Source organism: Gilliamella sp. LMG 34359 (genome assembly GCF_984569085.1).
Genome location: NZ_OZ474906.1, coordinates 807,401 through 1,038,086, shown reverse-complemented (window position 1 = coordinate 1,038,086; position 230,686 = coordinate 807,401). Strand labels below are relative to the sequence as shown.

204 protein-coding genes, 7 tRNA genes, 3 rRNA genes, 1 other RNA gene and 3 pseudogenes (2 of these 218 cut by a window edge) are annotated in these 230,686 nt (G+C 35.7%); 99 read left to right on the top strand and 119 right to left on the bottom strand.

Annotated elements, in window-relative coordinates:
• The 3 genes from AC5LXV_RS04890 to AC5LXV_RS04880 all read left to right on the top strand — a co-directional run.
• Positions 1–1,387, top strand: partial view of an MFS transporter gene (locus AC5LXV_RS04890; RefSeq protein WP_110434458.1) — the 3' portion only. The gene continues 2 nt to the left of window position 1, outside the view; only the last 1,387 of its 1,389 coding nucleotides appear in the window; its start codon straddles the left edge of the window (only 1 of its three bases is visible, at position 1); it ends in the stop codon at positions 1,385–1,387.
• 291 nt (positions 1,388–1,678) lie between these two features.
• Positions 1,679–2,043, top strand: a transfer-messenger RNA (tmRNA) gene (gene ssrA / locus AC5LXV_RS04885).
• Between the two features lie 175 nt (positions 2,044–2,218).
• The gene (locus AC5LXV_RS04880; RefSeq protein ID WP_086320808.1) at positions 2,219–3,448 is read left to right on the top strand and encodes an integrase domain-containing protein; all 1,230 of its coding nucleotides are present in this window, start codon (positions 2,219–2,221) and stop codon (positions 3,446–3,448) included.
• 145 nt (positions 3,449–3,593) lie between these two features.
• On the opposite strand, the gene AC5LXV_RS04875 is transcribed toward AC5LXV_RS04880, so the two are convergent.
• The gene (locus AC5LXV_RS04875; protein ID WP_086320809.1) at positions 3,594–4,316 is read right to left on the bottom strand and encodes an outer membrane protein; all 723 of its coding nucleotides are present in this window, start codon (positions 4,314–4,316) and stop codon (positions 3,594–3,596) included.
• A 173-nt stretch (positions 4,317–4,489) separates the two neighbouring features.
• Between AC5LXV_RS04875 and AC5LXV_RS04870 the strand changes: the two genes are divergently transcribed.
• Positions 4,490–4,873 (top strand): helix-turn-helix domain-containing protein, encoded by a 384-nt coding sequence (locus AC5LXV_RS04870; RefSeq protein WP_034915655.1) that lies wholly within the window; start codon positions 4,490–4,492, stop codon positions 4,871–4,873.
• A 14-nt stretch (positions 4,874–4,887) separates the two neighbouring features.
• Here AC5LXV_RS04870 and AC5LXV_RS04865 read toward each other — a convergent pair whose 3' ends face one another.
• Positions 4,888–5,283, bottom strand: a complete 396-nt coding sequence (locus AC5LXV_RS04865) for a hypothetical protein (protein ID WP_086320810.1) — start codon at positions 5,281–5,283, stop codon at positions 4,888–4,890.
• A gap of 250 nt (positions 5,284–5,533) precedes the next feature.
• Between AC5LXV_RS04865 and AC5LXV_RS04860 the strand changes: the two genes are divergently transcribed.
• The 9 genes from AC5LXV_RS04860 (at position 5,534) to AC5LXV_RS04820 (ending at position 12,692) form a co-directional block, all read left to right on the top strand.
• Positions 5,534–6,058, top strand: a complete 525-nt coding sequence (locus AC5LXV_RS04860) for a hypothetical protein (RefSeq protein WP_086320811.1) — start codon at positions 5,534–5,536, stop codon at positions 6,056–6,058.
• Positions 6,055–6,513, top strand: coding sequence for a JAB domain-containing protein (locus tag AC5LXV_RS04855; protein WP_493467520.1), 459 nt, complete (start codon positions 6,055–6,057; stop codon positions 6,511–6,513). Before AC5LXV_RS04860 ends, AC5LXV_RS04855 begins: the two co-directional genes overlap by 4 nt.
• Before the next feature lie 151 nt (positions 6,514–6,664).
• Complete coding sequence (locus AC5LXV_RS04850) at positions 6,665–6,985, top strand: hypothetical protein (RefSeq protein ID WP_493445899.1); 321 nt, start codon at positions 6,665–6,667, stop codon at positions 6,983–6,985.
• Complete coding sequence (locus AC5LXV_RS04845) at positions 6,978–7,193, top strand: helix-turn-helix transcriptional regulator (protein ID WP_493445898.1); 216 nt, start codon at positions 6,978–6,980, stop codon at positions 7,191–7,193. Before AC5LXV_RS04850 ends, AC5LXV_RS04845 begins: the two co-directional genes overlap by 8 nt.
• Before the next feature lie 116 nt (positions 7,194–7,309).
• Positions 7,310–8,077: a hypothetical protein gene (locus AC5LXV_RS04840; RefSeq protein WP_493467519.1), complete on the top strand. Its 768-nt coding sequence runs from the start codon at positions 7,310–7,312 to the stop codon at positions 8,075–8,077.
• 175 nt (positions 8,078–8,252) lie between these two features.
• Entirely contained in the window at positions 8,253–9,902 is a 1,650-nt protein-coding gene (locus tag AC5LXV_RS04835) for a DUF927 domain-containing protein (protein ID WP_493467518.1), read from the top strand.
• 207 nt (positions 9,903–10,109) lie between these two features.
• The gene (locus tag AC5LXV_RS04830) at positions 10,110–10,886 is read left to right on the top strand and encodes an ABC-three component system protein (protein WP_493467517.1); all 777 of its coding nucleotides are present in this window, start codon (positions 10,110–10,112) and stop codon (positions 10,884–10,886) included.
• Complete coding sequence (locus AC5LXV_RS04825; protein WP_493467516.1) at positions 10,883–11,104, top strand: ABC-three component system middle component 7; 222 nt, start codon at positions 10,883–10,885, stop codon at positions 11,102–11,104. Before AC5LXV_RS04830 ends, AC5LXV_RS04825 begins: the two co-directional genes overlap by 4 nt.
• Complete coding sequence (locus AC5LXV_RS04820) at positions 11,097–12,692, top strand: hypothetical protein (protein WP_493467515.1); 1,596 nt, start codon at positions 11,097–11,099, stop codon at positions 12,690–12,692. Before AC5LXV_RS04825 ends, AC5LXV_RS04820 begins: the two co-directional genes overlap by 8 nt.
• A gap of 1,293 nt (positions 12,693–13,985) precedes the next feature.
• Here AC5LXV_RS04820 and AC5LXV_RS04815 read toward each other — a convergent pair.
• Entirely contained in the window at positions 13,986–14,906 is a 921-nt protein-coding gene (locus tag AC5LXV_RS04815) for a hypothetical protein (protein WP_493467514.1), read from the bottom strand.
• A 697-nt stretch (positions 14,907–15,603) separates the two neighbouring features.
• Between AC5LXV_RS04815 and AC5LXV_RS04810 the strand changes: the two genes are divergently transcribed.
• Positions 15,604–15,843 (top strand): hypothetical protein, encoded by a 240-nt coding sequence (locus tag AC5LXV_RS04810; protein WP_493467513.1) that lies wholly within the window; start codon positions 15,604–15,606, stop codon positions 15,841–15,843.
• Between the two features lie 263 nt (positions 15,844–16,106).
• Here AC5LXV_RS04810 and AC5LXV_RS04805 read toward each other — a convergent pair whose 3' ends face one another.
• Positions 16,107–16,448: a DUF7079 family protein gene (locus AC5LXV_RS04805; RefSeq protein WP_493467512.1), complete on the bottom strand. Its 342-nt coding sequence runs from the start codon at positions 16,446–16,448 to the stop codon at positions 16,107–16,109.
• Between the two features lie 1,003 nt (positions 16,449–17,451).
• On the opposite strand from AC5LXV_RS04805, the gene AC5LXV_RS04800 reads away from it, so the two are divergent.
• Both AC5LXV_RS04800 and AC5LXV_RS04795 read left to right on the top strand, forming a co-directional pair.
• The gene (locus tag AC5LXV_RS04800) at positions 17,452–18,150 is read left to right on the top strand and encodes a hypothetical protein (protein WP_493467511.1); all 699 of its coding nucleotides are present in this window, start codon (positions 17,452–17,454) and stop codon (positions 18,148–18,150) included.
• Between the two features lie 226 nt (positions 18,151–18,376).
• Complete coding sequence (locus tag AC5LXV_RS04795) at positions 18,377–19,375, top strand: restriction endonuclease (protein ID WP_493467510.1); 999 nt, start codon at positions 18,377–18,379, stop codon at positions 19,373–19,375.
• A 479-nt stretch (positions 19,376–19,854) separates the two neighbouring features.
• On the opposite strand, the gene AC5LXV_RS04790 is transcribed toward AC5LXV_RS04795, so the two are convergent.
• Both AC5LXV_RS04790 and AC5LXV_RS04785 read right to left on the bottom strand, forming a co-directional pair.
• Positions 19,855–22,557, bottom strand: a complete 2,703-nt coding sequence (locus AC5LXV_RS04790; protein WP_493467509.1) for an AAA domain-containing protein — start codon at positions 22,555–22,557, stop codon at positions 19,855–19,857.
• Positions 22,558–22,613: 56 nt separating this feature from the next.
• Complete coding sequence (locus AC5LXV_RS04785) at positions 22,614–23,432, bottom strand: HAD family hydrolase (protein ID WP_493446412.1); 819 nt, start codon at positions 23,430–23,432, stop codon at positions 22,614–22,616.
• 1,038 nt (positions 23,433–24,470) lie between these two features.
• Here AC5LXV_RS04785 and AC5LXV_RS04780 point away from each other — a divergent pair.
• The gene (locus AC5LXV_RS04780; protein ID WP_493467508.1) at positions 24,471–24,941 is read left to right on the top strand and encodes a pyridoxamine 5'-phosphate oxidase family protein; all 471 of its coding nucleotides are present in this window, start codon (positions 24,471–24,473) and stop codon (positions 24,939–24,941) included.
• Positions 24,942–25,257: 316 nt separating this feature from the next.
• Here AC5LXV_RS04780 and AC5LXV_RS04775 read toward each other — a convergent pair whose 3' ends face one another.
• The 4 genes from AC5LXV_RS04775 to AC5LXV_RS04760 form a co-directional block, all read right to left on the bottom strand.
• On the bottom strand, positions 25,258–26,154 hold the full coding sequence (locus AC5LXV_RS04775; protein ID WP_493467507.1) for a hypothetical protein: 897 nt from the start codon (positions 26,152–26,154) through the stop codon (positions 25,258–25,260).
• 167 nt (positions 26,155–26,321) lie between these two features.
• Positions 26,322–27,203, bottom strand: coding sequence for a hypothetical protein (locus AC5LXV_RS04770; protein ID WP_493467506.1), 882 nt, complete (start codon positions 27,201–27,203; stop codon positions 26,322–26,324).
• A gap of 167 nt (positions 27,204–27,370) precedes the next feature.
• The gene (locus AC5LXV_RS04765; protein WP_493467505.1) at positions 27,371–28,252 is read right to left on the bottom strand and encodes a hypothetical protein; all 882 of its coding nucleotides are present in this window, start codon (positions 28,250–28,252) and stop codon (positions 27,371–27,373) included.
• 165 nt (positions 28,253–28,417) lie between these two features.
• Positions 28,418–29,374, bottom strand: a complete 957-nt coding sequence (locus AC5LXV_RS04760) for a hypothetical protein (RefSeq protein WP_493467504.1) — start codon at positions 29,372–29,374, stop codon at positions 28,418–28,420.
• 248 nt (positions 29,375–29,622) lie between these two features.
• On the opposite strand from AC5LXV_RS04760, the pseudogene AC5LXV_RS04755 reads away from it, so the two are divergent.
• Positions 29,623–30,566: pseudogene (locus tag AC5LXV_RS04755) on the top strand (COG2958 family protein).
• A 137-nt stretch (positions 30,567–30,703) separates the two neighbouring features.
• Here the strand turns inward: AC5LXV_RS04755 and AC5LXV_RS04750 are convergent.
• Both AC5LXV_RS04750 and AC5LXV_RS04745 read right to left on the bottom strand, forming a co-directional pair.
• Complete coding sequence (locus AC5LXV_RS04750) at positions 30,704–31,441, bottom strand: carbonic anhydrase (protein WP_493467503.1); 738 nt, start codon at positions 31,439–31,441, stop codon at positions 30,704–30,706.
• 209 nt (positions 31,442–31,650) lie between these two features.
• Positions 31,651–31,726 (bottom strand) — tRNA-Asn (locus tag AC5LXV_RS04745).
• Between the two features lie 148 nt (positions 31,727–31,874).
• Here AC5LXV_RS04745 and AC5LXV_RS04740 point away from each other — a divergent pair.
• The gene (locus AC5LXV_RS04740) at positions 31,875–32,447 is read left to right on the top strand and encodes an LOG family protein (protein ID WP_493467502.1); all 573 of its coding nucleotides are present in this window, start codon (positions 31,875–31,877) and stop codon (positions 32,445–32,447) included.
• Positions 32,448–32,502: 55 nt separating this feature from the next.
• Here AC5LXV_RS04740 and fruA read toward each other — a convergent pair whose 3' ends face one another.
• The 12 genes from fruA to AC5LXV_RS04680 all read right to left on the bottom strand — a co-directional run bounded on the left by fruA (position 32,503) and on the right by AC5LXV_RS04680 (position 46,341).
• On the bottom strand, positions 32,503–34,206 hold the full coding sequence (fruA, locus tag AC5LXV_RS04735) for a PTS fructose transporter subunit IIBC (RefSeq protein WP_493467501.1): 1,704 nt from the start codon (positions 34,204–34,206) through the stop codon (positions 32,503–32,505).
• Between the two features lie 8 nt (positions 34,207–34,214).
• Positions 34,215–35,150 (bottom strand): 1-phosphofructokinase, encoded by a 936-nt coding sequence (gene fruK / locus AC5LXV_RS04730; RefSeq protein WP_110434472.1) that lies wholly within the window; start codon positions 35,148–35,150, stop codon positions 34,215–34,217.
• Between the two features lie 2 nt (positions 35,151–35,152).
• Complete coding sequence (gene fruB / locus AC5LXV_RS04725; RefSeq protein ID WP_110434473.1) at positions 35,153–36,355, bottom strand: fused PTS fructose transporter subunit IIA/HPr protein; 1,203 nt, start codon at positions 36,353–36,355, stop codon at positions 35,153–35,155.
• Between the two features lie 198 nt (positions 36,356–36,553).
• A complete protein-coding gene (cra, locus tag AC5LXV_RS04720; RefSeq protein WP_493467500.1) occupies positions 36,554–37,579 on the bottom strand; it encodes a catabolite repressor/activator in 1,026 nt (341 codons plus the stop codon).
• A gap of 159 nt (positions 37,580–37,738) precedes the next feature.
• A complete protein-coding gene (locus tag AC5LXV_RS04715; RefSeq protein WP_110434475.1) occupies positions 37,739–38,494 on the bottom strand; it encodes an iron ABC transporter ATP-binding protein in 756 nt (251 codons plus the stop codon).
• Positions 38,491–39,462, bottom strand: coding sequence for an iron chelate uptake ABC transporter family permease subunit (locus tag AC5LXV_RS04710; RefSeq protein ID WP_493467499.1), 972 nt, complete (start codon positions 39,460–39,462; stop codon positions 38,491–38,493). Before AC5LXV_RS04710 ends, AC5LXV_RS04715 begins: the two co-directional genes overlap by 4 nt.
• Entirely contained in the window at positions 39,452–40,411 is a 960-nt protein-coding gene (locus AC5LXV_RS04705; RefSeq protein WP_110434477.1) for an ABC transporter permease, read from the bottom strand. Before AC5LXV_RS04705 ends, AC5LXV_RS04710 begins: the two co-directional genes overlap by 11 nt.
• A gap of 8 nt (positions 40,412–40,419) precedes the next feature.
• Positions 40,420–41,376, bottom strand: coding sequence for a siderophore ABC transporter substrate-binding protein (locus AC5LXV_RS04700; protein ID WP_493467498.1), 957 nt, complete (start codon positions 41,374–41,376; stop codon positions 40,420–40,422).
• 210 nt (positions 41,377–41,586) lie between these two features.
• Complete coding sequence (glnG, locus tag AC5LXV_RS04695) at positions 41,587–43,032, bottom strand: nitrogen regulation protein NR(I) (RefSeq protein ID WP_493467497.1); 1,446 nt, start codon at positions 43,030–43,032, stop codon at positions 41,587–41,589.
• Positions 43,033–43,043: 11 nt separating this feature from the next.
• Positions 43,044–44,093: a nitrogen regulation protein NR(II) gene (gene glnL / locus AC5LXV_RS04690; protein ID WP_110434480.1), complete on the bottom strand. Its 1,050-nt coding sequence runs from the start codon at positions 44,091–44,093 to the stop codon at positions 43,044–43,046.
• 74 nt (positions 44,094–44,167) lie between these two features.
• Complete coding sequence (gene glnA / locus AC5LXV_RS04685) at positions 44,168–45,577, bottom strand: glutamate--ammonia ligase (RefSeq protein ID WP_034883178.1); 1,410 nt, start codon at positions 45,575–45,577, stop codon at positions 44,168–44,170.
• A gap of 269 nt (positions 45,578–45,846) precedes the next feature.
• The gene (locus AC5LXV_RS04680) at positions 45,847–46,341 is read right to left on the bottom strand and encodes a DUF4952 domain-containing protein (protein WP_493467496.1); all 495 of its coding nucleotides are present in this window, start codon (positions 46,339–46,341) and stop codon (positions 45,847–45,849) included.
• 131 nt (positions 46,342–46,472) lie between these two features.
• Here AC5LXV_RS04680 and AC5LXV_RS04675 point away from each other — a divergent pair, with 131 nt between their 5' ends.
• From AC5LXV_RS04675 to gpsA, 3 genes are read left to right on the top strand one after another with little or no spacing between them, the layout of a single operon-like run.
• Complete coding sequence (locus tag AC5LXV_RS04675) at positions 46,473–46,913, top strand: rhodanese-like domain-containing protein (protein WP_110434482.1); 441 nt, start codon at positions 46,473–46,475, stop codon at positions 46,911–46,913.
• Positions 46,914–46,938: 25 nt separating this feature from the next.
• Positions 46,939–47,421, top strand: coding sequence for a protein-export chaperone SecB (gene secB / locus AC5LXV_RS04670; RefSeq protein WP_034883175.1), 483 nt, complete (start codon positions 46,939–46,941; stop codon positions 47,419–47,421).
• Positions 47,422–47,457: 36 nt separating this feature from the next.
• Positions 47,458–48,471: an NAD(P)H-dependent glycerol-3-phosphate dehydrogenase gene (gene gpsA / locus AC5LXV_RS04665; RefSeq protein ID WP_493467495.1), complete on the top strand. Its 1,014-nt coding sequence runs from the start codon at positions 47,458–47,460 to the stop codon at positions 48,469–48,471.
• Positions 48,472–49,064: 593 nt separating this feature from the next.
• Here gpsA and AC5LXV_RS04660 read toward each other — a convergent pair.
• Positions 49,065–50,663, bottom strand: coding sequence for a hypothetical protein (locus tag AC5LXV_RS04660; RefSeq protein ID WP_493467494.1), 1,599 nt, complete (start codon positions 50,661–50,663; stop codon positions 49,065–49,067).
• A gap of 315 nt (positions 50,664–50,978) precedes the next feature.
• The gene (locus tag AC5LXV_RS04655; protein WP_493467493.1) at positions 50,979–51,953 is read right to left on the bottom strand and encodes an ornithine cyclodeaminase family protein; all 975 of its coding nucleotides are present in this window, start codon (positions 51,951–51,953) and stop codon (positions 50,979–50,981) included.
• Between the two features lie 200 nt (positions 51,954–52,153).
• Between AC5LXV_RS04655 and aas the strand changes: the two genes are divergently transcribed.
• From aas to AC5LXV_RS04585, 14 genes and pseudogenes are all read left to right on the top strand, one after another.
• Positions 52,154–54,301, top strand: a complete 2,148-nt coding sequence (gene aas, locus AC5LXV_RS04650; protein ID WP_493467492.1) for a bifunctional acyl-ACP--phospholipid O-acyltransferase/long-chain-fatty-acid--ACP ligase — start codon at positions 52,154–52,156, stop codon at positions 54,299–54,301.
• Positions 54,302–54,316: 15 nt separating this feature from the next.
• On the top strand, positions 54,317–55,504 hold the full coding sequence (gene lplT, locus AC5LXV_RS04645; protein WP_493467491.1) for a lysophospholipid transporter LplT: 1,188 nt from the start codon (positions 54,317–54,319) through the stop codon (positions 55,502–55,504).
• Positions 55,491–56,396: an N-acetylmuramic acid 6-phosphate etherase gene (gene murQ, locus AC5LXV_RS04640; RefSeq protein WP_493467490.1), complete on the top strand. Its 906-nt coding sequence runs from the start codon at positions 55,491–55,493 to the stop codon at positions 56,394–56,396. Before lplT ends, murQ begins: the two co-directional genes overlap by 14 nt.
• 164 nt (positions 56,397–56,560) lie before the next feature.
• Positions 56,561–58,312, top strand: a complete 1,752-nt coding sequence (locus AC5LXV_RS04635; protein WP_493467489.1) for a carboxylesterase family protein — start codon at positions 56,561–56,563, stop codon at positions 58,310–58,312.
• Between the two features lie 180 nt (positions 58,313–58,492).
• A pseudogene (locus tag AC5LXV_RS04630) lies at positions 58,493–58,865 on the top strand (PTS sugar transporter subunit IIA); the annotation flags it as partial.
• Between the two features lie 44 nt (positions 58,866–58,909).
• A pseudogene (locus AC5LXV_RS04625) lies at positions 58,910–59,467 on the top strand (PTS sugar transporter subunit IIB); the annotation flags it as partial.
• A gap of 21 nt (positions 59,468–59,488) precedes the next feature.
• On the top strand, positions 59,489–60,289 hold the full coding sequence (locus AC5LXV_RS04620; protein ID WP_493467488.1) for a PTS mannose/fructose/sorbose transporter subunit IIC: 801 nt from the start codon (positions 59,489–59,491) through the stop codon (positions 60,287–60,289).
• Positions 60,290–60,305: 16 nt separating this feature from the next.
• Entirely contained in the window at positions 60,306–61,217 is a 912-nt protein-coding gene (locus AC5LXV_RS04615; RefSeq protein ID WP_493445865.1) for a PTS system mannose/fructose/sorbose family transporter subunit IID, read from the top strand.
• 150 nt (positions 61,218–61,367) lie between these two features.
• A complete protein-coding gene (locus tag AC5LXV_RS04610; protein WP_110424251.1) occupies positions 61,368–61,736 on the top strand; it encodes a DUF956 family protein in 369 nt (122 codons plus the stop codon).
• 259 nt (positions 61,737–61,995) lie between these two features.
• Positions 61,996–62,244: a 30S ribosomal protein S16 gene (rpsP, locus tag AC5LXV_RS04605; RefSeq protein WP_034900786.1), complete on the top strand. Its 249-nt coding sequence runs from the start codon at positions 61,996–61,998 to the stop codon at positions 62,242–62,244.
• A gap of 22 nt (positions 62,245–62,266) precedes the next feature.
• A complete protein-coding gene (rimM, locus tag AC5LXV_RS04600) occupies positions 62,267–62,794 on the top strand; it encodes a ribosome maturation factor RimM (RefSeq protein ID WP_493451883.1) in 528 nt (175 codons plus the stop codon).
• A 16-nt stretch (positions 62,795–62,810) separates the two neighbouring features.
• Positions 62,811–63,563, top strand: a complete 753-nt coding sequence (trmD, locus tag AC5LXV_RS04595; RefSeq protein ID WP_144189228.1) for a tRNA (guanosine(37)-N1)-methyltransferase TrmD — start codon at positions 62,811–62,813, stop codon at positions 63,561–63,563.
• 31 nt (positions 63,564–63,594) lie between these two features.
• Positions 63,595–63,945 carry a 50S ribosomal protein L19 gene (gene rplS, locus AC5LXV_RS04590; RefSeq protein ID WP_025314641.1) on the top strand — a complete coding sequence of 117 codons (351 nt, stop codon included), beginning with the start codon at positions 63,595–63,597 and terminating at the stop codon, positions 63,943–63,945.
• A 154-nt stretch (positions 63,946–64,099) separates the two neighbouring features.
• Positions 64,100–64,705 carry a MarC family protein gene (locus AC5LXV_RS04585; RefSeq protein WP_198192160.1) on the top strand — a complete coding sequence of 202 codons (606 nt, stop codon included), beginning with the start codon at positions 64,100–64,102 and terminating at the stop codon, positions 64,703–64,705.
• Positions 64,706–64,815: 110 nt separating this feature from the next.
• Here AC5LXV_RS04585 and AC5LXV_RS04580 read toward each other — a convergent pair whose 3' ends face one another.
• Genes AC5LXV_RS04580 through dokD form a run of 4 tightly spaced genes read right to left on the bottom strand, consistent with a single transcriptional unit; the run spans position 64,816 to position 70,258 of the window.
• Positions 64,816–66,213 (bottom strand): amino acid permease, encoded by a 1,398-nt coding sequence (locus tag AC5LXV_RS04580; RefSeq protein ID WP_493467487.1) that lies wholly within the window; start codon positions 66,211–66,213, stop codon positions 64,816–64,818.
• Positions 66,214–66,267: 54 nt separating this feature from the next.
• A complete protein-coding gene (locus tag AC5LXV_RS04575; protein ID WP_110424254.1) occupies positions 66,268–67,374 on the bottom strand; it encodes an alanine/ornithine racemase family PLP-dependent enzyme in 1,107 nt (368 codons plus the stop codon).
• An 18-nt stretch (positions 67,375–67,392) separates the two neighbouring features.
• A complete protein-coding gene (locus AC5LXV_RS04570; protein ID WP_110424255.1) occupies positions 67,393–68,805 on the bottom strand; it encodes an APC family permease in 1,413 nt (470 codons plus the stop codon).
• A gap of 55 nt (positions 68,806–68,860) precedes the next feature.
• The gene (gene dokD / locus AC5LXV_RS04565; RefSeq protein ID WP_034883145.1) at positions 68,861–70,258 is read right to left on the bottom strand and encodes an ornithine/lysine decarboxylase DokD; all 1,398 of its coding nucleotides are present in this window, start codon (positions 70,256–70,258) and stop codon (positions 68,861–68,863) included.
• 254 nt (positions 70,259–70,512) lie between these two features.
• Between dokD and AC5LXV_RS04560 the strand changes: the two genes are divergently transcribed.
• Positions 70,513–71,937, top strand: coding sequence for a sigma-54 interaction domain-containing protein (locus tag AC5LXV_RS04560; protein WP_493467971.1), 1,425 nt, complete (start codon positions 70,513–70,515; stop codon positions 71,935–71,937).
• Here AC5LXV_RS04560 and AC5LXV_RS04555 read toward each other — a convergent pair.
• Positions 71,934–73,118, bottom strand: coding sequence for a BaiN/RdsA family NAD(P)/FAD-dependent oxidoreductase (locus tag AC5LXV_RS04555; protein ID WP_493467486.1), 1,185 nt, complete (start codon positions 73,116–73,118; stop codon positions 71,934–71,936). The two genes, AC5LXV_RS04560 and AC5LXV_RS04555, sit on opposite strands and share 4 nt — an antisense overlap.
• A gap of 394 nt (positions 73,119–73,512) precedes the next feature.
• Here AC5LXV_RS04555 and gltB point away from each other — a divergent pair, with 394 nt between their 5' ends.
• Both gltB and AC5LXV_RS04545 read left to right on the top strand, forming a co-directional pair.
• Positions 73,513–77,970 carry a glutamate synthase large subunit gene (gltB, locus tag AC5LXV_RS04550; protein WP_493467485.1) on the top strand — a complete coding sequence of 1,486 codons (4,458 nt, stop codon included), beginning with the start codon at positions 73,513–73,515 and terminating at the stop codon, positions 77,968–77,970.
• 14 nt (positions 77,971–77,984) lie between these two features.
• The gene (locus AC5LXV_RS04545) at positions 77,985–79,397 is read left to right on the top strand and encodes an FAD-dependent oxidoreductase (protein WP_493467484.1); all 1,413 of its coding nucleotides are present in this window, start codon (positions 77,985–77,987) and stop codon (positions 79,395–79,397) included.
• A 129-nt stretch (positions 79,398–79,526) separates the two neighbouring features.
• On the opposite strand, the gene AC5LXV_RS04540 is transcribed toward AC5LXV_RS04545, so the two are convergent.
• From AC5LXV_RS04540 to mazG, 4 genes are all read right to left on the bottom strand, one after another.
• On the bottom strand, positions 79,527–79,820 hold the full coding sequence (locus tag AC5LXV_RS04540) for a hypothetical protein (protein ID WP_493467483.1): 294 nt from the start codon (positions 79,818–79,820) through the stop codon (positions 79,527–79,529).
• Positions 79,821–80,078: 258 nt separating this feature from the next.
• Positions 80,079–80,771 (bottom strand): glutathione S-transferase family protein, encoded by a 693-nt coding sequence (locus AC5LXV_RS04535; protein ID WP_493467482.1) that lies wholly within the window; start codon positions 80,769–80,771, stop codon positions 80,079–80,081.
• An 89-nt stretch (positions 80,772–80,860) separates the two neighbouring features.
• Complete coding sequence (locus AC5LXV_RS04530; RefSeq protein ID WP_034883136.1) at positions 80,861–81,301, bottom strand: hypothetical protein; 441 nt, start codon at positions 81,299–81,301, stop codon at positions 80,861–80,863.
• Positions 81,294–82,091, bottom strand: a complete 798-nt coding sequence (mazG, locus tag AC5LXV_RS04525) for a nucleoside triphosphate pyrophosphohydrolase (protein WP_493467970.1) — start codon at positions 82,089–82,091, stop codon at positions 81,294–81,296. Before mazG ends, AC5LXV_RS04530 begins: the two co-directional genes overlap by 8 nt.
• A gap of 228 nt (positions 82,092–82,319) precedes the next feature.
• Here mazG and AC5LXV_RS04520 point away from each other — a divergent pair, with 228 nt between their 5' ends.
• Positions 82,320–84,323: an OPT family oligopeptide transporter gene (locus tag AC5LXV_RS04520; protein WP_493467481.1), complete on the top strand. Its 2,004-nt coding sequence runs from the start codon at positions 82,320–82,322 to the stop codon at positions 84,321–84,323.
• A 45-nt stretch (positions 84,324–84,368) separates the two neighbouring features.
• Here the strand turns inward: AC5LXV_RS04520 and AC5LXV_RS04515 are convergent, their stop codons facing one another.
• The 6 genes from AC5LXV_RS04515 to AC5LXV_RS04490 all read right to left on the bottom strand — a co-directional run bounded on the left by AC5LXV_RS04515 (position 84,369) and on the right by AC5LXV_RS04490 (position 91,400).
• Positions 84,369–85,517: a glycerate kinase gene (locus tag AC5LXV_RS04515; protein WP_493467480.1), complete on the bottom strand. Its 1,149-nt coding sequence runs from the start codon at positions 85,515–85,517 to the stop codon at positions 84,369–84,371.
• A 62-nt stretch (positions 85,518–85,579) separates the two neighbouring features.
• Positions 85,580–86,482, bottom strand: a complete 903-nt coding sequence (gene garR / locus AC5LXV_RS04510) for a 2-hydroxy-3-oxopropionate reductase (RefSeq protein WP_493467969.1) — start codon at positions 86,480–86,482, stop codon at positions 85,580–85,582.
• 14 nt (positions 86,483–86,496) lie between these two features.
• Positions 86,497–87,267 carry a 2-dehydro-3-deoxyglucarate aldolase gene (gene garL, locus AC5LXV_RS04505; RefSeq protein WP_493451891.1) on the bottom strand — a complete coding sequence of 257 codons (771 nt, stop codon included), beginning with the start codon at positions 87,265–87,267 and terminating at the stop codon, positions 86,497–86,499.
• 47 nt (positions 87,268–87,314) lie between these two features.
• Positions 87,315–88,649, bottom strand: coding sequence for a glucarate dehydratase (gene gudD, locus AC5LXV_RS04500; RefSeq protein WP_493467479.1), 1,335 nt, complete (start codon positions 88,647–88,649; stop codon positions 87,315–87,317).
• A 42-nt stretch (positions 88,650–88,691) separates the two neighbouring features.
• The gene (locus AC5LXV_RS04495) at positions 88,692–90,029 is read right to left on the bottom strand and encodes an enolase C-terminal domain-like protein (RefSeq protein ID WP_493467478.1); all 1,338 of its coding nucleotides are present in this window, start codon (positions 90,027–90,029) and stop codon (positions 88,692–88,694) included.
• 39 nt (positions 90,030–90,068) lie between these two features.
• Positions 90,069–91,400, bottom strand: coding sequence for an MFS transporter (locus tag AC5LXV_RS04490; protein WP_493467477.1), 1,332 nt, complete (start codon positions 91,398–91,400; stop codon positions 90,069–90,071).
• 455 nt (positions 91,401–91,855) lie between these two features.
• On the opposite strand from AC5LXV_RS04490, the gene garD reads away from it, so the two are divergent.
• Positions 91,856–93,394 carry a galactarate dehydratase gene (gene garD, locus AC5LXV_RS04485; RefSeq protein WP_493467968.1) on the top strand — a complete coding sequence of 513 codons (1,539 nt, stop codon included), beginning with the start codon at positions 91,856–91,858 and terminating at the stop codon, positions 93,392–93,394.
• Between the two features lie 86 nt (positions 93,395–93,480).
• Here the strand turns inward: garD and AC5LXV_RS04480 are convergent, their stop codons facing one another.
• Positions 93,481–94,641: a sugar diacid recognition domain-containing protein gene (locus AC5LXV_RS04480; protein WP_493467967.1), complete on the bottom strand. Its 1,161-nt coding sequence runs from the start codon at positions 94,639–94,641 to the stop codon at positions 93,481–93,483.
• 90 nt (positions 94,642–94,731) lie between these two features.
• Between AC5LXV_RS04480 and AC5LXV_RS04475 the strand changes: the two genes are divergently transcribed.
• Positions 94,732–96,654: an ABC transporter ATP-binding protein gene (locus AC5LXV_RS04475; protein WP_493467476.1), complete on the top strand. Its 1,923-nt coding sequence runs from the start codon at positions 94,732–94,734 to the stop codon at positions 96,652–96,654.
• An 82-nt stretch (positions 96,655–96,736) separates the two neighbouring features.
• On the opposite strand, the gene nusG is transcribed toward AC5LXV_RS04475, so the two are convergent.
• The 9 genes from nusG to tcdA form a co-directional block, all read right to left on the bottom strand.
• Positions 96,737–97,282 (bottom strand): transcription termination/antitermination protein NusG, encoded by a 546-nt coding sequence (gene nusG / locus AC5LXV_RS04470; protein ID WP_065563741.1) that lies wholly within the window; start codon positions 97,280–97,282, stop codon positions 96,737–96,739.
• Between the two features lies 1 nt (position 97,283).
• Positions 97,284–97,685 (bottom strand): preprotein translocase subunit SecE, encoded by a 402-nt coding sequence (gene secE / locus AC5LXV_RS04465; protein ID WP_493451895.1) that lies wholly within the window; start codon positions 97,683–97,685, stop codon positions 97,284–97,286.
• 134 nt (positions 97,686–97,819) lie between these two features.
• Complete coding sequence (gene tuf / locus AC5LXV_RS04460; RefSeq protein WP_034882428.1) at positions 97,820–99,004, bottom strand: elongation factor Tu; 1,185 nt, start codon at positions 99,002–99,004, stop codon at positions 97,820–97,822.
• 183 nt (positions 99,005–99,187) lie between these two features.
• Positions 99,188–99,263: transfer RNA gene (locus tag AC5LXV_RS04455), tRNA-Thr, on the bottom strand.
• A 3-nt stretch (positions 99,264–99,266) separates the two neighbouring features.
• A tRNA-Gly gene (locus AC5LXV_RS04450) sits at positions 99,267–99,341 on the bottom strand.
• Between the two features lie 55 nt (positions 99,342–99,396).
• Positions 99,397–99,481, bottom strand: a tRNA-Tyr gene (locus AC5LXV_RS04445).
• Positions 99,482–99,513: 32 nt separating this feature from the next.
• Positions 99,514–99,589: transfer RNA gene (locus AC5LXV_RS04440), tRNA-Thr, on the bottom strand.
• Between the two features lie 2,323 nt (positions 99,590–101,912).
• Positions 101,913–104,609: a bifunctional acetaldehyde-CoA/alcohol dehydrogenase gene (gene adhE, locus AC5LXV_RS04435; protein WP_493467475.1), complete on the bottom strand. Its 2,697-nt coding sequence runs from the start codon at positions 104,607–104,609 to the stop codon at positions 101,913–101,915.
• A 245-nt stretch (positions 104,610–104,854) separates the two neighbouring features.
• A complete protein-coding gene (gene tcdA, locus AC5LXV_RS04430) occupies positions 104,855–105,649 on the bottom strand; it encodes a tRNA cyclic N6-threonylcarbamoyladenosine(37) synthase TcdA (protein ID WP_493467474.1) in 795 nt (264 codons plus the stop codon).
• Positions 105,650–105,933: 284 nt separating this feature from the next.
• Here tcdA and AC5LXV_RS04425 point away from each other — a divergent pair, with 284 nt between their 5' ends.
• Together AC5LXV_RS04425 and dhaL are read left to right on the top strand one after the other, a co-directional pair.
• Positions 105,934–106,938 (top strand): dihydroxyacetone kinase subunit DhaK, encoded by a 1,005-nt coding sequence (locus AC5LXV_RS04425; RefSeq protein WP_493467473.1) that lies wholly within the window; start codon positions 105,934–105,936, stop codon positions 106,936–106,938.
• A gap of 1 nt (position 106,939) precedes the next feature.
• A complete protein-coding gene (dhaL, locus tag AC5LXV_RS04420) occupies positions 106,940–107,563 on the top strand; it encodes a dihydroxyacetone kinase subunit DhaL (RefSeq protein WP_493467472.1) in 624 nt (207 codons plus the stop codon).
• A gap of 62 nt (positions 107,564–107,625) precedes the next feature.
• Here dhaL and AC5LXV_RS04415 read toward each other — a convergent pair whose 3' ends face one another.
• From AC5LXV_RS04415 to AC5LXV_RS04385, 7 genes are all read right to left on the bottom strand, one after another.
• Positions 107,626–108,288 carry a class II aldolase/adducin family protein gene (locus AC5LXV_RS04415; RefSeq protein ID WP_034884447.1) on the bottom strand — a complete coding sequence of 221 codons (663 nt, stop codon included), beginning with the start codon at positions 108,286–108,288 and terminating at the stop codon, positions 107,626–107,628.
• A gap of 28 nt (positions 108,289–108,316) precedes the next feature.
• A complete protein-coding gene (locus tag AC5LXV_RS04410) occupies positions 108,317–110,380 on the bottom strand; it encodes a BglG family transcription antiterminator (protein ID WP_493445853.1) in 2,064 nt (687 codons plus the stop codon).
• 87 nt (positions 110,381–110,467) lie between these two features.
• Complete coding sequence (locus AC5LXV_RS04405) at positions 110,468–111,844, bottom strand: PTS galactitol transporter subunit IIC (protein WP_493467471.1); 1,377 nt, start codon at positions 111,842–111,844, stop codon at positions 110,468–110,470.
• A 10-nt stretch (positions 111,845–111,854) separates the two neighbouring features.
• Positions 111,855–112,133 carry a PTS sugar transporter subunit IIB gene (locus tag AC5LXV_RS04400; RefSeq protein WP_110434710.1) on the bottom strand — a complete coding sequence of 93 codons (279 nt, stop codon included), beginning with the start codon at positions 112,131–112,133 and terminating at the stop codon, positions 111,855–111,857.
• A gap of 9 nt (positions 112,134–112,142) precedes the next feature.
• Positions 112,143–112,619: a PTS sugar transporter subunit IIA gene (locus tag AC5LXV_RS04395; protein ID WP_181415324.1), complete on the bottom strand. Its 477-nt coding sequence runs from the start codon at positions 112,617–112,619 to the stop codon at positions 112,143–112,145.
• A gap of 288 nt (positions 112,620–112,907) precedes the next feature.
• Positions 112,908–114,263, bottom strand: a complete 1,356-nt coding sequence (locus tag AC5LXV_RS04390) for a PFL family protein (RefSeq protein WP_065652062.1) — start codon at positions 114,261–114,263, stop codon at positions 112,908–112,910.
• A 35-nt stretch (positions 114,264–114,298) separates the two neighbouring features.
• Positions 114,299–114,568: an ACT domain-containing protein gene (locus AC5LXV_RS04385; RefSeq protein WP_110424462.1), complete on the bottom strand. Its 270-nt coding sequence runs from the start codon at positions 114,566–114,568 to the stop codon at positions 114,299–114,301.
• A 143-nt stretch (positions 114,569–114,711) separates the two neighbouring features.
• On the opposite strand from AC5LXV_RS04385, the gene AC5LXV_RS04380 reads away from it, so the two are divergent.
• A complete protein-coding gene (locus AC5LXV_RS04380; RefSeq protein WP_110424461.1) occupies positions 114,712–115,926 on the top strand; it encodes a pyridoxal phosphate-dependent aminotransferase in 1,215 nt (404 codons plus the stop codon).
• A 68-nt stretch (positions 115,927–115,994) separates the two neighbouring features.
• Here the strand turns inward: AC5LXV_RS04380 and loiP are convergent, their stop codons facing one another.
• On the bottom strand, positions 115,995–116,753 hold the full coding sequence (gene loiP / locus AC5LXV_RS04375) for a metalloprotease LoiP (RefSeq protein ID WP_110434707.1): 759 nt from the start codon (positions 116,751–116,753) through the stop codon (positions 115,995–115,997).
• A gap of 155 nt (positions 116,754–116,908) precedes the next feature.
• Here loiP and queA point away from each other — a divergent pair, with 155 nt between their 5' ends.
• A complete protein-coding gene (gene queA, locus AC5LXV_RS04370; RefSeq protein ID WP_493467470.1) occupies positions 116,909–117,937 on the top strand; it encodes a tRNA preQ1(34) S-adenosylmethionine ribosyltransferase-isomerase QueA in 1,029 nt (342 codons plus the stop codon).
• A gap of 53 nt (positions 117,938–117,990) precedes the next feature.
• Here queA and AC5LXV_RS04365 read toward each other — a convergent pair whose 3' ends face one another.
• Positions 117,991–118,671 (bottom strand): M48 family metalloprotease, encoded by a 681-nt coding sequence (locus AC5LXV_RS04365; RefSeq protein ID WP_493467469.1) that lies wholly within the window; start codon positions 118,669–118,671, stop codon positions 117,991–117,993.
• A gap of 140 nt (positions 118,672–118,811) precedes the next feature.
• On the opposite strand from AC5LXV_RS04365, the gene tgt reads away from it, so the two are divergent.
• Both tgt and AC5LXV_RS04355 read left to right on the top strand, forming a co-directional pair.
• The gene (gene tgt, locus AC5LXV_RS04360; RefSeq protein WP_493467468.1) at positions 118,812–119,948 is read left to right on the top strand and encodes a tRNA guanosine(34) transglycosylase Tgt; all 1,137 of its coding nucleotides are present in this window, start codon (positions 118,812–118,814) and stop codon (positions 119,946–119,948) included.
• A 71-nt stretch (positions 119,949–120,019) separates the two neighbouring features.
• Positions 120,020–120,096 (top strand) — tRNA-Pro (locus AC5LXV_RS04355).
• A gap of 132 nt (positions 120,097–120,228) precedes the next feature.
• On the opposite strand, the gene AC5LXV_RS04350 is transcribed toward AC5LXV_RS04355, so the two are convergent.
• The 7 genes from AC5LXV_RS04350 to AC5LXV_RS04320 all read right to left on the bottom strand — a co-directional run bounded on the left by AC5LXV_RS04350 (position 120,229) and on the right by AC5LXV_RS04320 (position 125,843).
• Entirely contained in the window at positions 120,229–120,816 is a 588-nt protein-coding gene (locus AC5LXV_RS04350; RefSeq protein WP_493467467.1) for a hypothetical protein, read from the bottom strand.
• A 178-nt stretch (positions 120,817–120,994) separates the two neighbouring features.
• Entirely contained in the window at positions 120,995–121,585 is a 591-nt protein-coding gene (locus AC5LXV_RS04345; RefSeq protein ID WP_493467466.1) for a hypothetical protein, read from the bottom strand.
• A gap of 189 nt (positions 121,586–121,774) precedes the next feature.
• Positions 121,775–122,365, bottom strand: a complete 591-nt coding sequence (locus tag AC5LXV_RS04340; RefSeq protein ID WP_493467465.1) for a hypothetical protein — start codon at positions 122,363–122,365, stop codon at positions 121,775–121,777.
• A gap of 181 nt (positions 122,366–122,546) precedes the next feature.
• The gene (locus AC5LXV_RS04335; RefSeq protein ID WP_493467464.1) at positions 122,547–123,134 is read right to left on the bottom strand and encodes a hypothetical protein; all 588 of its coding nucleotides are present in this window, start codon (positions 123,132–123,134) and stop codon (positions 122,547–122,549) included.
• Positions 123,135–123,314: 180 nt separating this feature from the next.
• Entirely contained in the window at positions 123,315–123,896 is a 582-nt protein-coding gene (locus AC5LXV_RS04330) for a hypothetical protein (protein WP_493467463.1), read from the bottom strand.
• Between the two features lie 145 nt (positions 123,897–124,041).
• On the bottom strand, positions 124,042–124,665 hold the full coding sequence (locus AC5LXV_RS04325) for a hypothetical protein (RefSeq protein ID WP_110434698.1): 624 nt from the start codon (positions 124,663–124,665) through the stop codon (positions 124,042–124,044).
• 146 nt (positions 124,666–124,811) lie between these two features.
• Positions 124,812–125,843, bottom strand: coding sequence for a LacI family DNA-binding transcriptional regulator (locus tag AC5LXV_RS04320; RefSeq protein ID WP_493467462.1), 1,032 nt, complete (start codon positions 125,841–125,843; stop codon positions 124,812–124,814).
• A gap of 314 nt (positions 125,844–126,157) precedes the next feature.
• On the opposite strand from AC5LXV_RS04320, the gene AC5LXV_RS04315 reads away from it, so the two are divergent.
• The 4 genes from AC5LXV_RS04315 to rimL all read left to right on the top strand — a co-directional run bounded on the left by AC5LXV_RS04315 (position 126,158) and on the right by rimL (position 128,996).
• On the top strand, positions 126,158–126,601 hold the full coding sequence (locus tag AC5LXV_RS04315) for a PTS sugar transporter subunit IIA (RefSeq protein ID WP_493467461.1): 444 nt from the start codon (positions 126,158–126,160) through the stop codon (positions 126,599–126,601).
• A gap of 31 nt (positions 126,602–126,632) precedes the next feature.
• Positions 126,633–126,905, top strand: coding sequence for a PTS sugar transporter subunit IIB (locus tag AC5LXV_RS04310; RefSeq protein WP_110434695.1), 273 nt, complete (start codon positions 126,633–126,635; stop codon positions 126,903–126,905).
• Positions 126,906–126,920: 15 nt separating this feature from the next.
• The gene (gene ulaA, locus AC5LXV_RS04305) at positions 126,921–128,279 is read left to right on the top strand and encodes a PTS ascorbate transporter subunit IIC (protein ID WP_110434694.1); all 1,359 of its coding nucleotides are present in this window, start codon (positions 126,921–126,923) and stop codon (positions 128,277–128,279) included.
• Positions 128,280–128,450: 171 nt separating this feature from the next.
• Positions 128,451–128,996, top strand: a complete 546-nt coding sequence (rimL, locus tag AC5LXV_RS04300) for a 50S ribosomal protein L7/L12-serine acetyltransferase (protein ID WP_493467460.1) — start codon at positions 128,451–128,453, stop codon at positions 128,994–128,996.
• A 92-nt stretch (positions 128,997–129,088) separates the two neighbouring features.
• Here the strand turns inward: rimL and AC5LXV_RS04295 are convergent, their stop codons facing one another.
• Entirely contained in the window at positions 129,089–130,537 is a 1,449-nt protein-coding gene (locus tag AC5LXV_RS04295; protein WP_110434692.1) for an APC family permease, read from the bottom strand.
• Positions 130,538–130,710: 173 nt separating this feature from the next.
• Positions 130,711–131,742 (bottom strand): alcohol dehydrogenase AdhP, encoded by a 1,032-nt coding sequence (gene adhP, locus AC5LXV_RS04290; protein WP_110434691.1) that lies wholly within the window; start codon positions 131,740–131,742, stop codon positions 130,711–130,713.
• A 359-nt stretch (positions 131,743–132,101) separates the two neighbouring features.
• Here adhP and AC5LXV_RS04285 point away from each other — a divergent pair, with 359 nt between their 5' ends.
• From AC5LXV_RS04285 to AC5LXV_RS04260, 6 genes are read left to right on the top strand one after another with little or no spacing between them, the layout of a single operon-like run.
• A complete protein-coding gene (locus AC5LXV_RS04285) occupies positions 132,102–133,697 on the top strand; it encodes an ABC transporter substrate-binding protein (RefSeq protein ID WP_493467459.1) in 1,596 nt (531 codons plus the stop codon).
• Positions 133,698–133,714: 17 nt separating this feature from the next.
• Positions 133,715–134,689: an ABC transporter permease gene (locus tag AC5LXV_RS04280; protein WP_493461226.1), complete on the top strand. Its 975-nt coding sequence runs from the start codon at positions 133,715–133,717 to the stop codon at positions 134,687–134,689.
• 2 nt (positions 134,690–134,691) lie between these two features.
• Positions 134,692–135,522, top strand: a complete 831-nt coding sequence (locus AC5LXV_RS04275; RefSeq protein ID WP_493467458.1) for an ABC transporter permease — start codon at positions 134,692–134,694, stop codon at positions 135,520–135,522.
• Complete coding sequence (locus tag AC5LXV_RS04270) at positions 135,519–137,159, top strand: ABC transporter ATP-binding protein (RefSeq protein ID WP_493445842.1); 1,641 nt, start codon at positions 135,519–135,521, stop codon at positions 137,157–137,159. The genes AC5LXV_RS04275 and AC5LXV_RS04270 overlap by 4 nt, the downstream gene beginning before the upstream one ends.
• Before the next feature lie 12 nt (positions 137,160–137,171).
• A complete protein-coding gene (locus AC5LXV_RS04265; protein ID WP_493467457.1) occupies positions 137,172–138,023 on the top strand; it encodes a VOC family protein in 852 nt (283 codons plus the stop codon).
• A 15-nt stretch (positions 138,024–138,038) separates the two neighbouring features.
• Complete coding sequence (locus AC5LXV_RS04260) at positions 138,039–138,833, top strand: pyrroline-5-carboxylate reductase family protein (RefSeq protein WP_110434686.1); 795 nt, start codon at positions 138,039–138,041, stop codon at positions 138,831–138,833.
• 72 nt (positions 138,834–138,905) lie between these two features.
• Here the strand turns inward: AC5LXV_RS04260 and AC5LXV_RS04255 are convergent, their stop codons facing one another.
• The gene (locus AC5LXV_RS04255; protein ID WP_493467456.1) at positions 138,906–140,225 is read right to left on the bottom strand and encodes an MFS transporter; all 1,320 of its coding nucleotides are present in this window, start codon (positions 140,223–140,225) and stop codon (positions 138,906–138,908) included.
• 182 nt (positions 140,226–140,407) lie between these two features.
• Between AC5LXV_RS04255 and AC5LXV_RS04250 the strand changes: the two genes are divergently transcribed.
• Positions 140,408–141,448 (top strand): tagatose 1,6-diphosphate aldolase, encoded by a 1,041-nt coding sequence (locus AC5LXV_RS04250; RefSeq protein ID WP_493467455.1) that lies wholly within the window; start codon positions 140,408–140,410, stop codon positions 141,446–141,448.
• Positions 141,449–141,601: 153 nt separating this feature from the next.
• Here the strand turns inward: AC5LXV_RS04250 and grxB are convergent, their stop codons facing one another.
• Together grxB and AC5LXV_RS04240 are read right to left on the bottom strand one after the other, a co-directional pair.
• Positions 141,602–142,252 carry a glutaredoxin 2 gene (gene grxB / locus AC5LXV_RS04245; RefSeq protein ID WP_493467454.1) on the bottom strand — a complete coding sequence of 217 codons (651 nt, stop codon included), beginning with the start codon at positions 142,250–142,252 and terminating at the stop codon, positions 141,602–141,604.
• Positions 142,249–142,875: a Pr6Pr family membrane protein gene (locus AC5LXV_RS04240; protein ID WP_110434682.1), complete on the bottom strand. Its 627-nt coding sequence runs from the start codon at positions 142,873–142,875 to the stop codon at positions 142,249–142,251. The genes grxB and AC5LXV_RS04240 overlap by 4 nt, the downstream gene beginning before the upstream one ends.
• A 222-nt stretch (positions 142,876–143,097) precedes the next feature.
• On the opposite strand from AC5LXV_RS04240, the gene xerD reads away from it, so the two are divergent.
• From xerD to AC5LXV_RS04215, 5 genes are all read left to right on the top strand, one after another.
• A complete protein-coding gene (xerD, locus tag AC5LXV_RS04235) occupies positions 143,098–144,012 on the top strand; it encodes a site-specific tyrosine recombinase XerD (protein ID WP_219999837.1) in 915 nt (304 codons plus the stop codon).
• Between the two features lie 26 nt (positions 144,013–144,038).
• The gene (gene dsbC, locus AC5LXV_RS04230; RefSeq protein WP_493467453.1) at positions 144,039–144,743 is read left to right on the top strand and encodes a bifunctional protein-disulfide isomerase/oxidoreductase DsbC; all 705 of its coding nucleotides are present in this window, start codon (positions 144,039–144,041) and stop codon (positions 144,741–144,743) included.
• Between the two features lie 66 nt (positions 144,744–144,809).
• Positions 144,810–146,546, top strand: coding sequence for a single-stranded-DNA-specific exonuclease RecJ (recJ, locus tag AC5LXV_RS04225; RefSeq protein WP_493467452.1), 1,737 nt, complete (start codon positions 144,810–144,812; stop codon positions 146,544–146,546).
• Between the two features lie 126 nt (positions 146,547–146,672).
• A complete protein-coding gene (gene mpl, locus AC5LXV_RS04220; protein WP_493467451.1) occupies positions 146,673–148,067 on the top strand; it encodes a UDP-N-acetylmuramate:L-alanyl-gamma-D-glutamyl-meso-diaminopimelate ligase in 1,395 nt (464 codons plus the stop codon).
• A gap of 70 nt (positions 148,068–148,137) precedes the next feature.
• Positions 148,138–149,622, top strand: a complete 1,485-nt coding sequence (locus AC5LXV_RS04215) for an NAD(P)H-hydrate dehydratase (RefSeq protein ID WP_493467450.1) — start codon at positions 148,138–148,140, stop codon at positions 149,620–149,622.
• Positions 149,623–149,742: 120 nt separating this feature from the next.
• On the opposite strand, the gene AC5LXV_RS04210 is transcribed toward AC5LXV_RS04215, so the two are convergent.
• From AC5LXV_RS04210 to AC5LXV_RS04200, 3 genes are all read right to left on the bottom strand, one after another.
• Positions 149,743–151,101, bottom strand: a complete 1,359-nt coding sequence (locus AC5LXV_RS04210; RefSeq protein ID WP_493467449.1) for an L-serine ammonia-lyase — start codon at positions 151,099–151,101, stop codon at positions 149,743–149,745.
• A 263-nt stretch (positions 151,102–151,364) separates the two neighbouring features.
• Positions 151,365–151,790, bottom strand: a complete 426-nt coding sequence (locus AC5LXV_RS04205; protein ID WP_493467448.1) for a hypothetical protein — start codon at positions 151,788–151,790, stop codon at positions 151,365–151,367.
• A gap of 91 nt (positions 151,791–151,881) precedes the next feature.
• Positions 151,882–152,280 (bottom strand): hypothetical protein, encoded by a 399-nt coding sequence (locus tag AC5LXV_RS04200; RefSeq protein ID WP_146210885.1) that lies wholly within the window; start codon positions 152,278–152,280, stop codon positions 151,882–151,884.
• A gap of 159 nt (positions 152,281–152,439) precedes the next feature.
• Here AC5LXV_RS04200 and proS point away from each other — a divergent pair, with 159 nt between their 5' ends.
• From proS to bepA, 3 genes are all read left to right on the top strand, one after another.
• Complete coding sequence (gene proS / locus AC5LXV_RS04195; protein WP_493467447.1) at positions 152,440–154,155, top strand: proline--tRNA ligase; 1,716 nt, start codon at positions 152,440–152,442, stop codon at positions 154,153–154,155.
• Positions 154,156–154,183: 28 nt separating this feature from the next.
• Complete coding sequence (locus AC5LXV_RS04190; RefSeq protein WP_493467446.1) at positions 154,184–154,762, top strand: dual specificity protein phosphatase family protein; 579 nt, start codon at positions 154,184–154,186, stop codon at positions 154,760–154,762.
• Positions 154,763–154,903: 141 nt separating this feature from the next.
• Positions 154,904–156,358 carry a beta-barrel assembly-enhancing protease gene (gene bepA / locus AC5LXV_RS04185; protein ID WP_493467445.1) on the top strand — a complete coding sequence of 485 codons (1,455 nt, stop codon included), beginning with the start codon at positions 154,904–154,906 and terminating at the stop codon, positions 156,356–156,358.
• Positions 156,359–156,425: 67 nt separating this feature from the next.
• Here bepA and AC5LXV_RS04180 read toward each other — a convergent pair whose 3' ends face one another.
• Entirely contained in the window at positions 156,426–157,085 is a 660-nt protein-coding gene (locus tag AC5LXV_RS04180) for a histidine phosphatase family protein (protein WP_493467444.1), read from the bottom strand.
• Between the two features lie 25 nt (positions 157,086–157,110).
• The gene (gene rluC / locus AC5LXV_RS04175) at positions 157,111–158,085 is read right to left on the bottom strand and encodes a 23S rRNA pseudouridine(955/2504/2580) synthase RluC (protein WP_110434671.1); all 975 of its coding nucleotides are present in this window, start codon (positions 158,083–158,085) and stop codon (positions 157,111–157,113) included.
• Between the two features lie 150 nt (positions 158,086–158,235).
• On the opposite strand from rluC, the gene dsbB reads away from it, so the two are divergent.
• From dsbB to rapZ, 4 genes are all read left to right on the top strand, one after another.
• Positions 158,236–158,769, top strand: a complete 534-nt coding sequence (gene dsbB / locus AC5LXV_RS04170) for a disulfide bond formation protein DsbB (RefSeq protein WP_493467443.1) — start codon at positions 158,236–158,238, stop codon at positions 158,767–158,769.
• 76 nt (positions 158,770–158,845) lie between these two features.
• Complete coding sequence (gene rluA, locus AC5LXV_RS04165; protein WP_493452187.1) at positions 158,846–159,502, top strand: bifunctional tRNA pseudouridine(32) synthase/23S rRNA pseudouridine(746) synthase RluA; 657 nt, start codon at positions 158,846–158,848, stop codon at positions 159,500–159,502.
• An 82-nt stretch (positions 159,503–159,584) separates the two neighbouring features.
• Positions 159,585–160,181: an XTP/dITP diphosphatase gene (locus AC5LXV_RS04160; RefSeq protein WP_493467442.1), complete on the top strand. Its 597-nt coding sequence runs from the start codon at positions 159,585–159,587 to the stop codon at positions 160,179–160,181.
• Positions 160,182–160,281: 100 nt separating this feature from the next.
• The gene (gene rapZ, locus AC5LXV_RS04155) at positions 160,282–161,130 is read left to right on the top strand and encodes an RNase adapter RapZ (RefSeq protein ID WP_493445827.1); all 849 of its coding nucleotides are present in this window, start codon (positions 160,282–160,284) and stop codon (positions 161,128–161,130) included.
• Here rapZ and AC5LXV_RS04150 read toward each other — a convergent pair whose 3' ends face one another.
• Entirely contained in the window at positions 161,131–161,940 is an 810-nt protein-coding gene (locus AC5LXV_RS04150; protein WP_110434666.1) for a divergent polysaccharide deacetylase family protein, read from the bottom strand.
• On the bottom strand, positions 161,937–163,145 hold the full coding sequence (gene envC, locus AC5LXV_RS04145) for a murein hydrolase activator EnvC (RefSeq protein WP_493467441.1): 1,209 nt from the start codon (positions 163,143–163,145) through the stop codon (positions 161,937–161,939). Before envC ends, AC5LXV_RS04150 begins: the two co-directional genes overlap by 4 nt.
• Positions 163,146–163,350: 205 nt before the next feature.
• On the opposite strand from envC, the gene glyQ reads away from it, so the two are divergent.
• The 4 genes from glyQ (at position 163,351) to ybaK (ending at position 167,839) form a co-directional block, all read left to right on the top strand.
• A complete protein-coding gene (gene glyQ / locus AC5LXV_RS04140; protein ID WP_034883827.1) occupies positions 163,351–164,283 on the top strand; it encodes a glycine--tRNA ligase subunit alpha in 933 nt (310 codons plus the stop codon).
• 10 nt (positions 164,284–164,293) lie between these two features.
• Positions 164,294–166,366 (top strand): glycine--tRNA ligase subunit beta, encoded by a 2,073-nt coding sequence (gene glyS, locus AC5LXV_RS04135; protein WP_493467966.1) that lies wholly within the window; start codon positions 164,294–164,296, stop codon positions 166,364–166,366.
• Between the two features lie 60 nt (positions 166,367–166,426).
• A complete protein-coding gene (locus AC5LXV_RS04130) occupies positions 166,427–167,251 on the top strand; it encodes a hypothetical protein (protein ID WP_493452185.1) in 825 nt (274 codons plus the stop codon).
• A 102-nt stretch (positions 167,252–167,353) separates the two neighbouring features.
• Positions 167,354–167,839, top strand: coding sequence for a Cys-tRNA(Pro) deacylase (gene ybaK / locus AC5LXV_RS04125; protein ID WP_110434662.1), 486 nt, complete (start codon positions 167,354–167,356; stop codon positions 167,837–167,839).
• A 145-nt stretch (positions 167,840–167,984) separates the two neighbouring features.
• On the opposite strand, the gene AC5LXV_RS04120 is transcribed toward ybaK, so the two are convergent.
• From AC5LXV_RS04120 to AC5LXV_RS04105, 4 genes are all read right to left on the bottom strand, one after another.
• On the bottom strand, positions 167,985–168,257 hold the full coding sequence (locus AC5LXV_RS04120; RefSeq protein ID WP_110434661.1) for an HU family DNA-binding protein: 273 nt from the start codon (positions 168,255–168,257) through the stop codon (positions 167,985–167,987).
• 165 nt (positions 168,258–168,422) lie between these two features.
• A complete protein-coding gene (locus tag AC5LXV_RS04115) occupies positions 168,423–169,025 on the bottom strand; it encodes a YjaG family protein (RefSeq protein WP_493467440.1) in 603 nt (200 codons plus the stop codon).
• On the bottom strand, positions 169,022–170,092 hold the full coding sequence (gene hemE / locus AC5LXV_RS04110) for a uroporphyrinogen decarboxylase (RefSeq protein WP_493467439.1): 1,071 nt from the start codon (positions 170,090–170,092) through the stop codon (positions 169,022–169,024). The genes AC5LXV_RS04115 and hemE overlap by 4 nt, the downstream gene beginning before the upstream one ends.
• Positions 170,093–170,173: 81 nt before the next feature.
• On the bottom strand, positions 170,174–171,079 hold the full coding sequence (locus AC5LXV_RS04105) for a LysR family transcriptional regulator ArgP (protein WP_034883838.1): 906 nt from the start codon (positions 171,077–171,079) through the stop codon (positions 170,174–170,176).
• A 209-nt stretch (positions 171,080–171,288) separates the two neighbouring features.
• On the opposite strand from AC5LXV_RS04105, the gene rpiA reads away from it, so the two are divergent.
• On the top strand, positions 171,289–171,951 hold the full coding sequence (rpiA, locus tag AC5LXV_RS04100; RefSeq protein ID WP_493445822.1) for a ribose-5-phosphate isomerase RpiA: 663 nt from the start codon (positions 171,289–171,291) through the stop codon (positions 171,949–171,951).
• A 59-nt stretch (positions 171,952–172,010) separates the two neighbouring features.
• Positions 172,011–173,252 (top strand): phosphoglycerate dehydrogenase, encoded by a 1,242-nt coding sequence (serA, locus tag AC5LXV_RS04095; protein WP_110434657.1) that lies wholly within the window; start codon positions 172,011–172,013, stop codon positions 173,250–173,252.
• A gap of 271 nt (positions 173,253–173,523) precedes the next feature.
• On the opposite strand, the gene srlR is transcribed toward serA, so the two are convergent.
• From srlR to srlA, 6 genes are all read right to left on the bottom strand, one after another.
• Entirely contained in the window at positions 173,524–174,303 is a 780-nt protein-coding gene (gene srlR / locus AC5LXV_RS04090; RefSeq protein ID WP_034883842.1) for a glucitol operon DNA-binding transcriptional repressor SrlR, read from the bottom strand.
• A gap of 100 nt (positions 174,304–174,403) precedes the next feature.
• Positions 174,404–174,763 carry a transcriptional regulator GutM gene (locus AC5LXV_RS04085; protein WP_493452181.1) on the bottom strand — a complete coding sequence of 120 codons (360 nt, stop codon included), beginning with the start codon at positions 174,761–174,763 and terminating at the stop codon, positions 174,404–174,406.
• 135 nt (positions 174,764–174,898) lie between these two features.
• Positions 174,899–175,678 carry a sorbitol-6-phosphate dehydrogenase gene (gene srlD, locus AC5LXV_RS04080; protein WP_110434656.1) on the bottom strand — a complete coding sequence of 260 codons (780 nt, stop codon included), beginning with the start codon at positions 175,676–175,678 and terminating at the stop codon, positions 174,899–174,901.
• A gap of 10 nt (positions 175,679–175,688) precedes the next feature.
• Complete coding sequence (gene srlB, locus AC5LXV_RS04075) at positions 175,689–176,057, bottom strand: PTS glucitol/sorbitol transporter subunit IIA (RefSeq protein WP_493445820.1); 369 nt, start codon at positions 176,055–176,057, stop codon at positions 175,689–175,691.
• A 96-nt stretch (positions 176,058–176,153) separates the two neighbouring features.
• Entirely contained in the window at positions 176,154–177,155 is a 1,002-nt protein-coding gene (srlE, locus tag AC5LXV_RS04070) for a PTS glucitol/sorbitol transporter subunit IIB (RefSeq protein WP_110434654.1), read from the bottom strand.
• Between the two features lie 33 nt (positions 177,156–177,188).
• Entirely contained in the window at positions 177,189–177,737 is a 549-nt protein-coding gene (gene srlA / locus AC5LXV_RS04065; protein ID WP_034883846.1) for a PTS glucitol/sorbitol transporter subunit IIC, read from the bottom strand.
• Between the two features lie 268 nt (positions 177,738–178,005).
• On the opposite strand from srlA, the gene AC5LXV_RS04060 reads away from it, so the two are divergent.
• The 11 genes from AC5LXV_RS04060 (at position 178,006) to ulaA (AC5LXV_RS04010) (ending at position 188,827) form a co-directional block, all read left to right on the top strand.
• Entirely contained in the window at positions 178,006–178,608 is a 603-nt protein-coding gene (locus AC5LXV_RS04060; RefSeq protein WP_493467438.1) for a Dps family protein, read from the top strand.
• Between the two features lie 83 nt (positions 178,609–178,691).
• Positions 178,692–179,240 carry an NADPH-dependent FMN reductase gene (locus AC5LXV_RS04055; protein WP_493452177.1) on the top strand — a complete coding sequence of 183 codons (549 nt, stop codon included), beginning with the start codon at positions 178,692–178,694 and terminating at the stop codon, positions 179,238–179,240.
• 67 nt (positions 179,241–179,307) lie between these two features.
• Complete coding sequence (gene mutH, locus AC5LXV_RS04050; protein WP_110424413.1) at positions 179,308–179,988, top strand: DNA mismatch repair endonuclease MutH; 681 nt, start codon at positions 179,308–179,310, stop codon at positions 179,986–179,988.
• 211 nt (positions 179,989–180,199) lie between these two features.
• Positions 180,200–180,619, top strand: a complete 420-nt coding sequence (locus AC5LXV_RS04045) for a PTS sugar transporter subunit IIA (RefSeq protein WP_110434651.1) — start codon at positions 180,200–180,202, stop codon at positions 180,617–180,619.
• Positions 180,620–181,111, top strand: a complete 492-nt coding sequence (locus AC5LXV_RS04040) for a mannose/fructose/sorbose PTS transporter subunit IIB (protein ID WP_034883852.1) — start codon at positions 180,620–180,622, stop codon at positions 181,109–181,111.
• Positions 181,112–181,139: 28 nt separating this feature from the next.
• Positions 181,140–181,952 (top strand): PTS mannose/fructose/sorbose transporter subunit IIC, encoded by an 813-nt coding sequence (locus AC5LXV_RS04035; RefSeq protein ID WP_493452174.1) that lies wholly within the window; start codon positions 181,140–181,142, stop codon positions 181,950–181,952.
• A gap of 17 nt (positions 181,953–181,969) precedes the next feature.
• Positions 181,970–182,800, top strand: a complete 831-nt coding sequence (locus AC5LXV_RS04030; protein ID WP_110434649.1) for a mannose/fructose/sorbose PTS transporter subunit IID — start codon at positions 181,970–181,972, stop codon at positions 182,798–182,800.
• A gap of 161 nt (positions 182,801–182,961) precedes the next feature.
• The gene (locus AC5LXV_RS04025) at positions 182,962–184,206 is read left to right on the top strand and encodes a zinc-binding dehydrogenase (RefSeq protein ID WP_493467437.1); all 1,245 of its coding nucleotides are present in this window, start codon (positions 182,962–182,964) and stop codon (positions 184,204–184,206) included.
• 107 nt (positions 184,207–184,313) lie between these two features.
• Entirely contained in the window at positions 184,314–185,285 is a 972-nt protein-coding gene (locus AC5LXV_RS04020; RefSeq protein WP_493467436.1) for a sugar-binding transcriptional regulator, read from the top strand.
• Positions 185,286–185,457: 172 nt separating this feature from the next.
• A complete protein-coding gene (locus AC5LXV_RS04015; protein ID WP_493467435.1) occupies positions 185,458–186,876 on the top strand; it encodes a glycoside hydrolase family 28 protein in 1,419 nt (472 codons plus the stop codon).
• 697 nt (positions 186,877–187,573) lie between these two features.
• Positions 187,574–188,827, top strand: coding sequence for a PTS ascorbate transporter subunit IIC (ulaA, locus tag AC5LXV_RS04010; RefSeq protein ID WP_493452172.1), 1,254 nt, complete (start codon positions 187,574–187,576; stop codon positions 188,825–188,827).
• A gap of 51 nt (positions 188,828–188,878) precedes the next feature.
• On the opposite strand, the gene argA is transcribed toward ulaA (AC5LXV_RS04010), so the two are convergent.
• The 4 genes from argA to aroE form a co-directional block, all read right to left on the bottom strand.
• Positions 188,879–190,207, bottom strand: a complete 1,329-nt coding sequence (gene argA, locus AC5LXV_RS04005) for an amino-acid N-acetyltransferase (protein ID WP_493467434.1) — start codon at positions 190,205–190,207, stop codon at positions 188,879–188,881.
• Positions 190,208–190,374: 167 nt separating this feature from the next.
• The gene (gene aroL, locus AC5LXV_RS04000; protein ID WP_034884340.1) at positions 190,375–190,890 is read right to left on the bottom strand and encodes a shikimate kinase AroL; all 516 of its coding nucleotides are present in this window, start codon (positions 190,888–190,890) and stop codon (positions 190,375–190,377) included.
• A gap of 205 nt (positions 190,891–191,095) precedes the next feature.
• A complete protein-coding gene (locus tag AC5LXV_RS03995) occupies positions 191,096–191,449 on the bottom strand; it encodes an Aca2/YdiL-like domain-containing protein (RefSeq protein WP_110434643.1) in 354 nt (117 codons plus the stop codon).
• Positions 191,450–191,602: 153 nt separating this feature from the next.
• A complete protein-coding gene (gene aroE, locus AC5LXV_RS03990; protein ID WP_493467433.1) occupies positions 191,603–192,433 on the bottom strand; it encodes a shikimate dehydrogenase in 831 nt (276 codons plus the stop codon).
• Between the two features lie 376 nt (positions 192,434–192,809).
• On the opposite strand from aroE, the gene rpmB reads away from it, so the two are divergent.
• Together rpmB and rpmG are read left to right on the top strand one after the other, a co-directional pair.
• Positions 192,810–193,046, top strand: coding sequence for a 50S ribosomal protein L28 (gene rpmB, locus AC5LXV_RS03985; protein ID WP_034884345.1), 237 nt, complete (start codon positions 192,810–192,812; stop codon positions 193,044–193,046).
• A gap of 15 nt (positions 193,047–193,061) precedes the next feature.
• Positions 193,062–193,229, top strand: a complete 168-nt coding sequence (gene rpmG, locus AC5LXV_RS03980; RefSeq protein ID WP_034884348.1) for a 50S ribosomal protein L33 — start codon at positions 193,062–193,064, stop codon at positions 193,227–193,229.
• Between the two features lie 61 nt (positions 193,230–193,290).
• Here rpmG and AC5LXV_RS03975 read toward each other — a convergent pair whose 3' ends face one another.
• The gene (locus AC5LXV_RS03975; RefSeq protein WP_493467965.1) at positions 193,291–194,235 is read right to left on the bottom strand and encodes an IS3 family transposase; all 945 of its coding nucleotides are present in this window, start codon (positions 194,233–194,235) and stop codon (positions 193,291–193,293) included.
• A complete protein-coding gene (locus tag AC5LXV_RS03970; protein WP_493467432.1) occupies positions 194,133–194,639 on the bottom strand; it encodes a helix-turn-helix domain-containing protein in 507 nt (168 codons plus the stop codon). The genes AC5LXV_RS03975 and AC5LXV_RS03970 overlap by 103 nt, the downstream gene beginning before the upstream one ends.
• Before the next feature lie 425 nt (positions 194,640–195,064).
• On the opposite strand from AC5LXV_RS03970, the gene AC5LXV_RS03965 reads away from it, so the two are divergent.
• From AC5LXV_RS03965 to AC5LXV_RS03945, 5 genes are read left to right on the top strand one after another with little or no spacing between them, the layout of a single operon-like run.
• Positions 195,065–195,853 carry a DeoR/GlpR family DNA-binding transcription regulator gene (locus AC5LXV_RS03965; RefSeq protein ID WP_493467431.1) on the top strand — a complete coding sequence of 263 codons (789 nt, stop codon included), beginning with the start codon at positions 195,065–195,067 and terminating at the stop codon, positions 195,851–195,853.
• 58 nt (positions 195,854–195,911) lie between these two features.
• Positions 195,912–196,595 (top strand): D-allulose 6-phosphate 3-epimerase, encoded by a 684-nt coding sequence (gene alsE, locus AC5LXV_RS03960; RefSeq protein WP_493467430.1) that lies wholly within the window; start codon positions 195,912–195,914, stop codon positions 196,593–196,595.
• A 15-nt stretch (positions 196,596–196,610) separates the two neighbouring features.
• Positions 196,611–197,540, top strand: coding sequence for a ribokinase (locus AC5LXV_RS03955; RefSeq protein WP_493467429.1), 930 nt, complete (start codon positions 196,611–196,613; stop codon positions 197,538–197,540).
• Positions 197,541–197,580: 40 nt separating this feature from the next.
• Positions 197,581–198,882, top strand: coding sequence for an L-fucose:H+ symporter permease (gene fucP, locus AC5LXV_RS03950; protein WP_493467428.1), 1,302 nt, complete (start codon positions 197,581–197,583; stop codon positions 198,880–198,882).
• A gap of 1 nt (position 198,883) precedes the next feature.
• Positions 198,884–199,294 carry a VOC family protein gene (locus AC5LXV_RS03945; protein ID WP_493467427.1) on the top strand — a complete coding sequence of 137 codons (411 nt, stop codon included), beginning with the start codon at positions 198,884–198,886 and terminating at the stop codon, positions 199,292–199,294.
• A gap of 105 nt (positions 199,295–199,399) precedes the next feature.
• Here the strand turns inward: AC5LXV_RS03945 and gltP are convergent, their stop codons facing one another.
• From gltP to murI, 16 genes are all read right to left on the bottom strand, one after another.
• A complete protein-coding gene (gltP, locus tag AC5LXV_RS03940; RefSeq protein WP_110434717.1) occupies positions 199,400–200,710 on the bottom strand; it encodes a glutamate/aspartate:proton symporter GltP in 1,311 nt (436 codons plus the stop codon).
• A gap of 91 nt (positions 200,711–200,801) precedes the next feature.
• Positions 200,802–203,495: a DNA topoisomerase (ATP-hydrolyzing) subunit A gene (gene gyrA, locus AC5LXV_RS03935; RefSeq protein ID WP_493467426.1), complete on the bottom strand. Its 2,694-nt coding sequence runs from the start codon at positions 203,493–203,495 to the stop codon at positions 200,802–200,804.
• Positions 203,496–203,592: 97 nt separating this feature from the next.
• Positions 203,593–204,171: an SIS domain-containing protein gene (locus tag AC5LXV_RS03930; RefSeq protein WP_493467425.1), complete on the bottom strand. Its 579-nt coding sequence runs from the start codon at positions 204,169–204,171 to the stop codon at positions 203,593–203,595.
• A gap of 16 nt (positions 204,172–204,187) precedes the next feature.
• Complete coding sequence (locus AC5LXV_RS03925) at positions 204,188–204,517, bottom strand: YraN family protein (RefSeq protein WP_375335001.1); 330 nt, start codon at positions 204,515–204,517, stop codon at positions 204,188–204,190.
• Positions 204,518–204,524: 7 nt separating this feature from the next.
• The gene (locus tag AC5LXV_RS03920; RefSeq protein WP_493467424.1) at positions 204,525–206,426 is read right to left on the bottom strand and encodes a penicillin-binding protein activator; all 1,902 of its coding nucleotides are present in this window, start codon (positions 206,424–206,426) and stop codon (positions 204,525–204,527) included.
• Between the two features lie 20 nt (positions 206,427–206,446).
• On the bottom strand, positions 206,447–207,529 hold the full coding sequence (rlmM, locus tag AC5LXV_RS03915) for a 23S rRNA (cytidine(2498)-2'-O)-methyltransferase RlmM (protein ID WP_493445808.1): 1,083 nt from the start codon (positions 207,527–207,529) through the stop codon (positions 206,447–206,449).
• Between the two features lie 44 nt (positions 207,530–207,573).
• On the bottom strand, positions 207,574–208,524 hold the full coding sequence (lpxL, locus tag AC5LXV_RS03910) for an LpxL/LpxP family Kdo(2)-lipid IV(A) lauroyl/palmitoleoyl acyltransferase (protein ID WP_110434634.1): 951 nt from the start codon (positions 208,522–208,524) through the stop codon (positions 207,574–207,576).
• 243 nt (positions 208,525–208,767) lie between these two features.
• On the bottom strand, positions 208,768–209,562 hold the full coding sequence (gene thyA / locus AC5LXV_RS03905) for a thymidylate synthase (RefSeq protein WP_110434633.1): 795 nt from the start codon (positions 209,560–209,562) through the stop codon (positions 208,768–208,770).
• Between the two features lie 2 nt (positions 209,563–209,564).
• Complete coding sequence (gene lgt / locus AC5LXV_RS03900; RefSeq protein ID WP_110434632.1) at positions 209,565–210,428, bottom strand: prolipoprotein diacylglyceryl transferase; 864 nt, start codon at positions 210,426–210,428, stop codon at positions 209,565–209,567.
• Complete coding sequence (gene rppH, locus AC5LXV_RS03895; RefSeq protein ID WP_110434631.1) at positions 210,425–210,997, bottom strand: RNA pyrophosphohydrolase; 573 nt, start codon at positions 210,995–210,997, stop codon at positions 210,425–210,427. The genes lgt and rppH overlap by 4 nt, the downstream gene beginning before the upstream one ends.
• Positions 210,998–211,094: 97 nt before the next feature.
• Positions 211,095–211,655 carry a YgjV family protein gene (locus AC5LXV_RS03890; RefSeq protein ID WP_493467423.1) on the bottom strand — a complete coding sequence of 187 codons (561 nt, stop codon included), beginning with the start codon at positions 211,653–211,655 and terminating at the stop codon, positions 211,095–211,097.
• 112 nt (positions 211,656–211,767) lie between these two features.
• A 5S ribosomal RNA gene (gene rrf / locus AC5LXV_RS03885) occupies positions 211,768–211,883 on the bottom strand.
• A 134-nt stretch (positions 211,884–212,017) separates the two neighbouring features.
• Positions 212,018–214,916: ribosomal RNA gene (locus tag AC5LXV_RS03880) — 23S ribosomal RNA — on the bottom strand.
• A gap of 211 nt (positions 214,917–215,127) precedes the next feature.
• Positions 215,128–215,203: transfer RNA gene (locus AC5LXV_RS03875), tRNA-Glu, on the bottom strand.
• A 53-nt stretch (positions 215,204–215,256) separates the two neighbouring features.
• A 16S ribosomal RNA gene (locus AC5LXV_RS03870) occupies positions 215,257–216,794 on the bottom strand.
• Together the 16S, 23S and 5S rRNA genes with 1 tRNA gene alongside form the textbook arrangement of a ribosomal RNA operon.
• A 384-nt stretch (positions 216,795–217,178) precedes the next feature.
• Positions 217,179–218,006, bottom strand: coding sequence for a glutamate racemase (murI, locus tag AC5LXV_RS03865; protein WP_493467422.1), 828 nt, complete (start codon positions 218,004–218,006; stop codon positions 217,179–217,181).
• Positions 218,007–218,215: 209 nt separating this feature from the next.
• Here murI and metK point away from each other — a divergent pair, with 209 nt between their 5' ends.
• The 4 genes from metK to AC5LXV_RS03845 all read left to right on the top strand — a co-directional run bounded on the left by metK (position 218,216) and on the right by AC5LXV_RS03845 (position 221,322).
• A complete protein-coding gene (metK, locus tag AC5LXV_RS03860; RefSeq protein ID WP_493467421.1) occupies positions 218,216–219,367 on the top strand; it encodes a methionine adenosyltransferase in 1,152 nt (383 codons plus the stop codon).
• A complete protein-coding gene (locus tag AC5LXV_RS03855; protein ID WP_110434523.1) occupies positions 219,351–219,854 on the top strand; it encodes a SprT family zinc-dependent metalloprotease in 504 nt (167 codons plus the stop codon). The genes metK and AC5LXV_RS03855 overlap by 17 nt, the downstream gene beginning before the upstream one ends.
• A gap of 257 nt (positions 219,855–220,111) precedes the next feature.
• Positions 220,112–220,486 carry a hypothetical protein gene (locus tag AC5LXV_RS03850; RefSeq protein ID WP_493467420.1) on the top strand — a complete coding sequence of 125 codons (375 nt, stop codon included), beginning with the start codon at positions 220,112–220,114 and terminating at the stop codon, positions 220,484–220,486.
• Positions 220,480–221,322: a 23S rRNA (adenine(2030)-N(6))-methyltransferase RlmJ gene (locus AC5LXV_RS03845; protein WP_493467419.1), complete on the top strand. Its 843-nt coding sequence runs from the start codon at positions 220,480–220,482 to the stop codon at positions 221,320–221,322. Before AC5LXV_RS03850 ends, AC5LXV_RS03845 begins: the two co-directional genes overlap by 7 nt.
• Before the next feature lie 80 nt (positions 221,323–221,402).
• Here AC5LXV_RS03845 and AC5LXV_RS03840 read toward each other — a convergent pair whose 3' ends face one another.
• The 8 genes from AC5LXV_RS03840 to fabD form a co-directional block, all read right to left on the bottom strand.
• Positions 221,403–221,771: a diacylglycerol kinase gene (locus AC5LXV_RS03840; RefSeq protein WP_110434526.1), complete on the bottom strand. Its 369-nt coding sequence runs from the start codon at positions 221,769–221,771 to the stop codon at positions 221,403–221,405.
• A gap of 14 nt (positions 221,772–221,785) precedes the next feature.
• Entirely contained in the window at positions 221,786–222,745 is a 960-nt protein-coding gene (accA, locus tag AC5LXV_RS03835; RefSeq protein WP_219999818.1) for an acetyl-CoA carboxylase carboxyl transferase subunit alpha, read from the bottom strand.
• A 214-nt stretch (positions 222,746–222,959) separates the two neighbouring features.
• Entirely contained in the window at positions 222,960–226,439 is a 3,480-nt protein-coding gene (gene dnaE / locus AC5LXV_RS03830; RefSeq protein ID WP_493467418.1) for a DNA polymerase III subunit alpha, read from the bottom strand.
• Positions 226,440–226,606: 167 nt separating this feature from the next.
• Entirely contained in the window at positions 226,607–227,698 is a 1,092-nt protein-coding gene (locus AC5LXV_RS03825; protein ID WP_110434529.1) for a glycerol dehydrogenase, read from the bottom strand.
• 232 nt (positions 227,699–227,930) lie between these two features.
• Positions 227,931–229,175 carry a beta-ketoacyl-ACP synthase II gene (fabF, locus tag AC5LXV_RS03820; RefSeq protein ID WP_493467417.1) on the bottom strand — a complete coding sequence of 415 codons (1,245 nt, stop codon included), beginning with the start codon at positions 229,173–229,175 and terminating at the stop codon, positions 227,931–227,933.
• Positions 229,176–229,333: 158 nt separating this feature from the next.
• Positions 229,334–229,567, bottom strand: coding sequence for an acyl carrier protein (acpP, locus tag AC5LXV_RS03815; RefSeq protein ID WP_025316503.1), 234 nt, complete (start codon positions 229,565–229,567; stop codon positions 229,334–229,336).
• Positions 229,568–229,716: 149 nt separating this feature from the next.
• Positions 229,717–230,451 (bottom strand): 3-oxoacyl-ACP reductase FabG, encoded by a 735-nt coding sequence (gene fabG / locus AC5LXV_RS03810; protein ID WP_110424287.1) that lies wholly within the window; start codon positions 230,449–230,451, stop codon positions 229,717–229,719.
• Between the two features lie 18 nt (positions 230,452–230,469).
• Positions 230,470–230,686, bottom strand: partial view of an ACP S-malonyltransferase gene (gene fabD, locus AC5LXV_RS03805; RefSeq protein ID WP_493467416.1) — the 3' end only. 719 nt of this gene lie beyond the right edge of the window; the window shows 217 of its 936 coding nt (coding positions 720–936); the start codon falls outside the window, past its right edge; it ends in the stop codon at positions 230,470–230,472.

Genomic DNA, 230,686 nt, shown 5'->3' with positions numbered 1-230,686 from the left:
GAATACAACTGTAATTGATAATAATGGTCAACAGGCTGACCAAGACATCTCATTTAAAGAAAAACTTGCCTATGGACTTGGTGACTTTGCAACGGGGTTCTCGGGGGTGACTGTGGGAACTTTTGCTCTTTACTATTATACCGATATTGTAGGCGTTTCAGCGACTTTACTTGGTGCTGTGCTACTATTTTCACGTGTTTTTGATGCTGTAATTAATGTCGTTATGGGTTTTATTGTTGATAGAACAAAAAGTAAACATGGTAAAGCTCGGGCTTGGATCTTATGGTCAACAATTCCGTTTGGTTTATCATTGATAATGGTATTTAGTGCACCAGAAAATTGGAGTGAGTTTGCATTACTAATTTTTGCCGCCATTACACTTAACATCCATTGGATTATTTATACTTCAAGCAATATTCCTTATGGTACGCTAGCTGCATTAATGACACAAAACTCTTATCAACGTAGTCGTTTAAATACTTATCGTATGCTGTGCTATTTTGCAAGTATGCTGATCATTCCCTATATCACACTGCCTATGGTCGATTTTTTTGGTGGAGGTGAACGCGGTTGGCAGTTAACCATGATAATTTATGCAGCAATTTTAATTCTTACTTTTTTCTATACTTTTTTTAATACTAAAGAACGTATTAAACCGATCAATCAATTCAAATATAATGCGCCATCACTTGGTGTGTCATTAAAAACCCTGCTAGCCAATAAGTATTGGGTAACCATGTTTTTCACCATGTTAGTGAGTTTCAGTATATTAGGACTAATCAATGGGGTGGGTGTCTATTATGCAAAATATCTTTTGGCTGACAGTCAACTTATTGGTTTAATCAATATGGCTTTTGCCTTACCGTTAGTGATGGTTTTGATGTGTTCCGCTTATATCTTAAAAATCATGAGTCGTTTAACCTTTATTATTGTCGGTATGGCAACCATTATTTTAGGTAGCGTTATTATGGCAGTTGCTCCGCATGATACTTATGTCGCTATAATTGGCACTATTTTACGCGGAGCCGGTTTCGCACCGATTATGGGAAATGCGTATTCCATGTTAGCCAACACCATTGATTACGGTGAATGGAAATTTGGCATTAGAAACGATGGTTTAGTCTACAGTGGCGGAAGTTTTAGTGCCATATTAGGCAGTGGTATTGCTTCCGGTGGCATTGGCTGGGTTTTAGGTATGGCCGGCTATATTGCCACTGATGTTGCCAATCAACCTGAAAGTGTACTAACTACTTTACAAGTTTTATTTATCTATTCCCCATTAGTATTGAGTGCTATCACCATTCTATTATTACGTTTTTATACTTTAGAAAAAATTTACCCTGACATCATCAAAGATCTCGCGCAAAGAACGCACAATGTCTATTAACTAATAAAGCTGAGGGATTGATAACTTTATTATTACTCCCTCTCTTTGATTAATCTACGGTAATAACAGCGCAAGTTCGAATAAATCTTCAATTACCACTGTTTACTGCAATATATGCGACAATATTAGCCCTTAACAATCTGCATAAAAAATAAAACATCTCATTGATACTCTTATAGTTGCGTTAAAATATGCAAAACCGACAAGAAACAAATCAAGTTGTAAAATAAGTTAACTTGTTTTACAGCTTGAATTCACCTATAATGCCTCAATATTATTTATACCACATTTGGGGCTGATTCTGGATTCGACGGGATTTGCGAAACCCAAGGTGCATGCCGAGGTGCGGTAGGCCTCGTAAATAAACCGCAAAAAAATAGTCGCAAACGACGAAAACTACGCACTAGCAGCTTAATAACCTGCATAGAGCCTTCTCTCCCTAGCCTCCGCTCGTAGGACGGGGATCAAGAGGAGTCAAACCTAAACGAGATCGTGTGGAAGCCTTGCTTGGGGCGGAAGCATTAAATTTAATCAAGCTAGTTTATCAGTGGCGTGTTTGTCCGCAGCGGGTAAGCGAAATTTAAAGACAAACTACGCATGTAGTACCAAGGATGTAGAGATTTCGGACGCGGGTTCAACTCCCGCCAGCTCCACCACCATACTGTTCATTAAAATTCACCAACCATCATTAACTCACTATAATCCAAATGTTTTATAGTGTTTTTATGTCAATAAGTATTATGTTAATTCAGTGACAATCAATAGTTTTAGTTATATAATTAGTTATACGCTAAAAACACAACATCAACGTATAACTATAAATATATAACTATGGCACGTATAACTACACCACTCACAGATACTAAAATCAGAACAGCCAAGCCGTTAGAAAAAGATTACACTTTATCTGATGGGAATGGTTTGTATTTACTCGTTAAGTCAATTGGTACAAAGATTTGGCGTTTTAATTATTACCATCCCACATCTAAAGTAAGAACTCTTGTGAGTTTTGGATCATACCCTGAGATTAGTTTAGCTGATGCTAGGCTAAAAAGAGATGAAGCAAGACAACTTCTTGCCAAAGGAATAGATCCTCAACAATATAAAAAAGATCAACTAAAACTACTTAGAGATGAACAGAACAATACTTTTGAAAAGGTTGCTACTGATTGGTTTAAATTAAAATCTTCATCTAATTTAAAAGCTGATACATTAAAAGATATTTGGCGTTCTTTAGAATTACATGTACTACCTTATATAGGTAGTATTGCTATCACTGAAATTAAAGCAAGAGACTTTATAAATGCTCTTGAACCAATTAAACAACAAGGAAAGCTAGAATCTATTCGACGAATATGCCAACGAATTAATGAGGTTATGTATTATGCGGTTAATGTTGGTTTGATAGATGCTAATCCAGCATCCAAAATCACAGCGGCATTTGCTAATCCTGTTGTAAAAAATATGCCAGCACTACGACCTGAACAATTGCCTGAATTGTTAAGTGCATTGAGTACCGCAAATATAGAAAAGCAGACTTGGTGCTTATTATTTTGGCAACTTTATACAATGACGAGACCAACAGAAGCAACAGGAACAAAATGGTGTGAAATTGATCTCAACAATAATTGTTGGATTATACCAGCTGAAAGAATGAAAATGGGACGAGAACATATAATTCCTTTATCCTCTCAAGCAATTGATATTTTGCAAATCATGAAACCCATTAGTGGGCATCGCGAATATGTTTTCCCTAGTATGAAATCACCTCATAATAAACCAATGAACAGTCAGACTGTTAATGCTGTAATTAAACGGATAGGTTTTGCTGGTCGATTAGTTGCTCATGGATTTCGTTCTATTGCATCTACAGCACTTAATGAGAATGGTTTTCCTCCTGATGTAATAGAAGCGGCCCTTGCTCATGTTGATAAAAATGAGGTTCGCCGAGCTTATAATCGAGCCGTTTACCTTGAACAAAGAATTGAAATGATGCAATGGTGGGGAAATTTTGTCGAGCAGTCAAAATCAAGTTATAAACCATTAAGTATGGTAGTTTAGCGATGTTGTTCAATTTTGTTCTATTATGATTACTAGTTTAGCTATTAGGGCTAAAAGAAAACACGGTTACTCCTACAAAATTCACTAAAAAATAAGAAATACATAATGTTTCTCTATAAAAAGGGCTATATTGCCCTTTTCTTTGCTAAAATGAATAACGAACACCAATTGTTAAATCAGTTGTGCTAAGTTTTAATGATGAATTTGAGCTATTATCATTAGTTGATACACTTACTTTTCCTCCGTAAGTATATCGAGCCTGTAAATCTGTAGACCAATTGTCCGTTATTTTATAAGAAGCCCCAATACCTGCAGAGTAGGCAAAGCGAGTTTTGCTTTTGGAATCAGTATCGGCATCCTCGTTGTCTCCGCCTTTTACCAGTCCTGTTCGTTCATATTTCAAAAATGCAGTACCAACACCTAGTGATGCATAAGGTGTGAAATCAGTTCCTGTATCAATATCATAATAGGTATTTAACATTAATGTATTCATACGTGTTTTTATGCGTAAATAGTAATTAGCAGTTTGCGCATCTCCATCGTCATCGATATATGACACATTTCGCGAATTGGTATTTTTATTTAAATTACCACGTTTAGTAAACATCAATTCAGTGCGAATAGGGATACTAAATTGAGGTTTAAAGTTATATCCAATTCCTACACCACCACTAAGGACTGTCTTATTTTGAGATCCAAATCTTAAATGACTAGGATTTATATCGTCCTCATTAAAGTGATGCTCTATGCTTTTTGCTTTTAGCCAACTTGCACCTATTTGACCATTAATATAAAGGCCTGATGTTTCTGCATAAGAAAAACTACTTATACTTGTTAAAAAAGCTATTGTAATTAACGATTTCTTCATTTTTATTCCTTATTTTGCCGAAATTGACTTTTAAAAGTATAAATTAAAAACGCAAAAGTATCAATAATTGATTCATTTATTTAATTTTACATCAATAAAGGATATTTAATAAAAAGACTAACATCTCGACAATAAATACCAATTTAAATTTTAGTTATGAGCAAAGACAATTAATGGCAAAAGTACCTGTATCTGATATAGATAAAAAAGTAGGAAAGCGCATACAACACTGTAGAAAAGAAAATAATTTAACTATAGCGGAGTTATCTGAACGAGTTGAGTTATCAACTCAACAATTATCTCGCTACGAAAGAGGGATTAATAAAATTAATCTGGATCATTTAACTAAAATTGCACATAAATTAAATACACCAATAAGTTGGTTTCTTATTGATGAAGAACAAAGTTATATCTTTAATAGTTCCAATAAAGTAAGTGAAAACAAAACGGGATATTATTCTACACAAAATGACCTAAAAGCCCGTTTATTACAACGTTGGGATATGTTATCAGTTGAACAAAAACGGGCAATTATCATTTTGATTGATACAATGTAATAAAAAATAAGTTTTTATTTTAAGATTTTAAAACCCTTTGGAGCTTTGTTAGACGTTTTTAAATGATAGGGTGATATATATAAATCAGTAATTGTTTCACCTTTATAGGTCATGATTTCATATATATCAATAACATTACTAATATTATCAGCACCTGTACTTCCTATCCTTTTCCAACTTATTTTTGCACCATTATTTAAACGTAGATGAGATAAGTAATCTTCAATTCCCTGTATGCTATTTACAGGAATAGGATTAGTAATACTTAAACCAAATTCACCAAAACCTTGTGCTATTTCATTGGTTTCACAAGCTTGTGGATTATTATTAATTAGCTTATTAAAAAGATCAGAAAGATGATTAGATAGTTTATTACAGTTAGACTTTTTATGTTTAAATTGCAATTTCATATACACTCCTTTTTGGGCTTGAATTGGTTATATCATAATTATGTAAACACAAAATATTGTTTTAGTTTTGCTAAGTTAAATTTACAAGAATATTAAATAATGGACTGGTTAAATAAATTACAACTTAAAAAAACAATCAAACAATTTAATTAAACACCTGATTTAATTAAATAAAATTTACTTTTTGTTACTTTTTTGTTATAATTAACATTATAAAAACATAACAAAATGAATAGTAAATTAACAATAGATGAAACTATCCAAACAAGGAGACTTAGATAATTTTTGTGGTATTTACAGTTTAGTGAATATGGTTTCCTACCTTTATAAAGGTAAAATAAAACGTAAATTATTGTATCTTAAGTTGGTTAATGAGTTTCATCATCAACATAATCTTATTGATTTAGTTGATACGGGAATGAGTAATGTTGAAATGGATAGTTTAATTGAGTCTGTTTTAGCAAAAGGCTATTATCGGCAACATTATCCAATACAAATAAGTATGCCTTATCGTTCTAAATTTCACATAAAAAAAACTCAATTATTTAAGGAAATAAATCAATTTCTTAACAAAAAAGATGGTCAATCAACCTCAGTTATCATCGGTACTCAATATCATTGGAGTGTTGTTAGCCATATTGATAAGCATTTCATCCATTTTCTGGATAGTTCAAGCTTTAATAAAGCACGTCTAAGTTCATTTTCAATTAATAATACACAAAATCGCTATCAGCTAGGTTTAGATGATATCTATTTTTTTGAGCGTGTAAGATGACGATAGTAACTATTAATGAACATGACCTAGATATTATTAATCAAGCTAAAGCTATTATTGCTAAATATATACACACGGGCAAAAAACTATGTTGTCCTAATGATGTAAAAGATTATTTTATTTTAAACTTTGGTTTATATGAATACGAAATGTTTGGTGTTTTATATTTAAATCAGCAAAATCAAGTTATTACATTTGAAGAACTATTTAGAGGGACAATAAATGAAACGAGTGTATATCCTAGAGAAATAGCAAAGCAAACACTTATGTATAATGCTATATCAGTTATTTTAGTTCATAACCACCCTAGTGGTGAATGCAAACCAAGCCAACAAGACATTCGACTAACAAAAAAAATAGAACAAGTTTTATCCCTAATAGATGTTACAGTTTTAGATCATTTTATTGTTGGCAAGCATGAAATCCTTTCTATAAAAGAATTAAATTTATTTTAAGGCCTTTTATATGATATTTGTTTAATGTAAATTGGCATTTATTTTATATAAATTGGCATTTAATATTGCAATTTACTTATTATTGATGTAGATTGATTTATAGATATCTAATATATCGTTATAACATTTATATTATTAGGAGATTCATATTATGAATATTAATGAGAATATTGTTGAAAGATGTTCGAAATATATTTTGGGTTCATGGAAATCTTTTAATCAGGAGAATAATAAAACTATTAGCAGATTTCGAATGTCAAAAGATACTGTGAAATTGGCAGCTGACGTAACTCGGTTCCCAAGGCATTTTATTGAAGATTTATTTATCAAAATGGCTAATCTTGGATGGTGTAGCTTTCTTGATCCTGACGATAATTTTGTATTTATTTCAACAGATTCTTTAAAAAATTTTGCCAGATTAGGGGCAGCTAGAGTGCGTAAACAAAAAGAAGAGGATGATTTAGATGATTAACGAAAAATCAAATACGTTCAGATTTATTACTATTTCTGAGTTACAGAAAATGACAAAACTTTGTCGGAATACTTTAATGCTTTTAGCAAATAAAGGGGAGTTTCATGTATACAAATTAGGAAAGAGGCGTATTGCATTTAACTTAATGGAAATCGAGAATTGGCTAGACCGTTGCAAAGTGAAGCCAATTTCGACTAAAAAAAACTAACATCAGTAGCTTTATTTATATATTTAATTGTTCCCGCAATTAAATATATAACTACTCAAATTAATACATAAATAGGAATAAAGTCTATTTATGTACCTGTGTATGGTACTAAAACTATGCAAAAAATTCAATACTCAAATTTCGAGTCTTTATTTTCGGCTGAAGAAAATAAAGCTGAAGTTATTACTTTTCTTCGCAAAGAAAACTTGCCTTGTCCAAACAAAAGATATCAATTAATGGAGATTCTAAGGTCCTGTTATCCAACAGAGCCTTGTTGTAGTCCTTCGTGTCATGTATGTAAACGTGAACTACGGTTAAAATTAATACCTTATATACAAGAATATTACAAAGGTAAAAATTCATTAATAGTTTCTATCATTGATTATAATTACTTAACTGATGATGATTTAAAATATTTTAATATTGAAAAGTATAAAAATAATTTTTACCATCGAATACGAAACATAGGTATAAATTCTCCTATTATTGGTTGTTTTGAGCTTGATTATCATCAAGATATTAATGCTTGGTTACCTCATTTTCATCTAATTACGTCTGATAACACTAAAACAATTGAATGCTTACGTTCTATTGCTCGTAATATAAACAGACATTCAATAAGAAAAAGTGTTAGAAAACGCCCTATCTTAATTCAAAGATTAAATGATCCATTTAAGCAGATTAGTTATTTGTTTAAGTTTATGCCTCAAATGGTCTGTTCTTACAGGTACCAAGGTAAAAGATACACTAGAAAAATATCATTGAAAGATAGACAAAAGGTTATTGGATTAATCAAATTTGATTATTTTGGCTTTAATAACTTGATATTTAAATATGGTATTCGTTTACCTAATTTTACTAAAAATTTAAATAGAAAAAGCTAGTTGAATCCTAGTTATTACATTATTTAGTGTAGTTATCGTATTCAAAGTACTAGTTATAGCATTATTGGCTTACAACACTACTTAATTCTGAACACTACATTATGTTATGTATTTTTTAAATTTATTTGGGTGATTGGGTGATTCAATCACCCAATCACCCCAAAAGAGGCGTCAAATGAAAAAAAACTTTATTAGATGTTTAGGACGAACAGTTATTTCTGAAATAATTAGTAAAGTATATATTTATATCGAACACTCGACAGATGATCCACAAAAACCTTGTAAACGGTTAATTGAGGCTGAAATAGTTTGTGACCCACGGAAATTGAAAAATGATTGTATTGCACATGGTTACATTTTTTATGATACTTCAGAAAATACCTCTCTTTATTGGAAAAATATAAGTTTAGAGTTAAGTTCTTTAACAAAGAATAAAATATTATTGAGCTATCGTCCCGGTTTTGTTGGTAATAATTATCTTGATATCAGTGGAAAAGTGATTGGTCAAACAGAAGGAATGTATGGTCCTTTGTTACACCCAAGTATTTCTTTCTCATCCATTAACAATGATCAAAAAGGTTCGTTGAAAGAATGGCAACAGCATGTTGCACAATATGCTCATAATAGCCCTTTACTAATGCTTTCTATATGTTTGCCATTTACTGGAATAATTTGTTCGTTAACTTCTATTGAAAATGGAGGATTCCATATTTATGGTCGTAGTTCTTTAGGTAAAAGCATTATGACATATGTTGCAGCATCTGTTATTGGTCACTATTCAAATAATGAAAAGTGGAATGTTACTGAAACTGGAATGGAGGAGTTATCCGAAAGAAATAATGATTCTTTATTGATTTTAGATGACGCTCAAACTATTGCTGATACAGCAAAACAAAGAGCAAGCCGACTCCAAAAGACTATTTATGTTTTTGCCAATGGCAAAGGAAAAGTTAAAGCAAAACGTTATCAAGAAAGAACGGCTGAATGGCGAGCGTTTATATTAAGTAATGGAGAGAAGAGTTTACATCAATACGCTGTTGAGGGTGGTTCTGAAAAACTTAATGGCGAAAAAGTTCGTGTTATTGATATACCTGCAGAAATTGATAAAAAATACGGTATTCTAGAAAGCTTACCTGATGGATTCCCATCTACATCTGAGTTTGTACAACATTTAGCATTAAATTGTAAAAGTTACTATGGTAATGCTAAATATCATTTCTTGGAGTGCTTAATAGAAGGGCTTAATAAAAATAAAACCCATGTTGTTAATTTTATTGATAAACGAATTAATTATTTCAAGAAGAATATCAAAGTTGATTTAAATAATGGTATTGAAGTGAGAATTGCCGATAAATTTGCTCTTGTATATGCAGCAGGTTGTCTTGCTGCTAAATATAAGGTATTACCATTTCAACGGAAGGATATATTGAATGGTATAACTAAATGCTATCGCTATTCACAATGTATCCCTGAACATGAACAACGTTATCTTGACGTTTTAAATAATCTTAAACAACAGGATTATGTTGATTTGCTTGATAATAGTGGCAAGTATACTGAAAAAGATATTAAATCGTTTGATATAGTTCGATGTAAAGTTAATAATCAATCTATTTTAGCTGTTACCCAGAAATACTTACAACAAATATGTGGTGAACAAGATGTTAAAGCTTTTCTGAGATATTTGGCGCACAAGGGCATGTTATTAACACAAGAAGAACCATGCGGAAAACTAAAGTATACAAGACAGATTCGCTATAAACTCAAAGGCTATAAGACTAGTAAAGCGATTGAGAGGAGATACTGCATTAAATACGATTTATAATGCTTTAATGCCTATCCTTGCTAACATTTTTGTTAGCAAGGAGTTGCTCTATCATAACTGTACAATTATGCCGATTAAATTATTAGACTTCACCATAATTATTAATTATTATAAACCGATTACTTGTGACATTTTGTGTCGTCTGATGGTTCTAATTGTAGAAAGCATTTTCATATTTTTTGTATTAATTAAATTGAGGTGAGTTCATTGACAAAAAAAACAGATAGAAAAGATGTTAATGATACTTCAAAAATGTATTTGCTTTCAGAGGTTCAAAGCCGCTGCCCTATATGTAATTGTTCATTGATGGTGAAAAAGACTAATAAGTCTAATGTTCGAGGTTTTGATGTTGCTCACATTTACCCGCTTAATCCCACTGAGAGTGAAAAACAACTGTTATTAAATGAAAAAAAAATAACACAAGAGATTGACAGTGAAGATAATCTTATCACATTGTGTAAGCCCTGCCATAAAAAATATGACACAAATAAAACAGTGGATGATTATCGTCGACTAGTCGCAATAAAAGAAGAAATTATTAAAATAAAGAAAATGGAAGATGTGTGGAATAATCAAAGTTTACATCAAGATATTTGTATTGTCGCTGAAAAAATAAGCTCATTAAATAAAGAAGATATAAAAAATACAATACTTAGTTTAGATGCTTTGTCTCTATCGAATAAAACAAACGATACATTTAGTCTACCGAATGAAATTAAAACAGCAGAATATATTAAAATGTATTACACTCCCATAAGTGAATCATTTAAAATTTTGGAACTAGAAAATAAAGCTAAGACTGATTTTATTTTTCAGCAAGTAAAAAGTTACTATCTTGCATTAAAAATGCAGAATCTAAATCAAGATCAAATTTATGTAAATATGTGTCAGTGGTTTATGGTAAAAACTAAAATAAATGAATTGGCGAAAGCTGAAATTTTGGTATCTTTTTTTATACAAAATTGTGAAGTATTTTCATCATGATATTACCAAATAAAACTATAAAAGTATCCGAAAGTAGTTTGTTTAAAGCGACAAAACTATTACCTCTCGTTGAAAACGACATACCTCCGATAGAGTTATATAATAGAACAAAGAAATATTTAATTGATCTACCTGATTTTATTCAAGCACTAGATGTTCTATTTATTTTAGGAAAAATCGAGTTAGATTTAGATAATGAGGTAATTAAAATTGCTTAAGTCGATAGAGTGCGAAAAATTAACTCAAACTTCTTTACTATTTAAAGAAGGATTAAATACACTTGTTGGTGCTGATGATGCTCATAATTCAATAGGAAAATCTTCAGTGTTAATGCTTATCGATTTTGCATTTGCTGGGGATGATTTTCCAGAAAAATGTGATGATGTTATAAAAAATATAGGTCATTTTGATATAAAAATAATATTTGAGTTCGATAAAATTTACTCCTTTTTAAGAAATACTAACAATCCTAATAATGTATTATGTTTAGATAACAATGAAATTTGGCAACTTGAACAGTATAGAAGTTTTTTACAAGTGATGTATGGGTTGGATAAACTTGAACTAAGTTTTCGTGAGTGTGTGAGTGCATTTTTCCGTATTTATCAAAGAAATAACTATAATGAGAAAGAACCATTACATATTGTTCCAAAGGAACCTTGGTTGCCAATAAAGAAAAGATTGCTCAAATTTTTTGATGAGTACAAAAAGATAGAGTTGTTAGAAAGTAATAAAAAAGCTAAAGAAAAAAATAGAATGGATATTAATGGAACATTCAATTCAGGCTCTGTTAAAAAAATAACAAAGAAACAATTCGAAAAAAATAAAATTACTATTGAAACCTTAAATTCTAAAATAAGTAATTTGAAAGAGACATTGAGCTTAAATATAACTGATATAAATAAAATTTTAAATGATGACAATTATAATTTGATGGTAGAAAAAGAAAAGCTATTAAAATTATTACAGAAAACAAAAGTAAGCTTACATAGAATAGAAAGTAATATGTTAAAAAAAGGGAAAGATACTAGCGCATTAGCTGCCATAATTGAATTAATCCCTTCAATTAATATTGATAAGTTAAATAATATTGATAAATTTCATAACGGTATAGCTACGATATTAAATGAACAATTGAAGATTGATAAAGCGAAATTGTCAGAGGATTTAGATTTTATAAATAGCCAAATAGATAGTATTGACTCTAAACTCAAAAAAAATATTGAATTAGATAATAAAAATAGTGTTTTGTTGGATATTCTTCTAGAGTCAGATCAGGAACAAAAAACTCTAAAGATTCAAAATAAATATTTTGAATTAAGTGATAATTTAAAAAAAGAAATTGATTATATTAATACAAATATTAATACAATCTTAGTAGAGTCAATTTCTAGAATTCAAATAATAATTAATAAATCATTGGCTATTTTTATAAAAAAAATATATCCAAACAACCCAATAGAACCAAAATTACTCATTAATAATAAAAAATATATATTTGATTGTGGTGATGATAGAGGAACTGGTAAAGGATTTTCTAATTTAATATCATTGGACTTAGCTTTTCTAGATAATACACTTCTACCGTGCCTTATTCATGATAGTTTATTATTTAAAAATTTAGGTATTTCTGCGGTTGAAAACTTAATAGGTACTTATTGTTCATTTGAAAAGCAGATATTTATTTCGATTGATGAAGTCAAAAAGTATAAAAAAGAAATGCAAAAAATAGTTTCCGATTCAATGTTTCTAAAATTGGATAAAGATAATACGGCATTTAAGATTAATTGGAAAACGAAGCTTTAAAAGCTTTTGTGTATGCACACCCTCTGATTGTCTAACAGAGCATTATTAGCGTTGTACTCGAAATTCTGGTGAAAGATAATAAATATAGTAATTGTACATTATCGTTTTTCACTACGATGAACTAGCTTTTTTAAATTTAAAGGCAAGCTTTATGGGAACATGGATTACAACAAATACATCTTTTAGATCATTTTTTAGTGACAAAATTGGTTACAAGCCAGGCTTAACACTTAATGCTCGTGAAATGATAGATTTTCTAGATAAACATAATCCCTGTCAAAAACTCGAAAGAAGAATGCTGTAGAATTAGAACATATGATATTGAAGTTACTTATCATAGTTATATGTTTAGTTATATTTCAATTTAATAAAATAATAATGTTATTATTAATCAAAACACTAAATATAAAATTCAACTGACGCCAGCGTAACATTCTTTTAAATCATTTAAAACACATCAAAATCAATAAACACAAGGCTTAAAGCCTATTTTGTTATTCATTAAGCATCAGTAAGATACTGGAATGTCCCACCCCATCTTTGTGCCTTTATTCTCTATCCTCTGCTGAGTACTCGAGTGATGAATATTTCATAATCCTTGCCAGTTAGATGAATCCCAGAATAGTTGCTGTGCTCTTTTAATCTTTACCGGGTCTTTAGCTATTAATGCCTGTCTAGTTTATGCGGGATTATATGATCCACTGCTGTTGCTGGCTCATATCTGCCTTGCTCTCTACACATAATACAGAATGGATTATGCTGTAGGTAGGAGAGGCTTACTTTATGCCACCTAGTTTTGTTTTATACTTTCATAACCTTATTTAGATATCTGAAAATTATTGACTCATTCTCCACATAATATATCATGACCTAAAAACTATTTATTGCGAGGTTTAAATGCTTATTGATAATAAACAAATCAACTTTAATGAATTTCACGCAAAATCTCCATTACACTTTCTAGTTTTGGAGATTTTAAAAACTAGATAACAAAAAATATGTCATTAAATTCGTTAGTTAATAATGTAGCTAAATTTATTTGATGATTTCTCTTATCGTCCTTTTTCATATTTATACCTTTAGTTTTTTTTAGATAATAAAAAAGCCACACTAAGTAGCTATATAAAGTTTATGTATAACATAAAAATTTTAGAAATTACTAGATAACATATTGAGTATAAACGTAGCAGAAAATGTTAAGCTTAAAAGCAATGTACTAAATCAGTTCAAACCCTCTAATGAGGGTTTTTTAATTTATAATTAATCAAGATAAATTAAAAGTTCTTTATCTTGCTATTCATGGCTTAATCCAAATAAATTATATATGCTGAGCACGATTTTATTTGCGTTTTCAAACATACTATAGTCAGTAAGATTTCCTTGATTGAATATATTTGTTAATTCTAAAAAGCATTTACCAAGCTCTTTTAAAAGTAATCCTAATTTTGTGTTTTCTAGTAAATCCGAAAGTGATGAAGGATATAATTCGGGGGATATTTCAAGTGTGTTAATAAAACCAAAAGCGCGACCATATGAATCAGCAATTGATTTAATTCTTAGAGCTACATTTAAATACATGTCATTTAGCGATAAACTATCATTTTTATATTCTTCTATAAAAGATTCAATTTCTTCTGGATATTCTATTAATGCTGTCTCAAGACTATATAAATCTATTTTGATAAATTCGGGAGTTGCTGTTTTAGCAGACATACAGTTTGCAAGAAAATTTTGCCAAGATCTTATTGAAGTTACAAATATAGCATCATTATGTTCATCATCTAATTTTCCAGCATCGAATTTAAATTCATTTTTTTGATGTATATCAATTAACTCATTATGCATCATATGTATAATACCACTTATATTATCAAATGATATTGAGTTGTCTTTTTCAAATAGGTTATAGAAAAAAGCTATACTTAAAACTAAAGTAAATTCAGAATATAATCCTTTGCTATCAAATTTTGGTTGCAACTGAGATATTGCTATCACATGTTCATTATTATATGACTCATCATGACCGTACTCCTTAGAAATATCTTCTAGAGCTGTTTCAAAATCATAAGCTATTAATACTTTCTTGAGTTTTGAAATATTCAAATTATATTCTTTTTCTAAGTCCTTTATGATAGTCAAGGTAAAATTACCTATCAGGTTCGCGGTATTTTCATCGTCAAAACCTTGTAAAGATATAACTAAATCGTTTTCCATAATTTCATCCATTTTATAATATAATTTATTATTGTAACTTGAATTAGATTTTCATTGCTATAGCTAAAATTTTACACAAACCGCCTAGTGAGTTTTTTTATTGCCCAAATCTCTTAAATAACATACCATTAGCCAAAAAAGGAAATGATATGAAAAAGATTTTATTATTAAGCTTGGCCTGTTTCGCATTATTTGGTTGTGGTGATAATAAGGTGACAAAAGAGTACCTTGTGGGTAAGTGAAACTGCGTCTATAAAGAATATGGAAGTAAATATGATTCTAAACTTAAAAAATATAGTGATTATTTTGAAACTGATAGCAAACAAGTAATTCAATCATATGAAATTGTTAATGGAATTTTATTATTAAAAAATGAGAATAACAAAGCTATAGAATTTGATTTGGATTTACTTTATAACAATTTAAATATGGAAACTATAACTAACATGTGTGGTAAATGGAGTTATAATCAAAATTTATCAAAAAATACAAGCAATAAGTTTACTTATGAATGGGAGGAATTTTGCGAAGCCTATATAAAGAGAGGCGATTTCCCCCCCTACCCTAAAACTAAAAGAGTAGAAGTTTGCACAAGAATAAAATAAGGTTGATATAGGAATAAAAGTAAAAGGCATTGATAGATGTATAAAGAGCTTTCATAAAACTATAAAAAGTAAAAAATAATGTAGTTAGAACAATGCACGCGTTAATAATTGTAGGAGCTACACAAGCGGCAATCTACACTCCTATAGACACATCAACATTAATTAACTCACAAAATCAAGATGTAATTATTACAGGTACTCGTATCACTGGTAGGGTTGGCTACACTGCGAATTACGCGGCTTATGTTGCAGACCCATCTATAAAAATGAAATTTAAGCGCCCTACTGCTAAAAAAGATTTTCTAATAGTTATGTTGATGCACTATAACTAAAAAATGGTATACCTTTGATGCGGTTCACACTATTAACGGATCACCTGCTGATATTTTCTGTTGCAATCAATTGAAACCAGTAATTAATAAAGAATGCCTTGTTTACTCATGCCCCAACTAAACTAATCCAAATAAATATAACGCAAACTGGTAATTTTTTAGCCGCACGATTCTATCGTTAATCTATCTCTTCTACAGAATATATTATAAATTTAAGCAGATACTATAGACGCTGTTTACATAAGATTTAAACGCAATAACAATCATAATAAGTCCTTTACTTTTTGCCATTCATGTTTAAATCTAAACTTAAGATAGAAAGCAAAAATGCGCATTTTGATTTTATGAATGGGGCGATTTTGTTTTTTTTTGATGTCATCTATTGCACTCATTAAGTCATCTTCATCAAAAAACGACCAAACTGGTGGCACTGGTCCGATCGTATTGTAATGACAAGCAGGCGCCACGTAATAAAATAACACATGTTCAACATAGGATATTGGATATAATTTTACTACTGAGGCAATATAGTTATAATCTGCTTGGTTATCAACAAATAGATCTGAAAGCGCAGCATAGAGCTCTTTTTCATTTAATAGTTCCATCTAGTAACTCCTCTATTTCATCATCAAAACTACATAAAAGGGTAGCAATCATTACTTTCGCTAAGTGTTAAAAGATCAGTCAGAACGCAAAATGAATTAGCATAGAAACTTTCTATTTAAGTTAATCGATATTTAACTCTCTGATTTAATGATTTTTTATAACAGAGTCAAAATTAACTAATAATAACCGAGATATATACCACATGTAATTGGCTCTCTCAACTTTAACTTTAAAACGATTATTAGCGCTTGAATGTTGAACTTGCTTGTTAAATGCAATGGATAAATTACGTTAATTTTCCAATGTTGGCATTGAGTGAATAGGAAATTGTTTTCTGTTTATGCTTAAGCAGGTTTGTATGGCGATAATAATTCGTAGTCAGAAAAAGTATAATCAAGTTCACCACCCACCTCCCCTATAACAGCAAAACAGTTTGCTAATTCTTTGTATTGCATGCATCTTGATGAAGATTCAGATTTCATCAACGATATAATGGACAAGTTTCCTTTGATATCTTTATTTGAGCTTGTCGATAATCCTGACAATTTTATGAAAGATTTGGGATACTTTATGGAGACAGAGTTTCACTATATCTATCTTTTCAGTTTTACTTCAGGATAAGATTGTAATTAAAGCAAAGTATGATCACAGTGACTCTTATTAAATAAAAATAACATCAATTTGCTTTGGTTTGCGTAGGTTGGAAAAAAGTGAATATTGATTAATATTGTGCTCACACTGAACAAGCTTAGCGCGACAAACCAACAGCAACGTGTTAAGCCATAAGTTTTCATCGTTACTCAAGCTTCCCTAAATCGTCAATTACTGTCACCTTACCGTTAAAGTGACAGTGACAGTGACAGCGCTAGCAATCTCACACATTATCCTATTCTTTACTCTTATTGCTAACGTGAAAAAGCGAGCATGCGAGGTAACATTTTTATTTATGGATTTTTACCAAGAAAGATATAATTGAGCTCATCGGTAAAAAATATTTTGATTATGAATCATAAATTAGATATAACTAACTATCACGAAACCATGCTTCATTTCCAAGAGCTAATTGGATTAAATGTTTTTATTCAATTCCCTGTCATTACGGAACAATTACCCTCCTCTTATGAAATCAACCTAGAAAACATTGCTGTTAATTTCTATAGTGATGAGCCAGCTTATAAAAATATTTTACTGAACAATCCAAATAACTTTATTAAAGATTATAAAGATCCCGTGATTTTATTGAAGAAATCAAAATTAGTTATTAATAACACTAAATGTGCTCAAATTCTTATGGTCAGCAAGGTAAAAAATAAAGACTATTTTCATTCTTGGGATACTCAATTTTCAAAGGGTGATTTTCAGATAGTTTGCTATGGTAAGAGTTTGGCTTATCCAGATACAATGACATTTGTTTGCGTTATTTATACAGGAAGCGTTGAGCTATTATTTGATGAGTCAGATATGCTATTACATACTATTGGAACTGGGATTCTATTTAGTCAAAAAGAGATTGAGGCTATTAATGCAAAGCAGGCTGAAAAGATTATCGCCTACCGTAATAATATTGAAGATCTAAATATTAATAATCGGTATTCTCGTTTATGGGATCCTGATTATGATCAACAATTCTTTAGCAGCACTGATGAGTACCCTTATTGTAAATTTGCCATCAAGGATTATGATGGTTCAAATAACCAATAATAGCCATATAAGCTATTTTAAATAACCCATTTCGCCAAAATTGAATTAAATATTTTAATTTTGAAGGGAGTGTTAAAGCCACAGAACATTTTGAATGAATTAATGAGGTAAGAAGATCATTTCCGTAAAAAATGGTTATACTAATTAGTTAAGAGAGTATCCAGATATCAATTAAAAGTAAATAGCAGTCATAATATAAGTCAATAATAAATAAAAGGATAAAACAATGACAAATAAGATGTGGATGATTCGTGGTGATGGTGGTCGATTATATGATGATTTTCGAGAACGCCAAGTTGTAGGAATAGGATGGGCACAGTTAGCTGAATATGCCAAGCCAAACATGACTCGAGATCAATTAACACAATACTATCTTCAAGTTGAACCACTTACCAAGCTTGGTACCGCACGATCAGGGGCTTCGCAAGTGTGGCGTTTTATTAATGAGGTTCTGCCTGAGGATTGGGTTATTACCTATTCTCCTGCCAATCGTACTTATTTGATAGGAAAAATATTATCTGACTTCCAATATCATCCAGAATGGATTGAAGAAGGTATGGCCTTAGCCAGAACGGTTAAATGGCAAAAGGAAATCGGTCGCGATACACTAACGGAAGAAAGTAAAAATACCTTAGGTTCAACTTTGACTGTCTTTCAACTGCCTGAATTTGCCATCGAAGAACTTTTACATGACAACACTATCCAAAATGTACCGATTGAGCATCCTGATGATATTGAAATTGATGTTGATGATGATCCGCTATTAGGTATGGAAGCATTAGCTATCGAAAGAATAAAAGATTTAGTCAGTGCACTGCGGTGGGATGAAATGCAACAGTTAGTTGCCGGTGTATTACGTAGTATGGGGTACAAAACCCTGATTTCACCAGCAGGTCCAGATCGAGGTAAAGATATTATCGCATCTCCAGATGGTTTTGGGTTTGAAAACCCGCGTATTATTGTTGAAGTAAAACATCGCAAAGTGCAAATGGGTAGTCCAGATATTCGTAGTTTTATCGGTGGAAGACACAAAGATGATCGCGGGCTATATGTTAGTACAGGAGGGTTTAGCAAGGAGGCTCGCTATGAGGCTGACCGCTCCACAATCCCATTAACACTTTGGACGCTTGATGATTTAGTGAGAACCTTAATCGAATATTATGACCATGTTGATATTGAAACAAAACTGCTAGTGCCATTAAAAAGGGCTTATTTACCTGTATAATCAGTTAACTATGTGGATAGCTTTTTTATCCAATGTAGTAGGCGACGATAGCATTAAGCTATAAATAGCAATTGCTTATATTGGATTATGACTCGTCATATTTAGGGTTAATATCAGCTAAAGTAGCTGAAAAAATTGCTCAATTAGGAGTTAAAAAGCTTATAAATACCCTTTATGTAAAAGATATAGAAACAGAGTAACGCGGCAATTAACCTGTTTTTACTTTATATTTTGCTGACGACGTTGCTAGATGGTTTAACGATATGAATATCAATGAGAAACTCATTGTGGATAAGTACAATGAGTTTACCGATATATGACAGTTATTTGTTTTGTCATAAATAATTTGCCTTTGCTACATTATGTAGGCTTTAGATAAAACCGAGTAAAAATAATAAATATATTGAAAATCAAAGTGTCAATAATATAAGAAAATAGTCGCCTCAAAAATTGATTTAAAATCGATTCGCTATCCAGCGCTAATACCCCGTAAATTTCTCTCTTTCAACCACCATGCTTTGACTTAGAAACTGCTTTATTTTCTCTTCTATTTGACTTTCAATTGTTTTAAGTCGTAATAATGGCACACCAGCTTTAGCAAGAATGGCATTCTTTAGTTGATCTCGTTTCTTCTGCTCTGGTTTACTGTGATCATCGCCATCCACTTCAATCACTGCTATAGGGTATTTACCGGTTTTGAAATAGAGGACAAAGTCACAACTGGCTTTATGGTGCATATATTCAAGTTCAAGCTCGGTAAAGCTGTTGTTGTTTTTTGAAACCAGCTGTTCTAAAAGAACTTGTTGATGGTATATCATGGTTTGATAAGTACTTTCTTTCAATATATCACGCAGTAATTGAGCTATAATCCGTTCAGATTTATATTTTGAGTCATGTTTTCTTAACCGTGAGTTAAGTGCCTCTAACGACTTATCATAATCTTGATAAAGCAAATCAAAAGCCGAGATAACCGGACTTTGGTAAATATGATCGTTATCCGCATAATAGTTAATATAACGAATTAAGGCGGCAATACTCTGGTTATTTTTAGTGAAGACATCATTACCGGTGACAAGCATAAACCTATTTTTAGCCCGCGAAACCGCTACGTTAATTAAATTGGGATCATCAACAAAATTGAGCTGTTGTTGGCTGCTGAGCTTTTTATCCAATACAGTAGAAAAGATAATATTATCACACTCTCTACCCTGAAATTTATGCGTTGTAGCTTTGATAATACCGGATGGCAAATGTTCTTGCGATAAATCAATTTGGTTATTGTAGGGCGCAATAAAACCGGTGTTTTCTTCTGTAAAATCTTGCCAACCTACTTTATTGAGAGAGTCAAGTTCTCGCAAATTCGTTAAATTTCTTGTGTGATTACCCGGTGCGGTAACAATTAATGTGAGCGCTTGTTCTCCATTATCTTTGGTCATTGGAATAAGCTGATCATTGTAAAATTGCTTATTACAAAACTGAATGATTTTCGGATGACAACGATAGTGCTCTTTCAGTAAAGTGATGGGGATTTTGTCTTGAAATAAGCCAATAAAAGAGTCAAGTAGACTATATTTTTCACAATCATAATATTCATGAGGTGGTTTGATATCAAGTTTGGTAGGTACATGAGGTAGCTGTTTACGATCGCCGACAATAATCACATTCTTGGCACAGCCCAAACCAAGAATACCGGGAATAATATCTTGCTGTGAAGCTTCATCAATAATTAAGTAGTCTATTAAGGCACCTTGCCCCAAAGAGTTGATAATGGAGTGAGTACTACTACCTATAATTGGAAAACGTTTAGTAAATTCACTAAAACGTTGTTGATAGTCTTTGTCGGTAAAGGTCACTTTATGGTCGATGGTTTGTGAAAGATGTGCTTTCAAATATTGCATTGAAAAACGGGTTAAATCAGCCAATAACGAGTGAAATTGATTTTGTTCAAGTCGCTCTTGATACCGTTTAAGTAGGCGTTTTTTTTCATTCAACTGCTGATTATAATAAGCCAACTGTAAAAGATTAAAAATTGTTTGGCGCTTTTGCCAATTACTAATGAATTTTGTGCGTATTATCTTAAAATTAAGCAGAAGTTGTATGCGGTCTTTAAATGTAATCCGACGTTGATCAAGGTAATGTAAATAAGCCAATAAATCGGTAATTTTCTCTTTGGAAAACTGATATTTACTTAGTTGCTGGGTATCAGACGATAAGTTTTCACTTTGGCTCTGTTGTAAATACCCTTTTTCAATAGTCAATTCGTCAATTTGCGCTTGCAAGAAAGCAACTTGGTTCTGTGCTTGGAGATGTTCGACTAATGTATTTGAAAGCTCGCTTATTTTTTGTAAAGTTATTGTTTGCTCTTGTTTTTCAAGACTCAGTTCTAGTTCACCGCCAAAAAAGTTTTTTCGTTTGTCACTACTGCCTAATTTAGCAACCAGATAATCAAGTTGATCTTTAGCTAATTTTTCATAGACATTTTCTACCGCAGAATTGTTATTGGATAAAATCGCAACCGTGCGATTATTTATCAAAATATTCGCCACAATATTTAAAATAGTTTGGGTTTTGCCGGTACCTGGCGGGCCTTCAATAATACTGATTTGTGATGCGAAAGCTTGTTTTACTGCTTTTAACTGACTTTCATTAATTCCAAAAGGATAAATAAGATGTTGAGGAGGCTGGCGTTTTTGGTTTGTTACACTGCAATAAGCATGAAGCACCGTATCAGGATGGGGAGTGATTTTATCCAGTTGTCGTAATACATTTTCAGCAATACCTTTATTGTGCTCATCGGCATGTTCAATACGAGCTTGCGCTACTTGTGTAAAGTAGTGAAAAATATCTTCATTTTTAAGATTGGTCTCAGATACGATCTGAATATTTTCACTAAGCATAACGTAGGGGCGAGAATGGTTAGGATAATAGACAACAGTATACTTTCGCCCATAACTTTCAGCTTTTTCAATCCAATCTATTTTCGCTTTATCCTTAACAATAAGAAGATTTCCCTTTATTTGCTCAAATGGATTCACTTGGCATTGTGATAGTGGCTGAGTATATTTTTTGCCAGAAGGAAAATGGCTAGTGAGTTTGAGTTCTTGATCTTTATTATCATAGTAGAGAGACCAGTCGCTGATTTGCTTGGTTTTATTTTCGCCATTCATATAGATAGAAATCATTGCTTTCAGTCCTTTTAATAGGGAATATATTCCATTAAGAAGAAAATCGTTTAACCTTATTGTTTACGTTTAAACAATTGCAGTAAACCTCTTACTGTAACTTCTAACTGACTACCTTGCTGATAATTAGCAGGAACAACATAATTAGCTCGTTCTTCAGCAATAAGTTTTTCAACTTTTTCTTGTGTACGTTGTTCCTTCCATTTTTGTTCATCAAACACCGCCAACGAAAACCCGCCTTGGTATCTAACCATTTTCATTGATGGAATATCGGTATCACCATCACCAAAATAGATCATTCGTTCAAAAGGGATATCTCGTTCTTTTAACTCAATAAATTTATTAACTTCAGTATTGTTCCAGGAATTTAAGATGCCTTTGTTAATTCGAAATAAAAATTGGGTTTTGGTTGTATAGTTTATCGCTTGCGCTGGCCAAATAACTTGTTTTCCATTCGGAGAATAATGATATTTACAGGCATAAATTTGGCTAAATTGATGACCAATTTCTGTACCACGGATCATCGCATCTAAACCACTTGAAATAATGTAATGGTGTAGTTCTATCTGATTAGCCGTTGCATATTGATTAATACGCTCGAACCAAGTATTAACACCGGGAAAAAGAGGAATTGATTTACCATGTTTTTTTAAATTATCTTCACTTAATTCATCAGAACCAAGTTGATTGGCTTTTTCTGCTAAGAGTCCAAGATAAGCAAGTATTTCATCACCATCATCTTGTTGGGCGCGTTGTTTCACTTTAACCCAAAAATTTGCTATATCAGTAATACCTAATGCCGGCATAAGACCATGCTGAGCGCAATCGCCTTCGGCTAACGTTCCATCGAAATCATAAATTAATGCACACTTAATCATTTACTAATCCCTATATAATGCTTTACATTCAATAATAAGGCTATAACTTTCCTATAATGTGACTCTGTATAATTATCATTCTTATCTGGCAAATCATTTTCTTTGATTTTAGATAAGAAAAACTGTCTCCTTTAACATCCTAGTCTAGTTTCTCCATGATCTCACTACCAATTTGCACATCAACCTCAAGCTATTTAAAGCTACTATTTAGCCTCTACACCTTTTATCACGTCCGCAATAATAAATAGCACAACGGGCTAGATCATTATGAATCACCAATGATCCACCTGATGTCTGGCACTTAACATGAGTGATTTTAAGTTTTATTGTTATGCAAAAGTGTTTAAAGTTGAAACCATCAACTACACTTTCATGCTAAACAATATAAATAATATACAGGAATTTTACGATACTGCTCACAAAAATTAAGCTACATAACAAAAATCTAGCGGTATTCAGCTGTTTCTGTGATCTAAATCACAAATTAAGATATTTCTTCAATATCATTTAATCTTAAAACAATATAGAATCTGAGGGTTTTGCCCATGCAAATAAACCACTCATTTACATTTACCACAAATAAACTATAAAACGGCATTTTGTAAATGATCTTTTATCAACCCAAAAAATCAGTTCAACAAGCCCCCCTCATTGACGCTAAAATTAGATCACAAAAAATATCATATTTTTCTTATAATTGAGCAATTACCAAATCGATAACGCTCTCCAAATCCTGTCATCCACTATCTAGTAATTTTCTTTTAATTCCTTTAAAAATATATTTAACCAAACGATAAAGACCATGGTTTATTTGAAATGGTTTATTTGAAGATGAAGTTATATATCGACTAATATAAAATAAATTAAACCATTAAAAATAATATTTACTGAATAACTTAAGTTTTAGCATGGTTTTAAATTTTGTGAAAATTTCAATTTAGATTTAATATAAGGCGTAATAATAACAAAAGTATTAATAAGTTAGCGCTTTTGTTACTTTAAACTAAATTATCTATGACATAAAAAAGGATATTTATGAGACGCAAAGATAGAGAAATAACTAATCTTGATGAAGTGATCGATATTTTAGAGCATACTGATGTTATTCGTTTAGCCATGAATAATGGTGATTATCCGTATATTGTTCCTGTCAATTTTTGTTATGAACTAACAACAGATAATCAGTTTATTTTTTATATTCATGGGGCTAAAGTGGGAACTAAAGTTGAACTACTCAGACAAAATCCTTTAGTTAGCTTTGAGCTAGATACAGGGCATCAATTAATCACTAATGAAAAAGCCTGCAAATATTCCTTCGATTATGCCAGTGTTATCGGCAATGGGCATGCAACCTTTATTGAAGAACCCACCGCAAAAATAGCGGCGTTAAAAATAATGATGAATAAATTTGCTCCAAATAAAACTTTTTCTTTTACCGAAGGCGATGTTAGACCAATTAGCGTCATAAAAATTGAAGTACAAGCTTATACAGCTAAAAAACATTGAATTATGATGACTATATTGCTTGGGTAAAAAAGGATAAAGAAAACCTAAATTAATAATACTTATATGTGAGTTTTTAACCATCTAGCTATTAATTATCAGTAATAAGAAAATAACACAAAATAGGTTAAAGGCTCGTGATTTATTTGGTGCATATGTTGAATATACAATAGTAAATAGCTAGTTATAAATACTCAATTTTATAGGTCACTTTTCATTTAAATATATAAACAATTTTAATAAAATAGAAATCCAGTATTTACAAGTTTTTTAATACTTTTGTTAAGATTTCGCTGGCTGAATACAGATTTAGCCACTTTCACGATTTAAATAATTCTCGAATAAAGCTTAACTCTGGATTTACCTCTACCACTTTATCAACCATTTTGTTATACCACATTGGTTTTTGCCATGTTGCAAAATTAGGGAAATGGTTAATTGCCATTGGTGTCTTTAACAGAGGGTGATCGATTTCTGGGGTGGAAAGACCATGACGAGCTCGGAAATTTTTGACTGCCTGATATTCAAATGGCCAAAGAAATAACATGATATCATCAATTTCATAACCAGTTGCTGGCTGCTTTTCATCATTATCAAGAAACAGTGATATCCATTCTAAATGATTATCACAAAGCTCGATTAACCAATCTGTCAACTCATTTTCATCGGTGCTGTACAGCGCTTCCTGACAAAAACGATGATAAAATGGGTCAATTGGGATATTTGCCCTATCCCAATCAATGGATTGTTTACGCTCACTTGTCATCATTTCAATCGCTAATACCCCTAAGCGCTGTGGTTTTGGTGGTACAACATTACCTCTACCATCCCCCCCCCAAGGTAAACTTCGGCTCATATTACCATTAAGAATACTTTCAACAATCTTAGGGTAGCAAGGTTCAATTAACTCAAATCGATTACAGGCAAACATCATTAGTAAGATTTGACCTTGACGTGATAGATCATTTTGAAAACAGTCTTGATGTCGATAGATATTATAATAATCAAGTAACAAATATAATGCTGATGAAGCAATATAACCACATAAATAAGGATTCCTTTGTTGTTTAGAGGTTAGATAAAGGATAGAATAAAAAAATTTCACATGAGACATAACAGTTGATGTATAACTTAGAATATATTCTTTATTTTTTTTATAATTATTCTCTAATCTCGATTCAATCCTATTAATTTCAGCTTTTTGATATTCATTCATATCTTTTTTCAAAAAAACGTATTTATTATAATACTTATTGATTTGATTAATAGATGCCATATTCGCTGTTCTCCATGATTTACTAAATGAAATCCAATTATTTTTTATTACATTTGGCATTTGATATTATGTTAGAAGTAGCAATAAAAAACGCTTTGAAGCCACTTTCACGATTTAAATAATTCTCGAATAAAACTTAACTCTGGATTTACCTCTACCACTTTATCAACCATTTTGTTATACCACATTGGTTTTTGCCATGTTGCAAAATTAGGGAAATGGTCAATTGCCATTGGTGTCTTTAACAGAGGGTGATCGATTTCTGGGGTAGAAAGGCCATGACGAGCTCGGAAATTTTTGACTGCCTGATATTCAAATGGCCAAAGAAATAACATGATATCATCAATTTCATAACCAGTTGCTGGCTGCTTTCCATCATTATCAAGAAACAGTGATATCCATTGTAAATGATTATCACAAAGCTTGATTAACCAATCAGTCAACTCATTTTCATCGGTGCTGTACAGCGCTTCCTGACAAAAACGATGATAAAATAGGTCAATTGGGATATTTGCCCCATCCCAATCAATGCTTTGTTTACGCTCACTTGCCATCATTTCAATCGCTAATACCCCTAAGCGCTGTGGTTTTGGTGGTACAACACTACCTCTACGTAAACTTCGGCACATATTACGGTTGAGAATACCTTCAATAATTTTGGGATAGCAAGGTTCAATTAACTCAAATCGATTACAGGCAAACATCATTAGTAAGACTTGACCTTGACGTGATAGATCATTTTGAAAACAGTCTTGAATCGAATAAATATTATAATAATCAAGTAACAAATATAACGCTGATGAAGCAATATAACCACATAAATAAGGATTCCTTTCTTGTTTAGAGGTTAGATAAAGGATAGAATAAAAAAATTTCACATGAGACATATCAGTTGATGTATAACTTAGAATATTTTCTTTATCTTCTTTATAAATATCCTCTAATCCAGATTCAATCATATCAATTTCAGCTTTTTGATATTCATTCATATCTTTTTTCAAAAAAACGTATTTATTATAATACTTATTGATTTGATTAATAGATGCCATATTCGCTGTTCTCCATGATTTACTAAATGAAATCCAATTATTTTTTATTACATTTGGCATTTGATATTATATTAGAAGTAGCAATAAAAAACGCTTTGAAGCCACTCTCACGATTTAAATAATTCTCGAATAAAGCTTAACTCTGGATTTACCTCTATCACTTTATCAACCATTTTGTTATACCACATTGGTTTTTTCCATGTTGCAAAATTAGGGAAATGGTTAATTGCCATTGGTGTCTCTAACAGAGGGTGATCGATTTCTGGGGTAGAAAGGCCATGACGAGCTCGGAAATTTTTGACTGCCTGATATTCAAACGGCCAAAGAAATAATATATCTTCATCAATTTCATAACCTGTTGCTGGCTGCTTTTCATCATTATCAAGAAATAGTGATACCCATTCTAAATGATTATCACAAAGCTTTGTTAACCAGTATATCAATTCATTTTCATTAGTACTGTACAGTGCTTCCTGACAAAAACGATGATAAAATGGGTCGACAGGAATATTTGCATTATCCCAATCAATGCTTTGTTTACGCTCACTTGCCATCATTTCAATCGCTAATACCCCTAAGCGCTGTGGTTTTGGTGGTACAACACTACCTCTACGTAAACTTCGGCACATATTACCGTTAAGAATACCTTCAATAATTTTGGGATAGCAAGGTTCAATTAACTCAAATCGATTACAGGCAAACATCATTAGTAAGATTTGACCTTGATGTGATAGATCATTTTGAAAACAGTCTTGAATCGAATAAATATTATAATAATCAAGTAACAATTGTAATGCTGATGAAGCAATATAACCACATAAATAAGGATTCTTTTCTTGTTTAGAGTTTAGATAAAGGGTAGAATAAAAAGATATCACATGAGTCATATCAGTTGATGTATAGCTTAGAATCTTTTCTTTATCTTCTTTATAAATATCCTCTAATCCAGATTCAATCATATCAATTTCATCTTTTTGATATTCATTCATATCTTTTTTCAAAAAAACGTATTTATTATAATACTTATTTATTTGATTAATAGATGCCATAGTTGCTGTTCTCCATGATTTACTAAATAAAATCCAATTATTTTTTATTACATTTGCATTTAATATTGTGTTAAAACTAGTAATAAAAACGCTTTGAGGCCACTCTCACGAATTAAATAATTCTCGGATAAAGCTTAACTCTGGATTTACCTCTATCGCTTTATCAACCATTTTGTTATACCATATCGGTTTTTGCCATGTTGCAAAGTTCGGCAAATGGTCTATAGCCATTGGTGTCTTTAACAGCGGGTGATCGATTTTAGGGGTAGATAAACCATGACGTGCTCGAAAATTTTTCACGGCGTGATATTCAAATGGCCATAGAAGTAACATCTCATCATGAATTTCATAACCTGTTGATGGTTGCTTTTCGTCATTATCAAAAAACAAACATACCCATTCTAAATGATTATCACAAAGCTTGGTTAACCAATCAGTCAACTCATTTTCATCGGTGCTGTACAGCGCTTCCTGACAAAAACGATGATAAAATAGGTCAATTGGGATATTTGCCCCATCCCAATCAATGCTTTGTTTACGCTCACTTGCCATCATTTCAATCGCTAATACGCCTAAGCGCTGTGGTTTCGGTGGTACAACATTACCTTCACCATCTCCTCCCCAAGGTAAACTTCGACTCATATTACCATTGAGAATACTTTCAACAATTTTTGGGTAGCAAGGTTCAATTAACTCAAATCGATTACAGGCAAACATCATTAGTAAGATTTCGCCTTGATATGAGAGATTTACTAAAAAACGGTCTTGATGTGGATAGATATTATAGTAATCAAGTAACAAACTTAATGCAGATGTCGAAACATAACCGCATAAATAGGAATTTTTTTCTTGTTTAGAGCTAAGATACATTGTGGCATAATAATCACTTGTCGTAGAAAATTCGATGGCTATACTAGCTAAAATATATTCTTTATTTTCTTGATAAATCTTCTCTAATTCAGCAGATATCTCATCTATCGTATTTTTTTCATAATTATTAATATCTTTTTTTAAAATAACGTAGCGAGCGAAATATATTCTTATTTCATTAATAGATGCCATATTAGTTGTTTCCCATTCTTTATTAAATAAAATTCAATTTTTCCATTATGTTTGGCATTTCATGTATGTAAAAACTAGCACCGTTCTAAATATAACTATGTAGCTATTACTTTTATAAGTAATAATTTATTTGTGAATTTATAACTATTAACAATGATGATATGATTTCTTATAGTTATTAAAGTTAAATTGACATCACTAGCTAATTAAATTATATATTAATTATTATAAATAAGTTATAAAACATTATGTCATTAAATCTCAGGAAGACAATATTTAATCTACTTAAACAGCAACCGCAAAAACAGTTTACCGCTAGGCAGTTGGCTCAGTTGATATTTATACATAATCCGCAAGCCTGTGCTGAAAAAAACAGGCTAGTGAGCGTTTAATGACTGATGATGATGTTATTGCCCAAATTGCAGCTGAAATTGGTGCCCAGCGACCACTTTTACAAAAAAAACATCCAGAGATAAAAACCACAGAGGGGCGTCCTAAAAAGTATTACTTTTCGCAAAAATCGGATGAAGCAGAAGTACTAGACGCTGAGTGTTTATCAACAAAGAAACTGCCCACACAAGCCCAAACAGAGAAGAATGGTCACAACGAACACTCTCTCTATCCATTATTATGTAAATATCTTTATGATGAACTTAATGTGTACTCTAAACGTATTGATGAAAAAACCTCATCAAATAGAATGGGTAAAAATGGCAATATATGGCTACATCCTGATATTGTTGGCTTAGAAGATCTCAGCTCTGATTGGAATAACTTAGTCAAAGAGTGTGTTAAACTTTATGCCGATCAGCAAAGTAAACTATGGTCATTTGAAGTTAAAATATTACTTAATATGTCAAACGTCAGAGAATCATTTTTCCAAGCTGTATCTAATTCTTCATGGGCTAATTTTGGTTATTTGGTGACTTCACAAATTACTGGTAGTGATACATTGAAGGAACTCAGAGTACTGTGCGCAGCACACGGTATTGGCGTTATTAAATTAGATATAGATAATCCATCAGAAAGTCAAATTTTAATTCCTGCTCAAGAAAAAACTATTATTGATTGGGACTCTTGCAGTCGTCTTGCTCGAGAAAATAAAGACTTTAATAACTATATTAAGTTGGTTAAGCAGTTTTATCAAACTGGCGAAATAAAAGTTTTTGATTGGGATTATACAAATGCTTAAATAAGAAAATTAGTAAAAAAGAGACACCAAAGAGTCATTTTCATTGAAATAAACTATAATTAATTGATATTTTGTTAATCAATATAACAATCAAAATTGGCTTTATAATAAACATCAATAAAGCCAATTAATTATCATTAATCAACAATAACTCTACCATTTAATGGCTGTAATGGGCGGTTGTTGTCGTGATGCATGGTTGAGTGGAATTTTTCTATTTGTTCCTCTGAGGCGATTGCTGGTTGTTCGAGTACAATCCATCTTACACCTTCTGTACAAGGTGGGGTTGTTAGTGATCCACTAAAGCGGTAATAATCTAAGTTGTTAGGAAATAATGCCCTGATATCTACCGTATTTTCAATAATAGCTTTATTACCCGCTTGTGCTGGCATTTGCTGCCAAATTTTGGCAAGTTCGCGGTTAACTTCACCATGATTAAACATTAAGGCAACCACTGTAAGCTCACCAGCTTTGTTTTGGTAGACAAAGTGGGCTTCCATTGGATAACGTTTGTCTTTGATGGTATTTTCACTTGGGGTATGAAAATGGAATTGTTGTAATATAAAACTTTGATCATCTAATGTTAACTGATTATCACCAGAGATATTGACTTGAATGGTATGCCCATTATTAATAACTTCTTGTTTGCTTGGCTGGAAAGTAAAATTTAATTTTTCATGCTCGGTTTTTAACACATGATCGATATTAATTGGTGACTGATTTTTACCTTTTTGACACGCAGAATAGTCAGGTGATAATTTACCCCAGTTTTCTGGATTTTCTTGGCCTTCATATCCCCAATGTGAGGTTTGCTCTGATGCTGCACAAGATAGACTAGTTACCATTAATGCCGCGATTATTACATTACGTTTCATCTTGATTTTACACTACAGAATTAATTAAGGGAGATTAAATTATACGCCGCAAAAATTTGTCTTTCTAGATAAAATGCTCTTGGTAAAGTAATTAATTTTATTAACTTTGATTAACAGTAAGGCTTGTTTGAAGGTGGGAATTATGGTGATTATTATTAATATATAGATACAAAAAAACCTGCTATAAGCAGGTTCTTGAAAACTGAAATTGGCTCCTCCAACAGGACTTGAACCTGTGACATACGGATTAACAGTCCGCCGTTCTACCGACTGAACTATGGAGGAACACTTAGTGGACAGCATATTAACTATCTATGAGAATTCTGTCAATCAATAAAACATTAATTTAGTTTGATTGCTCAGGTTATGAACAAATTTAATGAATCCTATGCTAAAATATTGATAATATGACATAACGAGTAGAGTAAAACAGATGAAAAAAAATATTTGTGTTTTTTGTGGGGCCAGTGAAGGTAATCGTCCAGAATATCGAATGGCAGCAGAACAATTAGGTATGGTTATTGCCAAACAGAATAGACGGTTAATTTACGGTGGTGGCAATAAAGGTTTAATGGGTATTATCGCTAATGCGGTTTTAGCTCATGGCGGTGAAGTTATTGGTATTATTCCTGAACGATTAGTCAAAGCCGAAACTGCGCATCATGGAATTACCCAATTAGAAGTTGTTGATAATATGCATCAACGTAAAGCAAGACTAACCGAACTGGCCGATGGCTTTATTGCTATGCCGGGTGGCACAGGAACATTAGAAGAGCTATTTGAAGTATGGACTGGCATGCAAATTGGCTATCATGAAAAACCTGTCGCGCTATACAATAGTGAATTTTGGCAACCTATGCTGAATTTTTTAAAACACGCAGTGCAAGAAGGGTTTATTCGAGAAAATTTTTATCAAACATTAATCGTGTCAGATGTTGCGGATGCAATGTTAGAAAAGATGGATAATTTTATTCCCAAAGAGTTAGAACGTTGGGTAAAAAAATAGTTTAAGAGAACAACAAAAAAATGCCATCATCTGATGGCGTTTTTTATTGCATAATTTATTTTACACTAGCTACTTTAGGAACTTGTGCGTCAGTTGTTTTAATTAATGCGTAAGCGACACCCGCAATAACCGAACCAACCACAATTGATAGTAAATAACCAATAACTGGTTTAACCACGCCTGGGATTGCTAAAGCGAATAATCCACCATGTGGAGTCATAAGCTCGGAACCAAATGCCAATGCCATACCACCAGTGATTGCGCCACCAATAATACAACAAGGAATAACACGTAATGGATCACGAGCAGCAAAAGGAATTGCTCCTTCAGAGATGAAACATAAACCTAATACTAATGAAGCCTTACCACTTTCTTGTTCAGCTTTAGCAAATTTTTTAGGTGCAATTAATGTAGCAATACCCATAGCCAAAGGAGGAACCATTCCGCCAGCCATAACCGCTGCCATTGGAGCATATACTTGAGCCGAAATTAAGCCTGTACCAAACGCATAAGCAACTTTATTGATTGGTCCGCCCATATCAGTACACATCATACCACCTAATATCGCCCCTAAAACAACAGCATTAGCAGTTCCCATTGATCTCAACCATTCAGTTAAAGCTTCCATTAGCCATGCGATCGGCGTACCAACAATAAACTGCATAACTAAGCCTGTAACTAAGGTAGCAAGTAATGGCACAATAAGAATTGGTTTTAATGCTTCGAGTGTTTTCGGTAATGGTAAATACTTAGTAATTAACATTGCTAAATAACCAGCAAAATAACCAATAACAATACCACCTAAGAATCCCGCACCAGTAGAAACCGCAAGTAAACCACCTACAAGTCCTGGCGCTAAACCTGGTCTATCAGCAATAGAATAAGCAATATAACCCGCAAGTAAAGGTACCATGAGTGAGAATGCAAGCCCACCAATTTGTGCTAAATGAGATTCACCTACCAGTTTTTGTACACCATCAACCATTTCAAATGAACCAAAAGCAAATGATAAAGCGATGATTAATCCACCTGCAACAACCATTGGTAACATATAAGATACACCAGTTAATAGATGCTGATAGACACCTTTCTTCTCGTTACTTGATTTTGCTGTTGAAGCAGAACTTGTTGGTTGATAAATTGTAGCTTCTTCGAAAGCTCTATCTAATTCTTGTGCAGTTTTTTTAAGCGCTGGACCGGTTTTAGTTCGGTACATCTTTTTACCTGCAAACTTACTTAAATCGACATCTATATCACATGCTACAATCACTACATCAGCTGAAGCCACCTCTTCTGGCGTTAATTCATTACCAACACCAACCGATCCACGAGTTTCAACTTTACACCACCAGCCACGTTTTTTCGCTTCTTCTTCAATCGCTTCGGCGGCCATAAATGTATGCGCAACACCTGTAGGGCAAGCTGTGACAGCTACAATGCGTTTTTGTCCGTTGTTTGAAGTCGCAACAGCAGCAGAATTAGCCGACTGTTGATAAACAGTTGCTTTACTTTGTGCTTCATTCAAGATTTTTTTAGGATCAGCAAAAACATCATTGAGGTCATTAACCACATAAACTTTTTTGCCAATAACAGCTTTATCGCTAATATTACCATTACCAACCGAAATGATAGTATCGGCTGATGTAGCATTATCAACAAGTTTAAAATTTAAAGAATTAGCGGCTAGCGCTAATTCCGCTTTAGCTAAACGCCCGTTAACTGGGCCTGAATTACTACCTTCTACAATATATATATTCATGAATACTCCTATCCCGCGATTATTTCAATTTTTTCTGACATGTCGGTAACCGCTTGACGGTCTGACACACCAACACCAGCTTGTCCAACTGATAAAGCGGCAACACTAGATGCAAATACTAAGGTGTCTTTAATTGATTGATTTGTTAATAAACCATACATTAATCCACCGACCATTGAATCACCAGCACCAACAGTACTTACTACCTTACATTTAGGCGGTTTGGCTAACCATGCTTCATGTTTAGTTACCCATAAAGCACCTTGACTTCCTAGTGAAATGACTACGTTTTCTACTCCACCATCGATAAGTTCCATGGCTGCAGTTTTGATTTCTGCTAATGTGGATAATTTTCTGCCTACCCACATTTCAAGCTCTTTATCATTGGGTTTTATTAACCAAGGTTTAGCTTTTAGTCCGGCGACTAAAGCCTCTCGGCTACTATCAAATACCACTTTAGGACAAATTGCTTTAACTTGTTTCATCCATTCTGTGAATTTTTCCAGAGATACTCCAGCCGGTAAACTGCCACTAATGGCGACCATATCTATCTCTTTTAACCATTCTAACGAATTGGTGACAAAGGTTTGCCAATCTTGCTCGCTAATAGTAAAACCTGAAAAATTTAGGTCGGTTACATCACTATTTTCCTCAGTTAATTTCACGTTAATCCGAGTACGTCCATCAATGGTTTGAAATTTATCAACAACATTTAGTGATTCAAACAGTAAATTAAATCCATCACGATTTTCTCTGCCTAAAAAACCACCCACTGTTAATTTAATACCAAGATCGGATAATACTTTAGCAACATTGATACCTTTACCAGCTGCAAGTAACGCATTGGTTTGAACTAAATTCACATCACCAAGTTCAACTTTAGGACAAAACCCTAATAGATCATAAGCAGGATTTAAAGTGATAGTTGCAACACGATAAGTCATGATTAAGCACCCTCACCTAAGCCGCTTTCAATAGCTTTACCGATGGCATCTAATACTTGTTCGGCATCATCACCAACTGCTGTAAATTGTAAACGACTGCCTTTTTTTGCACCTAATGCAACAATCTTCATTAAACTGGTTGCACTAACTGGTTCATTTTTACCATCGAGATTAGCAACAGTCACTTTACTATTGAACTCTTTTACCAATTTAACAAGAACTGATGATGGACGAGTGTGTAAGCCATTTTCATTTGGAATAACAAATACGCGACTTAACTCTTCACCATTACTAGTAGATGTTGCGTTAGCAGCTGTATTTACAGTGGCTGTTTCTGATTTTTCAGATGATACTGACTGAGTTCCTGATAAAAGTAGATTATTAAAATCATCACTATTTGCTGAAATTAATTGTGCTAATTTTTGGTTATAAGCTAACGCAGCAATATTATTGGCGATAGTTGCCACACTATCATCAATAGCCGAAATGGTGATAAGGAGCTTAACTGGTTTACCATCTTGATTAAAATCATTTACTGTACGGCTGATAGCAATCGCATTTTTTAAGTTGCCTTCGCGACTATCATTTAACCATACGCCATTACCTAAATAATTTGGTTTATTATCCAGTACATTGGCAATAAAGTTAGCATTAACCGCATTGTGTTGTTTTAAACGTGAAGCATTCAAGGCTTGTAGTGTTGCTAAGCTATCGGCTTGAATATCCAATAATAATGAAGAGGCATCAATTGCAAATTGACTATCTTCTGCGCTTTCTTTACCAGTCAGAATAGCCAAAGCTTCGTCTGCTGTTTGAATTTTTTTGATTCGTTCTTCAACGCCATCGGCACCAAGAACATGTGTTAATTGGCGAAGCAACTCTAAATGCTCATCAGAACTTGCTGCAATACCGATAGCCAGATAGGCTTTTTCACCATCATCCCCCCACTCAACACCTTGAGGGAAACAGAAAACTTGCACACCGGTTTTTTTAACTAAATGACGAGTTTTAGGAGTACCATGAGGTATGGCAATACCAATACCTAAATAGGTTGCCGCCTGACCTTCACGTTCAAGCATACCATCAACATAGCCTTCTGCGACAAAACCAGCACTAGTTAATGCTGCGGCAATCTTCTTAATTGCCTCAGTCTTGTTAGTTGCTTGTTCATTTAAATGAATATCTTCTTTAACTAAATGAAACATATAATAAATACCTCTGGGTTATAATGTTGGGTCTACTAAAAACAACTCAGCAATCCCACAATCGTTATTGAATCATATTGAATCGTTTCAGCAATAATGAATATAAAAAGCCTAATTATCAATTAAATTATATCTATTAATTCAAAAAATGTGATCTAGATCTGCTTTTTAACTCAATTTAACTACTTTTATGTCTATTTACTTTGACTTTTTAGCAATTTTTCGACTCAGTTTACCTCGATAAATCAAGCGGCGAGGAATAACGGTAGTTCCTGGTTGATAACTCTTGTTATGCAAACTATCAAATAATAATTTAATGGTTACTTCAGATACTGATTTATGATCTTGGGAAAGTGCAATCAATTTACAAGGTAAAAAATCAAGTAACTCGTTATCACCAAAAGTGGCAATGGTTAAATTATCGGGTAAATGTCCAAACTTTTTCAATATTGCATCAATAGTACCTTGTAATAGAGAAAAAGAGGTAGAAAAAATACCGCTAGGTAGATCATTATTCGCTAACCATTGACTAAAAGTAGCTTCGGCATCGCGACGACTATAATTATTTGCACACAAAAAATCAACTTTATTGCCATACTTTAAAGCGATTTCTTTAAAGCCTTTCATGCGAAGCTGGCTAACAGACAAATTGGGTAATGCGCCAATATAAGCCACCGTTCCATTAACACATTGATAAAATGCTTTGGCTAACATTTCAGCATCTTCTTTATCTGAGCCAACAACATTTCTAAATTCTGAGGCTGATAATGTTCTATCAAGTGCAAACAATGGGGTATCACTGTTTTGCCAACCGTTATAAAAAGCATAATCTGAGTCGGCAACAAATGAAGAAGAGATAATTAACGCATCAACTCGACGCTGTTTTAAATGTTTAACACACTCTTTTTCAATTTCAGGATTGTCTTCAGAACAAGAAAGTAATAGCTGATACCCCTCTTTTCTCACCAATTGCTCTAAATAGTTAGCAATTCGGGTATAACTTATATTTTCAAGATCGGGAATAATTATACCAATTGTGCGTGTTTTACCTGCTCTTAATCCTGCGGCAACGGCATTGGGTTGATAATTATACTCGTTTACTACCGCCATTACTTTTTCAACAGTTTTATCACTAACTCGGTATTGTTTAGCTTTACCATTTATCACGTAGCTAGCGGTTGTCCTTGACACCCCAGCTAACAATGCAATTTGTTCTAACTTCATGAATATATCTCAATAAAAAAATTATCAGTTATTTAACCTTAACTTAAATTAAATGTAAACAAAGTTATCATTTTGCGTTAACGATTATATAAGTTGAGGAATTGTACACAAGAAGGATTTAGTGTGAATCTAAATCCTTTCAATTAAAGGAATCAGTTATTAATAATAAATAGCGATATTTTGATTATGAATGTTTTCTATTTTCACTGGCGTATCAAATATCTCTTCTAAAATGGCTGAATTCATAATTTTTTTGGGACTGCCTTGATAAACTAGCTGGCCATCTTTCATTGCTAAAATATAATCTGAATAAACGGAAGCAAAATTAATATCATGAATAACAATAACAATTGTTTTGCCAAGTTCATCGGCCGCGCGACGTAACTGTTTCATCATGGCGACTGCGTGTTTCATATCGAGGTTATTTAATGGTTCATCAAGTAATACATAATCAGTATCTTGACATAGCACCATGGCAACATAAGCTCGTTGTCGTTGTCCACCAGAAAGCTCATCTAAAAAGCGATCTTTATATTCTGTAAGATTTAAGAATTCGAGTGCTCGATGAATATGCGCTAAATCGTCTTGATTTAATCGCCCTTTTGAATAGGGATAACGGCCAAAACCGACCAGTTCAAAAACAGTTAATCGGCTAGTAAAACGGTTCTCTTGTCTTAATACTGATAAGTAGGTAGCCAGTTTGTCACTCGGGGTATTAACCACATCCATATTCTGAATTTTTACTTGTCCTTCATCAGCCAATAATAGACGACTAATAATTGATAATAATGTCGATTTACCCGCACCATTTGGACCGATGATGGCGGTAACACCACCTTGGGATATGGTCGCATTCACATTTTTTAAAACCGGTATGGTTTGATATTTTTTACTAACATTATCAATTTCTATCACATCGGTACCTTTTTCAAAATTAAGAAGATGAACAATGAACCACCAATAAACTCAATGACAATGGATAGTGCACCGACCATATTTAAAACATGCTCTAAAAACATCTGTCCACCGACCAGAAATATAACCCCTAACAAAAATGCTGTTGGCAATAAAAAACGATGTTGGCTTGATCCACTAATACTATAAGCTAAATTGGCAATAAGTAGGCCTAAAAACGTAAATGGACCTACTAATGCGGTCGATATTGAAACTAATACCGAGACCAACAATAAAATAATGGTGACACTTTTTTGATAGTCGATACCAAGATTTATTGCATTATCCCGCCCTAAGGCTAATACGTCGAACCGGAACCGCATTCGCCATAAAAATAGACCAATTGTGGTGGCGATAACTAATGAAAAGACAATTAATATCGGTTCAGCGCGAGTAAAAGTTGCAAATATTCGACTTTGTAACACTGCAAATTCAGTTGGCGTCATTAATCGTTGTAACAAATTAGAAAAGCTACGGAACAGTGTCCCTAAAATAATACCGATTAATAACACTAAGTGCAGATTCTGTTTAAGTTTGGTAAATAATCCACGATACAAAAAAAGAGAAAATAAAATCAATAGTAATGACTCAAAGATAAATTTACCGACAATGCCAATATAAGGAATACCTTGTGCATCAATAAAAAATATCACTACAGTTTGAATCAATACAAACAATGACTCAAACCCCATTATTGAAGGCGTTAAAATTCGATTATTGGTAACAGTTTGAAAAAGCAATGTCGAAGTTGCCGCGGAAAAGGCGACTAAAATCATGGTTAACACGATCCAAGCACGATGTGTCAGAATGTAGCTAATATTACCTTTCAAATTAAATGTCATGAAAAAAACAACACAAAAAGTGGCAATAGCCAGTAATAGTAGTACAGTTTTTCGACTAGAAATATGGCGTTTTTGATTAACTAGCATGGCGTTTTTTACTCAACAACACTAAAAAAATAACAGCCCCAACTACACCAAGAATAACACTGACAGGAATTTCGAATGGGTAACGGATCACTCGTCCAATGATGTCGCATAACAAAACAAGTCCACTACCGAATAAACAGATCCAAGGAATAGTTTTGCGAACATTATCGCCAAATAATAAACTAACAATATTGGGAACAATTAATCCTAAAAATGGCAAGACGCCAACAACCACAACCACTATCCCGCCTATCAGCGCAATCACCACCAAACCGGTTAACATTACTCGATTATAATTAAGTCCAACATTGACAGAGAAGTCTCGCCCTAAACCGGCAACCGTAAAGCGATCTGCACTCCAACAAGCAAGTAAGGTTATAGCACCGACTAACCATAATAGTTCATAGCGACCTTGCAAAATACCTGAAAAGTCACCCGATTCCCAACCGCCGAGTGATTGCAATAAATCAAAATACATGGCAAAAAAAGTACAAATTGCACTAATTACTGCGCCAAGCATGATGCCAATAAGGGGCACCATCAACGCAGATTTAAAGATGATTTTTCGCGAGATGAACATAAATAGCATCGTACCAGCCATAGCAAATAAGCTAGCTACCACCATTTTCATCATCACACTTGCCCCCGGTGCCAGTACCATCATCACTAATAAGCCAAGGCTGGCTGATTGAGTAGTACCAACTAATGAGGGTTCCACGAATCGATTTTGGGTAAGTAGTTGCATAATTAAGCCAGCCACACTCATTGCGCTACCGGCTAATAGTAATGCCACCGTTCTTGGTACTCGGCTAACAAAGAAGATCTGTCGCATATTACTGTCAGACCATAAATCGGCTAACGTGACATGCCCCGCACCAATAAATAGGCTTAATGCAGCCATTGCGAATAAAACAACAATGCCTGCAATAAAGTAAACCGTTTTAGACATGGTTTAGATTAGTTAGCTGATGTTTTTTGTAATACATCACTTATTTGATCCATCAAACGACTATAAGTTTGAATACCGCCTGAGATATACATAGAAGTAGAATCTAAATATACGATGTGGTTTTGTTGCCATGCATCGGTCTTTTGAATCAATTCATTATCTAAAACTTGTTGTGCTGATTGCGCTTCTTTATTGCCAATTGCGTTATCTCTATCAAGTACAAATAACCATTGTGGATTAACGCTTAACACAAATTCAGAAGTAATCGCATTGCCATGACGACCCGCTTCTTGGAATGTTGCTGCCGGTTTAAATCCTAACACATCAAAAATAAAGCCAAAACGTGATTTAGGACCATAAGCTGACATTTTACCGCCATTAACCATAATCACTAAAGCGGTTCCTGCGGTGCTGGTTTTTGCTTTTAAGCCTTCAATTTTTTGATTAAAATCATCAAGTAATTTTTTCGCCTCTGCTTGTTTAGCAAAAATAGTACCTAATTGTTCCGTACGCTCAGTTAAGCTTGCCACAAAATTATTAGGATCAATATCAAGCGAAATTGTCGGTGCAATATCACTTAATTTTTTATAGACATCATTGGCGCGCCCACCGGCAATAATGACGTCCGGTTGTAATGAACTTAATACTTCATAATTTGGTTCAAATAAAGTACCGACATTGGTATAAGTTTTATCTGCATATTTAGATAAAAACTCGGGGAAATGTACATCAGATTGGGGAACCGCGGTAACAGGAATATTTAATGCATCAATAATATCAAGTGTTGCAGTATTAAATACCACCACTTTTTTCGGATTCTCAGGAACGTCGGTTTTACCTTGAGAATGTTCGACCGTTATTGATGTTTTATTAGCGGCAGGTGCTTCTTTTTTATCATCACAACCAGCCAAGGCAAATAAAGCGGTCAGTAATACTAAAAATTTAACTTTAATAGATGAAAACATTGTAACTCCTAATTATTAGCTTAGTTCAAAAGCGCGTAAATGATAAATAGAATAATTATCATTTTCACTGAATTGTAACTAAAAATAAATAAGTGTTCAATGAACTTTGATAAACTTTGATAAACAAAAAAATCAATAATAAATAAGCTGATAAAAGTATCAGCTAATAAGGTTAAATTTAGGGCTGATTGTTGAGCTATTTTCTGTCAATTAATGCCCGTTTTTAGGTGCGTCAGTTAACTCTTTAAGCTTTCTAGTTAAAGTATTTCGCCCCCAACCTAAAAGATTAGCTGCATCTTGTTTATGACCACGAGTAAAATTAAGCGCACATTTCAATAAAATCCGTTCAACATCAGTAACAGTTTGTGTCAATATCCCCGTTTGACCGGCTAATAATGCTTGCTTAGCCCACTGCTCTAACATCACTTTCCAATCGGTTTCAGGTAATATGTGAGAATTGGTACTTATATCACAATTAATCCCTGTAGCAGGTGCTGATGACTGTAATAGTTCAGGTGGCAAATCTTGAACAAAAATTTCACTGTTTGACGACATCACGGTGACCCAACGGCAGACATTTTCCAATTGTCTAACATTGCCTGGCCAATTAAACATACATAACAGATTAAGTGCATCAGGACTTAGCACTTTACTCTCCACGCCTAACTCTTTGGCTGTGGTACGTAAAAAATGTTCAGCCAGTTTGGGAATATCTTGTGCTCTATCTCGTAATGGTGGTAATAAAATGCGAATAACATTTAAACGATGAAATAAATCTTCTCTAAATTTACCCTCTCTTACTCTTGCTTGAAGATCCTGATGAGTGGCGGCAATAATACGCACATCAACCTTAACCGGTGAATATCCTCCAATTCGATAAAATTGGCCATCAGCAAGCACTCTTAATAATCGCGTCTGCACATCTAACGGCATATCACCAATTTCATCTAAAAACAGGGTTCCACCATTAGCTTGCTCAAAACGACCGTGCCTGATTTGCGCGGCTCCGGTAAATGCACCTTTTTCATGACCAAACAATTCAGACTCAATTAAATCCTTAGGTATAGCAGCCATATTAAGTGCAATAAAAGGAGAATGCGAACGTGGACTATGAGTATGCAGTGCTTTGGCGACTAACTCCTTACCTGTTCCTGATTCACCATTAATTAACACACTAATAGAGGATTTGGAAAGTCGACCAATAATACGAAATACTTCCTGCATTGAGGGGGCTTCACCAATAATACCTGTAGAGGCTTTATTGCTAGAAGGATTACTCGGTTTATTGCTTTGAGTGTGTGAAATAGCCCGTTCGACCAATTGAATGACTTCATCGACATCAAAAGGCTTAGGAATATAATCATAAGCCCCTTTTTGATAAGCATTCACCGCTGCATCAAGATCCGAATGAGCCGTCATAATAATCACTGGCAAATTGGGCATTTGCTCTTTGATATAATTAAGTAAAGATAAGCCATCGATCCCCGGCATTTTGATGTCGGATAATATTACGGCAGGTTTTTGCGGATGATTAACTAAAGCATCAATCACTTCTTGACCACTTGAAAAGCTGATGCAATTAAAATGCGCATTGGTAAGTGCTTTTTCTAGCACCCATCTAATCGAACTATCATCATCAACAATCCAAACATTCATTTTAATTAACCTCATTGTTTGATTGGCAAATAGATAGAAAACTCAGTGTGTCCCGGCCAGCTGTTAAATTCAATCTTACCATGGTGCTGATCGATAATATTATGCGCTATCGATAACCCTATACCGTTGCCACCTTCATAACCACTGACCATCGGATAAAACAACGTATCTTGAATATGCACTGGAACCCCTGGCCCATTATCTTCAATATCAATACGCGCACAAAGTCGGTAACGCTGACCATGTAAAGTAACCTGAAATGCTGTTCGCGTCCTAATCGTGATAGAACCCGTTTTTGAACCAATCGCTTGTATCGCATTACGGACGATATTTAAAACTACTTGTTCGATCTGCTCGGAGTCATGTACCAGTTCTGGCAAACTAGGATCATAATCGCGAATAATCTCAACATTTGACGGTTTTTCTAAACATAACAAGGCATAAATTCGCTCTATGGCTTGGTGAATATTCTGCTGTGTTTGCTGTAATCGTTGTTGCGGACCTAATAATCTATCAACAAGATTTCTCAATCTATCTGCTTGTTCAATAATAATTTGTGTATAATCTTGCAACTCATTTTTAGGCAGTTCTCGCGATAATAATTGTGCTGCACCTCTAAGCCCGCCTAATGGATTTTTAATTTCATGCGCAAGTCCACGAACTAGTTCACGCGCGGCATTCTGTTGCGCTTGCTGTAATTGCTCTTGACTTAACTTTTTATGACTATTCAATGGTGCCATTTCGATCAAAATGCGACCATTAGCTAACAATTGCGCCGTCAGTGATAAAATATGCAATTCATTGTTTATCACTAAATTTACTTCACTATCAGTAAAACCTTGGTTTTGATCTAAGGCATTTTGCATCAATTCAAGGTCTAGTGAAAAATACCCCAATAAATCGGGAAGGTAACTATCTAATATTTTTTTCGAACTTTGGGCAAGTAACTGTTGTGCCGCCGTATTGGCGTAAACAATATTGAGTTTTTTATCAAGTAATAAAATATTAGTTATCATTGAATCGAGAACAAGATTCGCATCAGATTCATTATCAAAAGTCATCGTAGGCTCTCCGTTCTCTTTAGATACCACCGCCAAATAGCGGTGGTTAACGCTTCAAATAGTAAAATAATGACTTATAGGCTATAGTACAATTCAAATTCAACCGGATGTGGAGTCATACGTACACGATCTACATCTTGGCGTTTTAATTCAATATAAGCATCAATAGTGTCATTAGTAAACACGTTACCACGAGTTAAGAATTCACGATCGGCATCTAAAGCATTTAGCGCTTCTTCAAGTGAACCTGCAACTTGTGGAATTAATTTAGACTCTTCTGGTGGTAAGTCATATAAGTTTTTATCCATCGCATCACCCGGATGAATCTTATTGATAATCCCATCTAAACCAGCCATTAATTGTGCCGCAAATGATAAATATGGGTTACCCGCTGGATCTGGGAAGCGAACTTCAATACGACGCGCTTTAGGGCTAGTAACCACAGGAATACGAATTGATGCAGAACGGTTACGCGCAGAATAGGCAAGCATAACTGGTGCTTCATAACCTGGTACTAAACGTTTATAAGAGTTAGTTGCAGGGTTAGCAAAAGCATTGATCGCTTTAGCATGTTTGATAATACCACCGATATAGAATAACGCCATTTCAGAAAGGCCAGCATATTTATCACCAGCAAAAAGGTTTACGCCATCTTTAGCTAGCGATTGGTGACAGTGCATACCAGAGCCGTTATCACCAAACATTGGTTTAGGCATAAATGTTGCAGTTTTACCATAAGCATGAGCAACATTTTGGACAACATATTTATAGATTTGAACTTCGTCAGCTTTTTTAGTTAATGTGTTGAAACGGCAAGCAATCTCATTTTGACCCGCTGTTGCAACTTCATGGTGATGTGCTTCAACCACCAAACCAAGTTGTTCCATGATTAAACACATTTCTGAACGAATATCTTGTGATGAATCAACCGGCGGAAGTGGGAAGTAACCACCTTTAACTCCCGGACGATGACCTTTATTACCTTCTTCGTATTTAGTACCTGAGTTCCAAGCAGCTTCGATATCGTCAATATGTACAAAACTACCAGACATTGGTGAGCCAAAACGCACATCATCAAATAAGAAGAATTCCGGTTCTGGTCCAAAAATAACCGTATCAGCAATACCTGATGATTTCAAAAACTCTTCAGCGCGTTTAGCAATTGAGCGAGGATCACGGTCATAACCTTGTAATGTCGCTGGCTCTAAAACGTCACAACGAATATTTAATGTTACATCTTCAAAAAATGGATCAATCACTGCGCTTGATGCATCTGGCATTAACACCATATCTGATTCGTTAATCCCTTTCCAACCAGCAATGGAAGAGCCATCAAACATTTTACCATCTTCAAAAAAATCAGCGTCGATTTGACTAACAGGAATGGTAACGTGTTGTTCTTTACCTTTAGTATCAGTAAAACGTAAATCAACAAACTTAACATCGTTTTCTTTTATTAGCGTTAAAACTTTTTGTGTAGACATGTAGCTTCTCCATTAAGGACATATAATATAAGTGTTCAGTTTAAAGGCCGATTTGCCTATTTATTAAATGATATGCAAATATGATGCCAATTTGTTAACCACTATTTTTGCATGGTTGTTATTGGTTAGATAATAGCAAAAAATAACATTAATGCACCAAAATAATGCATAAGGCACCAAAATAACGCACCAAAATGTAACATAAAATTACTTATGCTACATTTTTGCTGAACTTGAACATCATTAATTTGCTAAAAAGTGTTGTCGATTTAAATATCGTATTTTCGAAAACCGGTTATGGTTAAATAAAAAGTCGTTTCATCCCAATCACGTTTGAGTGTTTCACCTGAAGAAAACGACGCCTCATATAATAAGTTATCCTTTGGATTAACGATCATTACTGGTTTTTGTTGTTCCCAATAACAGCATAAATATTTCAGATCCCCCATTCCCATAGTTTTAATCAAATATTGGTGGGCTTGCTTAGCATATTTACCGTCAACTTTATAACTTACTGTTATTGGCCATGTTTGACCTTCATCTTGCATTTGACAATCATAATATTGAAAATAATCAGGTGCATTAGCATCAATTTCCAGAAAAAAATCTCGACAGGTTAAATTTGGATCAAATAGTAGAGGTTCAGTTTGATTACCGTCCATTAGGTTAATGAGGGGGGAATTCTTTGTAGAATTATCAGCAAAAACGGAAGGAATGACAGTCAATAAAAGGCATAACAACAAAATAACTCTTTTTAATATCACAGATTTTTCCTTTCTTATTCTTTAAATCTTATCAACTTAAAATAAGATTTCTCCCTTTAGGTCTATATTTCAGTAGACAATATCGTTATAATCTTAACTTATTTTTTATAAAACTAGGTAATCATAAAAGTATGGACTTTGTTACGCTCGAAATTATACCTTTTATCAAAAATCACCTTTTACTTTCATTAGGTTGGATTGTGTTGTTTGTTGCAATCATTGTGTTAACCGTGAAAAGTAAACTATCAAAAGTGAAAATAATTAATAACGCGCAAGCGATCAATATGATGAACAATCAAAATGCAGTTATTGTTGATATTCGCTCAGCAGATAGCTTCAAAAAAGGGCACATTACAGAATCTCACAACATATTACCCATCGATATTAAAAATGCCAGCGCGAAAACTATTGATAAATTCAAAGAAAATATCATCATTGTGGTTGATGACAATGGTTTAACATCAGCAAGCATCGGTGAAGTATTAGTCAAACAGGGTTTTTTGCATGTATTTACATTAAAAGATGGTATTGCTGGATGGAACGGCGAAAACTTACCATTAGTTAGAAAATAATATAATTTTAAAATAAGGTTTTATCATGACTGAACAAAACAATACACAACAACCAGAAACACAATTTGCGATTCAACGTATTTATATCAAAGATGTTTCATTCGAAACTAACAATGTGCCAGAAATTTTCACAAAACAATGGCAACCGGAAATGAATTTAGAACTAAATTCAGCATCACAAGCATTAAGTGATGAAGTACATGAAGTTTCTTTACGTGTTACTGTAACGGTAAAACAACAAGAAGAAGTTGTGTATATTTGTGAAGTTACTCAATCAGGTATTTTCTCACTTATTGGATTTGACGAGGCACAAATTCGACACTGTGTTGGTGCTTATTGCCCTAATATTTTATTCCCTTATGCGCGTGAAGTTATTTCAAGCTTAGTGAACAAAGGAACATTCCCACAACTTAATTTAGAACCGGTAAATTTTGAAGCACTGTTTATTAACTATTTACAACAGCAAGAGCAAGAAGCTCAAAACAAAGCTTCTGAAACTATACAATAATTGTTAGATTAATTAACAAAGTCTAGTGGATTGTTTATGAGTACAAATGCTGCAGTGACAGTTATTGGTGCGGGTTCTTATGGAACCTCGCTAGCTATATTACTAGCACGAAATGGTCACGCCACCTTATTGTGGGGACATAACCCTGATAAAATGGCTGTTTTGCAGCATGATAGACAAAATAGACAGTTTTTACCGGATATTCCTTTTCCTGACCAACTGCAAATTGAAGCAGACCTGCAAACTGCCGTTGCTGCTTCACCTATTTTATTAATCGTTGTACCTAGCCACGTTTTTGGCAGCATTCTTAAACAAATTAAACCCTTTTTAAGAAAAGACAGCAAAATCGTTTGGGCCACCAAAGGCCTTGAAGTAGATACCGGTCGATTATTACAAGATGTTGCACGAGAAGTGTTGGGAAACAAAATCCCATTAGCGGTAATTTCGGGTCCAACTTTTGCCAAAGAAGTCGCATCTGGCTTACCAACAGCTGTCACCGTTGCGTCCACCGACGAACAATTTTTAACTGAATTACAAAATTTATTCCACTGTAGTAAATCATTTCGTGTTTATAGCAGCAAAGACTTTATCGGTGTTCAACTTGGTGGTGCGGTTAAAAATGTTATTGCCATTGGTGCTGGGTTATCGGATGGACTGGGTTTTGGCTCCAATGCGAGAACCGCTTTAATTACACGTGGACTAGCCGAAATGATGCGTTTAGGCGAAGCACTTGGTGCCGATCCTGCCACCTTTATGGGTATGGCTGGATTAGGGGATTTGGTGCTAACATGTACCGATAATCAGTCACGAAATCGTCGCTTTGGTATTTTACTAGGTCAAAACAAATCGATTCAGGAAGCGCAAGATATCATAGCTCAAGTGGTTGAAGGTTGTCGAAATACTAAAGAAGTTTGGACGTTAGCGCAAAAATATCATGTTGATATGCCTATCACAGAGCAAATCTATAAAGTGCTTTACGAACATAAAGATCCAAAACAGGCAGCTATGTCATTACTGGGGCGTTCACAAAAACAAGAGCTAAAAAGCTAGTTTTAAAGCAAACAACCATCCTTCCCTCAGATTATTTTATTTAACCTGTTAACTTTGTTGTTACGGCTAATAAATTAGTATTAACATCAATTTTAGCTCTAATAAATTTTTACTTTTTTTAATTTACTCATCATATGACTAAATTGAAATCGGAACTATTTATACATTTATAATGTAGCAAATTTATATTTTTTAAAATTGATTATTGGTTATTTTTTTAAAAATAATCGAGGAGTCTCGGTCATCAACCAATAATTATTAACTAAAAATAAAAAAGTTAAATAACCTAAACAATATCCTTGAATACAGCAATCATTTAGAATAACGAGCAGTAAAAAATTATTGTTAACTACCCTCATTTTATACTTTATAAAGTAGGTTATCTTTTTGTAAAAATAATTAAGGAGTTCATAGCGCTTTATAATATTTATTCTGAATAATTAGAGAGTTACAACATAAAACTCAGCATGCCTATGTTCACACAATATTGCGTTCAAGCTCGCTAATGTTGCCCATTTGATTGTAAAAGAAAAAATAACGAATCAATAACGAATTGTTATTTTCTATTTTAATTGCTCTACTAAAAATAAAAGCTAAGGCACCACGCAAAGCCCTCTTCCTTCATAGTCTAGCCGACCCCAACCGATATGACCATGGGAGGAATGAACAATGTACGGATCGCCATCTGTCGGGTGATGATCACTTGTCCAGTAGCCATCTCGACCATAAAAGCCAAAGCTAGCATCAGAATAGTAATACATATCACCCCACTCAGAAAAGAATCCGGCATCAATTCTACGTTGGTAATAATTATTAGGTGACGGATAAATAGCACCAACATTTGCACCTTCACACCAATGGCCTGAATTTATTCCTTGACAAGATGCGTTAGTTAAATCCTTTACCATCGGCAAACGGTAATTTATATTTTCACACCATTTTTCTGTATCAATATAGTTATAGTACTTTCCCTCTTTATTTCCACGGTTGACAAACCATTGCTTTAATTTAAATCCATACTTGATAATAGCATTACCATTGTCGTCTTTACCAACCAACTCAAATGTTTGCGGTAAATTAGGTCTAAGTATTTTTATTTCATTTGCTATTTCATTGGGCCTATCTGAATTCCATTGTTGTTTCGATGCAACAGGGCCTGTTAGTGTAACTTTAACACGGTTACCAGTAGAGTTTGCATCAATCGTAGCTGTAATACCATTATGCTCAACCGGTTCCCACTTTAAAGGACCACTACCAGCTATCTCTAAATCAAAATATAAATGGTCAGCCCCCGTAGACGGAAAGTTTAAATAATAAAAAGATGGATTACTAGACTGAGGAATAAAGCCCTTATTTTCATTCCACATGCTAATAGGGCCTCGAAAATCGACACCGTATGCCCACGAATCTGGTTCACTATTTTTACCATATTTTAGATTAGGTTTAGCAAAGCAAACCTTTGGCAAAGCCTTAGGATTAATATAATAAGTGGCAGTACTTGCATTAAAATTTGAACTTTTTGGAAACCCATAACGGGTAGTTAAAGCACCTCCAGAACTATTCAATGTCAATTTATAGGGCGCGTTACATATATCCAATCTTGCGTTACGGGCGACCGCTTGGTTATTGTTATCAACGATGGTTAAACTTAAGCTACCATTGGCCGAAACACCATTACTACCTTGACCGTCACCATCATCGTCCCCCCAATAAAAGTAAGGTGCGCCAATAAGTAAATTTAACTCGATTGAATTAGTATTAATGGGGATAAACATCTCAACATTAGCTAACGTTTCACCAAAATTAGGTAATTCGATTGGATTGGATTGTGTTGAATTATTAGTTGTCGGCGTGAGTCGAGTTCCATTGGATAAGCTTATCCCAAGCAAACCATCAGTATCCATTACTCGAGTATGACCACCATCTAAGGTTAAATACGGCGCATGACCATAAATAAAATTGCTAGTTACCGACGTTAAAGCTTTACAGGGATTGCTAGCCAGCATCAGCAAAATAGATAATATCAGTAAAAAGATCTGCCACCCTTTAAAGGAGCGACCAAAATAGCTTAGTAAAGAACTTATGATTTTATGACAATAAAAATTAAACTGAAAGACTAAACCTTGAGGGTTAAAATTAGATGAATTGAGATCTAAAGTTGGGCAGATTGGGTGTTGGGCATTATAATGCATTCCGACATTCCTGTCAATTAATATTTTGTTTTATTTGAATTTATCTTAACTTAACCGATTATTTAATAATCAATTTAATAAAAGTAAAATTATAATGTGTTGAAAAAACTACTCAACTTATTTTAATTATTTTAATCATTTTAATTGTTAACTTTTGTAAATATTCTTGCTAATTTTCACTTTGAAATAGTGAGAAAAAATACCAATTTTTAAGGTATAAATACCATTTAAATGTTAAGTTAGATTAGAAGAATTTTGATGCTCTCCCCCTTAACGCTATTTTTTAGGTAAAGGGGGTATTTTTTGACGGAAAGATTAGATATTCGTTCCAAAGCCCTTTTGTTTGGCTTTCTGATAAATATCATAACCAACATAGACATCTAAAACAGCCGTTCCCACTGTTTTAAATAACGTGATTTGCTGATCGTTATGACGACATTTTTGTGGATCGCTAACTAAATCTCCCAATTCATAAAAATCTTGTTTTGTGACTAACTGTTGATTAATTGGGTCGATAATATCACCAGCTTCAGCAAATACGCCATCTTTAGTATCAAGTACACGAATATCAGCGTTTTCAACAATATTACTAGGAATTTCGTGCATTTCTGGAGTGTAAGCTCCCACGCCATTGATATGGGTTCCCGGCTTAACCAGATCGCCATTAAAGGTAACCACTTTTGATGTGGTGACCGAGGTAATAATATCGGCTTGGTGAATATCTTCATCCAAATTATGAGAAAAATAGAGATTAGCAGAAAAATGGGCGAAGCGTTTTTTCATCTCTTCGACAAACGCCTTGCCTTTACTGGCATCAAGCCCATAGATCGCTACATCGGTTAATTGACGGACAGTTAACATCGCTTCTAATTGGCAAGCTGCCTGACCACCTGTGCCGATTAACACCGCTCGTTTAGCATCTTTTCTGGCTAATAAATCGGTGGCAGCACCTTGTACCGCACCGGTTCGCAATTGGGTAACAAATGTGCCATCTAATATCGCACAAACTTCGCCCGTTTGCGGATCAATCATAAACACTTGCGCCGGAACCGATGGTTTTCCCAGTTTCGGGTTATCAGGAAAAACTGAAACAATCTTTAAACCAACAACATCGTTTTCTTTAATATGGGCAGGCATAAATAGACATTGTCCTTTTTGCATATCAAAGTTGATGCGTAAAGGCACTTCACTATTACCTTGAGTATAAATTTTTAGTGCTTGCTTATCGGCGGCGATGGCATCTTGCATGCTATAGAATTGTTGAATATCATGGGCAGTTAAAATTAGCATTTTTATTCCTTACTGTTATTTAACATTTATTTTACTTTTTTGTTATCTGATGTCTATTGTTTAATCTTTTATAGCAAAATTTAAAATACAACTTATTGTTTATTAATGATATGAATGAAATGAATTTTGCTTTCTTGTATATTTAATTTATTTTCACTATTATTACATTGTGCAATATTGCACGGAAATTGAGAAATCAGATGTTATTTAAAATATTAAAATTTTTTTTAAAGATTTTATTTCATGTTAAGATTCATGGAGATCTTAATAATTTAAAACAAGACAGATTACTTATCACTCCTAATCATGTTTCCTTTCTAGACGGCGTTTTAATTGGCGTATTTTTACCGGTAAAACCAGTATTTGCTATCTATGCAGGTTATATTAATCACTGGTTAGTACGTTTCGCCAAACGTTATGTTGATTTTGTGCCAATGGATCCATTAAGTCCAATGGCGATTAAAAAGTTAGTCCGTGAAATTGAAAAAGGACGACCTATTGTTATTTTTCCGGAAGGTCGAATTACCATAACCGGATCATTAATGAAAATTTATGATGGTGCAGCATTTGTTGCCGCGCGTTCTCAGGCGACCATTGTACCGGTTTGGATAGAAGGTGCCGAATTTACCTTAACTAGCCGGTTAAAAGGCTTATTTAAGCGTCGCCTATTTCCCAAAATTACTATCCATGTACTGGATCCAAAATCAATTCCAATGCCTGATTCACCAAAAGCAAGTGAACGAAGATATATTGCTGGTGAAAAATTACATCAAATTATGATGAATGCCAGAATGGCAAGTCGACCAAAATTGACTCTTTTTGAAGCTTTGCTCGAAGCCCAAGTTCGCTATGGCGTAAAATCGCGGATGGTTCAAGATCCGACCTCTCACGAGGCCTCCTATCGGAACTTACTTAAGCAGATCATTGGCGTTAGTTGCATTATTGCTAAAATTACCAAACCGAAAGAGCGGGTTGGCTTATTGCTACCAAATGCAACGATCACTGTTGCGACTATTTTCGGTCTATCGGTTAAAAATCGTATTCCCGCTATGCTTAACTATACTGCTGGGACGAAAGGGGTAACTTGTGCTGTTACAGCAGCAGAAATCAAAACGATCATAACTTCACGTAAATTTATTCAAAAAGGTAAACTTGATTTTCTATTGGAAGAAATTAAGGATGTCAATTGGTATTTCCTCGAAGATTTGCGTAGCAGTTTAAACTTTTTTGATAAACTATACGTTGCAGTGCATCAATACATTCCGCGATTAGTGAAACGTCAACAATCAAGTGATGATGAGGCTTTAGTGTTATTCACATCAGGATCGGAAGGCAATCCTAAAGGCGTTGTGCATAGCCATGGTAGTTTATTGGCGAATGTCGAACAGATTCGCACCGTTATCGACCCAACACCGGCTGACCGTTTTATGTCCGCATTACCACTTTTTCATGCTTTTGGTATTACGGCTGGTTTATTTTTACCATTATTTTCCGGCAGTCGAACCTTCTTATATCCAAACCCATTACATTATCGTATGGTGCCCGAAATCATTTATGACCAAAACTGTACCGTATTGTTTGGTACACCAACTTTTTTAGCTAACTATGCCCGATATGCCCACCCTTATGATTTTATGCGCTTACGCTATGTAGTTGCCGGTGCTGAAAAACTGTCCGATGCGGTGCGTGAGCAGTGGAAAGATAAATACGGTATCCGAATTTTAGAAGGTTATGGCGTAACCGAGTGCGCACCAGTTGTTGCCCTTAATGTGCCGATGGCCTTTAAGGCAGGAACCGTTGGTCGTTTATTACCGGGAATGGAATCGAGATTAATACCCGTTTCAGGCATTACCAATGGTGGTGAATTACAGCTTAAAGGACCTAACGTGATGAAAGGTTACTTACGCGTTGAAAAACCAGGCGTACTTGAAGCTCCGGTTGCCATCGATGAAAACGGTAATGCAGATAAAGGTTGGTATGATACTGGCGATATCGTTGCGATTGATAAAGATGAATTTTTAACAATTAAAGGACGCTTAAAACGTTTCGCCAAAATTGCTGGTGAAATGGTCTCACTTGAAAGTGTTGAAGCATTGGCTAAAAAAGTCGATCCTGATGCGATGCATGGTGCGACAGTAAAGGCTGACGCCGCCAAAGGTGAAGCACTGGTACTATTTACGACTTCGACTAAATTAACTCGTGAACAGCTTAATCAAGCGGCGCAAGATTTAGGTATTCCTGCCTTAGCCATCCCTCGGGATATTCGCTTGGTTAAAGAGTTACCATTACTTGGTACAGGTAAAATCGATTTTATTACCTTACGCAAAATGGCTGATGAAACGCAATAGCCGCAAGGATAGGATATGAGTAAACAACCTCTTATAACGGTTGGCATGGCTGCGACCATGCTAGCTCAGTTTTTTTCAGCCTTTGCTGACAATGCAATTTTTTTTGCTATCCTTGCTTTTATTAAGCAGCTCCATTATCCAGAATGGAGCCAATCAGCATTGCAAATCGGTTTTGTAATTCCTTTTATCCTTCTTTCACCTTTTGTTGGTCAATTTGCCGACAGTATGTCTAAAGGCAAAGCGATGATGATTTCTAATGGGGTAAAATTATTAGGCGCTGCCATCATCTGCCTAAATATCAACCCATTTTTAGGTTATTTCCTAGTTGGTGTGGGAGCAGCTGGCTACTCGCCGGCAAAATACGGTATTTTAGGTGAGCTGACGTCTGGTGATAATCTCGTTAAAGCTAATGGCTTAATTGAAGCATCTACCATTGCCGCTATTTTGCTGGGCTCACTTGCTGGTGGCCATATTGCTGATTTAGATATTACATTAGCGTTACTTACTTGTGTGCTAATGTATGGGCTGGCGGTGATAGCAAACATTTTTATTCCCAAACTACCTGCTGCTCGACAAGATATTGAGTGGAAGTTTATGAGTATGATAAAAGATTTTGCTAAAACCTTTAAAATCATCTTCAACAATAAACAAGCACTTTATACTTTACTCGGCACTAGCCTATTTTGGGGAGCCGGCATTACCTTGCGTTTTTTATTAATTAGCTGGGTGCCAGTTGTTTTAGGTATTACTGACAATTCAACACCAACTAATCTAAATGCGGTTGTGGCAATAGGTATTGTTGTTGGTGCAGGGCTTGCTAGTGCGACGGTTTCAATATCCAATACACTTCGCTGTATTCCAGCTGGAATATTAATGGGATTGGCAGTCATCGCATTTACGCTACAAAGCAATATGATTAGTTCTTATATATTATTAGTGATTATTGGTGCGTTAGGCGGTTATTTTTTAGTCCCACTCAATGCATTAATTCAAAAAATAGGTAAAGAGCTTATCGGTGCAGGTAGTGTTATTTCGATACAGAACTTAAGCGAGTATAGTGCAATGATGATTATGCTCAGTGCTTATACATTAGCGGTCGCTTGTGAATTATCAGTCATTACAATTGGTGTCGGTTTTGGTATGCTATTTGCTATTATTATCGCCTTTGTATGGTTAGGATTAAAATCACATGCCAAAAATTAATTTATCAGTAATGATTACTGAGAATCGCAACAGTGCGAGCGAAAACATAGATTGCGCATCAACACTGGAAATTCTGCAAATTATCAATAATGAAGATAAAAAAGTAGCCATCGCGGTTGAAAAACAACTAACCAATATAGCCAAAGCAGTGGATGCAATTAGTCACGCCTTGCTAAATCGAGGTCGTTTAATTTACCTTGGTGCCGGCACCTCAGGGCGCTTGGGGATTTTAGATGCCAGCGAGTGTCCGCCTACTTATGGAACAGCCCCTGAACAAGTGGTTGGATTAATCGCTGGTGGGCATCCTGCCATATTTAAAGCTGTCGAAAATGCAGAAGATTCACCCGAATTGGCAATTAATGATCTAAAACATATTAATTTTAGTGCTAAAGATATTTTAGTTGGTATCGCTGCTAGTGGGCGCACTCCTTATGTTATTGGCGGCATGCAATATGCAAAATCACTTGGCGCTACAGTGGTAAGTTTATGTTGCAACCCTAATGCACCAATGATTAATTTGGCTAATATTGCTATTACCCCTATTGTCGGAGCCGAAGTCATTACCGGTTCATCAAGAATGAAAGCCGGCACTGCACAAAAGATGATCCTCAATATGTTAACAACAGCCAGTATGATTAAAATCGGCAAAGTTTATGGTAATTTAATGGTTGATGTTGAAGCCACTAATGCTAAGCTTGTTGAAAGGCAAATATCAATTGTTATGCAAGCCACCGATTGTAGTCGCCAGACAGCGATCACAACCTTAAACCAATGTAACCAACATTGTAAAACAGCTATTTTAATGATCCTAGCCGGATTAACAGCCGAAGAAGCAACAAAAAAGTTATTAAATAATAATGGATTTATTAGAAAAGTAATAAATAATCTTTAATGATAGAAATAAATCAAAAAAGTCAAATTCAATTATTGATTTTACGACATGTATCTAATTTTTAAGTTAGGATTGTTGACAACTATTTTTAATTATTAAAAATATATAATTGATATATAACAGTTAGTTATGTAATTAGTCAATTCAAAGTGAAAGGATACCATATGCAAAAATCAATTTTTAAAATTAACAATATTGCTATATTGTTAGGTGCTTTAATGTTATCTACACCTAGTTTAGCAAATGATAAAAATAATACTCTTTCAACAGACAACACCCCAACTCAAAAAAAGGAAATTGACGAATCTACGGTAATTAAAACGCAATATGGCCTAATTAAAGGTAAAATCGATAAAATTAATAATGTTATTGTTTGGACTGGAATTCCTTATGCAAAAACACCAATCGGTGAACTAAGATGGAAAAAACCAGTTGATCCTGATAAATGGGATGGAATATTAAATACAACAAAAGCAAGCAATGTAGCATTTCAATTAAGTGAGAATAAAATAATTGGTTCTGATGATTGCTTGAATCTTAATATTTATCGACCCAATAATAAAACAACAAATTTACCTGTAATTGTTTATATACATGGAGGCAACAATCAAGTTGGGAAAGCAGAAGAAATAACAGGTAATACTTTTGTTAATGATGTAGATGCCATTTTCATCTCTATCAACTACCGGTTAGGCCCTTTAGGATTTAATCCATTACCAGCACTGCAAACAGGAGATAAACTAGAAGACTCCGGTAATTATGCATTATTGGATATAGCTAAATCACTTGATTGGATAAAAGCCAATATTGTTGATTTTGGTGGTGACCCAAATAATATTACAGTCTCTGGCTTTTCAGCTGGAGGACGTGACGTTATGGCAATGTTAATCTCACCTATATTCAAAGATAAATTTCAAAAGGCCATTTCTTTTAGTGGTGGTATGACAATAGCCGATAAAAATGACAGCGTAAAAGTATTTGCTAAAGCAATAGCTCCCTTAGCCGTACAAGACAAAATAAAACAGACTGAAGAAGAAGCTTACAATTGGCTATTAACCAATCAGTCCGACGTCAAGAAATATTTATATAGCTTATCTTCAGAACGTTTAGTGTCCCTGATGGGTAATGCTGGGATAAGAATGAGCGTTTTCCCTCATCTATATAATGACGGCTATGTTATCCCTAATGAAGGATTTAATACCTCAAAATATAATTCTGTACCGTTAATTATGTTAACAGGTACGGGAGAATTTTCTTTATTCGCTAAATCTTCTCCTTATTTTAGTGCTTCTTTTGAGAAAGGATTACCAACAGGAAAAAAATTAACTGAATTTAAATTTGCAAATAAATATGGTAGCCATTTATATGAATTATTTAATGTTGCAGATTCTGCGGAAAAAATGGAACCTTACTATCATGCAAATATTTATGGAATGGAAATCAAATTTGGAGAAGATGAAAAAACGGTTGGAACAACAATGGGGCTCTATGGGGCATTTCATGGTGTATTTTTACCGTTAATGGATTCTAATTCAAAAAATTACAATTGGTTTATTGGTGATGCCTACAAAACTAAAGGTGCAAAACAACTTAGTACAATCTACAAAAAATATATACATAATTTTATCTATTCAGGTAATCCAAATGGGAACAATCTAGTATACTGGGATAATTGGTCACAAGATAATAAAAAAGCTAATAAAGCATTATTGTATTTAACAGCTGATAAAAACGAAGCAATTATATCAATGGGAGGTCAAAGTTATACATATCAGGACGTAATTGATAAAATGGAAAAAGATCAGTCAATTAGCCCCGAAAGTAAAAAAATAATCATATCACAAGTGTTAAATGGTCGATGGTTTAGTCAACAGCTTGATAACCAATATAAAAACCAATCACTATGGATTAAATAATCAATTAAGTATTAAATTAAAATATTGCTAGATGTTCCTATTTTAGTATATTTAAGCTACAAATTTTTTTGGTTTTATTTGGTTTAACTGTTTTATATATATTTTAAATAATTACAATTTTAATAATTTATTTTATAACATTTATATTAGCAATAATATAAAAAAACTAGGAGGTACGTTATGGTTGGAATTATCCTGGCAACTCATGGTGAGTTTGCTGAAGGTATTTTACAATCAGGGACGATGATATTTGGAGAGCAAGAGAATGTTAAAGCCGTTACTTTGCATCCAAGTGATAGTCCTGAAAGTTTAAAAGAAAGGATGCTATCAGCAATTGCTACTTTCGATAACCAAAATGAAATACTGTTTTTAGTGGATTTATGGGGCGGTACGCCATTTAATCAAGCCAACACTCTTTGTGGCGAACACCCAAATTGGGCTATCGTTGCCGGTTTGAACCTTCCCATGTTGATCGAAGCTTATTCATCACGTTTATCGATGGATACCGCCAAAGAAGTGGCTGCCGCCATTATCGAATCAGCCCAAGATGGTATTCGAACAACAGTTGAAGTGGCAGCTAAACCAACACCAAACAACCAACAGTCAGGTGCGATCCCTGAAGGTACCGTAATAGGTGATGGTAAGTTGAAAATTGTATTAGCGCGCGTCGACTCTCGCTTGTTACACGGACAGGTAGCAACCGCTTGGACTAAAACCACTAACCCTAATCGTATTATCGTAGTTTCAGACTCAGTTGCCAAAGATGAGCTAAGAAAAAAACTGATTGAAGAAGCTGCACCTCCAGGAGTTAAAGCTAATGTCGTGCCAATTAAAAAAATTATCGAAGTTGCGCATGATCCACGTTTTGGTAACACTAAAGCTTTATTACTTTTCGAAAACCCGGAAGATGTACTTCGTGCTGTCGAAGGTGGTGTTGATATTCAAACATTAAATGTTGGTTCCATGGCTCACTCTGTTGGCAAGGTAATGGTCAATAAAGTGCTGTCTATGAGCACTGAAGATGTTGATACATTCGAAAAATTAAAAGCGAAAAATGTGAAATTTGACGTTCGCAAAGTACCTAATGATTCTAACGATAATATGGATGAATTATTAAAGAAAGCGAAACAAGAATTAGCCGGACAGAAAAATTAGTTTAATTAAGAGGTTATTATTATGACTTTATCGATTATTGCTATCATTTTAGTGATAGTTATTGCGTTCCTAGCGGGGATGGAAGGTATTTTGGATCAATTCCAGTTCCATCAACCATTAGTTGCTTGTTCATTAATTGGTCTTGTAACAGGAAATCTAGAAGCGGGTGTTATGTTAGGTGGATCATTACAGATGATAGCACTAGGTTGGGCAAATATTGGTGCCGCCGTTGCTCCTGATGCCGCACTTGCTGCCGTTGCTTCGTCAATCATTTTAGTACTTGGTGGACAAGGTGAAGCGGGGGTAGCGACAGCTATCGCTATTGCTATCCCACTTGCGGTTGCTGGTCTATTTTTAACTATGATCGTAAGAACTATTGCCGTGCCATTAGTGCATTTAATGGACGCCGCAGCAGAGAAAGGTAATATTCGTAGAATCGAATTGTTGCAAATATTAGGAGTTTGTTTACAAGGTTTACGTATCGCAATCCCAGCAGCAGCACTATTGTTTATTCCTGCCGATGCAGTCAAGGAAGCGTTAAACTTAATGCCTGAATGGTTAACAACGGGTATGGCTATTGGTGGCGGTATGGTGGTTGCTGTTGGTTATGCGATGGTAATCAATATGATGGCAAACCGTGAAGTTTGGCCATTTTTCATTATCGGTTTTGTCGTTGCCGCGATATCACAATTAACCTTGATTGCACTAGGTGCACTAGGTATTGCTTTAGCACTGATTTATCTCAATCTTTCTGAACGTGGCAATTCATCAAATGGTGGTAGTAAAGGCGATCCACTTGATGATATTTTGAATGATTACTAAGAACTTGGAGAAGAACATGACAGATAAAATTCATTTAAGCAAAAAAGACCGTTTAGCGGTAGCTTGGCGTTCAACTTTCCTTCAAGGTTCTTGGAACTACGAACGTATGCAAAATGGTGGTTGGGTTTATTCAATGATTCCGGCTATCAAAAAATTATATACCACAAAAGAAGATCGTTCAGCCGCGCTTAAACGTCATTTAGAATTTTTTAATACTCACCCTTATTTAGCATCACCGGTACTTGGTGTGACTTTAGCCCTTGAAGAAGAACGTGCTAATGGTGCGCCAGTTGATGATGTCGCTATTCAAGGGGTTAAAGTGGGGATGATGGGACCTTTAGCAGGGGTTGGTGATCCAGTATTCTGGTTTACCGTTCGTCCTATGCTTGGTGCATTAGGCGCTTCACTTGCCTTAAGTGGTAATATTTTAGGACCAATTTTATTCTTCTTACTTTGGAATATTATTCGTTGCTCCTTTATGTGGCTTACTCAAGAATTTGGTTACCGTACCGGTTCGAAAATTACCGATAATTTAGGTGGTGGTTTACTGCAAAAAATCACTAAAGGTGCATCTATCTTAGGGATGTTTGTCCTGGCAGCTTTAGTACAAAGGTGGGTATCAATAAAATTCCAACCTGTTGTATCAACAGTAAAATTAGATAATGGTGCATTTATTGATTGGAATTCACTACCCGCTGGTGCCGAAGGTATTCACCAAGCATTAATCCAAATGCAAAGTGGACTTGCGCTGAACCAAGAAAAAGTAACTACCTTACAAAATAACTTAGATCAGTTAATTCCTGGACTGGTGCCATTACTATTAACTTTCTTATGTATGTGGTTACTTCGTAAAAAAGTATCCCCTATTTTAATTATTCTTGGACTATTCTTAGTCGGTATTATTGGTCACGTTGTTGGTCTTTTATAACATCAAGAATGTTAACTAAAAAAATTGAGGAAGGCACTTTTTAAGTAAAAATTGTGCTTCCCTCAAACATTACTCACCCTTTTCACCATCAATCACGGGAAAAGGGTGAAATAACTAACTCAAATTAGCATAATGGAAACAAGCAATTAAATGGTGCAATCATTAAATACCAAAATAGATTTAACAGTTAAAGCGACTGCATTTTCAGGATTTTCAGAATATGGCGACATTATGATTGGCGATAAAGCATTTGAATTCTATCATCAACGTGATCCACGCAAATATATTCAAATTCCTTGGGAAGAAGTCGATTATGTTATCGCCTCGGTATTTTTTAAAGGTAAGTGGATATCTCGATACTCCATACAAACCAAAAAAGATGGAACATTTGCTTTTGCCTCCAAAGAGCCAAAGAAAGTATTAAGAGCAATACGAGTCTATGTTGATAGCCAAAAAATGGTCAAATCATTAGGATTTTTCGACGTCTTAATTCGTGCTTTTCGACGTAAAAAGTCCTAAAAATAAACCATCTATTAGACAGCAATATCTCAGTAAACCAAGCCAACTATTATCAATTAAGCGAATTGTCTGCAATACGCTTGGTTAACCAGATGAATTTATGTTCATTTATGGTTAAACTTGCGGATAACCGCTACTACCACGCTTCTACACACTCAATCAGTCATTGCACTTTTTGCTAGAAAGAGTATAATTCTGGGGCTTTGATTTTGTCCATGTTGGGCAAAAGAAAGATTATTTTTTAATTTAAGAGGATGTTATGGTAACTATTCGTTTAGCTCGTGGTGGCTCTAAAAAGCGCCCTTTTTATCAAGTAGTTGTCACTGATAGCCGTAACCCACGTGATGGTCGTTTTATTGAGCGCGTTGGCTTTTTTAATCCAATTGCACAAGGTAAAGCAGAAGAATTACGTTTAGATCTTGATCGCGTAAATCATTGGGTTGGTTTAGGTGCAACAGTTTCTGATCGTGTTAATGCATTGATCAAACAAGCACAAAAAGCTGCTTAATTAAGTAATAGTAACTGTGATGATGAATACTGAGAATCTAATTGTTGTTGGTAAACTTGGTTCAAGCTACGGCATTCGTGGATGGCTCAGAATTTTTTCGTTTACAGAACTTCCAGATAGTATTTTTGATTACAAACCTTGGTATATCCAGCGTGCTGGAAAATGGCAAGAAGTAATTGTAGAGAGCTTTAAACCGCATAATCAGGACATGATAGTCAAACTCAAAGGCGTTGATGATCGCGACCAAGCTAATGCGTTAACCAATGCTGAAGTATTTGTTGATGCAGAAGAATTGCCTGAATTAAATCAAGGTGATTTTTATTGGAAAGATCTCATTGGCTGTCGAGTAAAAACAGTTAATGGTTATGACTTAGGTCAGGTAACTGATTTAATGGAAACCGGTTCTAATGATGTATTGGTCGTTAAAGCAAATCTAAAAGATGCATTTGGAGCAACAGAACGTTTAATCCCTTTTGTTGAAGAACAATTTATTAAACAAGTTGATTTAACAACAAAAATGATTGTGGTCGATTGGGATCCCGCTTTTTAATTGGTAAGGTAAGAATATGTGGATTGGCGTAATTAGCCTTTTTCCCGAGATGTTCCAAGCTATTACCTGTTATGGCGTAACTGGTCGAGCTGTTAAAAATGGGCTGTTAACCGTAGATTATTGGAACCCGCGCGATTTTGCGCATGATAAGCATAAGACTGTCGATGATAGGCCTTATGGTGGTGGTCCCGGCATGCTAATGATGGTGCAACCACTTAGAGATGCAATTCATGCAGCAAAGGCAGTAGCAGGTGAAGATACCAAAGTAATCTATCTTTCCCCACAAGGGCGCAAATTAAACCAACAAGGTGTTTGCGAGTTGTCACAATATCAAAAGTTGATTTTGATTTGTGGTCGATACGAAGGTATAGATGAACGCGTTATCCAAACCGAAATTGATGAAGAATGGTCAATTGGGGATTACGTGTTAAGTGGCGGTGAATTACCGGCGATGACAATGATTGATGCATTAGCCAGATTTATTCCGGGTGTATTAAATCATGAATCATCAGCAGAAGAAGACTCTTTTGCCAACGGCTTACTTGATTGCCCACACTATACTCGACCTGAGGTGTTAGATGGAATGGCGGTGCCTGACGTGTTAATGTCTGGTCACCATGAAGCGATTCGTCGTTGGCGATTAAAACAATCACTAGGACGAACTTGGTTGAGAAGAGAAGATCTTCTTGAAAATCTAGCTCTGACTGATGAAGAGCAACGTTTACTCACTGAATTCCAGCGTGAATATCGTGATGAACAGAGCCAATAATATTTCAGTATAACTAGTAAGAGACAAAATTATGAAAAATGCAATTATTCAGCAATTAGAACAAGAACAAATGAAAAAAGACATCCCGTCTTTTCGCCCGGGTGATACGGTAGAAGTTAAAGTATGGGTTGTTGAAGGTAACAAAAAACGTCTTCAAGCATATGAAGGTGTTGTTGTAGCAATTCGTAATCGTGGTTTACATTCTGCATTTACAGTACGTAAAATTTCGAATGGCGAAGGTGTTGAACGAGTATTCCAAACTCACTCACCAATTGTTGATTCAATTACTGTGAAACGTCGTGGTCAAGTACGTCAAGCTAAACTTTACTACTTACGCGAACTTCGTGGTAAAGCAGCGCGTATCAAAGAGCGCCTTAACTAATTCAAATTGGTTAATATTTAATATACACATTAAAATATATCCAATTAAATATGGTCACCTTTATGGTGACCGTTTTTATGGATATTATAGTTCATTCCCGCCAACAATCGTTGACACATTTCAAGCAATATCTAGTAATAAAAAAGGTAACACTATGGACAACTATCTTGTTGAGATTCTTGCCACCACAACCAAGTTATTTGCATTGATGACGCCACCAGCTGTACTAAGTGCATTTTTAAGTGGTACTAAGCAGTATGATGAAGCACAACGCCGTAAAACGGCACTTAAAACATCGTGTGCGGTATTTATTATTGGTATTGTGCTATTCTTTTTTGGTAATGCGATGTTCAGCGTGTTTGGTTTTACACTCGACGCATTTAGAATTGGCTCGGGAGCATTACTGTTTATTACCGCGGTGACATTAATGAATGATTCGCCTGAAAAAAATAAAATTCATAGTGATGATGATGATATTAGTGTCGTGCCATTAGCAATACCGCTATGTATGGGGCCGGCATCCATCGGTACCATCATTGTTATGGGGACGAGTTCAGTTGGTATTATGCAAAATCTGATTGGCGCGCTTTCGTTATTGATTGCCTCAAGTGGTATTTACGCCATGTTACTATGTGCTAAAAGCATTGCTAAAGTGTTAAAAAATACCGGTATTGCCATTTTGTCAAAACTCACCGGATTATTAATATCAGCGATTGCGGCACAAGTTGTTTTTACAGGCGTTGCTGCATTCCTAAAATAAGTCAGGCTAGCCCTCTTTCAGATAGAAATAAAGATAGAGAAAGTTATCACTGATAGTATGTAATCACCTTTAATTGAGAGTTTAGGTGATTACATAAATAAAGAATAAGATTAATTTAATTTATTAGTTAAATGTCGTTTTTTAAAAAAGTAGTATGAAACTAAGATAACAAAAATTAAAAGCACTTCTGATAATAAAATAAAATGCCCTGACTCACCAAACCATACGCCAACAATAATAATAATGTTAACGGTAATGGAGATCATCGCTAACCAAGGAAATAGCGGTGATTTAAATTTAATCATATCTTTACTGTACTTACCTTGATTCACACCTTTGCGAAATTGGTACTGACACCAAGCAATAATTATCCACGCAAAACAACCAACTTGTCCGGTACTTGCCACTAAATAGAGATATAATTTTTCAGCCGCGATATATTTCGAAAATAGCGAAACTAAGGCAATAATGGCGATAAATAATATTCCTTTGGTTGGCACGCCGCGTTTATTCACTTTTGAAAAAGATTTTGGCGCTAAATTATCCTGAGCCATCGACCATAACATTCGCGAACTGGCATAAACCGCCGAATTAGCAGCCGAAATCGCCGCGCAAAAGATAACAAACAGCATCGCATAGGAAGCAAAGTTAATTCCCGCTTGATTAAATACCCAAACAAATGGGCTAATTTCATCATGTGTTGTACCATAGGGATATACCAGTGCTAACACGGCAATCGCTAACACATAAAACAAAATTATCCGAAACGCCACACCGGTGATAATTTTCGGTAATACCGTTTGAGGTGATTGCGCTTCACCGGCGGCACTACCAATTAATTCCACCCCCTGAAATGAATAAGTCACAATCGTCATACAGACAAAGATGGATAAAAAGCCATTAGGGAACCAACCTTGATCGGTTTTAAAGGTAGGTAACTCATGCGTTTGATTATATTGTTGATAAAGTAGATATATACCAACTGCAATAAACGCAATAATAGCTAATACTTTAATCGTTGAAAACCAGTATTCACTTTCACCAAAAGCACGAACAGAGGTTAAATGGACACAAGTGATAACAGTTAGAATAATTAGACTAAGAATGTAGATAGGAATAGAGGAAAAAACTTGATGAGCAATCATAGAAGCTGCAGTTAAGTCCGCCGCCATAGACAGCACCCAGCTTAACCAATATAACCAGCCAATAGTATAACTCCAGATAGGATGTGGAATAAACATTAATGCATAATGCTGGAAAGACCCTGCATGAGGGAATGCACAAGAAAGTTCACCTAAGCAAAGCATGGTTGACAGCATAATACTGCCGGCAAGTAGATACGCGATAATGGTCCCTAAAGGTCCAACCGTGCTAAGTGGTGCTGCGATACCAATAAATAATCCGGTACCAATTGAGCCACCTAAGGAAATCATCAATAAATGACGATTTTTTAAGTTTTTCTTTAAGGTACTGGGATAAGGACTTTCTTGAGATTCTGATGTTGCCATATAAACCGCCTAGTAATCAATAATAGCTGCTGGTTGCCCAGCAGCTGATACATATTAATAAACAAACCGTTTTTCTACACCGTTGGTTTGGCAAGCCATAAGAAGAGCTGTGTAATCAAGTTCAAAGCCAATCATATCGCCAACTCGTAATGTTTCAGAAACATCTTCGATATCAACAATAGTATGATCGCTAGTTTGACCTAATACCGTAATGTTATCATTAATCGGTATACAGCTTTCTGCTGGCACATCTTGACGGCCAAAAGCAAGAAGTGCTCGTTTGCGAGTACCATGATCAACAAAAGTTTTGCTGTTCAAAAAGGCATCAACACCTAACTCACCGACCGGAACCGTTGGTTTACTGTTAAGCTCAATAATTTGTGCATATAATTTATACATGTCACTACAAGCTTTTTCGACAGGTTTGTTTGAGTGATGAAATTCATCAAGATATTTCATATCTACATACTCAATCCCAAACTCATGTAAACCACCAATTCGGATGTGATTAAGTCCTTCTGGCCAGATCCCTTTATCAAGCAGATGATAACTTGTACAGTTACCAGCTGATAGATACTTGATCTTGATATTACAAGCTTGCTCTACTTTACGCGCTATATGTAAAAAGTCCACACCATTTTTAACAGTTGGTAGAACCGTACCATAGCAGTTAAAGTTAGTCCCTAGCCCATACAGCTCAACACCCGGTAGAGAAAGGATAAATTTGACTGTCTCGATAATATCATCGACATGTTCAAACCAAATACCTTCACGCAAATCCCCCATATCCACCATTAATAGGACTTGATGGACTTTTTGCTGTTTGACCGCTTCATCAGAAAGTGCTTGGATAACTTGTTTTTCACTATTCAAGCTAATATCAGCATATTTCACTACTTCGCTAATCTCGCTTAAACAAGGACTACGTAGTAAACAAGTTTTACAATTTAAAGCATCTTTAAGTTTCTTCAAATTGTAGGTTCTTGATTCGGCGATAACATCAATACCGCCATCAAGTACTGCTTTGGCAGTTTCAACGCAACCATCAAAAACTTTATTTACAGCCATCACTTCAATGCCGTGTTTAGCTAGTAACTCTTTTTCAACACGAGCATTGTCTTTTAATTTACCTAAATCAATTTCCAATATAGGCTTGTACATAAATTACTCCTCTATATCTTATTGTTGTTGCAAGCGATTACGTTTTTGTGCGCGATGGTATATCCATTCAGCTAACACAATTGCAAGCACTGCACCACCAACAATTTTCGCGATGTACTCAACATATCCACCCATATCGATTTGTGCTGGTGGAATAAAGACTAAGATCACCGCAAATAGCGTAGATAAGAAACCTAAACCAGGTAAAACAATTGGTAATACTTTACCTGGGATCTTAAAGCTACGTGGTACATCTGGTTGAGTAATACGTAAGCGATAGTAAGCAATAAACATCACTAAATAAGGGATAAAGTAACAAATGGTTGTTAATGCAGTTAACATCCAATATGCAGCAGCAATACTTGGTGATACGAATGTTGAGAAACAAAGTACCGTTACAATGATTGCTTGGATAACTAAAGCAAATGCTGGTGTTTGATATACTGGATGTAAACGACCAATACGTTCACCAAGTAAGTTATCTTCTTTTGATGCTTCTTGTAACATATAGATAGGACCAACTAACCATGAGTTAATTTGACCCAATGCACCAAAGAATAAACAGATTGCCATTACAGGTAATAACCAAGGCATATGTAACTCTTGAGCGGCAGCTTCCATCGCTTGCATTACGCCGGCAACAATATCAGTATCGGCTGCCGGTAATAAGGTATTAATTGCCCAAGTACCAATCATATAGATACCAACGATAACAATTGCAGATACTGCCATTGCTTTAGGGAAGTCACGTTGTGGATCACGAGTACGACCAGCAATCATTGGTGCCACTTCAAGTCCAGCAAAAGCGAACATCATGCTTGATAAAAATACAATAGTATCCCAGCTGCTTAAATCCGGAATCCAATCACTAACATGACTATAATCAGTTGCCATTGGATGACCAGTCATTAACCAGACAATAGCTAATAACACGATAATACCAGCAGGAATAAATACCCCTAACCATGCACTAACACTGTTTATAATTTTAGTCCATTTCATCCCTTTGATATTCATTAATGTTAAGATCCAGAATACCACCATGGAGCCAACACCAATAAACACCTGATTTTGCGCTAATTCAGGACTAAACATGTAACCAATTGCCGTAAAGCCAAATTGCAACATTAATGGGAAGAAAAGTACGCATGAGAATAGGAAACAAACGACCACTATCCAGCCAACTCGTTTACCAAACGCTTCTTTTACCCAAACAAATATCCCACCATCTTTTGGCCAACCAGTAGAAAGTTCACCACAAACCATAGCTAATGGGAAAAACAGACAAAATGCAGCAAGTAGCCAAAGGACCATTGCTGACGCTCCATAAGGAGCAACATTAGGAATTTGACGTAAACTTAGTATGGCAATAACATTCATAAACACAATGTCTTTAATACCAAGTAAACTTGAATCTTTAGAATCACTCATAAAATAACCTCACATTATAATATCTGGAGCACTAAGTGCCCCAGATAGCTCATGATTAATACACGTCGTATCCAACCATATCCTCGTAAGTGTCTTCACGGCGAATCAATCGGTCTTTGCCTTCTTTATCGATCATAACAACAGCTGTACGTGGACGATTGTTATAAACCGTTTGGCTTTCAATGGTATAAGCACCAGCATCAAGGAAAGCAATGATATCGCCAATTTGTGTATCTTTAGGTAATAAGAATTCTTCACCTTTAACACCAACGTGGAAATAATCACCACCATCACATAATGGACCAGCTAATTTAATGTACTCATCATGTTGTTCAGTAATTTTTGACGCATCATAAACATAGAAGAACCAATCAAAGTGTTGGCTGTCAGATAATACGCTATAACCCGCATCAACAAATTTCCATTCAACATGTTCTTCAATGTTACCGTCTAAATCGTAGTTAGTTTTACGTTTTTCACAAGCAACTTCAGTTAAAAGCACACCTGCTGAACCGGTAACTTTACGACCTGGTTCGATACAAATTTCAACGTCTGTACGCCATTTGTGAACTTCACTAATTACTGCATCAGCGAAATCTTGTGCAGTAATACCAGCATACATGTTATCTTGTAATGGATTACCATTTTCATCATCGTATTTATAAGGAACTGGAATACCACCACCTACGTTGATTAAATCAAATTTAATGCCTAAAACTTCTTCTAAACGGCGTGATTCATCAACTAATACTTTGGTTGCTTTAGCAAATGGTTCTGCTTCAGGCACTTGGTCACCCACATGCATATGTAAACCACGTAAATGCACATAAGGCATTTCAAGAATACGACGACAAGTTTCTTCAGCTTGTTCTAAATCGATACCTGATTTAGCGTGGTAAGCAGTAACTAATTCTGCGTGAGTTGCTGATGGAACATTTGGTTCAACACGCACACAAACATTGGCTACTTTCTTTAAGCGACGTGAAATTTCATCGATGATATCTAATTCATATAAGCTATCAACATTGATGATATAAAGATCATTTTGGATGGCAAATTCTAAATCAACTGGTTTTTTAACCACACCGTTGAAAACAATTTGACTACCTGGGAAACCGATTTCTAAACATTTACGCACTTCAAACATTGAGTTCGCTTCTGCATAGATACCTGCATCTTTAATCGCTTTAAGAACACCCATTACTGAACACGTTTTTGACGCATAGAAAATTTTAGTGTTTGGATGAGCTTTAAACGAATCTTTGATTTCCTGAATATTACGGTCAATTTCTTTTTCAGAAAATACATAAAAAGGTGTTGGATATTTCTTGGCTAATTCTTCCAAATTCACACCGTCAAAACAAAGTTTACCGTCTTGCGCACTGAAACGGCGATCTTTTGTTATTAGATCGGTACGTAATTTGTTATAATTTGACATAATTGTGTCGGACATATGACCTCCAGTTAATTAGTACATAAAAAAAGGTAAGTAAAAAATTACTCACTTACAATGCAATCACCGTGCCAACTTAAAAAAACACAAATAATCAATCCATTAACAGAATAATTACAAATTTAATATTAGTCATTTAGTAAAAAATATGTTTTTATGACAAAAATTTGTCACTTTTTTTAGTAATAATTGAAAGATATTTAAATCAACGCTAGCTATACTTAGCAATAATCCGATTATTAAAAGGTTTTAGTATCATGAAAATTGATCCTGAATTACTACAAGCATTGGAAATATTTAAACATTTTTTTGATTTAATACATCAGCCTATGGCTATTATTGATAAAGAAGGTAAATATATTTATTACAATCAGGAAAGCGCAGAACTTGATGGTTATTCAATGGAGCAAGCCATCGGTAAACCAATGCTTAAAGTTTACCCTAATTTGAAAAAAGAAGATAGTACTATGCTACAAGCTTTACATGGTAAGGAGTATCAAGATACTTATCAAACTTACTTTAATCATGTGGGTAAATTAGTCGATTATCAACATACAACGGTACCGCTTTATAATCATGAAAAAGCGATCATCGGCGCTGTTGAAATAGGTCGTAATTTATCAAATGTAAGACAACTGCAAGATCAGGTTTTTCGCCTGAATAGAAAATTATATCAGAATAAAGAACAACCACTGCCGGAAATTATTTTTGCTTCGAAAAAAATGCAAGAAGTTATCGATCAGACCAATATTTTAGGCAGTAATGATGTACCGGTATTAATTGTTGGTGAAACTGGTACAGGGAAAGAGCTATTTGCCAGATTAATTCATCAAACCAGCCATCGCCGCGATAAGGCGTTTATTTCACTAAACTGTAGTGCTTTACCAACCTCCTTGATTGAAAGTACGTTATTTGGGACAGTCAAAGGGGCCTTTACCGGTGCTGAAAATCGTCAAGGTTATCTTGAACTGGCTAATGGTGGAACTTTATTTCTTGATGAACTTAATGCAATGCCACTTGAAATGCAGAGTAAACTATTGCGCTTCTTACAAGAAAAAACTTATTGGCCATTAGGCGGTAATAAAGAGCAACATGCCGATGTGCGAATTGTGGCGGCGATGAATGAATCACCGGCCGAATTGCTAAAATCCGGTAAAATGCGCAGTGACCTATTTTATCGATTAAATGTTGGTTTAATCAAACTACCTGCCCTCCGAGAAAGGCAAGAAGATATCCCGGTACTGGCACGATACTTTATCGATAAACATAAAACAGATGTCAACCTAGTGATCACCGGAATTAGTGAACATGCTTTACAACAACTTATGTCAGCACCTTGGCCGGGGAATGTACGGATGCTAGAGAATGCTATCGTCCGTAGTATGGTTTTACAAAATGAGCCGGGAGAATTGCAACAAATTGTTCTTGATGACGAGTTATTTGACCTTCCAAGCCCTTCTCCACAAGAAGAAGCTAAGCTCGAAAAGCCAAATATTAAGGAGATAACCGGCAATCTAACCGAACAAGTTGAAAACTATGAAAAGCAACTTATTGTTGATGCATTAAATCAAGCCAACGGTAAAATTATTACAGCGGCAAAATTACTTAATGTTTCGCGCACCACATTACAATATAAAGTGAAGAAATATAATATACAAATGGGAGTAATTGATAGTTAATCACCAAAAGCTTGGGCGCAGGCAAATGCACTGCTCCAAGCCCATTGGAAATTATAACCACCAAGCCAACCGGCCACATCTACAACTTCACCGATAAAGTAGAGATTAGGCTGATTTTTTACCGCCATCGTCTTTGAGGATAACGCATCACAACTTACCCCACCTAAGGTCACCTCTGCCGTACGATAACCTTCTGTTCCATTTGGTGTCATGCTCCATGCTGTTAAGGTCTGATACAGTGCTTGTTGCTCAGTAGGCGTTAACTGTTTAACCGTTGTATCAACGATCAAATTTAGTTGCATTAACGCTTCAATTAACCGTTTAGGTAATATCTGCGCTAAACAATTTTTAAGACTTTGATTGCGATTATTATCTAACAAAGGCTTAAAATCTTCCTCAAAAGCAACGTCAGGCAATAAATTGATCGTTATTGCTTCACCTGCTTGCCAATAACTGGAGATTTGTAAAATGGCTGGCCCAGATAATCCTCGATGAGTAAATAGTAGGTTTTCTTTAAAACTGATACGTTTATTAGATACTTCAACTGGTAGTGCGATTCCTGATAACGAAGATAATACTGTTAACAACGGTTTATGTAAGGTAAATGGCACCAATCCGGCTTTTACAGGGACAACTGGAATAGCAAATTTTTCAGCAATTTTATAGCCAATTGCTGTCATACCAAGTGCGGGCATAGATTGCCCACCGGTTGCAACAATTAAGTGATCCGTTTGCAAGTAGCCTTTGGAAGTGTGTAATTTAAAACCCTGCTCCGCTAATACTACATCCTCAAGTTGTGTTTGTAACATAAAGTTAACTTGCCCTTTTTGGCACTCTTGGCTAAGCATATCGACAATATCTTGCGCTGAATTATCACAAAACAACTGACCATGATCTTTTTCATGGTAGCCAATATGATATTGATTAACTAGCTGAATAAAATCCCATTGAGTATAGCGCTTTAACGCTGACTTGCAAAAATGACGATTTTGAGAAATATAATGGGTAGCTTCAACATTTAGGTTAGTAAAATTACATTTACCACCGCCAGACATTAAAATTTTGCGACCCAATTTTTTACCGTTATCAATGACAGTCACATCATAATCTTTTTGCCCTAATAATCCGGCACAAAAAAGCCCCGCAGCACCAGCACCGATAATTGTAATTTTAGTTTGCATATTTAATCTATTACCCATAATAAAGATAGCTTATTATAACAATATAACAGTGGCGATTCTAATGCCGCTATTTTTGAAAAATGTGTAAAAATCGTCAATTTTTATACTCAAAAAACTTATTCCGCAACTTTTTTTAATCAGATATTAATTCTTATTATGAAAAATTTTTAAAATTAAATGACCTTAATTTTAAATAAAATTTAAAACTAATAAAAACAATTGGTTAATATAAGATATAAGCTTCATTAATATACATGTGTTATGTGATTAAAATATTGACTTATAAGTAATATTTATTTGACCAAAAACCTATTTTTAATTACCTTCACACCTATTATGGGATTAATGCCTATATCTTTTCAAAAAAGAATAACAATGAATTAGAGGCAATGATATGTTATACAACCAGCAGCATGAAAAAGATAACTGCGGATTTGGTTTAATTGCTCATATTGAAGGGCAACCAAGTCATAAAGTAGTGCGTACTGCAATTCACGGGCTTGCTCGCATGCAACACCGTGGCGCCATATTATCGGATGGTAAAACCGGTGATGGCTGTGGTCTTTTATTACAAAAACCAGACCGATTTTTCCGACTAGTTGCCGAGGACGCAGGTTGGCGTTTAGCCGCTAATTATGCCGTTGGCATGCTATTTTTAAGTCAAGATGAAGCCGAAGCGCAAGCTAGTCGTGAAATTGTTGAAGAAGAGCTAGCGGAAGAAACCTTATATGTATTAGGTTGGCGTGAAGTGCCAATCGATAAAAGTGTTCTGGGTGAAATCGCCCTCTCATCACTACCAAGAATTGAACAAGTATTTGTCAATGCCCCGGCGGGTTGGACCAAAATCGATTTAGAACGACGTCTATATATGGTGCGCCGACGTATAGAAAAACGTGTGCAAGATGATACGTTTTATGTCTGTAGTTTTTCAAATCAGGTTAATATCTATAAAGGCTTATGTATGCCAAAGGATTTACCTCGATTCTATTTAGATTTGGCTGATATTCGGATGGAAACCGCAATCTGTTTATTCCATCAACGTTTTTCAACCAATACAATACCACGTTGGCCACTGGCGCAACCATTTAGACATTTAGCCCATAATGGTGAAATTAATACCATTGAGGGGAATCGCCAATGGGCAAAAGCGCGATCTTACAAATTTAAAACACCATTGATTCCAGATCTGCAAGATGCCGCGCCGTTTGTCAATGTTACTGGCTCGGATTCAAGCTCGCTAGACAATATGTTGGAACTATTTTTAGTCGGCGGTATGGATATTGTCCGTGCTATGCGTTTACTAGTACCACCAGCATGGCAAAACAACCCTGATATGAATGAGGATTTACGAGCTTTCTTTGATTTTAACTCCATGCATATGGAACCGTGGGACGGACCGGCCGGTATTGTTATGTCAGATGGTCGTTATGCTGCCTGTAACTTAGACCGTAATGGTTTACGTCCTGCTCGTTATGTGATTACCACAGATAAACTTATCACTTGTGCCTCAGAAATCGGTATTTGGGACTATCAACCCGATGAAGTCGTCACCAAAGGACGAGTTGGTCCGGGTGAGTTACTAGTCATTGATACTGAAGAAGGTCGCATTTTACAATCTTCAGAAACTGACAATGATCTCCAAAAACGTCATCCATACAAAGAGTGGATGGCTAAAAATGTAAAACGTCTCATCCCATTTGAAGATCTTCCAGATGATGATATCGGCTCTCGTGATTATGACGACACTTTACTCGCTACTTACCAAAAACAATTTGGTTATAGTGCCGAAGAGCTCGATCAATGTATTCGAGTTTTGGGTGAAAACGGCCAAGAAGCAACCGGCTCAATGGGTGATGATACACCGTTTGCCGTACTATCAAGCCGTCCGCGCTTAATTTATGATTACTTCCGACAAAAATTTGCTCAAGTAACTAATCCACCTATCGATCCATTGCGTGAAGCACACGTCATGTCGCTATCAACCAGTATTGGTCGTGAAATGAATGTGTTTGCTGAAGCTGAAGGCCAAGCGCATCGGGTTGCCTTTAAATATCCGGTATTAGTTCATTCGGATTTTAAACAGTTAACAACCTTAGAATCTCGTTACTACAAATCAGAAATACTGGATATCACTTATGAGATTGACGGTAGTTTACGTGATGCAATTGAACAATTATGTGGTGATGCCGAAGCGAAAGTTCGTGAGGGAACGGTATTACTCATTTTATCCGATAGAAATATTGCACCTGATCGCCTGCCAATTCCGGCACCAATGGCAGTTGGTGCGGTACAACAACGTTTAGTAGAAAAAAGTTTACGCTGTGATGCCAACATCATTGTTGAAACCGCAAGCTGTCGCGATCCGCATCAGTTTGCCGTCCTATTAGGCTTTGGAGCGACGGCAATCTATCCATACTTAGCCTATGAAACCTTAGCGCAAATGGTGGATAATCGCACTATAAATAAGTCTTACCGTGACGCGATTATTAATTATCGCAATGGTATTAATAAAGGCTTATATAAAATTATGTCAAAAATGGGAATTTCGACCATCGCTTCTTATCGCTGTGCTAAACTATTTGAGGCAGTTGGTCTAAATGAAGAGGTGGTTGAACTTTGCTTCCAAGGAGTAACTAGCCGCATTAGTGGTGCCAACTTTGATGATTTTGCCCAAGATCAATTTAATTTATCTAAAAAAGCGTGGCTGCGTCGTAAACCAATCGAACAAGGTGGCTTACTCAAATTTGTTTATGGTGGCGAATATCACGCTTATAATCCAGATGTTGTACAATCGCTACAAAAAGCAGTTAATGACGGTAATTATGCAGATTATCAGCGTTATGTGGATATTGTAAATAATCGACCTCCTACGACCTTGCGAGACTTATTAAAACTCAATCCACCTGAAAATGCCGCTATTGCACTTGATGAAGTTGAACCAGAAGAGTCATTATTTAAACGTTTTGACTCCGCCGCTATGTCAATTGGTGCATTAAGTCCAGAAGCGCATGAATCATTAGCTGAAGCCATGAATACCTTAGGTGGTTTTTCTAACTCTGGTGAAGGCGGTGAGGATCCTGTCCGTTATAACACCATCAAAGTATCACGTATTAAACAAGTGGCTTCCGGCCGATTTGGTGTAACACCGGGTTACTTAATGAGTGCTGACGTGATTCAAATCAAAGTTGCCCAAGGTGCAAAACCGGGTGAAGGTGGTCAATTACCAGGTGATAAAGTAACACCTTATATTGCAAAATTACGTTTTTCTGTACCGGGTGTGACATTAATTTCACCACCACCGCATCATGATATTTATTCAATTGAAGACTTAGCGCAATTGATTTTTGACCTGAAACAGATTAATCCAACGGCGATGATCTCAGTTAAGTTAGTGTCCGAACCGGGAGTCGGTACTATTGCAACTGGCGTAGCTAAAGCCTATGCCGATTTAATCACTATTTCAGGTTATGACGGCGGTACCGGTGCCAGCCCGTTAACATCGGTTAAATATGCCGGTTCTCCTTGGGAACTTGGTCTGGTTGAGACCCAACAATCATTAGTCGCTAATGGTTTACGTCACAAAATACGTTTGCAAGTAGATGGTGGCTTAAAAACTGGTGCCGATATTGTCAAAGCCGCAATTTTAGGTGCCGAAAGCTTTGGCTTTGGTACCGGGCCAATGGTTGCCCTAGGTTGTAAATACTTACGTATTTGTCACCTGAATAACTGTGCGACCGGTGTTGCTACTCAAGATGAAAAACTGCGTAGTGAGCATTATCATGGTCTACCAGAGAAAGCCATGAACTACTTCCGTTTTCTTGCTCGTAATACCCGAGAAGTTATGGCTGAACTTGGCGTTTGCCGAATTGTTGATTTAATCGGTCGTACCGATCTGCTTATTGAACTTGATGGTATTACCGCAAAACAGCAAAAACTGGATTTATCAGGCTTGCTTAAAACCGCATCGCCGATTGAAGGTAAACCTGTACACTGTATTGAAGATAACAAACCATTTGATAAAGGCGTGCTGAATAAAGAGATCATCACCCAAGCGCAAGACGCAGTGGATAATCGTCAAAGTAAAAGTTTCTACTTTGATATTCAAAATACTGATCGTTCTGTTGGTACTACCTTATCTGGTTATATAGCTAAAAAATATGGTGATCAGGGCTTAGTTACCTCACCTATTTCCTTGAATTTCAATGGTACCGCAGGTCAAAGCTTTGGTGTATGGAATGCTGGTGGTGTGGATTTGACCCTAACCGGCGATGCTAATGATTATGTGGGTAAAGGGATGGCTGGCGGTCGTATTGTGATTCGTCCACCGCAAGGCTCGGCATTTTTAAGTCATGAAGCGACCATTGCCGGTAATACCTGTTTATACGGCGCAACAGGTGGTAAATTATTTGCTGCTGGCCGAGCTGGCGAACGTTTTGCCGTGCGTAACTCAGGTGCCATTAGCGTGGTTGAAGGCATTGGTGATAATGGCTGTGAATATATGACTGGCGGTATTGTCTGTGTGTTAGGTAAAACCGGCGTTAACTTCGGTGCTGGTATGACCGGTGGTTTTGCTTATATTTTGGATACCGATGGTGATTTACATAAGCGTATTAATAAAGAGTTGGTCGAAATGTTAAATGTGGCTGACTACTCGATCCATGAAGAGCACTTACGAGGTTTAATTATGGAACACGCTCAGTTAACTCACTCATCTTGGGCTGAAGAGATATTAGCTAACTGGGAAGGCTTTGCCAAACAATTTGTCTTAGTTAAACCAAAATCTAGTGATGTTAAAGCATTGTTAGGTCACCGTAGCCGCTCATCAGCAGAGCTTCGCGTGCAAGCACAGTAAGGGGAGAACACGATATGAGTCAGAATGTTTATCAGTTTATCGATTTACAACGTGTTGATCCGCCTAAAAAATCGCTAAACGTTCGTAAAATTGAATTTGTTGAAATTTATGAGGGATTTTCCGCCTCACAATCACAAGCTCAGGCAGATCGTTGCCTTGCTTGTGGCAACCCTTATTGTGAATGGCGCTGTCCGGTACATAACTATATTCCAAATTGGTTAAAATTAATCAATGAAGGCAAAATTTTAGAAGCGGTTGAACTGTCTCACAAAACCAATAGTTTACCAGAGGTGTGTGGTCGAGTTTGTCCACAAGATCGTCTATGTGAAGGATCTTGTACTTTGAATGCTGAATTTGGTGCGGTAACTATTGGTAGTATTGAGCGTTATATTACCGATGAAGCCTTTAAAATGGGATGGAGACCAAATCTCTCTAACGTGGAGAAAACCGGGTTGAGAGTCGCAATTATTGGCGCTGGCCCGGCCGGCTTGGCTTGTGCTGATGTTTTAGTACGTAATGGTGTCACCCCTGTCGTTTTTGATCGCCATCCTGAAATCGGTGGTTTATTAACATTCGGTATTCCAGCCTTTAAATTAGATAAAGAGGTCTTAGTTCATCGTAGACATGTCTTTAGCGAAATGGGCGTTGAGTTCCGCCTTAATACTGAAGTGGGTAAAACAGTACAATTAGCCGATCTTCTCGCTGAGTTTGCTGCTGTTTTTGTTGGGGCTGGTACTTATCAATCAATGCGTGCCGGGCTTGAAAATGAAGATGCTGACGGTGTCTATGATGCATTACCATTTTTAATTGCTAATACGAAACATATTATGCAGCACCAACAAACTGACGATGCGCCTTATGTAGATATGAAAAATAAACGTGTCGTGGTATTAGGCGGTGGTGATACTGCCATGGACTGCGTAAGAACATCTATCCGTCAAGGTGCTACTGAAGTGACGTGTGCATATCGCCGTGATGAAGCCAATATGCCTGGTTCTAAACGTGAAGTTAAAAACGCCAAAGAAGAAGGCGCACAATTCCAATTCAATGTACAACCACTGAGTATTGAAATTAACAATGTTGGGCATGTTACTGGCGTAAAAATGGTAAGAACAGAGCTTGGCGAACCCGATGCGAAAGGTCGTCGCTCACCAGTGATTATTGAAGGCTCAGAATTTGTGTTACCGGCAGATGCGGTGGTAATGGCATTTGGCTTTAAACCGCATGCGATGCCGTGGTTAGCTGAACATGGGGTTGATTTTGACGATAGAGGACGGATAATTGCCCCTGAAAGCAAAGGTTATCAAACCTCGAATGCCAAAATCTTTGCTGGCGGAGATGCTGTGCGTGGTTCTGATTTAGTCGTCACCGCAATTAGTGAAGGACGCAAAGCTGCTGAAGGTATTTTAGATTACTTAGAAGCATAATTGCTAATATCATTATTAAAATAACAAACCCGTTTTAAGCAAACGGGTTTGTTAATGATAAATCAGTTTATTTGAGTGAGAGTAACTTAGTAAAATAGCGCAATTTCCACCACAAAATAGCTATAACCGTTAGGCTAGCTCGGCATCTATTATGAGTTTTTCGTTGCCATTTACATCAATCAATTCAATCGATAACCAGTCAAAACCGTCACATAGTAGCTGTTGCCAAGCTATTTTTCTCCCATCAACCAATATTACCTGACCTTTTTCACCTAAGTCATAAAGTTCTTTTTCAGAATCATAGTCAATACTATAACCGAATGTTAATTTTATTTTTGACGCAGACACTTTAAGTTTTTCAAATGACCGATTGTTTTTTTTCTTCATCAGAGTGATTGTCACAAAACATTGCGTTATAGCCATGCACCGTTTCATCAAATAACAATATTTCTTCTTCACTATTAATGGATTTTGCTACAATCTTAATATTGGCGAAAGTTGGTTCTACACCGGCAATATAGCCATTTTCTAATTCGCCATAATAGTAAATCTCAAACCATTGTTCTTTAGTTGATGACTGGATAAAAAAAGAAGTTAGCCCGTCAACCTCATCCTCGATAATGTTTATAGCGTATGTGTTGAAAGAGATGGTATTTTTATGTTATCTCTACCTATCATTACTTATCTTTGTAAACGATAAGGTTCATCCATCGCGACAAAAGATCTTTCTTGTAATGCTTCATTGATCCAATCTTTAATGCCTTTAGTATTACAGATAATATCAATATAGTTGCTAACACTTGAACTTGTTGCTATATGATAATTTTTTAATCTTAGGCACAAAGGAGCATAAAAGGCATCGGCTATGCTAAAATCACCAAATAAATAGTCACAATTTGATTTTTTCGAGGCTAACGACGAGGATAATAAATCATCTAAAAACATGATTTCTTTTTTTACCTCTAAATGGTCTCGTAATATTATTTGCCCTACTTGTGGAAACTCGGCTTCAATATTCATCGGCAAATAAGTTCGAATAGCTTGAAATCCAGAATGCATTTTAGCCACTAAACTGCGAGCGATTGCTCTTTTTTTGAGTTCAGCCGGCCATAAAGCTAAGTCGCCATGCTTTTCTGCTAAATATTCACAAATAGCTAAAGAGTCACTGATCACTAAATCACCGTCAATTAGAATAGGTACCGTGCCATATTTTGAAACAGCGAGCATGGTCTTTTTGAACAAAGAATCATCAGTAAAACTATCAAATTTAACCAGCTTTTCGTTAAAAGGAATATCAAAATATTTCATCACAACCCAAGGACGCATCGACCATGTTGAGTAGTTTTTATTACCAATATAAAGTGTATATTTCATATTTAAAATTGCTTTTAACAGAATTTATTAAAGTCGGAAAACTTATCTGCTTACCAACTTTTTTCAATCATATTTATTGCAAATGTAATTTATAGATAAACTAAATTGGTACCTTTTTCTGGTTGGAAAACCGCTTTGCCAAATTCATCAAGAAAATAAGCAATATGATCCGCTTTATCACCTAATAAACGACCTTTTACTTTATTCCACGTGAATAATGCTATGGTTGAATCAGGTTCACAGCAAATTAACATAGGTTGTTCTAGTTCTTGGTTCCAATAAAACTGACCACCATATAATTTATGTGCAGTTAGTAACAGATAACAGCCATATTCTTGCGATATCATATTCAGTTGTTCTTCTGGCAGACCAAAGCTTTTATCCGCCATTTCGCCAATAATCATCTCAACAACAGTAATACTTTTTTCAGAATAATCGAGTTGATTAATACTCCAAGTTGGGCTATGTAAAATAGCATTTTGTGCCCATGCTTCGATCTCTTGATACAATTCATTTTTTTGTTCAGTCATTTTGTTTTACTTCGCTAGGTATTTTTTCAGTTTGTTTGACAATTTGCCATGCATCTTCCATTTCTTCAAGTGTTGCATCAACTAAATTGTGATTTTTTTGTTTTAGCAGTGATTCAACTTGTTTAAAACGCCTAATAAACTTGTTATTAGCATTTTGTAAGCATAACTCCGATTTAACTTTTAGATGTCTTGCTAAATTGACGGTAGCAAACAACAAGTCTCCCATTTCTTCTTCAACTTTTGATTGATCAATAGTTGATTGTGCTAATTCTTGTTCAACTTCATTGATTTCTTCTTTAACCTTAGCAATAACCGGTTGTAGTTCATTCCAATCAAAGCCAACAGATGCACAACGTTTTTGAATTTTTTCAGCCTTCATTAATGCTGGGATTGCGGTCGGGATATCATCTAATAGCGAATATTGTGCTCGTTTATCGCGTTCTTGTTGTTTAAGTTGTTCCCAATTCGGTTTAATAGTCGTATTATTGGAAAAAACATGCGGATGACGACTGACCAGCTTATCAGCGACAGTCTGACAAATATCATCAAAATTAAAAAAACCTTGTTCACTTGCTAAATCCGCATAAAAAACAATCTGAAACAATAGGTCGCCCAATTCACTTTTAAGTTCAACCATATCTTTTTTTTCGATAGCATCTAAAACTTCATAAGTTTCTTCTAATGTATAGGATTTTAACGAATCAAAAGTTTGCTTACTGTCCCATTCGCACCCTTTAATAGGATTGCGTAATTGTTTAGTAATCGCTTGTAGACGTTCTAATTGGTTCACAATATCTCTCACAAAGTAATAATCATTAACTAACATTGTAATGGTTTCAAAAAGAAATGGTAATTCTTTAAGAACTAAATAGTAAACATTCAAAATATATTAAAAAATATTTTCATTTAAAAACAACTATCAAATACCAAAAAACAACATCACTTCGCAGTTTTACACGCAAAATAATCTAATTAAGTATATAATACGCTTAACTTCAACTGGAATTACATTAAAAACATGAGTAAACTACGAGAACTTACATTTAGAGGGATTATTCTTGGTGCACTAATAACAATTATTTTTACCGCATCAAATGTTTATCTTGGCTTAAAAGTCGGCTTAACTTTTTCATCGGCTATTCCTGCAGCAGTCATTTCTATGGCGATTTTACGCCTTTTCCCGGATTCAACCATTTTAGAAAATAATATGGTACAAACACAGGCTTCAGCAGCAGGAACTTTATCTTCAATTATTTTTGTTATACCCGGTTTATTAATGATGGGGTATTGGCATGATTTCCCATTTTGGTTAACCTTTGCGGTATGTTTGGCTGGCGGTATGTTAGGTGTGTTATTTTCTATACCGCTTAGACATGTCATGGTAGTAAAAAGTAATTTACCTTATCCTGAGGGGGTTGCTGCGGCTGAAATATTAAAAGCCGGATCAAAGACTGAAGGTAGTGATGCTAATGATGGACTAAAAGATATTTTATTTGGCGGCGTAATTGCCTCTATAGTCAGTTTATTTACTAATGGGTTTAAATTACTCTCTGGGAGTTCAGCTTATTGGTTCACGGCAGGTAAATCAATATTCCAAATTCCTTTGGGGTTTTCTTTAGCGTTACTTAGTGCCGGTTATTTGATCGGTATTATCTCAGGTATTGCAATATTGATAGGTATGGTTATTGCTTGGCTATTTGGCATACCTATTTTAACTGCCATCATTGGCTATGATTCAAGTTTACCGTTATCTCAAGTTGCCATGCAATTTTGGGACAGTGATATCCGTTTTATTGGTGCTGGAACTATTGCTATTTCAGCTGTATGGACTTTATTTTCATTAATCAAACCTGTTATTGAAGGGTTGAAAATTTCTTTTAAGACCTTACGTTCAGATGTATCGATACAAGACGTACCCACCACAGAACGCGATCTGTCTCCGAAATGGATCTTTTCAATTATGGCGGCAATGTTAGTCATTTTAGTGGCGACTTTTTACTCATTTATTGCCGATAGTGGTTTATCAAGTGGTGTGGCATGGTCATTAGTTGCTTGTGCAGTGTTGTTCTCTTTTATTATGGGATTTTTAGTTGCTGCTGCTTGCGGATATATGGCCGGTTTAGTTGGTTCATCTGCAAGCCCGATGTCTGGCATTGCAATAGTCGCTGTTATTGTTGTTTCACTTATCTTATTAGGACTAGGTGAAGTAAATGGTATGTTATCAACAATAGAAGGATCGAATTTTGCAACCGCATTAGCCCTATTCACCACTAGTACGGTTTTAGCTATAGCATGTATTTCCAATGATAATTTGCAAGATTTAAAAACCGGTCACTTAGTCAATGCAACCCCTTGGAAACAACAAGTTGCTTTATTAATTGGTTGTTTTGTTGGCGCTTTAGTTATAGCACCTATCTTAGAAACGTTATACCATGCCTATGGCTTTACTGGTGCGATTCCTCGTAATGATATGGATCTTACGCAAGTTTTAGCCGCGCCTCAAGCATCGCTAATGACAACCATTGCCCGAGGTATCTTTTCGCATCAACTTGATTGGACAATGATTTTTATTGGTTTAGTATTAGGAGCCATAATTATCATCACTGATTTAATTTTAGCAAAACGTCACTCGAAATTTAGATTACCAGCGCTCGCTGTCGGATTAGGAATTTATCTACCGCCGAGTGTCACCACACCGATTTTTGTCGGTACATTATTATCTTGGATTATTAAACGTTATACTTATGCTAAAGCTAAAAGAAGTAATCTCGATCCGAAAGTACAATTTAAAAAAGTGGATCGCAAAGCCGCTTTAATAGCATCAGGTTTAATCGTTGGTGAAAGTCTAATTGGGGTTATCTTAGCAGTAGTCATCGTAATCAGTATAACTAATGGCGGCAGCGATGCGCCACTGGCAATATTTAATAACCTAGGAAATATACCGCAATATTTAGGTTTGTTTGTATTTATCTTTATCTGTTGGCTTTTTATTCGTCGAGCGTTGTTGGCACTTAAACGATAACATCATTATGATGCCCTTTATCAGACAGATAAAGGGTATTAATGACTATTGAAGGTTACTACCTAATTTAAGTGTTAAGGCAATATTCATTGAGGTTTGATAAAGATTCGCTTTTGCCGTTGCTGGATCAAGTACTTCCGACAAAGTCGCAACTTTACTTAAAATACTAAACATGGCATTAATACCATAAGGATAAATAGTTTCAGCCTTGTCACCCAAACTACCAACAATAGCAATTACAGGTTTTTGGTATTTTTTGGCAATACTAGCTACCCCTACTGGTACTTTACCATTGATACTTTGGTAGTCTAATCGCCCTTCACCGGTAATAACTAAATCAGCATTAGAAATAAGCTTATCTAGATTTAGTGCTTCAGTAATAATTTCAATTCCAGGTCTTAACTTAGCATTCATAAATGCTAATAAAGCTGCCCCCATTCCACCAGCAGCTCCCGTCCCTGGGGTAAATTCAATATCCATATTAAAGCTACGTTTTATTACTTGAGCAAAATGTTTAAGGTTTTTATCAAGTAAACAAACATCGTCTTGTGTCGCGCCTTTTTGTGGACCAAATATGTATGAAGCACCATTTTCACCCGTTAACGGATTAGTAACATCACAAGCAACTTCAAAATTACAATCTTTAATACGGTGATCAATTTCACTAATATCAATTTTATCAAGTTCACTCAATGAAATTCCGCCATAACCGATTTGATTACCATATTTATCTAAAAGCTTAACACCTAATGCTTGCAACATCCCTGCGCCGCCATCATTTGTTGCACTACCGCCTATACCAATGATAAATTTTTTACAACCTTTATCTAGAGCATCTTTGATTAATTCTCCAGTACCATATGAGGTAGTAATTTTAGCGTTTCGTTTATTAACAGGTACACGCTCAAGGCCACTGGCAGTAGCCATCTCTATCAGAGCTGTTTGTCCATCTCCTGAAATACCATAAATAGCCAAACCTTTTTCACCTAATGGGTCAGTAATCGATACTGTGATTTTATTTCCATTTAATGCATCAACCATTGCATCAACAGTACCTTCACCACCATCAGCAACTGGAATCAAAAAGTATTCAGCCTTTGGGTATACGTTTAAAAATCCATTTTTAATTATATTAGCAACCTCAATAGCACTTAGGCTTTCTTTAAAAGAATCAGGAGCGATGACAATTTTCATATTTATCCTTATGCAATTAGTCAAAGTATTGAGTATGTCGCCATACTCAATCTCAACCTTAATTATTTAATTTCTATTTTTGCTAAAGATTCATAGTAACGTGCTAATGCACTATGATCACAATTACCCAGACCATCAGTTTTTAGGGCTTGCATCATTTCCATAACAGCTGCAGTTAGTGGTAATGATGTACCAACGCCGTGAGAAGTATCTAAAGCATTTTGTAAATCTTTAATGTGTAAATCAATTCTGAATCCTGGTTTGAAATTACGATTTAAAACCATAGGTGCCTTAGCATCTAGTACTGTACTTCCCGCTAACCCGCCTCTAATTGCTTGATAAACTAACTCTGGATTTACACCAGCTTTAGTTGCTAAGACTAATGCCTCTGACATAGCTGCAATATTCAAAGCTACAATTACTTGATTTGCTAATTTAGTGACATTACCAGCACCAATTTCACCAGTATATACCACTGAACCAGCCATGGCTTTCATTATGTCATAATGTTTATCAAAGATAGCTTTATCACCACCTACCATGACCGATAAAGTACCATCAATTGCTTTTGGTTCTCCGCCACTAACTGGCGCATCTAACATTGCTAAACCTTTTTTAACAACTTCATCGTGAATTTCACGACTTGCTAAAGGTGCAATTGAACTCATATCTATGATAGTAGTACCTGGTTTAGCACCATCAATTATCCCATTTTCACCTAAAACAACTTCTTTTACATGTGGTGAATTAGGTAACATAGTAATTATAACGTCACAGAGTTGAGCAACTTCTTTAGCATTTACAGCACTTTGTGCTCCAGCAGCAACAACTTCATCAATTGATGATTGATTTTTATCACAAACTACTAATGAATAACCCGCTTTTAACAGGTTTTTGCTCATCGGTTTACCCATAATACCTAAACCAATAAAACCAATTTTCATTTTACTCTCCTTTTTTACAATTAAACTAGTACTAGTTACTTTAAAAACTTATCGGCTAATGTTTGAGTTGAGTTTCTTAACAAACTAAGATCACTACCAACCGCTACGAATGTTGCCCCCATATCAATATAATGATGAGCATCAGCTTCTATCGGTGCCAAAATACCGCATGCTTTACCTTGTGCTTTAGCAACATCAAAAACATGTTTTATCGCTGCTTGCACTTCAGGGTGCTTAGGATTACCAAAATGACCTAATGAAGCAGAGAGATCACTCGGTCCAACAAAAATACCATCAATACCATCAACTGCAGTTATTGCTTCAACATTATCTACTGCTTGTTGAGTTTCAATTTGTACCACAACACAAATATTTTGATTAATTTTAGTAAAATAATCAGTAATAGTGCCAAAGCCATTACTACGATGAGAAACAGAAACCCCTCTTACCCCCTCAGGTGGATAGCGAGTATAAGCTACTGCTGATTTGGCTTGTTCGACTGTTTCTACATAGGGGATTAAGAAATTATAAAACCCAATATCAAGTAATCGCTTAATTAAAACTTGATCATTCCAAGCAGGACGAACTATCGGTGCACTACTACTATCTTTTAATGCCATCAATTGCGGTACAAACGTGGTAACATCATTAATCGCATGCTCACCATCTAGTAACAACCAATCAAAACCAGCTAAACCAAGTATTTCTGTTGAAATTGGATTTCCTAAAGCAGCCCAACAACCAATAAGTTTTTTACGTTCTAACATATCTTGCTTAAATTGGTTGTGGCAGGTTATAGTTTTCATAATTTACCTTTTAAATTCTCGAGTTATTTTTGATAATAATAGTTCAATTATCTAACTAAACATGGTTTTTTATTATCAAACTGCCAGCCAGGAATTAAATATTGCATGGCCATTGCATCATTTCGGTTACCAAGACCCATTTTCTTAAATAACTCATGAGCTTTCATTACTTGATCCATATCAATTTCAATGCCTAATCCTGGTTTTTCCGAAACCTTAATTTTACCATTGATAATTTGTAATGGTTCTTTCGTTAAACGTTGGTTACCTTCCTGCCAAATCCAATGAGTATCCAGTGCAGTTGGATTGCCTGGTGCTGCTGCACCTACGTGTGTGAACATAGCTAAAGAGATATCAAAATGGTTATTAGAATGTGAGCCCCATGTTAAACCAAATTCATGACACATTTGTGCAACACGAACTGAGCCATTCATGGTCCAAAAATGTGGATCAGCTAATGGAATATCAACAGATTGTAACGATAATGTATGTCCCATTTGACGCCAATCGGTTGCAATCATGTTGGTAGCAGTCGGTAAACCCGTGGCCCGACGAAATTCAGCCATGACTTCTCGCCCTGAATAACCTTGTTCAGCACCACAAGGATCCTCTGCATAAGCCAAAGTATTTTTCAAATATTTACCAATACGAATCGCTTCCTCTAATAACCATCCTCCGTTAGGGTCAAGTGTTACTCGAGCATCTGGGAATTTCTTTTTAATTGCTATTACTGCTTCTGCTTCATCTTCTGCTGATAAAACACCGCCTTTTAATTTGAAATCGCGGAAACCATATTTTTCATAAGTAGCTTCAGCCAATTGGGCAATTTTTTCAGGCGTTAGTGCTTCTTCATGTCGTAGGCGATACCAATCACATTTTTCATCATTTTGACTTTGATAAGGTAAATCTGTTTTGTTGCGATCACCGACATAAAATAAGTATCCTAACATTTCCACTTCATCACGTTGTTGACCATCTCCAAGTAATGATGCCACAGTAACGCCTAAATGTTTACCTAGTAGATCTAACATAGCTGCTTCAATCGCAGTAACAACGTGAATTGTTGAACGTTGATCAAATGTCTGATTACCTCGACCACCAACATCTCGATCAGCAAATTGAAGACGCACTCGATTCATCACATTTTTATATTGGCCAATAGATTGACCAACAACTAATGATTTAGCATCTTCTAATGTTTTAGTAACCGTTCCGACGCACGGTACTTCGCCGACACCTATGTTGCCTGAGTTATCTTTTAGGATAACAATATTCCGAGTAAAATACGGTGAATGTGCACCACTTAAATTAAGTAGCATACTGTCATATCCAGCGACTGGATAAACATTCATTTCCGTTATAATTGGCGTTGATAAACTCATAATATTAACCTCTTAAATTTCTTGTATTTCTCTAATTCTGTTTTAACGAACCATGCAAGGTCGTTTACGATCAAACTGCCAACCAGGAATTAAATACTGCATTGCAATAGCATCATTACGTGCGCCATTTGCTAATTTTTTATGTAATTCATGAGCATTCATAATTTGTTGCATATCTAATTCAATGCCTAATCCCGGTTTATCATGTAATTTAATTTTGCCATTGCTAATTTGTAATGGGTTTTTAGTCAATCTAGCCTGTCCTTCCTGCCATATCCAATGAGTATCAAGTGCAGTTGGATTGCCTGGTGCCGATGCACCAACATGACTAAACATCGCTAATGAGATATCAAAATGATTATTAGAATGGCAACCCCAAGTTAATCCCCATTCATGACAAAGCTGAGCAACCCGACTTGCACCAGTTAAAGTCCAAAAATGCGGATCTGCTAAAGGTATATCAACAGCTTGTAACATAATTGAGTGACACATTTCTCGCCAGTTAGTTGCAACCATATTCGTTGCTGTTGGTAGACCAGTGGCACGACGAAACTCTGCCATTACTTCACGTCCCGAATAACCATTTTCTGCACCACAAGGGTCTTCGGCATAAGTCAGGACATGGTTAAGCCCTTTACATAATCGTATAGCATCTTCCAATAACCAACCGCCATTAGGATCTAAAGTAATTCTAGCATCTGAAAAACGTTTTTTTAGCTCAGTGACCGTTTCAATCTCTTTTTCACCAGCTAATACACCACCTTTCATTTTAAAATCTTTAAAACCATAGCGATCTTTTGCTACTTCAGCTAATTCTATTACCGACTGAACTGTCATCGCTTCGCGGCGTCGAATGTTGTACCATTCATGACCAGTTTTGAGTGGCTGGTCATAAGGTAGATCAGTTTTCTTATCATCGCCAATATAAAACAAATAGCCTAAAACAGTTACTTCATCTCTTTGCTTGCCACCACCTAATAGTTCAGCTACAGGCACATTTAAAAATTGCCCCATTAAATCTAATAGCGCTGATTCTAAAGCTGCTACAGCATTAACCCTTAGTTCAAATGTCCATGCACCTTTACCAAAAGTATCATAATCAGAATCTAAATAGCCTTGGTGCATATCATTTACGATACGATTAAGAATCGAAATAGGTCTACCTTCAACATGTGCACAAGCTTCCTTCAATGCATTTTCAATTGTTGAACCACCAGGCGCCTCACCAACACCGACATGACCAGCACTATCCGTTAATATAACAATATTACGGGTAAAGTATGGACCGTGAGCACCACCAATGTTCATTAACATACTGTCGTAACCTGCAACAGGTATAACTTGCATTGAACTAATAATTGGAACTGATTGAGTATTCATATTACGATTCTCCATTTCATAAATTTGCTTTACTATTTTTTAGTCCTTTTTCTTTAATTCCATTCGTTTAATTGGACCAACAAGAACTAAATAACTAAAAGCAGCAACAAACGCATGACCGGCAACAAATACTAATGCCCATTCAAAGCGCCCTGTCCATGCCACAATATAACCAATAATAATTGGAGAAATGATACTTGATGCATTACCAAACATATTAAATAACCCACCAGCTAAGCCACTCATTTCTTTTGGCGCTGTATCTGCCATTACAGCCCAACCTAACGCACCAACACCTTTGCCGAAGAAAGCCATCGACATAAATAAAATAACTAGTCCAATTGAATCAACGTAATTACACATAATCATAGTCATTGAAAATAACATGCCTAAAATGATAGGTGTTTTACGGGCTATTGATAAAGAATTGGTTTTGCGCATAATGAAATCAGAAATAACCCCACCACTAATTCCACCAATAAAGCCACAAATAGCAGGAACTGCAGCAGCAAAGCCTACTTCTTTAATATTCATTCCACGTTGTGTTGCTAAATAAATAGGGAACCAAGTAATAAAGAAGAATGTTAAACAGTTGATACAATATTGACCTAAATAAACACCAAGCAACATTCTATTGGTCAATAATTGCCATAAATAACCTAATTTTGGACCTTCTTGTTTACCATTGTCTTTTTTCTGATCCATATCAACTAAAGCACCACCTTCAACGATATAATCAACTTCTGCTTGATTAGCTAAAGGATGATCTTTAGGGTTGCGAATAATGAATAAGGTAATTGCACTGACAAAAATTCCCAATCCCCCCATGAAAAAGAATACTGATTGCCAACCATACTCATGAGTCAACCACCCCATAATTGGTGCAAAAATAACGGTTGCAAAATATTGTGCAGAGTTAAAAATTGCTACAGCTGTTGCTCTTTCTTTGGCTGGAAACCAAGCGGCAGTTATGCGGCTATTACCAGGAAATGATGGTGCCTCAGCAAGTCCCATTAAAAAACGAAACGTAAAGAGCATAATCAGTGCCCAAGCACCAATAAAGAAATGTACTGTACCTTGTAATAAAGTGAAAATAGACCAAAATAGAATACTTAAAAAATAGACTCGCTTTGAACCAAACCTATCTAGTAACCATCCCCCTGGTAATTGTCCTATTACGTAGGCAATACCAAATGATGACATAACCCATCCCATGGCTGCGGCGTCAAATCCTAACTCCCCCGACATGGCCTTTCCTGCTATGCCTAATGTTGCTCGGTCGCCGTAGTTAATCGCTGTGACTATAAATAAAAAAGTGACCGTCATCCATCTGATATTAGTCCTTTTTTGTTTGGTGTTGTTTATTTCCATGTTTAGCTCCTAAACTTATAACTTTTTTACAGTTAATCATTAAATATAAAGGTATAGCTGAAGTAGAAAATAAATAGACTTTTTTACGTTTCTAAGATAATCCACTAATAGTAAATAAGTATGGAGGGTTCACCATTAAAATTCATTGGACAAAATCACAAAAAATAAACTGAATTTGCATTAATTTATATGCAAATGCATAAATCAATGTTACGTTCTTCACAAAAATTGACTAGAACAGCAAAATTTTGTGATACAAAGCGACTTTTATAGGTATTTTTATGATATTAAGCTGATTTTGAAGCTAATAATTGTGAATATGCACAATGCTATTTATTTTATTCGGATTTAAGATATAAGGATGAAATTATGAGAAATGTTATAAAATTTAATTTGCTATTAATTAATATATAAAAGTTAATTAGCATAAGGGGAGTTGAGTAATGGAGAAGCAAATTAACAAGCCGCTCTTTATCAAAATTAAAGCAATTGATAATGTTGCAATTGTTGTCAATAATAATGGTTTACCCAAAGGCACGATTTTTGACAATGGATTACAATTAATTGAAGATGTACCACAAGGACATAAAGTTGCATTAAATGATATTAACCAAGGAGAAGCTATAATACGTTATGGTGAAACCATTGGTTACGCCCAAAAAGACATTAAACAAGGTAGTTGGATAAATGAAACTGTAACATTAATGCCAACTGCGCCAGAATTGCATGAATTAGAAATAGCAACGAAAAAAGCGGATCCATTACCACCTTTAGAAGGTTATACTTTTGAAGGTTACCGCAACAAAGATGGTTCGGTAGGCACTAGGAATATACTTGGTATTACCATGAGTGTTAATTGTGTTTCGGGCGTTGTTGAATATGTTGCCAAAATTATTGAACGTGATTTATTACCCAAATACCCTAATGTAGATGGCGTCGTGCCACTGACCCATTTATATGGTTGTGGTGTAGCTATTGACGCTCCAGCAGCTATTGTACCAATTCGTTCTATTCATAACTTAGCTAAGAATCCTAATTTTGGTGGTGAAATTATGGTGATCAGTTTAGGATGTGAAAAGTTACAACCTGAAAGACTACTCAAAGGTACTCACGATACTATTCCAATAAAATTAGAAGATGATGACCTTGTTACTTTACAAGATGAACATGGGTTTAAAGCCATGGTTGATCATATTTTGCGTGTGGCAGAAAAACACTTACAACGTCTAAACCAACGCAAACGTGAAACTGTGCCGGCAGCAGAATTAATCGTCGGAATGCAATGTGGTGGTAGTGATGCATTCTCGGGGGTTACCTCTAATCCATCGGTTGGTTTTGCATCTGATTTATTAGTCAGATGTGGAGCCACAGTTATGTTTTCTGAAGTAACCGAGGTGCGTGATGGTATTCATTTGCTTACGCCAAGAGCAGCTGATGAAGAAGTCGGTAAAGCACTAATTCGAGAAATGCAATGGTATGATGAATATCTTGCGGCAGGAAAAGTTGATCGTAGTGCCAATACTACACCAGGCAATAAGAAAGGTGGCTTAAATAACATAGTTGAAAAAGCAATGGGATCAATTGCAAAATCAGGCACAAGTCTAATTGTTGAAGTATTATCTCCCGGTCAAAGACCAACCAAAAAAGGCTTAATCTTTGCTGCAACACCTGCTAGTGATTTTGTGTGTGGTGCTCAACAGGTAGCATCAGGTATTACGTTACAAGTATTCACGACTGGCCGTGGAACACCATATGGATTAGCGATGGTACCTGTCATTAAAATGTCTAGCCGTAATATTGTCGCAGAACAGTGGTTCGATCTTATTGATATTAGTGCTGGAGATATTGCTTTAGGCAAAGCAACTATTGAGGATATCGGTTGGCGACTTTTCCATTTAATCCTTGATGTAGCTAGTGGGCGCAAACAACCATGGTCAGATCATTGGAAATTATACAATCCACTAGCTATTTTTAATCCGGCGCCAGTGACCTAAAAAACAATAAAACACATATAAATATAGTATTAATTGCGATTCTAAATACACCTTAATTATTAAAAAATAAAAAGTGTATTTAGAATTTATTCGTTTCTGTCCAACTGTAATCCAATATATAATAATAAACGATCGTCAAATTTGGCTAGATTTAAACCGGTCAAATTAGCAATTTTATTTAATCGATATTCTAATGTATTACGATGAATAAACAGCTCATTGGCAGTGTCACTATTCTGCACATTATTCTTAAACCAAGTTTGTAAGGTTTTTTGCAATACACCATTGTTGTCACCCATCTTTAATTTTTTTAGAGGTAATAATAATTCTTCAGCTTGCCAATCATAACTTAGACCATGTAATAAAACAGGAAGAATAAGTTCTTGATAATAATAATTACGAATGTTAGGCATTCTCTGTTTACCAATTAACATTGTTGTTTTAGCTGTTTGATAAGATTTAACTAATGGATAAGGATGATGTTCAAAATAGTTACCTAATGAGATTCGGATATCTAACTGCGTAGATTCTTTAATGGTAATAACTAATTGTTTTAATTTCTTTTTGTGTTCTGTTAAATCCCATCGACCATAACGATTTAAAGCAGGAATTAAAATAACTAATTCAGTAATCGATTTAATCGCAACTAAATCATGTTTGCTCACATGTTGGATTTGATTTTGTAGATATTGTAATTCACTCATTGCAGTATCAATGCCTAATTGACCACTATCAACCTCAATCATGCACACTACTCGCGGTAACTGTAAATTAATATCTAATCGCTTAACCCATTGCACCATACTTTCAGGCAAAACTTCTTTTTCAATAAGAGTAAGAATTAATTCTTCTTTTAAACGATTATCATAAGATAATTCTTGTAATAATTGGGTTTGTTCCATCATCATCTCTGCTGACATACAGACCAATTCACCAAATTGACGAATATCTGATGGTTCACCAGTTAAACCAATAACGCCAACTATGCGATCATTAAGTTTTAATGGTAAATTGATACCCGGTTTAACGCCTTTCAGACGTTTAACCATTGTGCCATCAATCGAAACAATCCTTTTTTGTGAAATAGCTAATATTGCTCCTTCATGTAATTCTCCAATACGTTCTAAATCACCACTACCAATAATACAACCGTCCGCATTCATTACATTGATATTACAATCAATAATTTTCATAGTTCTATCGACAATTTGTTGTGCAATTTTAGGTGTTAGACAATAAGAAGCCATTACCATATTAAATTTCCTATTATGATTTTGCATAAGCTTTATTTTTTGTTAGCATAACACATTTTATATCGAATCATAGGTGACGACGTCATGATAGTATTTGATTCTATCCAAATTCGCAGAGGTGTTAATCTGCTTTTAGATAACGCATCTGCAACAATTAATCCTAAACAAAAAGTTGGATTAGTCGGTAAAAATGGCTGTGGTAAGTCCACACTTTTTTCTTTAATTAAAGGTGAAATTCAAACAGATGCTGGTAGTGTTTCTATCCCTTCTCAATGGCAATTAGCCTGGGTAAACCAAGAAACGCCCGCGTTAGATACCCCAGCTATCGAATATGTTATTGATGGCGATCGTGAGTTTCGCAAATTAGAACAAGATCTAGAAACCGCGTACGAAAAAAATAACGGTGAACAAATCGCCCTTATCCATGAAAAACTTGATAATATCGATGCTTGGACTATCCGCTCTCGAGCGGCAACATTATTGCATGGTTTAGGTTTTTCTAATGAACAATTAACACTACCGGTTAAATCCTACTCTGGTGGTTGGCGTATGCGACTTAATCTAGCACAAGCGTTAATGTGCCGTTCTGATTTACTGCTTCTTGATGAACCAACTAACCATCTTGATTTAGACGCAGTGATGTGGTTAGAAAGATGGTTAAGTAATTATCAAGGTACACTTATTTTAATCTCTCATGACCGTGATTTCTTAGATCCATTGGTTAATAAAATCATTCATATTGAACAGAAGAAATTATTTGAATACACAGGTAACTATTCATCATTTGAGACACAGCGCTCGGCAAAACTGGCACAACAACAATCCATGTATGAAAGTCAGCAACTTAAAGTTGCTCATTTGCAAAGCTATATCGATCGTTTTAGGGCTAAAGCAACCAAAGCAAAACAGGCTCAAAGTCGAATAAAAATGTTAGAAAGAATGGAACTGATTGCGCCAGCTCATGTTGACAATCCTTTTCATTTTAAATTTCGACGACCAGAGTTCTTACCTAGTCCATTATTAACCATGGAAAATATCGTTGCGGGGTATGGTGATAAAGTTGTCTTAGAGCAGATTAAACTTAATTTAGTACCTGGCTCACGTATCGGTCTGTTAGGTCGTAACGGTGCAGGTAAATCAACACTGATTAAACTGCTAGCCGGCGAATTACCACCGATGGTAGGTCATGTTAGTTTAGCTAAGGGTGTACAATTAGGCTATTTTGCACAACATCAATTGGAATATTTACGCGCTGATGAATCAGCTTTATGGCATTTAAAACAACTTGCAGAACCAAAGAATACCGAACAAGAATTACGTAATTATTTGGGAGGATTTGATTTTCATGGTGATAAAGTTAGTGAGCCAGTAAAAACCTTTTCAGGTGGCGAAAAGGCTCGATTAGTTTTAGCGTTAATTGTTTGGCAGAAACCAAATCTACTGTTACTCGATGAGCCAACAAACCACTTAGATTTAGATATGCGACAAGCATTGACTGAAGCATTAATCGATTTTGAAGGTGCATTAGTTGTGGTCTCGCATGATAGGCATTTATTACGTTCTACCACTGATGAGTTTTACTTAGTTCATGATCATAAAGTTGAACCTTTTAATGGTGATCTTGATGACTATCATAAATGGTTGACCGATGAGCAAAAGGCTGAAAATCAACCGCAAGAAAAAGATAAACCAGTAAAAAAAGAAGTGTTGCCTAAAGTTTCTGCACAAGAACGTAAAGAACAGAAACGAAAAGATGCAGAAGCCAGAGCACAAATACAACCATTGAAAAAACAGTTACATAAAGAAGAACAAACTATTGCTCATTTAAATGATCAGTTAAAAGTCATTGAAGAGCAATTAGCTGATTCATCAATTTACGAAACGGATAAAAAATCAGAATTAACACAATTATTACTTAATCAAAGTAATTTAAAGGCTGAATTAGATGAATCAGAATCAAAATGGTTAGAGTTACAACAGCAATTGGAAGAGTTCGAGGCTAATTAACTATCAGTTTAGTAAATTTAAACACCTAAAACAAAAAATCACAGCATATAGCTGTGATTTTTTTAATTAGATGACAAATAGATTAACTTTTTTCTACTTGGCTAAAATCTAATTCAACAGGCGTAGAGCGACCAAAAATAGAAACAGATACTTTCAAGCGGCTCTTTTCGTAATCAACTTCTTCGACGACACCGTTAAAGTCGGCAAATGGACCTTCATTAACGCGCACAAGTTCGCCCGGTTCAAATAAGGTTTTCGGACGAGGTTTATCACCAACTTGCTGTAAACGATTCATGATAGCATCAACTTCACGTTGGCTAATTGGTGCTGGTCTATCTGAAGTTCCACCAATAAATCCCAAAGTTCTTGGAACGCTTTTAACGAGATGCCAAGTCGCATCGTTCATCATCATTTCAACTAAAACATAACCTGGGAAAAATTTACGTTCGCTTTTACGGCGTTGGCCACTTTTCATTTCAACAACTTCTTCAGTTGGCACTAAAACTTCACCGAAAGAGTCTTCCATATTATGTAATTTAATATATTCACGTAATGATTGTGCAACACGTGCTTCATAGCCAGAATAAGCTTGGATCACATACCAGCGTTTTTGTTGTGTTTCACTCATATTAACGCCCTATTAATGTTAAATAAAAGATGATTGAACGGAACAAAGAATCCATTCCCCAAAGCGCAGTACCAACAATAACGGTAATAACAGCGATTAATAAAGTTGTTTGTACCGCTTCTTTACGCGTTGGCCATACCACTTTTCTAAGCTCTTTTCGCGATTCTTGTAAAAATGTTATAAATGATTTTCCTTTATTGGTTGTAAATGCAATAAATAAGGTTAAAAGCGAAATCACAACAACCGCAATAATTCGAACAATTGTGTTTGGTTGGTAGATATCATTAGGCAAAGAGAAATAATAATTTCCCCAAACGATTAACGCAATTAATACTAGAACCAAAACCCATTTAAATTTGTCTAGAACTGTGCTTGTATCTTGACTCTCGTTACTTACTAGCATATAAAACCTATGATTATGTTATTTATAATATTATCCATTTTCCAAAATGCTCTTTTCGTTAAAAACATTTTGCTAAACAGACTAGATAAGAAAGGGCATCAAACGACACCCTTTCTCGATCGTAATTACTTAAATTATTTGATAACTTTAGCAACAACACCAGCACCAACAGTACGACCACCTTCACGGATAGCGAAACGTAAACCGTCTGCCATTGCGATTGGGTGAATTAATGATACTGTCATTTTGATGTTATCACCTGGCATTACCATCTCTACGCCTTCTGGTAATTCGATAGTACCAGTTACGTCAGTTGTACGGAAGTAGAACTGTGGACGGTAGCCTTTGAAGAATGGAGTATGACGACCACCTTCATCTTTACTTAGAATATACACTTCTGATTCAAAATCAGTATGTGGTGTGATTGAACCAGGTTTCGCTAATACTTGACCACGTTCGATTTCTTCACGTTTTGTACCACGTAGTAATACACCTACGTTCTCACCAGCACGACCTTCGTCTAGTAATTTACGGAACATTTCTACACCAGTACAAGTTGTTTTAGCTGTTGGTTTGATACCAACGATTTCAACTTCTTCACCAACTTTGATTACACCGCGCTCTACACGACCTGTCACTACTGTACCACGACCTGAGATTGAGAATACGTCTTCGATTGGTAATAAGAATGGTTTATCAATGTCACGCTCTGGTTCTGGGATATAAGTGTCTAATGCTTCTGCTAATTCAACAATTTTTTCTTCCCATGCTGCATCGCCTTCTAACGCTTTAAGCGCTGAACCACGAATTACTGGAGTATCGTCACCTGGGAAATCGTATTGAGATAGAAGTTCACGTACTTCCATTTCAACTAATTCTAATAACTCTTCATCATCAACCATATCGCATTTGTTTAAGAATACGATGATGTAAGGAACACCTACTTGACGACCTAAAAGAATGTGCTCACGAGTTTGTGGCATAGGACCATCAGTTGCCGCTACTACTAAGATAGCGCCGTCCATTTGTGCCGCACCAGTGATCATGTTTTTAACATAGTCAGCATGGCCTGGGCAGTCTACGTGTGCGTAGTGACGAGTTGGTGTATCGTATTCAACGTGTGAAGTGTTGATGGTGATACCACGAGCTTTTTCTTCTGGTGCGTTATCGATTTGATCGAATGCACGAGCTTGACCACCGTATTTTTTAGAAAGTACAGAAGTAATAGCTGCAGTTAAAGTTGTTTTACCATGGTCAACGTGGCCGATTGTACCAACGTTAACGTGGGGTTTTGTACGTTCAAATTTTTCTTTAGACATTTATCGTCCCTCAATGTAATACAAATCGGTGGTGAATCACCACATTAACCAAGTATCATATTTAGTTTTAATAATAATACTAACTTAAAATTAGCTCTGCATGATAACAGATAAAGCCATCTAGTGACAAGCTTTAAAGCAGTTAAATCTGATTTTTTTAGAAGTTTAGGAAAGTAACAAGAATGGTGCTGATAGGCAGATTTGAACTGCCGACCTCACCCTTACCAAGGGTGCGCTCTACCAACTGAGCTATATCAGCAATTGGAGCGGGCAGCGGGAATCGAACCCGCATCATCAGCTTGGAAGGCTGAGGTAATAGCCATTATACGATGCCCGCATGTTCAAACTCGGCTACCTAAATGCTTCAATTAGCAATTGCTAATGTTAGATAATGGTGGTGGGGGAAGGATTCGAACCTTCGAAGTGTGACACGGCAGATTTACAGTCTGCTCCCTTTGGCCGCTCGGGAACCCCACCCCGAATCATTATAAACTGTTTACTTAGGAAAATGGTGCCGGCTGCCGGAATCGAACTGGCGACCTACTGATTACAAGTCAGTTGCTCTACCTACTGAGCTAAGCCGGCCTAAGTGCTGCGCATTATGTACTAGAACATTTAACGTTGCAAGCGAAAAAAACATTTTTTTTATTGTTTGCTTAAAAAAAAATCAAAAATCCAAAAAAAACCTAAAATATAGACTATTTTAGGCTTTTTTTTAGTCGATAATAATATTTAAATTATTTCTTTTCAGTTGCTTTTTTCTTGGTTGAAGTAACACCTTTAACCGCTACATATTCATAAATATCCTCATTAATATTGCCATTATTTTGATATACATGACCATAATAAAGATCAAGCTGAATTTATTCGTTTAATAAAATTAAAAATAAAATATCTAAGAGATAAACTATTTCAGGCTTTTGTTAAGCAAAAATACTGTTTTAACGTACTTCTTGGGGCGTTTTTTGTTAATTATAATTGCCATACACCCTTTAGCAACTTAGTAATCTGTTATATTTTAGTGGAATGTCGACACTTTTTTATATAACAAAATCAAAGGGTAAAGGTTTATAAAATGCCATCGGTGTCAAATAACTTAATAATGAATGCAGCCGATTGTTGTTGTACCAATATGTATAAGTAGAAAAACTTTGTCTTGGTTCATTGTCTAAGTTCATTGATATCGGTGAATACCTTATTTTGGACAAATTCAGTTTTAATTGTTTTAAATATCGCTTCAGCAACGGCATTATCGTAAGGACATGCTTTATGGCTCAATGAGCGAATGATAGCAAATACCTAAAAACAACTATCGAGTAATTGCTTATCAAACTCTTTTCCTCTTTCTCAATGAAATAGTGCGATTGAGGATAATGGTGCTTTAATTTGGCTTAATGGTTGCATAACAAGCTCGGCTGTTTTATGTTGTCCAATACTAAATCCGGCTATCTTTCATGCTGAGAGTTCGAGTAATACACCCAGATAATTCCATTTTTGCCCCACTTTTAAATAAGTCAAATCAGCAACAATAATATTGGCTTTTACGCCCACGGTAAAACTCACTGTAATACATTGGCAATCGCAACGGAATTAACTTCTTTAGAACGGTTTTTATACCGTTTTACGGTATATTTTGCTTTCAATGATAATACTCTTATACTTATTCGCTAATTTTTTTATGAAATGGTGTTACCTTGCTCCACCGCTGTTGTATACCAATATACCGCCCTTTGTTTATCTTGTGTTACCCCTTAACGCATTGTACCACATCACGACGAGATACTATGATACCTTGATTTGACAATACTTTTCCTATCCTTCGGGTTCTATAAGATTGATAGCTACAATTAAAAATAGATTGAATCTCTTGTACATACTGTAAAACTTTTTTCTCAAGGAGCGTTTTGCTCTGATAATAAAAGTAATGCCTTGCTATAGTTAAACATCAACACAACCAACTTAATCAATGGCGATGTCGATTTGATGGTATCACTGCGATTTTCGCCCGATTATCAGTGCGGCTTGCTTGAGTATATCGTTTTCCATCAATATCCGTTTATTCTCTTTGCGCAAGGCTAGCAACTCATTATCTTCAGTACTTCGATTATCTTTAGTTTTGAATGAACCCGTTGTTGAGTATTATCCATCTAATGCTGATGGCGTTAACTCATACGGTAAAACTCATTCATTGCGGGTTTTACCTTGTTGATAGAGCGTTACCATCTGCTGTTTAAAATCATCTGTATAGGTTCGTCTTTCTCGCCGTTTTATTTTCATCGTATTTTCTTTTTTAGGGGAATTTATCTTATCCCTTAAAAAAGTTGTACGAATTAATGTCGCCTATTCATCGTTAATTAACCCCTTATATGGATATGCACCACCATAGTAAGGATAAAGCAAAATTTATTCACTTAATAAAATTAAAGATAAGATGTCGAGGAGATAAACTATTTCAGTTTTTTGTTAAGCAAAAATACTGTTTTAACTTATTGATTTGGGACGTTTCTTTTTAGCTATGGTTGTTGTAATCTCTTTAGTAGCCTATTGATTAGCTATTTCTTAACTAATTAATCCCCTATCTTGAAGTGTTCGACCATAGTAAATATCAAGCAGAATGCATCAACTTAATAAAATAAAAAAAACAGAAAATAAAATATTCAAAGCTTTTACTAATTAAGAATAGTGTTTTAACTTACCGATTTGGGGCGTTTCTTTTTTAGTTATGGTTGCTGTAATCCCTTTAGTGGCCTATTGATTAGCTATTTCTTAACTAATTAACTTATTATCTGGTTAGATAGAACCATAGTAGAGATCAAGCAAAATTTATTCATTTAATATAATTAAAAAATAAAAAAGCCTGAGATATAGACTATCTCAGGCTTTTGCTAATCAAAAATAATATTTTAACTTATTTCTTTTTAGTTGCTTTTTTATCAGTTGAGCTAGCACCTTTTGCCGCTGTATGTACAGCCACATCTTCACTAATATCGCCTGTATCTTGATACGCACGACCATAATAAGTATCAAGTAGAATTTGTTTCAATTCAGCAATTAAAGGATAACGTGGGTTAGCACCTGTACATTGGTCATCAAAGGCATCCACAGCAAGTTGGTCAACTTGAGCTAAGAAAGCTTGTTCATCTACACCAAACTCTTTGATAGAGAATGGAATATCAAGATCTTTTCTTAATTGATCTAACCAACCAATTAATTTCTCAACTTTCTTCTCATCTTTGTCGGCTGCAGCTGTTAAACCTAAATGGTCAGCGATTTCAGCATAACGTCTAACTGCTTGCGGATAACCATATTGGCTAAATGTACCTTGTTTAGTTGGTTTATCAGTTGCATTGAAGCGAACAACATTACTAATCAGCATCGCATTTGCCACACCATGAGGGATATGGAATGCCGCACCAATTTTATGCGCCATAGAGTGACATACACCTAAAAATGCTTGCGCAAAAGCAACGCCAGCTAATGTTGCCGCACTGTGCACTTTTTCGCGTGCTATCGGGTTTTTAGACCCTTCTCTATAGCTTGCTGGTAGATATGCTTTCAATATGCTTAATGCTTGTAATGCTTGCCCATCAGAGAAGTCATTTGCCATAATTGACACATAAGCTTCTAAAGCGTGCGTTACCGCATCATAGCCACCTGCAGCACAAAGTGATTTAGGCATATTCATAACTAAGTTAGCATCAACAATTGCCATATTTGGAGTAATTGCATAATCCGCTAATGGATATTTTTGACCAGTTGCATCATCAGTCACCACCGCAAATGGTGTAACTTCAGAACCAGTACCAGATGTAGTTGTCACACAAATTAATTTAGCTTTTTTGCCCATGTTAGGGAAGTGACAAGTACGTTTACGAATATCCATAAAACGCAATGCTAATTCATCAAATTTTGTTTCTGGATGTTCATAAAGAACCCACATAATTTTCGCGGCATCCATTGGTGAACCACCACCTAAAGCAATAACAGTATCTGGTTGGAAAGCTGTCATTGCATCAGTACCTTTACGCACTACACTTAATGTTGGATCTGCTTCAACATCAAAGAAGGTTTCACAAATTACGCCTTGTGATTCAAGTTGATCAGTAATTTGTTTAGAATAACCGTTATTAAATAAGAATTTATCGGTTACTAAGAAGACTCGTTTGGCACCTTGCTCAATCACTTCATTTAAAGCAACTGGAAGTGAGCCACGTTTAAAATAGATAGAACTTGGTAATTTGTGCCATAACATGTTTTCTGCTCTCTTAGCGATTGTTTTCTTGTTGATTAAGTGTTTCGGACCGACATTTTCTGAAACCGAGTTACCACCCCAAGAACCACATCCTAGTGTTAAAGATGGCGCTAAATCAAAGTTATACAAATCACCAATACCACCGTGAGCAGCTGGTTGGTTGATTAAAATACGACAGGTTTTCATTTTACTACCAAAGTAAGCAACACGATCACGATTGCTATCTTGGTCAGTATAAAGTACAGAGGTATGCCCCATGCCACCCATTTCAACTAATTTTTCTGCTTTTTCTACAGCTTCATTGAAATCTTTTGCTTTGAACATCGCTAAAGTTGGAGAAAGTTTTTCATGAGCAAATGGTTCTGATAAATCAACTTTACTTACTTCACCAACAAGTACTTTTGCTCCGGCTGGCGCTTTAAATCCAGCTAATTCAGCAATTTTAGTCGCTGGTTGACCAACAATATTAGCATTTAAGGCACCTTTATCATTTAAGATAATACCTTGAACAGCTTTAGTTTCTTTATCATTTAGAACATATGCGCCATATTGCGTTAATAAACGACGCACTTCATCATAAACAGAATCGACTACAACAATAGCTTGCTCTGATGCACAAATCATACCGTTATCAAATGTTTTAGACATCAATACCGATGCAACGGCACGTTTTAAGTCAGCAGTTTCATCAATAATTACAGGTGTATTACCTGCACCAACACCTAATGCTGGTTTACCAGAACTGTAAGCTGCTTTAACCATACCTGGACCACCAGTAGCCAAGATAGCTGATACGTCATCATGATGCATTAACGCATTAGATAATTCGATAGACGGCTCATCAATCCAGCCAATAATATCTTTAGGAGCACCTGCTTTAATTGCCGCATCAAGCACAATTCGAGCTGCTTCAATAGTCGATTTTTTAGCTCGTGGATGTGGTGAAAAGACGATTGCGTTACGAGTTTTTAAACTGATAAGTGATTTAAAAATCGCCGTTGATGTAGGGTTTGTTGTTGGTACGATACCACAAATAATCCCTAATGGTTCTGCTAAAGTAATGGTGCCGTATGGCTCGTTCTCAGCGACAACACCACAAGTCTTATCATTGCGATATTTATTAAGAATATACTCAGCAGCAAATAAGTTTTTGATAACTTTATCTTCTACAATTCCCATTCCTGACTCAGCAACAGCTTGCTGTGCAAGAGGGATTCGCGCTGCGGCTGCAGCAGTAGCTGCGGCTACGAAGATTTTATCAACTTGCTCTTGAGTATAAGTAGAATAAGTTTCTTGAGCTTTTTTCACTCGTTTCATTAACTCATTTAACTCATTCATATTGGTTACTGCCATAGATTTCTCCTTGAAAATTAAAAAATAAACTGGGATCGTTTGGCGTCTTCCTTGAACATATTTAAAGCATATTTATCATAGCAAAACGAAATTGTCGGATATCGTAAATCAGTTTTTTACTTTATACAATAAGATATTTCATAAAACGAAAGTTTATTCGAAAGAACAAATATTTTTATTGATTTTAGCTATTAAAATTTAAGATTTGCTATTCTAATAGCCAATAATTTAAAAAAAGTAACAACTCATAAATTAGATAACTTATTTAACACATAACTTACTGCCACAAAACCAAATGTGGCCGTGACAGTGGTAATTGCGCCAAATCCTGACTCACAATCCATTTTTTTAGGACCCTCGGCCTTACTTTTCATCATGCAAATTTGTCCGTTAGATGTTGGATAAGTCAATTGTTCAGTTGAAAAAACACAAGGAATAGCAAATTTGCCTTTGCTATCTTTATTTAGTTTATAATCATTTTTTAATCGTTCACGCAATTTGGCTGCTAAAGGATCTTGTATGGTTTTTGCCAAATCTGCGATCTTGATTTGTGTTGGGTCTTTTTGACCGCCCGCTCCGCCTATAGTAATGACTTTTAATTTTTGCCGTTTGCAATAAGCTAATACCGCTGCTTTATCCCTGACACTGTCGATCGCATCAATGATATAGTCATAACGGGGATTTTGCTTAGTTCCTAAATAATCACTAACATTATCGACATTAATAAAATCATCGATTTGATTAACAATGCACTCAGGGTTAATCGCTAAAATACGCTCCGCCATCACCGCCGTTTTGGCTTTACCAATATTGGACTTTAATGCATGAATTTGGCGATTAGTATTGGTAATACAGACATCATCCATATCAATTAAGGTAATTTGCCCAATACCACTACGCGCAAGTGATTCAGCTACCCAAGAACCCACTCCACCAATACCAATGACACAGATATGGGCTTGGGAAAACCGCCGTAATGCCTGCTCACCATACAGTCTGGCAATACCGCTAAAGCGTTGAAAATAAAATTCAGTTTTCATCATTATTTATTAATAGTGTTTAAACTAAAACAGTATACACTCCTAGATCTTTTTTACAGATTATATTTTAGTTATCTTTTATCGATCACTTATCCATTAATAATGTCCTTATTATCACTTTTCAAGTATCGCAAAGTAAATTTGTTTAACAATATTGATATTGCACCTCATCCCTTTGATGCACCATAAGTTGGTCACTATTTGTCATTAATTCTGTTCGTTTGCATTTTGGCTTTTTTCTACAATAAAAGTTGTTAACCATATTGAATAAAGAGGACAAACGAATGCGCAAACCCAAAAAATTACTTAACGATCCTAATAATGTTCGGCAAGAAGTCATGCAAGGATTGATATATGCCTATAATGGCAAATTAACCGCCATTGAAGATTGTTGTGCGGTCTATGGAAATCATATTATCACCGATCAAGTAGTCGTTGTTTCTGGCGGTGGTAGTGGTCATGAACCCACCTTTGCAGGTTTTATCGGTCATGGAGGTATTGATGGTTGCGCGTTAGGCGAAGTATTTACCTCTCCCTCTCCTGATCAGATTATTGCCGTAACCAAAGCGATAGAAAAAGGCAAAGGGGTACTATTTTTATATGGAAATTACTCGGGTGACGGCATGAATTTCGATATTTCAGCAGAGATTTTAGCTGAAGACAATATCATCAGCAAAACCATTCGAGCGACTGATGACATCGCATCAGCACCACTTGCAAAACTTTCAGATCGTCGTGGTGTCGCAGGCATTATGTTGTTATATAAAATCGCCGGAGCCGCGGCGCAGATCGAAAAATATGATCTTGATAAGCTTTATCAGGTAGTAAGCAAAGCCAATGCTAATGTTCGCACTATTGGTGTTGCGCTTGATGGTTGCGCCTTACCGCAATCAACCAATTTTAACTTTGAATTAGCAGATGATGAGATAGAAATTGGAATCGGTATTCATGGTGAAGCGGGATTAAGTCGACAGACAATGACATCAAGTGATGATGTCGTTAAACAGATGATAGACCATTTATGTGATGATTTACCCTTTGTTGCTGGTGATCGTGTCTGTGTATTAATAAACAATTTAGGGGCGTTGAGTAATACGGAACTGATGATTATTACCCGTAAAGTGGGCATTGAGCTTAAAGCTCGAAAAATAGATAGCCATGATATTGTTGTTGGTCATTTCTGTACATCTCTTGAGATGTCGGGTTTTTCTATCACGCTAATGAAATTGGATGACGAATTACAGCATCTTTACGATTTACCATGTCAAACACTAGGATGGAGAAAATAGAATGAACTTATTACAAGTACGTAAAATGATGTTATTTACCGCCGAACAAATGGTCGCAAGCGAACCAACATTAACCGCCTTAGATCAAGTAGTCGGTGATGGCGATCACGGTATTGGTATGAAGCGTGGATTTTCAGCTATTAATCAACTGTTACAAGATGAACAGTTCCAACCTAATGATATTGGTGATTTATTTAAGCAAATTGGCACCAAATTAATGACTAGCATGGGCGGTGCATCAGGCGCGATCTTTGGGACATTATTTAGGGCTGGTGACAAAAGCCTTAGTGGCGTAACAGATTTTAATTCGCCAGTTTTAGCTAAATGGCTTAATGAGGGGTGGCAAGCAGTTTATCAACGTGGCAATGCTAAACCTGGCGATAAAACCATGGTAGATGCTTTAGCGGCTGCCGCGACAACCGCAAATCAATTAACTACACTACCTTTGGCCGATGCATTACCTAAAGTAGCGGATTCTGCGATGCAAGGGGCTGAAAAAACCAAACAGATGATAGCGGTGTTTGGAAGAGCAAAAAATTTAGGTGATCGCACTATAGGTCATATGGATCCGGGTGCCGTTTCAATGGCCTATATTTTAAAATATATGAATGAATATCTGCAGTAATCAAAAAATTTATCGCCGACGATGTCGGCGATAATAGTCATGCAAATTAGCCCCAATAACCCCTATTTTTTAAATTTAATCTGTGCCGGATAAGCCCAACTCTGGAGCTCTTCTGCCGGAAAACCACCCGGATCTTTACCGCCATTAATCAACAGTGCGTGGTAGTAGATTTCCGCCATTTCTTCAATATATGCAGCCTTTAATACGGCTTCATAAGGATCTTTATCAACCGCCACCGCCCCATGTTTTTCCATTAAAATTGCATCTGCTCGCTTGATAGGCTCTATCACGCTATTGGATAGTTCTGGTGTTCCCGGTCGACCATATGGTGCGACAGGTATTACCCCATCTTTTAAATTTAGAATTGCACACTCATAAACTACCGCAGGAATTGGTTTAGCTAAGACAGCAAAAGAAGTGGCAAAAATGGAATGCGTATGTGAAATAGCCAAAACATCCGGACGAGCTTTATAAATCTCAAGATGCATCAAACATTCGCTAGTTGGCCTTAACCCTGACTCGGCTTCAATAACATTCGCATCTAGATCCATCACTACAATATCACGAGCTGTTAATAATTGTTTATCAATGGTGGTAGGTGTAACTAACACATAACCCGTCTGCTTATCACGTACACTTGAATTTCCAGCTTTGTGTTTACAAAGTCCCCATTCACTTGATTTTTTAGCCATATCGACAACATATTGTTTTTGAATCTCTAACATTTTATTACTCCTATTCTAGGCAAACTACTCATTGATAATTAGCAAATAATTGCCAAAGTTCTTGGTTATTTTTAGCATGACGAATGCGCATCGCTCCCTCGTGAAATTCCAATAATTCATTTAATTGAGCGAGGGCTTTAAGATGTTTTTGCGGATTATTAGTGGCTAAAATCACAATTAAATCGACTTGCATATAACCGCAAATATCGATTTTTTCCGGTAATCTAAGCAGTGACATGGCCACTTGGTTCACGCCATCATCAATCCCAGCGTGAGCAATAATTAAGCCTTCAACTAACATAATGTAAGGTTGTTCAAATTGAATTTTATTGATCATTTTTTCAAGATAACAATATTCGATAAACTGATTGTTTAGTAATGGTTGAGCAGCTAATTGAATGGCCTCTTGCCAAGAGATATCAGATGTGTCTGCAATATTGATATGATCTTGTTGCATAAGATCAGCAAGAGCTGGTATCTCTTTTTGGGTGATCCGCAGTGGATTTTCAGTTAACTCATCATTATAAAGATAAGCAGTTAGCTCTTTTTGTAATGCCTTTCGATCATTAATCTTGCTAAATTTTTCAACAATTAACATCAGTTCTTCAATTTGGATAATACTTGGATCGATACCTTGTAATGTACCCATTACCTGATTACGAAACGCATTTTTATGTAGATTATTCAACGAAGGATTAACAATAAATAACAGTTTATCGGTTGTTAAATGGGAAGTTGAAAAAACAATATCATAGTAATGATTATACTTTTCGAACTCTCGTTTCGACATTGCATCGGAAAAATGGAGTTCCGGAAACAAAACTTGTAAGGTCAAATAAAGATAAGTTGACACCGTTGCACTATTTTCACAAACGACAATCGCTATTTTTTTCGTTTTAATCAGGTTGATTAAACCTTCACGAGTTAACCATCCACCAAATAACACCGTGATAAAAGCAATTTCTTCATCCGGCATACTACAATGTAAAATTTTTTCAAAAGGAATAATGGCTTTTCGTACCATTTCGTGTAAATGACCAAATTCTTGTAATACGATGTCGTAAACACTATTAATATTGGTGATGTGATAACGAATACGATAATAAGCCGGTTTCCAATGTTGATAAATACGTTCAATTAATTCATTTTTATCTTTAAATGTAATACAACTAATCTGCTGAAAATTATCAATGACTTCAATAGCACTTTCCAGTAATACCGCATCTAAGTGAAAATATTTATCTGATAAAGTTTGGATATTTGAACTCTGTACCAAAACCGTTAAAAAAACCTGTTCATTAATATCGATAATTCCAAATCGTTCAATCAATTTCTTCATCAATTGAAAATCTCGGCTATTAGCCACATCGAGATAATTTTCAGGTAAAATTTCAATTTTTTTATTGGTTTCAATTCGTTGTAATATAAAACAGATAAAATAAGTTAACTCTTGTAATTGTTCATCGGTAAAAATGATTTTTAATTTTTTTTCAATTTCGCTAAACACGATGCCAATATGTTCTAAACGACCTTGAGTGATAATATCGTTATATCTAAAGATTTTGTCTGCTATCGGTATGTGAATAATTCGACGAATTAAATTCAATAATAGATAACGTTTGTTAATTTCATTACCAACAATCCGATAACCATTTTCTCGATCATAAGTAACTTGTAAACAGTGTTGATCTATTACCGTTTGTGCTTTTTTTAAATCATTAACTACAGTATTTTGGCTAACGGTAAGTGATGAAGAGAGATGAATCAAAGATAATCGTTCAATACGAGTTAACAAAAAAAATAACAATAAATGAACTCTTTCATCTTCTGAATAAATATATCTTCCTATGGCTTGCGAAACTGGCTCGGTGCGAAACGTTTCAATGACTATCTTGGGTACACTAAATTTTCCAGTTTTGAAACGTTTAATCAATTCAAGATTAGAAGATTCAAGAAAATCATTAATCTTTTTAATGGTATAACTTAGTTGTTTACGAGTTAATCCGAATTTAGATTGCAGCTCAACGCCACTCATACTTGGATTTTGAATTAATGCATTTAATACAGCATGAATTCTTTTATCAACTACCATAAAATTATATGCCTCTTGCTCGCTATCGGCTGATAACGAGCATTTCCATTAGTCTTTGTAAAAATTCATTCAGTTTTTATGTTAGATTTATTGTTCAACGATATTCTGGTGCGATTCTTTTCGCAGTTCTCGTGCATAAAAGAAGTAACCTACACACCAGTAAATAGCTAAAAATAATGGTAAGAAGTAGCCTTGTAAGCATTGCCAAATAAATGAAAATGCATAAGTGAAAATTGGTGCATCAATACAACTATTGGAAATTAATTGGTTTGTTGGAATATTAATTGCTTTAGTCGCCAATCCTAAATCAGTAATAATTGGTGCAAATTGTGTTCCTACAAATAGAAAGAATGGGACACCGATTATTGCCAAAATCACCATTCTTAGTGTGTTGCCTTTGGTCAAAATATAAGCTGGCACTACGAGGGCGATATTGATAATACCGGCAAAAGGTAAAATTTTATTACCTGGAAGAATAACCGACCAAATTAAAGTGAACGGAATAGCCACAATTACCGTAAACCAAATTTCGCTTGCTCCGCCCATAAATGGCCAATCCAAACCGACAAACAGTTTTCGACCAGCAAACCTTTTGTTCATATAATCGCTGATCGCCTCAGAAATAGGCGATAACGCCTGCATAAATAATTTAGAAATCATTGGAAACAACATTAATGCTGTCGCCGCTTGTACACCAAGAGTTAAGGTAGCAGGGATATCATAATCAGCAATGAGGCCAAAAGTAACGCCAAGTAAAAAACCTATCACATGATTTTCTGCAAAAATACCTAATTTAGATCTTAGGGTTGCGGCATCCATTGGTTTATTTAATGCTGGGATTTTGCGGAGTAATAAATCAAATGGATAATAAATTGCACTAAAAAATAACATCCTATGAGTACAAGTCACACCCGGTATACCAGTTAATTTTTCAATTCTTTGTTGATTAATATCACCTGAATTAAGTTCTAATATAATTTGCAAAGTGGCAATAAGAAACGCAAGAATAAGCGCAATCAGCCCGCCTACAATAGGTGTGGCGACAGCTACCACAATAAAAGCCGTAAAAATTTTGCCCCATACATTCCATAAATCGGCATTGAAGGTATTAGTTTTTTTGAACACCAGCATTAAAATATTGACGCCAACTTGTAAAGGGAACATCAAAAATGCATAAGGCCATGCCCAAGATACATTAGCCATGGTTGTCCAACCACCGTCGACAATACTTAATTCAATTCCTGTTCGTTCCATCATCGTTTGTGCCGCAGAGCCTATTGCACCAACCATAAAGGCAATCAACATACTCATACCAACAAATGCGACACCTAAGGTAATGGCGGCTGATATACCATCCCTCAATTTCATTCGTACTATCAAGCCAGCAATTAACATGATGATGGGTACAAAAACTGGAGCGCCTAAATTCAAAATATAATTGATAACTGTTCCAAGAAAATCCATAATTACGCTCCTATTTGCAGGCATCTATAATTTTTTGTAGTTCTAAATCCATATTTATTCCGGTTAAAAACGCAATGCCATTAATGACCGGAATGGGATACTCCTTCTCAATTTTGGTTATCGCGATATACGCCGCACTACTTTTAATATGAGTATCAACCGATTTGAGATCGACAACTTCGATTTTGATGTCATTAAGATTTTTTTCTTTTAGTAGACGTGTAACCTTACTTGCAACCGTTTGTGATGTAGCCACTCCACTACCACACGCAACAATGATTTTTTTCATAATGCCTCCTTATAGATGGATGTTTGACGTTAACAAAGTAAAAATTTCATGTTGAGTTTTTGCCTGATTAAGGGCGTCCAAAAAACATGAATTAACAAAGCTGGACATTAATTTTTGCAACAAGTCGATATGCCCATCCTTTTGATTAAATCCGAGCAAAAAGATAAAATTAACGTCTAAAACATGATCATTATTTGCCATTTCACGCCATGGAATCGTTCCTTTTACCCGCGTAAAAAAGATAAAGGGACGAATAACATGTTCAATATCAGTATGAGGAATGGCCACCACATATGGTTCTGTAGGTAAGGCAGTAGGAAATGTTGATTCTCTTTGTTTTATGGCTTCTAAAAATGAATGATTAACGTAACCACCATTTTTCAAAATAGGAAAAGTAAATTCAAAAAATTGGTCGCTATCGGCGAAGTCTTTATCTAATAGAATTAACTCATTAAAAAACATTTGATCTTTAGAATCACTCCCCATTTTATCCTCCATCATGTCATTAGCAAATTTCAAAAATTTGTTAATTCACTGTTGTTAATTCACTATTGCTAATTAAATCGTTTCTTAATTAATGTTGGTGATTTTAGGAAATTAAGATACCAGAGACGAATGAATTTGATACCAAATAATATCCATGATATTGCACATCATATGGACAATTTTGGATAGTTATACCAAACAATGAAACGCTCTTTTGAGGATATAAAGTGATAAGAAATGATCGGTGGTTCTGCCCTAAATAAATATTTAAGGCAGAATCATAGTAAATTAATTTTTAAAGGAGTGAATTGGAGCAGGAATACGCCCACCACGTTGGATGAAATCACATGAGCTAAATTTATTAACTGGCATAACTGGCGCATGTCCAAGTAAACCACCAAATTCAATATTATCGCCGACGGTTAATCCAACGGCAGGAATAATCCGGACTGCGGTAGTTTTATGGTTGATTACCCCTATTGCGGCTTCATCAGCAATAATCGCTGATATGGTTTCAGCTGTTGTATCGCCAGGAATGGCAATCATATCTAGACCGACCGAGCAAACACATGTCATCGCTTCTAGTTTTTCCAAATTAAGGGCACCGTTATTTACTGCATCAATCATGCCTGCGTCTTCTGATACCGGAATAAACGCACCACTTAATCCACCAACATGACCACATGCCATTACGCCGCCCTTTTTCACCGCATCATTAAGCATCGCTAGTGCAGCGGTAGTTCCATGTGTTCCAACAACTTCTAGTCCCATTTCCTCTAAAATATGCGCCACCGAATCACCAATGGCCGGTGTTGGTGCTAAAGATAAATCAACAATCCCAAATTTAACGCCTAAACGTTCTGATGCCTCTTTACCCACTAATTGTCCCATACGGGTTATTTTAAAAGCTGTCTTTTTGATCGTTTCAGCAACCACATCAAATGGTTGGCCTTTCACTTTTTCAAGAGCACGTTTAACCACGCCTGGTCCACTAACCCCAACATTAATGACACAGTCTGCTTCGCCGACACCATGAAAAGCCCCTGCCATAAATGGATTATCTTCAACAGCATTGGCAAATACCACCAATTTAGCGCAAGCCATACTACTATTATCGGCAGTTAACGCTGCGGCTTCTTTGATGATTTGTCCCATCTGCTTTACTGCATCCATATTAATGCCGGTTTGTGTAGAACCAACATTGACTGATGCACATACTCGTTCTGTTTGCGCGAGGGCTTGCGGTATTGATTTGATCAATATTTCATCACCCTTATGATAACCTTTTTGCACTAAAGCGGAAAAGCCACCAATAAAGTTCACGCCAACCGCTTTTGCCGCATCATCTAACGTTTTGGCGAACGCAACATAATCTTTATCATTACTTGCCCCAGCAATGAGTGACATAGGAGTAACAGAAATACGTTTATTTATAATAGGTATACCAAATTCAGAAGTGATTTGCTCACCAACTTTGACTAAATTTTTTGCTAGTCGGGTAATTTTATCGTAAATTTTTTGACGGGCCTTCTCACCATCACTATCAATACAATCAAGAAGAGATATACCCATGGTTATTGTGCGGATATCGAGCTTTTCTTCCTCTATCATTTTAATTGTTTCGAGGATCTGTTTTGTTTCCATTAGTTCTATCCTTTCATAAAAATATAAATTTGAGTTTACAAACGGTGCATTGCATCAAAAATTTCTTCTCGTTGTAGATTCACTTTAACTTTTAGTTGTTCACCGGTATTAACTAAAGCATTTTTAACTTCATCAAACGATACACTAATTTTAGATAAATCAAGTAACATGATCATAGTAAAATACTCATCCATGATAGTTTGACTAACATCTAAAATATTAATATTTAACTCATATAGCTTTTGACTTACACCTGCAATAATACCAGTTTGATCCTTTCCTATTACCGTTAAAATTGTTTTCATTACACACTCCGCACGAATTTTATACAATTAAAAAAATTTTATTGAGTTGTTTATAATAACACCTTCAAAAATTATCGAAATAGGAGTAGATTGTTTTTTTAATCAAAATAAAAAACAAAAAGATAAAATGAAAGGGCGTTATTATGGTGAATTTTCAAAAATCCAATAAATTGGATCATGTTTGTTATGACATTCGTGGACCAATTCTTGATCATGCAAAAAAGCTTGAAGAAGAAGGTCAAACCATTCTTAAACTTAATATTGGAAATCCCGCCCCTTTCGGTTTTACTGCGCCAGATGAACTATTAGTAGATGTTATTCGTAACCTACCGACATCACAAGGATATTGTGATTCAAAAGGTCTTTATTCTGCTCGTAAAGCGATTATGCAGCATTATCAATCCAGAGGAATTACCAATTTGGATGTAGAAGATATCTATATTGGTAATGGTGTTTCTGAGTTAATTGTTCAATCAATGCAAGCATTACTTAATAGTGGTGATGAAATATTAGTACCAATGCCTGATTATCCACTTTGGACTGCAGCCGTTAGTTTATCTGGTGGTAACGCAGTTCACTATCTTTGTGATGAAGAAGCTAATTGGTCACCTGATTTACAAGATATCAAACAAAAAATTACCCCTAAAACCAAAGGGATTGTGATTATCAATCCAAACAATCCTACTGGCGCGGTGTATAGTAAAGAAATTTTACTCGAAATTGCCGAAATCGCCCGACAAAATAATTTAATCATTTTTGCTGACGAAATTTACGATAAAATTTTATATGATGATGCTGTACATCATTCAATAGCAGCTTTAGCTCCGGATCTGTTTGTCATTACCATGAGCGGTTTATCAAAAACGTACCGAGTTGCTGGTTTTAGACAAGGGTGGATGGCGCTTTGTGGACCAAAGCAACATGTTAAAGGTTATATTGAAGGGCTGAACATGTTAGCTTCAATGCGTCTATGCGCTAATGTACCATTGCAACATGCAATTCAAGGAGCATTAGGTGGCTATCAAAGTATTAACGAATTTATTGTACCTGGTGGACGACTCTATGACCAATGTATGTTGGCTTGGCAACTATTAAATGATATTCCGGGTGTCTCTTGTACTAAACCACAAGGTGCTTTATATCTTTTCCCTAAACTTGATCAGAAAAAATTTAATATTCATAGTGATCAAAAATTAGTTTTAGACTTTTTGTTACAAGAAAAAGTATTGTTAGTTCAAGGAAGTGGATTTAACTGGCATAAGCCAGATCATGTCAGAATTGTCGCATTACCTCACACCGGTGAATTGCAAGATGCCATTGGCCGTTTTGCTAATTTCTTATCTAGCTACAAACAATAATTAAATATTTAGTTACCAATAAAAAAGCGCCTTAAACGGCGCTTTATAAACAAATTATTTAAACTAATTTATTTTTTTAGCTCAGCTAATCTGTTACGAATATTTTGAGCACGTTTTTCTGATGATGGGTGACTACTTAAAATTGATGAATCACCACCACCTAATTTATCAAATGCAGTTGCAAGACCTGCTGGATTGATTTTTTTCTTAACTAAATAATCGAAAGAGAAATTATCCGCTTCTTGTTCTTGTGCTTGAGAGAATTGAGCATTGATAACTTTTTCAGCTAATGCGCCGATAGTAGAACTAGATAATGAAGCAACTGTTGCATTACCTGACGCCGCTGCTGCATCACGAGCAATTTCTGCTGCGTAAGCTACTTGCATTGCTTTTTTACTGTGACCTAATGCTACGTGACCTAATTCATGACCTAAAACGCCTTTGATTTCATTATCAGTCATCATATCCATTAAGCCACTATAAACACGTACGCAACCGTTAGCCATTGCCCATGCGTTAACATCTTTAGTAATATATACTTTATAGTTAACTGGAGTACCATTTATATTATTACCAAGAGATTTAGCAATTTTATTTAAACGTTTAGTATAAGCGCTTTTAGCTGGAGCAATTTTTGATTCAGCATCCATTTGTGCACATGATTGTTGACTTAATGATTTTACATCATTATCACTTAACGTTGCTGCTTTCAAACCTTTCAAGCCTAGACTAGTTAAATCGTCAGCACTCATATTTTTACAGCCAACTAATGACATAGCTGCAACTAAAGGTAGTGCAACAAGTAATGTTTTTTGATGTCTTTTCATAATCCTTTCCTTTTTTTAACATAATTTACTTTTTTCTAACTTAACGTTAGATACGGAGAATTTTAACGCAACTTTTATAATAATCAACAAATAATTTCTTGATTAGTCATGAGTAGCACTTTAGACTAGTCCCTCATTTTTTGAGGAACATAAATATGCAACTGTCAGATTTTGATTTTACCCTCCCCAAAGAACTGATTGCAAAATATCCATCAGAAACAAGAAGTTCGTGCCGATTATTATCACTCAACCGCCATACGGGACAGATTGAAGATAAAATTTTTACTGATATTATTGATTACATTAATCAAGGTGATTTACTTATTTTTAATAATACTAAGGTGATTCCTGCCCGGTTATATGGCAAAAAAGCATCAGGTGGAAAAATCGAAATATTGATTGAACGCTTGTTAGAAGATAATCGTGCTCTTGCTCATATAAAAGCATCTAAATCACCTAAAGTTGGTGCTGAACTCATTTTAGGTGAAGAGAACAATATTAGCGTTACCATGTTGGCTCGCCATGATACTTTATTTGAATTGCAGTTTCCCGATGATGTACTTAACATCCTAAATGAAATTGGCCATATACCTTTACCACCTTATATAGATCGACCTGATGAGGCACAAGATCGTGAGGTATATCAAACTGTCTATAGTAAAGTACCCGGTGCAGTTGCTGCACCAACAGCAGGTCTTCATTTTGATCAACCTTTATTAGAAAAGCTTAAAAACAAAGGGGTCGAAATGGAATTTGTCACGTTACATGTCGGCGCAGGGACATTCCAACCGGTAAGAGTGGAAAATATTGAAACACACATTATGCATGCTGAATATGCTCAAGTGCCAGACTCTGTTGTTAAAGCGGTTTTAGAATGCAAAGCTAGAGGCAATAAAGTGATTGCTGTTGGTACCACATCTGTCAGAGCGTTGGAAAGCGCAGCCAAACCGACGGGTAAAATTGCGCCATTTTTTGATGATACTCAAATATTTATTTATCCCGGTTTTGATTTTAAGGTAATTGACGCGCTTATCACTAATTTTCATTTACCAGAATCAACTTTAATTATGCTGGTTTCTGCATTTGCTGGTTATGAAAATACCATGCAAGCTTATCAACATGCAGTCACCCAGAAATATCAATTTTTTAGTTATGGAGATGCCATGCTAATTACTAATAGTTGATAATCTATAGCCAATAAATTTCATCTAAATTTATTGGCTAACAGATTAAAAAACTAATTATGACTTAACCTGTCAGTAATATTAGCTATACGTTTCATGGTTGTTGGATGAGAAGTAGGTTGATTTTTGGCATGAATTGGCATTTTAATTAGCATATTGACCAATCCGATTGCATCTAAATTTTTGCTAACTAACAAATCAAAAGCATAATTATCCGCTTCAATCTCAAATTGCTGTGAAGTTTCTTCTTTTACGACAATCACCAGTTCGCTTGCTTTATCCGTAATTTCGATATAAGGAGCTTGGCGAATCATACTTATTCCATGTTTTAGTGCAATGTGAGCCTGTTCATGTGCAATGACTGCCTGTAACTCATTATCTTCAAGTAAAGTCATCAATCCACTATTTATCCGGATACAACCATTAATTGTAGACCATGCATTAGGTTCACTATCAAAATAAACTTGATAATTTAATTCAATATTATTGATTTTTTGCGGTAAATTTTGGGTTAAGTTAGATAATCGTTTACTAAGAAAATTATAATCAGGAGCAATAATCGCGCGCTTGTCATTTTCGACACAAGCTTGTTGGCTAATGGCAAAAATGTCATTATCAGATAATTGTTTTATTTGTTCAGATGAAACTCTGGTTGGCGGTATTTTATTTTGATTTTGACATCCGCATACCATTAACATCAGTAAACATGAAAACAATAAAATAATATTTTTCAAATCTTCCAAAATCCTTACAAATATTGTCTATTAAGGCTAAGCACGATAAACTAATCATCGTAATTATATGATACGATAACGTAATATATCAATAAAATGCGCCAAACTGTTTATTTGGTCGCAAGAGGTCAATATAAAAAATGAAATTTGAGTTAGATAACACTGACGGCTTAGCCCGTCGCGGACGTATGAAATTTGATCGTCGTGGAGTTAAATATGTAGTTGAAACACCTGCTTTTATGCCGGTTGGTACTTACGGCACAGTAAAAGGGATGACGCCTGAAGAAGTTAAAGCCACTGGCGCACAAATCTTATTAGGTAATACTTTCCATCTGTGGTTAAGACCTGGACAGGAGATTATGCGCAAACATGGTGACCTACATGACTTTATGCAATGGCCTGGACCAATCTTAACTGATTCAGGTGGATTTCAAGTTTTTAGTCTTGGTGATATTCGCAAAATTAAAGAAGAAGGGGTCTATTTCCGTAATCCTATTAATGGCGATTCAATTTTTTTATCACCTGAAATTTCAATGGAAATCCAATATGACCTTGGTTCCGACATTGTGATGATTTTTGATGAATGTGCCCCTTTTCCTGCAAAATGGGACTACGTCAAAAAATCAATGGAGATGTCATTACGTTGGGCTAAACGCAGTCGCCAACGCTTTGACGAACTTGGTAATAAAAATGCCTTATTTGGCATTGTACAAGGTGGTATACACCAAGAATTACGTGATATTTCAATTAAAGGATTAACTGAAATTGGCTTTGATGGTTACGCTGTCGGTGGTCTTGCAGTTGGTGAACCTAAAGCGGATATGCATCGAATATTAGAAGGTACCTGTCCACAACTACCCGCTGATAAACCTCGTTATTTAATGGGCGTAGGTAAACCAGAAGATTTGGTTGAAGGCGTACGTCGTGGTATCGATATGTTCGACTGTGTAATGCCTACTCGAAATGCTCGTAATGGTCATTTATTTGTTACTAATGGCGTGATCAAAATTCGTAATGCCAAATATAAAGACGATACGACACCGCTTGATCCAGATTGTGATTGTTATACTTGTAAAAACTATACTAAGTCTTATCTTCATCATCTAGATAAATGTGGTGAAATTTTAGGCGCTCGTTTAAACACCATACATAACTTACGCTATTACCAGTGCTTGATGGCTGAAATACGTGAAGCTGTAGCCAATAAACGATATGAAGAGTTTGTCAGCGAATTCTACCTAAGAATCGGTAAAACGCCCGCTCCATTAGCAAAATAGACAAGACCTAATAAATTTTGCAAGTAAACTATTGACACATTAACGTTAGCGCAGTATTATGCGCTTCCTAACGGCGAGTAGCGCAGCTTGGTAGCGCAACTGGTTTGGGACCAGTGGGTCGGAGGTTCGAATCCTCTCTCGCCGACCACTCTTTTGTTTCATAAAGATCTAACATCATTTTTTGTTAGCCAACCAGTGATTTTTATCCGTAAGTAATCACAAACACTGACTTCTCAACTTTCCTAATATTCGGTTATATTATTTTTAATCCTAATTACAATTAATCACTATCTTCAACTTTATCAGAAAATCTTAAAACCAAAAGACCTATAAATTCATTACAATTTGGACACCTAATAGTTTTTATCATATCTATTTTTTTATAATAGTTATCGCTCAATGGTATATGCTTAGGAATATACATGGATATATAGATTTCTTCATCATAAACAAGAGCTATATATTTATTGTGACAATGACGACAAAAAGCATATTGCACTTTAGCGATAACTGCGTTACGAAAATCCTCATCGGTGTAACTATCATCTTTTATTTTCTGGTCTAATTCTTTTAAATTAATATCTTTGTTGGTCCAAAATAGGCAGTGTGTTTGATAAGCATCATATTCCTTTTTTAAAGGAATAGTTGCTAATCGCGCGTTTACTTTAAAAGTTGCTAATCGTGTATCCGTGCCATTTTGCAACGTTTCAATAAGTTGTTTTGAGGCATATCCCCCCATTCGTCGATTAAAACAATTTTGGCTCTCTGGTATAACAAGGTTGTTGATTAATGTTGTTTCCTCTTTTATTAAATCGTCTTCAGGAAATATATAGAAGAATTCAATCTCTTCTGCTTTTATTAATTTCATGGTCTTACCTCATTAACAAGTTCGAATCCTCTCTTGCTAATTACTTTATTTGTTTCATAACGACGTGATGACGTGATACCTTTTTCATTGACTAATTAGTAATTTGGGTTTTTATCCATAAATAATTATCAACACTAACCACTTGATTTTACTGTATTGTTTTTAATGCAAATTATAATTAATTACCATCTTCAACTTTATCAAAAAATCTCGCAACATAAATGCCTATCAATTCATTACAATTTGGACATCTACCAATTTCTATCATATCTAATTTTTTATCACTGTATTCTCTAAATGATACATGTTTAGCAACTGCAATAGGAATATATAGGAACATATAGATATCATCATCACAAACAAGAGCCATATATTTATTGCGACAATGACGACAAAAAGCATATTGCACATGAGCGATAACTGCGCTACGAAAATCTTCATCGGTGTAACTATCATCTTTTATTTTCTGGTCTAATTCTTTTAAATTAATATCTTTGTTGCTCCAAAATAGGCAGTGTGTTTGATAAGCATCATAATTATCTTTTAGAGGGGGTCGTATATTTATCCCCAAAATTGCTAATCGTGTATCCGTGCCATTTTGCAACGTTTCAATAAGTTGTTCTGAGGTATATCCCCCCAATCGTCGATTAAAACAATTTTGGCTCTCTGGTATAACAAGGTTGTTGATTAATGTTGTTTCCTCTTTTATTAAATCGTCTTCAGGGAATATATAGAAGAATTCAATCTCTTCTACTTTTATTAATTTCATGGTTTTACCTCATTAACAAGTTCGAATCCTCTCTTGCTAATTACTTTATTTGTTTCATAACGACGTGATGACGTGATACCTTTTTCATTGACTAATTAGTAATTTAGTTTTTTATCCATAAATAATCACCAAAGCTAACTTCTTGATTTTAGTATGATTTGATTGTATTGTTTTTAATGCCAATTATAATTAATTACCATCTTCAACTTTATCAAAAAACCTTAAAACAAAAAGACCTATAAATTCATTACAATTTGGACATCTAACAATTTTTATCATACCTGTCTTGTTATAATAGTAATCTTGGTATGATATAAGTTTAGCGAGAGCAATAGGAAAATACATATACATATAGATCACATCATCACAAACAAGAGCTATATATTTATTGTGACAATGACGGCAAAAAGCATATTGCACATGAGCGATAACTGCGCTACGAAAATCCTCATCGGTGTAACTATCATCTTTTATTTTCTGGTCTAATTCTTTTAAATTAATATCTTTATTGGTCCAAAATAGGCAGTGTGTTTGATAAGCATCATAACCATCTTTTAAAGGAAGAGGTAATTGCGTGTTTATCCTAAAAATTGCTAATCGTGTATCCGTGCCATTTTGCAGAGTTTCAATGAGTTGTTTAGACGTATACCTTCCCATTGGTAGATTAACCCTATTTTCTGGCATAACAAGGTTGTTGATTAATGTTGTTTCTTCTTTTACTAAATCGTCTTCAGGGAATATATAGAAGAATTCAATCTCTTCTGCCTTTATTAGTTTCATCATCTCTTTCCATTAATAAGTTCGAATAGTCCCTTGTTAATTACCTTTTTTGTCCCATAACGAAGTGACACCCTTTTTCATTGACTAATTAGTAATTTTGGTTTTTATCCATAAATAATTACCAACACTAACTCCTTATTTTCCTAAGGTTTGATTATATTGTTTTTAATACCAATTATAATTAATTACCATCTTCAACTTTATCAAAAAATCTTAAAACAAAAAGACCTATAAATTCATTACAATTTGGACATCTAATCGTTTTTATCATATCTATTTTTTTATAATAGTTATCGCTCAATGGTATATGTTTAGGAATATACATGGACATATAGATTTCTTTATCACAAACAAGAGCTATATATTTATTGCGACAATGACGACAAAAAGCATATTGCACATGAGCGATAACTGCGCTACGAAAATCCTCATCGGTGTAACTATCATCTTTTATTTTCTGGTCTAATTTTTTTAAATTAATATCTTTGTTGGTCCAAAATAGGCAGTGTGTTTGATAAGCATCATATTCCTTTTTTAAAGGAATAGTTGCTAATCGCGCGTTTACTTTAAAAGTTGCTAATCGTGTATCCGTGCCATTTTGCAACGTTTCAATAAGTTGTTCTGAGGCATATCCCCCCATTCGTCGATTAAAACAATTTTGGCTCTCTGGTATAACAAGGTTGTTGATTAATGTTGTTTCCTCTTTTATTAAATCGTCTTCAGGAAATATATAGAAGAATTCAATCTCTTCTGCTTTTATTAATTTCATGGTTTCACCCCATTAATAAGTTCGAGTCCTCTCTTGTTAATTACTTTATTTGTTTCATAACGACGTGATACTCTTTTTCATGACTATTAGTAATTTTGGTTTTTATCCATAAATAATTACCAACACTAACCCCTTAATTTTCCTAATGTTTTATTATATTGTTTTTAATACCAATTATAATTAATTACCATCTTCAACTTTATCAAAAAATCTTAAAACAAAAAGACCTATAAATTCATTACAATTTGGACATCTAATCGTTTTTATCATATCTATTTTTTTATAATAGTTATCGCTTAATGGTACGCGTCTAGGAATATACATGTACATATAGATCTCATCATCACAAACAAGAGCTATATATTTATTGTGACAATGACGACAAAAAGCATATTGCACTTTAGCGATAACTGCGTTACAAAAATCCTCATCGGTGTAACTATCATCTTTTATTTTCTGGTCTAATTCTTTTAAATTAATATCTTTGTTGGTCCAAAATAGGCAGTGTGTTTGATAAGCATCATATTCCTTTTTTATAGGAATAGTTGCTAATCGCGCGTTTACTTTAAAAATTGCTAGTCGTGTATCCGTGCCATTTTGCAACGTTTCAATAAGTTGTTTAGACTCATACCTTCCCATTAGTCTATTAACCCGATTGTTTGGAATAACAAGGCTGTTGATTAATGTTGTTTCCTCTTTTATTAAATCGTCTTCAGGGAATATATAGAAGAATTCAATCTCTTCTACTTTTATTAATTTCATGGTTTCACCCCATTAATAAGTTCGAGTCCTCTCTTATTAATTACTTTATTTGTTTCATAACAACGTGATGACGTGATACCCGTTTTTATTAACTAATTAGTAATTTTTTCTCGATTTATAATTACAAACTTTGATTTCGCCACTTTCATAATGTTTTATTACATTTTTTTAATAGCAGATTTTCTTCTTTATTAAAAAATCTTACTACAATGATACCTAAGGATTCATTACAATTTGGACATCTAAGCGTTTTTGTCATATGAATTTTTTTTACAAAGTAATCACTATAGGATTTATGTTTAGCCAAAGCTATAGGAAAATACATTAACTCATATATCTCAGGATCATAAGCAAGAGCTAAATATTTATTTAGACAATTACGATGGCAAAATACATATTGCAAACGAGTGATAATTGCACTATGAAAATCTTCATCGGTGTAACTATCCTCCCTTATTTTCTGATCTAATTCCTTTAAATTAATATCTTTGTTGGTCCAAAATAGGCAACGAGTTTCATAAGCATAAAAAAAATCTTTTATAGAATGAACCTTTCGTATGCTTTTTGTATAAATTGCTAATCGTGTATCAGTGCCATTTTGCAGCGTTTTAATAAGTTTCTCAGGTACATACTTACCCATTGGGAGATTTTGAAAATCTGGGCTCTTAGGTAAAGTAAGGTTATTGATTAATGTTGTTTCCTCTTTTATTAAATCATCCTCGGGGAATATATAGAAGAATTCAATCTCTTCTGCTTTTACTAGTTTCATCGTCTCTTTCCATTAATAAGTTCGAATTCTCTTTTGCCAACGAATTTTATGAGGGGCACTTCATTTTGAGTAGGTTTTTTATTATCTCACTATTGTGTAAATTTAAACTTAGAGTATCCTTTAACACAATGACTTTTATGGTTAAATTACAAGCTATCTCGTGAATAAATGGTAGGTTTTAGTGTTGATAATTCGAAATTTGAATTGTCCTTTCTATCGGTTAATTTATTCAATAATAAGTTGCCAATATACTCGCCTTTTCTCTTCGACGGTAGCGAAATCGTCGTGAGAGACGGAATACTTACTTGACTAAATTCACTATCACCAAAGCCACAAACAGCTAATTGGTAAGGAACTCGAATATGTCGTCTTTGACATTCATAGAGCACACCACACGCCAACTCATCGGTAGTACAAACTAATGCATCTATTTCAGGCCAGTTCAACAAGATATCAGGTAACAATGCACTACCAGTGCTAAAATTAGCCGGTTTTGCCGGATTAATTATTCTATGTGTTGGCAAATGATTGTTTAACATAGCTTTATGCCAACCATGTAACCTTTGTTGAAAAACATGACATTGGTGGTCAGCACAAAGTAAACCAATATGGCGATAGCCTTTTTTTATTACATGTTCAGTCAACATACACATTGCTAAACTATCATCCACTTCGATATGTATATTTGTCACTTCATCATACGACTTACCAATATTGAAAGTAGGAATCGTTTTATTGTTTAATATATTTTCAATAAAATCATCATCTTCAATATAAAAGAGTAATATCGCTTCAAGATTATTGCTATAGATAGTCTCCAACAGTTGTGATTCACGCTTATAGAAAGAGTAAGATTCAAAGATAATTGTGGTATAGCCTTCTTTAAGTAAATAGGCTTGCAGTGCATTGAGTGCGATTCGTGTGGAATCTTCATAAATTTTTGTAGTAATGACCGCAATAACTTTATTGGCAGAAGCTGAGGCTAGCAAACTAGCGGCAATGTTAGGTTTATAACCTAATGTCTCAACGGCTAGTTGAATTTTTTGACGCAGTTTATCCGATACTTTATCTGGCGTTCGCAATGCTCGCGAAACCGTCATGGTACCAACACCAGCATATTTAGCGACGTCAAATAAAGTGGTTTGACCTGTACTCCTGCGTTTTTTTGTATCCGACATATTCGATCTCAAGTAAAACTAACCAGTAGTTAAATTTATACTCCTAAATTCCATAAAACCAATAATTACAATATGTTAAATCATTAACTAAAAGAGTTAAGCATAAAACGAGAACATTATAATATTATGCTATGCAAATTTTTTTCAACTATATATCAAAAATGCTACCCAAATCACAAAATTGAAAAATTGTTAATGAAAAAATGATAGCGCTATCACATTTTTATTTTTTTTAAATTATTATTGTTAGCCAATGTGTTAATTTTCTATTATCGTAATATTGACAATATACCAAATCGGTTTTCGGAGGAAAAATGTTAAATCAATGGTTAACTAGTCAAACTGTAAAAACTATTGATTCAGTCCAAGATTGGAAAGAAGCAATAAAAATTTGTGCAGCCCCTTTACTGAATAACAATTCAATCTCTTCTAACTATATTGACGCTATTTTTCAATTACATGAATCAATTGGTCCTTACTATGTATTAGCTCCTGGCATTGCTATGCCGCATGCTCGACCAGAACAAGGAGTAAACAAATTGGGGTTATCAATGTTACTTGTCAAAAATGGCGTTAATTTCAATTCAGAAGAAAATGATCCTGTTTATTTAATTACTTTATTGGCCGCTTGTGATAGTACGAGTCATATCGAATTGTTAACCCAATTAGCAACACTGTTCGCCGAAACAGAAGATATTCAGACAATTTTCAATGCAAAAAATAGTGACGAAATTTTAACAGTGATCAATCGTTATTAAATCAAATTAAACTAATAAAAGGATAAATAATATGAAAATTATGGCAGTTTGTGGTTCAGGTCTTGGTAGTAGTTTCATGGTAGAAATGAATATCAAAAAAGTCCTCAAAAAATTAAATATTGATGCAGAGGTAACACATGCTGATCTTGCTTCTGCAACACCAGAACAAGCAGATCTTTTTGTGATGACTAAAGATTTGGCGGCAAGTTCTGGCATTCCGCAAGATAAATTGGTGGTTTTAAATAATATTATTGATATCAACGATTTAGAAGAAAAACTCGTTGAGCACTTCAACAAAGCCTAATTATGAGGTATTGCTATGATTCAAGAAGTAATTAAATTCGTTGTTGATATCTTAAAAGTGCCAGCAATACTTGTTGGTCTAATTGCCATGGTTGGTTTATTAGCACAACGAAAATCATTCACTGATACAGTAAAAGGAACGGTTAAAACAATTTTAGGATTTTTAGTATTGGGTGGTGGTGCAACGGTTTTAATCAGCGCAATTACGCCTTTAGGATTAATGTTTGAGCAGGCATTTAAACTTCAAGGTATCATACCTAATAATGAAGCTATCGTTTCAATGGCTCTGAATGAATATGGTACCGCAACTGCATTAATTATGGCTTTCGGTATGGTTGCCAATATTGTGGTTGCCAGATTCACCTGCTTAAAATATATTTTTCTAACCGGCCATCATACTTTTTATATGGCATGCATGATCAGTATTATTTTAACCGTTGCTGGATTTGAAGGTTGGCAATTGGTATTTACTGGTTCATTGGTTCTAGGCTTGATCATGGCATTCTTCCCAGCTTTAGCTCAACCACAAATGCGTAAAATAACTGGAAACAATGATGTTGCATTTGGTCACTTTGGTACATTAGGTTATGTATTAGCTGGTTGGCTGGGTTGTGCTTTTGGTAAAGGTTCTCGTTCTACTGAAGAGATGAATTTACCGAAAAATTTAAGTTTTTTACGTGATAGTTCAATCTCTATCTCATTAACTATGATGATTATCTACTTAATTCTAGCAATATTTGCCGGTCCTGAGTATATTCAAGCAAACCTAAGTAATGGCGATAATTATTTAGTTTATGCGATTATTGAAGCCATCACATTTGCGGCAGGTGTATTTATTATTCTTCAAGGGGTTAGACTTATTTTAGCCGAAATTGTCCCAGCATTTACTGGTTTTTCAGAAAAATTAGTACCCAATGCAAAACCTGCCTTAGACTGCCCGGTTGTTTTCCCTTATGCACCAAATGCAGTATTGATTGGTTTTTTATTTAGTTTTCTTGGTGGATTAGTCGGATTATTTGTACTAGGACAGCTAAACGCCGTGCTTATTTTACCGGGTGTTGTCCCTCATTTCTTCTGTGGTGCAACTGCTGGGGTATTTGGTAACGCAATGGGTGGCCGTCTCGGTGCAATGCTTGGTGCATTTGCCAATGGTTTATTAGTTACCTTCTTACCAGTACTTTTATTACCTGTTTTAGGATCACTTGGTTTTTCTAATACAACTTTCTCAGATGTAGATTTTTGTGGTGTTGGGATTATCCTTGGCAACATGGCAAAATGGTTCAATAAAGATATTATTATGGGTATCTTCATTGCTATTTTTGCTCTATTAGTTGTACATAATGCGTTAACAAAACCTAAACAAGATAAAGAATAAAAATAAGTTATTATTTTTATAAAGGCCAGACTTGCTAGTCTGGCAATTTTATCCCTTCATCAAGCTACAACATAGTCAATCAATTATCGGTAATAAAGTTTATTCAATATACATGACTTGCTAATAGGTTTAAAATCATTGAACAAATGTGGTTTTTTAAAGGAATAAATAATGACCAATAGTTTAAATGCTACGATTGATGTCAATCAACATCTTTGTTTAGTGCCAGCAAATAATCAATATGTATCAGATATTTATGAAGTTATTGTAGCCAATAGGGAGAACTTTAGCCAATTTATGGCTTGGCCTAAATTTGTGAAAAACCAAGCTGATACCGCTCTATTTTTAGATTCCTGTTGGTTAAAACATCAACAGAATGAAAGCAAAACCTATATCATTTTATTAAAAGGTCACGCTATTGGTTTACTCTCTTTTAATCAGATTGATAAAAATAACAAAACAGCTTATATCGGTTATTGGTTAGATGGTTCAATGCAAGGTAATGGAGTAATGACCGAGGCGCTCAATGCATTAATAAAGCATTATGCTATGCAAAAAATAATTAGACGATTTGTTATTAAGTGTACTGTTTATAATGAGAAAAGTAATGCTTTAGCCAAACGTTGTGGTTTTAGTTATGAAGGTACACTAAAACAAGCTGAATATATTAATGAAACTTTTCATGATCAAAATATTTATGGTTTGATTGTCGATTAAGTTTAATTATTTGCTGATAAAAAACCGACCTAGTGAAGAGCCCCCATAAAGTCGGTTTTCATTAATAATTCGTTAATAATCAAAATGAACTATTATTTGATCGCAAAATAACCGTAGGTGATTAAACCTGAAACAATAATAATTGAAGATATCGCAATCATATACTTGGTTTTGAATTGATATTTCTTCACTTCACCAAGTGAAAGTTCAATATGTTTATTTTTATTATCAAAATAGTAATAAAGAGGCAAACCAATCAAGGTTAACACAATTGAGGCAATCCCATTTACAGTCTGATGAACTAACATACCATATATAACATAACCTGCACCTAAAATAGCGACCATAGGAATAACTGGATAACCAATTACTTTATAAGGTCTTGGTGTATCAGCAAATTTTTTTCTGGCGATAATTACCCCAATAAAGGTTAATAAATAGAATACCCAAATAGAAAACATCGAAATTTCAGATAAACGATCAGCATCAAGTAGGGTTGAATAAAGGAAGGAAAACACAACTAGGATAATAATTGCATTCACCGGTGAACGACTATCGTCATCAATGGTACTTAAGAATTTTGCTCCAATAATGGTTCCTCGCTCTCCCATACTAAAGATGGTTCGAGATAATGTCATGATATAACCATTAATACCACCAAGAATTGAAACCATAATACCAACAGCAACTAAATTACCGCCTAAATGGCCAAACATTCGCTGTGAAGCAACTGCTGATGCATCATGCCCAAGCGTAACCATTTCTTGTACCGGAAATATCTTGAACAGCGCAATATTAATACAAGCATAAACAATAACTAAAAATATTATGCCTAAAATAATTGCTTTAGGTAATACTTTTGATGGATTACGAATTTCACCGGCAACCGATGCAACTTGTGCCCAGCCATCATATGCAAATAGCGTTGCCAATATTGCGACTGCAAATGGCGCATAAGTTTCAATACCTTGACCACTAGCACTAAATAGTGCAACTTGCCCATTACCTTTCCATAATCCAAAAATTGCTAACAACAAGATTGGGACCAGCTTACAAAAAGTAGCAATCGTTTGCAGATATCCTGCTTGCTTTACGCCAATTGAATTAATACAGGCAATAAACCCCAAAACACCAGCACTTACCGCCATACGATAGGCATCATTGATAGCAAATAACAAACAAAATACTGAGCTAAAATAACCGACCAAGGCTCCGACTAATGATGGCGCAAAAAGGACGGTGATCATCCAACCATAAAGATGAGAAACTTTAGCTCCATATATTTTCTCTAAATAAACTAGCATGCCCCCTGTTTTCGGGAACATAACACCAAGTTCACATAGTGTTAAACCACCACAAATTGAAAAAACACCACCAATGATCCAAGCTAACAACGCAAAGTTATAATCACCAGCAACTTCTAATACTGCCGGTGGTTTCATAAATGCACCTGCGCCTAAGACCATTCCAACAACTAGTGATAATGCAGAAACTAAACCAAGATCTTTCCGCAAATTATTCTCTAAATTGTGTTCAGACATAAATAACCTCTTAAACTGATCAATAAAGCAAAACAAAATTTTTCTATAATAGGGTTTTATTTATAAAACACAAGCGAGATTAATTTTAAACTGAAAAAAGCCTGCTGATTAGTAATGACAGTTAATAAAAAAGTCAGCATAAAGCTGACTTTCAATGAGTTAATTAATAATAACTATTTTTTCTTCATTTTCATATCAATAACCATACGACCACGAATTTTACCGGCTTTCATTTCGTCAATCATATCATTGATATCTTCAAGTGGACGTTTTTCAACTATTGGTACCACTTTACCTTCGGCACTAAAACGAAATGCTTCCGCTAAATCTTCTCGAGTACCAACTAATGAACCGAGAACTTGAATACCATCTAGAACTGTTTTAGGGATACTTAAATCCATTGTTTCAGAAGGTAGACCCAAAGCAACAACGCGACCTAATGGGCGTACAGAACCAATAGCCTGATTAAATGCGGTTTTAGTCACTGAAGTGACAACTGCACCATGAACGCCACCACCAGTATGCTCTTTAATATAGGCACCGACATCAGCTACTTTTTTAGGATTAACCACTAAATCAGCACCCAGTTTTTTACATAACTCTAACTGGCTATCACTGTTACTAATTGCTACCACTTTATTGTTAAAAACATTTTTACCATATTCGATAGCCAAGGTACCTAGTCCACCAATACCAAATACTGCTAGCCATTGACCCGGTTTAGTGTCAGCGACTTTAATGCCTTTATAAGTGGTTACCCCAGCACAAGTCACACTGGTGGCTTGAGCTGGATCTAAGCCATCTGGCACTTTTACCGCATAATCAGCTTTAACAATACATTGCTCAGCCATACCACCATCAACGCTATAACCCGAATTTAATGCACTACGACAAAATGTTTCGTTACCAGAAATACAATATTCACAAGTACCACAACCAGCATGGAACCACGCGATACTAACACGATCACCAACTTTTAAGCTTTTTACATCAGGGGCAATTTTAGTCACAATCCCCACACCTTCATGACCAATTACTCGGCCAGGTTTTTTACCGAAATCTCCCGCTGCAACATGAAGATCGGTATGACACAACCCACAATATTCAACCTCAACTAAAGCTTCCCCAGCCTCTAATGGACGAACAGGAATATCTTTAATTTCGACTTGACCATCGCATTCTTGTCTAATAACTGCAGCTTTCATCTGTTTCTCCTAAAATAATGACAATTTAAAAATACAGCTGATGCTATTTTAGCCTATTTATTGAGAAAAAATATGCGTTATTTCACATTTATCAATAAAAATGAGAATTATTTTTCATTTTCTCCCTATTCGTAGTTATTAAATTTCAACAACAAGTAAAAAACAGATAATTAATAGTTGTAAGGAGCCACCAATTAACCTCATAACTAAATATATAACTAAATATATAACTAAAAGTAATATAAATATGCGATATCGGCATTTCTCATCTTTACCAAAAATTTTTATAGTTAACGCTTAAATATTTTCAATATTTATAAATATCTAAAATGTGGTGGCAATAATTGTAAGGAGCACACATGAATTCATTTAATATCAAACAAATATTTATTATAGGACTACTCTCAATTTTGTTGCCCTTTTATTCAATGGCTGATGAAAAAACACCCCAACGCGGTGGAACATTAGTCGTTCATTATTCCGGAGAACAAAGAGTGCTCAACCCAGCGTTACGAGCCTCAACTGGTGTTTATGAGGTTTCGGGAAAAGTAGTTGAATCATTAGTCGATCTTGATGCAGATAGTCAAGTTGTTCCAGTGCTGGCTACTTCATGGACATCATCAGCAGATGGAAAAACAATAACGTTTAAATTACGTGAAGGGGTTAAATGGCATGACGGTAAACCATTCACATCACAAGATGTTAAATATAATGCACTTGAATTTTGGAAAAAAAGATTAAATTTTTCAACAGCATTACAACTTAACCTAACTTCTGTCGATACGCCTGATGACTACACCGTAGTCTTCAACTATTCTCGACCAATGCCCTTAGATTTACTATTAAGAGCCTTAGTTGATCTAGGTTATGTGGTTCCCAAACATTTATATGAAGGAACCGATGTATTAAATAATCCTTATAACACAGCGCCTGTTGGCACTGGACCATTCAAGTTCGTTGAATATCAACGGGGACAACATATTATCGTTGAACGTAATCCAGACTATTGGCGAAAAGGCTACCCTTATTTGGATAAAATAATCTGGCGCATTATTGACGATAATTCTTCAGCGTCAGCGGCGCTTGAAAGTGGACAAATTGATTTAAGTAGTTACTCAAAACTCAGCCTTGCCGATATTAATCGATTCAAGCAGAACGCAAAATTCGAAGTATTAACAAAAGGTTCTCAAGCTAATATTTTCAATAATACCTTAGAATTTAACTTCCGCAATCCAATCATTGCTAACTTGAATGTCCGTAAAGCAATTGTTCAATCACTCGATATTCCATTTTTTACTGATGACTTTTTATATGGATTTGGCAAACCAGCAACCGGTATTATTCCATCCTCAAACGTTTTTTATCCTAAGGACAGTAAAATTATTTACCCTTTTGATAGAGAAAAAGCTGAACAATTATTAGATGAAGCAGGTTATCAACGAAAAGCTGATGGTATACGTTTCAACTTAAAATTAGTCCACATCAATAACGGTGAAGATGTACCTCTCTTTGCAACTTTCATCCAACAATCTTTAGCGGAAGTCGGCATTAATGTAGTTATCGTTAATCTTGACACTGCTGGTGCGTTGAATGCCGTTTATAAAGCTCACGATTTTGATATTGCAACGGGTTGGCACCAATATAGAGGCGATCCTGCTGTATCGACAACTGTTTGGTTACGTTCTGGTAGCCCTGATGGTGCTCCTTGGACAAATCAATATGGCTGGAAATCAGAAACCGTTGACCAATTAATCGATAATGCCGCTACCGAAATAGATCCAGTCAAACGTAAAGCGCTTTATGTTCAATTAGTGGATATTGTTAATCGCGAACTACCTCTCTGGTTTGCTACAGAACGTGAATTTATCTCTGTGGTTAATACCAAAGTTCACAATCATCATAATACTGCGCGTTGGCCATCAAGTAGCTGGTTTGATGTATGGATAGAGCACTAAGTTAAGGTGAAATGATGTTGCATATTCTCACTCTAGCATTTAGACGACTATTAACCACCATTCCAGCACTGGTGATCATTCTAATAGCGCTATTTTTATTATTACAATTGGCACCTGGCGATACAGTCGATGCTTTGCTTGCCCAAATCGGTGGCGCTGAGTCAAGTGTTATTGATGAAATGCGCCATCATTATGAACTTGATCAATCAACAAGTTCAAGATTAATTAACTATTTATGGCGATTAATTCATCTGGATTTAGGGCAGTCAGCCATATATAACAAGCCAGTAAGTCATATGATTTTAGAACGTTTACCGGCCACATTATTATTAATGGGTTGCGCTATGCTATTAGCATTTACCTTTGGAACAATTCTTGGCATTTTATCCGCCCAAAAAGTGAACCGTTGGCCAGATACATTAATTTCAATATTAGGACTTATATTTTACTCCACACCATCATTTTGGTTAGCTTTAATGGGAATTGTCGTTTTTTCCATTTATTTGAATTGGCTTCCACCCAGTGGATTTGGCAGTATTGGCGAATCGCTAACCGGTATGGCTGCAATTGTTGATATTGCTTGGTATTTAATTTTACCGACTACAACCTTAGCCTTAGTCTACCTAGCTATCTATTTACGCATTATGCGAGCTTCATTGCTTGAAGTGTCAACCTTAGACTTTGTTAAAACGGCTAAAGCAAAAGGATTGAGTCGTCGCAAAATATTAGTTAATCACATTCTACGTAACGCTATGTTACCAATGATCACTTTAATCGGTTTGCAAGCTGGCACCATGTTAGGTGGTTCGGTTGTTATTGAGACAATCTTTGCTATTCCGGGATTGGGGCGTCTTGCCTATGATTCCGTTGTCCAAAGAGATCTAAATACTTTACTTGGCGTCGTATTTGTTTCAGCAATACTCGTTATCATTATTAATTTTATTGTCGACATGCTTTACGCAAAACTCGATCCACGCATTACAGGACATTAAAGATGGCGATATTAAAAGATTATTTCCGTAGTCCAATCGCAACAGTTGGCACAATTTTACTACTATTAATTATTTTCATTGCTTTAACTGCCGATTGGTTTTTTCCCGGCAATCCGCTTCGCTTAGCTGGCCGACCATTGCAATGGCCTTTCGCCAATCCTAAATTTATTCTTGGCACCGATCAGGCGGGACGAAATATTGCGGCACAACTTTTTCATGGTGCAAAAGTATCACTTATTATTGGTCTCGTCTCTACTCTAATCGCAATTATTATAGGTGTGGTGATTGGTGCTATCTCGGGATTTTATAGTGGATGGATTGATGACATACTGATGCGCCTGACAGAGGCATTCCAAATTCTACCTAACTTTTTACTATTATTAGTAGGTGTAGCAGTATTTGGTTCAACGATCAATATTGTAATAATTGCAATTGGTGTGGTCTCTTGGCCACCAGTTGCCAGATTAACACGAGCCGAATTTTTATCATTACGCAATCGTGAATTTGTACAGGCAGGAAAAACCATAGGAATGAGCTCAACAAGATTGATGTTTAAAGAGATCTTACCTAATGCACTACCACCAGTAATTATGTATGCCAGTGTTATTTTATCAACCGCGATATTAATGGAAAGCGCGTTGGCCTTTTTGAATCTTTCCGACCCCAATATCTCATCATGGGGAAATCTTGTTGGCAATGGTCGGTTAGTATTACGCCAACAATGGTTTGTTTCAGCTATTCCGGGCATCGCAATATTATTAACCGTTTTATCGGCTTCATTAGTGGGTCAAGGAATAAACGATGCACTCAATCCGAGGTTAAAAAAACGATGAATCGAAAAAGACTATCTATTAAAAATTTAACTATAACTTTACCTCAGGGTGCCGATCGAAAATATGCGGTTAATGATGTATCACTCGATCTCTATGCTAATGAAATCTTATGTATTGTTGGTGAAAGTGGTTCGGGTAAATCTTTATTGTCTAATGCAATAATGGGATTACTACCTGATGGTGTTACAGCATCTCAAGGTGAGATCGATTTCAATGGTGACAACTTACTCACTTACAATGAGGAACAAATGCGTAAAATTCGTGGTGCCCATATTGGTATGGTTTTTCAAGATCCTATGACGGCACTCAATCCATTAAAAACCATTGGCAAGCAAATTAGTGAAATGTTCACAATACACACTAAATTGAGTAAACAAGAGATTAACCAAAAAGTTATTTCATTATTAACGGATGTACAAATGCCAAATCCTTTATCGGTGGCTAAAGCTTATCCGCATCAACTTTCTGGCGGTCAACGTCAACGCGCCATGATTGCCATGGCGTTGGCATTAGAACCCGCTATTTTAATTGCTGATGAACCAACAACAGCTTTAGATGTGACAACTCAAGCTTGTATTTTAGCACTGATTCGCGAACTACAATCACGTAAAGGTACTGCGGTATTATTTATTACTCACGATTTTGGTGTGGTTGCCGATATCGCCACTCGCATTGCGGTAATGCAACAAGGAAAGCTAGTCGAACAGGGTTTTGCTAATGAAGTATTAAACGCGCCAACACATCCTTATACTCAAGCGTTAATAGCCGCAGTGCCTCCCCTTACTCCCGGTGATGTTCGTCGGATTAACAAAGAGATTATTCTTGAAGTAAACAACCTATCAAAAACCTATCATAACCATAGTTTTTTCAAGCAAAATCGACGAACGACCTATGCAGTTGATAATGTGAGTTTCAAACTACATAGAGGTAGCACTTTAGGTATTGTAGGAGAGAGCGGTTCAGGCAAATCAACATTAGCCAGATGCATTATTAAATTATTAGAAATAGACAGCGGGCAAATCAACTTTGAAAATGTCGATATAGCCCAATTAAAAGGGAAAAAACTTAAACACTATTCACGCCATATTCAGATGGTCTTTCAGGATCCTTATGCGTCATTAAACCCACGGCGAAAAGTCGGCGATCAAGTGACTATCGGACCAATACTTCACGGAATAACGAAACAACAAGCTATCGAGAAAGCAAAAGCGTTATTCAACATGGTGGGATTAGAAAGTGAGGCGTTAAACCGTTATCCTCATGAATTCTCGGGTGGACAAAGACAACGAATTGGCCTTGCTCGAGCATTAGCATTAGAGCCGAAAATATTGATTGCTGATGAGCCAGTATCAGCTCTGGATGTTTCAGTGCAAGCACAAGTTCTCGAACTACTAACCCAACTACGTAAACAGCTCGGTTTAACGGTTTTATTTATTACCCATGATCTGCGAGTGGCGGCACAAATTTGTGATCATATTATTGTAATGAAATCAGGCAAAATCGTTGAGCAAGGTATTGCCTCTCAAGTCTTTCTAAATCCGACTGCGCCTTACACTAAAGATCTTCTTGATGCGGTTCCAGGCAAAGGATGGAATCCACATCGATTAATTGACATGTCTCCCGCTATTCATATTTAAGGAGTGAATATAATGACAACACTTATTCCACAAATTGATCATGTTGTAATAACCGTATCCGATCAGCTCGATAAAGCAAATGCTCAATATCAAAAATTGGGGTTCACAACAACGCCTCGTGGACACCATTCACTTGGAACCAGTAACAATTTAGCAATATTTACCACTACCTATCTTGAGCTTTTGGGTTTCGAGCCCAAAAATGCGGATAAAGTGGATAAAAGTTGGCGTTTTGCTGATGGGCTAACTGGACTGGTGTTCAAAACCAAAAATGCCAATGAACTCTACCAACATCTAGTTAACAATGGCATAAAAGTTGAGGGTGACGGTCCTCGATCCTTTTTTAGACCTGTCGAATTAAATGATGGTACAAAACCTGAAGCACGTTTTAGAACCGTTAGATTAGATCCTTCCTATACACCAAATGGACAGATCTTTTTTTGCGACCAACTCACTCCCGAACTCGTTTGGCGTAAAGAGTGGCAAGCGCATCCCAATGGTGTTATCAATATTAATCAGGTCATTATTGAGGCGCAAAATCCCCACGCCTCAATCAAATTACTGGAAAACACCTTCCCATCAGCAAAAATTATCGATATTGACGGAGGAGTACGCCTAAAAGCGGATGACAAATATATTGATTACCTTACACCAAGCGCAACAGAGCGTCTTTTTGGGTCATCATTAAGCAAAGCGAATAATGACCAAGATCGTAAAGTTGCTTTAGGGTTAACGACTAAATCATTAGCACAAACCCAACAAGCGTTAGAAAAAGGGAATATTAGATTTAATTTACAAAATGATAAGCTTATTGTACCTGCCAGCGAAACATATGGTGTTGTTTTGATCTTTAGTCAATTATAAATAGGGACTATTAGTATGAGTAATATTTTATTTATTGGTAGCGGCCATATGTCTGAAGCAATTATTAGAGCACTAATAAAAAACAAAGTTTATAAACCGCAAAATATATTAGTAAACGATATCGTTAAGTCTCGCTTAGACTATTTACAATTAACTTATGGGGTTACACCTTCTGAAAAAATCGTCAATGCAGATATTATTGTGTTAGGGGTTCGACCGCAAGATGCATGGAGTGACATTGTTCAACAATTTAAGACGAATAAAATCATTATCATTTCAATCATCGCTGGTGTGACAATTGCCCAAATAAAAGCATCATTAACAGTTGATATTCCTGTTATTAGAACGATTCCCAATACTCTTACCGATACGGGGTTTGGTTATTCTGGTATTGCTACCGACGTTAATGATCAGGCGGTGGCAAGACAGAGATCGGTCACACAATTCTTCAACAGTTTTGGTAAGCTTGAATATATTGACGAATCACTGCTTGATATTTTTACCGGTTATGCGGTTGCCGGACCTAATTATATCTATTATTTTTATGAATCTTTAGTTGATGCTGGGGTTTTAGTTGGCTTGTCGCGCGATATGGCCAAACGCATTGCAATTGAAAATTTACACGGTGCAGCCTGTATGCTTCAAACAAGTCAAAAACATCCAAGACAATTACTGGATATTAATAACTCACCAGCCGGTGTTGGCATTCATAGTTTGTATGAACTGAATAACAGTGACTTCGCAGCGGGATTACAACGAAGTGTTAGAGCGGGAGTAATTCGAACTGTTGAACTAGGTAAAAAACAGTAAAATTACTTAAATATACTTGTTGAGGAACGTAAGAAACTGCGTTCCTCAAACTTTTTTATTACCGATTAGATTTTAAGAGATATCTTTTGCTACATATTTTTGGAGATTATTATTAATTAATAAAAATAGTCCGATTAATGCACCTAATAAAAATAATCCAACAACATAAATAGCAGGAGCCATTTTACTAACAAAATCACTAAAAAAGGATATTAATAATGGCGTTAAGCCCCCAGCGATGGCATAAGCCATATTAAATGAAAACGACACCCCACTATAACGCACCTCAGTTGGGAATACTTTAACCATAAAATAGGCAAAAGAACCGACAATCCCAACACTAAAACCCGCTAATGAATAGGTGATAAACAGAAGATTCGGATTGTCCAATGATAGATAAAATATAGCAATCATGATAGCGGCAATAGTACAACCAATAACCAGTACTTTGCCTATTGAAAACTTATCCATCATCATGCCGTAAAATGTACAACTAATGATAAGCCCGATGATAGCTAATATATTGCCTTGCAAGGCGTCAAGCGCTGAAAAACCAAATTGTTTTTGCAATAAAATTGGCGTCATTAACATTATCACCATAATACCGGCTGATAACACCCAAGTTAGTAACATCGATAAAATAGTTTGCGGTAAATATTGGGTTAGCACAGTAATCACCGGCAATTTTTTAGCTAATTCTTGATTTTTACGTTGCTGAATTTCGAGAAAAATCGGTGTTTCTTTTAACCAACGACGAAGATACATCGCAATTAAACCAAAAATACCACCAATAATAAATGGCACTCGCCAGCCCCACTCATTCATTTGCTCTGCCGTGACGCTTTTACTCATTATTGTCGATACTAGTGAACCGAGTAAAATACCTAAACTTAAGCCACTGGTTAAAATGCCACAAGCTAAACCAATTTTATTTTTAGGCACATGTTCAGCAACAAATGTCCATGCTCCCGGAACTTCACCGCCAACGGCAAGACCTTGGCATAAACGCATCATTAACAATAGTAATGGTGCAAAAATACCGATACTGGCATAAGTAGGTAAACAACCAATGAATAATGTTGGTAACGCCATTAACAAAATACTCAGTGTAAACATTCGTTTGCGGCCAAATATATCACCAAAATGTGCCATCACAATACCACCAAAAGGGCGAATCAAATAGCCAGCCGCAAAAATACCAAAAGTCTGTACTTGACTTAACCATGCAGGCATATCATCAGGAAAAAACAGATGGCTAATTGTTATTGAAAAAAAGACAAATATAATAAAATCATAAAACTCCAATGCACCACCTAATGCAGAAAGCGCTAACGTTTTATAATCCTGATGAGTTAATGTTCGCACATTTGAGGAAATTGCTAAATTTGACATAATCATCCTTGTAAATAATTGTTTACAAACAGTCTAATGATCCGCACTACTATACAGGAACTAACTGTTATTTAAAAGAAAATATCTAAAAATAAATAAAAATCAAATTAGCACTAAATGATTAATATTTGGCCAGATAAAAACCTAAAATGAAAAAATCTTATTAAATGGAGAGTTTTAAAATGGCAACAAAACGCATTTCTCGTGGAAAATTCACCCGTATGCAACAATTATCTAACCAAGATGGTGTAATTGCAGCATTAGCAATTGATCAACGTGGTTCAATGGTAAAAATGATGCAAACTGCCGTTGGGCAAGAGCGTTATCATATTGATATGGTATATGAATTTAAAGAGCTTGTTTCTCAGGAATTAACCAAATATGTTAGTGCCATTTTGCTCGATGAAGAGCTTGGTTTTAAAGGTATGGCAGCCAAAAATAAAAATGCTGGGTTAATTATGTCATATGAAAAAACCGGCTACGATGCCAATACCCCAGGCCGTTTACCCGATATTTTACCTGAAGACTCACTTCAACGTTTATTAAAAAAAGGAGCTGATGCCGCAAAAGTCCTTGTTTATTATAATCCTGATGATCCGCAAGATATCTTAGATAAAAAACATGCCTTTTTAGAGCGTTTAGGTAACGAAGCAAGAGCAGCTGATATTCCGGTATTTGTGGAACCGATTGTCTATGATAATGCGATTACTGACGATAAAAGTCCGGAATTTGCCAAAATTAAACCACAAAAAGTGATCAAAACCATTGAAGAATTCACTAAAGATCACTATTACATCGATATCTTAAAAGTAGAAGTGCCAGTGCTATTTAAAAATGTTGAAGGATTTAACGATAATAATCCTGCGGTATATTCACAAAAACAAGCGGCTGATTATTTTAAACAAGCTAGTGATGCGGCCACTCGTCCATTTATCTATCTAAGTGCTGGCGTACCAACCAAAACTTTCCATCAAGAACTTATCTTTGCTGGTGAACATGGTGCTAAATACAGTGGTATTTTAGGTGGTCGGGCAACATGGTTTGAAGGTGTAGCAGCCTATGCTAAAGGTGGTAAAGATGGCTTAAAACTTTGGCTTGATTCGACTGGCCGTGAAAATGTTGAACAACTAAATAAAATTCTAAAACAATATGCAACACCGTGGTATGATGTGTACGGTGGTAAAGATAAGATTGAAATTATTGATCCGGTATTAAGTAATTAGTTATTTTAATTAATAACCAAAGTTTATTAAGAAAAAAGAGTACAGCGTTTTTTTTCCTATTTTAGTTGTACTCTTTTATTTAATCACCTATAGATTATCAGCGATTCACCAGTCCATACTTCTACAGCTATCTGCAACTACACCTATCTGCAATTAGACGGCTTTATCGAAAAATAAATCAACCTTACTTTTTTCAGACATTGATTGTAAATAGTCTTTGATTTTAGCTGGGAATTTAAGTCCTTTAACACAAGTTAAATTGCGCAGTATAGGAAACAAGCAAATATCATCCCAAGATAACGTTCCATTACATGCATTAGAAGACACCACTAATGGCTCTAGCTGATTTAATAAATCCGATACCTTAGCTATTAATGAATCAGTTTGAGCGAGGCAATCGTCAAACGCTCCCAACTTTTTACTCTTGTTAGTGACAAAATTATCAATAGCAGCTTGAGTAGCAAATTCAGCTAAACCAAGTTTTATATAACGAGGACACTCTAACTTATAATCATATTGTTGAAGTTGTCTTATTAATTCGGCAATTTTTGGATTTTTAGGCCCAATTAAAATAGCTCTGCCACCATAATTACTGTCCACATAAGCAACAATATCCAGACTTTCTGGCATATAACTACCATCTTCTTTTTGTAAGATAGGTACCATTTTTTCACCAATCATGCTTTCTGGTGATTTAGCATCGTCACTTAAAAAAACCTGTTGCTCAACAGGAATATTTTTTAACCCAAAAATCATTCTTGCCCGTACACAAAAAGGACAGTGTTCATAGATATACAATTTCATATTCGTCTCCTAAAGCAATCAATGACCCATAACAAAAGAGCCAAGCCTAAAAACAGCACAAAAACCGAACCAGCAGCATATAGCGCTTTAACATATCCGATCTTTACTACATTAATAAATGGATATGGATATTGCTGAGTAATATAACCTCGTATAAAGATATAAATACCATAAATTAACATCGACAAAAACGATCCAACAATGACATTAAAATGAATACGTCGAAATGGTCCCCAAACTAACCAGCTTAATATCCCAAGGACAGGGAGAATCACATGTAAACTTTCATTGGCAAACAGTAATAAGGTATTAGGTGGCTTATGAATTCCCCTTAGAATTAAGTTATAGACTATCGCTGTTATAATCACGCCGACTAGACCATTCAATCGTATTACCTTAAAACAATATCGATTACAGTTCGGATTAAAAGTTAACCATAAGCAGCTAAATGCTAACATCAGATTAGAAAGTACCGTAAAAAAACTGTAGTAAAATATTATTCGCCCAATTGGGGTGATGGGTTGCCATGGTCTAAGCTGAGTATGCCAATAAATATAAGTTTCAAGACCAATAACCAAAAAAGCGTATAACGCAATGAAAAGATTAATATTTCGTTTTAACATAGCTTATCAAAAAAAATAACCGATAATTCAGTATATAGTAGGCGATAGAAAAGATACAAAATATTATTCCAACATAAACTAAAATTAATTGTTATTTAATTTGTTCATTAACTCAACGTTGCAACATGTATGCGTTTCTATTGCGATAGTCATGTAACAACGACAAGTTATTCTCAGTTAGTATATAATATTAAAAAGTGTTGAAAAAAGAGTTGGCCTTTAATGTCTGATAAAGATATATCACCGAAAAATAAAATACTAATTGAACAATTTTTAGATTCAATCTGGTTAGAGCGAAATCTTGCGGAAAATACTATCGAATCTTATAAACTCGATCTATTCGCATTAAGCCAATCACTGCAAGCACAACAAGTTAATTTCCTTACGGCACAATCAACTAACTTACAAGAATTTTTATTACAACGTGTTAAAGATGGTTATAAAGCAAGTAGCTCAGCTCGTTTACTGAGTGCGACTAAACGTTTTTTCCAGTACTTATATCAAGAAAATTATCGCACTGATGATCCATCAGCTATATTATCCTCGCCAAAGTTACCCAAAAAACTACCTAAGGATTTAACCGAATTACAGGTTGATGCGCTACTTGAATCGCCAAATATCGATGATCCAATTGAACTACGCGACAAAGCCATGTTAGAAGTACTTTATGCGACAGGATTACGGGTTTCGGAGTTAGTTAATTTAGAAATTAGTGATGTGAGCCTTAGGCAAGGTGTTGTAAGAGTTGTGGGTAAAGGAAATAAGGAGCGTTTAGTTCCTCTGGGGGAAGAGGCTATATATTGGCTGGAATACTATTTCAAATATGCGCGTAGTGACCTTCTAAAAAGCGGGCCTGTCGATGTAGTTTTCCCAAGTCGATTAGGTAAAAAAATGACACGACAGACGTTCTGGCATAGAATAAAATATTATGCCATACTAACGGGCATTAATATTGAAGCTCTTTCACCTCATGTACTTAGACACGCTTTTGCCACCCATTTGCTTAATCATGGTGCCGATTTGCGAGTAGTACAAATGTTACTTGGGCATAGTAGTTTATCAACTACACAAATTTATACGCATGTTGCAACAGAAAGATTGAAACAGCTGCACAGCAAACATCATCCTCGCGCATAGCGGTTTAATAAACTAAGGATAATTGAATGAAAAAATTAGTAATCAGTTTAAGTTTAGCGTTGATCTCAACTTCAGTATTAGCGACTAACGCTGATATTACCAATACAATGGAAAAATTAGGTTTTTCCAGTAAAGAAATTACCATCGAAAATAATCCAGTAAAAGGACTAAAAAGTGTTACCACACCAGATGGTATTTTTTACGTCACTGATGATGGTAAATTTTTAACCCAAGGACCAATATATAATCTTGAAGGCAGTGAACCGGTAAATATTGCCAACAGCAATAACTTAAAATTAATGAAATCAATTGAAAAAGATGCCATTGTTTATCAAGCACCGAATGAAAAATATGTCATCTCAGTTTTTACCGATTACACATGTCATTACTGTAAATTACTACATGAAAATATTAACCAATACTTAGATGCAGGTATTTCAGTTCACTATTTTGCCTTCCCACGTGCTGGTGCGGATAGTGAAGTAGGCAAAAATATGCAATCTATTTGGAGTGTGGTTGACCGCAAAGCCGCTTTTGAAAATGCTTATAAAGGTAATAAAATTTCACCAGCTAACAGCATGATCCCTTATGTGACACAACAATTTAATGTTGGTAAAAAATTAGGTATTAGCGGAACACCAGCATTAGTATTAGCAGATGGGCAACTGGTTTCAGGTTATGTTCCCGCTAATAAATTAATTGAAATTTTAAAAAACAAAGCTAAAAACTAGTATTACATAATTTATAATCATTAAAATACAACAATATGTTAGCGCATTAGCGCTAACATTCATAATATGAAAGCAGATAAAATAATCCACCGTAAATTACCCGAAAAGTTGCCTGAATTATCAAGTGATATTCCGTTATTATTGCAACGCGTTTATGCATTACGCGGAATCACGTCTATGCAAGAGTTGGACTATAGCACTCGTAACTTATGTAATTACGATAATCTAGATGGTACTAATACCGCTGTCGACCTTCTCTATTGTGCAATGAAGAACAATCAGAGAATCGTCATTGTCGGAGACTTTGATACTGATGGCGCAACAAGTACCGCATTAACAGTAACCGCGTTAAAAAAAATGGGTTGTCAATTTATCGATTATATTATTCCAAATCGGTTTGATGATGGATATGGCCTAAGTATCAATGTTGTAAAAAAAGCAATTTTACAAAAAGCGGATCTCATTATTACCGTTGATAACGGGGTTTCGGCTGTTGAGGCGGTCGAATTTGCCAAACAAGCAAATTTAACGGTCATTATTACCGACCACCACTTATGCCCAGAACAACTACCCGCGGCGGATGCGATTATCAATCCTAATTTGCCAAACTGCACTTTTCCTTCAAAAAACTTAGCCGGTGTCGGTGTGGCTTTTTATTTTATGTTAGCGTTAAGGGCAAAGCTACGTAAAGAGAATTGGTTTGTTAGCAATAACTTAGCAGAATATAACATTGCCAGCTTGCTGGACTTAGTTGCGCTTGGCACGATTGCCGATGTGGTAAAACTTGACCGCAATAATCGCATATTGGTTCATCAAGGCATTAGCCGTATTCGAGCCGGTTATTGTTGTGAAGGAATCAAAGCATTATTAGCTATCTCTAGACGAGATCCACTTACGTTAACTTCCACAGATCTTGCCTATTACATAGCCCCAAGGCTAAATGCAGCTGGGCGAATGGATAGTATGTCGCTTAGCGTGGAATTACTGCTATGTGAAGATTATGATAGTGCCATTAAACAAGCTACCGATCTTGATACACTTAATCATGATCGGAAACTGATTGAACAAACAATGTATCAAGAAGCATTATCCTATATTGAACAAGTAGAACAGAAAAATTCTACTTTTCCGAACGCATTAGTTGTACATCATCCGCAGTGGCATCAAGGTATTATCGGTATTGTATCGGCGCGTTTGAAAGATAAACATTATCGTCCGGTTATATGTTTTGCCTCTACTGAAGATGGATTATTAAAAGGTTCCGGACGATCAATAGAGGGGATTCACTTACGAGACATACTTGATGAACTCAATCAGAGATATCCCGATATTCTAGTGAGCTTTGGTGGACATGCCATGGCAGCGGGATTAAGCATTCAAGAAAAAGATTTAGATCAATTTAGCGCACATTTTGAAGCATTGATAACTAAACAACTCGATTTAGATGTACTCGAACAAATCATTGAAACCGATGGTGAAATTGATAATCAAGATTTTAGTTACTCAATCGCTAAACAGTTAAAAGAATCTGGACCTTGGGGCGAAGGATTTATCGAACCGACATTTGATGGTGAATTTATTATTCATCAACAACGCTTATTTGGTGAGAAGCACCTCAAATTGGTACTCGAACCGAAAAACGGCGGGCCGATAATTGAAGGGATCTGTTTTAATGTCAATTTAAACCAGTGGCCAGACCATACAATAAAAAATGCAAAAATTGTTTATCAATTAGATGTGAATGAATTTCGTGGTAATCAAACGCTAAACTTAATGATAAGGCATATTTGGCCTATCGCATAAACTATTAAAATCGACTATAATTGAGAGATATCAAAAAATAACATCCATTAACCATAAAAATCTGACGCGCTACACAATAAAATAGTTTTATTATCAGTACAATTTATACAATAGTAAGGACATAAAATGCATATTCATATTCTTGGGATTTGCGGGACATTTATGGGCGGCATTGCATTAATAGCTCGTTCATTAGGCCATAAAGTAACAGGATCAGATAAAAATGTTTACCCACCAATGAGTACGCTGTTACAAAAAGAGCATATCGATATTATCGAAGGGGATGATCCTTCACAATTATCACCAACGCCAGATCTAGTCATCATTGGCAATGCCCTATCCAGAGGTAATCCTTGTGTTGAATACATTTTGGACAATAATATTCCTTACGTTTCCGCGCCACAATGGCTACACGATAATGTATTAAAAGACCGTTGGGTTATTGCTGTTGCCGGCACTCATGGCAAAACAACAACTGCTGGAATGGTTAACTGGATTTTAGAAAAACAGGGCTACAAACAAGGGTTTGTCATTGGTGGTGTACCGGGTAATTTTGAGCTATCAGCGAGATTAGGCGAAGGTGATTTTTTCGTTATTGAAGCAGATGAATATGATTGTTCATTTTTTGATAAACGCTCTAAATTTATGCATTATTGTCCAAAAACACTAATTATGAATAATTTGGAATTTGATCATGCTGATATTTTTGATGATCTTAGTTCAATCCAAAAACAATTCCATCACCTAGTTCGTTTAGTACCAAGCAAAGGATTGATTATTTCACCTCAAGAAGATACCAATATAAAACAAGTATTAGCAAAAGGTTGTTGGAGTGAACAGAGCTTTACAGAATCTGAAGAAGGTTGGTTAGCCAAAAAAATCGCTAATGATGCTAGCAACTTTGCCGTTTATTACAACAATGAAAAAGTGGGTGAAGTTAACTACTCTTTAGTTGGTGAACATAATATGCATAATGCCCTAATGGCTATTGCTGCGGCACACAATGTTGGTATCAAGCCAAAAGATGCGTGTTTAGCATTAGGATCATTTTTAAATGCTAAAAGACGTTTAGAGCTATACGGTGAAGTTAATAATATTGAAATTTACGATGATTTTGCTCATCATCCAACCGCAATATTAGCAACATTAGAAGCATTGCGCAGTAAAATTGGCGCTAACAGGCGAATTTTAGCGGTATTAGAGCCGCGATCTAATACGATGAAATTAGGGATATCCAAAGACGAACTTGCCCCATCATTAGGTCGAGCGGATGAGATATTTATTTTTCAACCTGAACAACTACCATGGTTAGTTGCTGATGTCGTCGATGCTTGTATCCAACCAGCATACTGGAGCGGCGATATAGACTTATTAGTTGAAATGATAACCAAAGCAGCAAAACCTACCGATGCTATTTTGATTATGAGTAACGGTGGTTTTAATGGAATTCATAATAAAATTTTAGAAAGTTTAAAAAAACAGCAACTAAAAGAGCTACTGGATGAAGAACCATTAATCTAATCCATGATTAATTTACCTGTATGATTTTGCCACTTAACGTGGCATCTCATTTACAGTTAGAGGCAGTCTTATGCAATACTTAGTCACCTCATCTGAAATGAAGCATTATGATGCTTATACTTCAAATACAATAGGTTTACCCTCACTAGTATTAATGGAACGGGCTGCGTTAGCTGTAGTAAATCAACTCAATACCAATGGCTATAATTTAAACAAAGTCGCGGTAGTATGTGGCTTTGGTAATAATGGTGGTGATGGTATTGCTGTTGCTCGGTTACTTAAATTGCAGCATATTGATGTAGATGTGTATTTGATTGGTGAAGTAGAAAATGTATCTGACGAAACTTCACAACAAATAAAAATAGCTCAAAATTATAATATTAAATTTATTACGTCTTTGGCCGAGTCCTTTAGCCAATATACGACTATTGTTGATGCTATTTTTGGTATAGGGCTTAATCGCCTTGTTAGCGGTGATTTTCTTCACACGATCGAACGAATAAATCACAGTAATGTCGATGTACTTGCTATTGATATTCCTTCGGGACTTTGTTGCGATACAGGTAAAATTCTTGGTACGGCAGTTAAAGCCAAACAAACAGTAACTTTTGCTTATTCAAAAATAGGTTTAACACTTTATCCGGGCGTTGAATTAGCTGGCGAAGTCACTATTGCCGACATAGGTATCTATGCAACTACTCCAGCAAGTCATTACACTTACCAATCCAATGAATTACCTCAATTATTGCCGCGCAGATTAAATAACAGTCATAAAGGTAATCATGGCAAAGTATTAGTTATTGCTGGTTCGGAAAATATGTCGGGAGCTGCCTACTTTGCAGCGAAAGCTGCTTATAAAACCGGTGCTGGGTTAGTACGTATTTACACACCAATATCTAATCGGGATATCTTATTAACTCAACTACCAGAACTATTATTCACACCATTTATTGCCAATAACATTGATACTAAAATTCTTGAAGAACTTATTGATTGGGCGTCAGTCATTGTTATTGGACCAGGAATGGGACTAGCCGATGATACTCACAAAATCTTATCGCATGTTTTAAAACATGCAACAGTTCCTATAATCATTGATGCTGATGGAATTAATGTTCTAGCACAAAATATAGGATTATTGCAACAAGTGCAAGCAACGATTATTGTCACCCCGCATTTGGGTGAAATGGCAAGATTAATTAATCAACCAATTGAAAAAATGAAAGATAATCTAATTCCTACCGCTAAAAAATTTGCCCAAGACTATCGGCTAATCTGCGTATTAAAAGATGCCAAAACAATTGTCGCTATGCCTGAACAAGCCACTTATATTAATCAATCTGGCAATAGTGGTATGGCAACCGGCGGTAGTGGAGATGTGTTAACTGGGATTATGGCAGGACTTATCGCGCAACATTTACCGCCAACTATGGCTGCTTCAGTAAGTGTTTACTTACATGGTCTGGCAGGTGATGCGGCTTTAACAAAACAAAATAAGTATAGTTTATTAGCCAGCGATATTATTGACGGTCTAAACGACGTATTATCTGTCTAGTTATATAATAACCATAATTTTATGTTTAACCTAGTAAGGATTTTTCATCAAGGATAACGATGATACTCTGATTATGTCGCCGAATACAAAATCGGCGAATTTGGGTTGTTAGCTTAATGACTAACTACAATGAACGGTAATAGCTAATCCGCCGCGTGAAGTCTCACGATACTTGGCATTCATATCCTTGCCTGTTTCGTACATTGTTTCAATCACCTTATCAAGCGATACAAGCGCCGCCGTAGTACGCCTTAATGCCATACGCGTCGCATTAATTGCTTTGACTGCCGCAATCGCATTGCGTTCAATACAAGGAACTTGCACTTGACCATCAACCGGATCGCAAGTTAACCCTAAATTATGCTCCATCCCAATTTCGGCAGCCATACAAACCTGCTGAGGATTACCGCCCAACAATTCAGCCAGACCAGCTGCGGCCATTGAACAAGCTACGCCAACTTCGCCTTGGCAACCAACTTCTGCCCCAGAAATAGAGGCATTTTCTTGATAAAGTAAACCGATGGCTCCACAAGTTAAAAAATAGCGAATAAAAATATCCGGCGATACCGGATCAATAAACTTATCATAATATGCCAGTACTGCAGGGATGATGCCACAAGCGCCATTGGTTGGCGCTGTCACAACCCTGCCTCCGGCAGCATTTTCTTCACTAACTGCTAGCGCAAACATATTTATCCAATCAATAACTATCATTGGATCATTATTATTTTTGCTAGTCAATAATTGCCGATAAAGGGCATTTGCTCGACGCGGAACCTTTAGCGCACCGGGTAATAATCCTTCGGTATTCATACCTCGTTTAATACAATCAAGCATTGTTTGGCCAACTAAAGAAAAATAATTTACAACTTCATCATAACTATGCAGTTGTAACTCATTTTTTAGTACAATACTCGATACCGACAGCGAATTATCATCACAATGAGTCAATAACTGTGCTGCGCTTGAAAAAGGATAAGGTACCTCCTGCGCATTCTGATCTTGTTGAGCAAATAACGCCTCTTCAACAATTTTTCCCCCACCCACGGAATAATAAGTTTTTTGGGCGATAAGCTGATCATCATGATAAGCGCTTAGCGTCATGCCATTTTCATGTAGTGGTAAGAAGGTAGAATGAAAGATAATACTCTCGCTGGAAAAATTAACTTGGTATTTACCGTTATATATAGGTAGTTTACAACAATGATTGATGGTTTGAATAAAATGCGGGATTTGGTCAATATTGACAGTATCAGGTTTTTCGCCAGATAATCCAAGTATAATTGCAATATCAGTATGATGGCCTTTCCCCGTCAGTGACAAAGAACCATATATATCAGCCACAATTTTAGTCACCGACGACATTTGCCCATTATCAATAAGCTCATCAACAAATGCCTTACCCGCTCGCATCGGACCAACGGTGTGTGAACTTGAAGGACCTATACCAATTTTGAATATATCAAAAACCGAACCCATGTTATCCCTTTTTGTAATCTTCGACTTGCTCAAGATTATAAATAAAAAAACGACTTATATTTAGTGCTATATTATGGTGATAACAATTGCCGAATCAAGCCATTAATTGAGATTAAATCTTCATCCTAAAATAAATTTTATAAAAAAGTTGCGAAACAGTTTTTTTGAAAGAAAATTCTAGATTGAAAACCGCTAGTTATATAATTTTGTGAAACCAACTCTTACTTAGCGCACTTATTTGATTATTACCATTTCTTAGCAAATTATTCATATGAATAATAAGTACAGGTAATACCTGTATCATAATCTAAAATATGTAACTCTCCACCAGTAAACCTATCTATGTGGAAAAAATCTGGTTTTTTCTTTAAATAAACTTTTCGTAATCTATCAATACCAATAAGATATTTATTTCCCTCTTTAATATAAAAATCCTGTTTATCTGCATCTGCTGGGACTATTTGTTGGCAAATTTTACAGTTTTTGCCATAGTCATATTTATCATTTTCCGACTCGCCCGGATAATAACAGCGATCTTCTATCCACATTTCGTTGGTAATTTCTTGATAACTAAAATCAACCAAATGATATGTGACAATTTTAAAAGGAAAATATAAAACCAGTGCAATTAAAAAGAGAAAAAATAAATAATGCACTAATTTATATATGACAGTTTGAGATTTTTGCATAAAGGTTTTTATATCTTAATTTTATAGTTATAAAAAATGCGGAACAGTTGTTTAAAAGCCAATTATAGAATAAAAAAACCGCGCAATATTTTTATATCGAATCATAGTAACAAACAACACCTAAATCTGACCGTATAACTTCCATAAAGCCGCCAGACAATATTTCAGATGAGTCGTGGAAAAAACTAGGTTTTTCTTTTAATATCAATTTACCAAAAAGCTCATTTTCAAAATATAAATCGCCATCATCAGTAACGGTAATATGGTCATCAGGGTGAATAAAACTAGGACAGGGACATTCCATTATATATTCCGTTGTATTAGACAGTCGACTACAACCATCAGTTCGCCAATGAAACTCGAATACCTCTTGATAACTTAAATCAAACAGATGATATTTAGTGCATTTAATCGGTAAATATAAAATAAGTACAGCTAAGAAGAGAAAAAATAAACGTTGTTTTAATTTAGGTATATTCAATTTGTCCATATTGTTTAGTAACTTATTCTCAATAAAAGAAAATTTATCATATATAAACATTTATAACCATATTTACTAATAAAATTACTTTTGTGTTGCGCTTGGTACTGCTAAACTAGCTAACATTTTTATTATATTTATATATAAATTATTTTTCGGGATAAATGTATGCGAACCAGTAAATATCTTCTATCTACATTAAAAGAAACACCAGCAGATGCTGAAGTAATTAGCCATCAATTAATGTTACGTGCCGGTATGATCCGCAAAGTTGCTGCCGGATTGTACACATGGCTGCCCACTGGTTATCGAGTACTAAAAAAAGTGGAAAATATTGTTCGTGAAGAGATGAATAACGCCGGTGCAATTGAAGTATTAATGCCGGTGGTACAACCTGCCGATATATGGCAAGAAAGTGGCCGCTGGGAACAATATGGTCCTGAATTATTACGTATTAAAGATCGTGGCGATCGTGATTTTGTCTTAGGGCCAACTCATGAAGAAGTGATCACTGACTTACTACGTAATGAAGTGAGTTCTTATAAGCAATTACCGCTAAATGTTTATCAAATCCAAACTAAATTCCGCGACGAAGTCCGTCCTCGTTTTGGTGTAATGCGTTCACGTGAATTTATTATGAAAGATGCATACTCATTCCACACCTCGCAAGAGTCATTACAAGAGACGTATGATGATATGTATAAGGCATACAGTGCAGTATTTACTCGGGCTGGCTTAAATTTTAGAGCAGTACGTGCTGATACTGGCTCAATTGGTGGTAATTGGTCACATGAATTCCAAGTATTAGCGGATAGTGGCGAAGATGATATCGTCTTTTCAACTGAATCCGATTATGCTGCCAATATTGAAATGGCACAAGCGCAAGCACCAACCCAAACACGCCAAGCGCCAACTAAAGAGATGCAATTAGTTGATACGCCTGATGCCAAAACAATTGACGAATTAGTATCACAATTCAATTTACCAATTGAAAAAACCGTTAAAACGTTAATGGTTAAGGCGACTAAAGAGAGTGGTCACCAACTTGTGGCTCTATTAGTTCGTGGTGATCATACGTTAAACGAAATCAAAGCAGAAAAAATTGATATTGTGGCATCACCACTTGAATTTGCAACTGAAGATGAAATTCGAGCCTTAGTCAATGCTGGACCAGGCTCTTTAGGACCGGTCAAGCTCAGTATGCCAATTATAATTGACCGTGATGTCGCAGTAATGAGTGATTTTGCTGCCGGTGCCAATATTGACCATAAACATTACTTTAATATCAATTGGCAACGCGATGTGGATTTACCACGTATCGAAGATATTCGTAATGTGGTCGAAGGTGATATTAGCCCTGATGGCAAAGGCACATTGCAAATTAAACGAGGCATTGAAGTTGGGCATATTTTCCAACTTGGTACTAAATATTCAGAAGCCATGAAAGCAACAGTGCAAGGTGAAGATGGACAAAATCATGTGATGATCATGGGTTGTTATGGTATTGGCGTTAGCCGAATTGTTGCCGCTGCAATTGAGCAATGTCATGATGAGCGCGGAATTATTTGGCCTGAAGCGATTGCACCTTTTAGTGTTGTTATTATTCCAATGAATATGCACAAATCAGAAAAAGTACAAGCGACTGCGGAAAAACTTTATGCTGATCTTCAAGCCGCTGGTATTGAAGTATTATTTGATGACCGAAAAGAGCGCCCAGGTGTTATGTTTGCTGATGCTGAATTAATCGGTATACCACATACTATTGTTATCGGTGAACGTAACCTTGATAACGGTGATGTTGAATATAAACATCGTGCTGGTGGCGATAAAGAGTTGATAAAAGTTAACGATATCGTTGAATTTATCAAACATCGTCAACAATAAATTTAACAATTAAATAAAAGTTTTACTAATGTATAGAACACAACAATTAATGGCTCACTATTATTTTAAACTGAGCAAAATAGTGAACCTTTTCTTGTTGTGTTGTTTAGCTTTTATTATTAGCAGTTGCCAATCTAACATTAATTCCTCACCCTTTCCCAATAATTTTTATCAAGTCTCAAACGATATCTATCGTTCTGAACAACCTAATCTAAAACAGATAGTACAACTCGATAAAGTAGGCATTAAAACTATAATTAATCTGCGATTATGGCATAGTGATCGGGATAAAATTGCCAATACCGGGATCTCTGAGGTTTGGATTAATCTACGAGCAGGCAATATTACCGATAAAAAAATAATCCAAATTCTTAAAGCAATCAAAAATTCACCTAAACCAATATTAATTCATTGTTGGCATGGCAGTGACCGAACAGGTGTAGTTATTGCAATGTATCGCTTAGTCTTTCAAAATTGGAGTAAACGTCAAGTTATTGATGAATTAATGCAACCTGAGTTCGGCCATCATTATAATATTTATCCCAATATACAAAACTATATTAAAAATGTTAATGTTGAACAAATTCGCCACGCGGTTTTTGAATAACCTCATTATTTAAATTATTAAATCGAGTAAATTAAATAGTATTTTGGTAATAGCTCAAATTGATAAAAAATTCAAAGTGATATTGTCTTTTTTTTAAGCTAGAATACTTTACTATTAATCTTTTTTTTATGAGTTAAAAGTATGTTAAAAAAAGCAATCGCATTGGTATTATCGACATCACTATTATTGCAAAATGCATCCATTGCCAATGCTGCAGATAATATTAAACTACCTGATATAGGAACAGCAGCCTCATCTACACTAAGTATCGGGCAAGAAAACGAGATGGGTGATTATTATATGCGTTTGTTACGTGGTAGTGCTCCTATCGCCAATGATCCTGTCTTAAATCAATATATTAATGATTTGGGTAAAAAATTGGTGTCTAAATCAGAATCAGTACAAACCCCCTTCCATTTTTATGTGATGAAAAGTAATGTGCTTAATGCCTTTGCTTTTTTTGGTGGAAATGTTGTTATTCATTCTAGATTAATAATGGATACCGACAATGAAAGCCAATTAGCTTCAGTTATGGCTCACGAAATTGGTCACGTTACGCAACGTCACTTAGCGCGTGCGATGGAAGCCCAAAATAAAAATAGTCCTTATGTGTGGGGGGGAGCATTAGGTTCGTTACTATTAACCCTAGCCAATCCAGAAGCTGGCATGGCAGCAATAACAACCACTATGGCAAGTTCAACCCAAAGTATGATTAGTTTTACTCAATCAAATGAACAAGAGGCAGATAGAGTTGGGCTTAGAACATTAACTAAAGCTGGATTTGATCCTTATGCTTCTTCCGAATTTTTACAAAAACTAGCGGATGAAAGTCGCTTTAGTAGTAAACCACCAGAAATATTAATGACTCACCCATTACCTAATAGCCGTTTGTCAGATATCCGTAATCGATCTTTGCAATATTCTAAAAAAAATATACCTTCTTCATTAAGCTATTATTTAGCCAAGGCAAGAATAGCAATATTTATGGGGAATAGTAATACCGCTAAACTGTTGATTAATGATTATCGTAAATTGAATAGTGATCAGGGTAAAAAAGCACTGAGCTATGCCATCGCACTAAATTATTACAAGAATCAGGATGCAGTACGTGCCAAAAGTGAATTACAACCGTTATTAGATAATGACCCTGATAATATTTGGTATATTGATTTAATGACAGATATTGATTTAGACAGTAATGATAGTAGTACTGCGATTACTCGTTTGCAAACGGCATTAAAGCGATCACCGGATAGCACAGCTTTACAATTAAACTTAGCTAACGCTTATATAAAAGCTGGCAAATATCAGCAAGCCGTAAGTTTATTACATCGTTATACATTTGACCACAATGATGATACTAATGGTTGGGAGCTATTGGTTACCGCTTATGGTGGATTAAAATCAAGAGCTCAAGAAATGAGTGCCACAGCAGAATTAATTGCGCTTAAAGGCGGATTTCCTGATGCAATTCAATTGTTAACTAATGCCAAAACACAAGCTAAAGGTAATCAAACATTAATTTCCAAAATTGATGCAAGAATTAATAAATTAAAACAATTACAAAAACGTTACGCAGTTTATAGCAGAAAATAATCTAAATATTACTCGGCTAATAGCTTAATTAGCATTAGCCGAGAAAACATGATAAAAATAACGGTAATTAATTGGTTAAATGATCAACATTATTATAAAACTTAACTGAAAATTCACCCTCTGGATTATCTTCAGTTTGTTTGTAGTTAACTAGACTAATACTAGTATTTAACACTCGAGGAAAATAATCTTGATCTCGATGTCGACGCCAATCTCCACCATTTAAAACACAAAGTAATATTCGTAACACCGTACCATGTGATACCACTAAAATATTACCTTTATCTTGTGGTGCATTTTTTACAATAACGTTTAATGCCTCTTTCATGCGAGAAAGTATATCAAGGTAGTTTTCACCTTGGTTAATAGAGGCATCAAAGTTCCCAGGATCGGTTAAATAAGTTGTAAATTCGGGGATTTCTTTTTTTAATAAAGGAACATGCTTTCCTTCCCAAATGCCAAAATCCATTTCTCGTAAATTATCAAGCTCAGTGCTAGGTATGACATTGTCATTTTCTTGAATAATATAATCTCGAGTTTCCATAGCACGTTGTTGAGGGCTAGAATAAGCTTGTATAAATGGCGTATTTTTTAAGTACTTTCCAGTTATTTGGGCCCCTAAAACACCATTTTCAGTCAAAGGCGAATTTTTCGAGCCTTGCATCTGATCTTTAATATTCCATTCGGTTTGTCCGTGTCTAATTAAATATAAATTAAGATCTTTCATTCTTATAAATTACCTTCTCATTTTATCATTGTTGATATTTATCATTTCTAATCTGGGTTAAACAATTTTGCAATATTTCATCCATCGGTGCATGTAATTGCATCTCTTGCATAGTTTTAGGATGAATAAATTTCACATTAGCTGCATGTAAGAATAGTCGGTTAAGTTTGCTTTTAACTAACAGTGCATCAAATTGGTTATCACCGTAGCGATCATCAAATGCAATCGGATGATTAACGTATTGCGTATGTACCCGAATTTGATGAGTTCGTCCGGTTACTGGGCTAGCTTTAATTAAAGTTGCAAATCCAAAGCGTTCTTCTACTTTAAATCGTGTTTCCGATGGTTTGCCTTCGGCATTCACTTTAACTACACGTTCACCACTTTTAAGTACATTTTTTAATAATGGTGCTTGTACAACTTTACATTCAGAAGGCCAATTACCTTTCACTAAAGCTAAATAATTTTTTTGCATCTGCTTCAAACGCAGCTGTTCATGTAGTGCTTTTAATGCCGAGCGTTTTTTCGCAATAAGTAAAACACCGGATGTTTCTCGATCGATACGATGCACTAATTCTAAAAATTTGGCTTCAGGTCTTAATGCTCTTAATCCTTCAATCACCCCAAAACTTAAGCCACTACCACCATGTACGGCAATTCCAGATGGTTTATTAATGGCTAAAATTACATCATCTTCATAAATAATTGATTTTTCTAAATCAGCAACTTTATTTAGTTTTTTGGAAATTTCAGGAACCGTTTTTTCTGAAACACGAATCGGTGGAATTCGAACTTCATCGCCGATGACCAATTTATATTCAGGTTTAATACGCTTTTTATTAACGCGCACTTCTCCTTTTCTAAGTATGCGATAAATCATACTTTTAGGCACACCTTTAAGATAGGTGATTAAAAAGTTATCAATTCGCTGTGTCACATTTTCTTCGGTAATAGTGACAAATGAGACATGTAATTTTGTTTGTTGAACATTTGAGTCCATAGGAAAAGCTTAATCCACCCTTAATTAATAAAAGTCGTTTAATATTATTTAAAAATAAACTACACTACAGGTTATAAGAATAAAATAGATTGATGTTAATAATCTATAATATTGAGATGATTATAGCGGAATATGGAGGAATAAAATAGTATGTTATCTTTACTCAATCAATACTCTCGGGAAAGATTTGCCTGGTTTTTATTATTTCTTTCCACCGCTATTTTTGAATTAACTGCCCTCTATTTTCAATATGGTTTAGGCCTAGCTCCTTGTACTTTATGCATTTATCAACGTTGTGCAATTTATGGAATTATGTTAGGTAGCCTAGTCGGTCTTCTTGCACCAGGAAAACTCATTTTTCGTTTAATCGGTATTTTCATTTGGTTAGTTAGCGCTATTAAAGGTTTTAATCTGGCAACTTTCCATGCCCATTTACAATTTGAACCGAATTTAACTGATACTTGTGCAATCAATGTCCAATTCCCGTCTTGGTTGCCTTTGAATGAATGGTTACCAAGTATGTTTAATGCTTATGGTTCTTGTTCAGAGAAAATTTGGTCATTTTTAACTATTGAAATGTCACAATGGATGATTATTATTTTTGCTGGTTATTTATTGGTCGGTTTAGTAATCCTCTTTAGTCAAATTTTTTCATCTAAAAAAAGGTCAATCTGGAGTAATTAGACTTTTTTCAACTGGCACTTTTTGTTGAGTTTGTTAGAATGTGTGGCAATTTAATTTTACAAATTATCACACATACATGCTTTTGGAATATCATCCCCCCATTGATCCTTGGTTAACTATTTTATATCAAGATGACCATATTGTTGTGGTTAATAAACAACCTGGTATTTTGTCTGTCTCAGGAAATAAACCGCAATTTATCGATAGTATTATTCATCGTTTACAACAAAAATATAGTTATGTTGAATCTGTGCATCGTCTGGACATGGCAACGAGTGGTATTATGGTTGCCGCTTTATCTAAATTAGCGGATCGAGAAATTAAAAAGCAGTTTAGGGAACGTATACCGAAAAAAACTTATATCGCCGTAGTTCATGGTCATCTTGAACATGACAGTGGCCAAGTCGAATTACCGTTGATTTGTGATTGGCCTAATCGTCCAAGACAGATGGTAGATCATGATAATGGCAAATATGCATTAACACATTACCAAGTTATTTGCCGTAACAATGATAATACCACGCGAGTGGCACTATTTCCGTTTACCGGACGATCTCATCAACTCAGAGTGCACATGCAAGCAATTGGCCATCCCATTTTAGGCGATAAATTTTATGCTCATCCGGAAGCATTTTCGATGTCAAACCGGCTATTATTACATGCCCAACATCTCAGCATAAACCATCCTAAAACAGGTGAAAGTATGACGTTTTGTTGTGAGCCTGATTTTTAAAATTTAACTATATTATCAACTTTTAATATTCGATTTGCTAATTACGATATAAACCAAACTTGTTTTATCATGGAGCCATAAAATGCAAAAAATTGTTTTAGCCACTAATAACCAAGGCAAAGTCAGTGAATTACAAACACTTTTAGCCGATGCAGGATTTGCTGTTGTCGCCCAAAATACCTTCAATGTTCCTGATGTCGAAGAAACCGGTTTATCATTTATTGAAAATGCTATCTTAAAAGCAAGGCATACCGCAAAAGTGACGCAATTACCGGCAATAGCTGATGATTCAGGTTTAGTTGTTCATGCCCTTAACGGTCAACCGGGTATCTATTCGGCTCGTTATGCCGGAGAACATGGGAATGATAAAAGTAATAATGAGAAATTACTGCTTGAGTTAAAAGATGTGCCGAAAGAAAAAAGAACCGCATATTTTTATTGCGCACTCGCTTTTATGCGACATGAAAATGATCCAACACCAATCATCTGTCTAGGAAAATGGAATGGATTAATTTTAAATCAACCCCATGGCAATGGTGGTTTTGGGTATGATCCTTTATTCTATATTCCTGAACTTGATTGCAGTGCAGCAGAACTAACAAAAGAACATAAAAGTCAAATTTCTCATCGTGGACAGGCTTTAAAACAGTTAATAACTAAGATAAAAACCGACTATTAGCTAGATTATTAGTTCTTTACTGACGGTTTCTTTTCATTAATTGCACATGTTGAACTAAACAGGATATACTAGGTGTACCAATTATTTTGGAGTTGATATTGTGATATTGTTTATTGTAAGTGGCCGCTCAGGTTCAGGAAAATCAATTGCATTACGAGCATTGGAAGACATGGGGTTTTACTGTGTTGATAATATTCCTGTCGCTTTATTACCACAACTTGCAGAGTCATTAAAAAATAGCAATACCCCAGTGGCAATTAGTATAGATATTCGCAATTTACCAGCTAACTTCAATTTTAACCATGATATATTTCAGCGATTACCTTCCTCAGTTACTCCAGAAATAATCTTTTTTGATTGTAGCCGTAATACGCTAATTCAACGTTATAGCGAAACCAGACGAATACATCCGCTGACTAATCAAAAATATTCTTTAGAAGAAGCCATCGATCTTGAAGAAAAATATCTAGAACCATTAAAGTCACACGCCAGTTTGCTGATCAATACAGATAATCTTTCCGTTCACGAATTATCCAATATTCTTCGTTCTCGAATTTTAGGGAAAAAAGAGCGGGAATTAACCATAATTTTTGAATCGTTTGGCTTCAAACATGGTTTACCTGTTGATGCTGATTTCGTGTTTGATGTCAGATTTTTACCTAATCCACACTGGGACATCACGTTAAGACCGTTGACTGGCCTAGATATGCCAGTGAAAGACTTTCTATTAAAACATAACGAAGTCACCAATTTCATCTATCAAACCGCTAATTATTTACAACAATGGTTACCGATGTTAGAAAAAAACAACCGTAGCTATTTAACTATTGCCATCGGTTGTACCGGTGGTCAACACCGTTCAGTCTTTATTGCTGAACAACTAGCCGAATTTTTTAAAGCACAAAATAAACAAGTTCAAATTCGTCATCGAACACTTGAAAAAAAATAGCTACTGCGGTTTAACAAGATTAAGATTAGGTAATTTTTCAAAACGTTTTTTAAATTTTTTAAAAATATCTTTAAGCGTTGGTTTATGTTTAGGTGATAATGGTGGAATTAATCGACTAATTTTAACTAATTCAATATTGCTCGGCAAATTAGCTAATTTTTGCCGTAAAACATTGACTGTCTCAGGATATGGATGACCAATGGCAATAGCATGACCATTTTTTTGCGCAATTTTGACTGCTAGATCAAACTGTTGACTAATGGCACTCTCTGTTTGCTGAAAATCTAAAAAAACATCACGCTCAACAACAGCGATGTTGTAGTCACTTGCCGCATTTTTTACTTGTGTTTTCCCTATCGTTTTACTATCTAAAAAAAACAATGCATGATGATGCAACGCTTTCATAACCTTATACATCCCATCGAAATCAGATGTCATTAAGCTGCCCATATGATTATTCACCCCAATTGCATAAGGAACACTCGACACTGCTTCATCCACAACTCTTTTAACTTCAGCTTCGGTCATATCCGGAAATAACGTGTCTTTCTCTAAAGATTGTTTACCCATAGGTGCCATAGGTAAGTGAATAATCACCTCATTACCATGCTGATGAGCACGGGTTGCTATCTGTTTAGCATTAGGTGAATGAGGTAAAACCGCGATGGTAATATTGGGTGAAAATGAAATAATTTGTTCTTCGTTGTGCTGACGATAACCAAAATCATCAATCACTACGGCAAGTTTTGCAGCAAACACACTATTTATAGTTAACCATAATATCCCTAGATAAAATAGATATTTAATCATTTTAACCAACCACTAGGATCTAAAGCTTTGCCATCTCGGCGAATTTCAAAATAAAGTCCAGAGGTATTTTGACCACCACTGGAGCCAACAATGGCAATTGGCTGATCAGTTGTAACACTATCACCCACTTCAACTAAAACACGTTGGTTGTAACCATATAAACTCATATCGCCTTTACCATGCTCAAGCGCAACCACAAAACCATAACCTTGTAGCCAACTAGCAAGGATAACGCGTCCGTCGGTAATAGCCTTAACTTGCGTACCATCTTTGGCGTTAATCACCAATCCCTTCCAACGAAGTTCACCTTGTAACGGTTCACCGAATTGATGAGCAATAGTGCCATTTATCGGCCAACGGTATTGATGTTCTGGTTTGCCGATACCACTAATTCGAGCCATTAAGGCTTGTTCATTTGCATTAAGTGTATAATTTTTATTTTTCTGCTTTTCTTGAATATTTCGTGCTTGTCTTGCTTCTTCTTCCGCTATGCGACGACTTTCTCTTTCTGCTTCAATGATTTTGGCCTGCAATTTTGCTTCATTTTCTTTAAGCTGAGCTAATTTTTGCTGATTCTTTTCCATTGATGATTCTAAAGAATTGATGGTTTTTTGCCGTTTTTGGTGATTTTGTTCTAACGCTATCTGCTCTTGTTTTTGCTTATTATGTAAGTTTTTTTGAGTGGTTTGCTTTTTTTGTAAAGCATCTTTCTTCTCATTGAGTTGTAATTGGGTTTCATGAAGTTGATTAATTTTTTGTTGTCTAGCTTCATTGATATAACGAAAATAAGTAATTAGGCGTTCATTACGCTCACTTTGTTCACTAGCAAAGATCAGCTTAAAATTGGTATTCTTTCCTAATTTAAATGCACTTTCTAACTGTCTGGATAATTCATCTTGTTGTTGCTGCTGTTTAATGGTTAGATCATCAATTTGCTTAATTAAACTGGCTATTTCCTTAGCAAGTTTTTTAAGAGTTAAACCTTTTTTTTCAATCGAAGTGAGTAAATTAGCAATTTCAGTTTCTTGATCTTTAAGATCATTAATCAATTGAGTTCGTTTTTTTGTTTGTTGTGCTAAACGCTTTTCTTGTTCTACAATTGAACGACGCAATGATTCTAGTTTTTTATTATCATTCGCATACACCAAGGGTGTATTCATCAATCCAATAAAAAAAATAATCAATAATTTTTGATAAATAGACATGGCCTTTTTATTTATGATTTATTACCAAGCAAGTTAGATAACTTCACTATACCTAGAAATAAGTCAAGATGCAAAATGAAAACTCTCTTAGGTAACTTAATCAATATAAAGTAATTTGACATTTCACAAGCACCAATAAAAAGTATAAAATGTATCACTATTTAATTTGTAGAAAAAAAATTAATTCAACCACAAAGATAACATCATGCAAAAGTTTAATGTCAAAACCTTTCAGGGTTTAATACTTACGTTACAAGATTATTGGGCTAATCAAGGTTGTACAGTGATTCAGCCATTAGATATGGAAGTCGGTGCAGGAACTTCTCATCCAATGACCTGTTTAAGAGCACTAGGTCCGGAACCAATTAACGCCGCCTACGTTCAACCATCTCGTCGCCCTACTGATGGTCGCTATGGTGAAAATCCTAATAGGTTACAGCATTATTACCAATTTCAAGTTATCTTAAAGCCATCACCGGACAACATCCAAGAGCTTTACTTAGGTTCATTAAAAGAACTTGGTCTTGATCCAACCGTTAATGATATCCGTTTTGTTGAAGATAATTGGGAAAATCCAACATTAGGTGCCTGGGGATTAGGTTGGGAAGTTTGGTTAAATGGTATGGAAGTCACCCAATTTACCTATTTCCAACAAGTTGGTGGACTTGAATGTAAACCCGTTACTGGTGAGATCACTTATGGTTTAGAACGCCTTGCTATGTATATTCAAGGTGTCGATAGCGTTTATGATCTAATCTGGAGTGATGGAGCCTTTGGTAAAACCACTTATGGTGATGTTTTCCATCAAAACGAAGTTGAACAATCTACTTATAATTTCGAATACGCTAATATTGATTTCTTATTTTATTGTTTTGAACAACATGAAAAAGAAGCCAAAATGTTACTCGAGTTAGAAAAACCGCTACCACTACCGGCTTATGAACGTATTTTAAAAGCCGCTCACTGTTTTAATTTACTTGATGCCCGCAAAGCAATTTCGGTTACTGAGCGACAACGTTATATATTGCGAATCAGAACATTAACCAAAATGGTGGCTGAAGCATATTACGCGTCTCGTGAAGCACTTGGTTTCCCAATGTGCCAAAATTCAAGTTCTAACCAAAATGCATCTAAGTAGGAATTGATATATTATGCAAAAAACATTTCTAGTAGAAATCGGTACTGAAGAGTTACCACCGAAATCACTTCGCACTTTGGCTGAAAGCTTTGCAGCTAATTTTATTGAACAACTTGATAATGCTAACTTGGAACATGGTGAAGTACTTTGGTACGCATCACCACGCCGTTTAGCTTTAAAAGTTTTAAATTTGAATGATACCCAACCAGATAGCCAAGTAGTAAAACGTGGTCCAGCGGTAAGTGCGGCATTTGATGCAAATGGCAATCCAACCAAAGCAGCGGAAGGTTGGGCGCGAGGTTGTGGCATTGATATCTCTCAAGCCGAGCGCATGCAAACAGATAAAGGCGAATGGTTATCTTATACTCACAATCAAAAAGGTCAGCCTGTCGTTAATTTATTATGTGATATGGTTAAAAACGCCTTAAGCAAACTGCCTATTCCGAAACCTATGCGTTGGGCGGCTCGCCAAGTTGAATTTATTCGACCAAGTCATACGGTAACCATGTTATATGGTGATGAATTGGTTCCCGGTGTTATTTTGGATATTCAATCAGCTCGAATCATTCGCGGACACCGCTTTATGGGCGAGCAAGAATTTACCATTGATAATGCTGACCAATATCCTGAAATTCTTGAACAGCGCGGTAAAGTTATCGCCGACTATAATAAACGCAAAGCAATTATTAAACAGCAAGCTGAAGCCGCCGCAGCTAAACTCAATGGTAAAGCAGATTTAACCGAAAGCTTACTCGAAGAAGTATCATCATTGGTTGAATGGCCAGTAGTATTGACAGCAAAATTTGAAGAGAGATTTTTGGACGTTCCAGCTGAGTCATTGGTCTACACCATGAAAGGTGATCAAAAATATTTCCCAGTTTATGATAAACAAGGAAAACTATTACCAAACTTCATTTTTGTTGCCAATATTGAATCCAAAGATCCACAAGTGGTTATTTCTGGTAATGAAAAAGTGGTTCGTCCACGCTTAGCTGATGCCGAATTCTTCTATAAAACAGACTTAAAACAACGTTTAGCTGATCGCCTTCCACGCCTTGAAACGGTTCTGTTCCAACAACAACTTGGTACAGTTAAAGATAAAGCGCTTCGTATAGAAGCCTTATCAGGCTTTGTTGCGGAAAAAATTGGCGCTGACATTGAACAAGCCAAACGAGCAGGAAAATTAACTAAATGCGATTTAGTTACCAATACGGTATTTGAATTTCCCGAAACGCAAGGCATCATAGGTCGCTATATAGCGATTAAAGATGGTGAAACTATTGAAGTCGCCACCGCTATAGAAGAACAATATAAACCACGTTTTTCCGGTGATGAACTACCAAGTACCGCTGTGTCTAGTGCAGTATCTATTGCCGAAAAAATGGATACATTGGCCGGTATTTTTGGTATAGGGCAGCACCCTAAAGGTGATAAAGACCCATTTGCTCTTCGCCGTGCAGCTATTGGCGTATTACGCATTATTGTTGAAAAAAGCTTACCGCTTGATTTGGTTGAGCTAGCCAATTTTGCCACATCATTATATGGTAATAAATTAACCAACAATAATGTCGTTGAAGACATTGTCAATTTTATGCAAGGTCGATTCCGTGCATGGTATCAAGAAAAAGGATTCTCGATAGATACTATTCAGGCTGTTTTGGCAATCAATCCAACCAAGCCAGCAGATTTTGATACCCGTGTTAATGCGGTTACACATTTTAGAACGCTACCTGAAGCATCTTCGTTAGCCGAAGCAAATAAACGCGTATCAAATATTTTGTCTAAAACCGAAAACGCTATCCCTGAAAATATTAACGCTTCATTGCTTGAAGCGGGTGCTGAAGGCGATCTAGCCATGCAAATAGCAATATTGACAGACAAGTTAGCACCTTACTTTTCTGAAAGCCGATATCAAGATGCCTTAATTGAATTAGCATCACTTAAAGCACCTATTGATACATTTTTTGAAAAAGTAATGGTCATGGTTGATGACGAAAAAATTAAACTAAACCGATTGGCGCTTTTAAAGAAACTACAAAATTTATTTTTGAAAGTTGCCGATATATCTTTACTACAATCATAACTATTGAATTAAATCTCTATACCGTGGTAATACATGTATTACCACCCATAAGGAAAAACGATGAACTCACAAAATAATTTATCATTTTTTGTTACTTTTGAACAAACAATTAACTTTATTCGTAATCGCTTTGTGGCAATTGCGATCGCTAGCGTAGTAATTTCATTAGCTAGTTCACTATTAACCTATCTTATTATGGATCCATCAACCTTTGCAGCAACTATGATATATTACAGCAATCCAGCTGATATAGTTGGTGCAATATTTGGAATATTACTTCTTTTATTTATTATATATATCTTCATTTCGTCAGTAATGATAGGTATTATTTATAATTTATCAACTAGTGATAAATTTGATCTGAAATTAGTATTAGAACGACTATTACCTGCGTTTTTAAATCTTTTAGGTTTTGCCTGTATTTATTCTATTATAGTAATTGTAATAACCATTGTGTTTTCTTTAATTTTTGCAATTATCGGTTATATCTTACCATCACGAGCAGCTAACATTTTAATACTATTATCATGTGCGACAATTGGATTATTTTTAAGTGTCATTATATATTATTTTTGTGCTTCATTAATCCGTCCAAGTTCAAAAGGTTTTTTTCAAAAATTTGCTGATTGCCATAAATTAACGGCAACACAATGGAAAGCGCCTTTGTTAATGGTTTTAATTAGTTGGGTTATAAATGTAGTACTATTTTTTATTAGTGCAATGCTAGGTAATAATATTGTTGTAATGATTATTTATTCAGTATTATCTACATTTCTTGGTTTCTTTGTATATAGCTTCTTCTTCCGCTTATACAGCGCATCTAATGTGGCTGAAAAACCGAATTTAGATGATAATAATCAAAACAACCAAAAAGTTATCTCTTAGTTGGCTTTTTAATGTAGTATATAGTTTAGTTTAATCATATAAATCCCTATTAATAACAATTAATAGGGATTACTCACTCCTTACTTATAATATTTTACTATTATGACTCCAGCCATTAGATTGCTTAAAAAGCATAAAATTAAATTCAATATTCACCAATATCAACACGATAGCCATCAAAGTCATTATGGTCAAGAAGCAGCTAATAAACTCGGGATGGAACTTAATATTGTTGCTGGTCAGATATTTAAAACTTTAGTCGTAAGTTTGAATGGTGACAATAAAACCTTAGCTGTTTGTGTATTACCGGTTGATTGTACATTAGATCTTAAACAAGCCGCTAAAATTCTAGCTTGTAAAAAAGTCGAATTAGCTGATCCGCAGTTAGCACAAAAAAGGACCGGTTATATAGTTGGCGGTATAAGTCCTTTAGGGCAAAAGCAACAATTACCCACACTTATTGATAATAGTGCCGAACAATATGCAACCATAATGGTTTCTGGTGGCAAAAGAGGATTAGAAATCGAAATATCACCAGAAGATTTAGCCACTGAATTAAATGCTAAATTTGCTAAACTAACGGTTTAAATGGCGCTAAATGATTGTGGCAAAAATATTCATTAATAATTGAATAGCGAAAAACGAAGATTAAATTAGTGTTGGAATGCAAAACAATAAAGCCATAACTTATTGGTTATGGCCTTAGGAAATTCACTATAGAAAGCAACAAAAATTATTTAATAGCTTCTTTTAAGCTTTTACCAGAAACGAAAGCAGGTACTTTGCTTGCCGCAATTTTGATTTCTTTACCTGTTTTTGGATTACGACCAGTACGAGCTTTACGATCATTAACTTTAAATGTACCAAAACCAACTAATTGAACCGGCTCACCAGCTTTTAATGATTCAGTAATAGCAGCTAGAGTTGCTTCTAAAGCAGTTTTTGCTGCAACTTTAGTAATATCAGCTTTACTAGCAATAGCATCTACAAGTTCTGTTTTATTCATGGAATATCCTTACATATTTATTTTATTGTTAAAGTTAACATTATAAACAAAGTTAAAACCTAACTCTGCTTCTGTAAACGTGATTTAGATTACGTAGCTATTAAATGTAGTCTATATTTGCTCAATGTTAAAGAAAAATTTAATAGAAATTAAAAAAATAATGCTTCAACTGGCTTGATCGCTCAAAAAAACACCAATATTGCTAATTTCTGCTGACCGAATGTCCATTTTAAGACCGCGAATCAAATCAATGCTTTCATTATTTTCATCAGTTAATAATCGATATATTTCCCATTGCAAATCAAATTCTTCAATTACACAAGGTAGAGATGATTGTTCATCTTCCGCCAGATCAATATTGTCTTTGGTCATTTCAAATTCCGCTACAGTAGTTGCGGAGATACTGCTAACTCTGGCGGTATGTTCCACTATTTCGCCACTGATAAAAGAGTGTAGAATCTCACTCAATGCCTGACAAGCATCAATAGCAGGGTAAACCATATATGGGCTATCATTATTGACAATTGGAATTAGTGATTCTAATTTCTCGAGTTGTAAATCAAAATTGATTTTTACATTTTCAACTAACAATGATTCCCAAATAAGATCAAGAATTTTTTTATATCCAACAGCTGACAGTTCATCTTGTTGCAAATTGCAATAGTAAATAAAATTTGGGTACATTCGTTCACATAAACAAACCATAAATAAACGCTGCTTCCAGACGGGCAACTTTGCTAGCCTTAATTGAACTGGATTTTTAATCATGAATGAAACCTTTTTGACTGTTTGTGTACTGCATCAACTAAATATTGCACATGCTCAATCGGAATATCTTGGTGGATACCGTGACCTAAATTAAAAATATGACCATTATAGTGACCAAATTCTGCCAAAACTGACTCTACGTTAGACGCAATAGTTTCTTGATTGGCATATAATATTGCCGGATCTAAATTACCTTGTATGGCAATATTACCTTTTTGGTCGATTTGATTCAAATCAACTGTCCAATCTACACCGATTGCATCACATCCTGAGTTAGAAATCGCATCAAGCCATAGACCACCGCCTTTGGTAAATAGCGTCACAGGAATATAAGAGTTAATATTCTGGCTTTTCTTACCACGTTTTAGTTGCGATATAATTAATTGCATATAATGCAAAGAAAAACTTCGATAACTTTGGTGACTAAGTGCTCCGCCCCAGGTATCAAAGATCATAATTGATTGCGCACCAGCCGCTATTTGAGCATTTAAATATAGTGCCACACTGTTAGCTAATTTTTCTAACAACAAATGTAGTGCTTTCGGTTCGCAATAAAGCATTTTCTTTATTTTAGTGAATGTCCGACTACTACCACCTTCAACCATATAAGTCGCTAACGTCCATGGACTACCAGAGAAACCAATCAATGGAACTTTACCATCTAACTCCAGCTTCGTTAAGCGGATAGCATCCATGACGTAGGTCAGCGATTGTTCTGGATCAGGTATTGGCAATTGGGCTATATCGTTTAAACAAGAAACTGTTTTTTTAAATTTCGGTCCCTCACCTGTTTCAAAATATAAACCAAGCCCCATTGCATCAGGAATAGTTAAAATATCGGAAAAAATAATAGCTGCATCGAGATCAAAGCGTCGTAATGGTTGTAACGTCGCTTCACAGGCAAGTTCTGGATTTTGGCACATGGCCATGAAATCACCCGCTTTAGCTCTAAGCTGCCGATATTCAGGTAAGTATCGACCGGCTTGACGCATCATCCAAATTGGCGTGTAATCTACAGGCAAACATTGTAAAGCTCGTAAATAACGGTCGTTTTTCAATTGGCTCATCTTTTTAGCTCTATAAATTGTAATAGAAGGTAAAGTACATAAAACAATATTATGATCAGATAAAAATAGTTAATCTGACTGTTATTTGCGTTCTTGGTGCTGTGACAATATGCGTTGTGCGTAACGAATCAATGTTTCGGAAATATTTTGCATCACGCTACTTTCAGGCGCAAAACGATGCCAATAAAGCATACGTCTTTGGAATAAACCTTCGGTCAAATTAACCAATTCGCCATTTTTTAACTCCTGCTCGACTTGTAGCATCGGAATCATACAGCAAGCAGAACCTTGTTTAGCTAATTGGACAAAAGCTTCAGATGAACTGGTTATATGGCAAATAACACTGCCAGGGGTAAGATTAAAGTTCTCTTGCAAGAAGGCTTGATGCATATCGTCCAAATGGTCAAATGCTACCGCTGGAGCTTTTAACAGCGATGAACGGGTTACGCCATTAGGGAAGTATTTTTTAGCAAATTCCGGAGAAGCAACAAAAATATAGTCTAATGCACCTAATAAATCCGATAAACAACCTGGTAATGGATTAGGTTGAATACTAATGGCCGCAACAACGGTTCCTAATCGCAGTAGTTCTAAAGTATGCTCTTCATCTTTGACTTGAATATCAAAACGTAAAATATTTTTATCTAATACCGGTTTTAAAGCAGGTAAAAACCATGTTGCTAAAGAGTCAGCATTAATGGCGATGGATAATGATAGTGGTGTCGTATTTTGTTCATTGTCGCCTAACCATTGTTGTTCCAACAATTCTACTTGATGCAATAATCCTAAAAGATGCTCCCCTTGTTTAGTTGCTTTTGGGGGAATCGTTCTCACTAAGAGTTGCTGACCAAAAAAACTTTCCAATTGTTTAATTCGTTGCGAAACCGCTGGTTGTGTAATACACAATTTATCAGCTGCTCGTTCAAATCCTCGCTCTTTTATCACTGCATCTAATGCTTGTAATGCTCTATAATCTGGACGCTTCATAATCTCTTTACTAATGATTTGATCTACGCTTGGTCATTCAAGCTACTTTAATTTTGCAAAAAAATTCAAATCGTTTTAAAACTTTATAGATTTTCTAAAAATACTAATGATTTTTGCTTTCCAATTGGTTACTATGCCATATCTTAAATAATTTTGCTTTTAAAATTTTATTTTTTTTGATCGAAATTGGATTTACACACGGTGATATCATGACACAAGATGAACTAAAAAAAGCAGTGGGTTGGTCTGCGCTAAAATTTGTTAAACCTGATTCATTAGTCGGCGTAGGCACAGGATCTACCGCAGCACACTTCATTGATGCCTTAGCTACAATGAAAGATCAGATAAAAGGAACTGTCTCTAGTTCAGAAGCCTCAACCCAAAAATTGAAAAGCTATGGCATACCAGTATTAGACTGCAATGATGTTGATAGCTTAGATATTTATGTCGATGGAGCAGACGAAATTAATCATAATATGCAAATGATTAAGGGCGGAGGCGCTGCATTAACCCGAGAAAAAATTGTATCGGCTCTGGCAAAACAGTTTATCTGTATCGTTGATGAATCCAAAGTGGTAGATGTGTTAGGTAAATTTCCACTACCTGTAGAAGTGATTCCGATGGCACGCTCTTATGTTGCTCGTGAATTATTCAAACTTGGTGGCAAACCCATCTATCGGCAAGGTGTGGTTACCGACAATGGTAATGTCATTTTAGATGTTCATGACCTTGTCATTGCCAAACCTATGGAATTAGAAGATCGAATTAATAGTATACCCGGTGTGGTCACAGTGGGATTATTTGCCAATAAAGGAGCAGATATCGCCTTAGTCGGTACCAGTTCTGGCGTAAAAGAAGTAACAAAAAAATAGATTGCAGTTTTAATGTTGCATCATAAATTGATTTAAATATAAAAAATAGAGAGGAAGAGATGGTTGTTCAAGCGTTAACTAAAGATGAAAATAAGTTTCTATTACTTGAAGGTGTCCACCCTAGTGCGATTGAAACACTTAAATCGGCAGGCTTTAACAACATCGAATATCATAAAGGTGCACTATCGCGATCCGAACTCGAAGCGGCATTAAAAGATGCAAGATTTATTGGTATTCGTTCAAGAACACATTTGACCAAAGATATCATCGATGCCGCTCCAAAACTAGCGGGAATTGGCTGTTTCTGTATTGGTACTAATCAAGTTGAACTTGATGCAGCAACAGTTAAAGGAATCCCTGTTTTCAATGCGCCATTTTCCAATACTCGTTCGGTTGCTGAACTAGTGTTAGCCGAAGCAATCTTATTACTTCGTCGTGTGCCGGAAGCTAATGCCAAAGCTCACCAAGGTAAGTGGAACAAATTAGCTACCGGCTCTCATGAAGCACGCGGCAAAAATTTAGGCATCATTGGTTATGGGCATATTGGTAGTCAATTAAGTGTATTGGCTGAATCATTAGGCATGAATGTTTATTTTTATGATATCGAAACCAAATTACCGCTAGGCAATGCTAAACAAATTTCAACTATGAAAGAATTACTTGCGATGAGTGATATTGTCAGCATGCATGTTCCTGAAAATTCAACCACCATTAAAATGATTGGTAAATCAGAAATCGATATGATGAAATCAGGTTCAATATTGATAAATGCTTCCCGCGGTAGTGTGATTGATATCGAGGCCTTAACTCAAGCGCTTGAAAACAATAAACTTAGTGGTGCTGCAATTGACGTTTTTCCTAGTGAACCAGCAACCAATAATGACCCATTCGAATCACCACTGTGTAAATTCGATAATGTGATTATTACCCCACATATCGGTGGTTCAACCAGTGAAGCCCAAGAAAATATTGGCATTGAAGTTGCAACTAAATTAGCAAAATATTCAGATACAGGGGCAACCCTTTCGGCGGTTAATTTCCCGGAAGCCTCCTTACCGATTCCGGCAAAAGGCTCGAGTCGCTTTATCAATATTCACCACAATCAACCCGGGGTATTGACGGCAATAAATACACTATTTGCGGAACAAGGTTTAAATATTTCAGCTCAGTATTTACAAACTGATGCCAAAATTGGTTATGTGGTTATTGATATTGATAGAGTAGAACAAAATAAAGCGGAAGAGTTATTGGTGAAATTAAAAAATGTAGTCGGTACAATTCGAGCAAGATTACTGTTTTAATCTGTGTTAGCCAAGCGTTCGGGTGATAATATTCAAGGTAGTGTTAAAGGATAATAGCGTCCGAGCGCATGATAACGCGTTCTAAAACAATTTGATTCTAAAACAGTTTGTGTTCTGAAACAAATTAAGCATTTTAAGACGTTACGATTAGTGACCAGCAACCCCATCTTACATAAAATTATCAGAATTGGTGGTTAAATATCGGGTTTATCAGCCAATATTGAGCGTGGCTAAACTCCATTACGCAAATTTTTCAGATTCTAAAAATGCGTTATTTATCTAACGGTTTTACTTTTATAACTTTGATACCTTTTTCAATTAAAGCGTCGTAATATTTATCATCTAAATTATTGTCGGTAATAATGGTATCAACTGATTCAATATCACAAACCACATTTGGGCTGCGTCGTCCAAATTTGGTTGAATCAACCAATAAAATTAATTTAGCAGCAGCTTTACTCATCGCCACACTGCCATGATAACTCTCATTGAAAGTTGTTACACCACCAACAACATCGACACCATCAGCCCCCATAAATAATTTATCAAAAGAATAAGATTCAAAAGCAGCAATTGCGGAGGCATTATTACTATGAAACGAGGCTGATTTACGGCGAAAGGTACCACCGGTTAGAATAATGGTTTGATCATCATCATTCGCCACCAGTTCATTAACCATGTGTAAGCTATTGGTCATAATAGTTAAATTATTAAATTGAGCTAGCATGGGGATCATCTGCGCAACAGTACTACCGGCATCAAAAATAATTGAATCACCTTCATGAATCAGTTTTGCGGCTTCTTGAGCAATCGCTTTTTTCGCGGCGGTATTGATGTAGGTTTTATGATCGATAGCTCGGTCACCGATTTCTCGATTTAACATCGCACCACCATAAGTTCGCAGGACTAAACCACTCTCATTAAGTTGCGTCAGATCTTTTCTTATTGTCGTTCCAGTAGTTCGAAAATGTGCCACTAATTCATCAACGCTAACCTGTCCATGATTCTGTAAATATTCTAAAATTGCCGTCTGCCTTTGTTTAACTTTCATGCCGAGATTCCATTATTTTCACAGTAAATAAGATCATTTATTTTGCAAGATAGTATACTTCAATCTAAAAGAAAATACTTTTCAAAATAAATGTTATTTACTATTTGCTCGCAGTTAGTGCGGTTGACAATGCACTTTGCGAAGCAGGATCATTCGGATATATCGTTTCAGGAATAATTTCTTTTGCATTAAGTCCAAGTAATTGAGGAATGGCTTTAGGTAGTGCAAATACTGTAATGCCTTTCATGCTAATTGAATCAATTACCGTTTGGTTTTCGTCCAAAGAAACAGCAATTAAAACTCGCGGCTTAAACCATTTGGTTTGGCTACGACCAACACCTAAATATCGCCCCTTTTTCATCGCCAGAAAAGCATGATTAAATCGGCGGATTTGCAACCAACTAAAAACGATTTGGACACACCATGCCATAAGTGCAAAAATTATTAACGTTGTAGTCATATTCATGGTTATCTCCAGTAATAGTTTATGCTAAACAAACAATGCGAAAGTGCTAATTGACACTTCCGCACTATATTTTATATTAATACATGATTTTATATTAATACATGATTTTATATTAAAACATGATCTTAATTAGAACATGACTTGTCCGCCAGTAATATTGATTGATTGACCAGTACAATAAGAGGCTTTATCACTCGCGTAAAATAGCAGTACATTAAGTACATCTTGATAATCACAACCCCGTTTAAGTGGCACTTTATCAATATAAACTTGCTCTACCTCACTTTCTGGTATACCCAATTTTTTAGCGTATTGAGGAATTAATGATTGGAACATTGGTGATTTCAAGAGATTACCTAACATTAAGGAATTTACAGTAATACCATAATCAGCAAGATCGAGCGCAAGTGATTGAGTTAAACCAACGCCACCAAATTTAGCTGCACTATAACCGGAATTATGTTTACTACCAACTTTGCCTGATTTGGAATTGATTTGAATAATTCGACCAGCTGTATTATGTTTGAGCATTAATTTAGCAAATTCACGAGCACATAAAAAATACCCAGTAAGATTAACGTCTACTGATAATTGAAAATCCTTTAAGGCAAAGTTAGTGATGGGTGCCGCTTTTGCTATACCTGCGCTATAAACCATTAAATCAGCTCGATTAAAGGTATTATCAACATCTTGTGCAAGTTTAATCACACTCTCTTCATTAGTTGCATCAACACCAAATCCTTTAGCCGTACCGGCTCCATGTTTCTGGTTAATTGCATCAGCAACTTTAATTGCATTATCAACATTTAAATCGGCAACCGCTACATGATAACCAGCATCGGCAATACCTTTACATAAAAATTCCCCTAAAGTTTGTCCACCACCTATGATAACTGCAACTTTTTTCATTGTTTGTTCCTTAATTAGTTAAAATTTTGATTTCATCACCCACAAAAAGTTGATTTGGAATATCACCTTTTACATGAATAGTTCCCGGTAATTCGGCCTGACTACTGCCATCAAACCTCAATGTGATATGCCCCAATTCACGAAAATTGGTGTTAGCAACATCACCAACGGAGGTAATGTGATAGATATGTTTACCAATTTGCAAAACTTGGCCGACTTGAAGATCCTGTTTTAAATCCTCATGACTATGTATAAAACAGTAATCCGCCAAATCTGAAGGCGCTCCATTTTTAAAGAGTATCAACATGCCATCAGCTAAGGCATCTGGAGCAAACTCACCGATTTGATTAATTTTTGATTGATAGATAACATTCGACATCGTTAACCTTCTCTAATTTTTTAGTTAAGGCGAAAACTTTAGTTTCGCTGTTGACCAAAGAGGGATGATCCTCATCCCTAAATAGTTAAATACACTTTAATGGTAGATAAATAACGACACCCCCCAAGCAATTAGCACGGTTGGTGCACCAGTTAAAAATCGACTTACTAAAACAGAAGGAACACCTACCCGAACAGTATCTTGTTTCGCTTCCGCAAGGGATAAACCAACAGGAATAAAATCACATGCAGCTTGCGCATTAATGGCAAACAATGCTGGTAATGCTAAATGAGGCGGAATATTTCCTAGCCCAATTTGAACACCAACTAATGTGCCGATAACTTGGGCGATAACAGCACCTGGACCTAAGAATGGTGAAAGTAATGGGAAAGAACAGATGAGTGCTAATATCACTAAACCTAGAGGATTATCGGCTAATGGAACTAACCCATGGGCAATAAGATCACCTAATCCAGATGCAATGATGATACCGATTAAAGCAGATACAAAGGCCATAAAAGGTAGAATGGTTTTAAGAACTGTATCAATAGTATCCCGACCAGCTTGGAAGAAAACCGCTACACCAGAACCCATACCAATCCCAATTTTGGCTAATAAACCATCACTTTGTTCAGTGATTTTTTTATTACTGTCATAATTTTTAAATTCTGATGCTTTAGCATTTTGTTGAGATGGTTGCGCTGCAACTTCGTTAACCACATCACCATCTTTTTCAATCACGGTGATGTTGTTTGGCTTAACTGCTGAAACATAAATGTCTTCGACAATATATTGAGCAAGTGGTCCTGATTTACCGGTCGCGTGGATATTGATGGTTGGGATTCGGTTTTTTGGATAAATACCACAACGCAGTGTTCCACCACAGTCAATCACCGCGACGCCAATTTCCTCTTTAGGTGGCTCACCTTCTTTAAAACCGTCAATCGCTTGCCAACCGGTTAGTTCAACTAAAGTATCGACAATTGCCGGTCTTGTGCCTGCTGCAATATAAACTATTTTTTTACCAGCAACGATTGGCAGCTCTAATGGACCACCCCAACCTGCTTCACCTTTTTCAATACGAATATAGTTAGCCATTTTTATTTTCCTTTTATCGTGATAGATGAATTGTTATAAGTGAACTTTTCTATCTAATTTAATTCCCATTTTTCTTTCGAAAATGGCTGTACAAAAGTCAGTGATCCAACCTCTAAAGAAGTTAGTAATCAAACCGACAAGGAAATAACTAACAGCTAATGGACCTAATGGTAAATTTAAGGTGGTTAACCCAGCGGCAACCCCTAGGTAAACAAAAAGTTCCCCTGGATTTACGTGTGGAAATAACCCATTCATTGAGTGGCAGCTATAGGAAGATGCTGCATAATAACTAGGTTTGTAAAACTCTGGCATAAAGCGACCTAAGCTTAATGTCATCGGATTACAAAACACAAAAGTACCAATTAAAGGAAGGAATAAATAACGTGAAACTGGATTACCAGCACAAGCTTGTGCTAAACGTTCAATACGCTCTTGCCCGATAAATTTAATCACCGCATTCATAACAACTAATAATGAAATTAATAAAGGTAAAATCGAGGTGACCATCCCGACTAACACTTTACCGCCTTCTTGGAATAAACCGATAAACCATTCGGCTCCAAATGAAATTGTATCAATCATATTTTCTCCTATTGAGTTAAATTGCAAAAAAATATTAACAACTATGAAATCAAAAAAACTTTAACTAGATCACAATTTGAAACATTTTCTTTTATTTTGAAAGAAATTATTTAAAACGATAGGAAAAATGAGTTAAATAACCATTCATAGATTGTTGATATAGCAGTAATAGTTAAAAATAGCTCATTTTGATTGGACTTTAATAAAGAGTTGGCGTAATTTGGTTATGGTTAAGTAATCAATTAATTCACCTATAGGAGAATATTACATGGCTAAAAGTACTACTAAAAAAAGCACTACTACTTCAAAATCTGCAACAGCTTCAAAAGTTCTAACAGCAAAAAATGTAAGTTCTGCCAAAAAATTACAACAATCTGCAATTTTATTTCCAACTGATTTAGGGGAAAAAGCTTCAAAAGATATTTCTGGCGCAATGAACTCTGTTTTAGCAGATGTATTTGCTCTCTATTTAAAAACCAAAAACTTTCATTGGCATGTAAGTGGTCCTCACTTCCGTGACTACCATTTAATGTTAGATGATCAAGGTGAAGAACTATTTGCTATGACCGATCCAATTGCTGAACGTGTGCGCAAATTAGGTGGTACCACATTACGTTCAATTGGTCATATTTCAAAATTACAAAGTATTTCGGATAATGATGCTGATTTTGTTGAGCCATCAGATATGATCGCCGAGCTCTGCCAAGATAATATTAAACTGACTACTCGTATGCGTGTTGCTCATGATATCTGTGATAAATATAATGACTCAGCAACAGCAAGTTTAATTGAAGAGTGGATAGACCAAACAGAAAAACGAGCTTGGTTCTTATTTGAAACTAGTCGTAAATTGGACTCTTCAGGTCACTAAAAAATTAAGTGATCCTAAATTTTCATACCGACTAAGAGACACATTTTTGTGTCTCTTTCTCTTTTCATTAAGGAGAATTACAAATGAGTAAAAAAATTGCCGTGCTTGTTGGTAGTTTACGCAAGGATTCCTACAATTTAAAAGTGGCCAAAGTGTTTCAACAAATTGCACCAGCCTCACTCTCACTCAATATTATTGAAATTGGTGATTTACCTTTTTATAACGAAGATATTGATGTTGATACACCACCACCATCTTATAATCGTTTTCGCCAAGCAATTGCCAGCTGCGAAGGTGCGATTTTTGTTACCCCTGAATATAATCGTGGATTACCGGCGGTTATTAAAAATGCTCTTGATGTCGGTTCACGCCCTTATGGTAAAAGTGTTTGGTCCAAAAAACCCGCGGCGGTAGTTTCGGTATCACAAGGCGCTATTGGTGGTTTCGGTGCCAATCACCAGTTGCGACAATCGCTAGTTTTTCTTGATATGCCAACTTTACAACAACCGGAAGCTTATGTCGGTAATATCGCTGCCGCTTTTGATGAACATGGTAATATTAATGAAAAAACTCAGTCATTTCTTGCATTAATTATTGATAGTTATGCTAAATGGGTTGAAAAGCTAAGTTAATAGATTTATTTTAATATCCACAACCAATATAATTGATTGTGGATATTATTAAATTTATTTAAAACACATGCCAAACTTCTATCCTTCTAATGAACAAGAGTTGTTAAATCGTGCCAAATTAGCTGCTGGTTATAGCTTTGCTGAGATAGCGCAATATGTCAATATGCCTATTCCTGCTAACCTTAACAAACAAAAAGGCTGGGTAGGCAATCTTATTGAAACTTATCTAGGTGCGAATGCGGGGAGCAAAGCCGAGCGCGATTTTGCCAGTTTAGGTATCGAATTAAAAACCATTCCAATTAATAAACAAGGCAAACCATTAGAAACCACTTTTGTTAGTGTTATCCCCTTAATGGCTAATCATGGAGTGATTTGGGAAACGAGTCATGTAAAATACAAACTCAGCAAAGTACTATGGATCCCTATTGAAGGGGAAAGAAGTATTCCTCTAGCCGAAAGAAAAGTAGGACACCCCATACTGTGGACGCCAACTTTTGAACAAGAGCAACAGCTTAAACAAGATTGGCAAGAATTAATGGATATGATTGCCCTTGGTCAAGTAGAAAAGATTACAGCACGCTATGGTACCTATTTACAAATCCGACCAAAAGCCGCCAATGGCAAAGCTTTAACTGAAGCGATTGGTGAAAATGGCGAGATCATTTTAACTCGCCCAAGAGGCTTCTACCTGAAAAAATCATTTACTTTACAGATCCTACAAAATTCAATGACTCATTTTATTAATTAATAAATGATCATTCGATTCTCTAATCTTTAATTTTTTTGATCTTACAAAATACCTCTTTTTTTCGTTAAAAAAAAACTTTTTCTTTTATTTTGCAAGAAAATCAAACCCACGTCACACTTTTGCACATTGGTGATTTACTTTGAACATTTGTGAATATAGATTCGTTTAAACATTTGTGAAGCAACAAAAGAATTTGTGAAAGAGGTGTGATATGAACTTTATATTAGCAGGCCATGGCAACATTGCTGTAGAAATGAAAAATAGTATTGAAATGATAGCTGGCGAGTACCCAAACTTACATGCTATCACTTTTCAATTAGGTGATGGTATTGAGACGTTAAAAGACAAATATCTAAAAATCATTAATCCACCAACAGATCAACCATTCATCATTATCACTGATATTTTTTCCGGTAGCCCTTATAACGCCGCCGCAATATTGGCTATGCAATTGGAAAATATCGAAGTTATCACTGGTTTATCTTTACCCCTTTGCTTAGCGTTATTACATCTTGATTATGCATCAATTAGCTTTGAAGAAGCTTTTGAACAACTTAATGACATCCAATCAGATTTCATCAAATCTTTCAAAAAAATATCTAAAGACATCGCTGAAGATGAGGAGTTTTAAATGATTATAAATTTAGTTCGTATTGATGACCGTTTAATCCATGGTCAAGTCACAACAGTTTGGACCAAAGAAGCAAAGGCGGAAAGAATCATTGTAGTGAGCGATGAAGTTGCTAACGACGAAATCCGTTCCACCTTAGTTAAACAAGCAGCCCCTCCTGGCATTAAAGTTTCTGTGGTGAGTATCGAAAAAGCAGCAGCAGTTTATCAAAACCCCAAATATGCAAATGATACCGTGTTTTATCTATTTACTAATCCAACCGATGTGGTGCGGCTAATTGAACATGGGGTACCAATTAAAAGTATCAATATTGGCGGTATGTCGTTTAAAACAGGCAAAAAACAGATTACTAAAGCCGTTTCAGTCGATGAAAACGACGTATCTGCATTTAGAAAAATGCAGCAAATGGGAGTTGAACTTTGTTTAAAAGTGGTAATTACCGATCCTAACGTCGATTTTATCAAGTTACTTGAACAAGAATTTCCCAATTAATTAATAGGAATAAACAAGGAGGCAAAACATGGAAATTTCATTATTTCAAATTGTATTAATATTTATCTTTGCTTGTATAGCCGGTATGGGAAGCGTACTTGATGAATTTCAAACTCACCGCCCACTAATCGCTTGTACGGTAATAGGTTTAATATTAGGTGATATAAAAACAGGTATTATTCTAGGGGGTACGCTTGAATTAATAGCATTAGGATGGATGAATATTGGTGCCGCCCAATCACCTGATTCTGCACTAGCTAGCGTCATATCGACGATCTTAGTCGTAGTTGGTAAGCAAGATATTCAAACCGGAATCGCCATCGCCCTACCCGTTGCCGCAGCAGGACAAGTGTTAACGGTGTTTGCTAGAACCATCACCGTGGTCTTCCAACATGAAGCCGATAATGCGGCTGAAAAAGTTCAATTCAAAAAAATAGAACTTTTACATTACAGTGCGCTGTTTGTACAAGCATTACGCGTAGCAATACCGGCAACTTTAGTCGCCATTTATGTTGATGCTAATACCGTTAACTCCCTATTAAGCATGTTACCAGATATTGTTACTGGAGGCCTTGCCGTTGCTGGTGGATTTATTGTTGTCGTTGGTTATGCAATGGTATTAAACATGATGATGGTCAAATATTTAGCACCTTTCTTCTATTTGGGCTTTGTTCTTGGTGGTTATCTAAACTTTAGCTTACTGTCATTTGGTATTTTAGGCGTTATTTTTGCCATTCTTTATGTGCAATTAAATTCTAAATTTAATACCAGTAAAAATAATGAAAAAAACATTGTGGCAAATAATCATTCAATCATTGCTGATGATGAGTTAGATGATTAATAAATAAGGAATTTATTATGAAAGAAATATCAAATACTATTCAAAAGAAAGATATTGTTAGTACCTTTATTCGATCTAATTTTCAACAAGCATCTTTTAATTATGAACGCATACATGCCTTAGCTTTTTGTGTTGATATGATTCCTACCATCAAACGAGTATATAAAACAAAAGAGGAGCAACGCGAAGCATTAAAAAGACATCTAACATTCTTTAATACAACTCCGGCTATGTGTGGGCCAGTTATCGGCGTCACCATGGCAATGGAAGAAGCTAAAGCCAATGGTGCTGATATCTCTGACGGTACCATTAACAGTCTGAAAGTAGGTCTGATGGGGCCGTTAGCGGGAGTGGGTGATCCATTAGTTTGGGGAACGTTACGGCCAATAACGGCGGCGCTAGGTGCATCATTAGCACTGAGTGGCAATATCGCTGGCCCATTATTGTTTTTTGTCATATTTAATTTAATTCGACTGGCAATGAAATGGTATGGCTTAACTTATGGGTTATCAAAGGGAATCGGTATCGTCAAAGATCTCTCGGGTAATATTCTGCCAAAATTAACCGAAGGCGCAACTATTTTAGGCCTATTTATCATGGGCGTATTAGTCACCAAATGGACCTCGATAAATGTTCCACTTATTGTGTCACAAACGGCTGGCATCAATGGTGAAGAGGTCATTATGACAGTACAAGGCATCCTTAACGATCTGGTGCCAGGCCTGTTACCGCTAGCATTAACACTTTTAATGATGAAATTGTTAAGGAAAAAAGTAAGTCCAATAATCTTAATTTTTGCACTATTTGCGGTCGGCATTATTGGCTACGGCTTAGGTATTCTAGGCTGATACTAGGGGGAGAAGAAGATAAAAAATTGATCATCCCAAAATGAATAAAAAGGTTCAGAGTTATTTAATAATTTAGTCATAGTGCTCTGCTTTATCCAAATAACCAGACTTTGAACCTTTCCATCAACCAATTTAACCAAATTTAAAAATAAGAGGAATATATGAGAACTCATGCGGTTAGACTATATGGCAAAAATGATTTGCGCTTAGCGTCATTTGAACTACCAGATATTACTGATGATGAAATTCTAGTGACCGTCATTGTTGATAGTATGTGTATGTCTTCATTGAAATTAGTTAATCAAGGTGAAAATCATAAAAAAACACCACCTGATTTAAAAAATAACCCAATTATCATTGGACATGAATGTTGCGGTGAAATTATAAAAGTTGGGAAAAAATGGCAGCATAAATTTAAACCAGGACAAAAATATGTTGTTCAAGCCAATTTGCAACTTGCGGATAGTCCTTACTGTGTCGGTTACTCCTATCCATATACCGGTGGTTGTGCAACTTACATGATAATTAACCATGATGTACTGAAACAAAACTGCTTAATCCCTTATGATGGACAAACCTATTTTGAAGGCGCGTTAATTGAACCGCTATCATGCATTATTGGTGCATTCAATGCTAATTTTCATTTAAAGCCAAATAGTTATGAACATATCATGGGAATAAAACCTAATGGTAATTTGATTATTTTAGGTGGTACTGGTCCGATGGGAATGTTGGCAATAGATTATGCATTAGGTGGCCCTATCGCACCAAAAAAGATTGTCGTAACTGGTCGCAGCAAAGAAAAAATAGCACATCTAAAAAGCCTTTATCAATCTCGTAATGGTATTGAATTAGAATTTGTGGATATTGCCAATATTGATGATCAAGTCTCATTATTAAAAGATAAATCCACAACCGGAAGTTTTGATGATATTTTTGTTTTCTTACCTTCGCAAGAGTTGATTCAACTTGCCTCGCAATTATTGGCGATTGACGGTTGTCTTAACTTTTTTGCCGGTCCACAAGATAAGAACTTTTCTGCTGAAATTAACTTCTACGATGTTCATTACAATTTTACCCATATCGTTGGTACTTCAGGCGGTAATACCAATGATATGCGCGAAGCTGTTAAACTTATTGAATCGGGAGCTGTCGATGTGGCAAAAATCGTATCGCACATTATGGGTATTGATCAAGCGAGTAAAGTCACGCAAATACAGGATCAAATTAAAGGTGGAAAAAAATTGGTTTATACCCACAAAAAGTTTGATCTTAAAAATGTAGAATCACTAAATGAAGATGCGGATGATGTTGCTTTACACCAGATACTATCTAAAAATCATGGCATTTGGTCAAAAGAGGCCGAAGATTATGTTTTAAACTATTTTCCTGATATCGATTCTTGATTTTTTGGTATACTCTCTATTCACTTCGAGTTGTCATACAAAAAAAACTTCTTGAGGTGAATAAAAACACTGAGTATTTAATAACTAAAAAATAAGATAACGCTACTATGATTAATCAAAATTTTAGCAACGACGAACTTGAACAACACAAGTTGTTAATTAAGATTGCTCAACTGTATTATGAAGAAAACAAAACACAGTCGGAAATAGCAAAAATCGTTAATATACATCGTTCAAGCATTAGCCGAATGTTAAAAACAATACGCGAGCTTGGTATTGTTTCGATTTCGATTAATTATAATTTGTTACCGGATATCGCGTTAGAAGAAAAAATTTGTAATAAATATCATTTAAAACAAGTGATTGTCGTGCCGGTTAATCTTGATAACGACAATGAAAGTAAAAATCAGATTGTTTGTAATGTCGCCTCAAATGTTCTACTGAAAAATATTACCGAAAATGATGTCATTGGTGTGTCTTGGGGGCGGTCGATCAATTATATTGTTAATAGCTTAAAAAATGATAATGCTACCTTCGAAAACGTTACTATCGTACCAATGATCGGTGGCCCTTCTGGCAAGATCGAAACTAAATACCATGTCAATAATATTGCTTATAAACTCTCTGATAAACTTAAAAGCCAAGCGATATTGATTGATTACCCGGCTATCGTCGATACAGCCAATTTAAAAAGCGAAATTGCCAAAACTCAACATATGAAAGAACTCAATAATTGGTGGGATAAAATCACCATTGCTTTATTTAGTATTGGTTGCCCTGCGATATCTAAAAGCTCAATTTGGTATGGTTTTTATGGTGAACTTTTTCAAAAAGTTACCAACCGCAAGATTGTCGGCGATATTTTATCGCGATTTTATGATAAAAATGGTAAGGAATTACAAACCCCACTTCATGATCAAATTATTGGGGTAACATTAGAAAACCTCAAAAAAATTCCCCTAAAAATATGTGCTAGCGGTGATCCTGAAAAACTTAATAGTTTGATTGCGGCATTAAAAGCAAATTATATCGATATATTAGTCGTCAGTGATGAAATGGCTAATCAATTAGTCAATTGATTACCTGAGTAAATGGCTATATAGTTCGCACGCTATAAATTAAAACATCATTTCATTTTTTATAAATTATTTTTCAAATTTGTGACTCCATTAACAGATTCTTTGGTTATTAACCAAGATAATCACTTTTAAATTCACTATTTCATCTTTTATTGTTTATCAAGGAAAAAACATGTATCAATTAATTATAAAAAATGGATTATCTATCAGTTTACTGACGCTTACTGCTAGTTTTACTGCGCTAGCCTCGCCTTCATTTTCTCCTGTTACTTTGGACAAACTAAATATTCCGCCTAAACAATGTAATGTTAGAGACTATGGCGCTGAAGCCACCGGTATTTGGTATGACACCAAAGCATTTCAAACGGCTATCGATGATTGTGCGCAAAATGGTGGTGGCAAAGTTATTGTTCCTGCTGGTTATTACCTATCTGAACCACTGTTTTTAAAAAGTAATATTGAATTTCATTTAGAAAAAGATGCTGTGCTACAAGCTTCTGCTGAAGAAAGTGCTTATCATCCCACAGAAGAACGACAAAAATGGTCAAGCTCGGCTAAATCATTACCATTGGCTGAACAATGGATTGGCTTTATTAATATTGCAGAAGAAAAAAATATTGCTATCACAGGTGAAGGTATTATTGATGGGCAAGGTTCAACGCTTTTAGAAAAATATCGCGCGGAGACTCGTAAGGCAGGAAAAAAAGGACCAACAAATCGTCCACGTTTACTTTTATTTAAAGACGCGAATAATATCTTAATTGAAGGCGTCACCATACAGAATTCACCAAGTTTTCATATCGTTTTTAAAAATGTCGAAGATATTACGATTAATCAAACAACCATATCGGCTCCTGCTTGGTGGCAAAATACCGATGCAATTGATCCGATGAATAGCCGAAGAGTCACCATCACCAAAAATAACATCAGTGTTGGTGATGATCACGTGGCAATAAAATCGACAATCAGCAATCTTAGCCATGATTTCTATATTGCAGATAATAACTTTATGCTTGGGCGAGGATTATCTATCGGCTCAGAAACGAATGGCGGTGTAAGCAATTTACTAGCAGAAAATAATACTTTTACTGATGCAATGTATGGTATTCGAATAAAATCGCCAAGAGGTAAAGGCGGAGAAGTCAAAGATATTCACTATAACAACAACACAATGATAAATGTAAAAACGCCTATTGTACTGTCAGCTTATTATAAAGGAGGACCAACTACTAAAGATGCGAGAGTTAAAGCGTTGCAAGAAGGGGAATTTGCCGGCGGATTTATGTTAGGCGACCAAATCTACCCAGCTGATAATGAACAACCGAAAGCATATAAAGAAAACGAAACCCCATACTTTAATAACATAACCTTTAATAATCTTACAGTTAAAGGTAAAACCAATTATGCAGGTTTTATCATTGGAACTCCTGAAAAGCCATTCGATAATATCAAATTTTCTAATATTAATATTCAATCTGAACTTGGTTTTAAAATTCGTAATGCATCAGTAGAGTTCAGTAAAACGACAATTAAGGTAGAAAAAGGAGCTGATATTATTAAAGAAAATGGTAGTAAAATAACTAATAAATAATTTAATGTGTTAATTTAGATTGCATTAGATAAAGATCTTAGCTAACAGAGTGTTACCTGTTTTGATTGTCGATTTACTTGCTTAATATCAAAATAGGTAACGCTCATATTTTCGATTGATTCTAGCTAAAGTAGACCTTAACTATAGTTAATTTTTTACCTATACCCTATTAACTCGCCAACCGTTAAGCTTGATATTATAAATGCATCAGGTCTAAAACCACTATAATCCACTAAGCTTGTTTTATAACTCCACCTCTTATTCTCAAAACCAGTAACTCGGTGTAGCCCTTCTCATTTTTCACAAAAAACAGCAATAACTCAAACAAACATTAGCGATAAAAATAATTAATTAAAATATTACTTAAAATGCGTCGAGGATATTTTTTGCAAATAAAACTGATTTAAACGATGTCTGTATAGCATCTTATCAATCTCGGCTTAGTTAATGGCTAGTTGGTTACTACTCAAAATTTAGTGACGCTTACTGACTACACAACTTTTTTACAATAACTGCCATAACTCAAACAAACATTAGTTGAAAAAGATCATATTAGCATCGGCAATTAAGATAAATAATTTGTTACTAATTGATTATCTGTATATTTCATTTGTTAAATTGTGATCTAAAACACAAAATGAAATGGCGTTTTATTTATAATGACCCAATATTTTATTATTATCTTTGGAGTGGAACTATGGCGCTTTTTCTAAATATTTTTGGTCAGCCAGCTATCATTATTGCATTAGTTGCTTTTATCGGTCTGATATTACAGAGAGCTAAAATTTCTAAAATTATTACCGGTACACTACTTTCATTTATTGGTTTTGTACTAATTAAAACCGGCGGAAAAATCTTAGGCGGCGTGTTAATCATGTTTAGTAACATGTTTACTCACGCTTTTGGAATGCATGGGGTAGTACCTAGTAATGAAGCTATTACCGCGTTAACGATGGAATCACTTGGCACAAGTGCTGCTTTTATTCTCTTTTTTGCGATGATAATTAATCTCCTGTTGGCCAGATTTACCCGCTTTAAATCGATTTATCTATCCTTGCACCTAGTGCTATTTATGGCATTTTCATTCACCGCTGTTTTACAAGGGATGGGCTATAATGGCTATACCATTGTTGCTTCTGGCGCAGTTATTATTGGCCTTTATATGGCGGTATTTCCAACTTTACTCTCTAAATTTAGCCGGACAATAATAGGCAATAATGATTATTGTATTGCTCATGCAGGGACTATTTCATATTTAATAGGATCTTATTTAGGTAAATGGCTCGGAAATAAAAAAAATGATATTGAACATATTAAAATCAATGACCGTTTTAGCTTTTTAAGGCAGTCTGATGTGGCGACATTTATTACTATGTTTGTCTTACTATGTTTATCTGGCGCGTTTTCTTCTGCTGATTATTTAAAAGATATTCTTAAAAATAATACATTCATTATTTTTGCGTTGGAACAATCTGCAATTTTTGCCGGTGGTCTGTACATTGCTAAAAAAGGGGTCGCTATTTTTACTGAAGAAATTATTCCTGCTTTTAAAGGATTTGCTCAAGTTGTTGCACCGGGTTGTGTGCCAGCGGTCGATCCGATGGTGTTATTTGATAAAGCACCAAATTGTGTATTAGTGGGCTTTATTGTTAGCTTCTTTACTGAAATAGCCTGCGTGGTTGTTTTTCCTTTTATTGGTTTGCCAATTATTATTCCTGGAATAATGGCAAGTTTCATCACCGGTGGTACAGCGGCAATCTTTGGTAACTCAACTGGTGGCGCAAGAGGAGCGATTATTGCGGCCTTCGTTAACGGTTTACTTTTATGCGTATTACCTGCACTTGCACTACCTCTCTTTGCATTTTTAGGTGTTGAAGGTGTGACTTTTGCCGATCCTGATTTCACATCATTATCGTTAATCACCGAATTTATTGTTAAACTTTTTAGTTAAACAAAATAAAAAAGTCCGTTGTGATACGGACTTTTTCTTAGCGATTGGTTTTTAGATCAAATCAAACATTAAAATTTTCGAGTTTCTTTGATAATTATAAAGTTGTTTCTTTTTAATCGGTAGATCATCCACTTCAGCTGGATTAAAACCTTTTTCGCGGAACCAATGGATACTACGAGTAGTGAGTACAAAGATTTTTTCTAATCCTAAATTATTGGCCCGTTCCGCAATTTTTTCTAACAATAAATCACCGCGTGATGAGTTACGATATTGTGGATGAATGACTAAACAGGCCATTTCGCCCATCTTTTCTTCTGGATAAGGATAGAGTGCCGCACAACCAATGGTCATATGATCCCGTTCAATAATAGTAAATTTATCGATTTCAATTTCTAACTGCTCTCTTGAGCGTTTGACTAAAATACCTTGTTCTTCAAGTGGTCGAATCAGCTCTAAAATTCCACCAATATCATTTATGGTTGCCATGCGAATTTGTTCAGAATGTTCCATCGAAACTTGGGTACCGATACCGTCGCGCGAAAATAGTTCTTGTAAAATAGATCCATCCACTAAATAGCTAACCAAGTGGCTACGACGTACCCCATTACGACATGCTTTAGATGCTGCACGCAAAAAACGCGCCTCACTAGATAGATATTGGCCGGTTTGTTCTTTGTGATTAACATAATTATCAGCATCAATAGGGAACAGATCAGTAATTACATGTTTTTGTTCATCAAGTACTCCCTGTTCAGCACAAAAACTTATTAATTTATCAGCTTTAAGACGAATGGCAACTTCGGCTGCAACATCTTCTGATGATAAGTTAAAGCTTTCGCCAGTCACCGACACCCCCACCGGACCGAGTAAGACAATCGAGCCACGATCTAACTGCTGATCGATAGCTTCGTTATTAATTCGTCGAATTTTTCCGGTATGACAATAGTCGACACCATCGTCAACACCTAATGGTTGCGCTATAACAAAGTTACCACTGACCACATTAATATGGGCACCTTGCAATGGCGTATTATTTAAGCTCATTGATAAACTGGCGGTAATATTAAGTTGTAATAATCCAGTTACTTGTTTAACAATCTCTAGCGTTGAAGCATCAGTGATCCGGGTATTTTTATGATATTTCGGTTGGATATTATGGTTTTTTAACGACTCATCTATTTGGTTACGCGCACCATTAACAATCACCAATTTAATACCTAAACTATGTAATAAACCAATGTCGCTAATGATACTTGCATAATTATTACTTTTTAACACGGCGCCGGTTAATAAAATAACGAAGGTTTTTCCTTGATGGGCATTAATATAAGGGACTGAATGCCTTAAACCGTCAACAAGTTCAGTTGTTCTCTCTTTCATCGCACTACCATCCAAAATGAATATTTATTCACAATTTTTGTATTTTTATTTATTTTTTATCCAATAGCAAGTACTTTTTGAAAAATTCAAAAAGATAAAAATAGATAAAACTAATTTATAGAAATAGTTTAATGAATAATTGATGGCAGAAAATGAACGAAGTTAATTTAGTGACTTTGCAGTTTTTCAATCATCTGATTGAGAATTATATTTTCGTCCTGATCAACATCGACAATATGGTGCGCAGCATCATGATATAATGGTAAACGCTCAGCAAGCACTTTTTCCATCTCGTCGGAAATGGATAAACCGGTTAATGATGGTCGTTGTGCGACATTAGGATCTTTCATCAAACGAGCAGCTAAGGTTGCCGCCGGAGCAGATAGAAAAATAACAATGCCATTTTGTTTCATAAACTGTCGATTTTGTTCGGCTAACACCATACCACCGCCAGTGGCGATCACGCGATTCGGCTTAGCTGTATCAATAAGGACTTGGCTTTCTCTAGCACGAAAACCTTCCCACCCCTCTTTTTCAACAATTTCAGCAACCGTTCTTTGCGTAGTTTCAAGTAAATGACAATCTGTATCAATAAAAGAAAATGATAACTTATTGGCTAACATTTTACCCATGGTTGTTTTGCCAGCTGCTCTTGCGCCAACTAAAAAAATTGTTTTCTTCATTTTGGGTCCTTCTTGATATACCGCTCTAAATCTAAGTTACCTATGCTAGTGATTCATTTTTATTTTTGCAATATTTTTTTACAGAATGATTTAATTACATGCTATCCATATGATTTAACATAGAATAATATTAAGCAATACTGTAAACATATTGTTACAATTTACACAACGTTATTTAAAGATAATTTAGCATTGCGCCTAAAAATCAACACAACTTCTCTAAACCTCGAAAGTAAAGCTCTGTAGCAATAGATTGATGTAATCGCCATTGGATCACATCAAGTTCAGGATTAACCTTTTTAAACTCTTGATATGTCATGAAATAACGAATAGTGTTGCTACCAACACGGTCATTAATGCTATTGATAATCAATTTTATTTTTTCACTACGTAGATTTTTTAGTTCTTTCATCGCTGTGGCTACATTTTCAGGAATAGGTAAAGTACCGTTTTCCCAATTGCGCCATGTTTCCACATCGGTTTTACCAATATACTCACTTGCTTCTGAAATTTTTAGCATTAGAAAACGGCGAAATGCTTGTAATTCTAAATTAGTCATAAATTAAATACTCCTTTTCAATCACATTTTAAATTTACCAATCACACTTACTACTTTTCACTCTTACTGCTTTTTAGTAGATTTAATAAATTTTTTAGTATGAAGATTAACTACACATCCACCTCAATTTAATAAGATGGATGTTGCTAACTTTTATTTTCCTGCTAAGGCATCAATCACTGCTTGTTTTGCTCTATCGGAAAGATCTTTACCTGTCCAAATTTTAAATTGCGCATTTGCTTGACCAATAAACATCTCACGTCCAGAAATCGACTCCCAACCGGCTTTTTCAGCTTCTTGTCTAAATTTCGTGTTATATGGGGTATACACAATATCATAAGCGATACCTTTACCTTTGAACCATGCTTGTTCATAAGGCGTTTGCTCTTCAAATTTACCTTGCATACCTAATGGTGTTGAGTTAACGATAATTTGTGCTTCAACTTTATCTCTCTCTTCCCAAGCTACCGTTTTAAGATTAAATTCTTTCGCTAATGCTTCTGGTAAATCAGTGACAATATCGGTTACCGTTATATCGCTATATCCAAGATCATGTAAACCAACAACTGCCGCGCGAGCTGCGCCACCCGCACCTAGTATTAATACTTTTTTATATTCAGCAGGTACTTTCTTTTGCATTAATGGTTGCATAAATCCAATAATATCAGTGTTATCACCACAAAGTTTATCACCATCCCAATAAACTAAATTAGCAGCACCGGCTTTTTTAACATGCTCGCTGACTTCATCTAAATAAGGAATAATAGCTTGTTTGTGTGGAATGGTAACGCATAAACCACGAATATTGAGTAATCGAACTGACTTAAAAAGTGTTTCAATCTCTTCAGGAGGTGTTGGAAAAGGCACAAGTACGGCTGGAATACCATAATCTTGAAATGATGTAGTATGAATAAGTGGGCTCATACTATGCCCTAAAGGATAACCGATAATGCCATAGATGCTATATGGCGTGAACTGACTCATACTATCTCCTTGAAAGTAAGAAAATTAAGGCTAATAGATAAAATCTATACTATTAATAAATTGTTATTATAAGATTAAATCATTATATATTGAACAAAAACAATCCATATTATGCGATAATTATTTCGCCATAATAACCAATATAGGTTTATTAATCTTTTTTCAATTAAAAACTTATTTTCAAGCTTACTTAATATAATGCTTGAGAAATTGCCATTAAAAGCGTATACTTCGCTACCTCATTATTATGGGTGTAGTGTGAGAGGTTAGACTGCTTCTCAAATAGAACTGCAGCAAACTAAAAGCCTGACGAGGTTAATTCCATTAACATATTACGCCCAAGGCTTAAGCATAGAAATTTCGGAGAATTATTGACATGTCACGAGTATGCCAAGTAACAGGAAAAGGTCCTTTAGTAGGAAATAATCGTTCTCATGCGATGAATGCTACTAAACGTCGTTTTCTACCAAACCTTCAAACTCACCGTTTTTGGATTGAGAGTGAAAAACGTTTTGTAAAATTACGTGTATCAGCTAAAGGTATGCGTACTATCGATAAAAAGGGTATTGATGCAGTTTTAGCTGAACTTCGTGCCCGTGGTGAAAAGTACTAATAAGGAAACCATATCATGGCTAAAGGTGTACGTGAAAAAATTAGATTAGTTTCTTCTGCTGGTACCGGTCATTTTTATACCACTAGCAAAAACAAAAGAACCATGCCTGAAAAAATGGAGATCAAAAAATACGATCCCGTTGTTCGTCAGCATGTTGTTTATAAAGAAGCTAAAATTAAATAATTTTACTTATAAATAAAAAACCCAGCTTAGTGAAGTGACCCCATAAAGTTGGACACTTTTATTAAGCGGCTTGTAAGGCCTGATTTCGAAATTCAACCGGAGTCAGGCCTTTTAATTTGGCTTTAATCCGTTTGGTGTTGTAGTATTCTATATATTCTTCTATTTTTTCAATCAATTCATCTGCATCTTGAATGCATTGTCCATGGTACATTTCTGATTTTAATAGACCAAAAAAGTTTTCAGCTACCGCATTATCTAAACAATTTCCTTTTCTGGACATACTTTGTTTGATGCCATTATTAGCTAGTAGCTTCTGATAATGGCAATTTCTATATTGCCAGCCTTGGTCACTATGTAGTAACGGTTTTTCACACTGTTTTAATCGTGATATCCCTTTTTTAAGCATATCTGTCACCAAGGTCAAACGTGCATTTTTTGCCACTTTATAAGCGATTACTTCTTGATTATATAAATCGATAATGGGCGATAGGTAAATTTTCTGTTCATTTACCTTAAATTCTGTGACATCCGTTACCCATTTTTCATTTGGTTTCGATGATTCAAAATCTCTTTTAAGATAATTAGCTACTGTTTTACCTGTCTCTCCACGATAAGAACGATATTTTTTAGGTCTTACTGTCGATTTGAGATTAAGCTGACCCATTAAGCGTTGTACCGTTTTATGATTGAGCTTAATGCCTTCATTTATCAACGCTAAATGAATTCGCCGATAACCATAACGCCCTTTATGTTCATGGTAAATCGATTCTATACGCTTTAACTCATTTTCATAAGCAGACGGGGTTTTCAACCTATTAACATGATAATAAAAAACACTTTTTGCCAGTTTTGTTGCTGATAGCAAATGTTTTAAAGAATACTGATATTTAAGAGCTAAAACAACTAACGTTTTTTCTTTGTTTGTTGTCGTTTTGCTTGCTTCAGCTCTTCGAACTTTTTTAGAACAGCAATTTCTGCTCGTAGATAAGCAATTTCCTCTTTTAATTCTTCAATTGTTTTTTCATCATCACTGTGAGTGGGTTCAATACGGGTTCGCTTCATACATGGTCTTCCTCTGGAACGATATTCAAGCCCTCGGAAACCTTTTTTATGATATCTATCAAGCCAAACAAATAGAAGACCGGGGGAACTTAAATTAAGCATAGCACTAGTGTGCCCGAGAGACCAATTATTTGTCCACATTAATTTTAATGCTTGTAATCTTGCTTCGGCATGACGTAAATGAGGTGTTGGTTGAAAGGCGTTATCACCATGAATCGCAACCACTTGGGACCAATATCGAATCTGACGAGAAGATATCGCATATTTTTTTGAAAGAATTTTCGATGATTCTCCTGATAAGAATTCATTAGCTATGATAATTTTTAAATCTCGACTATATTTTGACATAAAAAGACCCCCAGTAATTGGTTGTCCAACTATTGGGGGTCACTTCATAGGCTGGTTTTTTTTATCGTTATAATAAATTATCTCCTACCGTCCATATAAAAAAGTACTTTGATTATCTACTAACTAAAAATATTTCCAGCTCATCAACACTCCACTTCAAAATAGACTACTATTAATTGATCGCAAAAGTTTCGGTCAAATTCGGTCAAAATCAGAGATGATTTTACCCACCGATTTTGACCGATTGTTTTTGTTTCAGGTGATAATAAGGATAAATTTAAGCAAATATTGCACTATTTAATATGCTAAATGTGCCCTTTATCACATTTTATTATTAACGAAACAAAACAGATAACAAAACAGATTCCATACACAAAACAGTAATTTTTACAAAGTTAAAATGACAAGGCAGTTAAGGAGATAATATGTTAATACTAGAACGGCAACAAATGATCATTCAATTACTCAGTCAACACACTAGTTTGACAGTAAATGATATGGCAAAACTCTGTTCCGTATCTAAAGAAACACTACGTAGAGATTTAAGAGCTTTAGAGGAAAAGGACTTGATTCGTCGCAGCCATGGCGGCGCAGTTCTTGCCTCTACTCTCTCTAGTGAACCTATAGTGCCTTCCATATTGAATAATAATCGCTCTTTCCGCCAACGGATTTTAGTTAATACAGAGGTAAAAACCCGCATCGCTCGAAAAGCACTACAGTTTGTGAATAATGCAGATCGTATCGCTTTAGATAGTAGTTCTTCTTGCTGGTTTTTAGCTCGACAACTACCAAATGTTGATATGACTGTCATCACTCATTCAATAAATGTTGTTCAAACATTAGCAGCTAAAAGCCAAATTCAAATTTTTGTTTTAGGTGGTGCCTATTTTGCCAAAAACGAAGATATGGTTGGCTCATTAACCGAAAAAATGTTGGCAGAATTTACTATAGATACCTTATTTATTTCTTGCGATGGCTTAGATTTTGATAATGGTTTAAGTGACAACAATGAATATCATGCTCATTTGAAGAAACAGATGATTTTAACAGCAAGAAAAATCATTGTATTAGCGGATTCAACCAAATTTAATCAAAACGCCTTCGCCAAAATATGTAACTTAGGCGATATTGATGTACTCATTACCGATAAAACTATCGATAAACTACTACAAAAAGAGATGGATTGGCACAGTGTTAAGGTGGTATTAGCTTAATTAAATATCTCTTCTTAACTAGATAAAAATGATGATTCTAGTAATAAGGAGAATAGTTATGCAGTATAAAATTTCCCCATCACTGATGTGTATGGATTTAATTAATATAAAAGAGCAATTAACATTTTTTAATCAACATGCTGACTTTCTGCATGTTGATATCATGGATGGCCATTTTGTTAAAAATATCACACTTTCAGCTTTTTTCATTGAACAAATAAAACCTCACACATCTATACCAATCGATGTCCATTTGATGGTAGAACACCCTACGGATTTTATTGATCAAATGGCAAATGCAGGTGCCGATTTTATTTGCCCTCATGCGGAAACAATTAATACTAATGCGTTTAGGGTGATTAATCATATTCACCAATTAAATAAAAAAGCAGGCGTTGTCATCAATCCGGCAACACCTATTGAGTACATATCAGAATATATTCATCTACTTGATAAGATCACCATAATGACCGTGGATCCAGGTTATGCTGGACAACCATTTATTCCTGAAATGCTACAAAAAATAAAAAAACTTGCTGAATTAAAAAAACGTAATAGTTACAAATTTCTCATTGAGGTTGACGGTTCTTGTAATGCCAATACTTATTATCAACTGCTCTCATCTGGAGCTGAAGTATTGATTATGGGGAGTTCAGGGCTATTTAAAAAAAATCTCTCTTTAGATGAGGCATGGAAAAAAATGACGGTTGATATCAATAACGCTATCCAAACTATCAAATAGTAAAAGGACAATTAAATGAAAGGAAAAGTTTGTGTTTTCGGATCTTTTAATCTTGATATAACAGCATTTTTAGATCGTTTTCCTATGCCCGGTGAATCACTCGTCGCTAAATCAAGTAAGATTTCAGCAGGAGGAAAAGGGGCTAATCAAGCAACAGCAGCATTGAAAGCAGGAGCAAACGTACATTATATAGGGAAAATTGGTGAAGATGATTTTGGTTATTTTGCTCGTCGTCATCTTAAAGAAGTTGGGTTTAATGCGGTAACCATATTAAGTTCAAATGAACGAGCTACGGGTAATGCATTAATTTATGTTGCAGGAGAAAGTGCCGAAAATATGATTTCTGTCGCTCCAGGTACCAATATGATTGTAACTGAAGAAGAAATTAAAAAATGTGAACCTGCAATAAAGTGTGCTGATGTGGTATTAGTCCAACTTGAAAACAACATTGCTGCGATTGAACAAGTTATTAATATCGCCAAAAATAACAACGCATTTACTATTTTAAATCCAGCACCATTTCAACCAGTAAGTGATGAATTATTATCAAAAGTTGACTTGTTAACCCCAAATGAAACCGAAACTTATCTTCTTACTGGGCAAAAAATTACCGATAAGGAAAGTGCCAAGCGTGCTGCCGATTATCTACATCAAAAAGGCGTTAAAAAAATCATCATCACGATGGGAGCAAAAGGTTCGTTACTTTCTGATCAGGCAACTAAAACTTGGATCCCTTGTTTTCCAGCAAATCCTGTTGATACCACTGGTGCTGGAGATGCTTTCAACGGCGCCCTAGCCGCTCAAATTGCTAATGGACAAGATATTAAACAAGCTGCGTTATTTAGCTCTGCTTTTGCAGCAGTGAGTGTCGAATATATTGGCGCAGCCTGTATGACGACCTACCAACAGGCAATTGAACGTATGCACAAACTTAGTGGTAATTAATAAATTATGACTAATTATTTTTGAATATTAAGGTTTTATTATGAATACGACAAATAAATCATCTACTTTAGATAGTAGTAGTTATTTAACCAAAACACCATGGGCAAAATTTATTTTAGTTTGTTGTTTATTTGCACTCTGGGGAATGGCGGTTAATTTAAATGATATTCTAATTGCACAGTTTAAAAAAGGGTTTGATCTTACTGATACCCAAACCGCTTTAGTACAATCAGTATTCTTTTTAGGATACTTTTTTATCGCCTTACCAGCAGCCGCGATAATAAAAAAATTCTCATATAAATTAGCGATTGTGATTGGTTTAATGTTATATGCGACTGGCTGTTTTCTATTTATTCCAGCCGCCTCATCAATGACCTATTATGCATTTCTTGGTTGCTTAGGCATTATCGCTTGTGGTTTGTCATTTCTTGAATCATCTTGTAATACCTATTCAAGTTTATTAGGACCAATAGAAACCTCAACACAGCGCATTAATTTCTCACAAATTTTTAATTCAGTAGGTGTTATCTTAGGTGTTCTAATTGGGCAACAATTAGTGTTTGGAAAAAATGATCCTAGCCATGCTGAATTGTTGCAAATGACACCAGAAGCGGCAGATGAAGCAAGGCACCAAATGGTTGGACAGGTAGTTACCCCCTATTTAATCATCGGTTCAATATTAGTTTTAATTGCGTTACTATTTATTTTTGTCAAATTTCCTGCATGTAAAGCTAGTTCGATAGAAAACCAAGAAAATGAAAATTTAATTCATTCTTTAAAACGACTTTTTGCTATTCCTCGTTTTACTTTAGGTATCATTTCTCAGTTTTTATATGTGGGTGCGCAAGTCGGCGTCTGGAGTTTTACTATTCGCTTCGTCCAACAAGTGGAAGCCGGCACGTCAGAACATAATGCGACTTATTGGTTACTAATCTCGCTACTTTTCTATGCATTAGGCAAAGTGGTATCTACATTTTTAATGAAAAAAATAACTCCAGCTAAATTATTAAGCATATTTGCTCTGCTAGCGGTGTTCTTATTAGCAATAGCAATAATGAGCTCGGGTATCATCGCTATCGCAACATTAACTACTATTAGTTTTTGTATGGCGCCTGGATGGCCAACTAATTTCGGATTAACCATTAAAGGAATGGGTAAAGATACGCAAACTGCCGGTTCTATTGTCGTCATGTCAATTATTGGTGGTGCCGTTATTCCTCTCATTATGGGGATTATTTCTGATGTTAATCAAGGAAACATGCAAATCGCATTTATCGCCCCATTATGCTGTTTTATCTACGTCGCATTTTATGGTTACTATTGTTCAAGAAAAGGTATCTAATATGAATAATTTAATTACAGGTATTGCTCATTTAGGTTTAAAAGTTAGTGATATTGATGAATCGTCAGCTTTCTATCAAACCTTAGGATTTAGTGTTAGAGAAAAATTTGCAAAAAAAGGCGAAAATGGCGAAGTACATGTAGCGTTTTTAACTTCGCCAAAACTTACTTTAGAACTTTATCAATTACCAGATTCTATTGATAATAGTTTATCTCAATCTCGCAATGGTATTGAACATTTTGCACTGGAAGTAAATGATATTGGCAAAATGCTTAATAAAATAAAAGCACTCGGTTACGAAATTAATGAAGGGCCGGTTTATGAGAAAAGAGAGTATTGTGAAGTAAGCTTCTTTCTTATTAGTGGTCCTGATGGTGAGCGAGTTGAATTTGATATGACAAGATATTTCTAATCATTATCGCAATAAATAATGAGAGAATTATCAATAAAAAAACTACCGGTAAATACAGGTAGTTTTTTATTTGAAAAAATACGCTAAGACAAGATAACCGTAGAATTATTTTAAATATTGTTGTTCATATGCTCTGGCTTTTTTATCATCAAAAATATGTTCCCAACGAGCTATAACAATCGCAGCTAATGCATTACCAACAACATTAACCACCGTTCTCCCCATATCTAAAATACGTTCAACGCCCATAATATAACCGATACCTTCAATTGGAATACCAACGCTACCAAGTGTTGCAGATAACACTAAAATTGAAGCACCTGGCACACCGGCGATACCTTTTGAGGCAATCATCAACGTGATAACGATAATAATTTGATCTAAGATACTTAAATCCATTCCAAACAGTTGCGCTAGGAAAATAACCGTAATACTTTGATATAGTGTTGAACCATCAAGATTAAATGAATATCCAGTCGGGATAACAAAACTTGTAATGGCTTTTGGCGCCCCATAAGCTTCCATCTTTTCAATGATCTTCGGTAAGGCTGTTTCAGAACTTGCTGTTGAAAACGCAATAACTAGTTCTTCTTTTAATATTTTTAATAAGGTAAAAATATTAAATCGACACAATTTACAAACCAGACCTAATACGACAATGGTAAATATGATCATTGCAGAATAGACAGTTACAATTAATTTTAATAATGGTAGTAAAGAAGAAAAACCATATTTAGCAACAGTTACCGTAATTAATGCAAATACACCAATTGGCGCATAACGCATAATCATATTGGTCACTTTAAACATTGTATCTGATACTACTTTTAAGAAGAACACAAACGGTTCACGTTGCTTATCTGGTAAAGACATTAAACCTAAACCAAAAAATACACAAAAGAAAATAACCGGTAACACGGCACCATCCGTCATCGCTTTAAATATATTGGCAGGTATCATATCTAAAATCATGACAATCAAACCATGAGGTTTACCGCTTAACTCTTCGGCAGCTTTAGTATATTTACTAATATCAGTGGTAGCTAAATTTGAAGAGTCAATTCCAGCACCTGGTGCGAAAATATTGCCCCATAAAAGACCTAATAAAATAGCAATCGTTGTAATGATTTCGAAATAAAGGATGGTTTTAAATCCTAATGTCCCTAAACGTTTAGAACCACCAATTCCAGCAATACCTAATGTCAGCGTACTAAGTATAATTGGTAGAACAATCATCTTAATTAAACGAATAAAAATATCACCTGCTGGTTGGAAGATATTAACAATTGAAAATTGGTAATATGAATGTAAAGCATGATTAGGATCAGCAAGTTCGTACAGAAAAGCACCTGCCACTATACCTAAAATCAAGGCAATTAAAATTTGCCAAGCTAGATTAGTTACGATTTTTTTTATTGAGAAAGACATGTAATTCTATTCCTTTTCACGGTTCTCGAAAACAAAAAAGGATTAGCAACACACACTAATCCTTTTTTATAATTAAAAATTATTCTTCGGATTCTTGAGCGGAATCATCACTGCTGTTGACCTCTTGGGACAATTCCGATTCATCATCATCTTCCGTTTCAGCGATTCGTTGTAATCCGACAACTTTTTCGTTTTCGGCTGTTCGAATCAGGGTTACCCCTTGAGTATTTCGACCGACAATGCCGACTTCAGATACACGAGTACGAACTAAAGTACCTGCATCAGTAATCAACATGATTTGGTCAGTTTCCTCAACTTGCACTGCACCAACTACTGCACCATTGCGCTCACTCACTTTAATGGAAATTACCCCTTTAGTAGCCCGTGATTTAGTTGGATATAACTCTTGTTCGGTACGTTTACCGTAACCATTTTGCGTTGCAGTTAGGATTGCGCCATTTCCTCGAGGAACAATAAGTGATACGACTTTATCATCGCCTTCTAATTTAATACCTCGAACCCCTGTCGCAGTTCGTCCCATACAGCGAACTTTATTTGCAGGGAATCGAACAACTTTACCATTAGCAGAGAACAACATAATGTCTTCTGTATTAGAGATTTGCGAGACTTCTTCATCATTTTCAGTCTCATCACCAACGACATCATCATTCAGTTCTTCATCATCAACGGTATCAGACGTTTCATTACTGGTTAAATCAACGCCAATAAGCTCATCATCATCGCGCAGATTAATAGCGATAATGCCACCACTTCGCGGACGACTAAATTCAATTAGTGAAGTTTTCTTAACCGTACCTTGAGCTGTAGCCATAAATACACAATGTTCATCATCAAACTCACGAACTGGTAAAATTGCGGTAATACGCTCATCTTCCTCAAGTGGTAATAAGTTAATAATTGGACGACCACGAGAACCTCGACTGGCTTCTGGTAATTGATACACTTTCATCCAATATAATCGACCACGACTAGAGAAACAAAGGATAGTATCGTGAGTATTGGCAACTAATAGCTTCTCAACAAAATCTTCCTCTTTAATCTTTGTTGCCGATTTGCCTTTACCACCTCGACGTTGCGCTTCATAATCAGAGAGTGGTTGATATTTGACATAACCTTGATGAGAAAGTGTTACTACCACATCTTCCTGAGCAATCAAGTCTTCAATATTGATATCCGCGCTACTTGCGGTAATTTCTGTTCTTCTTGCATCTTGGAACTGATCGCGAACCGCTTCAAGTTCTTCACGAATAACTTCCATTAATCGTTCTGGGCTTGCAAGAATATGTAATAAACCACTAATTTGAACTAATAACTCTTTATATTCATCAAGAATTTTTTCATGTTCAAGACCGGTTAAGCGATGTAAACGAAGATCTAAGATAGCTTGAGCTTGAGCTTCGGAAAGATAATAATGACCATCTCGAATACCAAACTCTGGTGCTAAATCTTCAGGTCGAGCGGCATCATCACCCGCTTTTTCAAGCATTGCAGCGACATTACCAAGCTGCCAAGCTTGCGATAATAATTTTGCTTTAGCTTCAGAAGGTGTCGCAGCAGCCCGGATTAATTCAATTACAGGGTCGATATTAGCTAATGCGATAGCTAAACCTTCCAATACATGCGCTCGCTCACGTGCCTTACGAAGTTCATAAATAGTTCGACGCGTTACCACTTCACGACGGTGAAGAACAAACGCTTCAATCATTTCTCGTAAGTTTAATAATTTAGGTTGACCTTTATGTAAGGCCACCATATTAATACCAAAAGAGACTTGTAGTTGAGTTAATGAGAAAAGATTATTTAAAACAACTTCACCCACGGCATCACGTTTAATTTCAATTACGATACGCATACCATCTTTATCTGATTCATCGCGTAGCGCTGAAATGCCTTCAATTTTTTTATCTTTAACTAACTCAGCAATCTTCTCAATTAGCTTTTTCTTATTAACTTGATAAGGAATTTCATTAACAATAATCGTTTCACGACCACTATGATCATCAACTTCAATCGTCGCTTTAGAACGAATGTAGATGATACCACGGCCAGTCCGATACGCATTTTCGATACCTTTGCGACCATTAATTAAGGCCGCAGTAGGGAAGTCAGGGCCATGGATATACTCCATTAAGCCATCAACAGAGATATTCTCATCTTCAATAAATGCCAAACAACCATTAATCACTTCAGCTAAATTATGCGGAGGGATATTGGTTGCCATACCAACAGCAATACCAGATGACCCATTGATTAATAAATTAGGAATACGCGTTGGCAGCACGTCAGGGATCATTTCTGATCCATCATAGTTTGGCGAGAAGTCTACTGTTTCTTTATCTAAATCCGTCAACAATGCCCCTGCAAATTTTTGCATACGAATTTCGGTATAACGCATTGCCGCAGCAGAGTCGCCGTCAACAGAACCAAAGTTACCTTGGCCATCAACAAGCATATAACGTAATGAGAATGGTTGAGCCATACGAACAATAGTGTCATAAACTGCGGAATCACCATGTGGATGATATTTACCGATGACATCACCAACAACACGAGCAGATTTTCGGTAAGGTTTATTCCAGTCGTATCCAGCTTCATGCATAGCAAATAAAACCCGTCTATGTACAGGTTTTAATCCGTCACGGACATCAGGTAAAGCACGCCCGACAATAACAGACATTGCATAATCAAGATAAGAGGATTTTAATTCATCTTCAATATTGACGGGGGTTATTTCTTTCGCTAGTTCGGTCATAACACCAAGTTCTCTTATTAATTCAAATCTTAAAATAGCTTATAATTATAGCACAAAAATCGCTATTAATGCAGAACTAAACTGTTTTTATTTCAACTTATTCTGTATGAATAAACAATGTATTTTCAATTAATTGGCATAAGCAGTTTAAAATCATTGCATGCATTTCGTAAGCCACCACTTTTTTGAAAGATGGAACTCTAATTTCAATATCACTCTGCCCAAGTAAACCTATTACTTCACCGCCATCAAATGCGGTTAGTGCCACTATTTTCATATCTTTAATTACCGCTTCTTGAACTGCACGAATAATTGAACGACTATTACCTTCACAACTGGATACAATCAAAATATCACCTTGTTGTCCTAAGGCTTGAATTTGGCGTGCATATACCTCTTCATGATTAGCTATCGCACTTAACAACACATTGTCGGAAACTAAAGCTATAGCAGGAATACTTGGCCTTTCAATATCAACACTAGTAATTAAGCGTGAAGTAAAGCTTTGCACATTGGCAGCTGCAGCACCATTACCACACCCCATAATTTTATTACCATTTAGTAAACCACCAACAATGATATTAGCTGCTTTTTCAATTGCAGAGCCTAGCGATTCCGCCATAACAATTTGAGTTTGAATACTTTCAGTAAAATAATTTTTTATTAAATCTTGCACGTTTTTCACCTAACTATTAAAACGCATTAATTATCCATTTTTGATTTTTTCCGGTTATGGCAAAAACATCAAACCTAAAATCTGTATCTTCAATATTTAAATTGTTCTCTAACATCCAAAGTTGTGCAGCTTGTTTAATTTTGAGCTGTTTTTGGGATGATATGGTCATCTCAGCTTCACCAAAATTAGCATTTTTACGATACCTAACTTCAACAAACACTAAGCTGGTATTGTCTCGCATAATTAGATCAATTTCACCGATTTGATATTGGCTATTTTGCGCGATTAACAAAAGACCTTGCTGAGTCAAAAATTGGCAAGCAATTTGTTCATAATGCTTGCCAATTTTTTGGCTATTTGCTTTGTTGTTCAGACGGTTCAGATGCCTCTGTTGTCTTGGTTGATTCAGAGGTTTCAGATGTTTCAGATGTTTCATAAACATATTGCTGCCAAGAAAGCTCTCGAGTGACTTCACATTGACTACTTGTTGACAATTTACCGGTTAAACCATCTAACAGGTTAAGTTGGTAAGAATCAAGTTGATTAAAGCGATTCGCTAATCGCCAAGCATCAATACCCATAGCGTATAATCGGGTTAAAGAATAATCCTGCTTAATATTTTCTGGTATATTTGATGATTGTGTTTCGGTTAAATCAACAATCAAAGGAATATCCGCATATTCAGTTTGATTCATTTCATAATTAAAGTCATTAGAAGTACTACCTACATGACTTTTAGAACTTGAATAAAGCGCGATAGCGGAAGATCCATTACCAATACTTTGGTTAGTACCCAAATCAAGTAGTGGTTTTATTAAAGTTAATTCGTCATATGATGCATATACATAAATCGCGTCAAAACCAGTATAACTTGATGATGTTGTCGCACTGCCATCATCAAAAGAGATTGGACGACCAGTTAATTTTATACCACTGTTATGATTCATATTACTTCTTAAAGTATCAACACTACCAACATATTGAACATAAGCTTGTGATGAACCGCCAGCAATTTGCGCCCATTGCTTAGCAAAGTTTTTAGCAACCCGTCGACCCAAATCATTTTCTGTTACAATTAAGAGTGGTTTTCGTTTATTTTGAGCAAAAATATGTTCAGCAGCATCTCTTGCTTCATCTTCAGGTGAAAGGGTAAAGAAACACATCTTATTAGAGGGAACTCTACCATCATCAACTTTGTTCAAAGCCAGAACAGGAATTGCTGGTGCCAACTGTTTTATTTTAGCTACATTTTCTTTCAATAGTGGACCAACAATTAAATCAACGTTTTGTTCTTTCACTTGTTGTAGCAAACTATCCATTGATGAAATTGATGTATCTAAGAGGACGATATTTTGTTGTGGCTCCTCAGGATAAAATTTAGTTGCCTCAACATAGCCTTGACGAATGGTATTACCAAATATTTTAGAAGGTCCATTTAATGGTAATAATAATGCCACTTTTTTAGTAGTTACATTATCAACCGATAGCGTCTGTTGACCTGTATACATTGAAACTAGTTGTTGCGCAGGATGATTTGGATACTTTGATGCCCAATCTAAAATAGCTATTTTTAGTTGATTTTCTTGGTAACTATTTCTTGCATTAACGTCTTTAGACGTATCCCCTTCTTGAATCTCTACTTTTTTATTATTACTTAGGTATACATAACTTAAATCAATCCAACCTTTTAATATTGCTTCATCTTCACGGGCAGAAATTTTACTTATTTGACTGCCAGATAATTTGCTAAAGAAATTCCAAGTATTATTTAGTACTTGTTTTTGCTGTGCCTCTGAGGCAAATTTTTGTAAAAATAAATAGTCGTGCGCTTGTTGATCAATATTTCTAGCTTGGCGATCAAAAACTAATTTTATTAAGTAATAACGATAAGACTGAGAATCATTTAATTGATCAGCAGATAACTGATTAAGATTAAATGGCTGTCCTTTTCTAATCGCGATTTCGCCTTGTGACAACAATAGATCTTTTTGCTGTTCAGGACTGAGGTTAGTCGGTAGTTGAGATAATAAACTGTTTGCTTGCGAAAGTTTATTCTCATTTATCAATGCGCGGACAGTTAATAATTGCCAATCAATTTTTTTACTTCCTGAGCTAGCTTCAGCTTGCGACAAATAATAATTTGAATCTTTAGTTTCATCAAAATTAGCACTTTTCGATAAAGTAAGATTACATGCGCTTAACAACGAAAAAAATACTAACATTGTAATAGTATAAAAGGATTGTTTTATTTTCATACCCATTCTCTTATAAATTTTCATCCCCAAATTCGTTGAACGTGAACAGTCACTTCTTCACGATCGTGATAAAGCTGTTTCGCCTGAATTTGTACATTAATTTGATTCTTTTTTAGTTCTTCTATTAATAATTGTAAATTTTGCTTTACTTCTTCATAACGTTTCTTCATTGGTAACTTGAGATTAAAAATTGTCTCTCGGCACCAACCATTAATCAGCCAATTGGCCATTAATTCTGTTACTTTAGCTGGTTTTTCAACCATATCACATACCAGCCAATAAATATTATGCTTTTTAGGTATAAATTTGAAGCCATCTTCACGAAAATGTTTAACTTGCCCAGTTTCCATTAGTTTTTCATTCATCGGACCATTATCTATAGCATATACCATCATGCTTCTTTTGACTAATTGATAAGTCCATCCTCCTGGACACGCGCCCAAATCAACAGCGTTTAAACCACCTTTTAATCGTTCATCCCATTCCTCATAGGGAATAAAAATATGAAAAGCTTCTTCTAATTTTAACGTTGAACGGCTTGGCGCATCAGCAGGAAATTTTAATCTCGGTATTCCCATATAAAAAGGCGAATTATTTTGACTTAAGGAATATCCTACATAACAACTATTATTGCTAATAAATAAAAGATGAATTACTGGTCTTGAGGCATTTTGAACTTTTAACAGGATACGTTTATTGCGTAAAGCTTGACGAAGAGGAACAGTAAATTTTCGACAAAATCCCGCTAATTGTTTACCTTCATTGGTATCAGCTACTTCTACTCGCAAATCACCAGCTTTGTCAACAATACCCGATAAAGCATCAATTATTGGTGTAATACGGTCTTCGGTTGGTAAATCAACTAATAATTCCCCTGCAACAAACATTTGTCTGGCAAAAATAAGCGTTCGAAAAGGAATTTCTTTAATCAATAATTGCGCGTCACCATCTTGATAGCATTCAAATATCACATAACCGCTGTTTTCTTTGACTTTGGCAAATCCAAATATCTCTTTTTGTGTTGCTCTATCCGTTATTTCTGCGGCACACTCTTTTTCGAATCCCGGCCGGCAATACAAAATTATTTTATTTAGTTTTTGCATATCGTATTTTTTCGTTTTTCCCAATTAAGACAAAAATTATCATATTAATCTGATTGAACTTTATCTGTATACAAAGGCGCTTCACCTTTAGGTCGAGTTTTGAATCGTCGATGCAACCACATGTATTGTTCTGGCGCTTGCAAAATTTCTTGTTCGATAGCTTTGTTCATAAACGTAGCGGCTTGCACATCATCATCAATAGGATAACCTTTAAGCTCAGGGGTGACATAAACAGTGTAATGACCATTTTTCTCACGTTTTGGTGTGAAAGGTATAATTGCCGGTTGACCTAATTTAACCAAAATTCGTGTTCCAATTGTGGTTGCGGCTTTTTCTACCGCAAAAAGTGGTGCAAATACACTATTTTTAGGACCATAATCGTGGTCAGGTGCATACCATAGTAATTCACCATTTTTTAAAGCTCTGATCATGCCTTTGGTATTATAGCGATCTAACATATATTTATTTGATTTTAAACGTCCTTTTAACTGCACATAATCCATAACTGGATTATCGTTTGGTCGGTAAACGCCAACACCAGGATGGCTCATACCTAAAATACGCGCACCTAACTCTAAGGTTAAAAAATGAATTCCAATTAATAAAACACCCTGTCCTGATTGTTGTATCTGGGTGATATGTGAATCCCCTACAATTGAAGAGTGTTTAGCTAGTCTTTTGTCTGACCAAAACCAAGCCATACCCGTTTCAAAAATTGCCAGCCCGGTCGAAATAAAATTATCTCGTAAAATTTTATCGCGTTCTTGATCGGTTTTCTCCGGAAAGCATAATTTTAGGTTTTGTCGCGCGGTTTCCTTACGCTTACCAATTAATCTCATCGAAAGTAATCCCAAACCTTTTCCTAATTGATAAATCATTGGATAAGGTAACAAAACGATGAGATATAAAATACTAATAGCAAACCATGTTAACCAGTAACGAGGATGCAATAGTCGTTTTGTAAAATTAGGATGAATTTCTTGATTATGGTTCATATTAAGATTAAATAACGATTTAAATGAAGTTGATTATTATATACCAATCTTGAGTTAAGCGGCAGAAAAATAAACTAATTAAGCATGATAGAAAATCTTTTAGCCACTAAATTTTTAAAATAATGTTAGTTCAAAAAAGAATAGGGAATAAGGATTAGGGATTAATTAACTAATCCCTACTCTTTAATTTTTACTCATTGTTAAAGTAAAAATAACATGCTTATAAAGACTATTCATTAAATTTTAAATTGCTACCGGTGCCTTAATAGCAGGATAAGGGTCATAACCAACAATTTCAAAATCTTCAAATTCATAATCAAAAATCGTCGGCGGCTTCCGTTTTATGACCAATTTAGGTAATGGCCGCGGATCACGACTTAATTGTAAATGTGTCTGTTCCATATGATTAGCATAAAGATGTGTGTCGCCGCCAGTCCAAACAAAATCCCCTACTTGTAAATCACACTGCTGAGCAATCATATGGACCAGTAGTGAATAACTGGCAATGTTAAACGGTACCCCTAAAAAGACATCACATGATCGTTGGTAAAGTTGACAAGAAAGCTTACCTTGAGCAACATAAAACTGAAAAAAAGCGTGGCATGGCGCCAATGCCATCTGATCTAGTTCACCAACATTCCATGCCGAAACTATCATTCGTCTAGAGTCAGGATCATTTTTAATTTGTGCAATTAATTGAGAGATTTGATCTATTTGGCGACCATCAGCGGCCCCCCAAGCACGCCATTGCTTACCATAGACCGGGCCAAGATCACCGTTTTCATCAGCCCATTCATTCCATATGGTTACTTTATTATCTTTTAAATAATTAATGTTGGTATCACCTTTAAGAAACCAAAGCAATTCATAGATGATTGAACGTATATGGCATTTTTTTGTTGTCACTAATGGAAAACCATCTTGCAAGTTAAACCGCATTTGATGACCAAAAATTGACAAAGTACCCGTCCCTGTGCGATCTGATTTAGGTGTTCCTTCATCTAAAATTTTTTGCATTAGTGCTAAATATTGTTTCATTTTCAAATAGCCTTATTGTTAAATCTATATGCATATAAAAGCATTAAGACACCACCAATAATCATTGGTAGGCAAAGGATTTGCCCCATACTAATAAAATTCAGAAATAAACCTAACTGTTCATCTGGTTGTCTAAAGAACTCTATAATAAATCTAAATATTCCATAGCAAACTAAAAATAGCCCGGACACCGAGCCGGTTGGACGAGGTTTACGAATAAAAAGATTTAATATAATAAATAATACGATGCCTTCAAATACCATTTCATAGAGTTGTGAAGGATGCCTTGGTAAAATGCCATTAAGTTGGCTATACAATGAAAACCATTCCGGATGCGATTGCACAAACATAAAATCAGCATGGCTTGAAGTTGGGAATAACATACCGATTGAAGAGTTAGTTACTCGCCCCCAGAGTTCACCATTAATGAAATTACCAAATCGACCAAACATTAGGCCAATAGGAACTAATGGCGCCACAAAATCACCCACTTGCATAAATGTTTTTTTGGTCTTTTTAGCAAATATAGCAATCACGCAAATCGCACCAATTAAACCACCATGAAAAGACATACCGCCTTCCCAAACTTTGAATAAAATAGCCGGATCATCAATAAATGCGTCAAAGTTATAAAATAATATATACCCCAGTCGTGCGCCGATAAAGAGTCCTAAAAACCCCCAAAATAATAGGTTTTCAACTTGTTGTGATGTCCAATTACTATTCGGCTTATTCGCACGACGCTTAGCTAAGTATAAAGCACCTAGTACGCCAAATAAATACATTGCACCATACCAATGCAAGGAAACCGGGCCGATTGAGAAAGCAATTGGGTCGAAATTAGGAAATTGTAAAAATTGATTCATTTTTTAACACGCTGTTTATTTTTTCGTTTGTGAGCAAAAAAGTTAGACCGTTTTTTCTTAAAAAGATTTGTAACAGGCTCTTCAATTTCAGATTGTATAGTAAATACAGGCAAAGAAAACTCTTTCATTGCTTTGCGATAAACATCACGCTTAAAAGCAATAACCTGCCTTATAGGATACCAATAACTTACCCATTTCCAATCATCAAATTCTGGAGTCGGTGACATATTTAGGTTTATTACTGAGGTATCTGAAATTAACTCAATTAAAAACCATTTTTGTTTTTGACCGATACATACTGGTTGATTATCCCATCGAATCATTCGTTTCGGTAGTTTATATCGTAACCAACCATTGGTAACCGACAAAATTTTTACATCTTTGGGTTGTAACCCCACTTCTTCATTAAGTTCACGAAACATTGCCTGTTCTGGCGTTTCATTTAATTTTATTCCGCCCTGAGGAAATTGCCAAGAGTTCTGCCCATAACGCCGAGCCCAAAGCACTTGACCACACCTGTTACAAATAACGATTCCTACATTTGGACGGTAGCCATCATTATCGATCACTGACTACCTCAAAAATTTATTTTTTTATATAGTTGAATTGTTTCATACATGCAACAATAAATAAATAGCAAAATGAGATTAATCGGTAAATCTAATATTATAAAGGTGGTTTTTTAGATAATTTAATAATGGTAATAATATTAATTATCGCAAATGTAACTTCTATCGCTAGGCTACCTAAAGAGCCAATCCATAAACTATAAATGATCCATAAAGCACTACTTAACAAAATAAGTAATCGCATCTTCTGCTGTTCAAAGCGAAATAGTGCAATAGTGACTAATGTAGTACCAATAACCGAGAAATAATGGATGAATTGCTTCCAATCAGGCGTCGTGAAAAAATAAAATAGCCACATTAACGCAATAAAGAACAACATTGCTAAATAATTTTTAGTATAGGTAGAAGTCACATTCCTAAAAATATTAACAATATTAAGTATAGCGGCAGGATAAGATTCAGGACCTAATAAATAAAAATGCAGCGTCATAATGATGTTAACAATAGTTAATTGCCAACGGAAAGCATTATCATTACGTTGTAAAAAGGCACTAACACCGACAAGATAACCTAATATACCAATTAGTTGCGGAACTGTTGTGTATTTTTCAATAAAATCTGATCCAAAAAATTGATATAAGAAGTTTAAGCTATCCACTGTTTGCTCCCTAGACAAATGGATCTGAATAATAGATTGTTCATGAATATGCTTTTACTAATCCTAGAATGCAAAAAAGCCCAACATTGCTGCTGGGCTCGTATATTTAAAAGTCTGGCGGCACCCTACTCTCACATGGGTAATACCCACACTACCATCGGCACTACGGCGTTTCACTTCTGAGTTCGGCATGGGGTCAGGTGGGACCACCGCGCTATTACCGCCAGACATATTCTGTCTTCTCTTATCTCAATTGCTGCGCATTATCTCATATCCACAACAATCCCTCAATCCGGAACAAACTGTTTGATTATCTCATAATCAATCTTTATCTTCGCGTATCCAAAACAACTCCGAGTTGTAAGGTTAAGACTCTCGGTTCATTAGTATCAGTTAGCTCAATGTATCACTACACTTACACACCTGACCTATCTACGTCTTAGTCTCAAACGGACCTTACTGATTCTCATCAGGGAAAACTCATCTCGAGGCTAGTTTCGTACTTAGATGCTTTCAGCACTTATCTATTCCGCACGTAGCTACCGGGCAATGCAATTGGCATCACAACCCGAACACCAGCGGTGCGTTCACTTCGGTCCTCTCGTACTAGAAGCAAACCCTCTCAATTTTCCTACGCCCATGGCAGATAGGGACCGAACTGTCTCACGACGTTCTAAACCCAGCTCGCGTACCACTTTAAACGGCGAACAGCCGTACCCTTGGGACCTACTTCAGCCCCAGGATGTGATGAGCCGACATCGAGGTGCCAAACACCGCCGTCGATATGAACTCTTGGGCGGTATCAGCCTGTTATCCCCGGAGTACCTTTTATCCGTTGAGCGATGGCCCTTCCATTCAGAACCACCGGATCACTATGACCTACTTTCGTACCTGCTCGAGCCGTCACTCTCGCAGTCAAGCTAGCTTTTGCCATTGCACTAACCTCCTGATGTCCGACCAGGATTAGCTAACCTTCGTGCTCCTCCGTTACTCTTTGGGAGGAGACCGCCCCAGTCAAACTACCCACCAGACAGTGTCCCTTACCTCGATTCAGAAGTATAGGTTAGAACATCAAACATTAAAGGGTGGTATTTCAAGGTTGACTCCATGCATACTGGCGTACACACTTCTTAGTCTCCCACCTATCCTACACATTAAGGCTCAATGTTCACTGTCAAGCTATAGTAAAGGTTCACGGGGTCTTTCCGTCTTGCCACGGGTACACCGCATCTTCACGGCAAGTTCAATTTCACTGAGTCTCGGGTGGAGACAGCCTGGCCATCATTACGCCATTCGTGCAGGTCGGAACTTACCCGACAAGGAATTTCGCTACCTTAGGACCGTTATAGTTACGGCCGCCGTTTACTGGGGCTTCGATCAAGAGCTTCTGCTTACGCATAACCCCATCAATTAACCTTCCAGCACCGGGCAGGCGTCACACCGTATACGTCCACTTTCGTGTTTGCACAGTGCTGTGTTTTTATTAAACAGTTGCAGCCAGCTGGTATCTTCGACTGATTTCACCTCCATCCGCGTGGGACTTCAATTACCATCAGCGTGCCTTCTCCCGAAGTTACGGCACCATTTTGCCTAGTTCCTTCACCCGAGTTCTCTCAAGCGCCTTAGTATTCTCTACCTGACCACCTGTGTCGGTTTCGGGTACGATTAACTATAACCTGAAGCTTAGAGGATTTTCCTGGAAGCAGGGCATCAATTACTTCAGCACCTTAGTGCCTCGTCGTCACGCCTCAGAGTCTTAGTGACCGGATTTGCCTAATCACACCCCTACACGTTTAACCCACCATCCAATAGGTGGTAAACCTAGCCTTCTTCGTCCCCCCATCGCAGTTATAGCCAGTACGGGAATATTAACCCGTTTCCCATCAGATACGCCCTTCGGCCTCTCCTTAGGGGTCGACTCACCCTGCCCCGATTAACGTTGGACAGGAACCCTTGGTCTTCCGGCGAGCGGGCTTTTCACCCGCTTTATCGTTACTTATGTCAGCATTCGCACTTCTGATACCTCCAGCACACCTCACAATGCACCTTCAACGGCTTACAGAACGCTCCCCTACCCAACACACTTTCGTGCGCTGCCGCAGCTTCGGTGCATAGTTTTAGCCCCGTTACATCTTCCGCGCAGGCCGACTCGACTAGTGAGCTATTACGCTTTCTTTAAATGATGGCTGCTTCTAAGCCAACATCCTAGCTGTCTAAGCCTTCCCACTTCGTTTCCCACTTAACTATGACTTGGGGACCTTAGCTGGCGGTCTGGGTTGTTTCCCTCTTCACGACGAACGTTAGCACCCGCCGTGTGTCTCCCATGATTAAACTTGTCAGTATTCGGAGTTTGCATCGGGTTGGTAAGCCGGGATGGCCCCCTAGCCGAAACAGTGCTCTACCCCCAACAGTTACTCATGAGGCGCTACCTAAATAGCTTTCGGGGAGAACCAGCTATCTCCCGGTTTGATTGGCCTTTCACCCCCAGCCACAGGTCATCCGCTAATTTTTCAACATTAGTCGGTTCGGTCCTCCAGTTAGTGTTAACCAACCTTCAACCTGCCCATGGCTAGATCACCGGGTTTCGGGTCTATACCCTGCAACTTAACGCACAGTTAATACTCGGTTTCCCTTCGGCTCCCCTATTCGGTTAACCTTGCTACAGAATATAAGTCGCTGACCCATTATACAAAAGGTACGCAGTCACTATTACCTAATGGTAACAGCTCCCACTGATTGTACGTACACGGTTTCAGGGTCTATTTCACTCCCCTCCCGGGGTTCTTTTCGCCTTTCCCTCACGGTACTGGTTCACTATCGGTCAATCAGGAGTATTTAGCCTTGGAGGATGGTCCCCCCATCTTCAGACAGGATATCACGTGTCCCGCCCTACTCTATAAGCTTCCACATAATGTATCTTCGTGTACGGGACTTTCACCCTCTATCGTGCGACTTTCCAGACGCTTCCACTAACACAATATGCTACCCGCTTGGGCTCCTCCCCTTTCGCTCGCCGCTACTTAGGGAATCTCGGTTGATTTCTTTTCCTCGGGGTACTTAGATGTTTCAGTTCTCCCGGTTCGCCTCATCTGACTATGTATTCATCAGATGATAGTGCAGTCGCCTGCACTGGGTTTCCCCATTCGGACATCAACGGTTATAGCGCCTTTTATCGACTTACCGTTGCTTTTCGCAGATTAACACGTCCTTCATCGCCTCTGATTGCCTAGGCATCCACCGTGTACGCTTAATTTCTTAACCTTACAACTCACAGTTGTCTTGGTTTTAATTACGCTTTCTTCTCTTTCTTATCTCAAACTAATATATTTTCATATATCAATTTGCCATAAAAACGAGAACTCGTTTCTTTCAGCTTGTTCCTAATTGTTAAAGAGCTTTATCTTTCTATTCATTCGAATATCAAATAAATACAAACATAATTTTTTTTGAAAAATAGCTTCATCACATTTTATGGCGTCCCCTAGGGGATTCGAACCCCTGTTACCGCCGTGAAAGGGCGATGTCCTAGGCCTCTAGACGAAGGGGACTTAACTATTTTTCGATAAACAAACAATCTGTGTGAACACTTACGAGCTCTTCGTAAGGAGGTGATCCAACCGCAGGTTCCCCTACGGTTACCTTGTTACGACTTCACCCCAGTCATGGACCACACCGTGGTAAACGCCCTCCTTGCGGTTAAGCTATCTACTTCTGGTGCAACCCACTCCCATGGTGTGACGGGCGGTGTGTACAAGGCCCGGGAACGTATTCACCGTGACATTCTGATTCACGATTACTAGCGATTCCGACTTCATGGAGTCGAGTTGCAGACTCCAATCCGGACTTAGACGTACTTTGTGAGGTCCGCTTGCTCTCGCGAGGTCGCCTCCCTTTGTATACGCCATTGTAGCACGTGTGTAGCCCTGGTCGTAAGGGCCATGATGACTTGACGTCGTCCCCACCTTCCTCCGCTTTATCAACGGCAGTCTCCTTTGAGTTCCCGACCAAATCGCTGGCAACAAAGGATAAGGGTTGCGCTCGTTGCGGGACTTAACCCAACATTTCACAACACGAGCTGACGACAGCCATGCAGCACCTGTCTCACAGTTCCCGAAGGCACTCTCGCATCTCTGCAAGATTCTGTGGATGTCAAGACCAGGTAAGGTTCTTCGCGTTGCATCGAATTAAACCACATGCTCCACCGCTTGTGCGGGCCCCCGTCAATTCATTTGAGTTTTAACCTTGCGGCCGTACTCCCCAGGCGGTCGATTTATCGCGTTAGCTTCGGAGCCCATCACTCAGGGCAACAAACTCCAAATCGACATCGTTTACAGCGTGGACTACCAGGGTATCTAATCCTGTTTGCTCCCCACGCTTTCGCATCTCAGCGTCAGTATCTGTCCAGAAGGCCGCCTTCGCCACCGGTATTCCTCCACATCTCTACGCATTTCACCGCTACACGTGGAATTCTACCTTCCTCTACAATACTCTAGTTAACCAGTTTTAAGTGCAATTCCTAGGTTGAGCCCAGGGCTTTCACACCTAACTTAATTATCCGCCTACATGCCCTTTACGCCCAGTCATTCCGATTAACGCTCGCACCCTCCGTATTACCGCGGCTGCTGGCACGGAGTTAGCCGGTGCTTCTTCTGTAATTAACGTCAATTGATGCACCTATTAGATACACCACCTTCCTCATTACCGAAAGTACTTTACAACCCGAAGGCCTTCTTCATACACGCGGCATGGCTGCATCAGGGTTTCCCCCATTGTGCAATATTCCCCACTGCTGCCTCCCGTAGGAGTCTGGACCGTGTCTCAGTTCCAGTGTGGCTGGTCATCCTCTCAGACCAGCTAGAGATCGTCGCCTTGGTAAGCCTTTACCCTACCAACTAGCTAATCCCATATGGGTTCATCAAATGGCGCATGGCCCGAAGGTCCCATGCTTTGGTTTCTCAACATCATGCGGTATTAGCAGTCGTTTCCAACTGTTGTCCCCCTCCATTCGGCAGATCCCCATACTTTACTCACCCGTCCGCCACTCGTCATCAAGTGCAAGCACTCATGTTACCGTTCGACTTGCATGTGTTAAGCCTGCCGCCAGCGTTCAATCTGAGCCATGATCAAACTCTTCAATTTAAAGTTTGATGCTCAATAACTGTCTCTGACATATTCAAATGAATCTTCAGTGTCACTTATCAAGACTTAATTTTTTTAGTCCGTAGACTTTTAATTTTTCGTCTCGTAAGTGCCCACACAGATTGTCTGTTTCTTCTTTTTAAAGAGCTGACAGCTTATTAATTAACTTCACAATTTCTTGTTTTAGTTTGCTGTCTCAAGGGCTGCGTATACTACGCTACACTTTTTCATTCGTCAAGATCTTTTTTTAAAATTTTTGACCTTGCTCACTAACACTAGTTTTGTCTGCTTATCGCTGACGCCGTGTCAGTGGATGCGCATTATAGGCGCTTCATTTTTTTTGGCAAGTGAAAAACTACAATTAATTAATCGTTCGAGTAAGCTTTAACCAGTGAAAAAGCTAATACAATGATATTTATCAAGATTATATTCGGATAATTTTTTCATCAGTTTTTCGACATGTTGGTTGCATTGTGTACTTAAGACAATATTATCTTTTGAAGATGACTGTTCTAAATTATTCAGATCAAATCGTTCATTAAGTAATGAAGTAACTCGAGCAGCTATTGCGTTTCCTGAATCTATAAAAGTTGTATGAGGAAAAAGCATTTTAAGCTCCTCCTCAATAAATGGATAATGAGTACAACCAAGTACAATTGTATCTGGAATGACAGATAACTTAAGCCATGGCTGCAATAGTGTTTCAAGTTGCTGCATATCAACAGCAATACCTTGTAATTTATTTTCTGCTATATGAGCTAATTCAGATAAACCAAGCAATTTAACATCACAATCTGGAGCAAACTCCTGAATTAAATTACTGGTATATGTCCTTTGTATTGTTGCTTTGGTTGCTAATAACCCTATACATTTATTTTTAGTAATTTTACTAGCAGGTTTAATTGCAGGCACTACTCCAACAATAGGAAAAGAAAACTTTGAACGTAAACTGGGTAAACAAATAGTACTTGCGGTATTACATGCAATCACGACTAAATCAATTGAATAGGTTTTGATGATTGTATCTATTATCTGGCTTACTCTTTTAATTAGAAACTCAGATGATTTATCGCCATAAGGAAACATTTCATTATCAAAAGCATAGATATAATGTAAATGAGGTATTTTATTGTGGATCTCATTATAAATAGATAATCCACCGATACCAGAATCAAAAACTAATACTGTTGGAGATTTTTTTACAATATTCATATGTAGTTAACGAGAGTTAAAAAATTAAACGAGCCATATCCTAAATTGATTAAAATTTTATGCAAGCAATTTTGTTTGAGGTATTACTGGCTTTTCATGGAATAAATCATTAAAATGGACGTCTAGATGGTAAAACTGCTAAACTTAAGTATTATACATAATTATATTTAGAGCATAACACTAACTATATAAGTTAAAGAAGGTAAAACATGTCAGAATTTTTATTTACTTCAGAATCTGTATCAGAGGGACATCCTGATAAAATAGCCGATCAAATATCTGATGCAGTTTTAGATGCTATCTTAGAACAAGATCCTAAAGCCCGCGTAGCTTGTGAAACTTACGTAAAAACAGGTATGGCATTAGTTGGTGGAGAAATTACGACTTCTGCGTGGGTAGATATTGAAGAATTAACCAGAAAAACCATTAATGATATTGGTTATACCAGTTCTGAAATGGGATTTGATGCTAATTCTTGCGCAGTTCTCAATGCTATTGGTAAACAATCACCTGATATTAATCAAGGTGTTGATCGACAAAATCCTTTAGAACAAGGGGCGGGTGACCAAGGTATCATGTTTGGTTATGCAACCAATGAAATGCCTAATTTAATGCCAGCGGCAATTAGTTATGCTCATGATCTTATGCGTCGTCAAGCTGAAGTGAGAAAAAATGGCACACTTCCTTGGTTAAGACCTGATGCGAAGAGCCAAGTCACTTTGATTTACCAAAATGGAAAAATACAAGGTGTTGATACTGTGGTTTTATCCACGCAACATTCAGAATGCATTGAACAAAAAGCTTTACATGAAGCTGTTATGGAAGAGATCATCAAGCCAACTTTACCAAAAGAGTGGTTAACGTCAAGAACCAAGTACTTTATCAACCCTACTGGACGTTTTGTAATTGGTGGGCCTATGGGAGATTGTGGTTTAACCGGGAGAAAAATTATTGTAGATACCTATGGTGGTGCAGCTCGTCATGGTGGTGGCGCATTTTCTGGTAAAGATCCTTCAAAAGTAGACCGTTCAGCGGCTTACGCAGCAAGATATGTTGCTAAAAATATTGTCGCAGCCGGATTAGCTGATAAATGTGAATTACAAATTTCCTATGCGATTGGTGTTGCTGATCCTACATCAATCTATGTTAATACTTTTGGCACTGAAAAAATTGCCCAGGATAAAATCATCTCTCTAATCAAAGAATTTTTTGATTTAAGACCTTACGGATTAATTCAAATGCTTGATCTTATTCAACCAATTTATCAAAAAACGGCTACCTACGGTCATTTTGGCCGAGATATATTCCCATGGGAAAAAACGGATAAAGCAGCAATTCTTAGAGATGCAGCAGGATTATAAACGAATACCGATTTATCTCCATAATCAGGTGTTGGCTTGCTTAAGAACTCACTTAACCCAAGCCAACAATATATTAAATTCTCATTATAAAGAACCTAAAGTTAGTTATAAACCTAAAGGTAGTGTTGCAGGCTGCGCATTTTTGACTCGTTGGGAAATTCAACTTAATAGCATAATGCTTTGTGAAAATGGCGAAAAATTTATTGCTGAAGTAGTACCCCACGAATTGGCCCATCTCATTACTTATCAAAACTTTGGCAAAGTTAAACCACACGGTAAAGAATGGCAATATGTCATGTCTGAAATAATGAAGAAAGAACCGAAGGTTACTCATAATTTTCAGATTAAACGTAACGAATATGTTTATATTTGCAATTGCCAAGAACATTATTTATCACCAATACGACATAACAAAATTAGAAAGAATAAAACTAGTTATCAATGTCGTAAATGCGGTACTATACTCAAACTTAAAAATTGTATTTAATTTTGAAATAAATCATGCCTAATTTCGATACTCATTTTTACAAAAGCTCGATTTTCATTGTAATTTTAAGCCTTTGTCTCTATATCTTTGGTAACTTTTACATTCCATTATATGGAAAATTAACAGTTAGCTTAGTTGAACACTTTCAATCACTGTTCTTATTATTTATGTGTTGTTACACATACTATTATGCGAAGAATGTCAAAAATCATGCAAACCTCTATAAATTTTGGATTTGGACAATTTTTTGGTGGTTTATGCTTTTTGGTCGAGGAATCAGTTGGGGGCGAGATTTTTTCCCTGACGTGCCACGTTTTTATTACAAAATCATTGCTAGCATTATCATGGCAATACCCATATTAACTATATTTTTACCAACCATTCGCCGAGAAATAGCTCGTCGATATAAATATGAAACAATTCCTGTCTGGCATCTGTTTTTTGCCTTTCTTTTTTTAGGTATTGCCGACATGGCTGAACACCGTCGTTTAGGTTACCAATGGTTAGTTTTAGATCCCGAGCGTAAAGATCTTATTGAAGAGTTGATGGAGATACCTTGTCTTTTAAGCCTTGCATTAACAACATTTTATATGCAAAAAAATGAACAAAAGAGGTTAAATAAAATATGTTAAGCTATCGCCATAGCTACCACGCGGGAAATCACGCAGATGTATTAAAACATATTGTATTAACTTTATGTATTAATGCATTGAAAGAAAAAGAAAAACCTTTTTTATATTTAGATACCCATTCTGGCGCTGGACGTTATTTACTACAAAGTGAGCATGCTGAAAAAACGGGAGAGTTTTTATCTGGAATCAATCTAATATGGCAACAGTCTGATACGCCAGAATTACTTAATACTTATTTATCGGTTTTGAAGCGTTATAATCCTTATGATAACTTGAAATATTATCTTGGCTCACCTTTAATTGCTAAACAACTATTAAGAGAACAGGACAAACTTAATCTTACCGAGCTTCATCCAACAGACTATCCTTTATTAAGACAGGAATTTAGTAAAGATAAGCGAGCTAAGGTATTAAGAGAAGATGGGTTTGCTCAATTAAAATCAAAATTACCGCCAGAGTCTCGACGTGGTATTATTTTGATAGATCCATCATATGAGATAAAAGATGATTACCACAAAATTCCGAAAGCGTTAGTTGAAGCATATAAACGTTTCGCTACCGGAGTTTATTTAATTTGGTATCCAGTTGTTTCGCGAACGCAAACTCAAAAGATGATAGATCAAATTGTAAATTCAGGTATTAAAAGAATTTCACAATTTGAATTTTCGGTTAAACAGGATAATAACCAGAAAGGTATGACAGCTTCAGGGATGATTGTGATCAATCCGCCTTGGAAGCTACAAGAACAGATGCAAACTATTATGCCTTGGTTAAAAAACATTCTTGATACTGAAAAAACCGGAAATTATCTTATCAAAGAGTTAGTGCCGGAATGATTTAAACTGTTTTTAAAATAAAGAAATGCGAGAAATTCTCGCATTTTTTATTGATAATTTAGCAAAAACTAGATTCTAGATTACGGAAAGAAGTGACAAGCAAAGAGATATATCCATAACGTCGCAGTTAAAAGCAATGAAAGACAAACGGCTGCCGATCCATAATCTTTTGCTCGACCTGATAATTCATGCCTTTCGCTACCAATGCGATCTACCACACATTCAATAGCACTATTGAGCAGCTCAACAATCATTACCACACCGATTGAACCTAACAATAAAATCCGTTCATAGATTGAAAAATCGATCAGCATAACTATAACATAAGCAATTACTAACATAATCAATTCCTGACGGAATGCTGTTTCATATTTTATTGCTGATTTAAATCCCTTTAATGAATATTTAAATGCATTAATTATGCGTTTTAATCCCTTAGGCTTATCCATTTTTACATTCCATATTAGCGTACATAACCATAATTCATAAGGCGCTGGAAGCGTCTTTCAAGCAGTACCGATAATTCCAAACTTTCTAATTCGTCAAGATCAGATAATAATTGCTTTTTAAGTGAAGCGGCAACCGCCGTATAATCACGATGTGCACCACCTAGAGGTTCCGGTATAATCGCATCAATGAGTTTTAGTTTTATCAATTTATCTGCTGTCATATTCATTGCTTCAGCGGCTACCGGTGCTTTATCTGCACTCTTCCAAAGAATAGATGCACAACCTTCAGGAGATATAACAGAATAAGTACTATACTGCAGCATATTAACTTTATCCGCCACCCCTATTGCCAGAGCACCACCGGAACCACCTTCACCAATAACTGTGCAAATTGTTGGAACATTTAAGCGTGACATTTCGCGTAAATTACGAGCAATAGCTTCAGCTTGGCCTCTTTCCTCTGCACCAATACCAGGATAAGCACCCGGAGTATCAATAAATGTAATAATTGGCAATTTAAAACGCTCAGCCATTTGCATTAATCTTAGAGCTTTACGATAACCTTCAGGTGCAGGCATCCCGAAATTTCGATAAATTTTTTGTTTAGTCTCGCGACCTTTTTGATGACCAATAACCATAACAGGGCGTTCATCAATGCGCGCTATCCCACCAACAATTGCTTTATCATCTGCGTAAGCGCGATCACCTGCCAACTCGTCAAAATCGGTAAAAATTTCATTAATATAGTCTAATGTATAAGGTCGATTTGGGTGTCTAGCTAATTGAGCAACATCCCAAGGTGATAAATTTGAAAATATTTTTTTAGTCAATTCACGACTTTTTTGATTCAATTGTTTAATTTCTTTATCTAAATTGATATCTAATTCAACTTGTTGCGAATCAATATTCTTTAAGGAATTAATTTTTGCTTCTAATTCCGCTATCGGCTTTTCAAATTCCAAAAAATTATTCATAACGCTTATGATTGCCTCTTGTATTATTTGTATTTTGCTAAAATACATTACTAAATTTAGTATACTGACTATTTATTAAAATAGTATTAAGTCAATTTTACTATGTAATCGTTATTGAAGTCACCAATATTTATTATTAATGAACAACAACATTCCCAATAGTACAGTTAGTTTAAGACATATTAACTGTAACCATAAAAAAAATCCGTTTTAATTAATCAAACTCAAAATCAACACGATCATTGCCTAATAAGGTTTTCAACTCAATTATTAGTGCATCTTCCGGTACAATTCGCCAAGTTGTGCCAAATTGCAGGCGTACCACAGAATCTTCTCGATGATAATAGAGATTAATCGGTACACTACCATGTCGATAGGGTTCTATAATTTGTTGTAATCGTTGTAAATTAGCTCGATTAACTTCAACATCCGTTAAGGTAATAGCTAATCCCTTAACATATTTAGCTCTAGCATCTTTTAAGTCGACGATATCACGAACGGACAACTTAAATCCACCATTAAAATCGTCATGGCTTACTTGACCTGAAACAATTAAAATTTTATCTTTTACCAATAAATGACCAAACTTCTCTAACGCATCAGAAAAAAGCAAACCATCGATACGTCCAGATCTATCATCTAAAGTAAGTAAACCTATTTTATTACCCTTTTTAGTAATTCGAACTCTTGTATCAACCACAATACCAGCAAAAGTTGCTGTTTTTCCCCATCCAGTCGGGGCTGCTTCACTTATTCGCACACCACCAGAATATCGATTAAGTTCTTTTAAATATTGGGTAACTGGATGACCAGTTAAATATAAACCTAAGGCTTCACGTTCACCATCTAGTAAAACTTGTTCCGGTAATTCAGGAACAGCAGCATACGCATTTTCAACTTGTTCGGGCTCTTCGGCTAATACACCAAACATATCTTCTTGCCCAATGTTTTGCGCTCTAGCATATTGATCTGCTGCCTGCATCGCATCATTAATACTATGTAAAATAGCTGCTCTATGTGGGCCTAATTTATCAAAAGCCCCTGCCATAGTTAATTTCTCTAAGACACGTCGGTTAATTTTTTTCATATCAGTTCGAGCACAAAGCTCAAAGATATTTTTAAAATATCCGCCGCTATTACGCGCCTCTACAATTGCTTCTATCGGCCCCTCACCAACACCTTTTATAGCACCAATACCATAAACAATTTCCCCTTTATCATTCACATGGAAATGGTAAAGGCCACTGTTAATGTCAGGCGGATTTACTTGCAATCCCATTCTTAAACATTCGTCAACAAGCCCGACAATTTTATCGGTATTATCCATATCGGCAGTCATCACTGCCGCCATGAATTCAGCTGGATAATGGGTTTTTAACCATAATGTTTGATATGAAACCAGTGCATAAGCTGCCGAGTGAGATTTATTAAAACCATAGCCAGCAAACTTTTCAACCAGATCGAAGATGTGCATGGATAGTTCACCATCAACACCTTGTTTTTCCGCTCCTTCTTTGAAGACCGAGCGCTGTTTAGCCATCTCTTCGGGTTTTTTCTTACCCATCGCTCGGCGAAGCAAATCCGCACCACCAAGGGTATAGCCAGATAACGTCTGGGCAATTTGCATAACCTGTTCTTGATATAAAATTATGCCATAGGTTGGTTCTAAAATCGGTTTAAGGGATTCATGTTGATGATTAATATCTGGATATGATACTTCCTCCCGTCCATGTTTACGGTCTATAAAGTTATCTACCATACCTGATTGTAACGGGCCCGGTCTAAATAACGCCACTAACGCGATCATATCTTCAAAGCAGTCTGGCTTTAACCGCCTGATCAAATCTTTCATACCACGCGATTCCAATTGAAAGACCGCTGTTGTTTCGGCTTTTAATAATAGTTGGAATGATTCTTCATCATCAAGAGGAATACGTGTAATATCTACTGGTGATTTACCATCTTTCAACCGGCGCTCATTAATCATTTTAATCGCCCAATCAATAATGGTTAAGGTACGTAACCCTAAGAAGTCAAATTTAACCAGTCCTGCATATTCAACATCATTCTTATCAAATTGCGTTACCGGATGATGCCCCTCAGCATCGCAATAAATAGGTGAAAAATCAGTGATCTTCGTCGGAGATATTACTACGCCACCAGCATGTTTACCGGCATTTCGAGTTACCCCTTCCAACTGTCTGGCAATATCAATAAGCGATTTAATTTCTTCGTTGTTATCATAAAGTTCTTGAAGTTGCGGTTCAATCTCAAATGCCTTAGCTAATGTCATACCCGGATCAGGTGGAATTAATTTTGATATTCGATCGACAAATCCATAAGGATGACCTAAAACTCGCCCTACATCTCGAATAACAGCTTTAGCCGCCATTGTACCAAAAGTAATAATTTGCGATACCGCATCACGACCATACATATCAGCAACGTGATCAATAACCATATCACGCTTTTCCATACAAAAGTCGACATCAAAATCCGGCATTGAAACCCGTTCAGGATTCAAAAAACGTTCGAAAAGTAGATCAAATGCTAATGGGTCTAAATCAGTGATCTTTAAAGCATAAGCAACTAAAGAACCCGCTCCTGATCCGCGTCCTGGTCCAACAGGAATATCATTATCTTTTGACCATTGAATAAACTCCATGACGATCAGAAAGTAACCAGGGAAACCCATTTGATTAATTACGTTTAATTCTGTTTCCAATCGTTCATCATATTCAGGACGTCGCTGCTTTCGCACTTCTGGATCAGGAAAAAGAAAAGCTAATCGTTCTTCTAGACCTTGACGCGATTTGTGTACCAAAAAATCTTCGGTCGACATATCACCGGTAGGAAATTGCGGTAAAAAGTATTCACCGAGACGAATAGTTACATTACATCGTTTAGCTATTTCAACACTATTTTCCAATGCTTCAGGAATGTCGGAAAACAATTTACACATCTCTTGTTCTGAACGCAAATATTGCTCAGATGAGTAATTTTTCGGTCTATTTGGATCGTCAAGTGTATTACCATCATGAATCGCGACGCGAATTTCATGCGCTTCAAAATCAGAAGGAGTCAAGAAACGAACATCATTAGTTGCCACAACGGGTAAGGAATATTGTTCAGCTAATTTAATAGCACTATGAATAAATAACTCTTCATTAGCGCGATTGGTACGAACTAATTCAAAATAGAAATGTTGGCCAAAATGATCTAAATAATAATTGACCGCCTCATCAATAATCGCTTGATTATCACGAATAACACCAATACCAATATCACTTTCCCGACCAGCTAATATGATTAATCCATCTCGATGATGAGTTAACCATTCTTGATCAACAACTGGCATATCACCAATATAACCTCGCTGATAAGCTTTTGAAATTAGCATTGTAAGATTTTGATAGCCAGTATTATTAGCTGCTAATATCGTTAATCGATAAATATCATCATTTAATTGTGGACTTTTAACTGCTAAGTCAGCACCAATAATGGGTTTTATGCCTTTTCCCATGGCAGAACCATAGAACTTAACGAGTCCGCAAAGATTGGTAAAATCAGTAATCGCAAAAGCAGGCATTTGCAATTTGCTTATTTCATTGACTAAGGCACCGACTTTAGCGATGCCGTCAACCATTGAAAAATCGCTATGCAAATGAAGATGAATAAACTTAGGTTCGGTCATATTTACCAAAATGATTACACAAAAAATTAGCTACAATTATAGCATAAACTAGATGAATATTCTTATTGTCTTTATTTATCGCAAAATCAGCCAATTAAGCAACTAGTAAAACTTCCGTTAAAAAAATAACGGAAGTTAAGCAAATTTATCTGGATCAATGCTAAAAATTATTTGCGGCGTAAACCTTCAGCATTAGCTGCTTTTATTGCTGCGAATACTGTTTCTGGAGAAATTTCAGCTGGAGAATTATGAATTGATTCACCTTGCGCACAAGCTAAAGTTGCCACTTGCATTAAATCATCATCGCTAACATTAGCTAAGCCAATTTCTGCTAGCGTAGTTGGCAACCCTACGGACTGACAAAAATGATAAACTGTCTCTATCATCTGTGGCTCACTATCAATTAACATTAACATAGCTAGGGTACCAAACGCCACTTTTTCACCATGCCAATACTGATGTGTCGCTTCTAATGCGGTAAATCCATTATGAATGGCATGAGCAGCTGAAAGCCCGCCACTTTCAAATCCTAATCCAGAAAGTAGTGTATTGGCTTCAATCACATGTTCCAGTGCAGGGGTTACTACTTTTTGGTCACAAGCATTTTTAGCCTGAACACCATATTTTAACAAAATTTCAAAACAAAATTTTGCTAGGGCAAAGGCGGTGATTGGGCCTGGTCGTCCGGTCATGTTTCCGGCTTTTGATTGTCGACAATCTTCGGCTTCAAACCAAGTTGCTAAAGCATCACCCATACCTGCAACTAAAAATCTTGCAGGCGCATTAGCAATAACTTTTGAATCAACTAAAACGACATCAGGATTTCTTGGTAATACAAAATAGCGTTTAAATTCACCTGTTGCGGTATAAATTACTGATAAAGCACTACAAGGCGCATCGGTTGAGGCTAGTGTTGGCACAACAACACAAGGATAATGAATAGTCGCGGCAACCGCTTTCGCGGTATCAATAACCTTACCGCCGCCTATACCAACAATCACATCAATATTTTGAGCTTTGGCTAACTCAATAATTCTTGTAATCTCTTCGTCACTACACTCTCGGTTAAAAATATCAACAACACTTTCAATCTTACCGGATAGTGATTTTTCGATAGTTTTAGATAAATTTTTGTTGGCTGATGGGCTTTCCAATAATAACGCTTTTTTACCTAACCTTGCTAATTCTTCACCTAAACTATTTTCAATGGCATTAAAACCTTGAATGTAACGATTAGGGAAAAGTGCAGTAGTAATCATAATAACAACTCCTAAAAATTAAAAAAATCTTGCATAGATAAATCTTATTACCATTATTCAGAAAAATATTTTTTATCCATGTGGTTACGTTCAAACATACGCTTTTATTATGAATAAGCTACTAAATATTTTTAAAAATGAGGTATATGCCACATTTTTTATTATGAAAAGTATTGTCAAAAGATTAAAACAGATGATTCCCATCACTTAATCATGATGGGAAGAAAGGAGATTAGATCTTCTTGAATAAAACTGAACCGTTGGTACCACCAAAACCAAATGAATTACAAAGAGCATATTCTAAGTTTTTCACTTGACGAGCTGTATGTGGAACATAATCAAGATCACATCCTTCATCAGGATTATCTAGATTAATCGTTGGTGGCACAGCCTGATCACGTAGGGCAAGCACCGTAAAGATAGATTCAACAGCACCAGCAGCACCTAGTAAATGGCCAATCATGGATTTAGTTGAACTTACCATTACTTTATTAGCGTTTTCTTGGAAAATACTTTTAACTGCCTCAGTTTCAGCTTTGTCACCAGCAGGAGTTGATGTACCATGAGCATTAATATAACCAATTTGTTCAGGTGTTATACCTGCATCACGAATTGCACATTTCATGGCTAATGCAGCTCCGCTACCATCAGCTGGAGGTGAAGTCATATGATAAGCATCACCACTCATACCAAAGCCAACTACTTCAGCATAAATTTTAGCACCACGCTTTTTAGCATGTTCATATTCTTCTAAGAACATGATACCAGCCCCATCACCCAGTACAAAACCATCTCGGTCTTTATCCCATGGGCGACTTGCTGCTTTTGGATTATCATTATTCGTTGATAATGCTCTAGCGGCACCAAAACCGCCTATACCAAGAGGAGTACTCGCTTTTTCACCGCCTCCAGCTAACATCGCATCAGCATCACCATAAGCAATCATACGAGCTGCATGGCCAATATTATGTACTCCAGAAGAGCAAGCAGTAGCAATAGTAATACTTGGACCTTTTAATCCATAAATAATGGATAAATGACCTGCAATCATATTAACTATAGTTGAAGGTACAAAAAATGGACTAATTTTACGCGGTCCACCATTAACTAATGCACTATGATTTTCTTCAATCAATCCTAGTCCACCAATACCTGAACCGATAGCACAACCGATGCGTTCTGCGTTTTCTTCTGTAATTTCAATGCCCGCGTCTTGCATTGCCTGCATACCTGCAGCAATACCATATTGGATAAAATAATCCATTTTACGTGCATCTTTACGTGAAATATTATAATCTTCGCCATTAAAGTCTTTAACCATCGCTGCGAAGCGCGTTGCAAAAGGGGCTGTATCAAAGTGTTCTATAAGTTCTACTCCACTTTGACCTGCTAATAAAGCTTGCCAAGTAGAATCAACTGTATTACCTACTGGAGATATCATGCCCATTCCAGTAACAACAACTCTGCGTTTAGACACATTGTCCTCCAGAAAAGGATTGAAATGAAATTTGAATCATTGAAATTTTTATTATCAGTTTTCAGAATTAACTTATGCCAAATTCTTTTTTGAAAAATAGTGACATAAATACAAACTAGGCGATCATTTGACCGCCTATTATGAAAACTCTGCCAACCTTATTGATTTGCAGTAATGTAATCAATTGCTGATTGTACAGTTGTAATTTTTTCAGCTTCTTCATCAGGAATTTCAGTATCAAATTCTTCTTCTAAAGCCATAACTAATTCAACTGTATCAAGAGAGTCAGCGCCAAGATCTTCAACGAAAGAAGATTCATTTTTAACTTCGTCCTCTTTCACACCAAGTTGCTCAACAATAATTTTCTTAACTCGCTCTTCAATAGTGCTCATACTCTTTTTTTTCCTATAAATATCGCCGAAAGTGGCGGTGAATGTAAGTTTATAAAATGTTGAAAAAGATGCCAATCATTTTTCAACCCAATTGCTTAATTTTTGTTCAAAAAGTAAATTATTGGTTCATTTTACACTATTCTGATGAATTACACCATATACATGCCACCATTGACATGCAAAGTTTCACCAGTGATGTAAGATGCCTCATCAGAAGCTAAGAACGCAACTGCATTAGCAATTTCAGCTGGTTCACCTAAACGCCCTGCTGGTACTTGCGCTAATGTTAACGCTTTTTGTTCATCAGTTAATGCTTCTGTCATATCAGTTGCAATGAATCCTGGCGCGACTACATTTACCGTAATACCTCGAGATGCAACTTCACGTGCTAGTGATTTACTAAATCCAATCAATCCAGCTTTTGCTGCCGCATAGTTAGCTTGGCCAGCATTGCCCATAGTGCCAACAACAGATCCTATAGTAATAATTCTACCATAACGTTTTTTCATCATAGTACGCATTAATGCTTTTGATAAACGAAATACCGATGTTAAATTAGTATCTAAAATATCTTGCCATTCATCTTCTTTCATTCGCATTAATAAATTATCACGGGTAATACCGGCATTATTAACTAGAATATCGATATCGCCAAATTCCGTTTTAATGGCATTAATGGTTGATTCAATCGATGCTTCGTCGGTCACATTTAGCGCTAAACCTTTACCGTTAGAGCCTAAATAATCACTTATGGCTTGTGCACCTTTTTCTGTTGTTGCAGTTCCAATTACGGTAGCACCACAAGCAACTAATTTTTCTGCAATTGCTTTACCAATTCCACGGCTGGCGCCTGTGACTAAAGCAATTTTTCCTGATAGGTTCATAACTACCCCTTTTATCATTTATTTAGTATTTTCGATCGCAACATCTAATGACGCTTTATCATTAACAGCGCAAGCTGATAATGAATCAACAATTCGTTTAGTTAAACCAGTTAATACTTTACCTGGTCCCATTTCCACTAACTGTGTTACTCCTTGTTTTGCCATTTCTTCAACGCTCTCAGTCCAACGAACAGGACTATATAGCTGAGCTATTAATGCGGCTTTAATTTTTTCT

What these genes read in the sequence shown, in the direction of transcription:
- AC5LXV_RS04880 (WP_086320808.1), top strand. Translation starts at nt 2,219, where the DNA reads ATGGCACGTATAACTACACCACTCACAGATACTAAAATCAGAACAGCC.
- AC5LXV_RS04875 (WP_086320809.1), bottom strand. Translation starts at nt 4,316, where the DNA reads ATGAAGAAATCGTTAATTACAATAGCTTTTTTAACAAGTATAAGTAGT.
- AC5LXV_RS04870 (WP_034915655.1), top strand. Translation starts at nt 4,490, where the DNA reads ATGGCAAAAGTACCTGTATCTGATATAGATAAAAAAGTAGGAAAGCGC.
- AC5LXV_RS04865 (WP_086320810.1), bottom strand. Translation starts at nt 5,283, where the DNA reads ATGAAATTGCAATTTAAACATAAAAAGTCTAACTGTAATAAACTATCT.
- AC5LXV_RS04860 (WP_086320811.1), top strand. Translation starts at nt 5,534, where the DNA reads ATGAAACTATCCAAACAAGGAGACTTAGATAATTTTTGTGGTATTTAC.
- AC5LXV_RS04855 (WP_493467520.1), top strand. Translation starts at nt 6,055, where the DNA reads ATGACGATAGTAACTATTAATGAACATGACCTAGATATTATTAATCAA.
- AC5LXV_RS04850 (WP_493445899.1), top strand. Translation starts at nt 6,665, where the DNA reads ATGAATATTAATGAGAATATTGTTGAAAGATGTTCGAAATATATTTTG.
- AC5LXV_RS04845 (WP_493445898.1), top strand. Translation starts at nt 6,978, where the DNA reads ATGATTAACGAAAAATCAAATACGTTCAGATTTATTACTATTTCTGAG.
- AC5LXV_RS04840 (WP_493467519.1), top strand. Translation starts at nt 7,310, where the DNA reads ATGCAAAAAATTCAATACTCAAATTTCGAGTCTTTATTTTCGGCTGAA.
- AC5LXV_RS04835 (WP_493467518.1), top strand. Translation starts at nt 8,253, where the DNA reads ATGAAAAAAAACTTTATTAGATGTTTAGGACGAACAGTTATTTCTGAA.
- AC5LXV_RS04825 (WP_493467516.1), top strand. Translation starts at nt 10,883, where the DNA reads ATGATATTACCAAATAAAACTATAAAAGTATCCGAAAGTAGTTTGTTT.
- AC5LXV_RS04815 (WP_493467514.1), bottom strand. Translation starts at nt 14,906, where the DNA reads ATGGAAAACGATTTAGTTATATCTTTACAAGGTTTTGACGATGAAAAT.
- AC5LXV_RS04810 (WP_493467513.1), top strand. Translation starts at nt 15,604, where the DNA reads ATGCACGCGTTAATAATTGTAGGAGCTACACAAGCGGCAATCTACACT.
- AC5LXV_RS04805 (WP_493467512.1), bottom strand. Translation starts at nt 16,448, where the DNA reads ATGGAACTATTAAATGAAAAAGAGCTCTATGCTGCGCTTTCAGATCTA.
- AC5LXV_RS04800 (WP_493467511.1), top strand. Translation starts at nt 17,452, where the DNA reads ATGAATCATAAATTAGATATAACTAACTATCACGAAACCATGCTTCAT.
- AC5LXV_RS04795 (WP_493467510.1), top strand. Translation starts at nt 18,377, where the DNA reads ATGACAAATAAGATGTGGATGATTCGTGGTGATGGTGGTCGATTATAT.
- AC5LXV_RS04790 (WP_493467509.1), bottom strand. Translation starts at nt 22,557, where the DNA reads ATGATTTCTATCTATATGAATGGCGAAAATAAAACCAAGCAAATCAGC.
- AC5LXV_RS04780 (WP_493467508.1), top strand. Translation starts at nt 24,471, where the DNA reads ATGAGACGCAAAGATAGAGAAATAACTAATCTTGATGAAGTGATCGAT.
- AC5LXV_RS04775 (WP_493467507.1), bottom strand. Translation starts at nt 26,154, where the DNA reads ATGAATGAATATCAAAAAGCTGAAATTAATAGGATTGAATCGAGATTA.
- AC5LXV_RS04770 (WP_493467506.1), bottom strand. Translation starts at nt 27,203, where the DNA reads ATGAATGAATATCAAAAAGCTGAAATTGATATGATTGAATCTGGATTA.
- AC5LXV_RS04765 (WP_493467505.1), bottom strand. Translation starts at nt 28,252, where the DNA reads ATGAATGAATATCAAAAAGATGAAATTGATATGATTGAATCTGGATTA.
- AC5LXV_RS04760 (WP_493467504.1), bottom strand. Translation starts at nt 29,374, where the DNA reads ATGGCATCTATTAATGAAATAAGAATATATTTCGCTCGCTACGTTATT.
- AC5LXV_RS04750 (WP_493467503.1), bottom strand. Translation starts at nt 31,441, where the DNA reads ATGAAACGTAATGTAATAATCGCGGCATTAATGGTAACTAGTCTATCT.
- AC5LXV_RS04740 (WP_493467502.1), top strand. Translation starts at nt 31,875, where the DNA reads ATGAAAAAAAATATTTGTGTTTTTTGTGGGGCCAGTGAAGGTAATCGT.
- fruA (WP_493467501.1), bottom strand. Translation starts at nt 34,206, where the DNA reads ATGAATATATATATTGTAGAAGGTAGTAATTCAGGCCCAGTTAACGGG.
- fruK (WP_110434472.1), bottom strand. Translation starts at nt 35,150, where the DNA reads ATGACTTATCGTGTTGCAACTATCACTTTAAATCCTGCTTATGATCTA.
- fruB (WP_110434473.1), bottom strand. Translation starts at nt 36,355, where the DNA reads ATGTTTCATTTAGTTAAAGAAGATATTCATTTAAATGAACAAGCAACT.
- cra (WP_493467500.1), bottom strand. Translation starts at nt 37,579, where the DNA reads ATGAAGTTAGAACAAATTGCATTGTTAGCTGGGGTGTCAAGGACAACC.
- AC5LXV_RS04710 (WP_493467499.1), bottom strand. Translation starts at nt 39,462, where the DNA reads ATGCTAGTTAATCAAAAACGCCATATTTCTAGTCGAAAAACTGTACTA.
- AC5LXV_RS04705 (WP_110434477.1), bottom strand. Translation starts at nt 40,411, where the DNA reads ATGTCTAAAACGGTTTACTTTATTGCAGGCATTGTTGTTTTATTCGCA.
- AC5LXV_RS04700 (WP_493467498.1), bottom strand. Translation starts at nt 41,376, where the DNA reads ATGTTTTCATCTATTAAAGTTAAATTTTTAGTATTACTGACCGCTTTA.
- glnG (WP_493467497.1), bottom strand. Translation starts at nt 43,032, where the DNA reads ATGAATGTTTGGATTGTTGATGATGATAGTTCGATTAGATGGGTGCTA.
- glnL (WP_110434480.1), bottom strand. Translation starts at nt 44,093, where the DNA reads ATGACTTTTGATAATGAATCTGATGCGAATCTTGTTCTCGATTCAATG.
- glnA (WP_034883178.1), bottom strand. Translation starts at nt 45,577, where the DNA reads ATGTCTACACAAAAAGTTTTAACGCTAATAAAAGAAAACGATGTTAAG.
- AC5LXV_RS04675 (WP_110434482.1), top strand. Translation starts at nt 46,473, where the DNA reads ATGGACTTTGTTACGCTCGAAATTATACCTTTTATCAAAAATCACCTT.
- secB (WP_034883175.1), top strand. Translation starts at nt 46,939, where the DNA reads ATGACTGAACAAAACAATACACAACAACCAGAAACACAATTTGCGATT.
- gpsA (WP_493467495.1), top strand. Translation starts at nt 47,458, where the DNA reads ATGAGTACAAATGCTGCAGTGACAGTTATTGGTGCGGGTTCTTATGGA.
- AC5LXV_RS04660 (WP_493467494.1), bottom strand. Translation starts at nt 50,663, where the DNA reads ATGCATTATAATGCCCAACACCCAATCTGCCCAACTTTAGATCTCAAT.
- AC5LXV_RS04655 (WP_493467493.1), bottom strand. Translation starts at nt 51,953, where the DNA reads ATGCTAATTTTAACTGCCCATGATATTCAACAATTCTATAGCATGCAA.
- aas (WP_493467492.1), top strand. Translation starts at nt 52,154, where the DNA reads ATGTTATTTAAAATATTAAAATTTTTTTTAAAGATTTTATTTCATGTT.
- lplT (WP_493467491.1), top strand. Translation starts at nt 54,317, where the DNA reads ATGAGTAAACAACCTCTTATAACGGTTGGCATGGCTGCGACCATGCTA.
- murQ (WP_493467490.1), top strand. Translation starts at nt 55,491, where the DNA reads ATGCCAAAAATTAATTTATCAGTAATGATTACTGAGAATCGCAACAGT.
- AC5LXV_RS04635 (WP_493467489.1), top strand. Translation starts at nt 56,561, where the DNA reads ATGCAAAAATCAATTTTTAAAATTAACAATATTGCTATATTGTTAGGT.
- AC5LXV_RS04620 (WP_493467488.1), top strand. Translation starts at nt 59,489, where the DNA reads ATGACTTTATCGATTATTGCTATCATTTTAGTGATAGTTATTGCGTTC.
- AC5LXV_RS04615 (WP_493445865.1), top strand. Translation starts at nt 60,306, where the DNA reads ATGACAGATAAAATTCATTTAAGCAAAAAAGACCGTTTAGCGGTAGCT.
- AC5LXV_RS04610 (WP_110424251.1), top strand. Translation starts at nt 61,368, where the DNA reads ATGGTGCAATCATTAAATACCAAAATAGATTTAACAGTTAAAGCGACT.
- rpsP (WP_034900786.1), top strand. Translation starts at nt 61,996, where the DNA reads ATGGTAACTATTCGTTTAGCTCGTGGTGGCTCTAAAAAGCGCCCTTTT.
- rimM (WP_493451883.1), top strand. Translation starts at nt 62,267, where the DNA reads ATGAATACTGAGAATCTAATTGTTGTTGGTAAACTTGGTTCAAGCTAC.
- trmD (WP_144189228.1), top strand. Translation starts at nt 62,811, where the DNA reads ATGTGGATTGGCGTAATTAGCCTTTTTCCCGAGATGTTCCAAGCTATT.
- rplS (WP_025314641.1), top strand. Translation starts at nt 63,595, where the DNA reads ATGAAAAATGCAATTATTCAGCAATTAGAACAAGAACAAATGAAAAAA.
- AC5LXV_RS04585 (WP_198192160.1), top strand. Translation starts at nt 64,100, where the DNA reads ATGGACAACTATCTTGTTGAGATTCTTGCCACCACAACCAAGTTATTT.
- AC5LXV_RS04580 (WP_493467487.1), bottom strand. Translation starts at nt 66,213, where the DNA reads ATGGCAACATCAGAATCTCAAGAAAGTCCTTATCCCAGTACCTTAAAG.
- AC5LXV_RS04575 (WP_110424254.1), bottom strand. Translation starts at nt 67,374, where the DNA reads ATGTACAAGCCTATATTGGAAATTGATTTAGGTAAATTAAAAGACAAT.
- AC5LXV_RS04570 (WP_110424255.1), bottom strand. Translation starts at nt 68,805, where the DNA reads ATGAGTGATTCTAAAGATTCAAGTTTACTTGGTATTAAAGACATTGTG.
- dokD (WP_034883145.1), bottom strand. Translation starts at nt 70,258, where the DNA reads ATGTCCGACACAATTATGTCAAATTATAACAAATTACGTACCGATCTA.
- AC5LXV_RS04555 (WP_493467486.1), bottom strand. Translation starts at nt 73,118, where the DNA reads ATGCAAACTAAAATTACAATTATCGGTGCTGGTGCTGCGGGGCTTTTT.
- gltB (WP_493467485.1), top strand. Translation starts at nt 73,513, where the DNA reads ATGTTATACAACCAGCAGCATGAAAAAGATAACTGCGGATTTGGTTTA.
- AC5LXV_RS04545 (WP_493467484.1), top strand. Translation starts at nt 77,985, where the DNA reads ATGAGTCAGAATGTTTATCAGTTTATCGATTTACAACGTGTTGATCCG.
- AC5LXV_RS04540 (WP_493467483.1), bottom strand. Translation starts at nt 79,820, where the DNA reads ATGGCTATAACGCAATGTTTTGTGACAATCACTCTGATGAAGAAAAAA.
- AC5LXV_RS04535 (WP_493467482.1), bottom strand. Translation starts at nt 80,771, where the DNA reads ATGAAATATACACTTTATATTGGTAATAAAAACTACTCAACATGGTCG.
- AC5LXV_RS04530 (WP_034883136.1), bottom strand. Translation starts at nt 81,301, where the DNA reads ATGACTGAACAAAAAAATGAATTGTATCAAGAGATCGAAGCATGGGCA.
- AC5LXV_RS04520 (WP_493467481.1), top strand. Translation starts at nt 82,320, where the DNA reads ATGAGTAAACTACGAGAACTTACATTTAGAGGGATTATTCTTGGTGCA.
- AC5LXV_RS04515 (WP_493467480.1), bottom strand. Translation starts at nt 85,517, where the DNA reads ATGAAAATTGTCATCGCTCCTGATTCTTTTAAAGAAAGCCTAAGTGCT.
- garL (WP_493451891.1), bottom strand. Translation starts at nt 87,267, where the DNA reads ATGAAAACTATAACCTGCCACAACCAATTTAAGCAAGATATGTTAGAA.
- gudD (WP_493467479.1), bottom strand. Translation starts at nt 88,649, where the DNA reads ATGAGTTTATCAACGCCAATTATAACGGAAATGAATGTTTATCCAGTC.
- AC5LXV_RS04495 (WP_493467478.1), bottom strand. Translation starts at nt 90,029, where the DNA reads ATGAATACTCAATCAGTTCCAATTATTAGTTCAATGCAAGTTATACCT.
- AC5LXV_RS04490 (WP_493467477.1), bottom strand. Translation starts at nt 91,400, where the DNA reads ATGGAAATAAACAACACCAAACAAAAAAGGACTAATATCAGATGGATG.
- AC5LXV_RS04480 (WP_493467967.1), bottom strand. Translation starts at nt 94,641, where the DNA reads ATGGCTTCTTATTGTCTAACACCTAAAATTGCACAACAAATTGTCGAT.
- AC5LXV_RS04475 (WP_493467476.1), top strand. Translation starts at nt 94,732, where the DNA reads ATGATAGTATTTGATTCTATCCAAATTCGCAGAGGTGTTAATCTGCTT.
- nusG (WP_065563741.1), bottom strand. Translation starts at nt 97,282, where the DNA reads ATGAGTGAAACACAACAAAAACGCTGGTATGTGATCCAAGCTTATTCT.
- secE (WP_493451895.1), bottom strand. Translation starts at nt 97,685, where the DNA reads ATGCTAGTAAGTAACGAGAGTCAAGATACAAGCACAGTTCTAGACAAA.
- tuf (WP_034882428.1), bottom strand. Translation starts at nt 99,004, where the DNA reads ATGTCTAAAGAAAAATTTGAACGTACAAAACCCCACGTTAACGTTGGT.
- adhE (WP_493467475.1), bottom strand. Translation starts at nt 104,609, where the DNA reads ATGGCAGTAACCAATATGAATGAGTTAAATGAGTTAATGAAACGAGTG.
- tcdA (WP_493467474.1), bottom strand. Translation starts at nt 105,649, where the DNA reads ATGAAAACTGAATTTTATTTTCAACGCTTTAGCGGTATTGCCAGACTG.
- AC5LXV_RS04425 (WP_493467473.1), top strand. Translation starts at nt 105,934, where the DNA reads ATGCGCAAACCCAAAAAATTACTTAACGATCCTAATAATGTTCGGCAA.
- dhaL (WP_493467472.1), top strand. Translation starts at nt 106,940, where the DNA reads ATGAACTTATTACAAGTACGTAAAATGATGTTATTTACCGCCGAACAA.
- AC5LXV_RS04415 (WP_034884447.1), bottom strand. Translation starts at nt 108,288, where the DNA reads ATGTTAGAGATTCAAAAACAATATGTTGTCGATATGGCTAAAAAATCA.
- AC5LXV_RS04410 (WP_493445853.1), bottom strand. Translation starts at nt 110,380, where the DNA reads ATGGTAGTTGATAAAAGAATTCATGCTGTATTAAATGCATTAATTCAA.
- AC5LXV_RS04405 (WP_493467471.1), bottom strand. Translation starts at nt 111,844, where the DNA reads ATGGATTTTCTTGGAACAGTTATCAATTATATTTTGAATTTAGGCGCT.
- AC5LXV_RS04400 (WP_110434710.1), bottom strand. Translation starts at nt 112,133, where the DNA reads ATGAAAAAAATCATTGTTGCGTGTGGTAGTGGAGTGGCTACATCACAA.
- AC5LXV_RS04395 (WP_181415324.1), bottom strand. Translation starts at nt 112,619, where the DNA reads ATGGGGAGTGATTCTAAAGATCAAATGTTTTTTAATGAGTTAATTCTA.
- AC5LXV_RS04390 (WP_065652062.1), bottom strand. Translation starts at nt 114,263, where the DNA reads ATGGAAACAAAACAGATCCTCGAAACAATTAAAATGATAGAGGAAGAA.
- AC5LXV_RS04385 (WP_110424462.1), bottom strand. Translation starts at nt 114,568, where the DNA reads ATGAAAACAATTTTAACGGTAATAGGAAAGGATCAAACTGGTATTATT.
- AC5LXV_RS04380 (WP_110424461.1), top strand. Translation starts at nt 114,712, where the DNA reads ATGGTGAATTTTCAAAAATCCAATAAATTGGATCATGTTTGTTATGAC.
- loiP (WP_110434707.1), bottom strand. Translation starts at nt 116,753, where the DNA reads ATGAAAAGACATCAAAAAACATTACTTGTTGCACTACCTTTAGTTGCA.
- queA (WP_493467470.1), top strand. Translation starts at nt 116,909, where the DNA reads ATGCAACTGTCAGATTTTGATTTTACCCTCCCCAAAGAACTGATTGCA.
- tgt (WP_493467468.1), top strand. Translation starts at nt 118,812, where the DNA reads ATGAAATTTGAGTTAGATAACACTGACGGCTTAGCCCGTCGCGGACGT.
- AC5LXV_RS04350 (WP_493467467.1), bottom strand. Translation starts at nt 120,816, where the DNA reads ATGAAATTAATAAAAGCAGAAGAGATTGAATTCTTCTATATATTTCCT.
- AC5LXV_RS04345 (WP_493467466.1), bottom strand. Translation starts at nt 121,585, where the DNA reads ATGAAATTAATAAAAGTAGAAGAGATTGAATTCTTCTATATATTCCCT.
- AC5LXV_RS04340 (WP_493467465.1), bottom strand. Translation starts at nt 122,365, where the DNA reads ATGAAACTAATAAAGGCAGAAGAGATTGAATTCTTCTATATATTCCCT.
- AC5LXV_RS04335 (WP_493467464.1), bottom strand. Translation starts at nt 123,134, where the DNA reads ATGAAATTAATAAAAGCAGAAGAGATTGAATTCTTCTATATATTTCCT.
- AC5LXV_RS04330 (WP_493467463.1), bottom strand. Translation starts at nt 123,896, where the DNA reads ATGAAATTAATAAAAGTAGAAGAGATTGAATTCTTCTATATATTCCCT.
- AC5LXV_RS04325 (WP_110434698.1), bottom strand. Translation starts at nt 124,665, where the DNA reads ATGAAACTAGTAAAAGCAGAAGAGATTGAATTCTTCTATATATTCCCC.
- AC5LXV_RS04320 (WP_493467462.1), bottom strand. Translation starts at nt 125,843, where the DNA reads ATGTCGGATACAAAAAAACGCAGGAGTACAGGTCAAACCACTTTATTT.
- AC5LXV_RS04315 (WP_493467461.1), top strand. Translation starts at nt 126,158, where the DNA reads ATGTTAAATCAATGGTTAACTAGTCAAACTGTAAAAACTATTGATTCA.
- AC5LXV_RS04310 (WP_110434695.1), top strand. Translation starts at nt 126,633, where the DNA reads ATGAAAATTATGGCAGTTTGTGGTTCAGGTCTTGGTAGTAGTTTCATG.
- ulaA (WP_110434694.1), top strand. Translation starts at nt 126,921, where the DNA reads ATGATTCAAGAAGTAATTAAATTCGTTGTTGATATCTTAAAAGTGCCA.
- rimL (WP_493467460.1), top strand. Translation starts at nt 128,451, where the DNA reads ATGACCAATAGTTTAAATGCTACGATTGATGTCAATCAACATCTTTGT.
- AC5LXV_RS04295 (WP_110434692.1), bottom strand. Translation starts at nt 130,537, where the DNA reads ATGTCTGAACACAATTTAGAGAATAATTTGCGGAAAGATCTTGGTTTA.
- adhP (WP_110434691.1), bottom strand. Translation starts at nt 131,742, where the DNA reads ATGAAAGCTGCAGTTATTAGACAAGAATGCGATGGTCAAGTCGAAATT.
- AC5LXV_RS04285 (WP_493467459.1), top strand. Translation starts at nt 132,102, where the DNA reads ATGAATTCATTTAATATCAAACAAATATTTATTATAGGACTACTCTCA.
- AC5LXV_RS04275 (WP_493467458.1), top strand. Translation starts at nt 134,692, where the DNA reads ATGGCGATATTAAAAGATTATTTCCGTAGTCCAATCGCAACAGTTGGC.
- AC5LXV_RS04270 (WP_493445842.1), top strand. Translation starts at nt 135,519, where the DNA reads ATGAATCGAAAAAGACTATCTATTAAAAATTTAACTATAACTTTACCT.
- AC5LXV_RS04265 (WP_493467457.1), top strand. Translation starts at nt 137,172, where the DNA reads ATGACAACACTTATTCCACAAATTGATCATGTTGTAATAACCGTATCC.
- AC5LXV_RS04260 (WP_110434686.1), top strand. Translation starts at nt 138,039, where the DNA reads ATGAGTAATATTTTATTTATTGGTAGCGGCCATATGTCTGAAGCAATT.
- AC5LXV_RS04255 (WP_493467456.1), bottom strand. Translation starts at nt 140,225, where the DNA reads ATGTCAAATTTAGCAATTTCCTCAAATGTGCGAACATTAACTCATCAG.
- AC5LXV_RS04250 (WP_493467455.1), top strand. Translation starts at nt 140,408, where the DNA reads ATGGCAACAAAACGCATTTCTCGTGGAAAATTCACCCGTATGCAACAA.
- grxB (WP_493467454.1), bottom strand. Translation starts at nt 142,252, where the DNA reads ATGAAATTGTATATCTATGAACACTGTCCTTTTTGTGTACGGGCAAGA.
- AC5LXV_RS04240 (WP_110434682.1), bottom strand. Translation starts at nt 142,875, where the DNA reads ATGTTAAAACGAAATATTAATCTTTTCATTGCGTTATACGCTTTTTTG.
- xerD (WP_219999837.1), top strand. Translation starts at nt 143,098, where the DNA reads ATGTCTGATAAAGATATATCACCGAAAAATAAAATACTAATTGAACAA.
- dsbC (WP_493467453.1), top strand. Translation starts at nt 144,039, where the DNA reads ATGAAAAAATTAGTAATCAGTTTAAGTTTAGCGTTGATCTCAACTTCA.
- recJ (WP_493467452.1), top strand. Translation starts at nt 144,810, where the DNA reads ATGAAAGCAGATAAAATAATCCACCGTAAATTACCCGAAAAGTTGCCT.
- mpl (WP_493467451.1), top strand. Translation starts at nt 146,673, where the DNA reads ATGCATATTCATATTCTTGGGATTTGCGGGACATTTATGGGCGGCATT.
- AC5LXV_RS04215 (WP_493467450.1), top strand. Translation starts at nt 148,138, where the DNA reads ATGCAATACTTAGTCACCTCATCTGAAATGAAGCATTATGATGCTTAT.
- AC5LXV_RS04210 (WP_493467449.1), bottom strand. Translation starts at nt 151,101, where the DNA reads ATGGGTTCGGTTTTTGATATATTCAAAATTGGTATAGGTCCTTCAAGT.
- AC5LXV_RS04205 (WP_493467448.1), bottom strand. Translation starts at nt 151,790, where the DNA reads ATGCAAAAATCTCAAACTGTCATATATAAATTAGTGCATTATTTATTT.
- AC5LXV_RS04200 (WP_146210885.1), bottom strand. Translation starts at nt 152,280, where the DNA reads ATGGACAAATTGAATATACCTAAATTAAAACAACGTTTATTTTTTCTC.
- proS (WP_493467447.1), top strand. Translation starts at nt 152,440, where the DNA reads ATGCGAACCAGTAAATATCTTCTATCTACATTAAAAGAAACACCAGCA.
- AC5LXV_RS04190 (WP_493467446.1), top strand. Translation starts at nt 154,184, where the DNA reads ATGTATAGAACACAACAATTAATGGCTCACTATTATTTTAAACTGAGC.
- bepA (WP_493467445.1), top strand. Translation starts at nt 154,904, where the DNA reads ATGTTAAAAAAAGCAATCGCATTGGTATTATCGACATCACTATTATTG.
- AC5LXV_RS04180 (WP_493467444.1), bottom strand. Translation starts at nt 157,085, where the DNA reads ATGAAAGATCTTAATTTATATTTAATTAGACACGGACAAACCGAATGG.
- rluC (WP_110434671.1), bottom strand. Translation starts at nt 158,085, where the DNA reads ATGGACTCAAATGTTCAACAAACAAAATTACATGTCTCATTTGTCACT.
- dsbB (WP_493467443.1), top strand. Translation starts at nt 158,236, where the DNA reads ATGTTATCTTTACTCAATCAATACTCTCGGGAAAGATTTGCCTGGTTT.
- rluA (WP_493452187.1), top strand. Translation starts at nt 158,846, where the DNA reads ATGCTTTTGGAATATCATCCCCCCATTGATCCTTGGTTAACTATTTTA.
- AC5LXV_RS04160 (WP_493467442.1), top strand. Translation starts at nt 159,585, where the DNA reads ATGCAAAAAATTGTTTTAGCCACTAATAACCAAGGCAAAGTCAGTGAA.
- AC5LXV_RS04150 (WP_110434666.1), bottom strand. Translation starts at nt 161,940, where the DNA reads ATGATTAAATATCTATTTTATCTAGGGATATTATGGTTAACTATAAAT.
- envC (WP_493467441.1), bottom strand. Translation starts at nt 163,145, where the DNA reads ATGTCTATTTATCAAAAATTATTGATTATTTTTTTTATTGGATTGATG.
- glyQ (WP_034883827.1), top strand. Translation starts at nt 163,351, where the DNA reads ATGCAAAAGTTTAATGTCAAAACCTTTCAGGGTTTAATACTTACGTTA.
- AC5LXV_RS04130 (WP_493452185.1), top strand. Translation starts at nt 166,427, where the DNA reads ATGAACTCACAAAATAATTTATCATTTTTTGTTACTTTTGAACAAACA.
- ybaK (WP_110434662.1), top strand. Translation starts at nt 167,354, where the DNA reads ATGACTCCAGCCATTAGATTGCTTAAAAAGCATAAAATTAAATTCAAT.
- AC5LXV_RS04120 (WP_110434661.1), bottom strand. Translation starts at nt 168,257, where the DNA reads ATGAATAAAACAGAACTTGTAGATGCTATTGCTAGTAAAGCTGATATT.
- AC5LXV_RS04115 (WP_493467440.1), bottom strand. Translation starts at nt 169,025, where the DNA reads ATGATTAAAAATCCAGTTCAATTAAGGCTAGCAAAGTTGCCCGTCTGG.
- hemE (WP_493467439.1), bottom strand. Translation starts at nt 170,092, where the DNA reads ATGAGCCAATTGAAAAACGACCGTTATTTACGAGCTTTACAATGTTTG.
- AC5LXV_RS04105 (WP_034883838.1), bottom strand. Translation starts at nt 171,079, where the DNA reads ATGAAGCGTCCAGATTATAGAGCATTACAAGCATTAGATGCAGTGATA.
- rpiA (WP_493445822.1), top strand. Translation starts at nt 171,289, where the DNA reads ATGACACAAGATGAACTAAAAAAAGCAGTGGGTTGGTCTGCGCTAAAA.
- serA (WP_110434657.1), top strand. Translation starts at nt 172,011, where the DNA reads ATGGTTGTTCAAGCGTTAACTAAAGATGAAAATAAGTTTCTATTACTT.
- srlR (WP_034883842.1), bottom strand. Translation starts at nt 174,303, where the DNA reads ATGAAAGTTAAACAAAGGCAGACGGCAATTTTAGAATATTTACAGAAT.
- AC5LXV_RS04085 (WP_493452181.1), bottom strand. Translation starts at nt 174,763, where the DNA reads ATGACTACAACGTTAATAATTTTTGCACTTATGGCATGGTGTGTCCAA.
- srlD (WP_110434656.1), bottom strand. Translation starts at nt 175,678, where the DNA reads ATGAAAAAAGTTGCAGTTATCATAGGTGGTGGACAAACTTTAGGGGAA.
- srlB (WP_493445820.1), bottom strand. Translation starts at nt 176,057, where the DNA reads ATGTCGAATGTTATCTATCAATCAAAAATTAATCAAATCGGTGAGTTT.
- srlE (WP_110434654.1), bottom strand. Translation starts at nt 177,155, where the DNA reads ATGGCTAACTATATTCGTATTGAAAAAGGTGAAGCAGGTTGGGGTGGT.
- srlA (WP_034883846.1), bottom strand. Translation starts at nt 177,737, where the DNA reads ATGATTGATACAATTTCATTTGGAGCCGAATGGTTTATCGGTTTATTC.
- AC5LXV_RS04060 (WP_493467438.1), top strand. Translation starts at nt 178,006, where the DNA reads ATGGCTAAAAGTACTACTAAAAAAAGCACTACTACTTCAAAATCTGCA.
- AC5LXV_RS04055 (WP_493452177.1), top strand. Translation starts at nt 178,692, where the DNA reads ATGAGTAAAAAAATTGCCGTGCTTGTTGGTAGTTTACGCAAGGATTCC.
- mutH (WP_110424413.1), top strand. Translation starts at nt 179,308, where the DNA reads ATGCCAAACTTCTATCCTTCTAATGAACAAGAGTTGTTAAATCGTGCC.
- AC5LXV_RS04045 (WP_110434651.1), top strand. Translation starts at nt 180,200, where the DNA reads ATGAACTTTATATTAGCAGGCCATGGCAACATTGCTGTAGAAATGAAA.
- AC5LXV_RS04040 (WP_034883852.1), top strand. Translation starts at nt 180,620, where the DNA reads ATGATTATAAATTTAGTTCGTATTGATGACCGTTTAATCCATGGTCAA.
- AC5LXV_RS04035 (WP_493452174.1), top strand. Translation starts at nt 181,140, where the DNA reads ATGGAAATTTCATTATTTCAAATTGTATTAATATTTATCTTTGCTTGT.
- AC5LXV_RS04030 (WP_110434649.1), top strand. Translation starts at nt 181,970, where the DNA reads ATGAAAGAAATATCAAATACTATTCAAAAGAAAGATATTGTTAGTACC.
- AC5LXV_RS04025 (WP_493467437.1), top strand. Translation starts at nt 182,962, where the DNA reads ATGAGAACTCATGCGGTTAGACTATATGGCAAAAATGATTTGCGCTTA.
- AC5LXV_RS04020 (WP_493467436.1), top strand. Translation starts at nt 184,314, where the DNA reads ATGATTAATCAAAATTTTAGCAACGACGAACTTGAACAACACAAGTTG.
- AC5LXV_RS04015 (WP_493467435.1), top strand. Translation starts at nt 185,458, where the DNA reads ATGTATCAATTAATTATAAAAAATGGATTATCTATCAGTTTACTGACG.
- ulaA (WP_493452172.1), top strand. Translation starts at nt 187,574, where the DNA reads ATGGCGCTTTTTCTAAATATTTTTGGTCAGCCAGCTATCATTATTGCA.
- argA (WP_493467434.1), bottom strand. Translation starts at nt 190,207, where the DNA reads ATGAAAGAGAGAACAACTGAACTTGTTGACGGTTTAAGGCATTCAGTC.
- aroL (WP_034884340.1), bottom strand. Translation starts at nt 190,890, where the DNA reads ATGAAGAAAACAATTTTTTTAGTTGGCGCAAGAGCAGCTGGCAAAACA.
- AC5LXV_RS03995 (WP_110434643.1), bottom strand. Translation starts at nt 191,449, where the DNA reads ATGACTAATTTAGAATTACAAGCATTTCGCCGTTTTCTAATGCTAAAA.
- aroE (WP_493467433.1), bottom strand. Translation starts at nt 192,433, where the DNA reads ATGAGTCAGTTCACGCCATATAGCATCTATGGCATTATCGGTTATCCT.
- rpmB (WP_034884345.1), top strand. Translation starts at nt 192,810, where the DNA reads ATGTCACGAGTATGCCAAGTAACAGGAAAAGGTCCTTTAGTAGGAAAT.
- rpmG (WP_034884348.1), top strand. Translation starts at nt 193,062, where the DNA reads ATGGCTAAAGGTGTACGTGAAAAAATTAGATTAGTTTCTTCTGCTGGT.
- AC5LXV_RS03970 (WP_493467432.1), bottom strand. Translation starts at nt 194,639, where the DNA reads ATGTCAAAATATAGTCGAGATTTAAAAATTATCATAGCTAATGAATTC.
- AC5LXV_RS03965 (WP_493467431.1), top strand. Translation starts at nt 195,065, where the DNA reads ATGTTAATACTAGAACGGCAACAAATGATCATTCAATTACTCAGTCAA.
- alsE (WP_493467430.1), top strand. Translation starts at nt 195,912, where the DNA reads ATGCAGTATAAAATTTCCCCATCACTGATGTGTATGGATTTAATTAAT.
- AC5LXV_RS03955 (WP_493467429.1), top strand. Translation starts at nt 196,611, where the DNA reads ATGAAAGGAAAAGTTTGTGTTTTCGGATCTTTTAATCTTGATATAACA.
- fucP (WP_493467428.1), top strand. Translation starts at nt 197,581, where the DNA reads ATGAATACGACAAATAAATCATCTACTTTAGATAGTAGTAGTTATTTA.
- AC5LXV_RS03945 (WP_493467427.1), top strand. Translation starts at nt 198,884, where the DNA reads ATGAATAATTTAATTACAGGTATTGCTCATTTAGGTTTAAAAGTTAGT.
- gyrA (WP_493467426.1), bottom strand. Translation starts at nt 203,495, where the DNA reads ATGACCGAACTAGCGAAAGAAATAACCCCCGTCAATATTGAAGATGAA.
- AC5LXV_RS03920 (WP_493467424.1), bottom strand. Translation starts at nt 206,426, where the DNA reads ATGAAAATAAAACAATCCTTTTATACTATTACAATGTTAGTATTTTTT.
- rlmM (WP_493445808.1), bottom strand. Translation starts at nt 207,529, where the DNA reads ATGCAAAAACTAAATAAAATAATTTTGTATTGCCGGCCGGGATTCGAA.
- lpxL (WP_110434634.1), bottom strand. Translation starts at nt 208,524, where the DNA reads ATGAACCATAATCAAGAAATTCATCCTAATTTTACAAAACGACTATTG.
- thyA (WP_110434633.1), bottom strand. Translation starts at nt 209,562, where the DNA reads ATGAAACAATATTTAGCACTAATGCAAAAAATTTTAGATGAAGGAACA.
- lgt (WP_110434632.1), bottom strand. Translation starts at nt 210,428, where the DNA reads ATGAATCAATTTTTACAATTTCCTAATTTCGACCCAATTGCTTTCTCA.
- murI (WP_493467422.1), bottom strand. Translation starts at nt 218,006, where the DNA reads ATGAATATTGTAAAAAAATCTCCAACAGTATTAGTTTTTGATTCTGGT.
- metK (WP_493467421.1), top strand. Translation starts at nt 218,216, where the DNA reads ATGTCAGAATTTTTATTTACTTCAGAATCTGTATCAGAGGGACATCCT.
- AC5LXV_RS03855 (WP_110434523.1), top strand. Translation starts at nt 219,351, where the DNA reads ATGCAGCAGGATTATAAACGAATACCGATTTATCTCCATAATCAGGTG.
- AC5LXV_RS03850 (WP_493467420.1), top strand. Translation starts at nt 220,112, where the DNA reads ATGCTTTTTGGTCGAGGAATCAGTTGGGGGCGAGATTTTTTCCCTGAC.
- AC5LXV_RS03845 (WP_493467419.1), top strand. Translation starts at nt 220,480, where the DNA reads ATGTTAAGCTATCGCCATAGCTACCACGCGGGAAATCACGCAGATGTA.
- AC5LXV_RS03840 (WP_110434526.1), bottom strand. Translation starts at nt 221,771, where the DNA reads ATGGATAAGCCTAAGGGATTAAAACGCATAATTAATGCATTTAAATAT.
- accA (WP_219999818.1), bottom strand. Translation starts at nt 222,745, where the DNA reads ATGAATAATTTTTTGGAATTTGAAAAGCCGATAGCGGAATTAGAAGCA.
- dnaE (WP_493467418.1), bottom strand. Translation starts at nt 226,439, where the DNA reads ATGACCGAACCTAAGTTTATTCATCTTCATTTGCATAGCGATTTTTCA.
- AC5LXV_RS03825 (WP_110434529.1), bottom strand. Translation starts at nt 227,698, where the DNA reads ATGATTACTACTGCACTTTTCCCTAATCGTTACATTCAAGGTTTTAAT.
- acpP (WP_025316503.1), bottom strand. Translation starts at nt 229,567, where the DNA reads ATGAGCACTATTGAAGAGCGAGTTAAGAAAATTATTGTTGAGCAACTT.
- fabG (WP_110424287.1), bottom strand. Translation starts at nt 230,451, where the DNA reads ATGAACCTATCAGGAAAAATTGCTTTAGTCACAGGCGCCAGCCGTGGA.